General features: G+C 36.8%; 146 protein-coding genes, 1 tRNA gene and 4 pseudogenes. 46 read left to right on the forward strand and 105 right to left on the reverse strand.

From position 1 onward, the window contains the following. Positions 1–559: 559 nt before the first annotated feature. The 8 genes from DRF65_RS13420 to DRF65_RS13450 all read right to left on the reverse strand — a co-directional run bounded on the left by DRF65_RS13420 (position 560) and on the right by DRF65_RS13450 (position 10,796). The gene (locus tag DRF65_RS13420) at positions 560–973 is read right to left on the reverse strand and encodes a hypothetical protein (protein WP_115971278.1); all 414 of its coding nucleotides are present in this window, start codon (positions 971–973) and stop codon (positions 560–562) included. Positions 974–1,151: 178 nt separating this feature from the next. Further along, complete coding sequence (locus tag DRF65_RS13425; RefSeq protein WP_115971279.1) at positions 1,152–1,541, reverse strand: hypothetical protein; 390 nt, start codon at positions 1,539–1,541, stop codon at positions 1,152–1,154. Positions 1,542–1,635: 94 nt separating this feature from the next. Beyond that, positions 1,636–3,963, reverse strand: a complete 2,328-nt coding sequence (gene bglX, locus DRF65_RS13430; protein ID WP_115971280.1) for a beta-glucosidase BglX — start codon at positions 3,961–3,963, stop codon at positions 1,636–1,638. A gap of 69 nt (positions 3,964–4,032) precedes the next feature. Then, entirely contained in the window at positions 4,033–4,533 is a 501-nt protein-coding gene (locus tag DRF65_RS13435) for a carboxylesterase family protein (protein WP_228438675.1), read from the reverse strand. Positions 4,534–4,554: 21 nt separating this feature from the next. Continuing rightward, entirely contained in the window at positions 4,555–4,734 is a 180-nt protein-coding gene (locus tag DRF65_RS28855) for a hypothetical protein (protein ID WP_228438677.1), read from the reverse strand. A gap of 352 nt (positions 4,735–5,086) precedes the next feature. Next, positions 5,087–6,478: a glucoamylase family protein gene (locus DRF65_RS13440; protein ID WP_115971281.1), complete on the reverse strand. Its 1,392-nt coding sequence runs from the start codon at positions 6,476–6,478 to the stop codon at positions 5,087–5,089. A gap of 67 nt (positions 6,479–6,545) precedes the next feature. Further along, on the reverse strand, positions 6,546–7,961 hold the full coding sequence (locus DRF65_RS13445; RefSeq protein WP_115971282.1) for a RagB/SusD family nutrient uptake outer membrane protein: 1,416 nt from the start codon (positions 7,959–7,961) through the stop codon (positions 6,546–6,548). A gap of 12 nt (positions 7,962–7,973) precedes the next feature. Continuing rightward, complete coding sequence (locus DRF65_RS13450; protein WP_115971283.1) at positions 7,974–10,796, reverse strand: SusC/RagA family TonB-linked outer membrane protein; 2,823 nt, start codon at positions 10,794–10,796, stop codon at positions 7,974–7,976. Positions 10,797–11,144: 348 nt separating this feature from the next. On the opposite strand from DRF65_RS13450, the gene DRF65_RS13455 reads away from it, so the two are divergent. Further along, positions 11,145–11,816: a DUF4197 family protein gene (locus DRF65_RS13455; RefSeq protein ID WP_115971284.1), complete on the forward strand. Its 672-nt coding sequence runs from the start codon at positions 11,145–11,147 to the stop codon at positions 11,814–11,816. 41 nt (positions 11,817–11,857) lie between these two features. Beyond that, a complete protein-coding gene (locus DRF65_RS13460; RefSeq protein ID WP_115971285.1) occupies positions 11,858–12,163 on the forward strand; it encodes a DUF493 family protein in 306 nt (101 codons plus the stop codon). A 260-nt stretch (positions 12,164–12,423) separates the two neighbouring features. Here DRF65_RS13460 and DRF65_RS13465 read toward each other — a convergent pair whose 3' ends face one another. Both DRF65_RS13465 and DRF65_RS13470 read right to left on the reverse strand, forming a co-directional pair. Continuing rightward, the gene (locus DRF65_RS13465) at positions 12,424–13,866 is read right to left on the reverse strand and encodes a zinc-dependent metalloprotease (RefSeq protein WP_115971286.1); all 1,443 of its coding nucleotides are present in this window, start codon (positions 13,864–13,866) and stop codon (positions 12,424–12,426) included. A 15-nt stretch (positions 13,867–13,881) separates the two neighbouring features. Continuing rightward, complete coding sequence (locus DRF65_RS13470) at positions 13,882–14,484, reverse strand: zinc metalloprotease (protein ID WP_115971287.1); 603 nt, start codon at positions 14,482–14,484, stop codon at positions 13,882–13,884. Between the two features lie 94 nt (positions 14,485–14,578). Here DRF65_RS13470 and DRF65_RS13475 point away from each other — a divergent pair, with 94 nt between their 5' ends. Continuing rightward, complete coding sequence (locus DRF65_RS13475; RefSeq protein WP_123947341.1) at positions 14,579–15,055, forward strand: hypothetical protein; 477 nt, start codon at positions 14,579–14,581, stop codon at positions 15,053–15,055. Between the two features lie 99 nt (positions 15,056–15,154). Here DRF65_RS13475 and DRF65_RS13480 read toward each other — a convergent pair whose 3' ends face one another. The 21 genes and pseudogenes from DRF65_RS13480 to DRF65_RS13580 all read right to left on the reverse strand — a co-directional run bounded on the left by DRF65_RS13480 (position 15,155) and on the right by DRF65_RS13580 (position 37,832). Beyond that, positions 15,155–15,505, reverse strand: a complete 351-nt coding sequence (locus DRF65_RS13480; protein WP_115971289.1) for an ArsC/Spx/MgsR family protein — start codon at positions 15,503–15,505, stop codon at positions 15,155–15,157. Positions 15,506–15,593: 88 nt separating this feature from the next. After that, on the reverse strand, positions 15,594–16,208 hold the full coding sequence (locus tag DRF65_RS13485) for a deoxynucleoside kinase (protein ID WP_115971290.1): 615 nt from the start codon (positions 16,206–16,208) through the stop codon (positions 15,594–15,596). Positions 16,209–16,232: 24 nt separating this feature from the next. After that, positions 16,233–17,195, reverse strand: a complete 963-nt coding sequence (locus DRF65_RS13490; RefSeq protein WP_115971291.1) for a hypothetical protein — start codon at positions 17,193–17,195, stop codon at positions 16,233–16,235. 55 nt (positions 17,196–17,250) lie between these two features. Next, the gene (locus DRF65_RS13495; protein ID WP_394337819.1) at positions 17,251–18,276 is read right to left on the reverse strand and encodes a glutaminyl-peptide cyclotransferase; all 1,026 of its coding nucleotides are present in this window, start codon (positions 18,274–18,276) and stop codon (positions 17,251–17,253) included. Positions 18,277–18,376: 100 nt separating this feature from the next. After that, positions 18,377–19,399 (reverse strand): glutaminyl-peptide cyclotransferase, encoded by a 1,023-nt coding sequence (locus DRF65_RS13500; RefSeq protein WP_115971293.1) that lies wholly within the window; start codon positions 19,397–19,399, stop codon positions 18,377–18,379. Between the two features lie 35 nt (positions 19,400–19,434). Continuing rightward, positions 19,435–19,818 (reverse strand): annotated as a pseudogene (locus DRF65_RS29265) (VOC family protein). Positions 19,819–19,824: 6 nt separating this feature from the next. Next, positions 19,825–20,325 carry a GNAT family N-acetyltransferase gene (locus DRF65_RS13510; RefSeq protein ID WP_115971294.1) on the reverse strand — a complete coding sequence of 167 codons (501 nt, stop codon included), beginning with the start codon at positions 20,323–20,325 and terminating at the stop codon, positions 19,825–19,827. A gap of 3 nt (positions 20,326–20,328) precedes the next feature. Beyond that, positions 20,329–20,754 carry an SRPBCC family protein gene (locus tag DRF65_RS13515; protein WP_115971295.1) on the reverse strand — a complete coding sequence of 142 codons (426 nt, stop codon included), beginning with the start codon at positions 20,752–20,754 and terminating at the stop codon, positions 20,329–20,331. A 233-nt stretch (positions 20,755–20,987) separates the two neighbouring features. Next, a complete protein-coding gene (locus DRF65_RS13520) occupies positions 20,988–22,598 on the reverse strand; it encodes a Na+/H+ antiporter (RefSeq protein WP_115971296.1) in 1,611 nt (536 codons plus the stop codon). 135 nt (positions 22,599–22,733) lie between these two features. Beyond that, complete coding sequence (locus DRF65_RS13525) at positions 22,734–23,738, reverse strand: bestrophin family protein (RefSeq protein WP_115971297.1); 1,005 nt, start codon at positions 23,736–23,738, stop codon at positions 22,734–22,736. 67 nt (positions 23,739–23,805) lie between these two features. Then, entirely contained in the window at positions 23,806–24,483 is a 678-nt protein-coding gene (locus tag DRF65_RS13530) for a DUF2490 domain-containing protein (protein WP_115971298.1), read from the reverse strand. Positions 24,484–24,623: 140 nt separating this feature from the next. Further along, on the reverse strand, positions 24,624–25,019 hold the full coding sequence (locus DRF65_RS13535) for a DUF1398 domain-containing protein (protein ID WP_228438683.1): 396 nt from the start codon (positions 25,017–25,019) through the stop codon (positions 24,624–24,626). A 133-nt stretch (positions 25,020–25,152) separates the two neighbouring features. After that, positions 25,153–25,602: a VOC family protein gene (locus tag DRF65_RS13540; RefSeq protein WP_115971299.1), complete on the reverse strand. Its 450-nt coding sequence runs from the start codon at positions 25,600–25,602 to the stop codon at positions 25,153–25,155. A 37-nt stretch (positions 25,603–25,639) separates the two neighbouring features. Beyond that, the gene (locus tag DRF65_RS13545) at positions 25,640–26,011 is read right to left on the reverse strand and encodes a VOC family protein (protein WP_115971300.1); all 372 of its coding nucleotides are present in this window, start codon (positions 26,009–26,011) and stop codon (positions 25,640–25,642) included. Between the two features lie 68 nt (positions 26,012–26,079). Next, positions 26,080–26,550 carry a hypothetical protein gene (locus DRF65_RS13550; RefSeq protein ID WP_115971301.1) on the reverse strand — a complete coding sequence of 157 codons (471 nt, stop codon included), beginning with the start codon at positions 26,548–26,550 and terminating at the stop codon, positions 26,080–26,082. An 11-nt stretch (positions 26,551–26,561) separates the two neighbouring features. Then, positions 26,562–27,017, reverse strand: coding sequence for a DUF1569 domain-containing protein (locus DRF65_RS13555; protein WP_115971302.1), 456 nt, complete (start codon positions 27,015–27,017; stop codon positions 26,562–26,564). A 127-nt stretch (positions 27,018–27,144) separates the two neighbouring features. Beyond that, positions 27,145–28,353 carry an ABC transporter permease gene (locus tag DRF65_RS13560; RefSeq protein ID WP_115971303.1) on the reverse strand — a complete coding sequence of 403 codons (1,209 nt, stop codon included), beginning with the start codon at positions 28,351–28,353 and terminating at the stop codon, positions 27,145–27,147. A 75-nt stretch (positions 28,354–28,428) separates the two neighbouring features. Then, positions 28,429–29,385 (reverse strand): HlyD family secretion protein, encoded by a 957-nt coding sequence (locus DRF65_RS13565; RefSeq protein WP_115971411.1) that lies wholly within the window; start codon positions 29,383–29,385, stop codon positions 28,429–28,431. Between the two features lie 11 nt (positions 29,386–29,396). Further along, positions 29,397–30,815: a TolC family protein gene (locus DRF65_RS13570; protein WP_115971304.1), complete on the reverse strand. Its 1,419-nt coding sequence runs from the start codon at positions 30,813–30,815 to the stop codon at positions 29,397–29,399. Positions 30,816–31,381: 566 nt separating this feature from the next. Further along, positions 31,382–31,870 (reverse strand): serine protease inhibitor ecotin, encoded by a 489-nt coding sequence (gene eco, locus DRF65_RS13575; RefSeq protein WP_115971305.1) that lies wholly within the window; start codon positions 31,868–31,870, stop codon positions 31,382–31,384. Between the two features lie 43 nt (positions 31,871–31,913). Continuing rightward, positions 31,914–37,832 (reverse strand): alpha-2-macroglobulin family protein, encoded by a 5,919-nt coding sequence (locus DRF65_RS13580; protein WP_115971306.1) that lies wholly within the window; start codon positions 37,830–37,832, stop codon positions 31,914–31,916. An 18-nt stretch (positions 37,833–37,850) separates the two neighbouring features. Here DRF65_RS13580 and DRF65_RS13585 point away from each other — a divergent pair, with 18 nt between their 5' ends. The 4 genes from DRF65_RS13585 (at position 37,851) to DRF65_RS13600 (ending at position 41,657) form a co-directional block, all read left to right on the forward strand. Then, positions 37,851–38,606, forward strand: coding sequence for a UbiA prenyltransferase family protein (locus DRF65_RS13585; RefSeq protein WP_115971307.1), 756 nt, complete (start codon positions 37,851–37,853; stop codon positions 38,604–38,606). A 3-nt stretch (positions 38,607–38,609) separates the two neighbouring features. Beyond that, complete coding sequence (recF, locus tag DRF65_RS13590; protein WP_115971308.1) at positions 38,610–39,689, forward strand: DNA replication/repair protein RecF; 1,080 nt, start codon at positions 38,610–38,612, stop codon at positions 39,687–39,689. A 68-nt stretch (positions 39,690–39,757) separates the two neighbouring features. Next, a complete protein-coding gene (locus tag DRF65_RS13595) occupies positions 39,758–41,239 on the forward strand; it encodes a carboxylesterase/lipase family protein (protein WP_115971309.1) in 1,482 nt (493 codons plus the stop codon). A 121-nt stretch (positions 41,240–41,360) separates the two neighbouring features. Continuing rightward, positions 41,361–41,657, forward strand: coding sequence for a hypothetical protein (locus DRF65_RS13600; protein ID WP_115971310.1), 297 nt, complete (start codon positions 41,361–41,363; stop codon positions 41,655–41,657). 78 nt (positions 41,658–41,735) lie between these two features. On the opposite strand, the gene DRF65_RS13605 is transcribed toward DRF65_RS13600, so the two are convergent. The 3 genes and pseudogenes from DRF65_RS13605 to DRF65_RS29155 all read right to left on the reverse strand — a co-directional run. Beyond that, a complete protein-coding gene (locus DRF65_RS13605) occupies positions 41,736–42,212 on the reverse strand; it encodes a hypothetical protein (RefSeq protein ID WP_115971311.1) in 477 nt (158 codons plus the stop codon). A gap of 12 nt (positions 42,213–42,224) precedes the next feature. Next, on the reverse strand, positions 42,225–42,674 hold the full coding sequence (locus DRF65_RS13610; protein ID WP_228438685.1) for a type VI secretion system amidase effector protein Tae4: 450 nt from the start codon (positions 42,672–42,674) through the stop codon (positions 42,225–42,227). A 92-nt stretch (positions 42,675–42,766) separates the two neighbouring features. Further along, positions 42,767–43,122 (reverse strand): annotated as a pseudogene (locus DRF65_RS29155) (recombinase); the annotation flags it as partial. A 553-nt stretch (positions 43,123–43,675) separates the two neighbouring features. Here DRF65_RS29155 and DRF65_RS13620 point away from each other — a divergent pair. Together DRF65_RS13620 and DRF65_RS13625 are read left to right on the forward strand one after the other, a co-directional pair. Continuing rightward, positions 43,676–44,602 (forward strand): hypothetical protein, encoded by a 927-nt coding sequence (locus tag DRF65_RS13620; protein WP_115971312.1) that lies wholly within the window; start codon positions 43,676–43,678, stop codon positions 44,600–44,602. Positions 44,603–44,705: 103 nt separating this feature from the next. Then, on the forward strand, positions 44,706–44,894 hold the full coding sequence (locus DRF65_RS13625) for a hypothetical protein (protein WP_115971313.1): 189 nt from the start codon (positions 44,706–44,708) through the stop codon (positions 44,892–44,894). Between the two features lie 69 nt (positions 44,895–44,963). On the opposite strand, the gene DRF65_RS13630 is transcribed toward DRF65_RS13625, so the two are convergent. From DRF65_RS13630 to DRF65_RS13640, 3 genes are read right to left on the reverse strand one after another with little or no spacing between them, the layout of a single operon-like run. Then, complete coding sequence (locus DRF65_RS13630) at positions 44,964–47,003, reverse strand: recombinase (protein WP_115971314.1); 2,040 nt, start codon at positions 47,001–47,003, stop codon at positions 44,964–44,966. A 13-nt stretch (positions 47,004–47,016) separates the two neighbouring features. Further along, on the reverse strand, positions 47,017–47,661 hold the full coding sequence (mtgA, locus tag DRF65_RS13635) for a monofunctional biosynthetic peptidoglycan transglycosylase (RefSeq protein ID WP_115971315.1): 645 nt from the start codon (positions 47,659–47,661) through the stop codon (positions 47,017–47,019). A gap of 45 nt (positions 47,662–47,706) precedes the next feature. Beyond that, positions 47,707–48,753, reverse strand: coding sequence for an ABC transporter substrate-binding protein (locus DRF65_RS13640; protein WP_165852224.1), 1,047 nt, complete (start codon positions 48,751–48,753; stop codon positions 47,707–47,709). A 59-nt stretch (positions 48,754–48,812) separates the two neighbouring features. Here DRF65_RS13640 and DRF65_RS13645 point away from each other — a divergent pair. Further along, positions 48,813–48,886 (forward strand) — tRNA-Arg (locus tag DRF65_RS13645). Here the strand turns inward: DRF65_RS13645 and DRF65_RS13650 are convergent. The 4 genes from DRF65_RS13650 to DRF65_RS13665 all read right to left on the reverse strand — a co-directional run bounded on the left by DRF65_RS13650 (position 48,852) and on the right by DRF65_RS13665 (position 52,926). Then, positions 48,852–50,423, reverse strand: coding sequence for a recombinase family protein (locus tag DRF65_RS13650; RefSeq protein ID WP_115971316.1), 1,572 nt, complete (start codon positions 50,421–50,423; stop codon positions 48,852–48,854). The two genes, DRF65_RS13645 and DRF65_RS13650, sit on opposite strands and share 35 nt — an antisense overlap. Positions 50,424–50,504: 81 nt before the next feature. Further along, positions 50,505–50,750 carry a hypothetical protein gene (locus DRF65_RS13655; protein WP_115971317.1) on the reverse strand — a complete coding sequence of 82 codons (246 nt, stop codon included), beginning with the start codon at positions 50,748–50,750 and terminating at the stop codon, positions 50,505–50,507. Positions 50,751–50,950: 200 nt separating this feature from the next. Further along, entirely contained in the window at positions 50,951–51,835 is an 885-nt protein-coding gene (locus DRF65_RS13660; RefSeq protein WP_123947342.1) for a hypothetical protein, read from the reverse strand. A 143-nt stretch (positions 51,836–51,978) separates the two neighbouring features. Then, entirely contained in the window at positions 51,979–52,926 is a 948-nt protein-coding gene (locus DRF65_RS13665; RefSeq protein WP_115971319.1) for a hypothetical protein, read from the reverse strand. Positions 52,927–53,153: 227 nt separating this feature from the next. On the opposite strand from DRF65_RS13665, the gene DRF65_RS13670 reads away from it, so the two are divergent. Continuing rightward, a complete protein-coding gene (locus DRF65_RS13670; RefSeq protein ID WP_115971320.1) occupies positions 53,154–53,759 on the forward strand; it encodes a hypothetical protein in 606 nt (201 codons plus the stop codon). A gap of 23 nt (positions 53,760–53,782) precedes the next feature. Then, a complete protein-coding gene (locus DRF65_RS13675; protein WP_115971321.1) occupies positions 53,783–54,232 on the forward strand; it encodes a hypothetical protein in 450 nt (149 codons plus the stop codon). Between the two features lie 271 nt (positions 54,233–54,503). Here the strand turns inward: DRF65_RS13675 and DRF65_RS13680 are convergent, their stop codons facing one another. From DRF65_RS13680 to DRF65_RS13700, 5 genes are all read right to left on the reverse strand, one after another. Then, a complete protein-coding gene (locus tag DRF65_RS13680) occupies positions 54,504–55,307 on the reverse strand; it encodes a hypothetical protein (protein WP_115971322.1) in 804 nt (267 codons plus the stop codon). A gap of 221 nt (positions 55,308–55,528) precedes the next feature. Further along, positions 55,529–55,852: a hypothetical protein gene (locus DRF65_RS13685; protein WP_123947343.1), complete on the reverse strand. Its 324-nt coding sequence runs from the start codon at positions 55,850–55,852 to the stop codon at positions 55,529–55,531. 5 nt (positions 55,853–55,857) lie between these two features. Then, positions 55,858–56,760: a DUF6973 domain-containing protein gene (locus DRF65_RS13690; RefSeq protein ID WP_115971324.1), complete on the reverse strand. Its 903-nt coding sequence runs from the start codon at positions 56,758–56,760 to the stop codon at positions 55,858–55,860. A gap of 778 nt (positions 56,761–57,538) precedes the next feature. Next, positions 57,539–58,018, reverse strand: a complete 480-nt coding sequence (locus tag DRF65_RS13695) for a hypothetical protein (protein WP_115971325.1) — start codon at positions 58,016–58,018, stop codon at positions 57,539–57,541. Positions 58,019–58,023: 5 nt separating this feature from the next. Then, positions 58,024–59,538, reverse strand: coding sequence for a hypothetical protein (locus tag DRF65_RS13700; protein ID WP_115971326.1), 1,515 nt, complete (start codon positions 59,536–59,538; stop codon positions 58,024–58,026). 307 nt (positions 59,539–59,845) lie between these two features. On the opposite strand from DRF65_RS13700, the gene DRF65_RS28435 reads away from it, so the two are divergent. The 15 genes from DRF65_RS28435 (at position 59,846) to DRF65_RS13770 (ending at position 68,216) form a co-directional block, all read left to right on the forward strand. Continuing rightward, positions 59,846–60,022 carry a hypothetical protein gene (locus tag DRF65_RS28435; protein ID WP_165852225.1) on the forward strand — a complete coding sequence of 59 codons (177 nt, stop codon included), beginning with the start codon at positions 59,846–59,848 and terminating at the stop codon, positions 60,020–60,022. A gap of 185 nt (positions 60,023–60,207) precedes the next feature. Beyond that, positions 60,208–60,606, forward strand: coding sequence for a single-stranded DNA-binding protein (locus DRF65_RS13710; protein ID WP_115971328.1), 399 nt, complete (start codon positions 60,208–60,210; stop codon positions 60,604–60,606). A gap of 34 nt (positions 60,607–60,640) precedes the next feature. Next, entirely contained in the window at positions 60,641–61,714 is a 1,074-nt protein-coding gene (locus DRF65_RS13715; protein WP_115971329.1) for a DUF932 domain-containing protein, read from the forward strand. Between the two features lie 56 nt (positions 61,715–61,770). Then, positions 61,771–62,181 (forward strand): hypothetical protein, encoded by a 411-nt coding sequence (locus DRF65_RS13720; RefSeq protein ID WP_115971330.1) that lies wholly within the window; start codon positions 61,771–61,773, stop codon positions 62,179–62,181. Next, entirely contained in the window at positions 62,178–62,630 is a 453-nt protein-coding gene (locus tag DRF65_RS13725) for a hypothetical protein (protein WP_115971331.1), read from the forward strand. The genes DRF65_RS13720 and DRF65_RS13725 overlap by 4 nt, the downstream gene beginning before the upstream one ends. Then, a complete protein-coding gene (locus DRF65_RS13730) occupies positions 62,627–62,983 on the forward strand; it encodes a penicillin-binding protein (protein ID WP_115971332.1) in 357 nt (118 codons plus the stop codon). Before DRF65_RS13725 ends, DRF65_RS13730 begins: the two co-directional genes overlap by 4 nt. Beyond that, positions 62,967–63,176: a hypothetical protein gene (locus DRF65_RS13735; RefSeq protein WP_115971333.1), complete on the forward strand. Its 210-nt coding sequence runs from the start codon at positions 62,967–62,969 to the stop codon at positions 63,174–63,176. The genes DRF65_RS13730 and DRF65_RS13735 overlap by 17 nt, the downstream gene beginning before the upstream one ends. A gap of 3 nt (positions 63,177–63,179) precedes the next feature. After that, positions 63,180–63,545: a hypothetical protein gene (locus tag DRF65_RS13740; protein WP_115971334.1), complete on the forward strand. Its 366-nt coding sequence runs from the start codon at positions 63,180–63,182 to the stop codon at positions 63,543–63,545. Further along, complete coding sequence (locus tag DRF65_RS13745; RefSeq protein WP_115971335.1) at positions 63,535–64,125, forward strand: PRTRC system protein E; 591 nt, start codon at positions 63,535–63,537, stop codon at positions 64,123–64,125. The genes DRF65_RS13740 and DRF65_RS13745 overlap by 11 nt, the downstream gene beginning before the upstream one ends. 20 nt (positions 64,126–64,145) lie before the next feature. Further along, entirely contained in the window at positions 64,146–64,361 is a 216-nt protein-coding gene (locus DRF65_RS13750; RefSeq protein ID WP_115971336.1) for a PRTRC system protein C, read from the forward strand. A 24-nt stretch (positions 64,362–64,385) separates the two neighbouring features. Continuing rightward, a complete protein-coding gene (locus DRF65_RS28875; protein ID WP_228438689.1) occupies positions 64,386–64,559 on the forward strand; it encodes a hypothetical protein in 174 nt (57 codons plus the stop codon). 224 nt (positions 64,560–64,783) lie between these two features. Further along, positions 64,784–65,524, forward strand: a complete 741-nt coding sequence (locus tag DRF65_RS28880; protein ID WP_228438691.1) for a hypothetical protein — start codon at positions 64,784–64,786, stop codon at positions 65,522–65,524. A 10-nt stretch (positions 65,525–65,534) separates the two neighbouring features. Continuing rightward, the gene (locus DRF65_RS13760) at positions 65,535–66,245 is read left to right on the forward strand and encodes a PRTRC system protein B (protein ID WP_115971338.1); all 711 of its coding nucleotides are present in this window, start codon (positions 65,535–65,537) and stop codon (positions 66,243–66,245) included. Then, positions 66,242–67,054 carry a PRTRC system ThiF family protein gene (locus tag DRF65_RS13765; RefSeq protein WP_115971339.1) on the forward strand — a complete coding sequence of 271 codons (813 nt, stop codon included), beginning with the start codon at positions 66,242–66,244 and terminating at the stop codon, positions 67,052–67,054. The genes DRF65_RS13760 and DRF65_RS13765 overlap by 4 nt, the downstream gene beginning before the upstream one ends. 337 nt (positions 67,055–67,391) lie before the next feature. Then, positions 67,392–68,216, forward strand: a complete 825-nt coding sequence (locus DRF65_RS13770) for a hypothetical protein (protein WP_115971340.1) — start codon at positions 67,392–67,394, stop codon at positions 68,214–68,216. 111 nt (positions 68,217–68,327) lie between these two features. Here the strand turns inward: DRF65_RS13770 and DRF65_RS13775 are convergent, their stop codons facing one another. The 6 genes from DRF65_RS13775 to DRF65_RS13800 all read right to left on the reverse strand — a co-directional run bounded on the left by DRF65_RS13775 (position 68,328) and on the right by DRF65_RS13800 (position 76,145). Continuing rightward, positions 68,328–68,885: a T6SS immunity protein Tdi1 domain-containing protein gene (locus DRF65_RS13775; protein WP_115971341.1), complete on the reverse strand. Its 558-nt coding sequence runs from the start codon at positions 68,883–68,885 to the stop codon at positions 68,328–68,330. A gap of 31 nt (positions 68,886–68,916) precedes the next feature. Further along, positions 68,917–70,524: a polymorphic toxin type 15 domain-containing protein gene (locus tag DRF65_RS13780; RefSeq protein WP_115971342.1), complete on the reverse strand. Its 1,608-nt coding sequence runs from the start codon at positions 70,522–70,524 to the stop codon at positions 68,917–68,919. Between the two features lies 1 nt (position 70,525). Then, complete coding sequence (locus DRF65_RS13785; protein ID WP_123947344.1) at positions 70,526–70,801, reverse strand: hypothetical protein; 276 nt, start codon at positions 70,799–70,801, stop codon at positions 70,526–70,528. Between the two features lie 66 nt (positions 70,802–70,867). Beyond that, positions 70,868–71,743 carry a hypothetical protein gene (locus tag DRF65_RS13790; protein WP_123947345.1) on the reverse strand — a complete coding sequence of 292 codons (876 nt, stop codon included), beginning with the start codon at positions 71,741–71,743 and terminating at the stop codon, positions 70,868–70,870. 10 nt (positions 71,744–71,753) lie between these two features. Then, complete coding sequence (locus DRF65_RS13795) at positions 71,754–73,862, reverse strand: type VI secretion system Vgr family protein (protein ID WP_185148466.1); 2,109 nt, start codon at positions 73,860–73,862, stop codon at positions 71,754–71,756. A 585-nt stretch (positions 73,863–74,447) separates the two neighbouring features. Then, positions 74,448–76,145, reverse strand: coding sequence for a helix-turn-helix domain-containing protein (locus DRF65_RS13800; protein ID WP_115971345.1), 1,698 nt, complete (start codon positions 76,143–76,145; stop codon positions 74,448–74,450). Between the two features lie 380 nt (positions 76,146–76,525). On the opposite strand from DRF65_RS13800, the gene DRF65_RS28270 reads away from it, so the two are divergent. From DRF65_RS28270 to DRF65_RS13810, 3 genes are all read left to right on the forward strand, one after another. Continuing rightward, positions 76,526–76,765: a hypothetical protein gene (locus DRF65_RS28270; RefSeq protein ID WP_123947346.1), complete on the forward strand. Its 240-nt coding sequence runs from the start codon at positions 76,526–76,528 to the stop codon at positions 76,763–76,765. Positions 76,766–76,928: 163 nt separating this feature from the next. Further along, on the forward strand, positions 76,929–77,378 hold the full coding sequence (locus DRF65_RS29270; RefSeq protein ID WP_115971346.1) for a MauE/DoxX family redox-associated membrane protein: 450 nt from the start codon (positions 76,929–76,931) through the stop codon (positions 77,376–77,378). 101 nt (positions 77,379–77,479) lie between these two features. Next, a complete protein-coding gene (locus DRF65_RS13810) occupies positions 77,480–77,737 on the forward strand; it encodes a hypothetical protein (protein WP_115971347.1) in 258 nt (85 codons plus the stop codon). A gap of 127 nt (positions 77,738–77,864) precedes the next feature. Here DRF65_RS13810 and DRF65_RS13815 read toward each other — a convergent pair whose 3' ends face one another. The 10 genes from DRF65_RS13815 to dinB all read right to left on the reverse strand — a co-directional run bounded on the left by DRF65_RS13815 (position 77,865) and on the right by dinB (position 92,550). Continuing rightward, entirely contained in the window at positions 77,865–78,581 is a 717-nt protein-coding gene (locus tag DRF65_RS13815) for a peroxiredoxin family protein (protein WP_165852226.1), read from the reverse strand. Positions 78,582–78,619: 38 nt separating this feature from the next. Then, entirely contained in the window at positions 78,620–79,297 is a 678-nt protein-coding gene (locus DRF65_RS13820; RefSeq protein ID WP_115971349.1) for a hypothetical protein, read from the reverse strand. Between the two features lie 20 nt (positions 79,298–79,317). Then, the gene (locus DRF65_RS13825; protein WP_115971350.1) at positions 79,318–80,673 is read right to left on the reverse strand and encodes a RagB/SusD family nutrient uptake outer membrane protein; all 1,356 of its coding nucleotides are present in this window, start codon (positions 80,671–80,673) and stop codon (positions 79,318–79,320) included. A gap of 10 nt (positions 80,674–80,683) precedes the next feature. Next, positions 80,684–84,232, reverse strand: a complete 3,549-nt coding sequence (locus DRF65_RS13830) for a SusC/RagA family TonB-linked outer membrane protein (RefSeq protein ID WP_115971351.1) — start codon at positions 84,230–84,232, stop codon at positions 80,684–80,686. Between the two features lie 123 nt (positions 84,233–84,355). Further along, a complete protein-coding gene (locus DRF65_RS13835; RefSeq protein WP_115971352.1) occupies positions 84,356–85,522 on the reverse strand; it encodes a FecR family protein in 1,167 nt (388 codons plus the stop codon). 61 nt (positions 85,523–85,583) lie between these two features. Continuing rightward, a complete protein-coding gene (locus tag DRF65_RS13840) occupies positions 85,584–86,165 on the reverse strand; it encodes an RNA polymerase sigma factor (protein ID WP_115971353.1) in 582 nt (193 codons plus the stop codon). A gap of 238 nt (positions 86,166–86,403) precedes the next feature. Next, positions 86,404–87,108, reverse strand: a complete 705-nt coding sequence (locus DRF65_RS13845) for a GNAT family N-acetyltransferase (protein WP_115971354.1) — start codon at positions 87,106–87,108, stop codon at positions 86,404–86,406. Between the two features lie 29 nt (positions 87,109–87,137). Beyond that, the gene (locus DRF65_RS28440; RefSeq protein ID WP_165852227.1) at positions 87,138–88,238 is read right to left on the reverse strand and encodes a PD-(D/E)XK nuclease domain-containing protein; all 1,101 of its coding nucleotides are present in this window, start codon (positions 88,236–88,238) and stop codon (positions 87,138–87,140) included. A gap of 101 nt (positions 88,239–88,339) precedes the next feature. Next, positions 88,340–91,390: a DNA polymerase III subunit alpha gene (locus tag DRF65_RS13855; RefSeq protein ID WP_115971355.1), complete on the reverse strand. Its 3,051-nt coding sequence runs from the start codon at positions 91,388–91,390 to the stop codon at positions 88,340–88,342. 11 nt (positions 91,391–91,401) lie between these two features. Beyond that, complete coding sequence (gene dinB / locus DRF65_RS13860) at positions 91,402–92,550, reverse strand: DNA polymerase IV (RefSeq protein ID WP_115971356.1); 1,149 nt, start codon at positions 92,548–92,550, stop codon at positions 91,402–91,404. 77 nt (positions 92,551–92,627) lie between these two features. On the opposite strand from dinB, the gene DRF65_RS13865 reads away from it, so the two are divergent. Further along, on the forward strand, positions 92,628–93,395 hold the full coding sequence (locus DRF65_RS13865; protein ID WP_115971357.1) for an XRE family transcriptional regulator: 768 nt from the start codon (positions 92,628–92,630) through the stop codon (positions 93,393–93,395). 51 nt (positions 93,396–93,446) lie between these two features. On the opposite strand, the gene DRF65_RS13870 is transcribed toward DRF65_RS13865, so the two are convergent. From DRF65_RS13870 to DRF65_RS13910, 9 genes are all read right to left on the reverse strand, one after another. After that, entirely contained in the window at positions 93,447–93,650 is a 204-nt protein-coding gene (locus tag DRF65_RS13870) for a hypothetical protein (protein WP_123947348.1), read from the reverse strand. A gap of 70 nt (positions 93,651–93,720) precedes the next feature. Further along, the gene (locus DRF65_RS13875; RefSeq protein ID WP_115971359.1) at positions 93,721–94,374 is read right to left on the reverse strand and encodes a hypothetical protein; all 654 of its coding nucleotides are present in this window, start codon (positions 94,372–94,374) and stop codon (positions 93,721–93,723) included. Between the two features lie 152 nt (positions 94,375–94,526). Then, positions 94,527–95,549 carry a hypothetical protein gene (locus DRF65_RS13880; protein WP_115971360.1) on the reverse strand — a complete coding sequence of 341 codons (1,023 nt, stop codon included), beginning with the start codon at positions 95,547–95,549 and terminating at the stop codon, positions 94,527–94,529. 26 nt (positions 95,550–95,575) lie between these two features. Then, the gene (locus DRF65_RS13885) at positions 95,576–95,887 is read right to left on the reverse strand and encodes a hypothetical protein (RefSeq protein WP_115971361.1); all 312 of its coding nucleotides are present in this window, start codon (positions 95,885–95,887) and stop codon (positions 95,576–95,578) included. A gap of 17 nt (positions 95,888–95,904) precedes the next feature. Next, a complete protein-coding gene (locus DRF65_RS13890) occupies positions 95,905–96,672 on the reverse strand; it encodes a DUF2314 domain-containing protein (RefSeq protein WP_115971362.1) in 768 nt (255 codons plus the stop codon). After that, entirely contained in the window at positions 96,651–97,628 is a 978-nt protein-coding gene (locus DRF65_RS13895) for a hypothetical protein (RefSeq protein ID WP_115971363.1), read from the reverse strand. The genes DRF65_RS13890 and DRF65_RS13895 overlap by 22 nt, the downstream gene beginning before the upstream one ends. Positions 97,629–97,630: 2 nt before the next feature. Beyond that, complete coding sequence (locus DRF65_RS13900; RefSeq protein ID WP_115971364.1) at positions 97,631–97,993, reverse strand: hypothetical protein; 363 nt, start codon at positions 97,991–97,993, stop codon at positions 97,631–97,633. A 23-nt stretch (positions 97,994–98,016) separates the two neighbouring features. Further along, entirely contained in the window at positions 98,017–98,979 is a 963-nt protein-coding gene (locus DRF65_RS13905; protein WP_228438693.1) for a putative toxin, read from the reverse strand. A 151-nt stretch (positions 98,980–99,130) separates the two neighbouring features. Further along, entirely contained in the window at positions 99,131–100,534 is a 1,404-nt protein-coding gene (locus DRF65_RS13910) for a hypothetical protein (RefSeq protein WP_123947349.1), read from the reverse strand. A 600-nt stretch (positions 100,535–101,134) separates the two neighbouring features. On the opposite strand from DRF65_RS13910, the gene DRF65_RS13915 reads away from it, so the two are divergent. From DRF65_RS13915 to DRF65_RS13935, 5 genes are all read left to right on the forward strand, one after another. Next, positions 101,135–101,653, forward strand: a complete 519-nt coding sequence (locus DRF65_RS13915; protein WP_115971367.1) for an RNA polymerase sigma factor — start codon at positions 101,135–101,137, stop codon at positions 101,651–101,653. An 83-nt stretch (positions 101,654–101,736) separates the two neighbouring features. Then, positions 101,737–102,567 (forward strand): FecR family protein, encoded by an 831-nt coding sequence (locus DRF65_RS13920; protein WP_115971368.1) that lies wholly within the window; start codon positions 101,737–101,739, stop codon positions 102,565–102,567. A 154-nt stretch (positions 102,568–102,721) separates the two neighbouring features. Then, complete coding sequence (locus DRF65_RS13925; RefSeq protein ID WP_115971369.1) at positions 102,722–105,808, forward strand: SusC/RagA family TonB-linked outer membrane protein; 3,087 nt, start codon at positions 102,722–102,724, stop codon at positions 105,806–105,808. Positions 105,809–105,819: 11 nt separating this feature from the next. Beyond that, entirely contained in the window at positions 105,820–107,181 is a 1,362-nt protein-coding gene (locus DRF65_RS13930) for a RagB/SusD family nutrient uptake outer membrane protein (protein WP_115971370.1), read from the forward strand. Beyond that, positions 107,181–109,691: an alpha/beta hydrolase family protein gene (locus DRF65_RS13935; protein ID WP_115971371.1), complete on the forward strand. Its 2,511-nt coding sequence runs from the start codon at positions 107,181–107,183 to the stop codon at positions 109,689–109,691. Before DRF65_RS13930 ends, DRF65_RS13935 begins: the two co-directional genes overlap by 1 nt. 13 nt (positions 109,692–109,704) lie before the next feature. On the opposite strand, the gene DRF65_RS13940 is transcribed toward DRF65_RS13935, so the two are convergent. From DRF65_RS13940 to DRF65_RS14030, 19 genes and pseudogenes are all read right to left on the reverse strand, one after another. Beyond that, on the reverse strand, positions 109,705–109,947 hold the full coding sequence (locus DRF65_RS13940; protein WP_123947351.1) for a DUF6520 family protein: 243 nt from the start codon (positions 109,945–109,947) through the stop codon (positions 109,705–109,707). 26 nt (positions 109,948–109,973) lie between these two features. Then, complete coding sequence (locus DRF65_RS13945; RefSeq protein WP_185148467.1) at positions 109,974–111,548, reverse strand: DoxX family protein; 1,575 nt, start codon at positions 111,546–111,548, stop codon at positions 109,974–109,976. 136 nt (positions 111,549–111,684) lie between these two features. Further along, positions 111,685–112,443: a helix-turn-helix transcriptional regulator gene (locus tag DRF65_RS13950; protein ID WP_115971373.1), complete on the reverse strand. Its 759-nt coding sequence runs from the start codon at positions 112,441–112,443 to the stop codon at positions 111,685–111,687. 268 nt (positions 112,444–112,711) lie between these two features. Beyond that, positions 112,712–113,197, reverse strand: a complete 486-nt coding sequence (locus DRF65_RS13955) for a DUF3872 domain-containing protein (protein WP_115971374.1) — start codon at positions 113,195–113,197, stop codon at positions 112,712–112,714. A 14-nt stretch (positions 113,198–113,211) separates the two neighbouring features. Further along, positions 113,212–113,769, reverse strand: coding sequence for a conjugal transfer protein TraO (locus tag DRF65_RS13960; RefSeq protein ID WP_115971375.1), 558 nt, complete (start codon positions 113,767–113,769; stop codon positions 113,212–113,214). 10 nt (positions 113,770–113,779) lie between these two features. Continuing rightward, complete coding sequence (gene traN, locus DRF65_RS13965) at positions 113,780–114,664, reverse strand: conjugative transposon protein TraN (RefSeq protein ID WP_115971416.1); 885 nt, start codon at positions 114,662–114,664, stop codon at positions 113,780–113,782. A gap of 19 nt (positions 114,665–114,683) precedes the next feature. Then, positions 114,684–116,024 (reverse strand): conjugative transposon protein TraM, encoded by a 1,341-nt coding sequence (traM, locus tag DRF65_RS13970; RefSeq protein ID WP_115971417.1) that lies wholly within the window; start codon positions 116,022–116,024, stop codon positions 114,684–114,686. Next, positions 116,005–116,292: a nitrogen regulatory IIA protein gene (locus DRF65_RS13975; protein ID WP_115971376.1), complete on the reverse strand. Its 288-nt coding sequence runs from the start codon at positions 116,290–116,292 to the stop codon at positions 116,005–116,007. Before DRF65_RS13975 ends, traM begins: the two co-directional genes overlap by 20 nt. A 48-nt stretch (positions 116,293–116,340) precedes the next feature. Beyond that, entirely contained in the window at positions 116,341–116,964 is a 624-nt protein-coding gene (gene traK / locus DRF65_RS13980; RefSeq protein WP_115971377.1) for a conjugative transposon protein TraK, read from the reverse strand. Between the two features lie 2 nt (positions 116,965–116,966). After that, entirely contained in the window at positions 116,967–117,986 is a 1,020-nt protein-coding gene (traJ, locus tag DRF65_RS13985; protein WP_115971418.1) for a conjugative transposon protein TraJ, read from the reverse strand. Between the two features lie 17 nt (positions 117,987–118,003). Next, positions 118,004–118,636 (reverse strand): DUF4141 domain-containing protein, encoded by a 633-nt coding sequence (locus DRF65_RS13990; RefSeq protein WP_115971378.1) that lies wholly within the window; start codon positions 118,634–118,636, stop codon positions 118,004–118,006. A 32-nt stretch (positions 118,637–118,668) separates the two neighbouring features. After that, positions 118,669–121,229: pseudogene (locus DRF65_RS13995) on the reverse strand (TraG family conjugative transposon ATPase). Next, entirely contained in the window at positions 121,213–121,554 is a 342-nt protein-coding gene (locus tag DRF65_RS14000; RefSeq protein WP_115971379.1) for a DUF4133 domain-containing protein, read from the reverse strand. Before DRF65_RS14000 ends, DRF65_RS13995 begins: the two are co-directional and overlap by 17 nt. Before the next feature lie 11 nt (positions 121,555–121,565). Then, positions 121,566–121,877, reverse strand: coding sequence for a DUF4134 domain-containing protein (locus DRF65_RS14005; protein ID WP_115971380.1), 312 nt, complete (start codon positions 121,875–121,877; stop codon positions 121,566–121,568). A gap of 181 nt (positions 121,878–122,058) precedes the next feature. After that, entirely contained in the window at positions 122,059–122,850 is a 792-nt protein-coding gene (locus DRF65_RS14010) for a hypothetical protein (RefSeq protein ID WP_115971381.1), read from the reverse strand. Between the two features lie 132 nt (positions 122,851–122,982). Continuing rightward, a complete protein-coding gene (locus DRF65_RS14015; protein WP_115971382.1) occupies positions 122,983–124,605 on the reverse strand; it encodes a hypothetical protein in 1,623 nt (540 codons plus the stop codon). Positions 124,606–124,740: 135 nt separating this feature from the next. Beyond that, positions 124,741–125,337, reverse strand: coding sequence for a hypothetical protein (locus DRF65_RS14020; protein WP_115971383.1), 597 nt, complete (start codon positions 125,335–125,337; stop codon positions 124,741–124,743). 6 nt (positions 125,338–125,343) lie between these two features. Then, positions 125,344–125,745, reverse strand: coding sequence for a DUF3408 domain-containing protein (locus tag DRF65_RS14025; protein WP_115971384.1), 402 nt, complete (start codon positions 125,743–125,745; stop codon positions 125,344–125,346). An 11-nt stretch (positions 125,746–125,756) separates the two neighbouring features. Beyond that, positions 125,757–126,524, reverse strand: coding sequence for a ParA family protein (locus tag DRF65_RS14030; RefSeq protein WP_115971385.1), 768 nt, complete (start codon positions 126,522–126,524; stop codon positions 125,757–125,759). 635 nt (positions 126,525–127,159) lie between these two features. Here DRF65_RS14030 and mobA point away from each other — a divergent pair. Together mobA and mobB are read left to right on the forward strand one after the other, a co-directional pair. After that, positions 127,160–127,588 carry a conjugal transfer protein MobA gene (mobA, locus tag DRF65_RS14040; protein ID WP_115971387.1) on the forward strand — a complete coding sequence of 143 codons (429 nt, stop codon included), beginning with the start codon at positions 127,160–127,162 and terminating at the stop codon, positions 127,586–127,588. Continuing rightward, positions 127,585–128,871, forward strand: coding sequence for a conjugal transfer protein MobB (mobB, locus tag DRF65_RS14045; RefSeq protein ID WP_115971388.1), 1,287 nt, complete (start codon positions 127,585–127,587; stop codon positions 128,869–128,871). Before mobA ends, mobB begins: the two co-directional genes overlap by 4 nt. Before the next feature lie 43 nt (positions 128,872–128,914). Here mobB and DRF65_RS14050 read toward each other — a convergent pair whose 3' ends face one another. Both DRF65_RS14050 and DRF65_RS14055 read right to left on the reverse strand, forming a co-directional pair. Beyond that, positions 128,915–129,169: a hypothetical protein gene (locus tag DRF65_RS14050; protein ID WP_115971389.1), complete on the reverse strand. Its 255-nt coding sequence runs from the start codon at positions 129,167–129,169 to the stop codon at positions 128,915–128,917. A 136-nt stretch (positions 129,170–129,305) separates the two neighbouring features. After that, entirely contained in the window at positions 129,306–130,313 is a 1,008-nt protein-coding gene (locus tag DRF65_RS14055) for a phage integrase SAM-like domain-containing protein (RefSeq protein WP_123947353.1), read from the reverse strand. A 244-nt stretch (positions 130,314–130,557) separates the two neighbouring features. Between DRF65_RS14055 and mobC the strand changes: the two genes are divergently transcribed. Beyond that, a complete protein-coding gene (gene mobC / locus DRF65_RS14060; protein ID WP_115971391.1) occupies positions 130,558–132,546 on the forward strand; it encodes a conjugal transfer protein MobC in 1,989 nt (662 codons plus the stop codon). A gap of 690 nt (positions 132,547–133,236) precedes the next feature. Continuing rightward, the gene (locus DRF65_RS14070; protein WP_115971393.1) at positions 133,237–134,055 is read left to right on the forward strand and encodes an ADP-ribosyltransferase-containing protein; all 819 of its coding nucleotides are present in this window, start codon (positions 133,237–133,239) and stop codon (positions 134,053–134,055) included. A gap of 57 nt (positions 134,056–134,112) precedes the next feature. Here DRF65_RS14070 and DRF65_RS14075 read toward each other — a convergent pair. From DRF65_RS14075 to DRF65_RS14100, 6 genes and pseudogenes are all read right to left on the reverse strand, one after another. Further along, positions 134,113–139,449, reverse strand: a pseudogene (locus tag DRF65_RS14075) (N-6 DNA methylase). Further along, a complete protein-coding gene (locus DRF65_RS14080; RefSeq protein WP_228438699.1) occupies positions 139,436–139,906 on the reverse strand; it encodes a DUF1896 domain-containing protein in 471 nt (156 codons plus the stop codon). Before DRF65_RS14080 ends, DRF65_RS14075 begins: the two are co-directional and overlap by 14 nt. A gap of 131 nt (positions 139,907–140,037) precedes the next feature. Beyond that, on the reverse strand, positions 140,038–142,122 hold the full coding sequence (locus DRF65_RS14085) for a type IA DNA topoisomerase (RefSeq protein ID WP_115971395.1): 2,085 nt from the start codon (positions 142,120–142,122) through the stop codon (positions 140,038–140,040). 7 nt (positions 142,123–142,129) lie between these two features. Then, positions 142,130–143,428, reverse strand: a complete 1,299-nt coding sequence (locus DRF65_RS14090; RefSeq protein ID WP_115971396.1) for a DUF3945 domain-containing protein — start codon at positions 143,426–143,428, stop codon at positions 142,130–142,132. A gap of 74 nt (positions 143,429–143,502) precedes the next feature. Beyond that, a complete protein-coding gene (locus DRF65_RS14095; RefSeq protein WP_115971397.1) occupies positions 143,503–143,799 on the reverse strand; it encodes a helix-turn-helix domain-containing protein in 297 nt (98 codons plus the stop codon). Between the two features lie 234 nt (positions 143,800–144,033). Then, the gene (locus DRF65_RS14100) at positions 144,034–144,876 is read right to left on the reverse strand and encodes an RteC domain-containing protein (protein WP_115971398.1); all 843 of its coding nucleotides are present in this window, start codon (positions 144,874–144,876) and stop codon (positions 144,034–144,036) included. 361 nt (positions 144,877–145,237) lie between these two features. On the opposite strand from DRF65_RS14100, the gene DRF65_RS14105 reads away from it, so the two are divergent. Beyond that, a complete protein-coding gene (locus DRF65_RS14105; protein ID WP_115971399.1) occupies positions 145,238–146,452 on the forward strand; it encodes a C10 family peptidase in 1,215 nt (404 codons plus the stop codon). A 20-nt stretch (positions 146,453–146,472) separates the two neighbouring features. Further along, positions 146,473–146,955, forward strand: coding sequence for a hypothetical protein (locus DRF65_RS14110; protein WP_115971400.1), 483 nt, complete (start codon positions 146,473–146,475; stop codon positions 146,953–146,955). A 102-nt stretch (positions 146,956–147,057) separates the two neighbouring features. On the opposite strand, the gene DRF65_RS14115 is transcribed toward DRF65_RS14110, so the two are convergent. Continuing rightward, complete coding sequence (locus DRF65_RS14115; RefSeq protein WP_115971401.1) at positions 147,058–148,020, reverse strand: hypothetical protein; 963 nt, start codon at positions 148,018–148,020, stop codon at positions 147,058–147,060. Between the two features lie 294 nt (positions 148,021–148,314). Here DRF65_RS14115 and DRF65_RS14120 point away from each other — a divergent pair, with 294 nt between their 5' ends. The 3 genes from DRF65_RS14120 to DRF65_RS14130 are packed head-to-tail and all read left to right on the forward strand — an operon-like array spanning position 148,315 to position 152,391. Then, the gene (locus DRF65_RS14120; RefSeq protein ID WP_115971402.1) at positions 148,315–149,820 is read left to right on the forward strand and encodes an alpha/beta hydrolase; all 1,506 of its coding nucleotides are present in this window, start codon (positions 148,315–148,317) and stop codon (positions 149,818–149,820) included. A 5-nt stretch (positions 149,821–149,825) separates the two neighbouring features. After that, entirely contained in the window at positions 149,826–150,851 is a 1,026-nt protein-coding gene (locus DRF65_RS14125) for a caspase family protein (RefSeq protein WP_115971403.1), read from the forward strand. Further along, complete coding sequence (locus tag DRF65_RS14130) at positions 150,841–152,391, forward strand: hypothetical protein (protein WP_115971404.1); 1,551 nt, start codon at positions 150,841–150,843, stop codon at positions 152,389–152,391. Before DRF65_RS14125 ends, DRF65_RS14130 begins: the two co-directional genes overlap by 11 nt. A 61-nt stretch (positions 152,392–152,452) precedes the next feature. Here the strand turns inward: DRF65_RS14130 and DRF65_RS14135 are convergent, their stop codons facing one another. The 6 genes from DRF65_RS14135 to DRF65_RS14160 form a co-directional block, all read right to left on the reverse strand. Then, the gene (locus tag DRF65_RS14135) at positions 152,453–153,685 is read right to left on the reverse strand and encodes an IS256 family transposase (RefSeq protein WP_115971419.1); all 1,233 of its coding nucleotides are present in this window, start codon (positions 153,683–153,685) and stop codon (positions 152,453–152,455) included. A gap of 202 nt (positions 153,686–153,887) precedes the next feature. After that, positions 153,888–155,330, reverse strand: coding sequence for a hypothetical protein (locus tag DRF65_RS14140; RefSeq protein ID WP_115971405.1), 1,443 nt, complete (start codon positions 155,328–155,330; stop codon positions 153,888–153,890). Positions 155,331–156,055: 725 nt separating this feature from the next. Next, positions 156,056–156,220, reverse strand: coding sequence for a PTS sugar transporter subunit IIBC (locus tag DRF65_RS14145; RefSeq protein ID WP_115971406.1), 165 nt, complete (start codon positions 156,218–156,220; stop codon positions 156,056–156,058). Further along, complete coding sequence (locus tag DRF65_RS14150) at positions 156,207–157,697, reverse strand: recombinase family protein (protein WP_115971407.1); 1,491 nt, start codon at positions 157,695–157,697, stop codon at positions 156,207–156,209. Before DRF65_RS14150 ends, DRF65_RS14145 begins: the two co-directional genes overlap by 14 nt. A gap of 343 nt (positions 157,698–158,040) precedes the next feature. Beyond that, positions 158,041–160,593, reverse strand: coding sequence for a DEAD/DEAH box helicase (locus DRF65_RS14155; protein WP_115971408.1), 2,553 nt, complete (start codon positions 160,591–160,593; stop codon positions 158,041–158,043). After that, entirely contained in the window at positions 160,593–161,486 is an 894-nt protein-coding gene (locus DRF65_RS14160; RefSeq protein WP_048501882.1) for a HamA C-terminal domain-containing protein, read from the reverse strand. The genes DRF65_RS14155 and DRF65_RS14160 overlap by 1 nt, the downstream gene beginning before the upstream one ends. Before the next feature lie 381 nt (positions 161,487–161,867). Here DRF65_RS14160 and DRF65_RS14165 point away from each other — a divergent pair, with 381 nt between their 5' ends. Then, entirely contained in the window at positions 161,868–162,872 is a 1,005-nt protein-coding gene (locus DRF65_RS14165) for a hypothetical protein (protein WP_115971409.1), read from the forward strand. Positions 162,873–162,953 lie beyond the last annotated feature (81 nt).

A 162,953-nucleotide genomic window follows, 5' to 3' on the forward strand; every position in this document is an offset into this window, starting at 1 on the left:
GCATACAGTACATGCACTGAGATAAATCTTTTTCATTCCCGTGTTGTTTTTGAGTTTAATGATTAGTTTTCAAATTTTCGCAAATTTAACTTTTTTTAAATCACTTTAATATGATTTAACATATAATACTTCTAAACATGATGATATTTCTATCAATATTTGTCATTTCATATCATTCTCCTACAAAGCTACAATGCGACTGCGACAGAACCTGTCGTATTATTTTGAGATTATTTTCAATGTAAGACAGCTTAACGAAAATGCTTGGGAACCGTCTTACAGGATAACCAAATATTTTTTTAACTTATGAGGTATAAAAGGTCCTGTATTGAAAAGTAATATCATTCATTACTCATAAAAATAGCCCCGATAGAAACGGTTACCCCGCAACACGGGTTAGAAAGGTGGAGGAATTGAGCGTTGGAGCGCGATGGCGTGAGGAGTATGAGTGGATAGCGGGATTAAGCTCCTAAAAAAAGAAGAAGACATTTAAAGTCTAATATATATTCATAAAAAAAACACCCTTTTACGAGTGGCTTAGTTTTTTGAAATTTTGATCTTATTGATAAATGACTACGTCGTCTTTTTTAATCTGGTAACCTGCTTTCTTGTAAGGAACTAAGACATAGGTTTCTTTAATATAGCTTCCGCTTTTCCAGATTTTTCCTTTGCCTTCTCTATCAAGAATGATACTTTTTGCATTTCCTTCCGGAATAAAAATTTCTGCCCTCTTCATATCTTTACTAAAAATAACTGCCGTCATTGTGGAATAGCTTTTATCTGTAGCAACTTCCTTTAATTTGATTTTCTGTTCGAAAACCCTTATACAGTTATTTCTGATTTGCGAATAAGTATATCCTGCTGAGCCTATACATCCGTGAACATCTCTGTCACCTCCCAAAGCCGGAGTTTTTTGTTGAGCGAAAACTAAAGATCCCAGGAACATCATGCTAAATAAAATTGGTTTTTTCATATTTAAATTATTAATGTTTTCAGTTTGGTAAAGTATTTTGGAAATAAAGATACTAATTCATTCTTAGTTACAAAAAACATTATTGTTATAAACAATGTATAAGTTCTATTTTATGTGAATTAATTCTACAAAAAAGTCACTCCTTCGAGTGACTTCATTTTTCTTTAGAAATGTGATTTTATTGATAGATTACTACATTATCCTTTTTAAGCTGGTAACCGCTTTTTTTGTAGGGAGTTAACACATAACCATCTTTTTTCCAAGCTTTTGCTTTTCCTGTTCTGTTAAGAATTATGCTTCCTTGTTCAACATCTTTTACAAAAATTTCAGCTTTCTTCATGTCTTTACTGAAAATAACTGCTGCTATATAATCTCCTTTTGTAGCAACCTCTTTTAATTTGATCTTTTCTTCAAAGGTTCTTATACAGTTTTTCTTAATCTGTGAATAGGTATATCCTGCTGAACCGATACATCCGTGAGCATCTTTATCGCCACCTAATACCGGTGTTTGCTGTGCAAATGCTATAGTACCCAGGAACATTGCGCTTAATAAAATTGTTTTTTTCATGTCGTTTGTATTATATATGATAACTACGCAGGATATTAATAAAAATCATGCCAAAAAAATCATAAAACACATTATTGTGAAAAAAAATCTCTTTTTACTTTGTCCAATTGATCTTTGAATGCTTCACCTCATCAGAACTTGTTCCCATCATAATATCAAATTCGCCTGATTCCCAGTCATATTTTAAATCTCCATTATAGAATTTCAGGTTTTCCGGCGTAATCGTAAAGGTTACTTTTTTAGATTCTCCTTTTTTCAAAAATATTTTCTGGAACCCTTTCAGTTCTTTTACGGGTCTTGTAATACTTCCCACCATATCTCTGATATACAACTGTACCACTTCTGCACCGTCATAGTTTCCGGAATTGGTTATGGTAACGGACGCCTGAATCTCCTGGTTTCCTTTTGGATTGGTATTGGATATGCTGATATCTGAATAGTTGAATTTCGTATAGCTCAATCCGTAACCAAATGAATATAATGGCGTATTGCACTCATCCATATAATTGGAACGGAATCTCTGGTATTCACATTTATCCGTAAGTTTCTGATCTAATGGTCTGCCTGTATTTTTAGCATTATAATAAATAGGGACCTGTCCCAGGCTTCTCGGGAACGTCATCGGAAGTTTTCCTGATGGGTTTACTTTTCCGAAAAGTACATCTGCCATGGCATTTCCTGCTTCTGAACCTGGGAACCATGCATTAAGAATGGCATCGGGAGTGTCTTTTACATTCGTTAATGCTAATGGACGACCTGTGAAAAGGATCATTGCAATTGGTTTTCCGGTCTTTTTCAGTTCATTTAACAGGTCAACTTGTGATTGAGGAATCGTGATTTCAGATCTTGATGAAGATTCTCCACTCATTTCTGCAGATTCTCCGATCGCCAGGACTATAACGTCAGCTTTACTGGCAATATCAACGGCTTCTTTTAACAGTTCTTCTTTTGAACGGTTATCTCTATCGGTTTTCTTTCCGTGAGCAGCATATATTTCTTCTAATTTGGCATCGTAATCGATATTAGCCCCTTTTGCTGAAAGGAATTTCACTTCTTTGCCGTAATTTGCCTGAAGCCCCTGCATTAAATTAACTGAAACACTGTGTTTTGTAGCAACACTCCAGGTTCCAGCCATGTTCATAGAATTATTCACCAATGGTCCGATTACCGCAACAGTTCCTGATTTTTTTAAAGGCAATACCTGATTTTCATTTTTCAGTAAAACCATTGACTGAGCAGCAATGCTTCTTGCGATATTACGGTTTTCTAAATTATATACTTCTTTTGCCGCTAATTTGGCATCACCGTGTTTGTATGGATTATCAAAAAGACCTAAGTCATATTTTGCTTCAAGAATTCTTTTTGTGGCCATATCAATCTCAGCCTGGGTAACTTTTCCTTCGGATAATGATTTTTTTAAAGTGGTTAAAAAGCCTTCTCCTACCATATCCATATCAACCCCAGCTTTTAAAGCCAGTGCTGAAACCTGCTGAAGATCTCCCATTCCGTGATCAACCATTTCATTAATCCCGGTATAATCGGTTACTACAAATCCTTTGAATTTCCATTGGTTTCTCAATACTTCCGTCTGAAGCCATCTGCTTCCAGTAGCGGGAACGCCGTCCACTTCATTGAAAGATGCCATTACAGAAGCTACCCCAGCATCTACAGCAGCTTTGTAAGGTGGAAAATATTCATTGAACATTCTTACATGGCTCATATCAACCGTATTGTAATCTCTACCGGACTCTCCTGCTCCGTATAATGCAAAATGCTTTACACATGCCAAAATATTTGTACCATTAGCCAAATCTTTACCCTGGTAACCATATACCATATTTTTTGAAATCTCACTTCCTAAATACGGATCTTCACCGGAACCTTCGGACACTCTTCCCCATCTTGGTTCACGGGAAATATCCACCATTGGCGAAAATGTCCAGTTGATTCCATCAGATGCAGCTTCTCTTGCAGCTACTTTAGCAGACTGCTGTACCAGATTCATATCCCATGAAGCGGCTAAACCTAATGGAATAGGGAAAGTAGTTTCATAGCCGTGAATCACATCCATTCCAAAGATCATTGGAATTTTCAGGCGGCTTTTTTCAACAGCTACTTTCTGAACAGCTTTAATCTTGTCTGCTCCTTTTATATTAAATAATCCTCCTACTAGCCCCTGTTCTACTTTTTTTCCGATATCTGAACTCTGAGCCATTCCCGTAGTAAAATCTCCGGAGGTAGGAAGGTTCAGCTGACCGATTTTTTCATCTAAGGTCATTTTAGATAAAAGATTGTCTACAAAGGCTTTCTTCTTGGCCTGATATTGTGCAGTCTGATAGGACTGTACAGGCTTATCCACCATTTCCTGAGCGGAAAACACCGGCGAAAGGGCCAGGGTTGCAAGTACAATTAACTTTTTCATAAATCTATCTTCTTATTATTATTGTTTTGATTTCTATCTAGTCTTTTTCGTTTAACGAAACCTGTATTTCTATTTATTTTTCTTTTTAGACAGCATCCATTCATACAACTGCGGATTTGAATAGGCTGAATCCCATGAATTATGATTGTCATTCGGGAAAATCACCAGTTCTGCTGATGGATTTATAGGATGAAGTTTCTGATACAGTTTAAAAGCATTTTCAGGTAATACAACATCATCCATCCCACCATGGAATATTTTCATATTCAAATCTTTAAATTGATCAATATTGGCCGTCATCATCTGGTCTGTAGGTGCACAAACTGAAGCTACTGCAGCAAACATTTCAGGATGCTCCATTGCCAGCTTCAAAGTTCCCCAACCTCCCATCGAAAGTCCTGTAAGATAAATTCTGGAGGTATCAATTTTATATTTTTTCTGGATATCCTTAATCAGGTGATATACTGTTACTGTATCCCACCAGCTATCTACCGGACATTGCGGTGCCAGAATAGCCACCGGTTCTTTGATCAGGGCTTTATATGTGAATGGACTGTGAGCTTTTACCATTTCAAGATTACTCCCTCTTTCTCACGAACCGTGAAGAAAAACAATCAGTGGAACATTCCCTTTTGCATTCTGGGGATAATCCAGGATATAAGAAATTTTTTCCGGTCTTTTGATCTCTTTATTCAGTTCTGCTTTGATTTCCTGAGCATTAAGCTGTAAAGAAAGTGGCAATAATAAAAGGGGAATATGTTTTAATTTCATGATGCTTTTAGGTTTTGGCTAAAGCCTGTTTCTATTGAATGCATATAGCTTTTGCAAATTTTTTCTCTCGCAGATTTTACAGATTAAGCAGACTATTGTGTTTTATCTTTTTACAGTTCTCATCAATAGTTAACCACAAAAGTTTTATTCCAAACACTTTAGCCCTCTTAAGTTAATTTAAACAATACTGTATATAAGTCCTCTGAAGTTTTTTAAAATCTTTGATTTTCTACTTATATGTCCTTTTGATACACAAGGCCTGTCACTTTAAATAACTTAAGTATTTTATCTTTTGAGGTTTATATAAAAATAAATAACTTTTTCATATAAAATCAGTGAGCTTTATTTTTAATTATTTTATTCCATATTTTGTGGATTGGAAGCCTAGTTTTTTCAATCCTTGCTGGATCTCAGGAGCATTCATAAATAACTTCCAGAGAAATCCTGTTCTGTAATTTTCGATCATGGGTGCTATTGTCCCCTGATCAATGGCAAGGTATCTTGGCGTAAACCAATTGTTATAGTTGATGGAAGTTGCATCGTAAGGGCCTGCTGATCCAATGAATTCAGGCTTTTGAGTATAGATAAACCTCAGAAAATCCATGGATTCTTTTGGAGTGTACGGAAAACTGCTTAGAGCAGCTGTAGGGGTTATCACTCCATCGTCATTATTTGGCATATGAGCCGTATAGCCTGTGCTTCCATCCTCGTTTCTTGTATATCCGGCCGTCAGTCCCCAATAATTTGGTCCGTAACCTTTCCATTGTTTTGGATTTTCAACACAGTATTTATAATCAATAAGGGTTTGATTTTTATTAATATCAAAATAGTTTTTCACCAATTTATCGGATAATCCTGTCGGATCAAGCCCGATGTATGAATATTGAGCCCAGAAAAGCGGCCCGCCATATTCTTCGGCATAGTTGTGTTTTACATACAGAGGCAATCCGTATTTTGTTTTGTCGGTAAGATAGGTCCCGTTTCGGGTCCACCCTTTATAATAAGTTTCAGCATCTATGGAATATGTAGGGGAAGATGCGGCAAGGATATAAGTAATGAGACATTCATTATAGCCTTCAAGTGGGAAATTCATTTCCCATTGATATTCCGGTGACCAGTGCCAGTACAGTACTTTTTCACCTCCTTTGGTGTACCAGTTCCATTGAATTCCTTTCCAGAGTTCATCACATTTTGCAGCCAATACTTTTTCTTCTGCATTTCCATTTTTAAAGTATTCACGAACCATCAGTATCCCTGAAGTAAGGAATGCTGTTTCTACAAGATCTCCTCCATTATCTTTCTTTCCAAAAGGAACCGTTTTTCCGGTTTCCCCATTGATCCAGTGTGGCCATGCCCCTTTATGACGATCTGCTTTTGCCAGAAAATTCATAATATGGGTTAATCTTTTCACAGCTTCTTTTCTTGGAACAAATCCTCTTTCCACTCCTACCAGTAAAGTTGCCAATCCAAATCCAGATCCTCCTGTTGTAATGACATGCTTGTCATTATCCGGATAGATATTGTCTTCGTGATAACGTTCTCTTCCCAGCATAGAATTGGGTTCCGCATAATCCCAGAAATACTTTAAAGCATCTTGCTGTACTCTATCCATCAGCTGTTCATCCGTAACAGTACTTTTAACTACATTACTTTTTGGTGGTTCCTGTTTTGAAACGTGAGCATTTTTGCAGGAATAAGCAAAGAATAAAGAAGTTACTGCAATTGATAATAGGGTCCTTTTCATTGGTATTGGTTTACTGGTTATAAAAGTAGAGGAGAATTTTCACTCTCCTCTAGTTTATGGTTATCTGTTAATATCCTGGATTTTGTGTAAATGCCCCAGCACTTTCAGTGATGGCATCAAATGGAATCGGGAATAATTCATTTTTTCCAGCTTTGAATCCATAAGAAGCAAGAACTGTAGGAGCCTGTCCTGTTCTTACAAGATCTACAAAGCGATCTCCTTCCATAGCTAGTTCTACCCTGCGTTCATTCCAGATTGCGGTTTTAAGGGCTATTTGTGTTGAAGCCGTAGTTCCTGCCAGCTTAGCTCTAGCTCTTACTCTATTCAGATTTGTAGTAGCTACAGAAATATTTCCTAATTCATTAGCTGCTTCTGCATTGATCAGAAGAATTTCAGCAAATCTTAAAATTCTGATATTCTGAATAGATCCATATCCACAAGCACTTTTATTCAATGCTTTTGGTACATATACCTTTTGGTTATAAGTGGTTACCGATTGAGCATCCCCCATTGCAATTAAATCGCCTTCCGGAGTAATTTCCCCGTTTCTTAAGATGGTAAGTTCTTTTCTGATATCACCTGGTTCAAATGCATTTTCAAGAGCATTAGAAGGGGTAAAGAAGCCCCAGCCAAACTGATCTCTTACACCCTGAACTTCAGCATACTGACTTCCTTTTAATGGAGGGATACAGTCACAGTTTACTTCAAAAACAGATTCCTTTCCAAATTCACCTGAAGGTCTGAATACATGATTAAAATCCGGATCTAAATCATATCCCATTGCCATCACCTGATTAGAGGTATCATAGGCTTTCTGCCAGTCTTTTTTATAAAGATATACTTTTGAAAGCAATCCTAATGCGGCTCCCTTTGTTACTCTCCCTAAATCTGAAGCAGGGTAAGTCTGAGGAAGAATTTCTGCCGCACTGGTAAGATCAGAAATAATAAAATTGTATACTTCTTCTACTGAGTTTCTCGGAACTTTATAATTGGCCTGAAGGCCGTCAAAAATAGGCACTCCACCATATATCCTTACTAAATTAAAATAAATATAGGCTCTCAGCATTTTTGCTTCTGCAACCAATCTTGTTTTCAGTGCTGAGTCCATTTCAATTTTCGGAACATTCGTGATCACCTGATTACAGCTATTTAGTCCTTGCCATTGTCCGATCCAGTATCCTCTTACACCCTCATCACTTACAGTATAGGTGAAGTTATCATAAACATTGATAAAAGAAGCATCTCCGGGATTGGAACCTTTAACAACATCATCTGCAGGCACTCCAAAAACAAATTGGTAGGGAAAAGCTGAATTATCATAACTTCTCAGAAAACTATAGATAGCATTCGTTGCCAGCATTGCATCCTCCTGTGTCTTGAAAAATGATGCAGCTTCCGTATACCCTTCCTGTTTTATATCTAAATAATCATTGCAACTTGCTGCAAGTGATAATAATGCGATTGATAAAAATATCTTTTTCATAACTCTTTCTTATTAAAATGTTAAATTAAGACCCAAAGTATAAATGGCTGAAATTGGATAGATATTATTATCCACCCCCATTTGTACCCTGTCGGTATTTAAAACTTCAGGTGAGAACCCATTATATTTGAAACTTGTCCATGGATTCTGTGCACTTACATATAATCTTAGCTTTGTAATCGACATCGATTTTGTAAATGATTGAGGTAAATTATATCCCACCTGAATATTTCTGATTCTTATGTAGCTTCCATCTTCTACATAAAAACTGTTGGGTAAAATAATAGCCTGGTTATTGGTTGCCATTGAATAGGTATTGGATGTTCCTTCCCCATGCCATCTGTTATTGTAAAAATCCAGATCCCAGCTTTCATTTCCATAGCGCTGCTCTCTGTTGAAATTGTAAATTTTATTTCCGAACACTCCTTGAAAATCAATAGCAAAATCAAAGTCATATACATTCATATTCACACCAAATCCATAAGTTCCTTTTGGAATAGGGCTTCCTAAAAATGTCTTATCTCTAACATCGATCACTCCGTTTCCATCCAAATCTTCAAATCTAAACCCTCCGGCCTGTGCACCATTTTGAACCGCCGATGCGTCTACTTCTGCCTTATTCTGAAAAATACCTGCCACCTGGTAACCATAATATGAACCCACAGCCTGTCCTTCCTGAAGTCTTATGATGGAATTACCATATAAACTGGCCCCTGCATTTAAGTATGAATCATTTAAAACAGAGGTAATCTTATTCTTTAAAGTGGTTAAGTTTCCATATACACCGATTTTTATATGATCATTAATCTTAGTATCGTAATTAACCGAAAATTCAAATCCTTTATTATTAAAAGAGTACGCATTCGTAATATAGTTATTCCAGTTAGAAGCACCGGAAACCATTCCCTGAACAATACCATACACTACATCTTTGGTATCTTTATCAAAATAAGTAGCATCTATTTTCAGTTTATTATTGAACATGGCCATTTCCAATCCGAAATCTTTACCTGTTGTTGTTTCCCAGCCAATATTCGGATCTATAACTTTGTCTATTGTTTCTGCAGGATATCCGGAATCTCCATAATAAGCGCCTCCCTCCAGTTTAGTAGTATTTAAGGTGTAAGCTCTCTGTACATCCGGATTACCCAGCTTACCCCAGCTTGCTCTTAATTTTAAAAGATTAACAACATTCTGCTGACTCATAAAGTTTTCTTTGGAAATTACCCATCCTGCACTTACAGCAGGAAATACACGAGATCTGTCATTCGCAGAATACTTAGAAGTTCCATCTCTACGAACCGATGCATTCACTAGGTATTTCCCATCATAATCATAATTAAGCCTTCCGAAAAAGGATTCAATTCTGTCCTGATAAGGAATAACATTTCTTTCTTTTTCATCGAAACTTGTTTTATAAATATCCGTTCCTTTAGAAATATCCAGAGAAGCATTTGTTCCGTTATAATTAACGTTTAAAGCTTCTGCATAGGCCTGAGAATAGGAGTTTCTGGTTCTGGAGAAACCTGCCAGTAATTCTACATTATGTTTTCCAAAATCTTTTTTCCAGCTTAATGTATTATCCCAGATATAATTTCTGGTTCTCGAATCTCTTGTTATTAATTTATTTGGTTTCTGATCGGCAACAGGAACGTAACCGAATGTTGGGGTATATTCGTATTTATTCGAATTAATATTATCAGAACTATAACTGATTCGTAAAGTAAAATCTTTTAAAAATTTATATTCTCCCCAGATATTATTCAGCAGTCTTTCTTCTCTTGTCTGAGATCTGAATAAATCCATTTTTGCTCTGGAGTTAGGAACTTTTGCTAATGTAAAATATTGGTAATCCCCTGTAGCCGGATTAATTGGAGCATAAACTGGAGGAGATGAATAAGCGTCCAGCAAAGTATTATTTACATGATCTGTACGCATTTTTGAAAAAGTGAAATTATTACCTATGGTTATATTATCTGTAATTTTATAACTCAAATTCACTTTGGTTGTAAATCTATTAAAACCACTGCCTGAATTAATACCTTGTCCTGCTGCCAAATTTCCTTCATCCTGAAGATTTCCGGCACTTACATAATAGTTCAGCTTTCCAAGGTTTCCTGAAGCCGAAATATCATTCGAGTTAATGATACTTGTTCTCAAAATCTCTTTGAACCAATCTGTATCTGCAGGATAAGATGATCTGTCTAAAAATACAGGGTCTTTTACTTTATCATTGATTAGTTTCTCATTATACAGCTGTAGATACTGATCTGAATTAACCATTTTAGGAACGTTCGTTACCGTTTTAATTCCTAGATACGAGTTAAAATTAAAAACTGGTTTTTTACCTCTTCCGGTTTTGGTTTTAATGATCACAGCACCATTGGATGCTCTGGCCCCATAAATTGCCAAACTGGAAGGATCCTTCAGCACACTCATAGATTCAATATCCTGAGGGCTTAAGAATGAGATATCATCTGTAATCATTCCATCAACAATAAAAACAGTTTTCCCCGTTAATGAACTAATCCCTCTGATGTCCACTCTGGGAGAACCTCCCGGTGCTCCGGAGTTTAAAACCTGTACACCTGCTACCCTTCCCTGTATAGAACTAATTGGGTTGGCATTCGGTTTATTCGCTAAATCTTTAGCAGAAACGATTCCGATACTACCGGTCACATTCTCTTTTTTCTGCGATCCATATCCGATCAGAACCACCTCGTCGATCTTCTGCTCTTTGGCAGCAGTATCTTTAGGCTGAGTCTGAGCATTGACATTCATACCAAAGTATAGAACAGCAATGAGACATGAATATTTTACATTACTTTGTTTCATATAGTTTCAATTTTATTCGTACAATCAGATTTTCAACAATGTCTCATTTAGAAGCATTCAATTTCTCAAAAGAAGACATTAGTCAAAAATATAAAAAAAACCGAACCATGTTAAGATATCTTAAAAATTTAAAAACAATTGTATTTTTTTACGTAAAAACATAAATATGATTGCATTTTGTGAATTTAAATACAAAATAAACATTAATTTAATATCACATCACTAATAACAAAATCATGATTTCAACTCAAAAAATCACCAAATAATTCACTAATCATTAATATTTTGTTAAATACAAAATAGTATTTACCTTTGGTGCAGTTTTTGAGAAAAGCAATAAAAAGATCAATGAAAAAATATATCGTTGCAGCCGCTCTTATCATAGGAACCGGTGCTGTTATTACCACCTCTGTACAATCCTGTACAACATTGGCCACATCTGATATGGGGCTTTCTATTATTAAAAGAATGCTACTCAATGGCATTGATAAGGGAATGGGTATTTATACCAACAAAGAAGCCTTCTTACAGAATAATATGGTAGACAAGGCTCTTCCTAAAGAACTTAGAGAGATCAACTCCATGCTGGAAAAGATAGCGCCATCACTGGTTGCTAAAGAGAGAGATTATATTGCGCAGGCAGCAGCCTATACCGTAAATACTTCAAGGCCCATTCTGCAGGGTGCTGTAAACAGCTTAAACGCGCAGGATGTAACGCGAATCATTGAAGGAACTACTGCAACACAGATCCTTAAAGAAAAAACTTCACAACAGCTTATTGCTGCCATCGCTCCGAAGGTGGATGAAAAGCTTAATGAATATGGCATTGTAAAAACCATCAATACATCTTTAGCGGGAAGTAATTTCCTCGGAAGTCTTCTGGGAGGAAATAAGAACACCGTAAATTCAGGTGGATTAAGCCAGCTTGCTTCTGAACAGTTGGTAGCAGGACTCTTTAATATTATTGAAGATTACGAGCACCAGAACTCCAAGTCACTGCTGGGGCCATTTGGAAAATAGAAAAAAATTCGTTATATTTATATATTATATTAGAATTGCAGATGGATATATTACAAGGAAATCAACACGCAAATCCTGAAGACTTTTATAAATCTTTAAAGGAAAAACTGGAAGGTCATCATGATTTTCCTGAGGATTATTTATTTAAATTTATTATTCCTACAGACCAATCAAAACTTACAGAAATTTACAAAGTATTTGATGGTATCAAATTTACATTGGGAAATCGCGAAAGCAAAAATGGAAAATACACAGCCTGCAACATTAATGCATTTGTTTTAGATGCGGATCAGGTAGTGAAAATTTATAAAGAAGTAGCAAAAATAGAAGGCGTTATTCTATTGTAAAAAAGAAACCGTTTCATTTAATTATGAAACGGTTTCTTTTTAGCTCTATTCATTAAAAACTATTCTTATTTTTTAATATTTTAATCTATTAAAATAAAGTGAATTAAGGGTAAGAATTAATTCTGAGTCAAAAACCATTATTGACTGTCTCTTATTTTTTGCCTTCACCCCCACTCAAAATGTATAATCATTTTTTTTAATAATAAAAACCGCCTCTATTGAGACGGTTTTATCAGCTTAATACTTTGCTGTATTTATTATTATTTCTTAACGAACTTAATGCTTTCTGAAACTTTAGCATTATTAATCGTAATCACGTAAACTCCTTTCACAAGATCAGCTACATGAATCTGATTATCATTAATTTTTCCTTTTTTAACAACTTGTCCTACAGTATTATGAATTTCAAATTGAGATTCTCCGGAAAGTCCTGTAACATTCAGAATATCATTAACCGGGTTAGGGTATACTCCAAAAGTATTTTTCTTATTTACTTCTGTAGTTGATAAAGATTCTCTTGTAGTAAAGGCTTTAGTTTCATAAGAGAATTCACCATTCGTTTCAAATATAGTCTGTCCTGTCCCTGAAGAACCTACAGTTAGTTTTGCATATCCACTTGCACCATTAGCCAACTGTCCGGTTAAACCATCCCCAAAATCATCAGATATAGTAAACACATAACAATCTGTAGGTAAATCCCACACCTGAGTGATAAGAGCCGGATCTGGATCACCATCTTCGGTATTACCATATCTTCCGGATTTTACAATCTGTCCACTACTGTTTTTAAGATTCCATCTTGTCTCCTGTCCCCATCTGTCTCTCTGTAATTTGAAGGTAACTGTAGTTGTTCCAAAATACTGAGGTGCTACAGGTTTCACATAGTCACCAGATGTAGTATTATTAGTACTTCTCTGATCCGTTGTTCCATTTACAGAAGCAATAGAGAAGGAAACTCCTGAAGATGCTATAGATGCGTCAACAGGAATATTAATCACACTTGATTTATCCTGAGTAAGATTTCCTGTCCAGTTAAATGTCTGAGCAGCACCTCCACTCATGCTGTAAGTGATAACAGCCGATGTCAGATTAGCAGTACCTCTGTTTGTAATAAGCAGACGCAATGATCCTTGCCCACAATTAACAACTCCTATGGAACATCCGCCATCATATTTTATTTCAGCATCATTTGGAAATAAAGGAATAGCCTGATCTTTAGTAGAAGCTTTCAGCTCCATTCTTCTTGGAGAATTATCCATCACCGTTCTGATCCTTGTTTTCTGATCATTAGTATAGATATTCATACAGGTATCATTGGTATAGTCCATATAATTCTGAACCATTTCAAAAACGTTCGGATCATTACAACTCTGTATAGAAGCATTACATTGATAATTTGCAGTATGTGCAGTAGGGGTATCTGCGCAGTAATCATTACCACATGCAGAGTCTCCCCAGATATGTCTTAATCCCAGGAAGTGGCCTACTTCATGAGTCATCGTTCTTCCTCTGTCATAACCAGGCTGCATAATGAAAGTAGTATCATCATAATCCATACTACCGAAAGTAGAATATCCGGCAACAACTCCATCCGTAGCTGCAAGACCCATGTTAGTATTCAGACCCGGAAGTGTAGAATTAGAAGGAAACTGGGCATATCCCAATAAACCGTTATCTGCAAAGTCCACACTCCACATGTTCATATATTTGGTTGGATCTCAAATCGTTTTAGTCTTTACAATACCGTCAAGATAATTTGTATACCCTTGGCTTTCATCACCTCTTCCCCAGTAATCTCTACAAAGATTTACTCTATCAATTCCATTGGTAGGATTTCCGTTAGGATCTACTTTTGCAAGTACAAATTCTATTTCAGTATCAGCACCAATTGGGTTGTTATTAAAACCAGGAGTGTTAACTTTTTTTCTGAAGTCGTTAGTCATCACAGTAAGCTGTGACATTACCTGAGTGTCAGAAATATTTGGAGCTACTCCTACATTCTGACCACTGTGGATAACGTGTACTACCACCGGAATTGTAATTACATTTCCAATCTGAGACTTGTTTGCTTTCGCCTTTTCAATCAAAGGAGCAATCCATGCTTCAAACTTCTCTGATGATAATCTGTCTGGAAACTTCTTCTGCAAGTTGTCTTCATATTCAACAGTCCCACATTTTTCCATTCCTTTAGGATCAAGTTCTCTTTTCTCCCATACTTTTTTTGATGGTTTTCCACCATCTCTCTTCTGTGCATTTGAAAATCCAACGCCCATAAAAAACAATACGGCTAAAGAGGATTTAAAAATAGTAGATTTTCTCATTAATATATTTTTTATATTTTAGCAAATATATAAAATAAAATTACTTAACAATTTAACTATTCAATAAAATATTAAATAAAATAAAAATAACACAATGAAGGCATTTTTAACATTAATGAGTATTATTTTAATTACATCAACAATATGTTGTGCTAATCAAAATAAAAAAGATAATAATGAAACAAAAACAACAAAAAACGATAAACAAAAAAAAATTGAAAAAATACAGCTAACAGAAATAACAAGGGGAATCCATCGAAATTCTATTTTTACACCAACCTTTAAAATCACTGTTTTAAATGGTGATTCCACAAAATACACAACAAATCCTTCCGAATGGGATAATATATCCAGACAGGCAGAAGCTCTTGATCTCTCCAAAATATCAGAACTTCAGTCTCCTACTACAGGCAGATATTCTGATCAGGCCTTATCCTCAACTCTTCTCATTACTTCTGGGGGAACAACCTACACTTCCGCAACATTTGACGCCGGCAACCCTCCAAAAGAACTGGAAGCGTTATACTACACTATCCGGCAACCAAAAGGAAAAAAGAAAAAAACACCTTAAACCCATTTAAGTTTCCGGCGGTTATTCCAAAAGAAAAGTATAAAATAAAAAGAGTCCGTTTTAGCTTGTAAAACGGACTCTTTTATATATAATTAATTATTATTTTTCAATAAAGAACTTGACATTATCAATAGGCCTTCCCAACATGGCTACCGAACCTTTTACCAAAATCGGTCTCTGGATCAGTGAAGGGTTTTCAGACAGAATTTTTATCCATTCTTCTTCAGAATAATTTTTGTCTGCATAGTTATCAGTATACAGTTTATCTGTCTTCCTAATGATATGAAAAACGCTCTGATTAAGCTTCTTCAAGACGGTTTTAATCTCCAGAATACTCAAGGGATCTTCAATAATATTGATAATCTCAAAAGGCACTCCGTTTTCATCAAGATACTCTAATACTGCATTTGACTTTGAACAGCTTCCGTTATGTAAAACCTTAACTAACATTTCTAATGATTTTAAAAAATTAAACTCTTCTGTAACAAATTTAACAAGAATTCAGTGGATGTTATCTTAATGTTCTGATAAAAGTTTGTTAAAACAATCCGTTCAATTCTGTTTCAATTTTTTCCAGGATCAATCCGAAGTCTTCCGGCTTTTCAACGAAATCCAAATCATCCACTTCAATAATCAAAAGTTTACCTTCTGTATAGTTGGAAATCCATTTTTCATATTTCTGATTCAGTTTTGATAGATATTCAATACTGATAGATGCTTCATATTCACGTCCTCTTTTGTAGATTTTCTTTACCAGATTCGGAACGTCTGATTTCAGATAAATTAAAAGATCCGGCGCCGAAACGAAAGATTTCATCAGATCAAAAACAGATGAATAATTATTGAAATCCCTGTCTGAAAGAAGATTCATATCGTTCAGATTCTCCGCAAAGATATGGGCATCTTCATAGATCGTACGGTCCTGAATAATATTTTTCCCACTTTCTCTGATCTCTTTTACCTGACGGAATCTGCTTCCCAGAAAATATACCTGCAATGCAAAGCTCCATTTACTCATATCCGAATAAAAATCCTCCAGATAAGGATTGTGATCTACGTCTTCAAACTGTGCGTCCCATCCGTAATGCTTGGAAAGCATCGTGGTTAAAGTTGTTTTTCCTGCTCCGATGTTTCCTGTAACTGCAATATGCATATTCTTTTTCCTTGTATTAACTGATTAATTGATAAGCTTTTCTACACCTGCAGCCTGCACTTCGGAAGTGTCTTCAATCAACTGTTCCAATGTATTGTCAGAAGATTTCTTTTCTGCTTCTCCATCGGGCTTTTCTTCAGTATTTCCTACAGGTTTCCCGGTAGATTGCTCTATGATCTGAAGCTCAGCTTCCTGTTGTTTCTGCTGTCTGGCTTTCTTTACTTTTTCAAGGCTGTAAAGATAAAGCTTGTTCCCCTTGATTTCAAAATAAGAAAGGATGTTTTTATCCACAATTTGTGCATCGGGATCTTCAAAAATGACACTCATCCCTTTCTCAGGAATATATTTTAGAATTGAATTATTAGTAACAACCAGAATATTATCATTCTCTCTTCTGAATCTTTTTCCGTTATCCACCGGAGCTTCAAAGAGTTTTTCAAACTTTACGCTATAAATTCTGAGATGCTTTTTAGTAAGAATATAAACTTTACCTTCATACACCAACATATCCATCAGATCCTCGAAACTGATATCAAAAGGAAATGCATTGATGGTGGTATCATTTCTGAAATTATACTGTATTAGTCTCTTTGTACTGTCATCCAATAGCCATAACTGCTGTAGATCTTCAGCATAAGCCATTTTGATAAAACCAAATTTCTGTTTGAAATCAATACGCTGGATTTCATTCATATTCTGGTCTACAAATTTCATTTCCTGGGCATTCTCCGAAAACAAAGATAAAGTCAGAGGATTTTGTACCGACTGTACCTTATAAGGAACTGTAAGCATCATTTTCCCAATCTGCTTCCCCAAAGAATCATACTTTGTAAAGCTGAAATCCTTGTTTTTATAGATGTACAGATTTCCGTAGTCATCGGCCAGCATATCTTTGGCTTCCTTCAGCTTCAAGGTATCCAAAGGAAGAACGTTCTGTGCCGCAGAGGTACAGAAAATGAAAATGCATATCAGATAGATTAATCTCAATGTTTTATATAAAAATATTTTCTTTAAATAGAATGTCAGCAATTTACACTTTTAATTATTTAATGGCAACTTCATAAATCTTTGTCCAATTTTTCCCTGTCAACAACATATTATCACCTTTAAAAGCGATACCATTCAGAACATGCTCACTATCACCTTGATTATTTTCATCTGTCAACTTTGTGAAGTCGTATTTCTCTACTACTTCTCCAGTCATAGGATCAATTTTTATAATGACAGGTTTATGCCAAATGTTTGCATAAATAAAACCTTTATGATATTCAAGCTCATTAAGGTGTTCATATATTTCTGCATTACCAGCTACACCAACTGTTTTTACGACTTTAGAAGGCATGTTTACATCAAGAAAATAAAGATATTTTGAACCATCTGTAGCTACAAGATTTTTTCCATCATAAGTTAATCCCCAACCCTCACCAATTACATTAGGCAAGGGGAATTCTGAAAGTTTTTCTAACGTATTCTTGTTATAGACAAAACCAATTTTATTACGATAAGTAAGTTGATAAACCTTATCTCCAACTATTGTACAACCCTCTGAAAAAACATCATCAGGCTGTTTTCTTACCACAGAAGGAACTGTTGATCCTAAAGTATATTTTATCAGTTGGGATTCTTTCTCTAAGCCATCGCTTTCATAAACCGTATTTCCCTCCAGCAGAAAACCTTCTATAAAGTTATCCGGATTATGAGGGTAATCTGCTACAATCTGATAGACACCATTTTTCTCTTTACCTTTTGTAAACACATTGATTGTAGCATCCTGATTAAAAGTTTCTCCATTTTTAGCTTTAATAACAAACACAACTTTATTATCTCCCAAACTAAAAAATTTAGGATCTATTGCTAAACTTGAACTTTCTCCCTGCATAAAACTAATGGTAATACTTTTTGCATTTTCAGTAACTTCTTTTGGAAGTTGGAGCTTATCACCAAAATGATATCCTGTGGTCTCCATTGCAATATTATAATCTGCGAGAGAATCCATCATTTTTTTATTTTTATTACAGGATGTCAACAAAAGTATTGTAGCAAAGCCTGCTATAAGGTTAAATTTAATGATATTTTTCATGATTTTAAGGTCTATACTATAATCCCTAATAATGAAAATAGCGCTACCTAAGGAACGCTATTATTATAAAATGAATTATTGTGAATCGTTATTTCAATTGAACTTCATAAATTTTCGGCCAGTTCTTTCCTGTGACTAGCATATTTTCTCCTTTGAAGGCAATTCCGTTCAATACGTCATCACTTCCTTTGGTGTTTTGTTTTGCAATTTCGGTAAAATCAAATGTACCTACTACTTCTCCGGTAGCAGGATTGATTTTCAGGATGATTGGTTTTTGCCATACATTAGCATAAAGGAATCCGTTGTGATATTCCAGTTCATTCAACTGATCATATGCCTGTGAACTTCCTGCCACAGCAATATATTTAATCAGTTTTGAAGGATCATTCGGATCAAGGAAATATAAAAGTTTACTTCCGTCTGATGCAATCAGGCTTTTCCCGTCATACGTTAATCCCCAGCCTTCACCCAATACATTTGGATACGCAAATTCTGAAAGTAATTTCAGAGAGCTTTTATCATAAATATAGCCTTTCTTACTTTGCCATGTCAGCTGATACACTTTATCTCCCACAATAGTACTTCCTTCTGAGAAATCTTCAGGAGCCTGTTTAGTAGAAGCAAGTGGTGTAGTTGTTCCTAATGTATATTTAAGAATTTGTGAAGATCCGTTCTGACCGTCACTTTCATAAATAGTATTTCCTTCAGCCTGGAATCCCTGTACAAAGTTTTTAGGATCGTGAGGATATTCTGCTACAATCTGGTAAGCAATATTTTTTTCAGGACTTTTTGCAAACACATTGATGGTTGCATCCTGGTTCAATGTTTCTCCGCCTTTGGTTTTGATGTTAAAAGTAACAGCGTTATCGCCTAATGTAAAAAACTTAGGGTCGATAGTTAAGTCTGTAGTTTCTTTATCTCCAAAGCTGATGCTTACACTTTCTGCATTTTCTGTCACTTCTTTTGGAAGCTGTAACTTATCACCGAAATGATATCCCTTTGCTTCCATAGAATTATTGTATGTATTTAATGTGTTAAGAATCTCCTTATCCTTATTACAAGATGCCAGTAGTAAGATTGCTGCGAAACCCGCTATTATATTTTTTTTCATTGACTTTCTAAATATTTCCCCAAAAATAGCAAATTTTATTCCGTATTGCCAATATTATCCACAGGTTCGCCAAATTGTAGGATATATCCATTGTTATCATATACTGCGAATTCTCTCATCCCCCATTCAAACGTTTCAATTTCATAACAGATTCGGGCCTTTGTTTTAAGGTTTTCCCATAATTCATCCACTTTATTTACATTAAAATAAAATGATCCGGTAAAACCGACTGTGACCGGGTTTTCATGTTTGTTGGGCAAAGCAAGCATGATATACACATCGTCTTTCTGAAGCGAAACTCAATGCCACTCATCGTTTCTGTCTAATAGCTCAAAACCGAGAATATGAATATAAAACCCTATGCTTTCCTCTAAATTTTCAGTCCAAAGCATGGGACGAAGTCCGGTAAATCTGCTCATGATTTTTTATATTTCAAATGTATCTCTGTGAATTTTCATATTAAGAGAAACCCAGATTTCATCATCAATTTTAGCTTCATTTCTAATATCCGGATCAATGGTAAAACCTACTTTTTTATAGCATTCAATCGCTCCGGTATTCCAGTCGTATACATTCAGTTCCGCCAGCTCTCTGTTTAAATGGCTGAATCCGAATTTCAAAAGTTCATGCATTACCTTTTTACCATAGCCTTTTCCACGGTTATTCTCGTCCCAGATCAGGATTCTTCCCAGCAAAAATGTCTTTTCTTTTAAAAATATCTGAGCATGACCTATTGTATTCTGATGCTCCATATCCACGACTTTGAATAAGGTTCGGTTTTCATCAGACAAATCCATTTCAAGCTGACCTTCAGTCAAAGGAAAACGATACATAGGTCCCGCAAACTGAAGTAGAGATCTTTTATCTTTAATTTTTGAAATTAATACTGGCGCATCAACAATACTGAACGGCTGTAATTCTATCATGTTTTATTTTTCTAAATATTCTTTTAAACTCTGACCTAAAATAGCATTCCAGCCTCCGGTAAAATTCTTTCTTGAAAAGCCTTCTCCAAGGTCTTTAAAGTTTTCAATTCCCTCATGGGTTAATGTAACCAGAGTTTCATTATCTTCGGATTGCAGCTCCCATGTTACTGTTGTTTTCTGATCTGAGAAATCAGGATAAGCCCAGGTATGTTTTAATTTTTGACAGGAAATAATTTCCAGAATTTCGCCCTGATGATGGTATTTATTTTCACCTCCAGGTTCGTAGAAATTAAACACATTTCCTAATTCCGGTTCAAAATCCTGAATATCAAAATACCAGGATTTCATTTCATTTTTATCAGTTAATGCCCTCCAAACCTTATCGATGGGAGCATTTATTTTGTATTGAACGGTGATTGGAGTGTTCATATTACTAAAATTTAACTAAATTATTTTAACCACAAAAGTCACAAAAGAATCTTAACACTTAAGTTATTTTAAAGTTAATATTCTTGCCATTGAAAAGAACACTGAAATTTCAGAAATCTGTGAATTTTCACTTTGTGAACCTTATGCAAGTTAACCTTAATTTTAAACCTAGCTTAAATCCTTTTGTGACTTTTGTGGTTTTATATTTACTTTATCGTAAATATTTTATATTATCAGTGGGAAAATCCGGTAATCTTTGCTTCGTCAAAATCCAGCTGCATTTCAATGGTTCTCATCACATGATCATCGAATATTTTTTCTTTTTTCATTCTATGCAACTCATTTCTCTGGGCCTGAATAACCTGACGCAATACATCTTTATTCTCATTGACTGCAGTTACATAATCTCCGGTAGAAGCCATACATTGAGCTTTATCAGCCATCAGCATCATTTCATTTTCCAGTTTATGCTTTTGATGACGAACAAGGCTGTTGGTTACTGCCAGTTCAGAAAAGTCATTATCAAGTTTATGTAAAGCGGTTTCTTTAAGTTTTCTCATCAGGATTACCTCCTGTTTTTCTTCCGGTAATTCACTTCCTGCATCCTGTATATTCAATAATTTCAGGATTGGACTCAGCAATAATCCCTGGCCAACCAACGTAATTAATATGATAACAAAGGTTACGAATAAAATAATGTTTCGATGTGGAAAAGCTTCTCCATTAGGTAAAAATGCAGGGATAGACAATGCAGCGGCTAATGAAACAACTCCCCTCATTGCTGCAAAACTGATGATAAAGGGTTCACGCCAATCGGGTTTCGGAACTTTTAACCTTAATTCTTTGGAGCAGACTCTTGGGAAATACATAAGTGCATAGCTATAGATAATTCTAGTTCCGATTATGGCACCACCAATCACTACGCTGTAGAAAATCCCTTCTGAAACAGTATAATCTGTTAATCCTTCTACAACAATAGGCAGTTCAAGGCCGATCAGGATAAAAATAATGGTATTCATCAGAAATATTAAAACACTCCATACATTTCCGGACTGAATTCTTGAGGTATGACTCAGGTAACAGTGTGAATTATAAGACATCAATAGTCCGCCGGCAACAACTGCCAATACTCCTGAAAAATGAAAGTGCTCTGCTCCCACATACATGATGTAAGGAACAATAAGCGTGATAACAGTATCAATATTGGAATTTGTAGGAATAATTCTCAACAATGCTCCAAACAGAAAACCTATTGCAACACCCATTGCAATTCCCCCAATGGCCATAGTAAAGAAATCCTGAACAGCATCTCTCCAGATAAACTGCCCTGAAATGACGGCTGCAAGGGCAAATTTAAATACAATTAAACTGGATGCATCATTGATCAGGCTTTCTCCTTCCAGAATACTGGTAATTTTTTTTGGAATCTTCATATGCTTCAATACTGAAGTTGCGGCTACAGCATCCGGTGGAGAATTTACTCCTCCCAACAGGAAGCCCATCGCTATGGTAAGTCCCGGAATAATTGAAGATGAAAGATAAGCAACAACAACTGACGTTAAAAACACCAATCCGAATGCCATGGAAAAGATCTGTTTTCTCCATTTATGAAAATCCTGCCATGAAGTAAACCATGCGGCTTCAAATAAAATAGGAGGAAGAAAAATAAGGAATACAAGATCAGGTTCTATTTCTATCCGGGGCATTCCCGGAACAAAACTGATGAGTAATCCCGCAATCACAAGAAAAATAGGATATGCTACTTTCAGTTTTTGTCCTATCATTACCAATATCATTACAGACAGTAAGACTACAATAGATATTATAACATAGCTGTGAATCATTTTGAGTTAGTTTTTTTAAGTATTATTTTTTGTTAAGAAATGCTTCTTTATTTAAACCTAATGGATTTTTTAAATTTATCCGTTTGATTTTTTCCTCACGCAGATTTTCCAGATAACGCGGATTTCTTAATCTTTTTAAAGTACAATATTATTTTTTGGAGTGATCGCAGGCGGAAGATCAGTTTCGTCCAGCATATCTCTCATATCGATTTCTATAGTACGGCTGATCTGGGTAATGGGAACATCATTGGCACTTCCTTCAAAAGGATTTACTGATGCCTCTCCTACACTATCCAATGTATGAAAACACCATGTTACCAGTAATGAGAAAGGAATATTGAACCAAATTGTCCATCCTTCCACCATAGAGTTTTCTCCCAGTTTATCAAATTCTTTTAGTAATCCGAAAGGAACAAATACAATGAACAACAACAAAAGATAGGTTGTGATAGAAGAAAAATTTCTTGGATAGGGAAAGTTCTTGATTCTTTCTGCTTTTCCCTGACTATCTGTAAATTTCACCAATTGCTGGTTGATCTGTGTCCATTGGAAATCATTGATTTCTCCTTTTTCATAAGCTTCAGACAATTCTTTACTTTGACCGGCCATCAATTGTGTTGCCCTGTTTTTCTTACTCAGGATATATTGAAGTTCTGTTTCTGAAAGATATTTCTTCAGTTCATCATCCAGTTTTGAAAGCCGTTCCGGGATATCATATTTTTTAGCATATTCATCAAACTGTGCTGATCCTGTATTCTCCCAAATTCTGGGTTCTCTAAGCTGGAATCTTAGCGCCGTCAGCCATGCATAGTGACGCAGGAACATCGTTTTTACTTTACCTGAATCTTTTGAAATAAGAGCATCCCTTAAGATATACCCAAAGCTTCTGCTATCATTAATAATAGCTCCGTAAATCTGTCTTGCCTCCCAAAGCCTGCTGTAACTGGCGTTATTTTTGAACCCAACGATAAAGGCAACTGCTGTTCCCATGATTGCAATGGGTTGCCAGGGCACAGAAAGAAATTTCCAACCTAAGAAATAAAGAATCGTAGGAATGGCAGCCAATACAATTAAGGCATAAATACTGCGTCGTGTCCAACTGATGAACTCACGCGCTCCAAATCTTTTTCCTGAATGCATTATGTGTTATTTTTTTGTGTTAATTATTTAATAGTTTTCATCAGCGCATCCAGCAGAAAGGTCAGAATCAGTTTTTGGTAAATGGTATATTGTTATAAAAACCAATCTGGATCTGTCCTCTGTTTCTGTTTTCCTGAATCTGATTCATATATCCGGCTTCAATCCGCATATTTTTATTAATGACGTATCCTAAAGCTCCATAGACTCTGTTTCTATCAAAAACCGGGCTGTTGAAATGCAGGAAAATTTCATTATATACGGATGCGTATAATGTTTTCGGCAGCATTTCCTTTTGAGTGATCGGAATATTGAATCCCAGCATATAACGGAATCTCATTCTAAAATCGTCTTCCAGAAAACGTTCTTCCAAACGGTAGCGGTGCTGAAGGTTAAAACGTCCAAACTTCTGTTTGGTAATGTACTGCTGGAAGATTCTGTGTTCTATATTTTCCTTTTTATCTCCGTTTACATATGGCTGGCTAAGTATGAATCCATATCCCAATAACACGTTATTATTGTTTTCGGTGAGATCATACCCAACTCCGGTACGGATCAGAAGCTGCTCCAGATCACCAACGGCATCAAAGTTTCTGTATTGTACCTCATTGTGCCAGTTCAATTTTTTACTGATTTTATTATTTCCAAAATACATATACCATGCACCCAGATCACTTTTCTGTGCAAATGTAAAAACAGATCCCAAACCCAATACCGTGAATGCCAACTTCGTAAAAACCTTTCTCATGTTTATCAATTACTATTATCTATCGTTTTAACAAAATTAATATTTTAAATCAATAATAGCAAACGATATTTTATGATTGATTCCATCGAATTTGTATATTGGGTAGCATTCAATCTGGCTCCTATCAAATTTATCTAGTCTTAATCAGGAATCTGTTCCACCAGAACTTCTTTTCGGTCTTTATCAAAATAAGTACAGGTCATTGCTCCCAGATTTATTACCCAGCCTTCGATTCCGTTTTCCGCACAGTCCTTACAGAATGTCATGTAATCTGTGCCTCCCTGCTGGTGAAGTTTTAATCTTATTTTAAAATTTTCAAGATTCATCTTTTCAGAAACAATAAGTTTCTCATACTTAGCTCCTGTATGGACAGATTGATTATGACTATCAGAATATTCTGTGTTTCCATCATCAACATAGGCTGTATAGTGAGAGACACCTAGATTTTTAATAGCTTTTATATAGTGTGGGAAATCGGCTCCACTTTTTACTTTTTTATGCTCCGCTTTAATCTCTTCAATGGTAAATTTCATCATGTTATTTTAATTAATTATTATTCTGCTTATTCAAATTTAAAAATTTTAGGGATGCAAATATAACATCAAATAAAAAACCGGCAGTATGGCTGCCGGTAACTTATAACTATATTTCATATACAAAATATGAATCTTACGGATGTTGCTGCATTTTGGCAGGATCATCGTAATTAACCATCCAGTTGATCCCGAATTTATCAGTAAACATTCCAAAGTAAGCTCCCCAGAAAGTATCAGCCAATGGCATTGTTACCTGCCCATCTGCAGAAAGGCCATTGAATAATTTCTCTGCTTCTTCTTTGGATTCTGCATTAATAGAAATAGAGTAATTGTTTCCTTCTTTAAAGTTGGATGCCCATTCTCCGCCTGTATCACTACCCATTAATACCGTTTCTTTGGAAATAGGAAGGGTAACATGCATGACTTTGTTTTTATCTTCTTCCGGAAGCTCTTTTCCTTCCATTGGAGGCATTTCTCCAAAAGTTCCGATATAAGGATATTCTCCTCCGAAAACCGACTTATAGAAATCGAATGCTTCTCTGCAGTTTCCATTAAATGTTAAATAGACGTTTACTGTTGCCATGATTGTTTTTTAGTTAAGTTTTAATTTGTTTTGAAGTTTATCTATGCTGATCGATCAGGATCATATTTCCATCCGGATCTTTCAGGTACATATGTTCAGGGCCTGAAGTAGTTTCATCAGCTTCTTTATCAATTTCTACTCCATTTTCCTTCAAACGCTTCTGGATTTCACGTACATCGTCAAAGAATTCAAGATTTTGGGCATTTTCATCCCATCCCGGATTGAAAGTCAGCATATTCCCATCAAACATTGCCTGGAACAGCCCAATCAAAGTGGATCCGTTTTTCATGATCAGATAATTTTGCTCTGTAGCTCCTGCCATAGTTGTGAAGCCCAGCTTTTCATAGAAATCTTTGGACTTCTGAAGGTCTTTTACACTTAGACTGATTGAAAATGCTCCTAGTTTCATATTTTTAAGATTGATTGTGGACTAAGCCTTTTAGAAATTATATTTGTATGATTAAAGACAAATTTGCTTTACTGATTTTTTAAACGGGTTTTAAACTCCAGACTTCCGTCATAGCTTTTCCAGTCACCAATCAGTTCAATATACTGCCCTTCTACTTTTTCAGTTTTTCTATTCCATTTAAAGTTGTAAACGAATCGGCCTTTAAAGGTTCCTGAATGTTTTCCTTTATTCTCTTCAGACAATTCATATTCACCAAACACAGTTCCTTGTTTCTTGGCATCCTTATATTTTAAAATGGTAATTTTTCCTTCAAATTTTGCATAATTGGTGTCCACAAGAGAATATCCTGAAACAAAATATTCCTGGTCATTTTTTTTATTCTGTTCAGCAGTATTGATTTTAAGTTTCAGTTCCTGTCCCTTATTTCCAATAGTCCCGATATAAGGTTTACTGTTATTCAGCCATGTATTTGAAATATCCGGCATCTGTGCCAACACAAAATTGGTTGCCAATATGAAGAGCAATAAAAGTTTTTTCATACAGTGATTTTTTAGACTCCGAATTGTGACAGGTGATGGTTCAGATGTTTTGCAAACATATTATTCCATTCCTGTGCATTTAATTTTCCAAAAGAAAAAGACTCTTTACCATCAAAAGCATCTGCTCCCAATTGCTGGGTCTTCTGAATAAAACCGATCAGTCTAATTTTCTCTTCATCGAAGTTCTTTCTTCCTGTAACCAAAAACTGAGGAGCTGTGGGGGAATCCCTTGGGTATGCTTTTTCACCTACTACTTTAGGCTTAACAAAAGTCTTTAAAATAAACTTCGCAATAGCGCCCGGCTTTTTATGTTTTTCAGGCTCATATATCATTTCATAGGTTACACTACAGTGCGCCAACATCTGATCCACCGTCATTTTTCCCCATAATCCATGAGTATCTTCTACCAGTCTGTTTATTCTATCAATATAGTTTTGAGCATCTTTTGCGTCAAATACATTTTCCATATACGATCTGTTTTTACTACAGACAAATATATCAGTTTTTTTGTTTGATTTTTATTGTGGGAAGAATTTTTGTTTTGAGTTTGGGGAGGTAGCTTGCTAAGTTTGAGCGTCTGAAAATTACAGCGTGTTATACATTTTCGCCTTCCGAAGCTTCTTCCGCTTCAATTTCCTGCGGAACCGGTTTTTTGAATATAAACCAAAGTTTGATCTTTAAAGCAATCCATCCTATAATAGCATAAACCACTAAGAGAATACTTAAGTGCTCCAGATATGGGAAAGTAAGCTCTACAGATCCTTTCTGAATCAGCAGAATCTTAAATGCCTGTAAAAAAGGAGTGAGCGGAATAATATTCGCAATAAACTGTACAAAGGCAGGCATTGCATTTAAAGGCCATGTAAAACCACTGATAATAAATGCCGGTGAAGCAATAACCATAAGAATCTGTGTAGCTTTCAAAGCGTCCGGGATCAATATACTGATAAACACACCAAGAAAAGAAACCGAGCCTACAAAAACAGCTGTCAGAAGAATAAAATTAAATATACCTTCCGGCATCGGTACTTTGAAAATCATGTGCATCAGATAATAGACACTCACGATAAGAATGGAAAATACCCAAATCGGAATAACCTTAATCAACATCGTAGGAAATGCCCATTTTTTCATTTTCGCATACTCTTTTACGAAAGATCCTCTCTGGAATTCTGCTGCAAAACTTACTGCCATTGCCAACAGAATTACCTGCTGCAATACTACCGCCAACATAGCCGGCCACATAAAGATAAGATAGTTACTGGTTGTATTGAAAAGAGTGATATAGTTTGTTTTAAAAGGCTCATATTGTGTAACGGCCTTTGCAGCAGGCATTCCTGCTTTCTGTAAAGCCTTGATGGATGCTCCGGCAGAGAATGTTCCTATAGTAAGCTGGAGTGCTTTGGAAGCAAAGTTTGCTGTCAAAACGTTTCCGGTATTTACATATACGTTCAGTTCAGGGTATTTTTTCTGAAGCATATCTCCTTCAAAACGGGAAGGGATAATAACAACTGCCGCCGCCTCATGACGGATCACCTCATCTTTTATACTCAAAGGTTCCTGCAGGTATTTTATGACTTTGATACTTTTATTATCATCCAGCATTTCGGTTAACTGACTGGACAATGGCGTATTGTCTCTGTCAACAACCAATACAGGTGTATTTTCAACTTTTCCGCTTTGATAGACAAACCCCAGCAAGGTTGCATAAAAAACCGGTGCCAAAAAGAACACAGTCCTTAAGGTAGAATTGCTGATAAAAAGTTTGAACTCACGTTTTAAAAGACGGAAAAATTCTTTCATCTGTATATTTTAAAATTGTAAATAACCTGACGGAGCCTTTTTACAAAAGGAACATCCGTCATATTTTATTTCGTATTATTTAAGGATCACATTGGCATTCACCAGGAGCCCTTTTGCTTTATTCATATCTGTGGGTTTCACCTTGATCTCATAGACCGCATCCTGCAGCTGGTAATCCGGATAAGCAGTAGTGATATCTGCATATCTTGTAAGCTGTTTGATATAAACAACTGTTCCTGCCAGATTTTCTTTATTGTAAACAACCTGCATAGTAACGTTCTGCCCTTTTTTGTATTTTGAAATGGCACTTTCAGGAACGGTGAATCTGAAATAAGTACTTTCAGGAATATATCCGTTGAACAAAGCAAATCCTGCTGTTGCCAATTCTCCGGTATTTAAGCTGATAGTTTCAATTTCCATATCGTTGGTTGCAATAACGTATCTTTCAGAATAAGCTACATTAGCTTCCTGTAAAGCTCCTTTAGCTTGGGAAGCCTGCCCTGCCGCCATTTCTACTTTTTCGAAACGTGTTCCTCTGTTCACATCATCCAGTTCTGCTATTACAGCATCATACTGTGCTTTTGCACCCTGAAGCTTTGCATAAATTTCATCATGTGCCTGCGGAGACATCAGGCTGTCCCGGAACATATTATTGGCTCTTCTGTAGGATTTCTGTGCAAATTCATATTGCTCCTTCAATCCTTTATACTTCGCCTGAAGCTGTCTCAGCTGATCCGGTGTTGCTCCGTTTTTTGCCATCTGCTCCTGAGCAGTTGCAGCATTCACGGCTCCCTGCGCCTGTGCTATTTTTGCAGAAACCTCGGGAACATCAAGCTGAGCCAGGGTATCTCCTTTTTTTACAGACTGCCCTTCAGAGACATATATTTTTAAGATTCTTCCGGTAACCTTCGGAGCAAAAGAGATCACATCCTTTTTGGTTTTTCCTTCAGGTTCTTTTATCTTTTCGTTCTTTTTATCGCAACTTCCCAATAAAAACAGAGAAGCAATGAGTATAGATATATTTTTATGCATCATTTTAATTTTTAAGGGATTAAATAAAATCTGGTGATATCCAGTTCCTGAGTAGACCTCATCAGTTCTATTCCTGCTCTTCTCTGGTTGAAAATTGCATTCTGATATTCAAGTTCTACTGCTTCAAGGTCATTTTCCGCATCGATAAGCTGTGATGATTTGCTCATCCCATATCTGAATTCTTTTTCAGCCTGTACCAATGCATTTTTAGCCAATTCTTTTTCTTTAGCCTTTAAAGTGATCTGAGCAGAAGCAATATTATAATTGGTCTGGTTATTGGCCAGATTCAGGGTTAGCTTTTTCAGGGCATCTTCTTTTTGATTCTGCAATACTTCTTTACCAACTTTTGCTGTTTCTTCAGCATGTTTTCCTTCTTTTCCGTCAAAAATTTCCCATTTAAATCCAACACCAGCTGTAATCAACGGAAAAACATTGATATTGTTTGGGCTCCAGTCCAGTTTTTTCCCTTCATATCCTAATAATGGAACGGCAGGAACTACATTTTCAGAACTTTTGATACGGTTTCCGTATAACCCGATGTAATAAGCTGAGGCCATCAACTGAACTTTTGGAATCATCCAGGTCTTTTCAGCTTTTATTTTATAATCTGCAGCACTGATCCCATGCTCAAGGGCACGAACTTCAGCTCTCTGCTCTATTCCTTTTTCTGCGGCAAGAAGCTCTACAGGAGATAGTACGGGGTCTATCATTCTTAAACGTTCCCTGTCGATTCCTGTTAAAATATAAAGTTGGGTAAGAAGCAATTCTTTTTTCCCTTCATATTCTACCATCTTCGCATTTAAAGTAGCCTGAGCCAGTTCAATTTTTTTGTGATCGTAAGGAGTGATCAGACCATAGCCTAAAGCTTTGTCTGCTGTTTTTTTGTTGATGTCCAGTCTTTTTTTACTTTCGTCCAATACCTTTTTAGACTGATGGATCAATGCCAGCTGGTCATAGGCTTTGGAAATAGTGGCAACCACTTCATCTTTTGTTTTTTCCAGCAGTACTTCTTCAGATTTCTTCTTCTCTTCCACTGCTTTTTTCAGGTATTTCACCTTCCCTCCAGAGTATAGCAGCATCTTGGCATCTGCCTTTGCAACGCCTGAAAATCCTGATACATTGAAATTATTGTTGAAAGTACCTTCCGGAATATTGATGAAGGGAGCGAGATTAATTTCCGGTGACGTAAGTCTTGCTGTTCCGTTAAGATAACCTGCTTTACCACTTAATTCCAGAGTAGGAAGAAAGATATCTTTTAATTTATGTTCATCAAGATCAGTAAGCTTGTTTTGGGTAATCTGCATTTTCAGGTTCGAGTCCCGAACCATAGCACTATCCAGAAGTTCTTTAAAATCCGGCGCAGACTGTGCCCAGCCAAAAGCAGGAAAAGCAAAAAAACTAAACGTAAAAATCAATAAATTGTTTTTCATGGTTTATGTTTATAACAAATATAATGCAAAAATTGTTAAAATACTCAAAGATAATTTAACAAAACCCTGAATTTAAAATAAGTTTAAAATCTGTTTAAGTATAAAAGTCTTTGAAATAAAGTCTTATCAAAACCGTTTAAATGTTAATTAAAAACTAAAAAACTTTGAAAAAAAATTTAACTCCACTTTTAGTCATGCCCTTTCATTTCATTTCCTATCAGGAAACAAAGGCAATTAAGAGTTCTTAATTAGAAATTCAAATAGATAACATGGAACAAATACTACTATTAATTTGAGTTCGGATGAATGAAATACTGATTCTTTTAACGCTGGGATCGCAAAAGTTTTTAACTAAACTTGAAAGTAATTTCGTTCGCAAAGGCATTTCATTTAGCCAAGACATTTGCAACTTCATTGCTGAGTGAGACGCTTTGGCGATCATAAAAAATAATGACAATCAAAAAATGCAATCTATTGCGTTATCATCATATCATCAGCAATGTATAAAAGCGAAAACTCCCCACATCACTGTGAGGAGTTTTCTGTTTATAATAAGCTTGCAAATTTTACTTCTGAACTGCTTTTTTCATAGTGTTATCAGGTCTTAAGACTCTGTAGCGAACTTCTATGTCTTTCGGTACATAAAATACCAATGGCAGTTTACTGTTGTATCTTACAATTTCCGGCTTAAGGGTAACAAACTTTTTAGTCATTTTCTGTCCCGGGCAAGCCATTAATGTTCCTGCCGTTTCCCCTTTGGATTCTACTTCATAATAGTTGTATCCCCATCCCTGAAGATCCTGGCTTTTCATTTCTCCCATTAAAGAGTAATTGTTGCAGTCTAACATTTTTTCAGCACCAACAAAAACTTCTACTTTTAAATCGCTTTCATTCTTTGCAACAGGAAGCTGAATATATACTTGTTTGTATCCTTCTTTAGCTTTTGGGAACATTTCAATCTGTAGTTTTTCAAACTTTTCAGCTTTCTTTTGAGCGAAAGCACTTACCCCAGCCATCAATACCAATCCAGTAATTAAAGTTTTTGAAAATTTCATTTTATTTGGTTTTAAATTTCACGTATTTCCTAATAGCCAAAAATCATTCCAAAATCTGAACACCGGTTCCTTTTGTATGGGCATTCATCTGTGGGGCATAGTAATTCTGCATAGTGGTAATACCATTTGAGAACTTTCCGGATGCATTAGCAACTACATCGTATTCAAACACATATTTGCCTTTTGGCATATATTGAATATAGAAATTTGTGGAGGCATCTTTAGGAGATTGATAATATCCTAAATTATTTTTCCACTGATATCCTGATATTGCATTAACCGGTTCAAATCCTGCAGCACGCATATCTTTAATATGAATAAACTCCATCGCTCTGTCTGTATTCAGGATCATTCTTACGGTTACTTTGTCTCCTACTTTTAATGGAGTTTCCGCCGAAATTTTCTGAAGCTCTTCCCCGTTTACTGTTTTCACTTTTTTATAAAGCTCTTTGGTTACGGAGATATAATTCTCGGATGATTTGATTTTATCCAAATCTTCATAGTACTGCCAGAACAATCCACCCTGAACAATTCCTGGCCCCGGTTTGGTAACAGTCACCGTTCCAAGGTTTTTATCTACAGCCTCTGTTTTCACAGTTGATTTCACATATCCTGTTGCCTGAGTCTGAGGAACGATTTCTTTTCCACCCCAAACAATAGTTGCTTTATCACTTTCAGCACCCGTCCATGATTTTCCTGAATTTAAGATCGTAAAGATCACTTCAGCAGTTCCTCTTGAGCTTCCCCATGAGTTCACTTCTTTTTGGGTTACCAGCCAGATCTTCATGTCTTCTATAAAATTGGTATCATTAGCTTTTAATGTATTGAAAGCTTCCAAAGCCCCTGCATGGTTCACTACTTTAGAACTGAACCAGCCCCAGTCATTCAGATTCTGTTTCCAGTATACTCCCTGAGTTTTGGTATCTGTAGAAGTTTCTTTAAGGTAATTCATCAGTTTATCAGAAACATCTTTTACTCCATAATCATTCATGAGTAAAGCGGCACGGTGAAGTCCGAAGAAGGTAAAATCAGTTATTTTTGCCGTTTTTGCTTTTTGTTTTATCAATACTTTCAGGTTCGCCCCTTTTCCTTTTAAAGGATATTGTTTTTCCCAGTAGTTTCTGGTATCAAGATAATCAAGAACCCAATTGCTCCAAACATTTTCTTTTTTAGGATCAGCATATTTACTGATCTCATTGTCTACATACTGAATCAGTTTTGACACTAAAGTATTCTGCCCTGAACTCTGATAGTCTTTGGCGTTATCTTTTAACCATAGATTAAGTTTTCCTAGATTCTTAAGAATATATAATGACGTACTGTAAGAACTTGGATATCCCGCATACCAGGAGAATCCACCATCAGGATTTTGCAGCTTACTGAAATCATCCCAATCCTGATTAATTGAATTCCTCATCGTATTCGTATCAAACAGAAGGGCCAGCTTTTGCATTTGTTCATTTTCATTCTTACTTTCCAGCACCCAAGGGGTTTCTTCCAACAATAACTGTTTCAGCTCTTGATTTTTTTCAAGATTTGAATTAAGTATTCCTTTATTCTGATATTCATCAAAAACCGTCTTCATTTTAGGATTAGCCTTAAATACCTCTGAAGCCAGTATATCTGCAAACCACTTATTGAAAACAACATCAGCCGAACTGTTCTGATCATTTTTAAGGCTTGGAAGCGCAAACATAATCTCCCAGATAGGATTGGTTGTAAGTTCCAGTGTATTCGAAACATTGGACGCTGTTGTAGATGTATTATTTTTAAGATTATCCAGCACAAAAGTCTTCGTTTCTCCTTCTTTCACGAAAACCGGTACAGCATCAGTCACCAGCATTCTGTTTGGCAAGACTGCTACAGCCTGTTGCTCTCCGTCAGAATAAGCTCCAGCTTTTGCTACTACTTTCAAAATAATAGATGAAACATTATTCGGAACCTTTAATTTCCATGTTAATGCTCCGTTTCCGTTTTCATTTAAATCAAAATTCTGTGTTCCTGAGGTGATTCCGAATTGAGACGATATATTTTCATTGGTAAATGCGTCTAAGATCTGTAATTCGGCAGAACCGTTCATTTTCTTATTGGTAAGGTTAGATAGTTTTGACTGTAAGTTCAATTCATCTCCTTCTCTTAAAAATCTCGGATAATTTGGAGTCACAGAGAATTCTTTCTGTGTTACTACTTCTTTCTCCAATGTAGCAGCTCTTGCATCTTTTGTATGAGCAAGGAACATCAGTTTCCACTTCGTTAAAGCTTCCGGAGAAGTAAATTCAAAGTTTACATTTCCTTCCGCATCGGTTTTCAGATCCGGATAGAAGAATGCTGTTTCATTTAAATTCTGACGTACAGGAACCTTATCTAGATTTTCTTCAGCAGATCCTCCAGGAGGAGGCGTTTCTGCCTTCGGAGCCGTTACAGGTTCAGGAAGAACATTCTGTACAACCTCTATTTTATCTTCGACAGACGCAGCTCTCGCAGTTTTAAATCTGGCCCCTGCAATGGGTGATGGTGGTCGTGGTGAATACGATGGTGCTTTAACGCCCTCTTGATTTTGAATACCGGCAATCTCGCCTTGTAAAACATATGAAAAGTCACCATCAAACCAATTAAACTCAGGAACCGTTATCCCCTTTTCATTGAAATATCTCAATCGTTTCTGGTAGTTTTTCTCCAACAGATATTCTCTGATATCATAGGAGCTGATCATATTGAAAGGTCTATACAGTTTACTCCAGCCAAAATTATTCACAGCAAACTGGTCTAAAGACATATCATACATATTTGCCAATACCTCTGCATTTACCTTTTCTTTATCATTTCCAGTAACTTTTACAGTCCATTTTTCTTTAGCATTCGGTTCTAGCTTATCTCTGAAAGTGACCGTTTCAATCTTTAAAGGTTTCTCAGTGTCTTTTATTTTCAAAACTGCGGTCTCTGTTTTTACATTATTAAATGCGACCAACTGGAACTGAAGATTAAGTTCAGAAACACTCTTATCTTTTGGAATATCTGCGGTATACTCTAATATTCCTTTGTTAAACTGATGGGTTTCCGTAAGCGTTTTACCTGATCCATCCTGAACAAATACATTGACCAGAGCATCCGGAATTGCAGAATACACATATACTTTTGCTTTTTCTCCTCTTGAAAGCTCATCTTTCGGTGCAATAACCGTTAAAAATGTCTTCTGAACCGGTTTCAGGGAATTTTTATCCCAAACACTGAAATATTGAGAAGCCTTTATCGTGTCTCTTCCTTCAATATTGAAAAGCTCCAGCTGATAATCTCCAGCTTCAAGTTTTCCAAGATCCAGATCTAATCCAGTTTGTGTACCAGAAGAAGGTTGCTGCTGTCTTTCAACGACTACTTTTTCTGTTTTCCAGTTTTTGATGTCATCATTTTTATCAAATCTATCGTGCGGGAACTTACCTATAAATTCTTCTCTTGAATATTTTGGAAGATCCTGAATTTCTGATGTAAAATTATCTCTGAAAATTCTATCCGGAGCTGCCAGTTTTGACAACTTTACCTGATACGATTTTTTAAGAACCTGCTCATTATAATTCTTCGTCTCTACCTTTAGCTTGGTATTTTCATCACTGAATATATTCTTAATGTCATCAGCCTTGATGTAATGGGAAACTGAAGCAACCTTAAGATTTGTATCCGCAGATTGGGTTTCTCCATTAATGTCAGTGACAGAAGCATTGATTTGATAGTTATCAATCTGTATTCCTTCCAGTTTTTCATCTTTTTTAAGATCCAGACGAATAACAAATTCTCCTTTTTCATTGGTTTTAGCTTCTCCAAGAATTGAGTTTTCATTATCATTATCTCTTGGATACCACCAGAAATATCTCCATCGGATATTCTGTTTTTTGATCTCATAATGTACGGTTGTATTGCTTAAAGCGACTCCGGAGAACATCATTGCTTTCCCTTTCAGCTCTATGGTCTGACCGTATTTATATTCATCTTTTACCGGTTCAAAACTCACTTCAAACTTGGGTCTCTTATATTCTTCTACTCTGATATCTTTATATCCCTGGCTATTTCCATCTGTTCTCAGATAGAAAACACCATTCAGCTTTCCTTTTGGTAACATAAAACTTCCGTGATAGGAGCCGAACTCATTTGTGGTAAGGCTTTGGGAAGTAACTTCCTGGCTGTTGGCATCCAAAAGCGTAATCTTTTGATTCAATCCCGAAACTACGGTTTCAATTTCATTATTTAACCGGGTATTGACTACTTTGAAATACACAGTCTGTCCTGGTCTGTAGATCGCTCTGTCTGTAAAGATCTGTGCTTTGGAACGGGTTTCAACGTTAGGATTATAATTTTCATTGCCTGAATTCCCGTAAACCTGCATGATCTGGAAATCATTGGTTTTAGGCTGCTGAATCAGGAACGTTCTGTAATATTCCTTGTTGGCAGTGACTGGGAACTGAAAAACTCCTTTATCACTTGTTTTTCCTTCAATTTTATTAATGGAATTATTATTCACAAACTCATAAAACCTAAGGTTCTCGTTAGAAATAGCTTTTCCGTTTTCACTACTCACTAATCTAAGGTCGTTGGAAAGCGTGTTTTTGGAAGATTTAGACTGATAGATGATCTTATTACCGGAAACCAGAAAATAAAAATTCCTTTCAGGATCGTTATCTTTTGAATTGGTTCCTGCTACTGCATATTCTACCACATACACTCCTGAAGGAAGCGGTTTAATTTCCAGTGAAGTTTTATGAAGTTGATAATCTTTAGGATCTGAAAGCTGATAAGTTTCCTTTCTTACCAGGTTCTTTTTAATGTTTCCAAAATAATTATTGGCATAAGGATTCTGCGCATATTTTATGAATGGCAGAAAATCTTCTTTTACCGCATAAATGTTTAAAGAAAATTCTGAGATATTCTGATATTCTGCAACAAAATGAATTGGCAGATTATTCTGGGTCTGCTTCTCATATTTGATACTCAATACCGGATTAGTAATCTGATTTTCCTTGTTTTTAATGTTTTCGATGAAAGGGGATTTCGGATATTCACTTTTGGCCTGTACTGCAACAGAAATAGCTTCTTTGGCTTTCTTTTTCATGATAAGTTCATCCATAATCTCGCCCATGATGACTACTTTGTAATCACCCTGCACATCGGATTTGATAAGCGCCTGAAGCTGTTCAAGTTTATCTTTACATTGGTTGAAATTACAGTTATTCACCAATTTTTCCTTCATAAAATACAGCTTAGGATTCCCATTATTCTGTGCAATCAATTCATCAAAAACAGCATTAATTGTGGTCCTGTTCTCTGCAAGCTCATTTTTTGTGAAAATATTATTTTCTGATAAAAACCCGACTTTCTTAAGGGCATACCATTCATACAAACTTGGGAAATAGGCAAGGTCTTTCGTTTCTGAAAACAGTGTTTTATACTTTTCCAGTGAAGTCTTCTTCATGTCCTGTTTCTGCTGATCAAGCTCCTGATAACTTTTGGTTAAATAGTTCTTAAAGTCAAGTTTTGTCCAGGTCTCAATCTGTGCAAGATTCTGCGTATTGATATTGGTCCTTCCATTGATCTCCCAATAATTCTGATTGTAATAATCCAGAAAGAATCCGCTCAAAAGGACATTATATACCAGTTTCTCCTCTCCTTTCAGCTTTCCTTCTGATTCCTGGAGTTTTTTAAAGAATTTTGACGCAGCATCGTTCTGATCATCGTCTACAGTCTGATTTACAATACTGAACTCTGCTTTCAGGGAACGGATCAGCTGAATGGTATTATTTTCTTTCATAGCTTTGTTTTCCAGGTCTAAAATAATGGGAAGATTAGATTTATAAGCTCCTTTCTGACTGTTCTCTGCTATTTTTTTCCACTGGTCATCATAATATTTCTGTGCGAAAACCGGGGAAAAGCCCAATGATAACAGCGAAAGCATAAATATCTTGGAAAATCTTTTCATATGTATTAATTTTGATAAATGAACATTATAAAAATACTGAAAAAAACTGTCATAGACAGCCAAATATATGTCTCTTTAATGGGAACTCTTTTTGCAGTATTTTTCATGAAAGAGCAAAACACATTCCGTTTCCCTACTATTCTGCTGATTTTTATAACGTATTTCAGTGGTTATCTTTATACAAAGTACCAGTATACCAAACATTTTTTCAAAATTCTGGTTTTAAATGCCATTGCAGGGATCTTCTGCGCATTCCTAATCATTCATAATCATAATGAAATAAGACTGATGAAGTGGTTTATTATTGTGATATTGGGATTACTGTATAACAGTTTTTTTCTGGATGTTTATATCCGGAAAATTCCTTTGTTGAAAGTATTTTATGTAGGATTGGTCTGGGCATTGGTTAACTGCTGGCTTACACTCCCTGAATTCAGTATCCCTATTTTTCTGATCAGTTTTTTTTATATCACGGCACTGGTACTTCCTTTTGACATCCGTGATATGAACAGTGATACGGTAAAAACCTTCCCCATGCTGATTGGCGTTCAGAATACAAAGTATATTGCCTATACAATGGTTTTCATAAGCAGTATCATTGGAATTTTTTATCTGAAACCTCTTTATGCTGTCGCCTTTTTTCTATCCAGTATCATTACTTATATTCTTATTTATTTCGCTGAAAACAAAAGAGATGACACTTATTTTTCATTCGGAGTGGAAACTTGTTCGGCACTTCCTTTTTTATTTTTACTAATAATGGAGTATTTTTGACGAATGATTATCAAGAAGCTTTCACTATACAACTTCAAAAACCATTCTGAGAAAAAGTTTGAATTCTCCCCACAGATCAACTGTTTTGTGGGTAATAACGGTGTGGGAAAAACCAATATCCTCGATGCCCTTCATTATTTATCAGTTGGGAAAAGCTTTTTGGGAAATACGGATCTCAACAACATCAAAAAAGAGGAAGATTTTTTCACCCTTGATGCTGAGATCCAGAATGAAGACAGTGAAGATATCATTAGAATCACTCAGCCTAAGGAAGCTAAGAAGGTGATTAAAAAGAATGATAAAAGCTATGACAGGCTTGCAGATCATATCGGATATCTCCCAAGTGTTATGATTTCACCTTATGATTCCAACCTTATTTCTGATTCCGGAGAAAGCAGAAGAAAGTTTCTGGATGCTATGATCTCCCAAACAGATTCTGAATATCTTTTTGACCTGATCCAGTATCAGAAAACAATACAGCAAAGAAATGCTTTACTGAAATACTTTGCTAAAAACAGGACCTGGGATAAAGATTCACTGGAAATTTATGATGAACCGATCACCAGATCCGGAACCAAAATCTTCAATAAAAGAAAAGTGTTTGTTGAACAATTAAATCCTATTGTTCAGAATTTTTATCAGATTATTTCGGGTGGAAAAGAAACGGTTTCTGTCATCTACGAATCTCACTTATTGGAAAATACCTTTGAAGTACTTTTAAAAGAAAGCCTTGAAAAGGACCGCATGTTGACTTATACTTCAAAAGGAATACACAAAGATGATCTTCTCTTTGAAATGGATCATATTTTAATTAAGAAAATAGGTTCACAGGGACAACAAAAATCTTTTCTGATTTCTTTAAAGCTTGCTCAGATAAGCCTTGTCAAAGAACTTACCAAAAAAACGCCTATTCTTTTGTTAGATGATATCTTTGATAAGCTTGATGACACCAGAGTTGCACAATTGATTGAGCTTGTTAATAAAGAAAGTTTTGGCCAGATTTTTATTACAGATACACATAGAGAAAGAACTGAAAGTGTGGTAAAGAAGATTAATGAGGAAAGCATCATCTTTGAGATATAATTAATCTCTTTATTTTCTTTAATTTACCCAAATATTTCTAACTTGTAGTATACTTTTTTACAATTATTATGGAAACATTACACACAGTTACTACTCAGTATGGAGACGTTAGTGGCATTAAAACAGAGAAAGGCATCCTAACATTTAAAGGTATTCCGTATGCAGCTCCACCTATTGGAGCAAACCGCTTTCAACCTCCTACTCCTCCTATACCTTGGGCCGGAATAAAAAACGCAACAGAATATGGGCCTACTCCACCTCAGTTAACACCTAATACCGGACCATTTGCTGAATTATTACCTAATGTTGTAATTCCAGGGGACGATTATTTGAATCTTAACATCTGGACTTCAGATACCGCTGAAAAAAAACCGGTTATGGTTTTTATTTATGGAGGAGCTTTTGTTCTTGGATCAGGAGCTGTCCCAGGTTATGATGGCAGTAGTTTTGCACGGGATGGTGTTGTTTTAGTTACCATCAACTACAGAATAGGTATTGAAGGATTTTTATGGTTTGGAGATGGGGTACCCAATCTTGGTATACTGGACCAAATTGCTGCTCTAAAGTGGGTTCGGGACAATATTGCCAACTTTGGCGGCGATCCTGATAATGTTACTATTTTTGGTGAATCTGCTGGTGGAATGAGTGTCTGTACACTACTTGCTATAAAAGAAGCGCAGGGTTTATTTCGACGGGCAATTGCTGAATCAGGAGCAGGACATTCTGTAATTAGCCCTTCATCCGCAAAGCTTATTGGTACAAGACTAGCAGAAATACTTGGCGTTGCACCAACACGAGAAGCCATTGGAGAAGTAAGTCTTGAAAAGGTCTTTGCAGCACAGGGACAATTAGGATCCGAAATTATGGCAAAACCTTCAATGGAGTTATGGGGTGAAGCAGCATTCAACTTAATGCCTTTTGAACCGGTAATTGATGGCCATTTATTAACCGCCTCCCCTATAGAATGTATTGCCAATGGTTCCGGTAAAGAGGTAGATATCCTTATTGGTACCAACAGCCAGGAATTTAGATTATTTCTTGTTCCTGATGGTATCCTACCAAAAATTACAGATTCCGCTCTGGATACTGCCGCTGCTGCCTATGGATTATCCGCAGAAGCTATTCAAACCTACCGGACTAATCGCCCCGACAGTTCTCCTGGTGATACACTAAGCGCTATTATTACAGATTGGTTTTACCGTATCCCTGCATTGCGCATTGCAGAAAAACACAGCAATACACATGTATATGAGTTTTCATGGAGCTCCCCTGCATGTGACAATTTACTTGGTGCCTGTCATGGTATTGAACTTGCCTTTGTATTTGATAATCTAACTAATCCCGGTTTTTCCAATATGCTAGGTAATCATCCTCCACAACAATTGGCTGACACTGTTCATAAAGCATGGGTGGATTTTGCGACGAACGGCAATCCTGGCTGGGATACTTATGATACAGATAACCGTATATCCATGCGTTTTGATGTTGTATCACAAATTACTGTTGATGACAGGGCTGATGAGCGTTCTGCATGGGATGGGGTCAGATAATCTATTGACATTAAGAATAAATTGAGTATTTATTGAGAATAACCATAGTATTTTAAAACACCATTTATAAAATTGATGGGTTGCATTTATATAAGAGAAACTGGCAATCGAAAACCTACCTATGAAGAAGAATAAAAAACGTGAATTTCAGTCATCAGAACTTGTAAAATCTTTTGCAAGAATCTATGGTTTTGAAGATAAGCTTGTGGCTTTTGACATTAAAGATTTTCTTGAAGATTATCTTGACCAGAGTCTTTTCAATGAAATAAGAAGTGTGAACATTGAAAAGAAATGCATCATTATTAAAATAGATTCTCCTTTATTGAAGAATGATTTTAAAATGCGGAAAAGTTTTTATCTGAAGAAGTTTCAGGATAAATTTGGTGAGGATAAATTTGATGATCTGCAGATACTTTAAAATACAGTATCAATATACCTGAAATACTCATTCAATTCTATTAAATACATTGTGCTTTACATTCAAATATATTGACATCTAATTTTTATATGTCCCAGAGGCAAACCCCCAATAATCTTTTTCATCGACTCCAGTTTCTAGATTAATCGGACTGTAATTTTTTAAAGTTCCAACAATTTTTATACTGTCATTCTTAAATAAAATACCTTGAATTTCAGTTCCGAAAATTTTATTTAAGCTCTCCTTTTTAGTATCCCCTAATATGACGATAGTTTCCTGAACATTGAATTGTGGATATGCATACGACATAACTTTTCCCTTGTTCCTTAAAAAATAACAAGGAGACTTAATTTTTACACTTCCGGACAACCTATACTTACCTGATATAGCTTTTAATTTACCTACTCCATTATCATCTATTAGTTCAAGTAAAACTCCATTAATTTTTGCTGTATCAGTTGTTACAGTTTTATGAGTTTCTTTCAAAGTTTCTTTTTTCTCCCTGCAGGCTTGCAAACAAAAAATTATGATAGAAATATAAATTGTTGCTCTCATATCAAAAAGAATTTAAATTAATGGCCAAAACCATATTTCAATACCCAAAGATAAATAATCTACAGATCCTGCTCTTAAAGAGATTCCATCCCATAAATCAATATGATCCGTAGCTCCCCATCCATCCTTTATGAAAATTAATCCTTTATGCTTAAAACTTTTACTATTCATTTTAGAATATTTTTTTCTTGAAAATTTTAGAGTGTTTCCAAAAATTTCAGGATGTTTATCTATCCAATCTGCCAGCTCCTGAGCTCTTAAGATGTGTCTAAACTTATTTTCATGTTTTTCCCAGCATCTTGCTCCTGAAAAAGAGATTAGGTCTACTCCTGATTTGCTAAATGCTTCGCTCATGCGTATTGCACATTGATTCGGAAATTCGACAACATTGCATGGCTTAAAGGTTCCGGGATGGTTTTTCCATAGAATATCAAATCTTACCATATCGAAATAATTTTTCATCCAAATTAACAAATAATATTTAGTTCACAGTAAAAGGAAAAATTATTTCATAAAAAATCCCAGAAATTTTTCTTATAGATCTCACTCACCTACCCAAAATTCATTTTCCTTGACCTGAAGGCTAGGAACATCGATAGACTGAGGCTTACCAGGAAGTTAAAGAACCCTAATAGAAATACGGTAAAAAAGGACATCCAAAACGTGTAGGAATCTACTGAAAAGTTTTTTCCATAAAGCCCTAGCGCAAAGTTTTCTGCAGCAAAGGTAATGTCTCTGATGTCCAAGTCAAGCCCAAAGAACAATCCTACGGGTTCTGTAGCCCTAGGAACATCGCGAACCAGAAATAGGAAACAATTCCAAGCCAGTTTTTAGCATAATATTTTGATAGTCCTTTTGCAAATTTCTTCCAAAAAAAAATTCTGATAGAAATATTTTTGGCAATTCTCTCCCGCCTATTTTACAAATTGACGGTATATATTTTTGGCTAAAGCCAATGGATTATTTTTATTATTTGGGCGGGCTAAAGCCCACCCCTTATTGAACACATTCTACAAATCACACATAATTAGTACTGATTAAAAGATGTTTATAATTACTCCGTTTCAAAAAATAAAAATTAGCACAAAGCTGATTAATCGCCCTGCTTTATTTTGAGGAAGTAAGGGTATGCGATTATGTTGCTGATAAAGCATAGGGTTACATATATTTCATTCGGAGTTTCAATGCTTTTATTGCTTCATCCAGATCATAAAACAGCTTTGAACCCTTTACATTTCATGCTTTAAAAGTAGTATTCCTACTTTACTAGATGGCTCAATCCTAAAATTAGAAGATATATCAATACAATCTGTTTAAATTTTTATTTTTCTTAAAAGCAAAATAGAGAATGCTAAATAATGTAAATTTATCCGGATGATATTTCATGGTTCAATCCTATTAACAGCATATTGAAGAATTAAACAGGAGTATCAAAACTAAAGCAACAACAGTAAAAACAAACCATGAACTTCGAAGACATTAAACAACAGATCCTTGATGCAGAGAAACTGCATATAAAAAAATTCAAAGAATCATTACAACAGGCTGGGTTACCTCATTTATTAGAGTATTGCTTCCCCCGTTTTCATGTTAATCACAGGAAGAAAATGTATACTTATTCCGTAGAACTCCTTTTTGATACAGAATATAATGAATATCTGTATTGGGAAGGCAAAAACTTAATTAGTGTAGATCGAGAGACAGGAGAAAAAGGGATTGTGATTAACAACTCCTATAAAGCAATCTTAATATATCAGTCAGATTCGGTGTTGCTGACTCTGGAAGATCCTGTGATTGTAACAGATCTGCCGGCTGAAGAAATCAGAAATATTTTAAAAACTGAGAAATTAGTACCCCAAGAGTATTTCAATCCGCTTTATTATACTGAAGAACCTATACCTGCTCAAAAATATCCTATGCCGGATAAAATATTAAATCCTATAAAGATATTTATTCAAGATCAGGAAATTCATTCCGGTGATATCTTATATGATGAGTTTTATTACAAAAAATATTCTGAAGATAAAGAAATATATCAATTTGAACTCAACATTGAATTGAATGATTTTAATGAAAGAATACAACCTAAATATACAGAGCTGCTGAATGAATTAATCGCAGATGATCTGCTTGTGAGCGAGAATTATGCCCTGGAATTATTTGAAAACCTTACAGAATACCCTTCCTATGAAGATATCCTGAATGATACCCAACTGGATATGAAAGAAAAAATGAACTTTCTGGATCCCTTTTTTATATCCCAGATTCTGAACGAATATCTTTGGAAAAGTAATACAGACAGCTGGTCCTGGGTCATAAGGGAGGTGTTTTATTTTAATAAAAACGAAGATAAAATTATCATTAAAGGCAATGCCCAGAAATTAGACTGACTTTATTATAAAGCCGGATATTATATACAAGTCACTCTATTATGTGAGTGTAAGTGACTACGAATTGAATAATTTGGATTTGGATTATAATGGTTATACCCAAATGGCATTTGAAGCACGTGTATTTAATCATTGGCAACGAGTATTATTATATTGGATGAATGGAGAAGGTATCGGTTCGGCAGAAACAGAAGCTTTTAAAACCGAAATGCCAAAAATATTTCCAGATTGGATTTGGGAGAATTTTATTGCCAAATTTGAGAGTTCACGTCTTTCTAATAAAAACAAATAACCTTTCAAAAAATAACAAAGCGGAATTTCTAATTGAAGTTCCGCTTTGCTATTTTTAAATTAAGTGTGATTAATGTTCTTCTGATTTTTCCGATTTATGAGAAATCGTACTGCTCATCAAATCATCTGCTCTTTTATCTAACCCCGAACTTAATGGCAGGAAGAATTTTAGCGGGTGTTTTACAAAATATTTGAAAATTTCCTTATAGATTTCACTTACCTGTCCAAAGTTCATTTTTCTTGATCTAAACGCCAGGAACATAGATAAACTGAAACTCACCAAGAAGTTAAAGAATCCTATTAAAAATACAGTGAAAAAGGACATCCAGAATGTGTACGAGTCTACAGAGAAATCTTTTCCGTAAAGCCCTAATGCAAAGTTTCCGGCAGCAAAAGTAATGTGTCTGATATCAAGATCCAGTCCAAAGAATAGGCCTACAGGAGCCGTAGCTCCAAGGAAAACCCCGAACCAGAAATTGGAAACAATTCCCGGCCAGTTTTTAGCATAATATTTAGATAATCCTTTAGCAAATTTTTTACCGAAAAAGCTTCTGATAGAAAGATTTTTAGCAATTCTTTCCGGAATCTGGTAGAATACAGAGTTGTTTCCGATATTCCCTGAAATAATTCCTGAAATGAAAAGATAAAAACCTGCAATACTTGCGTGAAGAATTGCTTTGGACTTAAAAGGGTCAAGGTCTTTTAATAATTTATCTGACCGGTCAACAGCGAGATTTTGAGAGAAAAACACATCCAATCCATAAATAATGGCCAGCGCTACCGGAAACGCCAGTAAAACGTTTCCTACAAAGGCAATAAACTGACTTCGGAATAATTTCGATACTAAATGGGCAAATTCGGTATTGTTTCTTTGGCTATTCCCCTCTTCAGATAATACTTTGGTCATCGTGGCAGCAGTCATAGCCGGCTGTTTTGTTGCCAGTGTGAATCCCATAAGATAAATCATGATGAATCCCATCGCATAGTTCATTGAATATAGGAATGCATGCGAGAAATCACTTCCGGGAATGTATCCGTACAGCATTTTCAGAACACAGAGTGCTCCAACAATAATTCCCCCTCCACTCGCCTTGTAGAACATGGTCATATATTCTTTTCTGGTAGAAGTAATATAGTGAGTTCCGGCTTCTGCCGTATGATTGGTGATAAGGTGAGAAATCAGTCTTGTACTGTCGTTGATAAGATCCGCAATATTATTCTTGTGAGATTTATAGTTTAAGATATTAAAAACCAATTGCTTTGACTTTAACAAAACATCTTCATCATTGTCTATTACCAACAGCTGTACAATCTCATAAATTCTTTCGGTTTGCTGGCGGATCTTTAGCAATGACTGATTGATCTTCCCTGAAATACCATATTTGGCAGAATTTTTAAAGGCTATATTCACAAACTCCTGACATTGCTCTGCATAGATCTTGATCTGCTTATACCTGCTGTCTTTGGAATGCAGTTGTAACTCAGGATCCTTAACAAGGTCATCTGCCAATGCTTCCAATTCATTCTGAAGAGCCAAAAACGGGTTGTCCAGGTTTCTGTACTGGGGAGCCATTCTTACTACTTCCACTTCCATCGCCATTCCGGTCACCCTCCATGAAAGAATATTCATAGAGAAAATCAGTTCTTTTTTTACATTAGGCTTAATGATAAAATCTGAAGCACCCATAAGATTCAGGAATTCATCAATCTCATTTTCGGGAAGGTTGTGCAGGTATGCTAAATCTTTTTTAGGTCTGAGACTTACATTGTCAATCATATACCACACTGTCTTTTCATTTTCTACGGGTGGCAGAACCTTATTCAGGATTCTTTTTTTAAGTTCCGGAAAGAAGGCATTTTCAGAAAGAATATTGGCTTCCGTCAAAGACAGGTTGAATGGTCTTCCTTTAAAAATATTGTGAATATAGTGCTTAAAGTTTTCCGCAAAATTCGGATTACTTCTGAGAAAATTGAGCACATCTGTAAAGTCTGCCCTTTTTACACTCTCTAACAGCTCTGCAAAGGGTTCCAAAGAAAGGGTTTCGTTCTTAAAAGAAAAGTATTTTTTAAGAACTGACTCAAAATTTGTGCTGGAATTAAAAAATTTCATTAGTACAAAGATACTATTTCAAACTCACATTCCTCATCTGTCTCATAATCCAATTATGTTTCTTTCTTAAATAAGGGGATGGATTCTTTGGATCATATTTCTTTGGATTCGGCAGTACAGCAGCAATCCAGGCTGCATCTGAAGCACTTAGATCCTTGGATGCTTTACCGAAATAATATTGAGCTGCTGCTTCTACACCAAATACTCCCTGCCCCATTTCAATGGAATTCAGGTATCTTTCAAGTATAATATCTTTACTCCATACTTTCTCAATAATGAAAGTATAAACGGCTTCCAGTCCTTTTCTTACCCAACTTCGGCCCTGCCAAAGAAAAACATTCTTTGCGGTCTGCTGTGAAATGGTACTTCCCCCTCTTATTTTTTTCCCCTGTTCATTATGCTTCATTGCCTTTTCGATGGCTGTATAATCGAAGCCGTTATGATCGAAAAATTTCTGATCCTCAGAAGCGATCACTGCCTTTTTCACATTACTTCCCATTTCATCATAGGAAATATAGTCTCTGTGTAATTTTCCGTACTCAAAAAGACCTCCGATCTGGGTAAGGGTAATGGGTGGATTGAAAAATCGTCCCCAAATGATGAAAACTACGTTCAATACAAGAACGATGAAAATAAACTGTTTAATTCTTTTCCACATAACTTTATAAAAAGGAAAGGCAAAAATAAGCAAAAATAGTCCGAGTTACTGCAATTCTTTCATATAAGTAAGCTGATAATCCGGTAAAAGTTCAGGATGGAAGATTTTAATATAATCTTTAAGGATCAGATCTGCTCTTACGACCCCGCTTTCAAAGAAATCATTGGCTTTCTGTCGCTCTTTTCCAGCCATTGTATAGAGTTTTCCTTTGTTGAAGACATTCAGTTTTCCGTAAAAAGGATTCATCTTCAGCATTTCTTTTTTTGAAGTGTGATTTCCTGCATTTACCCAGTACTGAACGCCTCCTGCTTTGGCATACACTTCCTCAAAGCTCATCGTTAATGCCTTTTCATCTTTATTATCTTTCATAATATAAGTAGCATTGGCATCAGCGATATAGTGAGCTACAGAAGTATTTCCACCCGGAAGATACCATACATCCCCATACATTTCATTGGCAAGGACAACAGGTTTCTCTTTTGTGGTCAGGGCAAGTTTCTTCAGATCATTGTAGTTTTTCTCCACTTCCTGATACTTAGCTTCAGCTTCTTTTTCCTTTGCGAAAAGTTCTCCAAACAGTTTAATGTAAGCCGTTTTTTGCAATGGCTGCTGTTCCATATATTCATCTAGAAATATGACCTGAATTCCATTGTTTTTCAAAAGTTGGTAAGCATTATCAAAACTTGCAATATAATTGGTGAAGATTGCATCCGGTTTCATGGAAATAATTTTCTCTACATCATACTTCTGATCACTTCCCACATTCTGAATCTTTCCTTCTTTAATCAGATTCTGGATCTTTTCTGAATAGATATATTCCGGACTTGATACACCAATGATTAAATTTTCTGCTCCAAGCTCTGAAATATACCCTGCCATACTTGCATTAAGAAGGATGATTTTCTTAAAAGGAGTCTGATTTTGCTTGAAATTATAGGTAAAATTTCCTGATTTAAGCTCCAAGCTTCCGTCTTGCTCCTTGTATTGGGTGCGATTTGAGATATTTGTCCAATCTGAGGACGAAATTTTTGATTCTCTTTTACAGGCAATTAGCGAAAATACCGTAAATAAAAGTAAAATTTTCTGTTTCATCTTCCAAAGAACGGAAAAAAGTGGTATATTTGCAACCGTTAAACAACAAGATAACAAACGGCCTCGTGGCGCAACTGAATAGCGCATCTGATTACGGCTCAGAAGGTTACAGGTTTGAATCCTGTCGAGGTCACAAGACGGGGATTAAGATTTTTAGAATTTTGATCCCCCTTTTTTTGTCTTGCTAATTCCCTTCTAATCAACAATATACTTTCCAAGAAAGAATTGATTTTGGGTGTTTGAAAATGCTCTCCATCGAATATTATCTTTTCAGGGTAAATCAAACTCACAAGAGCCCTTTTGTCTATCGTACCGGCATTTTTATAGCGTTCTGAAATATTGTTAACCGCATTTAGAGCCTTTGATATTTTCTGTTCTATACCCTCTTTTTTTTCCGAAGCTGTTAAAACACTTAGTTTATAATCCAGATCGTCCAGCTCTCCTTTATATCTATTCTTTATATCCCTGAAATCATCTTCATCAATCTTGTCCGAGAGATACATATCTCTGGCTTTGCTGATCCTTTCATTAAGTTCATTTCTTCTTTTGGTTACTGCAGCCCGATCATCCTCAAAATTTTCCGAAGTAGATTTAGTATTTCTAACAATCACCTCTTGTAATATTTTGATGATTCCCATCGGAAAATCATACTTTGATAATTCCTCTACAAATAGCTCATTAACTACGTCAGAATGATGCCTAAATCCACAGGCCGAGGTACAGTGGTAGTAATAATAATGTTTTGTTTTGCCCTTTGAGCTGCTTCCTGTTATATTCTTCCCACATTTTGGACAAAGCATTAAACCACGGAGTGGATACCTATCTTCATTAATTATCCTTCCTCCTGGCAATCTAAGATCTTTTGTACCCTTCTTTTTTAAGACATGCTGAACTTTCATAAACAGTTCCTCTGTGATCAACGGTGCATGTTTGCCATTCACAATTTGATCCTCTTCATTTTTATAGGCCCGTAAGAGTATCTTGCCACAATAAACAACATTTCTCATGGCTACCATGAACGCATTACTTGAAATATCCTTGCCTTCACGTTTATTCATCTCCTTTCTAACGATTTCCGTCGGAAGATGACCTTTAGCTACCTGATTAAATGCCCAAATTATGTTTGAAGCTTCGGGTTCCTTGACTGCTACATACTTTCGCCCATCCTCAGTGCACTTATTGATGTAACCATAGGGAGCAATTCCCATCATCCTACCCTCCCTGATTGCACGTCTCATCCCATTGGTTACATTTATCGCTCTCCTATCGTTCTCCACCTCTGGTGTAGACAGATAAATAGCAAGTAGCACCTTATTTTCTGGAATACTTAGATCAAGAGGCTGTTCAATTGCCTGAGGGATTATATTATTATTTTTCAGTTGACTGATCATTTGATAAGCCTCTGCGGTATTTCGACTAAATCTGTCCCATTTAGTAAAAAGTAATAATCTCTCTTCACGGTAGCCTCTGCTTCTTTTGAAGCTTTGAAGATATTTTTTCCATTCAGGACGGTCAAAATTCTTAGCAGAATGATCTTCGAGTATCACTCGGTCAATTGTTAAACCCAACCTGCTGCAATGAAGACGTAACCGCTCTTCTTGATCTCTCTGAGAATACCCTTTATCTGCCTGTTCGTCCGTAGATACCCGGATATATAAGTCTGCTATCATAACACAACGGATTTAAATTGGAAACATAATCAAAAAACCGAAAGCAATTAATTGATTATTAAAATTTTAGAATACACAAAATTACAAAAAGTTTTCATCGGGAGTGAAAATTTCTTTAATAGTTATCTTTGCAAAAAGATATAAAAACTCCATTATCTTTGCTGCTTCCTCCTCTCCAACATCCAAGCCAGCATCCTTAAGCATCTGCATAGATTGTTCTTGAGAAAATTCATCCAGTTTCACAAAATGCTCCAGCCCAAGCCCTTCTGACCTAGATCCAGATTTATTCAGTTTACTGTTTCGATTCGTTCTCCTTTTGGCCATCATGCGGTAATTTTCTGATCTGAAAATTATGCAGATTATAACGGCAAAGTTCCTTATTGACTAACATATACCGATTATAGCCTATATTTTCCGAAACTGAAACTATACAATAACTTCAACAGACGATTTTTGGCTTAAAAAGGAAATGGCCGGAACAATAATGCTCCAGCCATCTTGATTTTATCATTACGAATTACCTTAATTTAAATTCCTTTGTTTTTAAGTTTAGTATACGTGTTTATAGAATTTAGTAAGGTATAAAATACCCATTCCAATTGTTCTGGATGTTTCAGATCTTTTGTTGATTCTTTGTTATGTCGAATATCAAAAGTATTTACAAGCTTGAAAAAATCGGAAACATCACCTGATGTGAAAACTGAGGAAAGATCTCCCCGTAACGGTTCAAGCACATAACTCAATGTTTCACAAGCTGAACGCATTCCATCCATTGTTTGTGGTTCATCGAAAAACAGTTTCCTAGCATGATTTATCTTTTTATCAACCTCAGTATCTCCTGTTGTTATTTCCTGACTGACAAGGCCAAACATAGGCATTTTTGGGAGCTCTTTTTTTGCTAATTCTTTACCACTGTTGGAAACCTTTACTCCCTGATATAGATATCTTCTTTGCGACAAATTATGAATTTTCCTGACCTCTATACTACGATCCTGAACCAGCTGATCTATAATCCTGTGAAGTTCTTCCGGATCGGCATAGGCAAGAGCAAAGTGCTTGGTTGAATAAAATTCAAATTCTCGGTTCTCTTTTCCTCCATCCAGATACATATACTTTAGAAAATGATTGCATTTTTCTTCAAACTCTGTTGGTGGATTTAATAATTTATAGCCTCCTCGTATAAAATCGCTTGTGATTAAAATAGGATCTTCCCCTTTTAAAGTCCTTTCCTTGCATATTCCAGCAATAAGATAGTTTTCAAATTCACCATTTAAGAGTTCCTCATAGACCGACAACGATATTTTTACACGACCAACAACGTCGTTTTCATATTCAACGAATGTTCCGGTGATAGGGAAAAAATTTTCGGGATACAATGGATATCTAGTGAGTGCGCATTGATTAAAAGTCATATTTTTCTTTTTTATATTATTCTTTCAATATTTTAAAAATTACTGCTTAAGCTAACTGAACAGTAACTGACTACAAAGTAAACCATGTTCTCCGCAGTCATTTTGCGTAATAAAAAAATGAAATTTTTTAATACAACCCAATATCAATTCATATTACCATAAAAATTACTATCTACATTGTAAGTATGATTAATCTTATCCTTATCACATCTACCCATAAATGTTCCTTCGGGCGATTTATGTAAAAGAACATGACCTGTACATCCAGTTCTTATGCATTCACAATATCTTTCATTGATCGTGAAATTCCATTTTTCATTTCTACGAACAGTTATATGAGATTCTCCGCTCAACAGCACTTCCCCTCCCACAGGTAGTTTCTCACTTAGTACCAGATAAAGGATTTTATGGGCATATTTATATTTTTTGATGCTATCTTTATTTAGATGCATATATAGGAACATCAAGCCAAACAGAGTGGTAAAACAGATCGTTCTCGCCCAGTCTGTTGTAAAGTAAAAGAAAGTGAAACCCAATATCAGGCAACTGGTTGCCATTAATAAATATGCATGCATAGAATCTTTTACAGATTGCGAAATAGAAAATGGACCGATAAATTTGCCAATTTTAAAATAGACTGTTTTATCCCTACGATAAGGTAAAGGCTGACCAAGGATGTATTCAATCTGTTCGCTGGACATGGTAGTCATTTCTACCGCAATTTCTACATGTCTTAGTATACCGATCTCTATTCCCGGATTATCTCTTTTTAATTCATCAAGGACTAAACTATCCTTAGGTCTTATACCACGGTTGGTGATAAAAGTAAACATACTCACCGGATGCTCGTAAGACATACAGCTGGCAAAATCCGATCTGATTTTCGCAGCAACATGTGCTCTCGACGAGATGGCAAAATACTCTCCAGTGTCATAACAATATCCATCCCTGCCACCATCTCCTTCGTTACCATTTTTTGTGATTGGTACAAATTCCTTTCCATATTTAACGATCAGATATCGTTCACATGCGTCCTGAAAATTGAATCCTCCATGCCCCGCAAGAAGGTTACGTATGAAATCTTTTTCCATAATAATTTGATTTATTTATAAATGTTAAACTTGGTCTATATTCAAAGGAAATCAAACGTCAGATACTACTAAAACCTAAGTATCTATTCAAATAAAAATTATGCTATGATTCTCTTTCAGCATTGTCATAATTCCTTCAATAATTTACGGAATTTTTCATTACATGGATAAAAACAATTTGCTTTTTCTTGTGTTACAGAAATATAAACTAAACAGATTTTCAGATTATGAGAAGGAACCTATTTCTAATTATTGCCTTCCTGGCAATATTGTTTTCCTGCTCGAAGGAAGATGTAACGCAACAGCAGGCAGATGAACTTGCACAGAAGCTAACAAAGAATGCACAGATCGACCAGAAAGTTATAGACCGTGCTATTGATTCCTTCTTTAACACCCTGCCGGATAAAATTGAGATGGACTACACAAAGGGACAGGAAATACACACAATGTCCGATGGAACAAAAAAGACTATGCGGCTTAAACAGCCAGTGAGTGATGGTATTTCAAAAAAGGCAAATTATACAACTGAGATAGACATCTCGATACCAGATGAAGGGCTTCCTGTATGGACAATACCTGGTGCCCGAATTTTTTTAGTTGGAAAATATATGGAAGATGCGGGCTCATATTACCAATCTGAATACGTGGGTAATCCTGTAGATTTTTATGGCAACAAAAAGGTGGTACGAAGTCTCTTCGGTGTCACAAGATGGATGGAGGGGCTTATAGGAAAATGGAGGGGTTATGCAAATTATGTTGTTTATAACTTAAACACCATAGAACGTACCAAGCAGGTCGAATGGGATGCTTCATGGCAGATTCCAAGACGGTAATTGATAGTTAATTTCTATTTTTTATGCAATTTAAAGAAGAACAATACGCGATCACGTACTACCATCTTGATTACGAAAATACACAGGATGGCAGGTTTGTGATGGAATCGGAAACAGGGATGGAACTTACTGGCATTAACAGTGGTGTAGTCTGTCTTCAATACAATTGGTCTCGTAAAATCCTGAGAACAGATAATAACAAAGCCGTAGTCTCACAGATAGCGAGGACACACATTAAGTTTAATTCCGAACTAAGCGACGGGTTGGTTGGCGAAATACTCGATATATTAAAAAAACATGAGGAACAAAATCTGGAATTCATCAGAAACAACAGCTTTGCTGTTTTTGAAAGTTTTCCTAATGTCTATTATTCATCATTTCTGGACGAAAATGTAATACCCATCGAAGAAAGAAAAGCAGATCTGACCAGATGGTTAAAAACAAAAATTCAGGAGTTAAGTCCCGATCATTAAGCTGCCTCAAATAATTATTAACGTCCGGTTGATTTAAAATCGGACGTTAATTTTATAAAATGTATATCCAAATAGGATTCAGTTTAACATGCCCTAAACGTAAAATCCCCGGACAAGGCCGGAGATAAAAAACACAAATGATGAAAAAAAATTATTTCGTGCTGCAAAGTAGTAAATCCTTCTCAACAGGAATGTTAATAGATTCATAAAATTTACCCGCGGTTTTCTTGTTCCCTGATTAGTAGACTATAATTCTCATTAGGAATGGTGCTCAGACTAAAATTTTGGACAGAATACTTTTATTATGTTTTAAGAGGTAAGGATCCAACAGAAACAGATGCTCGTCTGAGTCTATGTGATTTCGGTTATAACTTTCTATATTCATTGCCTTTAAGCTATTTGCTATACCACGGTAAGGAAATCGCTTAAGCTCTTGCATTCTTCTAAGCAAATATTCGACCTTATCCTTTTTTATGTATACCGTATCCCTTCCGAAATCAAGAGCAGTAAAATCAATGTCTGGATTATTTTCAAACCAGCTACCTAAAAGCCCTACTTCAAAAAGTGCTGGCACCAGCTTCTCAAAACGCCTCTCCCGCTGAAAACGTCTACGGTCGAAAACATAACTTTCCACGTCCACTTCAACCTCGTCAAGCTCGAGATACTTTGCTAGACAGAGCCGATGTTGACCGCCTGTGGTAAAATAATGGTCACCAAACTGCATGACAGTCTTGGTCTCGGCGTTGTGATGGATATGATTGATCACTTTCTCTTTTGTTGGAAAATTATCGATCACCCAGTCAAGCCTCATTAGGTTGGTAAAAAATTCAAGCCAATGATAAGTCCAACCTTCTGGCTTATAAATTGGACAGTTATAAGCATAGGCATACTCTATTCCGCAAATTTTGGAGGGGTTAATCTTTTTCTTAACGGTTCCCTCTCGCCTAAAGTACTTTTTATAGATGAGATCATCTGGCAGATAGACGATATCATCATGCCAGATCTGGTTTTTAAAATTTGGATTTAGGTTACTTAACCATTCTATTCTTTGTAAATCAGAATATTTATGTGGCATTATATTGGTGTTTAATGGTAAAAATAATATCTTTTTTTATGCTGATAGAAGATAATAGGGATATAACACATGTAAAAAATACTATTACAATAAACAAAAAAATACTCTTCATCTAAAAACAAAATGTCTAGGACCATACTGTACCAGCCATTTAAGAATAATCTTTGTTATTTTGAAAAAAAGTAAGCTCTCTACACAAAATGATATAGCTAATCTAAGTTCTAAGGCACATAATATTCAACTTCAATCTTACCTTGTGTTGCTTTTAGAGGCTTAAATTGAATGGAGAACTCCGGATAATAGTTATCCATCTGTAGAGAATCTACTTTTCCCGGATTTACCTTTGTCTTCACATGATTGAGCATGATCGTATCATTGGTTGTGCCTTTAACATACAACCATAAAGTTGTAGGGGAACTGCTTTTCGTTTTCACCTGAAATGTGGAGTCTTTGCTAAAATCAGTTATCACAAACAATCCTCGGTTATCACTGTTGCAGGAAATAAACATCATCCCGATAAATAGAATAAAAAATAGTGTTCTCATGTCATCTATTGGTTACTTGGAATTAATTTAGTGTATGGCATTATGATACTATTGGTACCCAAAGGACCTAGGTATACAAGTTTACCCGAGTTTACCATCTCCAGAACATACATTTCGGCGGTCATATTAGCCGTATAGACATCGTAAGCTCTGCCTATTTCATTATTGTGGAGATCCATTTGTTTGTTCAATGGATTCTGTGGAATGTTCTCGTGAGCATCGCCCAATAACTTAGCTTGATCGACTCCGAACATCGTTCTGTTTAGAGCTGAAAAAAATGCATGCCTAAATGCATCTCCTTTTCCATTTTCCAGAGAATTCGGAAAATGCTGTGCTGCTTTCACTTCAGCATCTTTTGCATTCATTAAATATTTTAATCTTTCGTATGGTGACATCTTTTCAAATATTTTTTTCTCCTCCTCACTCATCCGCTTTTTATAATCAGCTTCCATTTTTGCAAGCAGTTCTGCTTCTGCATTTGTAAGCGCATTTATATCATGAGAACCACCTGCACCTGTTCCTCCGGGATAAGTTATCGGCGGATCATCGGAACATACCGCAGGGGTTGCTGATTTGGGCTTATGCCATAGTGAATTTACCTGACCGTTAACATAGGCGACTACCGTTTCACCTTCTTCTTCCTCCGTACATCGCGGATCACCGGGCAATCCTCCTGCTCTCAATTTACTACCAAGGTTTCGATTAAACCATGTATTATCTGAATTGAAGGTAGCAAAATAGCTCTGTCCACCAAGATATTTTGCCACCATATAATTATTATCAAAATAACCTTCTGATATTATCCTGCCCGTAAATCCGAAGGGTAGATCTTTTCCATGCTCTGGAAGATAAACAACCTTTACAAATATCCACTCTCCTTTGCTGTTCTTTGTAGCCTTAACGATCAAATTTTCAGCCAGATTTACGGGAATGGAATCATTGGTATAAACTTTAACATCATCCAGTAATTTTACCTTTACAATTGCGGTATCTGTTGCTTTGAATATGGTATTGTCCCATAGAATCTCTGTTCTGAAATTTTCATTAAAACTCCTCTCCTGGGATTTAAATCCGCTTTCGGCATACTGCCTGTCAAATGCAGCTTTCAGGGACAGATTAGGGCTTACCTAATTATCAGTAGAATTGACAGCATCTTTTTTACAGCCCTGAAACCCAAGCAAAAGGATAAGCAGAGCTATAACGTAATAGTTTTTTTTCATCGTCGTTAAGTAATATTTACAAAATAATTTAATTGTATCTATACATATGACGGCTGAAGAGTAAAATTGTCCCGACAAAACGGAAAATGATTTCACCAGTTAATAATTACCTTTATACCATCTCTTATAAAACCTTTAATAGATGACGGTTAAACAAGAATGAGTTAACATTATGGGCGTGCCCCATCTGCCCCCACTTCCCCACCTCATCTCAGATGGGTCGTGCTATACGCTATATCTTTTGCAGGGCAAAAGGATGCCGCTACTATCACTCACGCAGAAACCTTAAGTGATCCAATCAATTTACAAAAAACGCTCTAAGTGGTAAACTTAGAGCGTTATACATATTTAATATTTAATAGCCAATTTTATGGAAAGTATCCAGTGCTGAGCCACTTCATTTTAGCCGTTTACAGCAGCTGTAAATTACTTTTTTTTGCTTGATAAGATTAAGGTCCAGAATTAATTACCATGAATAACCAACACCAACACCTAACCAGACAGGCATTGTACCATCAGCCGTATTGAACAGTGGAACATAGCTCGCATGAAAAGCGATTCCTTTCTCATATGGGCGATAACGATATCCTATCTCGGGCGATATAATAAATGGAGACTCCGATCCATTTCTATTCTTTACTAAAACTATAGAAGTATTAAAACCAACAACCAACGAACTCTTTTTGCTTCCATAGACATAGTTGACCCCCACCGGAAAAACAACAACATCTTTGACAAGCTCACTATCAAAAACGCCAAAGGTATTTCCTACACCTGCCCTAAAACCTAATCCTTCTCTTGCATCTTTTTTAAATCGCATATCAAAATTAACTGCGGCAAATATGCTAGTTCCTCCCGCTTCAACAAAAGCATATTTCTGTCCCTGTGCGACACTCGCGCTAGATATAAAAAATCCTAGCATAAATAGAATAACAACTTTCATCATATTTTTTAATTTTCACTTTTTTCAATGACTGCGCCCATCCACTTGGAATCAAAACGAGCAACACCATAAATTGAAGCAAACTGCATTACAATTTTCGATGCATTATTTGTTGCCTGCGCGGAGTTTATAGCAGTTTTCGTCCAATTAACCTTTCCGCCCGCACCAATACTGAAAGAGAATACAACATCAGTAAAACTAGCAAGCTCAATTTTAAGTTCTTCTTTATTTGTTGCAGAAATCTCATTAGGTCCCGCAATGACCACTGGTGTTTTCAACTCATTATTCAACCAGACAGCGACCGTTGAAACTTCATTTTTTGGTACATTTTTATATAAATATCTTCTTGCCTGATCATAAAGAAGTTTTGTAGCCTGTTGAAATCCTCTACTCAGATCAAGAGTAACACTATTTGGCAACAAATCAAATTCATATGTTAAGGGAGTTGGTCTTACTGTTGGATCCCAATCAGGACTGTAATTAAATTTAGAAGGTCTGTACGGCTCAATTGATTTTCGGAGTGCATCCCACGGGTTTGCTGGTGTCACTTTATCTTCCATTGTAAATGAAATACCATCCCATCCAAGACGGATTTCATCCGCAGCAGTGCCAGACCAGCCGATCCAGTTTTTCTTCTGTGTTTTAACACTAAGTCCGAGTACCTTCCGTACAACATAATTTTTATTATACAAACTTACTTTGATTCTCCTTTTATCACTAAAATTGGCCGTATAAACCTCATTATTAGCGCCTCCAAATATACCGCTCCAAATTTTCCCTAAGAAGGTATGTTTACCATATTTTATTACTGGCAGACTTGAATATTCACCGCTACCAATTGCAGGACTATTTATATTAGATGTTGCAGCAACTTTGACTATATCATTTACCGGAGGGGGCGTACTCGTACTCGTGGATACCTCCTCTCTCGTTTTTACAACCTCATATGTATCGTATAAAAACACTTGTTCTCCCTCTAATGTAAAATAACCATCTATTGTAGTTGGATTCTCGTAAACCTTACTATTGATCTCATCATACATTGTCAATTCATCCATTGAAAAGTCTTCAACGACCTTTTCAAGTACATCATATTTCTCGGTAGGTGTAAATAAAGTTCCATAGGGGGTTATTTTATAAACCATATCCGAAACTTCGACCTCCATATCCTGGTTCACAATTTCTGACATGATCGGATCTTCGATAAGATCTTCTTTGCTAATTAATTCACTTGGGGTTTCAATAGAGGTAGTACTTACAGTAGCTTTTGCTTTTACATGAATTTCAGCTTGGTTATCAAACCCCAAAGATCTTAATTTAGCTTTTGCAGCTGCTGGTGACTTCTTATAGTCGTTAAAGAATTTGTCAACATCTGAAACACTTCTAAAAGACAACCGAGCGTTCTTTACCGATAAACCCGATTCTTGGATAGCCGGTTTTTCAGAAACCGCATTTTCATTTAAGCTTTGCTTTTCACACGACAAAAGGAAAGCTGACATTAGGATAATAATAGTTCTTTTCATTTAATTGAGATTTAGTTTTCAATATTCTATATATAGACGATCAACTTGTCTAATTGTCCCGAAATATTTTCATTTTTTAATTCGACCTAAGTTGCGTAAAGGTTTAAACAGATATAGTTTCATTCAATATTGAAAATATCGCTACAAACCGAATAGTTATTGGCCCTAAAGTTTATGACGATAATCTCTTGCAAAAATCCATTGTTCCTTCCTATGAACACTAAGCCATAGCACATTTACCACCGTTCTCTTTCCAGAGCTGTAAAAGAGCTTTGGCTTGCCACGGCAAAATGTAGAAAATTGAAAGATGCTGGCAGCACCTTGCTCTCCATTGCATCTCTCAATTACCTACGGACTGAAATCCCAGGTTAATATCTTCTTTAGGATCAATAAGAATGGAAATCAATTTTTCAAAGAAACAGACAAAAAAGGAAAGCAAAGATACTTCGGACGCTCAACCCAACAGCAAAAGACTACGGCATAAACACAGGCAGCCGCACATGGCCGTCCTTTATTCCGTTTCCTTTTGCGGCCTGTCCTACGTTGCGATTTACTTTCTTTTTTTTCTGTTTTTTTCTTTTGAAAAAATGATTAAGGGGCCTCGGCTCGGGCAGGACTGAAAGGAATGGAAACGTAACAAGATTGTAAAACAACTCAAAAACAAAAGTTATGAACATTTCAGGAACGCTGACAGCAAACGCAAAAGTCAGCACAACAGCAACAGGTAAAGAAGTGGTAAACTTCACAATCGCTATCAATGACAGCTACAAAGACAAGGACGGTAACCGTGTGGAACACACAACTTTCATCGACTGTGCCTATTGGTTAACCGCGAAAGCATCAACATGGCTTGTAAAGGGACTTTATGTTGAACTATACGGAGAACTCTCCGCAAGGGCATGGATCAACAAAGATGGCGAAGCAAAAGCGGGAATCAATTTTCATGTTATGGCAATCAAGCCGATCGGAAAATTTGGCAAGAAGGAAACACAAACCGTACAGGCTACAACAGCACAGACGAATAAAGAGCCTGTAGCAATTGGGGATGATGACAACCTTCCTTTCTAATCACCTTATCAATTAATCTTTAAATCTTAAAGTCATGGGACACAATCTAAATTTCAACAATAGAACAGGCAGATACTCATTTTTCAGCGTGAAGGAAAAAGCATGGCACGGACTAGGACAGATCGTGCAGGACTACCCTACCAGTGCCGAAGCGATCAAACACGCAGGGCTTGACTACGAAGTCGAAAAATCACCACTTTATACAAAAGGCTCAGGAATAATACAGGTGTCGGAGGGTATTGTCATACAGGACACTGAAATTGAAGTACCTGATTACTTCGCCAATGTCCGCACTGACAACAACACGGTATTAGGCGTGGTGGGTAAAGATTATCACATCGTACAGAACAAAGATGCCTTTTCATTCTTTGATTCCATCGTAGGTAATGAAAGCGGTATCCTCTACGAAACAGCAGGGGCACTCGGACAGGGAGAACGCATATTTATTACCGCCAAACTTCCAAACTATATCCGAATAGGCAATTCAGATGATGTGATCGAGAAATATATCTTCCTGACCACTAGCCACGATGGAAGCGGAAGTATCACGGCAGCCTTCACCCCTATCCGTATCGTTTGTCAGAATACGTTAAATGCATCGTTGCGGAACATGAGCAATGTTGTTCGTATCAAGCATACCGCAGGGGCAAAACAACGCCTGAACGACGCTCACAAAGTGATGGGACTGGCAAACAACCTGACAGCACAGATGGATGGTATTTTCAACAGATGGGCAGGTATCAGGGTGAAAGACAGTGAAGTCAGAAAACTGTTACAACTGGCATTATGTCCTAACAAGGAAACCTTTAACCTGCTGAAAAAAGGTGCAGAAAACGAACTTTCCACGATGTTTAAAAATACCGTTGACGATGCGTTCGCCTACGCCATGATGAACGATACCCAACAGCTTGAAACAACAAAAGGTACTTTGTTCGGTGCGTATAATGCGGTCACAGGCTATTTTCAGAATGTACGGAACTACAAAAATTCAGAAGCAAAACTGAAAAGCATTGTACTGGGGGGAACCGCTCAGGCAAAAGGACAGGAAGCATTTAACCTCTGTAATGCATTTGAAAAAGCAGGGGCTGATATATTCCTATTGAATTAATCATTAACCAAAGGTGGCAGTCCTGTACAGCCCTGCCACCTTTTAAACTCAATAGTATGAAAGCACTAGCCCACATGACAAATACAGAAAGAGCCTACCTACTGGCACAGCTATTCCCTGATAGGTTAAAGGAAATAACAGGGTTTATAAAAAAAGAAGCTGAATTGTTCACCGCAAACAAAGATGAAGTATATAAGAAGTGGAATGAAATGATAATTGATGCAGGTTTTTGGTATAGGCTGATCGCAAATTTTGAGCGAAGATATATCAAGAACGGTGCAAGGTTGTACCGTAATAAACGGACATTTCGGGATCAGTTATTTGACGGTTATGATGCGCTTTTCAGCATTCATGCACTGATACACTATAGTGAACAGGCCGAATGCCCTTTAAAGCTGAAACAGGCAATACACCTGCTTTTCGGAGCGCAAAAATTGGTATTGATCGATCTAAAACCAGCATCATGAAACCATCAGAAAGAATGACAGATAAAATGATGCTCAAAGCTTATTCTTACGGTGATCGGAAAAACTATGAGATTGCTATCATCAATCTAACTGAACAATGGTTCCGCTATGCAAGACGCATATTCGCAATTGCTAGATCCGCAGGTATCGGGCTTGATCTAAAGGACGGTTACAGGGACGGATCAGCTAAATTCATGATCTACATTGAACCCGACCGTCCACTGTATGAAGACTTTTTCGGTGATAAGGACATCGTGTTTTTGCAAGCCGATTCCGAAGAAATTGAGAATCTGTATGCGGGCAACGAATACATGGAAAGTCAAACGCTCCTGTTCACCTATGAAGGTATCGCTCATTACAGGACTTCACAGGATGTCGGCTACCAGACAGCAGAGTTCGACCTAGCAATAATATTAGAAATCTTAAACCACAAATTACAACAAAAATGACACGTTCAAATCTGCATATCACACTGAGTAACGGTGAAAAATTCATCTGTGTACTGGATGGATCAAGCGCACCCGAACAGGGCTATTTCGTAGAGGATATTTTATTGCCCCTCCTATCATTTGACAACGGAGACAGGGAAATGTCCCTGATAAAAAAACACTGCACAATGGGTGAAAGAAGGGCTAATGCCTGCTATCGTTATACGGTTGACCTTAAAACAAAGGATATACGAATGTTCGAGGAACATTACAGTTATCAGAAAGATGTCTTCCGAAAAGGCAGAGAAATAACAGAGCGCTATACAAGCTACGTACAAATATTAAACTTAAAGGATCATGAAAAAGGGAGCTGATACAGAATACAAAGCGCTGACCATCATTGCGGAGATGATAATCCAATTTGGAACACTTCATATCCTCAATATTTCCACAGCGGATTCAGAAGCGCTACAGTCAGCGAGGGACGGCCTTGAAAAGATAATTCAACAGAACGGCTACCGTATCAATTATGATAGAAATATTAAAAGTCCGATCATTAAATCGTAAACAATGGAAACACCGATAAAATACAAATTCACCGATTGGTTATACAACCGTTTTGTGGAAAATTTCAAGAAAAAGAAAATCATTGAGGCTTTTATTTTCATGGACGTTCTATCCAATTACCAATTGTTCGTGCAGGAAAATAAAAAGTTATCCGATCAGCGAAGACACACGAGGGAACTCTATGCGAGAATAATCAAAGCATTGAAAGACCATACCGCAGACAGACTGCTCCTTACAGGTGATGAACGCCTACAGGAGATTGAAAGGGAACTACAGACCTATGAAGATGATCTACGAAAAATAGGCTGTTCCGAAGAATATATCAACCAATGCAGTAACGAGCGTAAAACAACTTATTATGGAAACTAATTTTTTCAACAAAATTTCACAAATGGACATCAACAGCAAATTGATGCTAACCATTGCCAAAGCAACACCAACCACATTGGTTGTCTCGATATTCATCGAAAACGATAGCTGTGGTGATAAAGCCAAGAACCTGATCGTTCCTTTCAATATCACAGCTACTGCTGACGAACTGGATGAACACTTTTTTCAGCACATCAAAAAACCGCTCCAAAAAACTGACGGACTGCTCTCCAATATGGAAAACTTCCTTAAACAGCTTGAAATAGTCGAAGCTAACTCCGCTATGGAAAAGCAGAAAGCAGACAAGGAAAAAAAGGAAAATGATGCAAAAAAGAGAAAATATGATGAAGCCTGGCTAAAAGCAGAAACCCTTGAGAAAGAAGGAAAATATAAGGAAGCATGGACAGCTCTTCCAAAAGTATCGGATCATCCCGAAAACGAAAAGGCAATCAGGGCTAAACAGGAAGTTTATCAAAGGCAATTTGCGTCAAACCTCTTTACAGTTGAACCGGAACAGAAAGCAGGAACGGAGGTATCTACATTAGAAGAAGCGGAACACATGAACAACGAAGAAGAATAAACCCTTAAAATCAAAACGATATGATACTGACAACACTACAGCGAGTTTTCATACTCAAGGAAAAAGATCGGGAAATTACGCTTAACGATCCCGAACCAAAATGGAGCGTACAGGCTGTGCTGAACTTCTATTCAAATAACTACCCTGTACTTACCACGGCAAAAATTTCACAGCCAAAGATTAAGGATGATACAGTGCAGTATTATTTTGAAACAGTAATCGGCACAAAAGGATAACATAAAAATCAAATCAGATGAATCATGCAACGAAAATATCACGAACCGATAAAACAACCCAAGACAACGGAACAGATTACACTCTTTCGCAATCTGGGCGAGTTCTCAAATTGGATGAAAAGACCAAAAGATCAGGCAGAACTGTTAAAAGACAGGAGAAAATCTGTACCGCCAACAATGCTCCCGATGCCTTTTTAAATAGTCGATTCCATACAAGACTGTTAGAATCAACTGTGGTGGCAGACTGTAATAAAGATAAAATGGAGAAGGACTTTTACAAGTCCCTCTCCATAATCTCGGAGAAATTTGGCATCAGCCCGATAGCTACCGACGATATACCCTACCCTTCCAATATTTCTGTTTCTTTGGCTGACCTAAAAAAGCAACTCAAAAAAATAACCAATGACTGGAGGGAGGTTCGATTGATACAAGATAACGGCTCTATGTATTTTGCAAAAGAAAACAGGTTTGATACAGATATGACGTTGTACTATATCCCTGTGATTCCGTTATATACTATCTTGCATAGAAAAGAAACTGAGAAAGCGGGATTATTATTGCTATCCGTATATGCTTACCTTTATCAGATCCTTAAAATACCATATTACAGAAACGAAGGCTGTTACCTAAACAATCTATACGAAATACTCGAAGAATGGGCAGAGAACGATGGTGCAGGAAAACGAACTTTCAGACAGATCGAAGACGCAAAGCTAATCGGAGATTATATTCAAGAGCTAATCGGCAATCCCGAACACCTTAAATGTTTTGGAAAACGTGTCCGCACATTCAAGACGAAATCAGCTTTTGACAGGTCTTCTCTCCTACTTGCGGAACGGTTCTACGCCATTTATCGGAAATATCGCAAAACCCCGATTGATCGAAACTATCACCCCATGATCTACCGTGAAGAAATAGAGGACGGTAGAGCGGTAATGCTCGACGACTATGTTTCCTTCTGTGCTTCTGCGAAAGGAGAACTATTTAACGTACTCTTTCAAACTGCAAATGATGAATTGCAGGAATATTCTTCGATCGATGAACCTGTCATTTTTGCATCCTACCATATCACAGAAAAGCCCCCTGATAACTTCGATTTTGAAACAGATGTTTTTGGGAGGTTGAATGACCTTATCATATTATGGCAGGAAACTCACTTTTAAATAGAAAGTCATGAAAGATATTACAAATCAATTTGAAACCTATTATAGCCCCATTTCCGCACTGGTATTCTATCGATGCAACAGTGCTATGAATGAATCTTATGTGGAATACTATGATATGGACAAAAATGGCGCTCCTATAAATGCGCATCCACTCACGGTGCATGAAGCCATAAAATTAGCTGAATCGCTTACGGTGGAAAAGGATAAAGCCAATAAGCTAACATCTGATGGTATTTTACCAGCCAATCTATTGTATTTTGATGCAGAATCTGATAAAATAATCTGGTATACCAAGCCACAGTTCAGGAACCTATATTTCACGAAATCACTTGGTATTCCATCAGGTCGTTGCCATACACCTGCCATGCTCTGGACAGCGGACAGGAAATCCCTCAATGTCTATGCGCTGATCGGTCATAGAAAGCCGACCTTGAATAGCCAACTGTTTTATGCACCTTTCTTTAATGTCAATGAAAGTGGTAATGTATGTTTAGGTTCTGTTGATGTTCAGACCGAAGAAAAAGGTTCGGTAAAGGAACTGATGAAATTGTGGGAAACGTACTTTTTCAACAGCTATTTCAGTCACTTAATGGCTGAACATAATCCTGTCAATGGCAATTGTGTACTCCTGTGGGAAGATCTCAGCGGTTCTGAAAAATGTTTCCCCGAAAATATGCTCATAAAAACAAACCAAAAACTTAAAGATGTATTAAGATGAAAACCGTAAAACAAAATGTCCATTTTTTGGATGAAGAATTAATGAACCCTGTCAACCCGATCCGTGTGAATGTGATCGGCGCAGGGGGAACAGGTTCTAAATTTATGACCTGTCTGATGGAAATTAACCACAGCCTTATCGAACTTGGTCACCCAGGGCTTCAGGTTCACCTATGGGACGACGATATTATCAGCAGTGCCAACATCGGGCGACAACGTTTTGCGGAATCCGAAAGGGGATTGAATAAATCGGTGGCTATAATAAACCGTCTGAACAGATGGTCAGGGACAAACTGGAAAGCGGAAACGCAAAAGTTTCAAAGGGATATTGACGGAAATATACCCGAAAATGCGGGAGCATCTATTTACGTATCCTGTACAGATACGGTTGCTTCCCGATTTGAAATCGCTGAGATCATCAAGCAACTGAATAAACAGTATTCATACCGAAGGGACAGGGCGAAATATTGGCTTGATCTAGGTAACACCAAGTATAGTGGACAGGCAATTCTATCCACTGTAGGTACAATTAAACAGCCCGATTCTAAAAAATTCAAAACCTTTGGGACGCTCCCATCTATAATTGATGAATACGGCACACTCATGACAGAAGCAGAACCCGAAGACGATACCCCATCCTGCTCAATGGCTGAATCACTGCAAAAACAGGATCTATTCATCAACGCTTCACTCGCACAGATGGGGGCTTCCCTGCTCTGGAATCTCTTTCTTTTTGGAATGACAGAAAATCGGGGTTTCTTTCATAACCTGAAAAACTTTCAAACTCAGCCCATATCTGTCGGCAATTGAAAAATTGCCGGCGGCCAAACGGCCGTTGCTCCCGATGGTCGCAACGGCCGTTTGGCGAAGCGGTGCAATCTGCTACTCCATCCCTTACTTATCCCATTGCCATGCAGCCGCAGATTGCGGGTTGTTTTATTTTACTGTTGTCTCAGGGATCTTAATTATTTGTTTGGTCATAATTTCTAAAACAGGTAATAAATTTCCATATCCCTATTCTTTATCAATACCCTCGGTTAGGACTTTTCAGGTAAATCTGTACCTATCTGATGCAATATTCCTTCCCTAAACCTAATGATTGCCATTTTTGTTGCGATTTATTTTTGTATACTTAATTTCATTTAAAATGAAAAGAGAGCTTCCTACCTACCATATTCAAGGTACTGATTTCTTGGTTGATGTTGATAAATTTGAACTGCGGGAAAAATATGATGTTCATAACATAATCCCTTTTGCCCTAATGAAAGATTCCGAGGCGGGTTACGAATTTGGCTATTGTCCACAGTCAAAAAATATAGACTATGAATGGTTGATTAATTTGGTTGAACCAAATACATTCATTCCTCAACTAAAGGACCTTGACCCTTTGGGAATGTCCATCAAGTATAACCTTCCTCTGGAAGAAATTAAAAAAATGTCCGATTTTCAGATCATGGTTGATCAGGATGCTTTTCATAAAAGGGTTAACCAAAATAAACTTCCGACCCTGGACATTCATGGAAACAAATTCTATGTTAATATTAAGTCGGATCAATTGATTTCGCAACGCTTCCCATTTTCAGAGGGCATCAGCCTGACTGAAATAAAATCGTATTACGATCAGGAGAGTTCAATGTATGTTATTCCATTTAATACAAATACTCATCAATTTATGCCTTTGGATCTCGATAAAATTACGGAGGTACCCAAGGATACGATTATTGTTTCTTTCCCTTTTGAGAGTGAACTTGACCGTATCGGATGGAATCTCCAAGCTGGTCTTAACTACATGCAAAACTTAAAATTTAAGGGGTTAAAATGTCATCATACAGCATGCGTCATTCCTTGGCAGAATACCGTAATTCCCAAGATTATTATCAAGAATCTTGAAAAACAGAAATTAATCGCAGTTATTTCAGAAGCAGGAAAAAATAAAATTTTAAAAAGTAAGAATAATGGCTTGAAACGTTGATCTGAAAGATTAAAAAAGGAACAGTCTCTGATAAGATTGCTCCCTTTTATATTAAAACCCAAAACGGCTAGGATAAGTTCTTGAATACCCATAAACAGGGAATCGTCCAAATTACTGGATTTTACCCATTGCTTGAGATATAATAGATACGTACTCTTTAACTTTGACAATTCTAAGATTTTCGCTTTTCTCAGATCCCCCTAAGCCAAGTAAAGGCTGATAGCCAAAGCACTCATCTGATGCTAAATCCCCAAGGTTTTCTTTTGCTTCTAAATATTTGTTGTATGGTAATTTCTTATCCAAAAAGCCACTGTCTGTCATTTTCAAATCAAAGAATACATTTGCTTTTCTCCCAAGAACTTCTTGTCGGGAATGATTAATATCAACATAAATAACGCTGGTATCCTCCCAAATGTATAATCCACCAAAACCATCTCTAGCAAAACAAATCGACGGTTCCTGCAAGGGAACGTATACCTCATCAAGCATTTGTTTATATTCAACAGGATTCACAGTCCATAAAAAACCATTCATATAACTTCCTGCCCCTATTTCTATAAAGGAAAATAAATCTTCAGGAAGATGTTTTTGAATTGAATTCAATGCATCTCTTGGAATTTCTTGCTTATTCTGAATTTCTCCAAATGTTGTTACAAATTTTTCAAACATTTTTTTACTTTTAACAAATTTACTATTTTTTTTATTCCCAAGGCAATCTTATGTTAAGGTATGTATTAGCTCTTTGCTCCGGAGTCATACCAGCAGCCTGTTCTCGCACTTGTCTGTCTATTTCTCTAATTCTTGTTTTCCATTGGCTACCTAATGAAGAGTTTACCCTTGAATCTCCTAAACCTGTTATATTATCTCCATGCCCCCCAGCAATTTGATCAGGGTCATGTAATGCTGCTTTGTCACTCATGTAAGCATCTGTTCTTGCTTCAGCTTCATCATAGGATAATCCCTCATTTTCCATCAGGTCATCAATCATTCCCTCTTTAAACTGTTCTCTATATCGTTGTTGGGCAGTACTACCCTCATGTGAACGACCATTTTCCAAGTATGCATCTCTATTATTAATAAAATCCTCAACTGTAAGACTATTCATTCCTGCTTCTTGTCCTTCAATTTGTCTTTGAAACTCCGCAGCATTGTGATCTGGATTTCGTCTGAAAGGTGGGTCTCCTGTTACTAATTCCATCCTCGTTGCTGCGTAGGCTGCAGCTGATTCTTCTTGTCTCGGTCCCTCTCCATCTACATTTTCAGCCCTAGTATTACCTTCTTCATCTCCACGATTACCTTCAGCATCATCTGCCCGTCCTTCAGTGTCTCTTACAGGTTCCTTGGGTTCATTTTTTAACTTATTTTCTAAGTCTCGCTTACCTTGTCCAATTGGTGAAAACATCAAAGCCATTCCCACATAATCTTGCCAGCCAGCATGTTTTTGATTACCATTTTCATCCAACATTACCCCGCCTGTCATATCTGAATAAATGACATTTGCCGAATCCCATGCTCCGGTTTCCATAGCTACAGTTCCTTTTAAAAAATCCCAGCCACTAGCTTCACCAGTATTTCCGTATGTAGAAGCAACATTTTGTGCTCCCATAACACCTCGAAGGCCAAGCCCAAATACCTTAATACTTTCATAAGCGTTCACCAGAAAATTCTTGGGCATTGACTTAGCAAACTGCCATGCAGCCTGCCCAACACCTCTCATTCCTCCGCTGGCAAACGCACCGGCTCCACCGGCCACTGCTGCGCCTGCCATTCCTATTGCCGCTCCTGCCATCGCCCCCTCCATCAACTTTCCTAAATAATTTGCAAAGCCCAGTGCTACGGCCTGACTCCAGCTTTTTATTTCGGGTGCGAATTTTATAGTACCTCCAACAGGACAGGTCATTATATGATCCCCAGTAATTGTTTGAACACCTTGAACAATGTAGTCCTTTTTACTACCAACCCATTTTCTAGCCTTTGCCGCAATCTGCCCACATAATAATGTACCTACTATAGCTCCCCATGCCGCACCGGCTAAACCAGCCAATGCGCCAAGAGCAATCAGAGCAGCACCACCAGTAGCAACTGTCATTGCCGCAATTACAACCACAGCAGCAGCTATGATAGCATAAATCAACATCAATCTAGTACAGCCAAAATCTATCCAGCTACTTGTAGCTGTATCTCTCACAGTAATGTATTTCTCGCCGGATATCTTCTTTACTGTCATCTGCGTGGACTGAAACTGTGCTGGAACAGCACCAGTATCACATTTCCAGAAATCTTTTTCAGTAATGATCTTATTTCCCATTTCACATCACTTTTTCTAAGATCCGTATTCTTTTGTTCCAAGCTAATCTAGTTCTCCTTCCATCAGTTACTAGCTGTATACTAAAATCAATTTTTCTTCTCCCTTCTAATTCCTTATTTTGTATTGGCTGATCTATCTGCAATCCAATGCTGTCACACAAAATGCCATTCTCTTTCCCTTTGGAATAAGATAAAATGAGCGTATGTCCCAAAAAAGAAAATAATTTGTTTCTTTCAATTAGCGTACTGGGTTTATCTAAGTTCTTAATCGTTTTCATATTGTTCATTTATGCTATTATGATGTTCCTTTAATTACTGTTTTTCTAAAAGTAACTATGTGGTGTTTATCCTTTTTTTAGCTCGTTCTTCTGTTCGGAATCACTGAGCATACTGTAATTAACAATATTGTATAACTTCTTTTCATCCACAATCTCTCGTTTACTGATCATAGCTTTTTCCAATTTTCCATTACTGAAATCTAACTGGCGTGTCTCAGTTTGCTCAAGCTGTACATTAAGGTTCGTTATATTTATTTTATCTTCAAATTGCTTATATGCAGTGTTATAAAAACCACTTGTAAATGAGTCCTTAGGATTAAATCGTGTCACAACTCTAATTGATTCACTATGATTTGAAAGATATGCGGGCGTCTCTATTTTCATATTCCAGGTCATATTTGCTGTATTGAAAATATTCGTTCCCGAAATACTCTTACTGGCTGGAAGATTTATTCCAAATGTACTACCGAAGTAAACAGGAAAGAACTCATTTGCCTGTACTGCGATCTTTATTTTCTCTGGATCTGTAAAAATATTATCATTGAGAATGATAGCCTGCTGTAAATCAGGGTTTCCCGCAATATGCTGGTCCATTTCAGACTTGGTCTGTTTCCATTTTGAAAGAATAAGATCATAATTGAGAACTGAAATTACTTTTCCGCTTTGATCGAGGATCAAATGTAATTCATTATACATTCTTCCAAATATCTGGCTTACTACCGCTACCTCTTTTATCATAGGGCTATTAGTTTCCAACAGTTTATTATCCAGCTGAACTATTCTAACTTCAATGTGATTATCTTCAATCTTCAGTACATGGAAATCAAACCGAAGTTGCACTTTAGATGTCACATATACATCAACACCATTAATCTCTGATTCAATCAAAAGAGTATACTGTTCATTAAAGGGTTCCCTTAAAAGAATTTGCTTTTCCTTCATTGTTTGGTTTTTAGTTAACGAATACATCTCCTCCGTCCATTTTAGTTTCGCCAGCAATATGATTTTTAGGGGAATTTACAGTAATTGCTTTGCCTCCTTTAATTCCGACTCCATCAGTTCCACCAACTCCGACGACTTTACCATTTATTAGAATTGTTCCATCGGTATTCAGAGTTATAGTGCTTTTTCCTGTCTTAAAAGTGATTTTTTTATCACATTCTAAAGTGATGTTTCCACTTGCATCCATTTTAAGCATTGAATTGGCTCCACCACCATCTTTACCACCAACATTTATCACGTTTGTACTACCAGCGTTTACTGTATGGTTGGTATTTGCATTCGTTGTAGCATTTCCTGCACCATCAAAATTCATATTAGCGCCACCTTGATCTTTCAGATTCATGGAACCAGCGCCATTATCATATTTCAGCTCAGCACCACTGCGCCCACTAAAGCTCATCACATTATTTCCTTCACCACCACCTGCTCCAATACCACCATGATACATTCCGCCCATAACAAAAGGTCTGTCAGGATGAAGATGAACAAAGTTTACGATCACTTGGTCCCCGACTTCAGGTATAGACATAAACCCTCTGTTTTTACCAACTTTTTCGCTACTTCCCGCATCTGGTGACATCACACGGATGAATTCGGTAGTATCCTGTCCACTTTGCCAGTCAAGCTGAACCTGTACACGACCCTGATTTTGGGGATCCGTATTAGAAATTACCTTCCCAAATTGTGGCTCTGCAACTGGAATAGTGAATTCCGGTCTAGGTATGTAGCCCGTATCAGAAGCTATTGCCTGAAATGATCCATCATAATATCCTCTCGCATCTACTTCATGGGTGACTTCGATCAGCCATAATTTGGTAAAATATGATGTATCACTAGAATCGGTCTTCCTCATTTCAATGTCAGCAATACAACCGGGATATAGAAATGGTACGGTAGTGTTCCCCTCAGTAACAAAAACTTCCGAAGCTTTGCTACCAGCCGTTCCTTTTTGAGAAGCATCAATATCCATAAAAGATGATGCTCTTATCGGAGCAACGCGTAAGGATGGTGTCTGAAATGTTCTTTCAGAAATCTCGTAAGCACGTTTTGCTATATCAGAAGTGTGAGTGATTTTTGAATCACCACCTTTAAATTTCTCGTTTTTACTACTGTTATAGCCATAAAACGAAGGTTTGATATGCTGGGCCTTCATCTTAACCTTGATATCGGTCAGATTACTACCATAGGTTAACTTCACAGGCTTCTCCTGTGGTGGTAACTGTCCAAAATGCAATACTTCTCCATCATAGAAAAATTGTTCGCCATACGCTTCTGCCATTCTCGCCAGATAATTGTAATGGGTTTCTTCATATTGAGAACTGTAAGGTACGTTGCCTTGCTTTGCATCCACTCTAAAATCAAATTTGCCTTGTCCTAATCCCTGCTGAATCACCTCCGTAGCAATGCTATTAAGACTCATCGGTTGGGCTCCACCAAAACTTTGAATATGTGGTGCCGCATCTAATAAAATCGTTGGACTGAAGCCTGATAATACCAGATTGCCAAGACTCCCTTTTTCTTGGCTAAATCCAACTTCTGTAATTACTCCCACAAAGTTTCGTTCGGGTCCTTCTTCAATATCCTTATATTTGAATACTATCGTAATCCTTTTTCCAAGAAGGTTCTGAGCTTCCTCAAGATTATGATTCTCTGGATTGCCAAGGGTATCATGAGCTAGAATAAGCTCAAATTCATGATGTTTGGTCGCACTTTGCGTTAATTTAAAATGCTTGAAATATTTAATTTGTTTTCCTTCAACATGGATGTCGAGGCGCACTACACGATTAATTCCAGCAATAGCATTTTCTGGAATTGCCTGTGCATTGAAAATCTTAGATGTGGGTTGCTGTGCCCAGATCTTATTCTGCATTACGGTGGGAGCCGTAGGAATTAAAGGCTGGTTCATAAAACTCTGAGCCATGCTAGCTGCCGTTTTTACGTTTGAAAGCGTTTTATTGGAAAGCGGAATATTCGTCGCTGCCTCCTGAATGTTTTTGGCTATATCTCCTTTTAATGAATCTCCTCCTTTCTTGGGAAAATTCTTATCATCTTGAAACATGACATAATTTTTTTCGGTTGTGTTGATTACAGATTGGAACCAAGTCCAAATAAGATGAGACTATTAAGGTCAACTCACAGCTGGTAAATCATGGTCTCCGCAGGATATTTACTTTCGTAGCTGGTTTGAAAAATGTCGGAGTGAATTTAGTTGGGAACTAAAACTCTTTCTAACTACTTACAATAAGTACTATTTTAGATTGTTCGGCTTTAATTTTCATAAGTTTTTTTATTGATTTAGTATTGCAATATATCACGTCTAAATTTCACCTACAAATGAATTAGGCATTATTTTAAAAAGTGTCGTAGTTCTACGACTTTTGCATTTGGGTTAATGTATAAATTTATCTTTTATCTTCCTTACGGGTTTCCGTAAATCATAAAAAAATAACGCCAGACACTAGATTAGCTAGTTATCTGGCGACCACATTCAATTTTGCAATATGAAAATTAACCTAACCTTCTCCCTTTGGTTTTATATTGTAATAAAATTACTTTATCTAAAAATCTGGATCATCAGGGAAATCCCCATTTCTTCATCAGGGATTTTACGGAGAAAGTTTCAGTAAATTGTCTACTCACTATCCTACTGTAAATCTTCAAGCTTTTTTTTTATATAATCAACAGGTCGAATTCCATTGATCTCATGGAATAAATTGGAAAAATTAGTTCGAGATGCTATTCCACATTCTTCAGCTAAAGCCTCCATTGAATATCTTAAATACTTTGGATCAGTGTTGAGCTTGTCCGTAATATAATTGATTCTAAGCTCACTTACATAACGGTTAAAACTAGCTCCTTTATACTCATTAATAACATAGGAAAGATTAGTTGGACTTGTTTGAAATTTCTCAGCCACTTTTTGGACAATTACGCCACTTTGCAAAAAATCGCGGTTATTTTCAAACTCCTCCAGCTTTTGTAAAATATCATTCACTATCTTTGTTTGAATCTCTAATTTATTGATTTGTCGGATTCTAAATGTACTGCTTTGAATCTCCTCCTCAATTACTTCCCCAGATTTATTTTCTGATAGCACACTGACGCTCCTTTCTTTTGATTTAATTTTCACATTATATACTCCAACAATAATCAACAAAAGTGAGAGCACTGTAACTAATATGGCTCCATAGAGTCCATTTCTTTCCAGCATGGACTTCTCCTTCAGTAATTTCTTGGAATCATAATTCTGGTGTATGTTGGACGATAGATAAATAAAATCTTCCTCAAGCCTTTTATCCAATTTTAGTAGCTGTTTAGTATAGTACAATGTTCTTTCGGTATTATTCAATTTGCCATAATGGGTTATCAAAGTTTCATAAACATTACGAACTTCAGGAAGTAAGAAATTTTGTTTATTGAAAATAGAATCGACTTTATTGAAACTGTAAATGGCATTTTCTATATGACCAAGTTCAAGCTGTGAGTTTCCCAAATAAGAATACACAGCTGCTGCCCAGCCAAAATCATTAACATTTTTCAATTCTGGTAATGATGCACTTAAAGAACTGATGGCCTCTTTATAGTTCTTATTAATATAGTTATTTATTCCTTTTTCTTTAAGGAATGAACTATATTCCAACTTGTAATCGGGGTTTTTATATGTAGCGGAAATTCCAATGGCAATCACTGAATCAGCAACCTTATAGTTTTTTAGATGCCTATAACATATAGCCAACTGATGAAGACTATTGTAATAGCCCATCAAATTATTATACATTAAATTTGGATGCATATCTTTCTCAATCTCTCGTTCAAAAAAAGCAGTTGTTTCCTTAAATCCTTTTAATGATTCTTCATGATATCCGATATAACTTCTTACAACAGCAATCCAGTATTTTATCTTATTTCGCGCGTATGGATCCTTACTGTGACAGCTTTTATCGTTAGCTTTTAGAAATTCTGTCAGTGCCAGCCTGTATTTTTTGAAATTATAAAAATATACTATCCCTTTACTCATGTAAGCTTTGGCAAGCACCTTATCATCATTCAACTTATGCGCGGCATAAATGGTACTGTCTGCATATTTTAACTTAATAGTAGGATTAGGTGAATAAAAAAGGGCATCATTATAGCCTTGCTGTAGTTGTAAATAGTTTTTCTCAGCTTTAGCCTTTCTGATAACTTTTGCGATTAGTGGCAAGGCTGTGGAATCATTTTCAGCTCGATTTACATAATGCCGTTGGATGAGATAATAACCACTCAATTTCTCCTTCTGTGCAAAAATAAATTCGGACAGAAAAAGTAATATGATGAACAAATAGTGATTAGGTATATGTTTCATGGTCAAGTTTAATATAAAATTATGAAAATTTTACTAATACAACATTTTTATGCAACCATAATCACAGATTTATTAAAATAAATTACAATAATCTCATTTACAATAAATTAAAAACATAAATATTCCCCAAAAACATATGTTCGTGAAAATTAGCACATGTTCGTAAAATCTAGCACAGGCCATAAAATTCGAACTATTTTGAAAAATTTTTGGAAACAGTAGATTATTTTTTTTCAGTCACTTAACTAAATAAAATAAATCAAATGATACCCTTCAACGGAGATCTAGCACCGCATTTTGTTTTGTGGTTGGCAAAAGACTGATACTTTGGTCACAGAATTCTAATAATCTCGGCCGAGATAATCCAAAAATTTATTACTATGAAAAAAACGATTATCTCAATCACATTGATGTTATTGGCATTTGCGAGTATATATTCTTGCAGAATTGATGACATGGATCAGCAGACAGAAAACCAAATTACTCTGGTTAAAAACCAAGAGAAAAGAAACTATTTAAGATCAAATAAGGACAGTGTACAAACGTCACAAAATCATGATTTCAATGAGAATGAAAGTACAGTATTAGACCCACCACCGAAAGATAGGGATCACTGGTAATGGGCATGTTCGTAAAAACTAGCACCGTACCAAATCGCTAATTAGCACCACAAGTTCTTGTTTTGCATGATTTTACCACTTTAAATTTGGTCAAATCAAAAATCCGATAGAGCCTTCCAACGGATTGCAGTGAAACTTATTCCATGAACCAAAAAATCATATTATGCGAATTAAAAACATCATATCTGAAATAGTGGTATTTATTCTCATTCTCACATGGGTATATACATTTGCTAGTAAAGTCTTCGATTTTGAAACATTTGGAAGGCAGATCAGGGGTGCATATTTACTATCATCAGGCGGTAATCTCCTACCCTACATTTTGCAACTGGTACACGCTGGAATTATTCTGATGCTATTAAACAAAAGCTGGAGAAGACTTGGATTAATTACATCTATGGTAGTTCTGGTTCTTTACACTGGATACCTAATATATGTTCTAAAGTTTGCACCTAGCATTCCCTGCTCATGTATCGCATTGTTTAACTGGATGAACTGGAATGATCAGCTGTACTTCAACCTCATCATTCTTGCTATCAATATCATTGGTCTGGTCATGTTTTCCTTAAAGCACCCTCCACACAGCACTCATATCAGACCACTTTCAAATTAAAACTAAAATTTACAAAAACGGGGGAAGCCGAAAACCTGAATTCCAGAGTAGGCAAAAAACTAAAAGTTTATGCTTTTTGATTTATAAAAGCAACCAACATCATGAAAAATTTACGATTAACATTAGGAGTTGCAGCAATTGCAATTGGTTCATTCGCAGCATTTTCTTTTGCTCCAACAAAAGTAGATTCAAAGGTAACGACACAGATTCGTTATTTAAACAATGACGGTTCAATGGGGGGAGTTTATGATCCTGCCCTACATCCTTGCGAAGGTGCGGCGCCGCTTTGCGCACAGGAGTACAATATTGAAACGCAACAACCTACAGGTAACAATAAGAAATTTGGGGTTAGACAGTAGGAATAATAAAATTTGAAACTGAAAAAAGGTATCCCTCAGGGATACCTTTCTACATTGCATCAGATTACACTTATAAAATTGGAAAGTTTCTTCTGAACGTTATTTTTATCCATCCTAATGTTAAGAACTATAAAAGTTCATTTATGTAAGCTTTAAAACCTTCAAAATCCGCAGCGGGATTGGGTGGGATTCCGACAATATTACCCTGTTTGTCCAATACAATCAGCCGGGGATAGAAGAAAACTTTTGAAAATTTTATAATATCGTGTTCCGCTCGTTTTTCCTCGGTATATAATTGCAAGGAATTTTTACTCGAAAACACTCCTATTCCTTCTTTCCAAGCTTTTTCGTCATCTATACCAATTGATATAAACTGTACATTTTTATCCTTAAAAAAATCTTCAGCTTTTTCAATAGATGGAGTAATCCCTTTACACGTGAAACATCCGTTAAACCAAAAATCAAGTATGACAACTTTACCTTTGAAATCCGTCAATTGGTGCTTTGTTCCTATAGTATCAGGAAGACTGAAATTATAAAAAGGATCACCTTTTTTTAGATTATTTTGAGCATATTCAAATGTTTCTTTAACCTCCTTAAAATAAGGATTCCTTTTATCGACATGTTGAATATAAAAATTATGCAGATCCTTTGAAATCGGGGAATCCCATTTGGTACGGAAAAAATCTCTTGCAATATAAGAAAGAAGAAAATCTCGTACATCAGGTACCTTACCAAATTCTTTGACCACAAGCTCACTAAATTCTACTGGCTGGGTAAAGCGAACAATATAGGATTCTCCCTTAATTTTGTCATGGTTAGATAATAATATATAATTGGTCAAGATATGTCTGCCACCATAATAATTAATAATGTCCTTATTTAAAAAAGGAGCGATCCGTTTTTTTTTATATATTTTTCAAAGAGGATGGCCACAGAGTCTGAATAATTTCGGACTGAATGATCTAAAATCAAATCCATACTTCCATCAAATTGCTGTGCCTTGATAAACTGCAAATCAAGAGGGTCCTTAAGTTTAGATACCCGACACATTGAATCAATAATATTTAAATATATATCCGCATTTACATATTTGTCGGTGATACTTGTTCTATCCCACGATAGACGATGTATGCCTGTAGCAAGACGCTTTTGATTGATGGCTTTTAACAGGTTAAGCTTTTCCACACCCTTCCCATTAAAGGTAATATTACCCAATCCAAGTTTGTTCACATCCGGTATGGTAATCGTGAAATTATCACCGGGATTTACCATTACATCGAAGCTCCCGGGTAAAAAAACGAGTCTATTATTAATAGTAATTCCGGCCCTAGCTCTTCTTTTTAGCTCAAAGTCAAACTTAAATTTGCCATTGTTGGTCACAAGTTGAATATTTTGCACTTCTGTTTTTGCAAATTGCCCATCAAAAATGACTAATTCGATATTAGTTGTTGTGTCTCGTGCGTTCTCAATTATTCCTGAAATACTTGTTTTTTTTTGACCAAAGGAGATTTGTACCGTAAAAAAATACAGTACAAGCATTAATAATAATTTTTTCATGATTTCTGTTGTTTTAAATGCTAGTTCTGTTCTATACCGCTGTAGTTAATGATATATTGTGGAATTGGAAAGACATAACGGGCATCATGTGGAGGTAATCTATAAATATTGTCACCAACAACTCGTACTAAGGTTTTAGCGTAACGAGGGTCTTTGTTTAACCGTTTAAGATCTTGAAAGCGGAGACCTCTTTTTAATAGCTCTTTTCTACGCTCTGCTAAGATTACATCGAGCGCTTCAAGATTGGTAGCTGCTGACAAAGGAATAAATGTATTCGCTTTAAATCTCGAAAAAAGTAATTGATTGAGCATTTGCATGGCTCGAACTTTATCACCAATTCTTGCTTCACACTCTGCCCCTATCAATAAAACTTCATCTACAGCCGTACCTGCTAAATTATTTGCAACCAAATGACCACGCCAGATAAACTTACCATCCCGAAGTCGGAAATAAAGCGTTTTTCGTAAATCGTTATCGTTATATTGATCATACAGTTGATCTGGAATGTATGCTGAGGTGCTCGATGTTTCGTAAGGATTTGATAACTGAGTCTGAATATGTATCTCCTTGCTTTTCAAGAAAAGTGGTCTTGAAACTACCGGATTAAAGCTATTATAGTCATCTAATATTGATTTGATAGCTAAAGAATTTTGTGCCGCCTTGAGTGCTTTCGGGTAGTCATCCATATAAAGGTAAGTTCTTGCTAACAAAGCGAATGCACCTGCATTCGTAATATGTGTACCAGAAACTGCATTTTTGGGTAATAAAACTGAAGCAGCTTGAAGATCTTCCGTAATTCGCTGATAGGTTAGCTTTAAATTGCTTCTGAAAATGGGTTCATTAATGTCGGCATCTAATTTCAAAGGAATCCCTAAATCCCTTTCAGCAGTATTGGCATCATAATATTTACAAAATGTCATCGCTAGATTTAAAAAAGCACGTGACCGATGATATAGAGCTGTTCCTTCTATTCGGTCATACAGTCCCGCATTACTTTCAGTTCTTGTGATCTTGGTCAGCACTTTTAAGGTGACATTACAGGTCTGGATTTGTTTATAGGCATAGTCCCATTCTTCCCCATAATCCGCTCCACCTAATCTAGGAAATTCGTCAATTGTCCAGGTTAATAGTTTACGGTTGAAATCATAAAAAAGTGAATTGTATTGTGCCAGAGACACTTCAAAGTCATCGCAAGAAGCTTCCATAGAACCACGACCATCATAAATAAATATCTCTGAATTCATTAGCAGATCTAAATCACTTAGTGTTGTAGGCACAATCAATTTTATATCCTGTTTCTCTTCTAACCACTCTTTTGAGCAGCTAGAAAATAGTACTACAGTACATATTGATAAAAATTTTATCATTGTTTTCATAGGTTCAGTTTTATAAGTTAGTGCTTATTCCAAATGCGATTGTTCGTATAGGTTTTGCTCTTGGAAAATCTGGGTCAAGGTTGATTTTGTTTGCCTTCCATATCATGCAAACGTTATTTATATAGGCAAAAACACGTAAGTTTTTTAAGTGCATTCTCCTTAATATATTAGGGGTTAATGCATACGAAAGATTGATATACTGAAGGCGTATATGATCGCCCTTATTCACCAGCACTTCCGAATTGCGATAATATTGATCTGCCGCAATTTCTGCTGGATAGGTCATTGCGGGAACATTGGTTCTTACTTCATCCCCAGGTGCCTGCCACCTATCATAAAAGTCCGTATGTGCATAATAATCGTTGTAGAGCGAAGAATACATTATCGAATTCTTTCTAAAATAATACCCAAAACGGTAGGTTATATTAAAAGACAAATCAAATCCTTTGTAACTGAATGTATTACGTAGAGCACCGAAGTACGGCGCTAATGCATTCCCGTTATAGATCAAGTTATTTTCAGGATCAGTCGCTAACTGCTGGGTTATTTTAGCGTAGTCTGTTGATGGTCGTCCATCTAAAGTTCCCCTTGCCTGCCCTGTTTGTGGATCAAGCCCCGCCCATGGATAGCTGTAGATTCCGAACAATGATCTTCCCTCAACTGGATTATAATCATTATTAACCCTTCCAATACTGTTATCAGTTAGAAAGTTAAAAATTGTAGTAGATCTTTTATATTTTGTGACGATATCCTTAGCATAAGAAAAAATGGCTGTTGTTTTCCAGCTAAAACTCTCATTTTGAAGATTGATTGAATTGAGTTCAACATCAACTCCTTTGCCATTCATGTTGGCAAGATTACCTCGAAATGAGCTAAATCCGGTTGTTGGATCAATATCCCCATTGCCAATCAGATCATTACCTTTTCGATTAAAATATTCGACGCTCCCCGAAAGTCTGTTATTATGTAAGGCATAATCAAAACCTACATTGAACATTCTATTTCTTTCCCAACGAAGTTCATTATTTGGAGCAGTGACTAAATCTGCTGAAGGTAAACTGTTTTCATAATTCCTTGTAAAACGTGCTGTAGTATAAGCTGTGGTACTTCGATCTATATTTCCGCTGTAACCAAAGGTTGATCGCAAACTTAATTCATGTAACCAATCAAGATTGTAGAAACTTTCTTTATTAATATTCCATTTTACCCCTGTTGACCATAATGGTACTGATTTTTGATTAGTCTTTACACCAAAAAGATTAGACTGGTCAATCCTTGCACTCGCAGAAACAACATAACGCAGATCATAATTATATGCCCCGTTGAAATAATAGGATCGCATGCGGTCAATAGTTCCTGAATAGTCATCATAATTCGGAATTAAGGCAGAACTACCGTTAGCATACTGATTAAAGCGTGTTAAATAGTCTACTAAAACGCTTGAACCTACATTGGGGTCAAAACCATATTGTCTTGAACTTATACTGTTTGCCTTTGTTTCTCTGACCTCAAATCCAGCAATGGCATTAACCTGATGTTTATTCCATTTTTGATCGAAATTTAATTGAAAACGGCCATTTAGTGCATTGAGTTCAGCATTTGTATTATCGAGCATACCTCCCAAAGGTATATTTCGGGTGAGTATGCCGTCTGTAACGGTCGTATACAAATTGATCTGGTTTCGCATGAAGTAGCTATCCTGACTATAGAAGTTTCTACGTTTTCCCTGTTGGTTCTCGTATTGAAACCTAGCTTCAGCAGATAGTGACGGAATGATAGTATATTTTAAAGCTGCATTCAACCTCATTTCAGATTGCTTGTTTTTATTGTCCTGATATTTGAGTTCATCCAATGGCTTAAAATCCCAGTTCAACAAGCCTTCTGAAAGTGCTTTTTGTTTTAGTAAAGTGCTATGATCTTTTATTACGACGGTTGGATTTCCGTTTTCATCAACCAGTCTTGCATAAGGATACATCATTTCCTGTCCCATATTGGTCAACATAGACACAACATCTGATGTTGACTGATTATTTTGATTGTAAGAAATACCAGCCGAAATTTCTAATTTTTCAATCGGCCGAAAAACCTGGTTGCTATTCAGGCTTACTCTGCTGAATCCGTTTCCTTTCTCTGAATTTTGGTTTTTATCAAATCCGGCAGAGAAGTAATAGGTATACTTATTTGTGCCGCCATTAAAATTTAACGCATACTGTTGTTTTACACTGTTTCGATAGAGATACTTTTTTATATCGTTCCGGAGATTTCCATTACGTAGCGCATCAATTTGTGAATTTGCCTGCTGTTCTGAGATCAATCCATTCTTTTGATCGTTCAGAATGTTCACTACTGGGGAATATGGTCTGTTTTCAGCAGTATTTTCTATGATCGTATTATAAAATCCCTTATCAAAAAGCATCTTTTCAATGTCAATGAAGTCTGTCGGCTTGATCTGTGGAATATAATCCAGATCAGGCTTCTGCCCTATTGTGACATTGGTGGTAAAACCGATGTTCATAGGCTGGTCTGATTGTCCTTTTTTAGTTTTTATGACAATCACACCATTGCCAGCACGTACACCCCAGATGGAAGCAGCAGCAGCATCCTTTAGTATGTCTATATCCTCTATGTCATTCGGGTTGATATTGTTGATGTCACCCTCATAAGGAAAATTATCAACCACAATCAATGGCTGGTCATTTCCAAAAATAGTAGCCTGTCCACGGATCGTAAGTCTGGGAACGCTGGAACGCTCATCAAAGAGGATCGAAGGGGCAATACCTTTCAGTCTACTGATAACGTCGGTTGAGACCTGCCTGTTAAATGTAGCATTGTCTACCTTGGAAAACGACCCTGTTGCCCGCTCCTTCGGTATACTCTGATAACCACTGCTGGCTGTTACGGATACTTCCTCGATCAGGTTTGTATTTGAGTTAAGAACAATTTTAGCGGCTGACCTCGTATTGATTTCAGTCTGACGGAATCCTAAATAAGAAACCTGCAGAACAGCGTCGCTATACTCATCGGGGATCTCAAAAGCACCAGAGGCATCAGAAGCAGTAATGAAATTACTTCCTTTTACCTGAATGGTGGCACCGACGAGTGGATTGCCCTTTTCATCGAAGACCTTCCCCTTAATGGTTTCTATTGTTGCCTTTTTTTTTGAAGTGGGAACATTCTTCTGATTGGTAGCCTTTCGCTCCTTTAAGATTATAATGCCGTCCGCGATTTCAAATGCAATGGGCTGATTATTGAAGAGTGTTCTCAGCGTCTCCTCTAACGTGGCATTCTTTAAATCAACCGTGATCGGTCCTGCCTTTTTTAGCAGATCGTCATTGTAGGCGAAATCATACTTTGTGGCTTTACGGATTTCCGTAATTGCGGTTTTCAGAGGTGCTTTTTGTAGGGAAAGGCTTATACCTTGTGCCTTGATTGCTGTACCACTGGCGAGTAGCATAAACAGCAGACTGCTCTTTATGCCAATGCCACGCAGATTTCTCCTAGAAAACATATCCAATGAGATGGGTATGTTTTCTCTGTGGAAAAAATGATCTTTTTTCATAGATTTGTGTAGGGTTTGTTTGTATTTAGTTGCTCAAAACTTTCGTATATATAGACCCTATTGCCGGAGTGCTCGAACACTCCGGCTTCTTTTTGGGCCAACATATGAAACAGTAAAATTTATTTATTTTATGATGGTAAGCCTCCTTCCTTTCTGTACCTCGAATTTTAAATTTGTGATCTGCTCCAATGCATATAGAACACTGGATAATTTCTTCTTTCTACTGATCGTGGCACTCACCGTTATAGTTGGTACCTGACTGTAATCCACATCAATATCATACCAGCGTTCAAGCTGCTTAAAGGCCTCTTTTAACGGAATACCAGTGAACTGGAAGTCATTTCTTGTCCATGCCGTAAAGACTTCGGTGTCCACATCATCGACAAAATATATGGAAGATAGTGAGAACAGTTTCCCCTGTTGTCCAGGTTTTAATATTACCGGCGTATTGTTCTGCGAATTGCTGAGTTCAACTTTGCCACTGATAAGCGTGGTCTGGATTGCATTTTCATTTTCATAGGAATTGATATTGAATTTTGTCCCCAGTACTTTCAAATGTTGATGTCTTGCGTTGACGATAAAAGGCTTTTTCGCATTATGTGTTACTTCAAAGTACCCCTCTCCTTGTAGTTCTACTACCCTTTCATTTTCTGTAAACTGCGTCGGATACTTTAGCGAGGATTCCGCATTCAGCCATACTTTTGTGCCATCCGGTAAGGTCATCTGATATTTTCCTTTCCTTGGTGTAGAAAGGGTGGCATATTGTACGGAAGTTTTTGATATTGAAGTACCGTCTGCGTAGGAAGTACCATTGTTATCCGTTTTAATCGGTTCTCCTTTTAACGCTATGGTTTTACCATCTTCAAAAGTCAGGATGGCCTGATCCTTTCCCGGGTCAATATCTTTTGTAGTGACTGATGTTATGGTGTTTAGCAGACTGTTATTGGACTGAAAATATATATACAGTAAAGATGAAATGGAAATTGCAAGTAAAACCGCAGCGGCAGTAAACCAGCCTTTCCAACGGGAATTAGATTTTCGTTTATCCAATAAAGTATTCAATTGGTTGACTCTATTGTCCGTACCTGATTCTATTGTGTCAAATTCGATTAGGTCGGAAGCAAGCGGTTCCTTTGCCAGAAGTCCATCAAAAACAGCCTTATTGGAATTACTTTGTTGGACCCAGGTATCAATTGTCTTCTGTTCTAATGCAGTTAGCTCCTCTCCTCTTACATATTTGGTCAGTAATGGTACAATTGTTAATTCTTCGATAAGCTTACGATCTTCCATTGGTTCCTTTTATTATGGAAACAGGAAAATGGTAGGGCTTGTCTCAAAAAAATTAAAAAAATTAGAAATAAAGTAGCAAAAGTGCGATTCCAGCACCTGAGAGGTTATTTTTTAATAGGGAAATGGCTCTGGATTTTTGGGTATTGACAGTGCTGACCGGAATATCCAGCTCCTGAGAGATTTCCTTTGCAGATTTTCCGTCAATAATTTTCTGCATGACAATCCTGTACGGTTCTGGGAGCAGCTCTATCGCTGCATATAGTTCCTGTAGAACCTCAGCCTGTATGATCTTGCTCAGTACATTCTGCTCGGCTTCATCAAAATCAAGAATATAGGTATCAAACCGTCTCAGCCTTACTTTTTCTTTTTCAATGGCATTCAGACAGCTATTTTTTACTGATATATATAAAAACGCTTTGATACTAGATAAGGTAGTAAAGTCTGTTCTTTTATCGTGGAGTTTCAGAAAAACATCCATCACGATTTCCTGTGGATCAACCTGCTCAAAACTGGCCATCAACCTGGTTGCGAAAAATATCAGAGAAGTGTTATACAGACGGAAAATTCTTTCAAAAGCAATTCTATCACCGCTCTGAAACTCTTTAAGCAGTGCCCTTTCTTCGATCACATTCTGGAGTGTCATAATAGGGCTATTGGCGAATGTTATGTAAAGTTAAGTAATTATAATTCCATTACGAAATTAAGTTGGACATAATACATCAGGGAATAAATACTGCCTACACTATGTTGTGGGAAAAGGACAGTATGAACATTTTTAATGCTTAAATTTAATATGATTAAAATTGGAAGATAGTTATCAAAATAAATTGGAAAATGTTCATTACTACCCTTACTTAGATTCGATACCATTATTTGCTATTTCATTTAATTTCATCAATATATATACATTCATAGATGCCACGTTTTCCATTATAATCTTTATAACGCATTTTCTTGCTTTTGCCATTGTGGGTAATTTCTATTATCCAATCATAGTTACCAAAAAATAAGGCTGGCTGAACCAGCATATTTGACCCTTCTTTCAATTGAAATGGAGCTGTCCATTTAGCTTTTTCATTTTCGGTATTGCCTGCGCTGTCCCATATCTCTATCCTATTTGCCGGCAGCCTAGGATACTCCTGAATAGGTTCAACCTTACAGACATTACCGAAAATTAGAAACATACATGTTTTATCATCATATCTTGCCCCTTCAGGATAAGTTTCAAAACCTATCTTTTCCCAAATATATTTGGTTTCCTTAGGGGCACAGGTCAAAATAAATGCCTTATATTCTGTATACAGATACTTTTTCCGAAGATTATCTATCATAAACTTAGCTACTCCCCTTTTTTGAAAATCCATTTTTGTTTCCGCCATAGAAACATAGATACAAACTAGATCTTCGTATTTATATGCTATAAAACCAATCGTTTTACCATCTTGTATTGCTACAGCCAGACAATTATTTTCAAAACATCGCTGGATTTCAGACCAATTATTCGATGGAAAAGTTGTCCAAGTAAATATTTCGCTTAGATCGCTTTCATCGGGACTAAAGTTGATCTCAATAGGAGTTAACATCATAACCAGATTTGAAATAGTAAATAAAATTATTATGGTCTGATAACTAACTCTACCTGTAGGTCATCATTTGAAGATTTGTTAATATCATCCTCCAATCCTTTGGGATTTTTCACCCTACTGTCGGGATCATAAACAAAACATTTCAATATTTTACAGTCAGGATGGTTTCTATAGTGGGCGATATCCAAAATCAATTGCTCCCCAATTTCCTTATCCTTTAGTTTGTCCCTTGTTTTCTTGACTTCAATAACTATCTTCTCATTCTTTAGAAGAAAATCCATCCTAGTAGAACTTCCCGCATATGATGGTGTATACTCCTCTTCCCTCACATCTCTAAAATGAAGTTTAAGAATTGCATGTAGAAGATCTTGTACATCATACTCATCAGCTATCTCAATTGTGGGTCGGTCTGCATGTCTATTCTTCAATTGTTTATAAAAACTATGAAAATTATCAAAAACATTAGATAGAATATGGTTACTATAGTCTGAATCATCAGACAATTCATGCAAATTCAATTTCAGTTCTATTTGTCTAATTATCCTAGTTGACAAATCAACAAATTTCTTTGTAGAAAAAGCTTTTGTTGTTAGAGACACCATAAAACCAGTAGCATGAATATGAGGTGGCGTTGGTAAGCCATTACTTAGGATATCTCTGTCATAAATCACAACATTACTTGGCCTTCTATATGATATATAGTCATTGACTTCAAATCCCCATTCGAATTTTTCAATATTATCCAGTAATTCCATTTCAGCAGATAATTTTTCATTATTATTTATCAATGATAAATCGGTTACGAGCTCCTGCTGAAATTTTTTCAATGGACCTAGTAGATCTATAATCTCCTCCTCTATTTCATATAGATCTAAACCTTCTCTTTTCTCTAAAAGATCATAAAAATATTCGGGGTTCACCTCTATCGCATTATTTCTATTGTTAGGATCAGTATAATGGTTATAATCTTCTCTTCCCCATCCTCCAATCCACAAATTATCAATGAATGTAGCAAACGAAGCTTTTTCACTTAGCTTCTTATGGATCTCTGATAATCGAAGACATTCCTTTCCTTCAAATTTTTGAAGCTTGGATTTAAGTGCGTTTAATATACTAGCAAAATTGCTCATAGTTGTTTGAATCGTAATTATGGAATTAATATAGCTTTTGCTCACAATATACAAATACTATCAGCCTCATCAAATTTTATATTTACATTGAAAAAAGCATTTTAATTAATCATCTTTTTACGGGGAAGACCAATTTCATTTTCCTGCGGATAAGGCGCACGAAAAGTCATGCTGACATCTTCTTTGATGCGCTGTTGTGCCTCATACTTCTTGTCTTCATCATGTGAATAGCGTGGGTCAGCGATAAACGGCATCTTTGCCATCTTCGTAATGGTAATTGTAGGAAAATGAAAATCTACTTCGACAATACCCAAAAGTAAATAGCATCCCCCTCCTTGAAAAGGGTATCTTTCAAGGCTGTCCGGAAAGTGTGCCGTATCAAAATAATTCCCCTCCACATCTACCCAGGTTCCAAAATACATTGTTCCCCGTTTCGTCGGGACGTGCTTCCGTGAAATTAAATAGGCAAGCATCTTCACTTCCTTTTTGTGATGATCGGTAAGATCTTTGGCCATGACAGTACCTCGATACTTTGTCTGCAGCAGATCAAAAGGTGTACAGGAAACCGGAAAACTTAAAATCTCGATCTCGTCAAATGCGTCCTCAAAGACATTACGTTTCAATTCGGGGAATTTGAATTCTTTGACAGGTTCCTCAAATAATGGCTGAAAATGTCTTTTGGGTTTAAAATCTCCCAATAATACCCTTGCTTTAAGTAGCAGTTCATTTTTGGGAATACCAGTAAACCTAAAAGCGCCAATGAAGATCAGGATCTGTAAAGTTTCAATACCGATGGGAATCCGTTTGATAAAATCTTCCAAAGATTTGTAATCGCCGTTTCTTCTTCTCTCCTCTGGTATTTCCTTGGCTAACCGTGACTCGACCTTCTCCAATAACATCAGACCCAGATATATTTCATCCCCATAGATCGTCGTCTCATATTCCCCCCTGTTGACGCATGGATTCATTATATTACCACCGGACATCTTCGCCTCATGCACGTAGACTTCTGTGCGATAAAAGCCGCCCATATTGTTTATGGCAGATACCATAAATTCCAACGGATAATACACTTTTAGATATAGGCTCTGGTAGCTCTCCACAGCATAGGAAGCCGAGTGGGCTTTACAGAATGAATAGCCTGCAAATGATTCTATCTGCCTGTAAATTTCCCTGCTCAGCTCCTCGGGGTGTCCTTTCTCCCTGCAAGATGCAAAAAAATGATCCTTAACCTTTTGAAGTGCACTTAATGACCTACCTTTTCCGCTCATTGCCCTTCGCAGAATATCGCCATCCGCCGCTGTCAGTCCCCCATAGTGCAAGGCAATTTTTATCACATCCTCTTGGTACACCATGACGCCGTAGGTTTCACCAAGCTGCTGCTCAAATACAGGATGGAAATATTCAAACTTGTCAGGATTGTTGTGGCGGAAAATATATTCCCGCATCATCCCTGACTGGGCAACTCCCGGTCTGATAATGGACGATGCTGCAACCAGTACTTTGTAGTTGTCACATTTCAATCTCCGGAGTAGGCCCCGCATTGCTGGCGATTCAATATAAAAGCAACCGATCGTTTTACCTTGTCTTAAATATTCATTACATCTGCCTTCATCTTTAGATAATGTTGTATTTTTAATATCAACCTTAACTCCGCGTTTCTCTTCTATCAATTTGACTGTATCATTGATTGTACCAAGTCCACGCTGGGACAAGATGTCGAATTTTTCAAATCCTAGCTCCTCTGCAACATGCATGTCCCACTGCACTATGGGGAAACCTTTCGGTGGCATTTCCAGTGCTGTGAAGGTTGTCAACGGTTCTTCTGAAATAATAATCCCGCAGGAATGCATTGATCGTTGATTCGGAAATTTCTCTAATAGCTTTCCATATTTCTGCACCTGCTGAACAAGTTCATCACGAAAAACTCTTTCCGGATTTTTACTGAGTTCATCCAGCTCTTCCTTTGGAAGCCCAAAAGCCTTCCCTACCTCACGGATAATAGATCTGTACTTGAACTCGACATTGGTTCCACAGAATGCAACATAATCCTTTCCATACCGATTAAAGATATAATCGAGAATGATATCACGCTCCTGCCAGCTCCAGTCGATGTCAAAATCCGGCGGGCTTTTTCTGTTCAAATTCAAGAATCGCTCAAAGTACAGATCAAGTTCTATGGGGCAGATGTCTGTAATACCCAAACAATATGCAACAATACTATTGGCTCCGCTCCCACGCCCAACATGCATAAAGCCCATACTGTTACTATATCTTATTATATCCCAGGTAATGAGAAAATACCCACTGAAATTGAGTTCGTCAATAACCTTTAATTCTTTTTCTATTCGTTTGGCTGCCTGCGCATTACTTCTGCCGTATCTTCTTTCCAGTCCGGCAAGGGCCAGTCGTGTCAACAGTTTCAGATCATCTGCCTTAGACCCAGTATAATGTTTTCTGTTGCGCGGAGTTGAAAAGGCAAACTCAAATCCACTCTGATTCAGCATTTCTTTTGTATTCTCAATAATTATAGGATATTGGCGAAATGCATTAAGCACAGTCTGTGGATCCCTGAAATATTCTGATTTTTTACACACCTCCTCCTCCGGTAATTTTGAAAGCAATACGTTGTTGTCAATAGCCCTAAGAATTCGGTGCAGGTTATATTCCTTCTTTGTACTGAATGTTACTGGCTGCAAAATAACCATCTTTGATAGCAGCTTTTTATATTCTCCACGAATCAACAGGTTCAGTTCATCTTCCTGTATACCAACAAATTCATTTTCGTTAAGCTGTTCCGGAATATTGTTCAGGGGATAAATCACAAAATTGCTCGGCAAATTTGGTCGTTGTGGCAATTCTATTCCTTCACAGTTGTAAGCAGTCAGCATTTTGTTTACCTCCCCCAGCCCTTTAAACTCTTTTGCAATACAGATATAGAGTAATCTGCTGTCTTTTCTGACCTCAATACCTGCAATGGATCGTATCCCCTTTTCTTCGCATTTCTTCTTGAAGTCGTATAACCCTGTAACCGTATTTATGTCCGTAAGAACCAACTCCTTTATTCCCAATGCTGAAGCTTGGGAAACAAGGTCATCTATGGACAAAATTCCATAACGAAGACTGTGGTAGGAATGACAGTTTAAATACATACTTGTACATTTTAACGTAAAAAGTTATATCCTACAGCCCTGCCAACCGCCCCCTTTCCAAACCTATTCTTTATATTATCCATAGCTTGATAAAGGTTTATCAATTCTGCCGTATCTTCAAATAAATTCATTTGATAGGATCCGTGGACTAAATCTGTAAAACGAAGTCCCACCAATCTCAAGCGCATTCTTCTGGAATAGACTTTATCGAAAAGCTCCAAAGCAACTTTTGCTAAAGTGTGGTCTGCTGAGGTATAGCTCACCCGACATTGTTTTGTCTCGGTATCAAAATTGGAATATCTTATTTTAATCACTACGGTCGATGTCAGCCACTTCTCCTGACGGAGCTGATGCGCCAACTCTTCTGCCATTCCAGCAATTAGACCTTTGACTTCTTTAATATCCATGGTATCACTGCTGAATGTTCTTTCTTTTCCGATTGATTTCCGCTCCGAATACGGCACTACTGGCGAATCATCATTTCCGTTGGCTTTTCGCCATAGATCCGTGCCATTCTTTCCGATCATCTGCTGGAGCACATCTACAGGCATTTCCGAGAGTGTACCAATGGTTCTTATTCCTACACGGGATAAAAGTCGAAATATGGCATCACCAACCCCTGGCATTTTTTTTATAGGTAACGGATTAAGAAATGAATGCACGCCAACGGAGGGGATTTCCTGATGACCATGTGGCTTCGACTCCCCGGTACCGATCTTACTGACCGTTTTATTGATCGATAGTGCATAACTGATCGGTAATCCTGTCTCCTTTTCAATTTTGGTTCCGAGTTCGTTCGTCCACTTATAAGCACCGAAAAATTTGTCCATGCCAGTTAAATCTAGGTAAAATTCATCAATGGATGATTTTTCCATCACTGGTGCGCTCTCTTCGATAATTTCTGTAACTGTATGCGACATTTTGGAATAGAGATCCATATCGCCCTTAACAACTCTTGCCTGTGGGCAGAGCCTTAATGCCATGCGCATCGGCATGGCTGAACGGACTCCAAATTTTCTCGCTTCGTAACTACAGGAAGAAACAACTCCCCTGTCCCCTCCTCCAATAATCAAAGGAATACCGTTCAGCTCTGAGTTGACAAGCCTTTCGCAGGACACAAAAAAGGTGTCCAGATCCATATGTACAATCGATCGTTCCATGACAGTTAAAATTTACTTTACAAAATTGCTATGTTTTTTAGCAAAATAAACTAATTTTGTTGCTATAAATTATAGCAATGTCATTACTGTCTGAAAATCTGCGCTTTCTGAGATATGAAATCAATGCTTCCCAACAAGCTGTTGCGGACAGGCTATTGATTACCCGAGCTCGTTACAGCAAATATGTGGAAGGTGCCAGCGAACCCCCTATTGAGATCTTATTGAAAATAGCACGTTATTATAGAGTCAGTATGGATCTTCTGGTAACAATTGATCTAAGAAAATATAATTTGGATGAAATTCTCAAATTGCCGGACAATAGAATCCTGTTACCGATAAAAACAGACAGCAAAGGCGAAAATAAAATTGAGATCGTACCATACAAAGCTTCAATGGGGTACTTAATGGGGTATTCCGATCCTGAATATATTGATGAGCTCCAGACGATGTCTCTGCCATTTTTACATAATGGTAAATATAGAGCATTTCCCGTAGAAGGTGATTCTATGCCACCATACAGCGATGGGAATTTTATTATCGGACAGTATATAGAAACCGTAGCCAGTATGAAAATTGGGAAAACCTATCTGTTGGTAACCCGTGAAGGCTTTCTATTTAAACGTCTTGATAAAGTCAGTGATACTTCTATTACAGTAAAATCCGATAACCCATTTTACAACAACCTGGAAATACCATTTTCTGATCTAAAAGAAATATGGCAGTTTGCCGGAAGCTTTGCAAGTCAGGAACAACAGATCATTAATCCAGCAGATGATGAACTGAAAAGAATGCTCATGAAGCTAATGGAAGAAATTATCGAACTAAAAAAGACTTCAACAAAATAGTTTTTAATAATAATTCAGATATCCAAAATAAAGGAGGAACGGCCTCCTTTATTAAATAATCTCCGATGTGGAGTCACGTAACTCATACGCTACCCAAGCACAGTTTGAAATATAAACTGCACAGTTTGTATCACCGATATGGCAAATACTCATTTCTTCCTCCATATCCGTAGTGAATTTTTTTAAAAACTCAACGCCACCGAAAACAAATTTTGTATTATCCGGCAGGGATCCTAATGTTTTTTCCTTCTTCATTCCCAAAGATAATAAGCATTTACATAGAATTTTACGGTTTCCCATAAATCATAAAATATTATATATATTTCTACAGTTTAACAAGCCCTGAAATAAATGAAAGATCGGAAGTACGAACAATTACTCTCACTCCCGATGGATATTCGATCATAACAGGTGTTCCAGTCTGCCCTTCACCATCATTATCAGGAATACTCAACAATCTGTCCCGTACAATCGCAAGCGGATTATTTTCTTGAACAGATACTTCATCTGACAAATAAGTAGCTCCATTTTGATTTTCCTGAATTTCAACATGTGATTCAGAAACACCATTTTTCTGAAAACTGGCAACAAGATAAGGATTAGCAGTTCTGCCACTTTCAGTAAGTTTTGTGTAAGCATAATGGCTATATGGCCTGGGCCTAAAGTCCAATAACCATGCAGCCATCTCCACAGCTAACTCCGATGATTTTCTACCTTTCTTTAGAAATTGAATAAAAGGTTTAAATCTGGATGGTTCTATTTTCTTAATCTCACTGAGCAAGACATCATCCTTAAATGAACGGTCCATAAAATTTTTAATTGTCCGCAAATCCCAGGCACTGGCAATTTCTTCATATTGACGCGCACATTCATTTCTTACTTTCGCCGGAGTGATATACAATAGATTTGAAGAAAGAAATCCGCTTTCTGTCAACATAGAATAATGATTTCTAACTGCTTCACGATATTCATCTGTCATAATACAATAGTTAATATGTCATTTAATTTTACTTTAAAATCCATACTTTTTTTCAAAAAATCAAAAAAATACTGTTTTTGACAATATTATAAGTTGAAGAGAATATATAGGCATCGATATCCGATACGATAAAAATCTACTCTGTCATAAAATTAATGACCTAGCCTCTTATCTTCATATTTACTTCGCTCAGTTTTTAAGGAAACAAGCCAATCTAAATACATATCCTGTGGCATGTTTCTATACCCCAGTTTATGGATATAACCATATTCTTTATTAAGTTGAACTAATAAATCTTTTGATTTTGCTTCCTCCGGATTCAATTTCCGGTATTGTGATTTATGTGTTTCAGTACGTAAAATCAAGGCTGTAATTAGGTTGGGATAAATTTCTAATGCTTTATTGGCACATTTCAGTGCGAAGACACCATCATTCTCCGGATAAGTCCGATTATAGGCATTCGCCAGATCAACAAAACACAGGGCGAGACTTTCATGATTATTTAAAGCTTTCATATAAATGCCGTTCTGTATGGCATCCAGATGGATAAAACCGGAAGCCATTAACCATGAATCCTGAGGAAAAATACCGCTGGTCAGTTCAGTATTATACCAACCGATAGATTTTATGTTATGCTTGATATAAACATGGTTTGGTGCAAGTGCCAGATATGCTTCTGTCCCTAGCTCTTCCGCAAGTATTTTGTACAGATATGGCATGGAATTACAGTTTCCTTTCTGCGTGTTTACAAGTTTGGAGACAAACAGATTTGCCAGATCGCCATGACCGAAAACGTCTTCAAAATCATAGGAGAAAGGTTTATAGTGAAGGGTATCATTATTCACAATTACAGGTGTTTCCTGACACATTACTGAAAAGATAGCTGCATATTTACTAACCTCACTTCTATCTTTTTCATGGTAGGTTAATTCCCTGTTTTTAATTATCTGATTACAGAAATTAGCCATAAATCTAATTTTCCTGTTTACCTCAACGGTATCAAGCTTACCCTGATAATACGCATTTTCAACAGTCAAAACGGCTGTCTTAAAACTGTACGGCTGTTTCTGAGCAGCCATATTGTCTATTGCCTGAAAAGCATCGTCGTAAAATTGATTACTTTGGCCCTTACCGAAAGTTACAATAAACACAAAAATAGCAATATAATATTTCATACTTAGTGGCGCCTGGAGTCGGCAAATTAATTGGTTAAGTGGTCGATGATGTCAATCACCAATATATCATCTGTTTTTTTATCATACTCGGATAAATAGAAACCTATTAAGGTTACTAAATCCTTTATCGAACAGAGCCTTTCATAACTAATATCCTTTATTTTCACTATTTTCCTCTGACCAGGTTTTGATTTTAGAAATATGTAATTTGTATCCGGTGAAATAGAGTATTCTGCATAGATCATAATTTTACTATTATCCACCAAGGCGAATTTATCCTCCAACAAACTATCTATATTATTGTATCGGGCTTCTCTAATTATTTTCTCAAGATCCATTTATTTTCATTTTTGTATTAATTGATTAGGTTCAGTACCTTCCAGCCATCATGTTTACTTTTGGCTACCCAAAATTTATTTATTCCCTTAGAACCGTCAGAAAAAGAAATCTGCTCTTCAATCAACTGTTGTTCGTTGTTCTCTTCGAGCAATCTGAAAATTCTTCTTACGTTATCAAAAAAAGGATAGCCGTTAAGTTCTAATTCTTCATGAAGAGACAGTTTTAAAACTGAAGCTATCTTCTGAACCGTTTCAGGATTTTCTTCTATATCATTTTCAAAGAGGATATTTCTAGCTTCTTTATGGAAGTCCTTACAAGAGAGAACTCCATTGATATTCTTCTCGGTATAAAAATTCTCAAGCGCAATAATTGCACCTTCAGGAGTGGATCGGTCCGGTCTAAAAAAATCATTTCCGCACCCGATCCGAAAACCACACTCAATTTCAAAATTTATTTTATCATCATCACAGAGGCTGTCATAATAATACTGTATTGTATATCCCCCGAAAAGCTTCCCTTCCTTCACGATCATCCAGTCCACAGCTTCATTGATTTTGATCCGTTTAGTCTCACCTGTTTCAGCCAAGCGACCATTATACCACCCATCAGTAATTATTATACTATCCAGCCAGACATAAACATCTTTGTCATTCTTAAACTTTATTGCAGAATAGCCAGAAAAATTATTCTCAATCAGGAAATTAAAATACCATAGGCTTTTTTCTGCTTTATACAGCATATATAGGAAATCTCTGGTAATCTCTATATTGATTGATTTATCCATCCAGCAGATTTTAAAAATCGTTTAACTACATCATCGCTCCACACAGCACCATAATCAAATTCATAAGTTTTACAATTTTCATTCTTCAAAATGGAATCTGTTATTTCCAAGAACTTTCTCTTATCAATAATTACAGACAGATCCTGAAACTTCTTACTCCAACTTGATGAAGGTTTAGAACCGCGACCCGAATCAAGGAAATTAATGAGCTGAAATTTTAGCTCAAAGTCTTCCCAATCATCTTGTAGCAAATTCAAATTAAGGATTTCGTGAATAATACTATAGCACCCCTGTCCATTCTCAACCCGAAACTCCTTGAGGTAATCTATTAATTCTCTGTCTGCCGGTGAAATTAATTTTAGAATTTTCTTGAAACAGACAATATCATGGTGAAAAGTCTTCTGATAGATAATGTGTAAGATATTTTTTAGTGTTTCGGACTTAACCTCAGTGGGAGCATGTTTTAAAATACTCCGCACACTTTCTATTTTAAGCGTATCTTCCAATAGATTACTGTTGGGAGAAACAAAATAATGATCCCTAAGATAATCGGTAACATGTAAAAAGTCTTCTGCCGAATAGACAATTATCCTGTCATTAACAAGCCTCGGTATTAAATTATCCACAAGTAAAGCCCCTATTCTTGCGACATATAACGATCTTAAAAAGGCACCATGGAATTCGTTATTGTAATACAATAACTTAGGCAGAATGTATTTATAACTTTTCCTTTCAATTTCTGATGAAATCAATTCATAAAATTTGAGTTCTAAATCTTTCTCTGCTTCTAATTGCTCTTCCCTGTTACTACTCAGTTCACGATGCTTCAGAAGTAATAGATCAAACCAGTTCTGAATTTTTATAAAATCATGTTCAGGAACAGTTAGTTTACCAGCTAAGATTTTAGATTTTGCAAGTTCGTCTCTTTTAAATGTTTGATATGGATTATTTGTCATGATTATTTGAATAAATTCTCACCAAATATTACTTTTTTATCATCTATTTGGTATGGATAGAGTTGTCTATAGATATCCTCAGGTGAAAGAATGAACTCAACAACCAATACATCTTGTCCCTTATATCTTCCGTCCATACCTATGGCATATGCCCTAATATCCTCGTCTTTTAAATCTTCAAATGCACCAGCTAATAAAATATCATAAAGTTCCTTTGAATCAGTAGTCTCAGAATAAGCACCAATGTAGGTCAGTTTGCCTGTTGATCTAACGTAAGTTGCATATGGTGCGAACTCACCATTTTCAAGCAGGAATTTTTCAGCCTGCTCCTTAATTGCTCCAAGCAAAATATCAATATTAGTCATCTTTAAATATATTAATTTTTGAACTAAGCACAATTGGGATTATTACCACAAGGATTTTGGGGCTTCGGCGCAGGTAGCAGTTTCGGCGCAGGTGCAGGCGTCACCTTAAGGTTATCTGTTTTCGGTCTAGCTGGAGGGGTATATCTTTGAATATTAATTCCAGAATTTTTAAGAGGCTTAGTAACTTGGGCAGACTCATTTATTTTCAACAAAGCCTCCTGCCCATTTGCTTTTGAAATTTCAATCTGACCTCTCAACTGTTTGGTAAGTGGTTGTCGAACAACATGCTTTATCTCAATTGTTCCTCCCTCATCGGTCATCGCATCGGGAATGGTTTTTCCCATTTTTCCGGTCTTTGGATCTTTGAATTCAAAAGTCTCCGTATTTTTGTCCCTTCCCATTTCTGCCAGTTGCTTTTTTTCTACATACCTTCCAAAATTGAAATGTTCCTGCTGGGTTTTGGTAACGGCCTCGCTCTGCTTAGATCCCGCCTCGCCCACCTTTGTAGCAGTTTCGATTATATTCGGCTTTATTGATGATTCTTCAAATAAGGGCATCATACGCATCCACCAGCAGCACTCGGTTGCATCCTCCGGAGCCCTGCCATCAGGATCTTTATATTTCAATGGATTATTGAAAGATAAGTTATAGGGTGTCCAGCTCTGGAACTCCTCGCTCAAAGGATCAGGACTGATCCATCTGCCATGAGTATCGCCAATGGGCTGCGCATCCGGATCGGATAGATCTACTTCGCTAAAGTCAACTATTTCCTGTGTTTTTATATTGAAGCGAACAGAACCAATTGTAACTATTGTATCCCTGTCGTGAAATTCCAGATATTTCCCTCTGCTCAACGTAGCAACTTTAGGATAATAGCCGTACCTTTTGAATGGATTTCCAGCCTCTATATTTTTTCGTCTTCGTTCTGCTTCCTCAGGAGTAAGCCTATCTCTGGTTTTAAGAACTTCATCCATGTAGGGACGCAAACGTTCTTCCTTTGTGAGTTTAACTGGATTGATCCACTCCTTTTTGATGGCAAATTTTTTGCTCTGTTTTTCCTGTGCTTGGCTAAATCCAATAAAAAGCAGGAAAAGACATAATAAAATCTTTCTCATATTTAGTTTTTTGATTATCGTTTTATAAAAATTCTTTTGGGATTCTAAAGGTTTTAGGAGCCTCTTTCTTAGGTGTGATCGTTTTGGATTTCTTTAGGGATTCACTCTGTTTATGCCGATTCAGAAACTGGATTCTTTCGGTAATTTCATCACTTTTCTGTTTGTTTTCAGTGCTTTTCATTGAACCTAACCATTGTTGGTATTGTTCGGCGGGCATTTCTGCGAAGCCCGAACTGTCTATGTATACAAATCCACGGTTGATTTCTCTGTACTGCATGTCCAATGGTGGAATATCCCGTATATGTTGTAATTGCTCATTATTTTGTGGATCGATTCCAAATCTAGCGGTGGACTGCATGAATCTAACCTGATCGGTATTACTTTTCCATAGGTGGGCATTTATATTGTTCGGATTAAGCTGTAATGCCTTATTTATGACTTTTGCAACGAATTCATCATACCCGTATTTATGGATATACCCACTCGCCAGATCGACGAATGTTTGCGACAGAACTTCTTTTTTACCAAGATTCTGCATATATAGCTTATTTTTCAGGGCTTCCGCTTTTATATAGCCAGAATTGAGCACAAATGAGTTGGCAGAAAACATTCCGTTGGTAAGTTCGATACTCAACATTTCCCCATCATCGCCCTCAAACCGTATGTACGAATGATTTGGTGACATCACAAGATAGGCTTCTGCACCGATCTGTTCAGCAAGAATCAGATATAATAAAGGCATGGAATGACATTGCCCGGAATTCTTTTTCATCAGCTTGGAAACAAACATTTTAGAATAGTCCTTAGCTCCCATGTAGTCCTCAAAATCATATTTGATGGCTTTATGGGCAACCTTGCTGCCTATTTTACTATCTTCAGCAAAATATCTGAAAACTGCCAGATTCCTGGAAACGTTATCATCTACTGTCCCGTTTCTATTTGAAGACCTCCTTATTATATCCACTGCCCTCTGTATCTGACTCTGATAGGACTTCTGAAAGTCTTTATCGTTATCGTAGTAGGCATTTTCAACAAGGAAGACCGCTTCCGCAAGAGAATAGTTATCATGATCAAGCTTAGAGAGATTCTCAAAAGCTCTATAATAGGCTTCTGTACCTTTTTGTCCCGATAAAGGAGCAAGCATAAATTTCTTATAATTTTCAGCTTCGGCAATCCTTCTATTTTCATTTTCAAGATCTTTCCTGATCATCTCTTCTGCCCTCAGGTGGTTGCTATTCTGGACATGAGGACGGATAACAGGTTCTAAGCGCTGGGAACTTTTATTTCCATAATTTTTATTTACTTCACCAGATCTCCCAAAAATATTGGAAGCACTTACCCTTCCGGCAACTGGTAAGTCAGGGATCTGTCCAAAACCGGAACTTCCGGCAATTAAGCAACATATGGTTATAAATAATCTCATCATTTTTGTTTTTACTGAAACAGCATTGCAATTTATTTCATTTATAAACACAAAAACATCCGGGTTTTCACGGAACATTGAATTAAAAACAGTTGTTAAGTGTTCATTTATAGTTTATAATGCAATAATATAGTGTAGTAACGTCAGAACCTGTCGTATAATAATACAAATTCATTTGAATTGTGCACAGTTGATTTTGGGAAATACAAAAGGCATGGAACTAGATCAATCCGTTAAAGAGGTACTGCGAAGAACCCGACAACCAGAAAGACTTAGCCCATGCCCGTATAAGAGGACACGGGCGTAAGTCTGTCAAGATTTTGGTTGTCTAAAGAAGATTCGCAGTTTCCTTTAACCATTCTGACAGAGCTTACGCTATGTTTCGTTAAAATTTCGTGCTAAGATATAAATATTTTTCAATTGAATAATATTTTCACTAAAAAATGATTTCAGTGCTATGAAAAATTTAAACATTAAAAATAGATTGAAAAACCCCATAAAAAGACAATAAGTTTAACAACTAATTACAACATCACAACACAAAACTTATTATTTAATAAAAAATCCTTAATTTTGTATACTGCGATTTCTACCGACCTTATTATGTCTTCCTTACAAAATCATACAACAGATCCGGAATATATGTATAGAATAATCTATGATACATATAAGGACCGTATTTTCTTTTACATCGCTGGAAGAATAAAAGACAGAAATGATGTTCTTGATATTTTTCAAAATGTTTTTGTCCATCTTTGGCAATACAGACATGATCTTGGTAAGAAAAATACTGAGAACATCATATTTAAAACATGTAATCAGGAAATAGTAGATTTTATAAAAAATAAATATAAAAACCCTACAACTTCTTCATATTCTGATAGACCTGATGATTCATCGGAAGCCCTGAACGATAAACTACAAAGGGAAACTCTCTTACAATCAGTCGAGTCTAATATTAATATGCTTCCAGCAGCCAGAAAGCAAATATTCACCATGTACAAACTTAACGGCATCAGTCAGCAACAGATAGCTGATGAATTGAATATGTCAAAAAAAGGTGTTAAAAAACAGATTGAAAAAGCAATGGTATTCCTTAGAAATAATATTAAAAACAGTTAACTTTCGTTAAAAATAGTTAAAGTAATAATTCAAGGGGGGCCATTTATCTTACTTTAAGGTAAATGTAATAAAGAGCCCTCATTATGGAAAAGGAGAACCATCAAATTCACCCATTGTCCCAGCAGGAGTCTGAGGATATGTGGGAAAATGTAATTTCACGCATACGCGTACAGGAAGCCAATAAGAAAAAAAAGAAACGCACCTTATATTCCATAATTGCGACAACCGCTGCTATTCTCATTGTAGGTAGCATACTCATATTTAAATTTTACCCAACACAGGAAATATATCAGGCAAAAGAAACTGAAATTTCCATTGTTCTAAAAGACGGTACAAGAGTTACCTTACTAAAAGGATCTAAACTAACGGTAGAAGACAGTTTTCCTCAAGATACCAGAGATGTGTTCCTTGATGGAAATGCCATATTTAACGTGACCAAATCCAAACAGCACCCCTTCATTGTGCATGGTAAAGACTATGATACAAAAGTAATGGGAACTATATTCAGGGTGGCACAAAATGGTTCAACATTTAATGTTGATTTATACGAAGGGAAAGTACAGGTGATTAACAGCAAAAAAAAGGAACAAACTTTTGTTCTACATCCTAGGGAGACGTTTTCAAACTTAGGGTCATTAAAGGTTGCTTCTATCAAACCAACCAGAATACAGAATCAGGATATTAAGGCATCTACTGCTACCCTATCTCTCAAAGATATTAGCTTAATGGATGCAATGCAGATCATTGAAAAAACATATGGTGTAAAAATTAAGTTTCAGGAAAACAATGCCCAGTCGGTAATTTCGGTCACCAAAGAAAATGCGACAGCAGCGGATCTACTAAACCTAATCTCAATACAGCTTAACCTTAAAATAAAAAGTATAGATGCTAAAACATTTGAACTGGAGAACTAGGCTCTGGTCGGTCAATTCTCCTGCAATGGTTCCTGATACCTAAATTGACTGTTGAATACAAAATAAAAAGACCAGCGGGTGCAACCGCCGGTCATGTATTCAATGAGCGACAAAAATCAGAAGTTATCAACTATTAAATACAGTATGCAAAAATATGAAAAATCTTTGCACGGCCGCCCTTTTCTTTATACTCAGCGGTCATGGGATCAATGCCCAACAGAACCTTTCTACCATGAAGGTATCATTTGAAACAGGAAAAACCTCAGCAAACGACGCCGTAAAGAAGTTCCTGACACAGCACGTTAAAGAATATGCCTATTCTTCAGAAGAACTAAAAAATTATTCCGTTCCGGCTACTAAATGTAGAAATGAAACGGTTATCAATTGTCTGAACAAAATGCTTAAAGAAGTACCTGTAGAAGTACTTATATTTAACAATAGTCTTGTTATCCGGCAGAAAAAATCTAAATCAATCTCTTCAGCCATTGTTTCTCCAGAAACATCATTGACCGCACGGGATACATTGCGTCCGATACAGGACATCAACAAAATTGATGAAATTGTGGTCAATGCCGGATATTATAAAGTTAAGGACAAAGACAGAACTGGGAGTATAGCGAAGGTCTCAGCAAAAGATATCGAAAACCAGCCTATAACAAATGTACTCTCTGCGGCACAGGGACGTATGGCAGGAGTAAATATCATTCAGAATAGTGGTGTTCCCGGTGGTGGATTTGATATTCAGATACGTGGACAAAATAGTTTGCGTACCGGTACGTTTACTTCCCCAAATGGCAACATTCCCCTATATGTAATAGACGGTGTCCCTTTGGCCGAAGTTGCCAGTTCTTACTCCCTGATCTCATCCACAGCTATTCCTAATGGAAATATTAGTCCTTTAAATAGTATCAGTCCCAACGATATCGAAAGCATAGAAGTCTTAAAAGATGCCGATGCCACCTCCATTTATGGCTCTCGGGGAGCCAACGGAGTTGTTCTCATTACAACAAAAAAAGGTAAGACCGGAAAGCTCAACATTAATCTTACTTCCAATTATAGTATCAGCGAACCCATATCGAATCTCAAACTACTGAATAAAGACCAATATGTCAAAATGCGCCGTAATGCTTACGAAAATGACGGTATCAAAGATTATCCGATCGATGCCTACGACATTAATGGAACCTGGGACATCAATAATGAAACGGACTGGCTAAAGACTCTGCTTGGAAAAAAAGCAACACTAAGCAGTACTCAGCTTTCAGCGAGCGGAGGAAGTGAAACAACTAACTTTATGCTAAGTCTCGGTCACAATGAACAAACAACCGTTTTCGGACAAGGATTTAAATATAGTAACAGTACGTTGAACTCCAATATCTCACATCGTTCCAGTGACAAACGATTTCAGCTGAGTCTTTCCAATATGTTCACCCAGCAGAAGAACAACATGATTATGACTGATCTGACAAGAAATGCATATATGCTTTCCCCTGTTTCTCCAAAATTATATAATGAAGATGGCAGCTTAAATTGGGCCGGAAATACATTTACAAATCCTCTTGCTTCATATAATGCTACATACGAAAATGATACCAAGCTGTTCCAGACAAACCTGAATACAGAATATGAAATTATCCCAAACTTCAGAATCAAAATGAATGCGGGGTTAAACTATACGATTATTAATGAACTGACTTTAACTCCAAATACCACTTATAATCCAAATATCGGCGCGGGCTTATCCAGTGCGAATTCACAGGCAAGAAAAAAAAATCAGCAGGTGTTCTCTTTTATTATAGAACCACAAATAAGCTGGCAAAAGGCATGGAAGAACCATCATCTTGAAGCACTTGTTGGGGGGAGCTTCCAGAGAATTGTGAGGAATACCGATGAGAAACTGGGGTTTGGTTTCGAAAGTAATCAATTCATTACAAACATAGGTGCGGCAAAAACCATCTTACCGCTTGAAGACTCAGATATCGAGTACCGCTATGCAGCTTTCTACGGAAGACTTAATTACCAATATGATGGTAAGTATATACTTAATCTTACAGGAAGAAGGGATGGCAGCAGCCGGTTCGGTCCTAATAATCGTTTCGCCAACTTTGGTGCAATGGGTGTGGCATGGTTATTTTCTAAAGAAGAGTTTTTAAAAAATCAGAAATGGCTCAGTTCCGGAAAATTGCGCGGAAGTTATGGTGCCACGGGTAATGACAATATCGGCGATTTCCAGTATCTCAACAACTACATTGTCTCTTCATCAATTTATAATAATACCACAGGCTTATTACCCTCCCGACTATATAACCCCGACTACAGTTGGGAAATTACAAGAAAGCTGGAAACAGCAATTGAACTTGGCTTCTTCAAAAACAGATTGAACGTAACAGCAGCATGGTACCGTAACCGATCTTCAAGCCAGCTAGTTGGCTATCAACTATCCGCAGTGACCGGATTTACGAGTGTGATCGCCAATTTAGACGCCAAAATAGAGAATACAGGTCTTGAATTTGAAGTATCTGGCAGACCAGTAATAGGCAAAAATTTTCAATGGGAATCTAGTTTTAACATCAGTTTTCCAAGAAATAAACTACTGTCATTTCCCGGTCTGGCAGGATCATCCTATGCAAATCAATATATAATCGGACAACCTACCAGTGTGATCAGACTTTATCAACTGGAGGGGATCGATCCAAAAACTGGATTATATAAATTTACTGATTTTAACGGTGACGGGAAGATAACAGCAGCAGATGACAGACAGGCAATCAAAGATCTTGAATTTAAGTTTTTTGGTGGCTGGAGCAATAGTTTCCGCTATAAAAACTGGGATTTATCTGTTCTCATCCAGTTTGTAAAAAGAAATGGCCGCAACTATAACGGTATAATTAATATGCCGGGAACTATGAGCAACCAACCTGTTGAAGTACTGAACGTTTGGTCAGAACAAAATCAGACAGGTGTATATATGCCTTACAGTACCAAAAATTCAAGCAGTCATAATTTATTCAGATCCAGTACTGCGGCTTTCTCGGATGCATCTTTTATAAGATTAAAAAATGTCCAGCTAACTTACAGGCTTCCTTTGCAGAACACTCCTTTTAAAGACGTAAAAATATATCTACAGGGACAGAATCTATTGACAATAACCAAATTTTTCGGAGTTGACCCCGAATCACTTTCACTGGGCTTCCTACCACCTATGAGAACATATTCACTGGGCGCAACCTTTAACTTTTAAATTCTGAAAACATGAAAAAAATACATTATATCATTCTTTTTATCGCAATGTTCTGCACAGCAGGATGCGAAAAATTAATTGAAGTGGATATTCCAAATAACCAGATCGATAAGGAAACGGTATTTAAAGATGTCCAGACTGCCAATGCCGCATTAGCTGCTTTATATGCAGAAGTTTACAAACGTTCTCCCATTGCGGGAGCAGATCTTGAGACTTATTTAAGTGCTTATACTGATGAACTTGAAGACTATACTTCTGTCGCATCAGACAGTCGTGATATCTTTCTAAACCAGCAAACTGACACCAACAGCATTGTTTATAATGTTTGGGCAGCAGCATATAAACATATCTATACAGCTAATTCTATTATGGAAGGTGTTACAGCTTCACCATCAATTGGAAATACCGATAAAAACCGTCTAAGAGGTGAAGCATTACTCATCAGAAGCATTATGTTCTTTTATTTAAACCAACTTTACGGCGATATTCCATATCCTGAAACTACTGATTATAACATTAACAACACTATCAATAAGTCACCATCCGCTCAGGTTCTTTCAAATATTGAACGTGATCTGATCCGGGTATCTGAACTTCTCCAGACAGACTATCGCGATATCGAAAGAATCTACCCGAATAAAATGGTCGCAAAATTCCTCTTAGCAAAAGTATATATTGCAAAGCTGGAGTGGAACAAAGCAGAAACTATTTTAATGGAAATCAGACTGAGTCCATTATATCAACTGGAAACCGATATAAATAAAGTTTTTCAAAAAGCTGGAAAGCATATCCTGTGGCAACTAAAACCTCATAATAACGCGTCTTTACAACAGGCTACGGCTTACTACTTTACTTCATCTGCTCCTAATACCTATGCAATATCAGCACCGTTAATCAATTCATTTCAGTCAAACGACCTACGTCTGCAAAATTGGATAGCGCCCGTAACATTCAACGGAAAAACTTACTATAGGTTAGAAAAGTATAAAAATAGGAACAACACAAATACAAACGAATATGCGATAATCTTCAGGCTTGAAGAAGTCTATCTGTTATTGGCAGAGGTTCTCACTCACGAAAATAAGATTGCGGAAGCCTTACCTTATGTGAATGCGATAAAACAGAGAGCACAACTTACCCCGTTGGCATACCCTATTAATAAAGATAGTTTATTGGATGAAATCCTACTTGAAGACAAACGTGAATTCTTTGCTGAAACCGGACACCGTTTTCTTGATTTAAAAAGAAACGGAAAGCTAAATATACTTCTCTCAGTGAAACCTAACTGGAAAACCTTTCACGATTTCTGGCCTGTTCCTCAAAAGGAAATTCTGCTCAATGCAAATCTAAAACCTCAAAATACAGGCTACTAATGATGATAAATGCATTAAAATTAATATTGTTACTGACAGGACTCCTTTTGACATCCGCTCAGCAGCATGTAGATACCGTAGATAATTGGCGGGCAAAATTTGCTAATCTGTCAGATGTTGTATATCGTTCCAAGAATGCCAAATGGATCGGAATTAAAAAATTGAGCAAGCAGCATGGGGATAGTGTTTATGTTATTAATACGAAAAACCATGCACAAACTGTGTACAGGATAAAGAACTCGCAGCTTACATTTCTAAATGAAGAAGGTGTACTGGCAAACCAGGGACAAAAAGTAATATTTCTCAATCTTCTCACAGGAAAGACCTTCAACTTTGAAAATGTAATTGGGATTTACACACTGGAACAGCAAAACAGCTTTGGATTGTTATTTACCGACCACTATCTCAGGCTCTATGATACTTTTGGAAGACAACTTTTAGAAATTGCCAATGTTGATAATATAACTGCTACCGATTCTAAAAACACAATATATTTCAGTAAACAATATGACGGCAAATCCGAAATCGTAGAAATCACCGGTTCCCAAAAGAAGGTACTTTACCAAACAATAAATAAGATCAGAAAAATGTCTCTTTCAGAATACGGAAAACAACTGATAATTATAGAGACAACTCAAAACAATGATCTGGACAGATTAGTAATTTTCGAGCCCGGAAATTTCAAAAAAAATAAATTGGAGCTTCAGATTCCAAAAAATGCTATTGTCAATTTTTCCACAATACAGAATGGCACTTCATTTCTTATCAGTGCACGCGTTGCCGTTCAGACACAAAAGGCCTCCCTTGTCGATGTCTGGTATGGAAATGACCCTTATGTAAACCAACATTTTAAGATGTTTTCTCAACGGCATTTTTGGATCTGGCGCCATAAAGAAAATAAACTGCAGCATATTCCGGTTCCGCAGAACATTGAAGTAGGATCGATCAACAATGACCGTTATTTCCTGACCTACTTTCCAAGACGGGATCACAACTTCCTTACCAGTGAACCTGAACTCAACGGTGCCCAGATTTACGATCTTAAATCAAATTCATATAAGGATATTGGAGATATCAAGCTCACAAAGCGGACAGGCAAAGAATGGCCACTACTGCTCAACCACTCCATTTATACCTCTTCTGACGGAAAATGGTTTTTAGCAAGCCATGACGGTATAAAATGGTCACTATATCAATCCGACGGAAGCAAAGTAACGGTGATAGAAAAAACAGGTTTGGAACAACCCGTATTCTCGGCGAAATCAGATCATATCTATTTTGAAAGCAGCAATGGGCTCTGGGACTTTAATATCGGACTCAACAAATTAACAGCGCTCAACATAGGAGCAGGAAAAATGACAAAGATCAAGGATTATATTCTTAAAATCAATGATTATACAGCAATTTCGTATTTACCTACAGAAAAGCTTCTGGCCGAAATATATGATCAATATGAAAATGTTACTTCGTATCACCTATTGCAATTCGGGACAAGATCCGAGGTCATTCCGGCAACAAAAAATAGAATTGATAAGTTGATTTATGATCCTGAGATGAAATCCTTTTGTACATTGGAAGAGAATTTCAATCTTCCACCCACACTGTTTTCCTATGGTAAACAAAATAAAAAGACTTTACTATTTGACGGCAATATTATAGACAGCGGAGCAAAAAAAATTAAGCAGGAAGTCTACAGATATCATGCCGCAGGAAAGAACCTCAGCGGTATTCTATTTTATCCGACCGACTTTGATCCAAATAAGATGTACCCCATGATAGTTCGCATTTATGACATGCAGAGGCACCTTTCAAACTCTTATCTTTCGCCCAACAAAATATTTCCGGAAGGTATCCAGATCAGGACTTTACTGGAACGGGGATATTTTGTTTTTCTTCCCGACACTACAGTGGGTGAAAGTGGCCCCGGCGTCTCCGCACTGGAATGTGTACACAATGCACTTGACGCAGTACTGACGAATCCATCTATCGATCACACAAAAATTGCACTCTGCGGACAGTCCTACGGCGGTTATAAAACCAATTTTATCGCCACCCATTCAAACCGTTTTGCTGCTTATTTATCCGGTGCAGGGATCAGTGATTTTATCAATAATTACTATTCCTATAGTATTAACTGGAATAAACCGCTGTATTTCGCATCTGACACATATTATCAGATGGGAACGGCCCCAGCAGATGATAAGGATAGATATCTGAAAAACAACCCCATTCTTAGTGTTGAAAAAATAAGTGCACCGATACTACTATGGGCAGGTAATAAGGATGGAAATGTTCCTTATACACAGACGATGGAATTTTATATAGGACTTAGACGTTATAAAAAAGATGTAGTTGCCTTATTTTATCAAAATGGAGATCATTCATTTCCAGATGGTACGCCCGAACAAATTGACCTGAGTAAAAAAGTACTCGACTGGTTCGACTACTTCCTGCTGGGTAAAGATGATATTGTCTGGATAAATAAACAAATGAAAAAGGATGCCCAGTAGGCATCCTTCTTCATTAATTGATGCTTCTGTGAAGTTGCTCTGAACAGGTAGTTTCATTCAGCTTGAATTTATACAGCTGATTACCTTCAAATGTACAAAGTGTTCCTGGTTGTTCATCACACTCCTGTTGTACCTGAACACATTGGCTTCCTTGAATACGATAAGTTGGCATCGCTTTGGAGCCTAACTTACTGCTGGCATAAGCACCACCAAGTCCCATTGCTACAATAAGACCGGGTAAAAGTAATTTTTTCATGGCTTCATAATTTAATTGGTTATTGCCTACTCTGTTACAGGGTTTTCGGCTAATTCCCTTTTTGGTTCTCCATTATTAACAAGCTGTCCACTTAACAACTTGTTCCGCTGTGTGTCATTTTCAAAAGCACCGTTCCTTATCTTATAACGTTGCAGTTCATTATCTATCAATACATAAAGGTTATGCCCATCAGAAATCATGGAAGACATCCCTTTATTATTTCGATTGCGTATATAAAAACTACCAATATATTGTTGACCATCCGCCCGGTAAACGTCTATAATTGACGAATTTTTCCATGAGCCCGCTGGCTCATGTTTTCCTTTCAGATTTGAACGGTTAAAAATGAGGTTGTCATTTAAGGCAGTAAATTTGTTTACACTATATGGTGGTGCATTCATCTTTATTTTTCCATCAGATAACTTAGTAATTGATATTTGGGCAGTAGTCGTTGTATCGATAGTATTAAGTCTGTGCAATATATTCATGTCATTATCCATCACCAGATACTGATTACGATAGAAATAAGTATATATGATCTTATTTTTTTCAAGATCGGAAATCATTTGTCCATCAACATCAAAAACACCATCAATCTGTTTTTCAAGAATATCATCCTTTAGCTGTACTTTTGGTTCCCTATTAAGATCCAATAAAGCCATAGTGTATTGATTATCGGACCCGCGTTGCGTTCTCAATGCAAATTTCATAGAATCCAACACCACAAGCTGATTAAAAAAGACCTCTCGATAACTAAGTGTATATGCAGTTGAATCTCCAAGCTTTCCACAAAAAATAATAGGGACGGTTCCGTCATATAGATAATAGTTTGGAAATCTCACCTGTAGCAAAACATTCCTGAATGGATGATCTGTGTTATCAAGTGTGATTTTCGTTTGGGAGAGTTTCAGAAGCCCTGTATCGACCTTTGTAATTAATAACGGTGCCGTTAAATTTCCAAGATAAATAGTACCATTTGCCATTCCTGCAAAATAATATGAATTCACCCCCAAATCTAATTTTCCATCCTCCATGACCGGATGCTGAAGGAAACGTCTGGTAAAATTGTTTTCTTTCTTAATAATATGCTCAGAGCTCCGGAAAAGGCCGAATATAATAAGACAACTTAGAATAGTTATGAACCCAGCTAAGCCTAATTCTTTCAAAGCAGCTGTTCCTTTTCTCTTAGCAAGAACGTATAAAGCTGCAATGGCTAATACTAAAAATGCAATATTAAAAATCAAATGCTCGGTCCATCCCAACTTTTCGAGAATACCCCCACAGGAACAAGGTACGAAGTCACTGAAATTCAATATAAGATAAATGTATAAGGTAAAAGCCGACATCAACCCGATAGAGGCTAAAAGTCCCCTTCTATTCCATTGAGGGACCAATAGTAAAATGGCAACGGCAAATTCGACGATTAAAATTGTATAGGAGATTACACCCGCATAAGCACTCAACAATGGTGACTGCGCCAATTGGACCTGAAAATTCTCAAAATCAAACATTTTACTTGCAGCAGCGTAAATAAATAGCAAAGCCAGCAAAATACTTGTTATTTTTATAAAGTGTTTTTTCAAAAATTGTGCAGCCTTCATAATCACTGGTATTGATTATAACAAATTTCGCAAGAATAGGAATATTAGACATTTCGATTAGTAACATTTATATTTCTATTAGTAACATTTATATTTCCATTAGTAATAAAAACATTTCAATTGGTAATATAGCTTATTATAAATGAGCTAGACGAGGTATCGATGGAAGAGCAACGCTATGCTTCAAAAAGATCTTGTACATATTGGGATAGTCAACAAACTTATTTTTAAAAGCGATCTCCTTTAAACTCATTTTAGTAAAAATAATATCAGCCACAGAATCCATCATCTTTTTCTTCAGCAAAAAACTGTAAAAAGTATCTCCAAAATATGTCTTACAATCCTTCTGAAACTGATTATAGTAGAAACCTTTTCGTGCTACCAGATCACGCAACGATTGTTTATTATCAGGATCATATGATTCTAAAATTTCTCTCACATAAGAAACATCATTCGGCATAGCCATTATCACATTTTTAGGTATGTGGAGATCTACAAGATGCATAAAAACTATTTTTTTGTTCTCTAGCTTAATGACACCAGCTATCAGATGTATTTCATCACTATCAGAATATCGAATGTGAACAGGAAGTACATCATTACTGCCAAGGTCTTTCTCAGTGAGCTGCCTGATTACTTTTTGTATTCTTATATCTGAAAAGTTGCTATCCCCAAGATCCGATTCAAAGATGTAATCAACCATAAAAACACCTACGGATAAGAAATTTATCTGATGGAAGAACTTAAAATAAAAATCTGCCAAACTTTTCAAACGGAAAGATAACTGGCTAAGATCAGATAGGTACACAGCGGATTTTACAAAATTCAGCTTGCAAAAAATTGCAATATTGTGCTCTATCATCGAATCTAAGTAGGAAATAAGATATAAATTCATAATTGATCTTATATAAAAGTAAAAAATCAGACCAAGCAGTTTAGCTAGTGTAATGAAAGTGTACTATATAGTATCATATATTGGCCAATTACCTAAACTAATATTTTTTCACTCAATAAAGAAATAAAATTAATATAAAGAAAGCGAAAGGCTTTATAAAGCATAAAACCTAAAATTAATTGTAACAAAAAAAAGGGCAGTCCAAAGACTGCCCGGGGCATATTTTCATTGTGGTAGTGTAGGTTATTTCTTATCGCAAAAATAACAATTAATCCGCGATCTCAAAAATATCGCGGATCGGACCGAACTTCCTACTATTAAATTGTAGCGAAATCTGCTTCTCATTTCCGAAAGTATCAACTACCCATATATCAACACTTTGCGACACAGTTGATTCCGAAGTATAATATAACCTAAACTCTTTGGCCGGAATGGGATAAAAATCATTGGGCAGGAATTGTTTGCCACCCAGATACCCTAACGTCCCCTGACCATCATTCTGAAAATATCTGATCCGGTACTGATTTGCTGCGTAATTACCATCTGCGGTAATAGATATGCGTATCTCAGCTGTTTCCCCCAAATAAAGGGCTTTGGGTACGGGCATGACTTTCACCTCAAATGGAAAGTTTTCCTCAATGTCTAAATTATCTTTGCTACAACCGGATAGTACTATCGTACCGATAATCATCATAATACCCAATAGTAATGTCCCAAATGACATTGAACTGTAATAAACCAATAATTGCTTCATAATTGTTTTTCTCTTTAAAAGTTAATACGGAAACCTGCTCCTGCGCCCGGCCGGAACTGTTCCAGATCCGTTCCCCAGAGAACTTTAAGTTTTCCCTGTAGCAGGAACACAATACGATCTGAAAGATAGGTCTCAATAGATAGCCTTCCTCCTGCTCCATAAACAAACTGATTCTGATCTTCTAATCTGGCTCCATCAAATAATATATTCTCACCCTTGTTCACGATTTCATAGCCAGCGGCTGCTGTAACACCTAAATTCAATGTGATGAATTTCCGTTTATCTGAAAGGAGCTGTTTACTAAATCCTAATTCCCCCATATAACTATCTACCGGAACATTCCATTGCCTAAAAGCTATATTCCTTCTTTGATATTCCCCTCCCCAGATCCAATAGTTCCCATGCCTTCCGAAGCTGTTCACAGTAAGATTGAGATAATAATTTCCGTTTACTTCCTTACTGTCCAGAATCCCAACAGTCACCTCAACAGCTTTCTGTTTATACACCATCCGTTGTGCGTAGCCACTAACGCTGATCAACAACATTAATAGTATGATTACATGTTTTTTCATAGAATCATTTTTATTTATTATACTGAATGTTCATTTCTGAAATGGGCTTCGCATTGATCAGATCGGAATTCTCGACCTCCAATACCTGATTGCGTCCACCATTTTTTTCGAAAAGCTCAATACGCAATATTTGATCATCGCTGATCGTAAACTGATCTAATAGGGAAACATTAGAAGCAGTGAAGTGATCTGGGATCTGTAGTATTTCCGGATACTGCCGAAGTGCCTGTAACAACCTTTCCTGACTAACTGTCCTTTTGGCAATCTGCTTATCCACGATCTTGAACGTACAGAAATCTATGACAAATGGAACATTTGATTTATTCTTAATTTCAGTATGTAGGTAGAATTTTCCGTTATGAACATAAAGTCCTTTTAATAAATATTGAATACCATACGCTTTAGAAGCTATATGACGAATATATCTCCTGTTTTCGTGGTAGACTGTTTTAATTACGGCCTCTGTTAGTGATGGTGGATTAAATCCCAGCTCTTCAAATTGAACACTATTCACACTATTGCGCTCACCTTCCTGCTGCATTTTTTTTAAATCGTAACTCAACGCTGGCGGATCCGCATTATAAAGAACATTGAAAGAATAAAATTTGCCATCTTCTGTTATGACGCTGAAGTTGGTTTCTTCTGTGAAGTCCCTTACTGCGGCTTTTATCCTTAGCACATTCTGAGCATCTTCCGCCTTCTCAGCAGAGAGATATTCTGAGCCAAGATCTGTATATCTGATAGCCATTGGAAAAATAAGATGCGTTGTTTTATTATAGGTAACTTCAAGACGATAGGGTTCCACCCTTCCAGTCTCTAAGGACTGCTGTCCGAACGTTTTAAAGAATAGTCCAGCAAACAGGACGATCATAAGTATTTTCTTGATTGATTTCATTTTTTCGTTTTTTTTATAATTACTTTTTCGCAACCAGCAAAACCTGATGACCAGCTTTCAGCGTTACTTTCATTGCCCGCAATTTCTTGGAAAAATATCCCGAAACTCCCTGCATCAATCCTCGGCTCAGATCACCGATCACCTGCTGTCCCGTAGATCTGGACATTGAGATATTCATACCCGAACTCTGACTCATATTTGCAGCAATCTCACCGGCAGCATTCATTTCATCAGATCTGGGAACCGAAAGACCAGGTTGACCATCAACATCATAAACCCATATTTCTACAGGAAGGATATTCCCGGCTACCTCAATGGAAGAAATTTTTAGCTGTAAGCGATTTCCCTGAAACTTAGCACCTGCTACAACAATATTGCCCTTTGGGATCGTATGACCGTCGACCAGAGCAGTTTCCTGAAGTCTCAGTTTCACATTACCCTCACCATTAACGGTCTGTGTTTCCAGTACTTTCGCTGGTATACTGTTCTTGATGACACGGCTCTGTGAGATACCCCCAACAGTAAAAAATGGTCTTCTCTGCAAACCCCAATCCGCCTCATATCCACCTTCCTTATCCCGCGCAAGCATCGATACAACGTCCTTTCTCTCATTTGCTACAGTAGCTAGCCTCTCCTTTTCAGGTAAAGTCCGGGCATTCTTCTTAATCATTGAATCCATTTCTGAAGTAGATGTTGTAACCGTAGGAGGTTGACTTCCGGTAGGTAGATACTTTGATGCCATCTCATAACTTTTCTCCATTAAAGCCAACTGATCTTTCATTGTAGGACCAGCAGGCACATCTTTTTCTGATAGTTTTTCCTGCAATTGATCGACCTTTCGACGCAATTCAAGCTTCTCCCTGTCATCATCCCGATAGAAAGCTCCCAGGGTACTTTGCGCATTCTGATAGCTCGTAAGCGATCGGTTTTGATATCCTGTACTTCCGGTCCCCGCTAAATTTTGAGCCGATCGGCTATCATTTGAACCGACCTCCTGCGTAGCATTACTATCATTACTGTTCCAATAATCTGAGAGGGACATCAACGAATTGCGTTTGACTGCATCACGCTCCTCCATCATTTCCTTTTCATAAGCCTTTTGTTTGTCCGCCTGTAATCCCTTGTCGCTGGCCTCCGGAACTGCATTCTTTAGCCCGTTATCCTTATTTAAATTGTCCTCCCCTTTAGGTTTAAAAATCATGTACAGACAGGCAATGAATACAATACCCATTAAAACAAAAATCACAGGTTTTTTCAATCTTTCTCTTACAGTAAGATCCTTACCCTTGTTATCGGTAGACGCTTCATCGTCGTCAACAATTAGGCTTATCCTTTTCTTATTATTCTCTTTCTCTTCCATTTTCTTGATTTTTATTTCTGTTAATTTCTGTTTCATTGCTTACAGAAGCGTCTTGCATGAGCGGAGGAGCTTCAATATGCTTTATTGATATATTATTATTCTCCTTCCCCAGATCATAACAGACCTTGACAAGAACACCGATCCCAATTATCAGGTAACATGCGAAGAGGATAATGACATAACGGACCTGCGTTCTGAGCGGCAATGCCTGCCATTTGTTGTCGAGTTTATCGAGCTCTTGCTCTATTGTCGTTCTTATATTTTTCATAAAATTCCCTATTTAAGTTTAATGTCTTCTTATGGGCGGGGCGTACCTTTAACGTTCAACGACCTCCTCGTCTTTATTGGACAGGACAGCAAATTTTAAAATCTGAAAGCCTTGCGGATTACTGTCCGATCGAACACTGTTCAGAAGATTGCAAGTAGTTACAAGACTTCTCCGTGTCAGATTACTGGATCTGATAATAAACTGCTTTGCGTATGTCGTCGCTGAATATGGGTAAGAATTAAAATTGCATACTACACTATCCACCTCAATACGCTGTTGTACATTACCCGAGATGATCCGATTGTAATAGCCTTTTTCCGAAAGATCGCTGTAATAATCGAATGCGGTTTTATCGGCAAGATCAAAGGCCCTTTTCATATTACTTTCAATTGCAGCTTTGTCCGGAGCAAGTGTAAAAAAAAGCTCATGAAATCTCCTCACATGCTCCCTGGCCTCAACAGGCCTATTGATAGAGGCGTCCTGTGATAGCGCAAGCATCAATGACTTCCCCTGGTCGAGTACGTACACCTTTTCCCGTTGGACAAGCGCAAAAGCATAAGATTTCCAAACTGCAAATCCCGTTATTCCAAAACATAGCAGAGCGAAAACAATAGCATATAGCCTGATTTGCTTAAAGCTGTTCTCAATGTTTCTTAATGTCTTAAACTCCATGATCAATTGCTTTTTTGTCCACCACTTTTATTATCAAGTAATTCTCCACCGATATTGCCCACAACAGCACCTGCTGCCGCTGCCCCTACGTTTCCGGTACGCATTGCCGCCTGACTGACGTTACGGGTAAAGTTTCCTGCGCCACCTGCCTGAATGATCCAGCTGGTAACAGTGGGCACAGTAAAATATCCCACGATCCCTATTATCATGAAAATAAGATAGATACTGTTTTCAGGGTCAGGAACGAAGTTCGGGTCACTGAGCAGTTCGATATCCCGACCAATGCTCAAGGCGTTAATCTTTGCAAGCATTGCGCTGAAAAGATCTGCTACAGGGAGCCAGAGATAAACGCTGATATATCGTGTGAGCCATTGTGTTAATGTACTCTGAAAACCGTCCCAGACAGCGATCCCAAAGGCTATCGGTCCCAAAATGGAAAGCACGATTAAAAAAAATGTCCTGATCGTATCCACAACTAAAGCCGCCGCCTGAAAAAGCAATTCAAGGACTTCCCGTAGCTGCTGTTTAATCTCCTGTTTCAATTGGTAGACTGCTTGATCTCTGTACATACTGACCATTGTTGCTATGTCCTCAAACCCCCAGCCCAGGTCATCCAGTTTTTTATCAAACTCTTCATCTGAGACCAGATAGGCTGTAGCAGGATTCCTAAGCATTGCCTCGCGTTCCAATTCATCCTTTTGTTGCTGTAACTTATTCAGGTCTAATACCTGACCTTCAAGCATACTATGTGTTCCCTGTACAATCGGACTCAAAACACCATTGATCGTTCCCAAAACAACCGTGGGAAAGAACATAATGCACAAACCGATAGCGAAAGGCCTTAATAACGGAAAAACGTCAATTGGTTCTGCCCTGGCCAGGGCCTGCCATACTTTTAATGCAACGTAAAATAGTGCTCCAAGGCCCGCTATCCCTTTTGCTACGACCGCCATTGTTTCAGACATGGGCAGCATCTCATCGTAAAGACCCCGTAGGATCTCATGTAGATTATTAAATTCCATAACAGTAGGAGGTTTAGTTACCAATATTTTTGATTTGCGGTTCCATATAAATCCATGACCCTTTTCGTATCATTCTGCTTTCTGGCCCGAAGAATGCTGACGGAGATATTTTTATTGGTATAGTACTTTACAAGACTATGATATTCCTTCACTTCTTTGTAAACACGGTCAATGATCTCCATTCTTTCTTTGTCGTTTAGTGATAGGCTTGTAGACGTAACAATCTGTTTTAGTTCTTTGAGCAGTTCAGTACTCTCATTAAGCAGTGCCGCATAACCATTTCCGATGGCAACAAGTTCTGCAGGGGAAAAATTCTTGTCGTTTAGCATCCTACCGAAATTGTTCACATACAGATTGCTTACATCTCCCACAAGCAAAACTGTCTGCTGCACCTTTCTCGCATCCTTGACAAGATTGTTGATCGCCTTGAGCTTATCATAGTATTCCTTCCCCTGTTCATACACTTTCTTAACCTCATTGAAGTTCTTGACGACATTAGATACCGTACTTGAAGTCTGCACAATTTCATTGGCAGAGTTCAATATCCCCGAAGCCAAATTTGTAGGGTCCGTCACCACCCACTGCGCATTTGCTTTTTGCGATAAGATCATTGTTAAGACCATTACCGCTGTAATCATAAAATTTTTCATTTTCTAAATTTTTAGGATTGTTATTAAAGAATTTAATTGTCCTCTTTTGATAGACCTTTGATCTTTCGTAAGGAGATTTTCTTGATCGCTGCTTCAACATCGCCGCCCATTTCATGTGCCAAATCCATTACCTCCATTTTCTCAGATTCCTCTGTTGTGTAGGCTAGATATTCCTGCACACTCACTTCCGTTGCATAGACTGCGGAATGCGTTCCACCCAACCCGATCCACACCTCCTTGTATTTTCGATTTGGATCGTTGTCCTGATTGATGGATAGAATCTGGGATTTTTCACGTTCAGTCAGTCCGAGCATTTTCTGGATGTCATCAAATTTATTGGCGTACTTCCGCTGGTCAAGCAGAATCTTACAGTCTGAATTATTGATGATACTTTCGCGAACAATCGGTGAGTGAATGATATCATCAATTTCCTGAGTCACAACCGTAGCCTCACCAAAAAACTTCCTGACTGTTTTGAATAAATACTTCAGATATTCCGCCATTCCGGCCGTTGCAATCGCTTTCCAGGCCTCTTCAATGAGTATCATCTTGCGTATTCCTTTAAGCGTACGCATCTTATTGATAAAGACTTCCATTATGATAATCGTTACCACAGGGAACAAAATTTTGTGGTCTTTAATCTGATCGATCTCGAATACAATGAAGCGCTTATTAAGAAGATCCAGCTCCTTATCCGAATTTAGCAGATAGTCGTATTCTCCTCCCCGATAGTAAGGTTCCAGAACGTTCAGGAAATTTGCCAGGTCAAAGTCCTTTTCCCGTACTTCTTTATCTTGTAGAACCTTTCTATAATCTCCTTTCACGTATTCATAAAAACCATTAAAGCATGGAGCTTCATCACTATTCTTAATCCTTTCGATATATCCGGACACTGCATTGGACAATGCTACTTCCTCGCTGCGCTTCGGGGCTTCATCATCACGCTTCCATAGTGTCATGATCAAGGTCTTGATACTCTCGCGTTTTTCAATATCGAACACATTATCGTCGGTAAAGAACGGGTTGAATGAAATCGGATTCTCTTCGGTATAAGTAAAATAAATCCCGTCCTTTCCTTTTGTTTTTCCTTTGATTAATTCGCATAGTCCCTGATAAGAATTACCCGTATCAACCAATAGCACATGAGCACCCTGCTCATAATACTGTCTCACCAGATGATTGGTGAAGAATGATTTTCCACTTCCATTTTTTGGGTGGGTTGGCGGGCTACTCAGTTAAGAATAGCCCGCCAACCCCCGGAAGGCCCGCAGATAAAACGGTTACGATTGGTTATAATCCCCTTTTTCATGGGGAGATCACTAATATCTACATGTACCGGCTTTCCAGTGAGCCTGTCGGCAAGCTTGATCCCAAATGGGCTCAATGAATCCTGATAATTGGTCTCCGCTGTAAAAAAACATAGCGCCGGTTCAATAAAAGTATAGAAGGATTCTTCTGACGGGAAATCTCCGGCGTTACCAGGAATTGCAGACCAGAATAAAGTCGCTGCATCGGTGGTATTATGCCGGGGCTTGCAATCCATTAGTGCGAGGGCACTTCCGACCTCATTTTTAACTGCTCGCAGCTCTTCCCTATCCTCTGACCACGCAAAGACATTAAAATGCGCCCGGATGGACGGAGAACCTAAAGAATGCGCCTCGTTTAGATATCGCTCAATCCATTCCCTGTTTATCTGGTTGGCGCGACTGAATCTGGCCAACGAATGCATATTACGGGCTGACTTTTCAAATCTTCTCAGGTTATCCGAACTATTGTCAATAAATAAATACTGGTTGTAGATATGGTCACAATTGAGCATCAATCCAACAGGGCTGGCAAATGAGATCATACAATCACTCCTATCAGTTGATAGAGAGTCATAGCGCAACGATTCAGAAACTGCATTGGGAAGATCCTCAGTATCTGACAATGTATGGAGAACCATTTTTTTATTACCGATACGGATTTCCTCGGCGCCCAGTCCAAGATCCTGTAGGACGTTATTTTCTCTTGACAACGTAAAATACTGTTCCAGCAAACCTTTCGTATTATCTGTTCCAATGATGTCATCTTCAGAAAGGCGCTGCATCTTCACAGACCCATCATTCATTATCCTTTCAAACTGCGCAACCGTTTCAAAAAAACGACGCATTCCATCCCTATCTTTTATTTCTTTCGGAATCAGATTACCTTTGCAAAGCGTACTGAAGTTGCTCTGCATCCGCATCCTGTCTTTAGTTGTCCTGGTTAAGAACAGGTAACAATAATGGTTAAGAAAGGGCCTTTCATTAAAATGCATCTGAAACGAACGAGAAAGGAAGCTGTGCTCCTTCCCTTCGATATCTGGCTGATAGTTCTCTTTTAAATACCAGTCCTGCTTATGGATAATCGTAAAATCGGGAAGTGTCCTGATGGCCTTAGCCCAGCTGGAATGGATTGCCTCATAAGCATCTGATGTTATTGTGAAAATTTCAGGGAGCTCAATACGAAAACAGGCGGTTATGTCTCCTTCTTTGGAAATAATGCAATTGTTTTCCACCGATAATATTGGAAATCGACTTTCCAGGGTTGTAGTTCTACTTAGATTTCTCATTTCTTACCGATTTTTGATAATTTCTGAGGTAACTCTGAATTGGTTTGCGCGAGATTATGTACTCAGGATGTCTACGTTTTGCAGCAATCTTCATCAATCCATGTTCACCAAATTTTGCGTTCAGGGCGAAGGTCTTCCAGATGATTATCGAAGCAGCGATAATTCCAATGGATAGGCACAGATAAGGGGGTAGGCCCAACATATAAAGAATCATTACCAGTAATAAAATACTGAGTAGCCCACCTGCGAATATGAACAGGTACTGTGCTTTTAGCCCCTTGAATTCTACGGTTCTTCCAATTCCCTTATTTATTTTGTACTGCATAACCCGGTTGTTTAAAGGAAGAATGAACGTAGGATGGTTGCAGCAACGATCAGGAAAATACATGCGCCAAACCAGCTGGCGGCAGTTTTACTGGTGTCAGGGTCTCCACTACTGAACTTATTATAAACCTTGACGCCCCCTATCAATCCTACTACTGCGCCTATCGCATAAATCAATTTTGTGGCTGGATCAAAATAGGACGTTACCATCTGCGTAGCTTCCTGAATACCTGCAGCTCCATTGCCCTGTGCAAATACTAGATTGGATAGGCATAAGCAAAATATCGCACCTAGCAAGACTTTTTTTCGTTTTGAATTTTTCATGTTTCAATACTTTTTAGTTAACAATACCCGCGCTCAGCGGCTTGAAAACAAAGGTGTTGCGACATGTGACCGGAATTGAACCAAGTGGTATGGGAGGTACTCAATTTGCCTATAGCTTCCTAACCGGTAGTTTATTCCACAAAAAAACCAGACAAATGATGTCTGGCTTTTTGGTCTTAACTTATATCTTGGGACCGCCCTTCTTTATCGGAGGTTTATCTCTCTTGATTACTGCTTCTCTAATTGGTTTTTTCAGTCTATTTTGCTCAATTAACTCATTAATTCCTGTTTCGTTCCACGGAATGATCTTTCCTTCAAATTCCATCTTCAGCCCTATCCTTTTCAGATCATCGGTCTCAGGAAAGCCATTGCGCCGGTTCCAACCAACAGGATCAAGCACCTTAACATCTGGGATTTCCACAAATAGTAAATCTTTTGGAATATCTGTAATATTCTCATAATCCAAGTGGCCTAGATCGTATGTCTTTGGATTATATACAAAACAATACGAATTACTTTCTACATAATAGTAATTCTCAAGCTCATCAAACCGCATTCCCAGTGTTGAAAAATTGTCCTTTGGACGCAGAAGATCAATTCTTGCATCTGCATAAAAAGTGTGCCCAGCTAATTCGATTGTTGGTAGTTGACCATTCTTTAACCGTCTCGTCAATAACTCCTGATCGACCATAAGTTCAAAGTCTGTCAATAGATAGACCTCTTCAACGGACTTCTTATATTTTTCTGCCATACCCTCGGGATCCAATATGACAAATTGTGGTGTCGTAATCCACAATGCTTTATCTTCTGATTCATCGTAGTGCTCAAATTGATACCCCTCCTCCCCCCGGTCTTCAAGAACTTCCAGTCCATAGCGGTTATTTTGGTTAGCTTTATCCCTAAATTCAAGTTTGTCTACATCGACAATAAATTCAACCCCTTGGTCGGTGTAGATCGGCAATTCCTTTTCCATAGCGCTTACATTTTATTATTCCTAAATTAATATGTAAACTAAACTGACTGGAAATTCATATATCTATAGTAAAATAGAATATTGAAGTACTAATTTTTCCTATTTTTTCCTTTTAGAAATAGTGTATTGCATCTACTTTAGACCCCGACCAGATTTTGGTTTTCTGGTTTTTAGTTTATTATCCCTGTGCTCCTTTATCGGTTGTTTATTCACTTTTTCAGCCGTTTGGGAAGCAGTCGCCTTCAGCGATATTTCCAAAGTGCCGACCTGTTCGGCAACAAAGACACTGGTCAGTTTCACTTGCTTTAAACCAACTTTTGGATCCAGACCTTGTAATAAGTTCCAGCCTATAGGATCCATCCGTTTTAAAGAAGGAAATGAAAACAGACCGACATTCTTCGGAATTTCCTTTGTTTTAATAAAATCCAGATCTTCAATTGCCTTTGTTGAAGTATTATATGGCACAATAAAACACTCTTTTTCGGGATTAAAATACTTTTGAATATCTGAGAATAAAATTGGCTTAACTGATCTTGGATAATATGGTCTTAACATTCCTCTCTCTAATTCAACAAAATATTGTTCACCGCCGGGCCCAAAAACCAGGTCCGGAGTATTTCCCGCCATGCGTTCTTTAAACATCAATGTATTGGCCATCAGGTCAAAGTCTGTCATCTGGAGAACTTTTTGTACACTTATATGCTTCTTTTCGGCAATTTCAAGGGGAGCCATTTTTACAAATTCCGGAATTTCTACATAGTGTGTCGTTTCGTGGTTGAATGATTCTTTGGGGATGTTTTTAATCTTGGTATCATAATAAAATCCGTAACCATTTTGTATCTCCTGAAAATCCCGAAAATAAAGAATATTGTTTTCATTACCCTTCTCCAGAAGTTGGTAGCCCACAACATCAACAATAAAATCAGTTCCTAAAATCTTAATGGTCGATACTCCATCTTTTCTCTTTTTTTCATACTCCCTTCGAAGTTTCATGGACTGGCTATCCTCATGATCATTTTTTTCCAACGGTATCACTTCAGCAACATGCTGCAGCTTAACGTCGCAAAAAATATGTCCGGTATAAGCATTTCCATATTTTTCACCTGCCTTCATACAGTCCAATGAAGCAACATCTTTTACCATCACCTTTATACGATCTTCCACTTTATCCCAGCTCCCATCAGCACCGGGATTAACAGCCTTATTTTCCCGGGTATCATAATATAGAAAATAGATCCCCTCTACATCATCATAATAGCATTGACGGTAATCCCACAAAGAAATCGTTTCGCCTTCCCAACCTTTTGGGCGAAGTGAGTTCTCCTCATAAAGAACTTCATAAATCCTGCCCGCTAAATCAATGGTCGGCAACTCACCGCTGATCCTTCTGTCGTATAACTTTTTATTATAATCGACAATAATATCATAATCGGTCCTTGTCTTGAGGTCCTGCAAAGTGCAATTGTACGCTTCGACCATTCCCAAAGGATCTAACAGACCAAGACGAGGAACCTTCACAGGTATTTCCTCCTCCCCATTTTCCTTTCCCCTGCTTAAGCTTTTTCTTTTGGGATTGTAGCCAAATTCGTAGTGAGTACCGCAATCCTTCATGTCCAAAAAACTGATCTCATTTGTTTTATCGCCATATTCAACAAGACTGGTTTCTGGGTTTGCATATTTTACAAGTGCAAAACGGCTGATGTCCACCTGAAAAGGCGTTCCTTCTATTTCGAAAACGGGTAACCGTCGTTTCATTGTTTTTAAATTTGTAATTAAATCTTTGTATTACCTCCTTTCTTTTTTGTATAAACCATAAATTAACTCAATTCTCCAAGTTCAGTTTTGGTACATACTTAGTAAGTTCGCCGATCTGATTCAACATTTGAACTGTTAAATGAAATCATCAATATCAAATTTTTCATAGCCATCCTGCGGATTATAATCAGCAGCTTCATTGATTTTAATATTTCGATCAAGAAGCATCGCTATCCGCTGTGATGCATCTCCAATGGAACTCTCCAAAAGTCCATATAATTCCGTCCCCTGAACTTTTTGCATAACATCCACAACTACATTTTCCTGTTCAGACCCTAGATCACTTTGCTGAAGCAGTTTACCGACATCCATCATTTCTTCCATTGAGACGGCCTTACTAAAGCGGTCATCATAGGGTAAAGGTTCATCATCCCATTCGTCATAAATTGGACTTCCGATCCTAGAATCATCTGTTGAAACCACTGTTGGGACACTTTTAGGTTCAGCAAAAAAGTGAGTTGATTTGAGCATTTTTTTATGAATATCTATAGGTTTATTATAAACTCTTTCAGGGATCAGATTTGGTTTGCCCATAATGTCAATAATTTCCGACGTCTCATTGTTGTCGGTTTGCCGTATATTGTTATTAACGATCTTCACCTTGTCAACAGCAAGCAGAAAAATAACAATCAATAAACACACTATAATAATTATCTGTACTAAGTCATCCATAATCTTTTAAATTATCGGTTTAAAACGTTCATTGAAGTACGAAGTAATGTCCTCTCCAAATTCTCTGAAATGATATTCCAAAATATTATCTATGTAGGAATAGAGTGTCACTTTATCTTCCCTTGTCAATTGTACTACCCTAAGTAAACGTTCATGAAATTCGGAGCGGATATAAACAACCTTACCGTTTCGTCCGGATGGAAAACGGTTGATCAGAAACGTTTCTTCATAATCAACTTTCTTTGATGCGGATGCTTTTGACCGCCCGCGGGTATAGTTCTCCTTATTTTCCTCCTGTTTTAATGAACCATTTTGCCGGGCAGCTTCATCACCGCTCATAATGTTCATTAGGTAATCCTCATCAACGATCGATTTTTCAGTATCGCCGGTTCCCTTTCCTTTTGCCATATTTTCAAAATTTATAAATGAACTATCCTTAAGAATTCTGAAATAAATAGATCAAAATTTGTTACTTTCAATAATTGCGATTCAGCTGGCAATAGGCTTGATCTAAACACATAATTGACGGTATCATCAATTTCCTTTCGAAAACGCTTACTGTCTCTGATTCCTGACTTCATGATTAATAGGCCTAGCTCCTGAACTGTATCACTGTAGGTTTTATAAAGACCGGTCTTCTCTCTCCCATCAACCTGATTCCAAAATAACCATAGTGCTTGAACCTTACTATTACTCTCTGAGGGTGGAAGTTGCTTAAATGCTTTACTAAATGCCAATGTACTTTCTACAACAAGTCGGTCGGCCGTGATCGGTGAAAAGATATAATCCATCGCCTGCAATGCTGTTAGTACACCTTTGGTATTAGCTGTTCCCGGAAGATCAAAGAAAATTATGTCCGGTTGGACTGCCTGCGGGTCTATATTTTCTACCGCTGTTTCCAGAGCATTTTCTGCTTTGCATTTAATGATCGAATAAGCTTTCTTATTAATGGTCTGAAATTGTTTCATCGCGGCCTTTTTATGGTACTCACTATTCATAATAGTTCCTTTATCTCTTTCTCTCATATTACTGAGGCTATACTGCGGGAAATCACAGTCAATAACCAAAACATTGTACCCCAACCGATAATGCATTACACTTGCCAGTAATGTCGTGATCGTTGACTTCCCAACTCCCCCCTTTTGTGTATAAATACTCACTTTTAAAGGTTTCTTCATTTTTTCCATTGTTTATATATTTTGAATTGTTTTATTTTTTTGTCATATACACAGTAGTACCAAAAACCTTTTTACCAGCTTTCTTATAAACTACTCAGATATGAAATTGCCTTACAGCTTTTCTGTTTTGTATACTGCCAAACCATTTAAGCTACAGGTTGCATTACTAAATCAAAAAATTTACAGAGGGTATTTTTACAGTATTACTGCTTTTACGCTTTTACATTTTTATACTTTTACACTTTTAAAACCAAATACTTTTACCGCCTTATATTTGATTTTTCGCATGTATTACCCCAATATTTTTTGTAAAGGAATCCAGATAAAACAGGGATTGAAGCATAATGGAATAGATTAGCCTATTTTAACCAGGAATAGCCTAATAGATAATGGATTAACCACAATTACTAAACGTCTTATTGATTCCGTTCCCCAGAACGGAGCAAGTTGTGTTTTGCGTGCCTCAAAACTCGTTTTGGCACCCAAAACTACTTGCTCCTGCCGAGGGCTTATTAATCCTCCAAAGTCGGATTAACCATGTAAGTCTTTTAATGTCTTTAATGTGATTTTTATGGACAAATTAGGCGAATACAGGAACATATGAATTACATACAACAACAATATGCTACGTTTTGAAAAAAAATATGGTACAGATTCACAAAGGAGGCAGAAATCCCAAGTTAAATAAGGCGCTTCATAGGTATGTATTTCGACTCACAGACCAAGAGAATGCCCGATTTTTATCACTATTTGAAGATTCAGGCTTAGACACAAAGGCAAAATTCATTGTAGCATTACTTTTTGAAAGGCAGATTAAATCCATAAAAATTGATGCAGGAGCAATGGAATATTGCACCAAACTATCCCGACTTTTTGCCCAGTTCCGAGCTATCGGCGTCAATTACAATCAGATAGTAAAGATTCTTCATACGACTTTCGGTGATAAGAAGACAGTATTCTATATCGGTAAACTTGAAAAACAGACACTCGAATTAGCGGATCTCTGTAAGGATATATTGATCCTTAGCAAACAGTTTGAAAGTGAATACCTTTTAAATAAGGAAAAATTATGATTGCAAAAATTGGACATGGTTCAAAATTGTATGGTGCATTGTTATATAATAACGCTAAGGTTCTTCAGAATAATGCTGAAATTTTACATCTCCAGAATATGATAGAGACATCGGATGGCAATTATACTACCGGACAACTTTTAGTATCATTCCTTCCAAACTTAATGGCAAACAAAAAAACAGAAAAAACAGCAATTCATATTTCATTGAACCCCGACCCCAGCGACATTGTATCTGATGATAATTATATAAACATAGCAAATGATTATATGAAAAAAATGGGCTATGCGGAACAGCCTTATGTGGTCTTTAAGCATAATGACATTGATCGTTCCCATATACACATCGTATCGACAACAGTAAGTAAAAACGGCACAAAAATATCTGACAAATTTGAGAAAAAAAGATCAATGGACATATGCAGGGAAATTGAAAAAAAATATGGCCTTACTCCAGCCACAGAAAAAAACAATACTAATACTGCTGCTATTTTCCAACCGGTAGATCACAAAAAAGGAGATATCAAAAGTCAGATCGCTTCTGTAGTTCGCTACCTTCCTCAATATTATGGTTTCCAAACTTTAGGTACCTACAATGCATTACTATCATTATTTAATATTACAGCAGAATATGTTAAGAAAGAATACAGTAATGAAATAAAAGAAGGTCTTGTCTACTTTGCACTGGATGAAGAAGGGAACAAGATCACCAACGGCTTCAAATCTTCACTCTTTGGTAAGAAGGCGGGATTATTAGCATTAAAATCACATTTTGAAAAAAGCAAAAATTCACCTCCGGAAATCAAAGCCAGAACTATTCAGGTACTTATTCAGGTGTTAAAAATGACCAACAATGAAAATGATTTTAGAAACTACCTGATTCAACAAGGTGTAAATATGGTAATAAGAAGAAACGAGCAAGGCCGTCTTTATGGTATTACTTTTATCGATCACTATAGCCATAGCGTCTTCAATGGATCTCAATTAGGCAAACAGTTCTCTGCTAATACATTTCATGAATTGTTTTCTCAAAGCGGTCTAAAGGAATCCAGACCTGCACCCAAAATAATAGAAACAAAGAATGAAAACAACGCGTTATCTGAATCTAGATCCGAACTTCAAATACATCCATTTTTTGATTTTATGGTAACCACGGGCATGTTAACCAGTGATCTGGGACTATTGAATGTATTTCTATTTGACCCATCTGCCGAAGATCCCGAGGAACAATTATTCGAGTTCAATATGAAAAAGAAAAGAAGGAAACCAAAGCCGAGATACTAGCTTCAAATTCAAAAAAAAATGATCGTACCCAAGTGGGAAATCACTATAGTCTGTATCTTAATGATATCTGACGCCAGATATCACCTGCAAGATCCTGATCTTCTCCGTGATCAAAATGCCACTTTCCTTCTCTCTTTATTAACTGTTGAATCATTCCATCCAAAAGGAGACTGATCTCAGTAGTTTCCTTCACTACATTCTTTTTTAACAATATAATTTCAAAATCTCTTTCCTTAAAAGTGATCCGAAATTTCTGCCGGTCAAAAAGCTCGCCGGATTTAACAATTATATCTTCCATTTTCTACCGTAAACTTAACAATTCTCTCTATAATAAAGAATCAAAAAACTGTTAAAGCATTTACTCCTTATCACTACTTTTCATCATATTATCAAATAAAACAGAACAAGCTAACATAGCTTCGTATGAAATTATGTTAGTATTTAAATAAATTTTGTGGATGTGTATTAGATTCTGCGAGATTATTAGCGATTGAAGAACTTTGAGTGAGCGTATTAAAAGTTATTACATTCTCAGTATCTTCAAAATCGATTTTAAAAAAGCCATGGCGTGAAAGTTTAAGAGCTACCGCAATATTCTCACATCTCATATATCTAAAAAAAGATGCAAGTGATTTATGACCCGTAATTTTCATAAGATCAAATGGTGATATTCCTGCGAGATAACCGTTGGTTGCAAAGGTCCGTCTCGCGGTATGGCTACTAATCAAAAATGAGAGAGAATGTATGCGTTCAATTCTTCGTCCCCCCTCCGTTCGCCAAAATACAACATCTCTTTCGATCCTTGATTTTGCAACTATTTTTTTTATTGTTAAATTATAATGTGCTTCTGAAAAACCCTTTTGAATAGATTTACCGTATCTATTTATTATTATAAGAACAATGTAACACGCAGGAATAACAACGGTACTACCCTTTTTACCCGTAACAATCTCAAAGAAAGATTCGGAATCTATAATTCTTGTCCTTGCCTCTATCTGTTTCAAAAAACGAAACATATCACTTACTCTAAGCCCTAAAAAGCATTGGCAAATAAATATATCCAGTACTTTTTTTTGACCCGGAGGCAAGTGCATTCGATATAATTCTTGCAGTTCTTCAATACTCAATGTGACAGCTGTTGTTATTTCTGTTGGAAATATTGACAGTTCCCCCTTGAATTTTAATATTTTTTCTTTTTGAAAACGTCTAATAAAAAATTGAACAGTATTTAAGTTACCTGAAATCGTATTCTTCGCTAAATTTCTATCCAACAAATGTTGATGAAAATTCCTCAGCAAGCTCTCATTTATCATTTCCATACTCAGTACAGAAAAAGCATCTGCTGTGAAGTTGCTTAAATTATTGATATGAGCTCGTTTATTACGAATAGTGTGCTCGCTGTAAAAATCTCCATCTACCCTTTTGACGGTACCTGCCTCCATATCGTCAATTACTTTTTGACATTCACTTATAAAACATTGTAGCATAAATATTTCAATCTCTATTTATGGAGAGCAAATCTATTAGATCCACAACATATATGCAATGCATAGTATATGATTTTAATCATTTGATTAACAAATCATTAAAATATAAAATTGAGACAATATAGGCTAAATTATACAGATCAATACAATACCCTTATCGTTCTTCACTCCAAAGAAATATCTATGCTAAAAACATAGAATTATGCAAGAAGATGACCAACGTGCTCTCGCAAAGATAATGGCGTTTATGCGAGCAGTTAGTATTATAGTGGTACTAATGAATTTTTATTGGTTTTGCTATTCCCTATTTTACAAGCAGAACCTTACCCTGGATGTAATTGATAAGATTCTAAAAAACTTTCAGAAAACAACAGGGCTTTTCAACACTACTTTTAATAGCAAGGCATTCGCTCTTATACTTCTTGCTTTGAGCTGTCTTGGAACAAAAGGAGCAAAAAATGAGAAAATAAAGTGGCGAAATATTAATATCTGCCTCATTGTAGGATCACTTCTGTTCTTTCTCAATTTCGTGTTTTTACAACTATTTCCTATCATATATATTCTAACAAGCTCTATAGGATTCATCATGCTTATGGTAGCTGGGTTATGGATGAGCCGCCTTCTGAAAAACAAGCTTCTGGATGATCCTTTCAATAATGAAAACGAAAGCTTCATGCAGGAAACCCGTTTTATTGAAAATGAATACTCAGTAAACCTACTTACAAAATTTTATTTTCAGAGTAAGTGGAATGATGGCTATATAAATGTTGTTAATCCTTTTCGAGCTTCTATCGTACTGGGTACACCTGGATCAGGTAAATCATATGCAGTAGTCAATAACTACATAAAACAACATATCGAAAAAGGATTCTCAATGTACATATATGACTTTAAGTTTGATGATCTTTCCGTGATTGCCTACAATCATTTACTGAAGCATTTGGATAAATATGAAATCAAGCCAAAATTCTTTGTGATTAATTTTGATGAGCCGCGAAAAAGTCATCGTTGCAATCCCTTGAACAGATCATTTATGACTGATATTTCTGATGCGTATGAGGCAGCTTACACGATAATGCTGAATCTTAACCGAAGTTGGATCCAGAAACAAGGAGATTTTTTTGTCGAATCTCCCATTATCTTGTTAGCAGCGATCATTTGGTTCTTAAAAATCTATAAAAACGGAAAATATTGTACATTCCCACATGCTATAGAACTGTTGAATAAAAAATACGCTGATGTTTTTACCATTCTAACATCCTATCCCGAACTTGAAAACTATTTATCTCCGTTTATGGATGCTTGGGAAGGCGGTGCTCAAGATCAGCTTCAGGGACAGATTGCTTCTGCAAAGATTCCATTATCGCGAATGATTTCCCCACAACTTTATTGGGTGATGAGTGGAGATGACTTTTCTCTAGACATTAACAATCCTGACGATCCTAAAATACTGTGTGTAGGCAATAATCCTGACAGGCAAAATATTTATTCAGCTGCATTAGGACTTTATAATTCAAGAATTGTTAAAATGATCAATAAAAAGGGAAAGTTGAAAAGTTCCGTGATCATTGACGAATTACCAACAATATATTTTCGCGGACTTGATAATCTGATTGCAACTGCCCGGAGCAATAAGGTATCAGTTTGCTTAGGTTTTCAGGATTTTTCTCAGTTGACCAGAGATTATGGTGACAAGGAAGCTAAAGTAATCATGAATACAGTAGGAAATATCTTCTCAGGTCAGGTCGTTGGGGATACAGCGAAAAACCTCTCCGAACGCTTTGGTAAAATAGTACAAAAAAGGCATTCCATTTCTATCAATAGGAATGACACCAGTTCCTCCATTTCCACTCAGCTTGACAGCCTTATCCCAGCATCGAAAATTTCCACCTTATCGCAGGGTATGTTCGTTGGTGCTGTCGCTGATAATTTCGGAGAGAAAATAGAACAAAAGATTTTCCATGCACAGATTGTTGTTGATACCGAAAAAGTTTCCCAGGAAATGAAAAATTATAAGCCTATCCCACAGATTCGGTCTTTCTTGTCAAAAGCTGGTGAAGATATCATGGAAAAGGAAATCAGTGAGAATTATAAACAGATCAAGGAGGATACTTTAAATATTATTATAGACGAAATGAAAAGAATCGAAAATGACCCCGATTTAGCTCATTTGATTCGTCAGGAATAATTTCAAAACAACAAACTTATCGGATTGAATGTTAAAATTGTGGTTTAATTTCCTAATTACGGTTTCCCATAACCTGAATAAAGAATTTTGCTCTATCTTAGTTATGTGATCAAAGTAGAATTACCGGGCTCAAAGATTGTGGAAGCCATAATCGAAGCCGAAGAATATTACTTACAAGTGCAAGGTTTCTTTATTAAATACGATGTGGTATTTGATAAGGTGTGTATGAAGATTGAACCAAAAGAGGGGTTTGAATTTGACCCGACGGATATCTTTCATCTCGCCTGGTACGTTAAGGACCACATGCAACACAGAGACCAATAAAATTATCGTTTCGATTTACAACATTTTCCATCGCCTAAAAAGATGGAAAATGTTGCAATTTGTCCCCTTCTTGAGGTTGGTCTCCATTTTTTTAAGAGAATAAAATGGAAGAATTACATTTGCTCCTTTCCTTCTTTCTACCTTCCATCCGGCACAAAAAACAATTTGTACACGTGTCAATTATTCTATAGTACACAGAAGCTGTTCCCAAAAAATACGGGAACATTTGAAAAAAATAGCTAAGAAAACCCTCCCTACTCTAAATTTATATAACAGAAATCTCCCGTCGCTATTGGATACGATTACGTCATCTTACTGACTTTTCTGACACCTTGATTTATATAATTAATAAAATCTTTACATATTATGAAATCCAAAAAACTTTACCACGGTACAGACCATGATTTTGATAAGTTTTCGTTAGAATATCTGGGCCAAAATACAGATTGGGAAAACTGTCACAGAGGAATACATTTAACGGAAGAAATCGGTATTGCCCAACTTTTTGGAGAAAAGGTTTTACAATGCGATGTTAACCTAAGTAAAGCTCTGAATTTAGATGATGTATTCGGGTGCGCGGACCAGGCACCAGATATCGTTAACATCATATTTGAAGAAGATATTTCTTCTCCTGATGAAGCATTGGAATTTCTTGATGAAAGCATTGGGTTGGGTGAATATCTGGAATTTATGGAGGCGTTCAATTCCCTAGAGACAATAAATAGGTTTAGACAACTTGGTTATGACCATATTATATCAAGGTTCTCCCAAGGCAAAGTTGAATATTGTGTTTTTGATCCCTCCCAGATTACCATTACACACAAAAATATTATTTCTCTTTTCCCTCCGAGCTCATTTCTTACTGTTCTACCGGTAAATCCTCGCCAGATTGAAAATATTAAGCGAGCCCTTGATTCTAAAGACGAAAGCGAATTAAATTTCCTATACAAGCAACTTCACAAAAATATTGTCAGTATCCCGAACAAAATCGATGGACTGGAAATAGACAACCTCAAAAAACTGCTAATATTAGCAGGAAGAGATTATTCAAACGGATACCTTTCCTACAGCATTCACAAAGGAAGGTTATACAGGCAACTACCCGGGGAATTAGACAGAAAATCGGCGGTGTTAAAGCTATCCGCAGATAAAGTCAATAAGCAACATTTAGGAATTTCACGCTAAACTGCCAATTTCTTTTAATTAGGAGTTTTCGGATTTTTTAATGTTGTAATCTCTACGTCACATGCCTAATTTTGAAGAATTATCTTTAGTCTTTTCAGCCCGGGTATCGTCTTGATCCTGGGTTATTTCTACATTTTCTTTATCCAGGGATAGTTGAATATCTCTTTCGATTCGTGCCAGATCAGTTTTCAATAACGCAAGATCCTTTTCTTTATTCCACTCCCCACTTACTATCTCACCTAGGGTAATACTGTCCCTTTTCATTTCTAAGAGATTCGCTTCTTCGCTCTCGATTAATACCGGAATCTTCTGAAGGGCTTTGATAAAATTCATGCAGGCTCTCTCGGGGTCGTTTGCCAAAATACCATTATTATGTGTATATTTTATGCCGCCTTCACCACAAATAAAAAAACGGTTATCACGTTCAATACTATCATTTTGTTCCCTGATTTCAGTCTTTACTAAGATCCTGAAACCATACAAAGAACCGATTTCTTCATAATCACCAGCAGTGCGGGCAGTAACAGCAATCTTATTAAGCTTAGCACCTATTTCTTTTACTCCAGAATGACTAGGTAAACCATCAAGCTGTAATAGATTTAGGAAATCGCCATTCTCTGACCTTTGGAGCCTATTTTGAAGATTATTCCAATCTGTACGAAACCTTTCTAATCTGACTTCTGTACTTGTAATATTCTCCTGAACCATTTCCAGCTTGGAACTAGCGCTCCATTTTGACCGTAAAAAAGCATGTTTCTCATTTTCCATGGCAGCAATCTTTTTTTCTACTTTTGCCTTTTCAAGCAGATCTGTATTACCTGAAAGTAAAGCAACATACTCCGAAAAATTCATTCCGGAAACCTCGTCCATTCCGCCTTCATCAATAGTACGTACTCTAAGGCTATTACTCTTTAACTGACCAACAAATCGCTGTTTGTTCGCAAGTGTATTAAATTTATAGGCATCCAGCGATTTTTCAACAGCATATATAAACACATCTACCTTATTATCAGCAAAGAATTTAGCGATTTCATTTCCCTTACGTACAGCCCGGCCATTGCGCTGTTCAAGATCAGAAGGGCGCCATGGAATATCCAGATGATGCACAGCAACAGCTCTTTTTTGTGCATTCACTCCGGTACCGAGCATATCTGTAGAACCGAAAAGAATTCTTATCCTCCCTTCATTGGCAGCCCTTATCAATTCATTGCGTTGGTCCTCCGTTTTAGCTTCCTGTATAAATCGGATCTGATCGGCAGGAATATCATGATCCTGCATCAGTTTTCGTTTTATCTCAGAATAAACATTCCATTCACCCGGCTTGTAGGTTCCCAAGTCTGAAAAAACGAACTGCGTTCCTTTCTGTGCATTATACTTTTTATAATACTTAGCAATGTTTGCCGCACATACTGATGCTTTATTACCCGGATCATCTGAATAGCGAGGTGAAATCAACCTCATATCCAGCGACATCTTTCTCGCATAATCTGTCGCGATCAACATTTTTGCTTTCTGTTCTGTCGGACTTAATGGTGGTCTTCCCAGTAGTTCCGCATTTCCGGTTTTTGCGAATTCCATTAACTTTTGGATGAAAATCTCCTGATCCGGTGTTGGCGGGATATTATACAGGATCTCATTTTTTACCGGACGGTCAATACCAATATCTTCGGCAGTACGGTAATCTGTAATTTCGGCATAGAATTGAGCCAGTTCGGGTACTTTGATGAAATGGCGGAATCTTTCCTTTTGTACGATGTTATTAGCAACTGAAAATTCATAATCAATGGACTTTCGTGCAAATATCGCTGCCCAGGCATCGAAGCAATTAATCCCCTGACGTTCCAATGCCTTTGGACGTAGATATTTAAATAGACAGTATAACTCGGTCAATGAATTGGAAATAGTCGTTCCTGAAAGAAATGTGGCCCCCAGATCTTTACCACTTCTTTCCTGAATAGTCCGTATGGCAAAAAGAAGATTAAGAGCTTTTTGACTCCCTTGCGCATTGCCAAGGCCTGCAACGCGCTCGTGACGCGTATTGAACATCAGGTTCTTAAATTTATGACTTTCGTCCACAAAAAGATGATCGATCCCCATCATTTTAAAATCTACAACATCATCTTTTCGGGTTTCAATATCATGCTCTAAGGTTTTTAATTTAACATTCAGGTTTTTCTTACGGATTTCTACGCCTTTAAGCATAGCACCTGAAATATCTTTACCCTGACTCCTTAAGACCGAAAGATTTTGCTCCACTCCGTCCAGTTCAGCCTGTAGAATATCCTGTTGAAGTTCTGAAGACTGTGGTATCATACCGAACTGATCGTGTGTCAGAATAATACAATCCCAGTCATTGTTCTTGATATCGCCAAAAATCTTAAGTCGCTTTTGTGGGGTAAAGTCCTTCTTTCCGGGATAAAGTATTTTTGCATGCGGATAAGCTTGCCGATAGGTCTTGGCAATATCATGCACGTTTGCCTTTAATGCAATAATCATCGGTTTATGCACAAGCCCTAACCTTTTCATCTCCTGAGCCCCCGCACACATAATCAGTGTTTTGCCCGCTCCCACTTCATGGTCACAGATTCCTCCGCCATTGGATTTTATCATCCAGATAGCATCTTTCTGACTATCATACAGGTCTTCAATGTTCACAGCCCTCCGATCCAGTCCGGGAAAGGTCTGATGGCTACCATCATATTGCGGTCGTACATAACAGTTAAATAATTCATTGTACCGTTCCGTCAGTTCATTTTTGAACAGGTCGTCCTGCTGATAGAGCCATTCTGTGAATTCGTGGCGGATTTCGTCTATCTTCGTATTGGCAACCTGAATAGTCTCCATATCCCGCACCTTCACAGCTGAACCATCCGCCAAATATTCTGTTTTTGTAATATCTGGGGTAGTATTAACAAGTGCATGGCGAAATAAATTCAAACCGTCAAAACTGCGGCTTTCGGATTTGACCGCATACTTTTCTGTGATCTTGATATTGGTGGATTTTGCACTGACCGAATAGTCATCACTACTTTCAGAATAATGGACACTAACTGCTGTGTCGAAAAGATGGGTAGCAAAGCGGTTATAGATATCGGTTCCAATCCAGCGTTCTCCCAGATTAAAGTCAAGGGCCTCAAACTTAATAGGCTCAGGTCGTACCTTTTCAAGCGCTTCAAGACTTACCAGAGCTTCCTGATCATTAGGATTATCAACAATGCAAGCTTTTACCTGTTTTGCTTTTTCAACGACATCACCTGAAAGAAATTTTTGAGAGACTTCCAGCGCACCACTTATCGGATTATAGAAAATACTTCCCAGTAGGCTTTCTCTTAATGCATCGGAAGACAGACCACTGATCTTCTCCATATACCTCATATCAACATTACCGGTGCGGTTCAGGGAAGCAGACAGGGCCTCCTGTGGAGATACCTCAGAGATTTCCATTCTTGCAAAACTTACCGGATGGTCAAAAATATCCGACTTATGAATCACACTTCCTACAACCCGTTCAAGCGAAGGAATTTCATTGCCCGAGGGATCCATTTTTATAAGCTAAATATTTTCAGCAGCATTTAGATGACCATATCTTCTGACAAAATCATCGTAGAACTTATTCAGGTCTCCACGATTGGTACTATCCTCTTCCTGATTTTTAGTTTCGTAATTGTACAGGTCATTATAACAGTCCCTTATTTTTATATAGGCTTCAATTCGTTTTTGCTGGATCTCGCGAAGTCCAATTGGTTTAAAACTATAACTTCCATCGCGTGTATTACGTCTGATCCTCCCAATAAGCCCCCTATAACTCACCAGGGTATTCTCTCGATAATAGCTTTTAACCTCAGCATCAAAAACCTGCGGTTCCAAACTGAACTGTTCCTCATTATCCTGAAATAAGGAAAGCATGGAACCTGCTTTAACTTGTCTGTTCCCGTCACCTTGTTTCTTACCGACCTTTGAAGGTTTTACTTCTATGGAAATATCCTGTTTTAGCTCCTGATCGCTCGAACTATCGCTGAAAAGTGACAGCTGTTTTGCCTCAGTGGGCTTTTTTGGAGTATAACTTCGCTTTTTCTTTTTTGTAGGCGGCTTTAATGCCTGAACAACCTCCTCTTTAGAAAAAAGATTGAGCTGAACTGCATTGGATATGATCGTTTCAGGTGAGTTTCTGTTTGCTAATTTATCGTTTGCTGTAGCGGTTGTTTTTTTCTCCGGACCTATGGCATCTGGTAGTTTGGCTGTTTGAAATTGTCTGTATAAATCAGGATTAAAATAGTTTGTAAAATCAGCTTCAAGTTTTTTCACAAGATCTTCACCTATACCAGCCAGTCCGCCTTCATGTAAATATACTGTACCGGGTTTACCGTATTGATCCCTACCCACGATAGACTTGGTATGGATGATATGATGTGGATTATTAAAAAGTAAATTGCAGTTTTCTCCGCCCGGCTTGATTTCGCTCTTTATGAAGTCTCTGGCCCTTTGGGACAATTCCCTGTTTTCAGTTCTTTTCTGTAGAATAAGGAGATCCGTTCCAACTGATGTGCCAGCCTCGTCAAATAGATTATTTGGCAATCTTACGACAGAAACCAGATGATGCTCTTTCATCAGTGCCTCCCGGATCGGTTGATTGGACGGACTGTCCATTACCCCCTGTGAGGTGATGAATGCTAAGATGCCCCCTTCCCGCAGTTTATCTGTTGACTTTAAAAAAAAATAATTGTGAATCGCGGAAGTAGAGGCTTTTCGGACTGGATCCTTTCCTTTTGAATAAGAAAGATCAAATACCAAAGTTTTTCCAAATGGAATATTTCCCAGGATCACATCGTACTTACCGTCTTCCTGTATACCGATATTCTCAAAACCTTCAACCCGTACATCTGATGATGGATACAGTAGCTTAAGTATCATGCCCGTTAACGGGTCCTGCTCGTAAGCTGTTACTTTGACATCACGTTGATCAGCAAATGGCGCTATGAATGCTCCTACTCCGGCCGATGGTTCCAATAATGTATGAACCTCCACTTTATTTTTAACAATAACCTTTGAAATTGCGTCTGTGATAGCTATTGGAGTATAAAAGGCATCCAGAATTGATGCCTTTACACCATCAATATATTGCTTATATACCCTGTCATCCTCACTATTCTCCAATATCAGATCGTAGAGTGTCTTGGTTAATTCAAAAAGTGGTCGGTCCGCCGCACTCCACTTCTCAATATCATCAGCAGACTCTAATGGGTTAAGGATAAATTTAAGACCTCCAAACCCAGCATACAATGACATCTGCTTTCGCTCCTCCAAATTTACCTCTCTTTTTTCCTTGAGCAACTGAAAAGCTATCCGTAAGGCATCAATATTCTGTTGCAGATGCTGCCTTCTAGCGAATGCCATTGTTCTCGATCCAGATGGCAATGAACCCTGTCAGCTCGGTATACAGAAAGTCGTACTCGGTCGTATAGGCAAAATCATCTACCAGATCATACTTCGCAAAAACCTCCTGACATTCGGGCAATATCTTCAGTGCAAAATCCCTGTGTTCAAATTCAAAGAACAGATCTGCGAACTCATAGGTCAGAACATCAAAAAGGCTGTCGAATTTTGAAAAATGTAATCCTTCAAACAAAATGCTGTTTGCGATTTCCTCACATTCGGGAATGGGATTGCCAGACCTGAAGGCACCTTCGTAAGCATTCGCGGCCCATCTTGCGCGCTGCTCAATAAATTTCGTATCGTTGCTCCGATCCGGAAAGCTTGAATCAATATGCTCTCTGAGCTTTAATTGGAAATAGGAAAAATCCTTTTGTTCTTTTTTCATGTGGCTATTTTTTGTTTTGATAAACCTAGCCACTGTAGCATCTGTAATGGTTTTTAGGGAATATGTAGACCTATTTGTTCCACTACTTTCCTAAACTGAAATGTAGAGACAAAAAAGAGCCCGGAATCATAAAGACCCCGGGCTCCACACCAAATCACCATGAATTATCTGAATTTTCGTTTCTTCTTGGGCTCAAACTCAAAAGAAGTCGAACCATCTGCCTCTAATTTTATAAATGCATCAAAAACATTCTTGTTTTTACTTATCATTTTTCGGATCAGAGGCGTACGCTTTTTAGTCAATAAACTCTCAATATCTTTATAGGACAACTGTACGCCACAAACATTCCGAAAAATAAACCATCCGCATTCCTCCGTTGAACATTTGACGACTTTCTCCCTGATAAAAGCCTTGTTTCCACATTGTGGACAATAGAGATCTGCATGCGCCATAGAGGATGCAGGTACCTCCAGCAGCTCAGAAGTAATTTCTTTTGTCAGTTTTTCGAGCTCCTGATGAAAATCTATGGCCTTCATCTCATTATTTTGAATTTTTTCAAATGCCAGTTCCCATTGGGCGGTCATGCCAACATTAGCAATAGTCTTTTCAGCAACAATGTTGTACACAAGCAATCCCTTCTCCGTCGGTACAAGTGATTTCTTATCCCTTACGATATATCCTCTGCCCAATAGCGTTTCTATAACCGAAGCTCGCGTAGCAGGTGTACCGATACCGATATTTTTCAAGGCTTTCCTTTCCTCCTGATTATCTATGGTATTTCCGGCGTTTTCCATTGCCGCTAGAAGCTCAGCTTCCGTATAAAGTGCAGGTGGTTTCGTTTTTCTACTCAATAGTACTGTACATTCGATCCTGAGATCTGCTCCTCCCTTTAAGGATGGTAGATTAAGTATCGAATCTTCGTCCTCATCCTCAAAATTTCCACCGATAACCTTCCATCCGGGCGAAGTAACTCTTATTCCCTTTAATCCGAAATCATAATGTAACACCGATAATGTAACATTTGTAATTTCACGATAACAGGCCGGAGAAATAGACTCCAGGAAACGAAGAGCAATCATATCATACAGCGCATTTTCAGATGCTTCCAATTGCGTTGGGATATTCTCGGTTACAAGTATTCCATGATGGTCGGTTACTTTTACATCATTGACGATATGCCTATTGTATCTTTCCCATTTGACCTTCTCCACTGCCTCCTTACAGGAACTTCTGACCTTTAATGCCAACACAAGCCCTGCAATCTCAGGCCATACATCCTCGGGTATATATTTTGATCCCGTTCTGGGGTAAGTAATAAACTTCTTTTCATATAAACTTTGAGCAATTTTGAGCGTTTTATCAGCAGAAAAGCCCAATTTCCTGTTCGCTTCCTTTTGTAGGGCCGTAAGGTCATATAGAAGAGGTGCCTGTAGTGTGCCTTCTTTCGTCGTTACCTCTTTGATCTCAACAGAGCCTTCACGCTCAATGGAACGGATAATTGACTCTGTTTTTCCTTTATCTTCCCACTTATCACCTGATACACTTTTAAAGCTTATACCCTCTTTTTGATGTTCCAGCCCGATCTGATAATAATTTTTAATCTCAAATTTTTTATTCTCACTGTACCTTTTACAGATCAACCCTAAAGTTGGTGTCTGAACACGTCCGAGGGAATAAAGACCATCCCCCAATGAAGTGGTCAATGCTTGCGTTGAATTGATACCAATAAGCCAATCCGCCTGAGACCGTTCTCTGCCTGCATGGTATAACCCATCAAAATCATTTCCGTCTTTTAGATTTTCAAGACCATTGATAATCGCTTTTTCAGTAAGTGAACTTATCCATAAACGTTCAAAAGGTTTCTGGCATTCCAAATACTCATAAATATATCGAAAGATGACTTCGCCTTCCCTTCCGGCGTCCGTTGCAACAATAATACTTTCGCAACGTTCAAAAATTTCTCTGATGACATCTAACTGTTTTTTGGACCCCGGATCATCCATGTATCCTTTTTCCGCCTTGATCTTCCTAATTGTAAGTATAAATTCCGCTGGAATTATGGGAAGGGATTCCCTTGAAAATCCCTTCACACCATAATTCTCCGGCATCGCCAGCCCCACCAGATGGCCGAAAGCCCAGGTGACCAAAAAGCTGTTTCCCTCCCAATAGCCGTCCTTTTTTTCACTCGCCCCAACAATACGCGCCAGCTCATGGGCAACACTCGGTTTTTCCGCTATAATCGCTTTCATGACTATTCTATAATTTCTGGGTTTTAGCACCTTGCTTATTGTCCTGAGCCTGCTTCGGTCTTTCAACGCTAAAGTCGAGCTTGCCAGTTTCCTTATCATAGCTCAGATTACCGGAATACAACCTAGTTTTATCGTTGGTCAATAGATCCTTCAAGAAAACTGTCTTCCCTTTTTCCAAAAGTGCTTTATCTTTATCGGTCAATTTCCTGCCCCTAAATTGATCAGGAATTCCTCTAACTTCCTGTTGGGCCTGCTTTTGTCCCAATCCATCATCAACAAAAACAAACTTCCGTTCATCCGCACTAAATTGTATGGCTTTACTAAACAGCTCTCCACTTGATGCATTCTTCATTCCTTCAATAAGAACAGGTTTACCCTCAAATAGCTCCTTCTTCTGCACATCGCTTAATTTAACTCCACCAAATTCATCCCTTAATTTGATCCACTCCTGCGGATAAGATACTGGTTCCTTGGTAAACCGGTCTAAACTTATAAGGGCAGAGGTCGGTTCTCCTCCATCATAATTAGTTATTTCAACCACTCGGCCCATGTTGCCGGTTTTAAGCAGATTTTGCTTATCCTCTTCCGTAAATTTGTGTCCAAAGAAAGGAGATTCCAGATCTGGTTTATACCTTACAAAACTCATCATGATCTGAACCTTGTCATCAACCTGTCTCAGGGCGAGTCGGGCATCTCCTTTTAATGGCGCTCCATCAATATTGGCCGCTAATGTAAATACACGGTCAGTTTTATAACCTTTAAGAAGTTTATCCAGCTGTCCGGTCTTTTCCAGTATCTCCTGGTTGAGACCAAACTCACGTGCTACATTCCAGTCAATCTTGTTAACGTCATACTTGTACTCCTGCTTAACAGCATTTTCTCCATTGTTTGTTTCTTGTTTTGCTTCCATTTTTTCCTCTTGTTTTAGTTTATTGTTATACTTTACTTCCAGTGCATCCAAAAGTTTATTACCTTCGGGAGTCGGATTATCAATAGCGTTTTGCAGCTTTTTTAAAATTTCATCCAGACTGATTTCTGGTGCCTTGAAGAACCTAAATGATATTGGATCATTTATCCTGCGCCAGAAATTTGAAAAGAAATTACTTATTGCATCGCCTTTGTCCACCCGCATAAAGTCGGTAAGGTTTGATTTTTTTACTTCGGCAGTGTGTAGATTGCCTTCTTCATCAACACCTTTTACTCCTTCTATCTTATTCTTTTTCTTATCCAGAACAAGCAGAATATCGGATTGCGGTTCCAGTTTATCGGCCCCTTCTCCTGTTGTTTTTTCGATTTGTTGATCCATATAAAAAGTTTAAATTCGGGTTGAAGATAAGCTGTCTCTTTACCGGGGCTTTCTGTTATTCCTATGCAGACCGCTTATTGCCTAAGCTTTCCGCCATTGTAGCATTCCCGGATAAATTGGTGGACGTCTGAGCTCTTGTAAAAGATCTTTCCGCTGATCGTAAAGTATTTGATCTTGCCTATTGTACGGTAACGCTGTAGGCAACGGTAGGTAATCTTTAGCATCTGTAGCACATCCTGATTGTCGAGCAGTTCCTCACCGTCTATACTCAACCGTTTCTTCTCTCTGTTTTCTAAGTCTCCGGCAAGGATGTCAAAACGTTTCATAATACGGTCCATCCAGGCCAAAAATTCTGATCGGTCTATATTCATAGCTCTTTTGCTTTGGTTTATAAAGCAAAATTGACACTGATTTTCCGGCAGATTCCCACAGGTGAACTACCCATATTCTAGTCATATGGATATTTTTTTAACGATCACTAGATAGATTTAACATGATTTACATGGCAGCAACCTGTCAGATATGACTAACACTGACCAACGATATGGGTAAAAAATAAGGGCAATCATAGAGATTACCCTTGCCATCTTAAAATTAGGTGTTTATCAGAGTTCATTGTCCATATACTGCTCCAATGAACTCTTTAAATGATGGAGGTACCTCGCTCTTTGCCCGCCCCGAAACTTCATCTGGTAAAAGGCATGATGAATATCCCCAAGACTCACTTCAAAAATATCTTCAAACAGCTCGCTTATTCTTCTCAGGCCAATTTTACCATTAGAAACACTACGGGAAATGTGCAGCGCATAGATGAGTTCAATAAGGGCATTTTTAGAATGTGTCCATGAAAACTCTGCATCTTCATTAATATCTACAAATGTATTTTCAGAAAAAGTGGGTTTTGTGAACTTGGAAGACAGATACGACTGGAGCAGTTCATACGATATGATACGTGCGACCTTATAGTCATAAAAAGTCGAAAAGTCCCGATCGACCTCAAAAAAGAAACTATTGATTACATCAAAGTAATTGAAATTCCCAAGTCTAAAAAAGTACTCATCTTTATCAGTCCGGCCAGATCTGTAATAGCTGTAAAAATCAGATCCGGTAACATGCTTTTTATATTCTTTATTAAGAACTTTAATCTGTTCAGTATAATAAGCGTCTGTTAGGTCTCCATTAGTTGGACTCGAGGATTCAATACGGACGACCTTATTATAATAGATAAGTCTTCCCAGAATATGGGGTTTAACATTCTTGAAGAAGCCGATCTCCTCCATAATACTTTCAAAACCATTTGACACCATTTTTTCTTTTAAATCGATTAATGTTCGATCCAGATATGACACCATATGGTAGGCTTCATCTATGATACTTTTTTTACTCCGCGACACTTCTTTCTCTTCTTTCTCAATTGATAATAAAATGTTTCTATAAAATTGTTTCATGCTGTTTATTTTTAAGTGAATAACAACCCACACAGCGTTTTTCCCTTGAAAATATATCCCGCACCATTGAGATACAAAATTAAATATACGATATATTATTTTTCTCAATTGTTTAATTAAATCCTATTTAGTATTTGCAAGAAACGAATAATTATTCGTACAGTCTACCACAAAATCTGAAAGCCTTATTTGTTATAAGTTCTTCCACAGTCAAGAAGATAAATTATTTATGAGTTCCATTACCAAGAAGACTTTTGAATTTACACAAAAGTGTAGTTTTTCATTTCCCAGTATTGTGAATTTGTAATTTTATTTAACTTAGAAATTAATTAAATAAAATTAATCTAAACTAATAACCATTATGAAAGTAATTAAGTACCTTTTGCTCAGTATTGCCTCTTTGGGCTTTCTATCCTGCCAAAGAGATGATATGTCAATAACCAAAAAAGACAAATATGATGTTAGTATAAAGGAAGCGAGGGATCTGGCTGGACTTGTGACCCAGGGGTCTTTAAAGCTATCCAAGCAGGCAAGCGGAAAGGCTGGGGAATCAAAAGAACGAACTGTTAAAGAAGTGATTGCTTATCCCAATGACAGATCTCCCGCTTTTTACATCATAAATTATGTGGACAATGGCGGGTTTATCCTTCTCGCCGCAGACAAAAGATCAGTACCAGTTATCGCCTCTTCTGCCCATGGTAACTTTATTTTCAACGATAAAACAAGTCCTGAGTTAATAAGCTGGGTGGATGCTACCGTGGAATACATTGAGAATATTGAAAAATATAAAACAAATAGAGCAGTAAATTCTTCAAATGTTAATCCCCTGTGGGATGGACCATGTCCCGACGGAGTATTTAGAGGAATAGACCCAGAATTTGGGATAAATACCGTTTGTGAGATGGAACCATGTAATTACCCTGACCAAGAAATTCTTCCTAAAATAAACTCTAAATGGGGACAAGGTGTAGGATATAATGATCAATTAGCTTATATGGGCTGTGTATACTATAGCAATGGTAAACCACCAGTGGGGTGCGTTGCAACAGCAATGGGACAAGTTATGAAGTACTACGGCTATCCATCTCAATATAACTGGAGTGGTATGCCGCTCACATTCCCGACAAGTGAAACCGCAAAATTGATGAAGCATATTGGGGATGCAGTTGACATGGACTGGCAATGTAGCGGCTCAGGTGCAAATACACAAGATGACGTAGCTAGTGCATTTAAGAACAATTTCGGATATAGTTCTGCAAAATACATGAATTTTAGTCCTGAGAAAATGTTCAGCGAACTAGCTGCTGGTAGGGTTGTTATCATGAGAGGAGGAGAAAATGTAAATGGTACTTATGCGAATGGTCATGCTTGGGTTGTTGAGGGAGCAAAAAGAACATGGACCTGTGATTGGGACTGGGAAACCGGCCAGGTAATCGGCGCATATTCAAATATGTATGGTTATATGAACTGGGGTTGGAATAGTGTGGATAATGGGTACTATCAGACCGAACATCTGATCAACTCTAACGGAACTTTTAACTATAAAACAGGAATGGTATACGATATCCGTCCATAATTTTACTTAAATTAGAATATATGAAATTAATATGTTTGGTAGCTGTTTTCTTAGCATTAGGATCTTGTAAGAAAGCTGAAAATAATGGTGGTTCAATACATGTGGAGCAACATTTAAAGGTCTCTTTTGTGAGTTCCGAAAAAAAGGATATTTTAAAAGAGATCGGCAATTCAGCTATTTCCAAAATGAGACTTTATTATCTTAGTCAAGGTAAAAAAGTTCTGTACGATAATCCGAACCTTACTGATCGATATGGTATCCAATTAATGGAACCAAACGATCAAACAAAACTTTACCAGTTACAGCTTTTATTGAATAATGTAGGAACTATTGGTGAAAACATTGGTTCTACTACCTATTTAGATTGGGAAAACGGTAAAGTGGACACAATTGTAGGTTATTTTTTCAATGATGAAAATAACCACATACTTACTAAATTTAAATTTAATAACGTAGAAGGTGGACTAAAAGAAAAGCAAGGATTGGTAATTGTCAGAGAGTAATTTTCTTAAAGACTACTTATCAATTAATTTTAATAATTGATTTCCAATTAAAAATGAGTTGGCTTCATATAAAAAGCCAACTCATCATATTTTATCATTGAGCTAATCGCCGTTCTCTTCCATCAATCTTCTATGCGAATAGCATACAGCCCCTTCATACGCTTCCTCTAAGTCAAGTGATGTACCACAAACGGCACACTCTTTATTAACTTGAGTATAACCGCACGCAAGACAGCAATCATCCTCAAAAATGTAAGTAGGTTCATTGCAATCAGGACAATCCGCATAAGGGCAATCACCTCCATCCATAACTGCAATATGAGCTTCCACTCCAAATTCCTCTTCTAAACAATAATTGAGAACATCTTCCAGCTCGAACTCGTTACCACATTTTTTACAATTTAAATTTAAGGGCTGACCTGGTTCATACACTTGATTATGTACTGCCTGTACAAGTTCAGAATCACATTCGGTACAACGAACATGTTGTATTGCCCTTGCAAGTGAAGAAAAGGTCCAATCGACCTTAGTAAATGATTCTAAACTTTCTTCCTTTTCTTTTTCATAGACCTCTTCTACCTCCAAAAAAATATCCCAAGACGATTGCTCTAAAAGCTCAGCTGCTTCTATATCTAAATAAGTTTTAGAAAAATCTCGGATAATTTTAAACGACTTCGAAACAATCTCATTTACAACTGAAGGTGACTCATCAGTATAATAATGCTCAATGTTATTCCTAAGTTTGTTAATCTGTTCAAAGGCCATCCAGTTTACTTGAATGCCCAGTCCAGCAAATCTGTCCTTTATTTGTTGTACATCAACAGTCTTTTTTCCAGATCCAAGAAATGACCAATCTCCATTAGGTCCTATTTTAGGTTTGATACTCTGTTTTATTAATACATCATCACTTCCTTCAGGAGACATTCTACGCAACTTTTCTTTAAATAAAAGAAGCATACCAGCGAAAATATTCCTAATTGCAGATTTTGACCTCCTTGGGTCTTCGCTTTTGTAGTCTTCCAAGCCTATTTCGATCGCATCAACTGCGTTTTCTAAAATCTTCATCACAAAAAATATATACGCATAAATTTACTTAAAAAAATATTCAGCAATATGAAATAACAAGGAGTTTCCTTTTAAATGTCCCTCAGATTAATCAATAGATTGATTATCAACAAGTTTCATTTTCTGTATTGAAAATAAAATGTCCTATTTAGTAATTACTAGGAACATATCATTATTCGTACTCTCCACTTCAAAATCTAAAAACCTTATTAATTATCAGCTCTCCAAGAATGAAGTAGCACAAAGTCTGATAATAAAAAAATCACTATATTGTTCTATTAAACCATATAACTAATGCCATCACCACAAATTGACCTAGATAAGCACTACCGCGTGCATGTCGGAAAGAAGGGGACATTCTATCCGGACAAAAATCCGCTTCACAATTCAACAACCGAAGAACTTGACGCACTTCTTAAGCATGTTTATGAAAGTAACAGCTCCAAATTACTATTATATTTCCATGGAGGTCTAGTCTCAGCAGAAGAAGGACTGGCGTCGGCCGGTCGAATTGTTAATGCCATTACAAGTGATACTGATGTACACCCTGTCTGTTTTATCTGGAAAACAGATTGGAAAAGAACCATAATTGAGAATTTGGATACCCTTGCACATTCCGACCTATTTAGAAAAATATTGGTCAAAGTATTGTGGTCAGCTGGTAGTACTTTAGGTATTGAAGTAATTGGAACAAGTGGCGTGGCCCGCGGTTCCAATATGCTTACAGAAGAGGAGATTGAATCTGAACTAACAAAAGAAATTCCATTTCAAAATTACAGAATAGACCAAACTGCTAAATCTGCCAACCTTAACTTTGAAGATAATGCAGAATTATCGGCATTACAGGAAGTCTTGCTAAGGGAGGAACTGACAGCATTGCTAAATGAACGATTTGAAATCGATACGGAATTTCAAAATATTGTTCAACAGGAAAAATCTCAAAAGGAATTAGAATTATTAAAACCAGAGTATGTCGGTTCGGAAACTGAGGATGGAAAAGGACTTTTTTCATTAGCAAAATTTATCATTGGGGCAGTGAACGTTACCATACGTGTAATAAAAAGATTTGCGGCAAAAACTGATCACGACTTTCATCCAACAGTAGTAGAGGAAACTGCGCGCGAAATCTGTATTGATCTTGCTGGAAATTGGCTCTGGGGCAGTATGAAGGAAAAGGCCGAGTTTATGTGGAAAGAGGATGATTTCACTACACCGGAACAGGAATGGCATGTTGGTTATTATTTTATAAACAGATTATTACAATACCAGCAGGAAACTGGCAAAAAACTAACAATTGACCTTGTTGGGCACTCTGCAGGCTCCATTGTTATCTGTCATCTGATAAAATTAATCGCAAATAATCAATTTGATATCACTTTCAGGTATATATTCTTCTTGGCTCCAGCCTGTCGATCGGATCTTTTTGAAAATATCATCCTCAACAACCAGCATTTATATACATCATTTAAATGCTTTACTATGGCGGATGAATTGGAAAAAATGGACAAGGTATTCTATTCAATTTATCCGTACTCTCTACTATATCTAATCAGCGGCATATTAGAAGAAAAAAGTGATACTCACATTTTAGGAATGCAGAGGCATGTTACAGGGGAATATCCGTACAACACTACGAAGCTACTTCGAATAGCTGAGTATTTTAATATTCAGGGAAATGCTATCTACTCAATAACAGATTCGACAGCTGTAGATGGACTTCGCTGCTCAGCTGAAGCTCACGGTGGTTTCTCTGATGATGATGAAACAGTAAAAAGTATCGTTTATTTAATACAGAATTAGTGACTATGCCAAAAAATATTCATGATTTTGCAGTTGTTGTCGGTGTTAGCCATTATAAAATTCTCCAAAAGTTAGATGGTCCCGAACGAGATGCCAATCTTTTTCTGGAATGGCTTAAAGATGAAAACGGAGGCAACCTACCAGAAGAAAATTGTTATTTATTACTATCACACATAGATAATACCAAGCCGATACAGGATATGATCGATGACTGTTTTGAAGAAATTCTGGAACAAGTTCTCGTTACACCCGGACGGAGATTATATTTCTTTTTTTCAGGTCATGGCATTGGTGTAGAATGGGATGCTACGGCTTTAATATTACCGAAATGGACTGAGGTTCGACGCGATTATGCGCTTTCTGGAAAAGGATATCAAAACAGGTTAATGAAATATGGAGCATTTCAGCAGATATTCTTTTTCTTAGATTGCTGTCGAAATACCAGACCATCAGTACAGGGCGCTGATCCTCAATTTAATCCAATCGCGAATCTATTAAATACTAGGCGATCTCCTTCCTATATATATTCGGCAACAGAGTTCGGTAATAAAGCTTATGAGGCTGATAATCTTCAAGGAAATGCCACATTACCTGATGATACAAAAACGCAGGGATTATTTACCAGTTCATTATTAAAAGGACTAAAAGGAGCCGCAGAAATTGATGGCAATATCACCACAAAAAGTTTATCTGACTATCTTTCAAGAGAGGTACCTCCGCTTGCACTGGAAAAAGCAAATGTTATTCAGAAACCTCATTTTATACCTTCCCATACTGACATTGAAACAGTCATATTAGACAATATTGCTCCCAAGATAATTGAACTCAAAATATTCTTTATGACAGATGGCTTAAATATAGTTTTAAAAACCCCTGAAGCGGAAATAATACGGCATGTGTCCAGTTCTACCGAACCATGGATATTAAATGTAAAAAAAGGACTTTACATCATCTACAATGAAGAGGATGTAACCACCCTTAAACCAATTCAAATTGACGGAATTTTAAATATTGTACACCATGAATACTAATCAAATTGAAACTATGACCGAATTCTCATTTCATTTTTCCGTTGTCGGGCAATTGTCGGAATTTGTCAAATTGCAACTATTCGATGGGTACGGACAAATGGTTGCGGAAAACTATGAAAGAATTGATCTAATACTTCCTAAAGGGCTTTATCAACTATATATTTTTTCAAATGAAACTTTTGAAAAAGAATATATTGTTCTGGATAGAAATTATGAAGGGAACTGGAACAACAGGGGTTCATACTCCTCTATACCAAATAGTTTCCTAGAAAGTTCACATAGCTATTATACTGATGCAGTTGAGAAATGGAGCAAAAAAACAACGATGGATCGATTGCCAATTTTAAGGGAAGACACTTCTCTCTTTATCTTTTTCCGGTATCCCAGTAAAGAAGCCAGAGAAGGTCAAACAAAAGGATCAGAAACGATGAGCTGGCGTTTTTCCATATTGGACAGCAATCGTAAAAAAATATATCAGTTTAACGAAGACAATGCCAAGGAAGACAGAAATACAGGCTGGTTAGCCTTTAACGCAACACTGCCGCACGGCATATATTATCTTGTGTATCGGGGCCATAAGAATACCACGCGAGAAATACCATTACAGGTATTTGCACATTGGCAAACACAGTTTTTTTTGACTTTTAAAAAAACACCTATATTTTCTACAGCCCGTATACAGATTGTTCAACCTTTAGCTGATGACATTATAACGCAAGAAGATAATTTGCAGCTTGACGCACTTCTACGTAATATGCAAAATGGGAATTACTTTGTTCCAAAAAACATAATAGACAAAACTGCATTTGATAAATGGTATAATCCAATGCTGGCAATTGCTGTTTGTTATGCCTACCTGCTAAGCCCACAGGAAACGGATAATAATCTATTCAGAAATATTATACGAAACCTTGAACAAAAAATTCTAAACTATAGTGATTCAAGTGATATCAAAATCATTAAATTACTTGCTGCCATCCATTTCAATGAAGAAATACCTGTATTAGACATAGATACACCTTGTATGGTGAATGCGGGAATAAAGACACTTATAGAACAGAATATCCGTTTTCCGGAGAGAATCAGGATCAGTGGACTATGTGAACTTATTTTACCAGATTTAAATAGTGATATGGTCTGGACTTCATATACACCACCTAATTATAATGTCTTTGAACACAAAAATGTCTTTAAAATCAGTGATACTCTCTTACTCGATTTCTCTAATTTTCCAGATGTATTAATACCTGAGGTAGATACTCTGGGAGAACCATTGATTGTATACGCAAAAAATGAAATTCCCACTGATTGGGTAACTCAAAGCATTATGAGTCAATTAAGTGCAAAATCCAGTAAGCCTTACACCTCGGCTGAATTAGCAAAACAATTTCAGGTCAGTACTTTTTACGTCGAAAAAAGTCTAAGAAATATTCAAAAGGTAATTTCAAATAATTTCTTAATTGATATCATGCAAGAAAAAGGTGATTTTTCACAGGAAGAGATCATCATGCTGAAAGATAATATGCAAAAAATAATCTAAAGATTCACTTCAACAAATGGGAGTGTAACTCAAACTGTGTCATTGGATAATTAACCTAATTCTAAAAACCTCTATCCAGCTTGAGCCTATCTCCAAATTTAATATAAAGTTGAGATATCGTCAAGCCCCAGTTGTGCATCGGCATTGTCCACTTTTTAGAGATATCCTTTATTATCAGGAACATCAACTTCATAAGAGCCTGTTCAGAACTGAATGCACCTTTAGACTTCGTGATTTTACGTATCTGACGGTGCATTCCTTCAATAGGATTAGTGGTGTAAATAGTCTTGCGAACCTGCTCATCATACTCAAAGAAAGTGGATAAGTTTGTCCAATTATCCAGCCAGGATTTAGCGGCAATTGGATATTTCTTACCCCATTTCTCTTCGAAAATAATTAAGTTTTCGTAGCCCATTTCTTCGTTAACAGCTTTATAAATTGGCTTTAGATCTTCAATGACAGCTTTTTTATCCTTTTCTGTAACATAGCGCATACTTGATCTGATCTGGTGGACAATGCATAACTGAACTTTCGTTTTTGGAAAAATAGCCTCTATAGCTTCAGGAAAGCCCTTGAGCCCATCGATACAGGCAATCAGGATATCCTCGACACCGCGCTGCTTCAAGTCTGTGAGAACCGATAACCAGAACTTTGCACCTTCATTTTCTGAGCTGTAAAGTCCTATCAGGTCTTTACGCCCATCCATTCCAATACCCAAGATATTATAAATGGCCCTGGACTCAACAGTGCCGTTCTGACGGACTTTATAATGCATGCAGTCTAGAAAAACAAAGGGATAGACGGCCTCTAGCGGACGATTTCGCCACTCATTTACAGCAGGCATGACGCTTTCTGTGATACGGGATATTTCCGTTGCAGAAATCTCCATAGCATACATCTCACGGATAAAATCACTTATAGCACGTGTGCTCATCCCTTTGGCATACATACTCAGCACGTGACCTTCCAATAGCTCTGTAATTATAAGCTGACGCTTGGGAACTACCTTAGGTTCAAATGTACCGGATCTATCCCGCCCAGACTCCAGTTCAAAAGTACCGGTATTAAGACCCCGGACAGTCTTTTTTGTCTTTCCGTTCCGACGATTGGAATTACCTGAAGCCTTATCTTCCTGAAGGTGACTCTCTAGCTCGCCATCCATCATAGACTCCAGTAAATGCTTCATTAAGGGCGCTAGAACGCCGTCGTTGGGAGATAAACTCTTTCCGTTATAAAGACCTTGCATAGCTTCCTCTTTGAAGCGTTCAAAGTCGAATGGGGTCTTTTCTTTCATGACCATGTCGTTTGAATAATTGAATATAAATAATCTTATTGAATTATTCCTCTGACACAGTTCACGTTACAGTCTCCAACAAATATATTAAAAGGGCTTATAAGTTTTACATACTCATAAGCCTTTCTTTTTATAATGTCTCTCGAATTAAATTTTGTACCAATGGTGTACTAATTGCATTTTAATTTTAGGACACACAGATTTAAAGTGACTGATCCGATGATGTAGTCCTAATATTTAGAATCAGATGATTGGACATTCGTGATTTCCTTTTATCCTTAATTTCCAGAAATTCATCTTTATATTGAAGATCTTCAAAAGTTATTGTTTCCATTTTGCTGTTTATCTGCTCAAAAATAACATAAAGCCCATTTCGTAGAAAAGCACCTCCAATTGACGGGTTTATCTCCAATAATGGCATTTCTTTCCATATATGGTCATTTGCATTCTTACCAAATGTCTTTATGATACCCTCAAACATCTTGGTGGCTAAACTTAAATAAGGAATCCCATTTAAAATATCCAGCGTTTTCAATTCCGGAACAGAATCAAAAACTCCCTTTATTTTATTATAATACACCTCTGCATCAGTATCAAGCTCAAAAAGATCAAATTTGAGATTAATATAATCTGCGAACATAACATTCCGGAAAATCCCCTTAAATAGAAAACCACTAGCATAGTTTCCGTCTTTTACCTTAAAGTCAACTAAGTTGGTGACTTCATTTTCTCCACCAGAGGCTGGAGCTGTCGGATTTCTGGTATTAATAGAAATTTTAAAAAGTCCCTCTTTTGTTCCTCCCCAAAAATCCGGTAAATGATCATTATAAAATGCATTTACATCAAGTTTCAAAGCTTTTAAAGTTGAAGTAGGAAATGATAAATCCTCTAACTTTTGATCTGCTGCTGAGATTACGGGGTAGGCTTTACCAAGTACGGGCCTTGAGTCGGTACCAAAATCAACAAATCCAAGGCGAAGAGCATTTTGGGATGGCGCAATGGCAACTCCACTTGCATCTGCCAGTTGTCTCTGGCTTTTATAGAAATTATCCATCGCGTCTATATATCCCTGACCAGCTGAATCTTTCCTTTTTTTGCTACCTTTTTTCGATTTTACAATGAGTGATTTACCAATCTCTACGGCTATTTTTCCTATTGTATAATTTACATCATTAGCATCTACACGACGCCCTTTATGATATATACCCGCAACATGTAACCACTCATGAATCCAGTGCGCTGCAAGTGATAAATAATCATCCTTCTTAATCCAATAATTGAAAAATGACACATTTGTCCTAATTGTCGGATCACCAGGATTAACTTCACCAACTGTACTACCTCCTAGTGAGTCGTCCAAAATGATTAATAGGTTTATAGTATTATCTGGTAACGTTTTTCTTTCTTTTCCGGTATTGATTATCTCAAGAATCTGGTCATTATTGACTTTAACGTATTTGCCATTATCATCATACAATGTGCTATAAGAAAATTTAGCTTCTTTAACCCCGCTTAGAAATTTTTCATCATTTACTATTTCAGTTAATAATGATACAGCGTTGTCTGCAAATTTTTTTTCACTGTCACCTACATTTGAGCCCTTGAAATTATCAAGCGATACTTTGGTTTTAAAATTGGCTTTCATAAAATATTATTAGTTTTAATGGTTGCTTAAATATAGTCAATATTAAATCTAAATAATAAAACATTTTATTAATAAACCTGCTATACCAGATCAGAACATAGAGTCCATGTAAGTTAGGTTTAAAAAGACTGTCACTTAGCCATCTTAAAAGAAATCTTGCAGCGAAGTAGCAAACCACCGCATTGGATTCGTTATTTTACATGAGTAGAGGATGAAAGGGCTCTCCGTTACAACACAGGAAACCCTATACAATAAATTGGATATCCGAAAATACAAGAACTAAATTTTCTATTGAGCAGTTAAAACCAGTAAAAAGGAAATCTTAAGACATTTTAGGATTATTGCCAATAGGTATTTAATAAATGCGCTAAAAAAATGTAAATATCGTCTGTAATATCAAAAAAGTGAAAATAGTATACTTAACAGGATTCAAACTAAAACACCAAAGCTTTAAAACACTAAAAATCAATCACATACAACCAAAATATTTTCTATATCTAAAAAAAAAGAGTTCCTGTAGCCTACTGTCAAGTCACTGAAAGAGACAACTATTTGATAGTTGTCTCTCTTTTTTTACGCATAAAAGTCTCTATATCAAACTTTTACAGCCTGACATTTTATGGTTTGAATTTTTTGATGTGAAATCTCTAGTCCATCTGAAACAGACAGTCTAAAAGTGCTCTGTCAGAGATTTCATCGGTATTGAAGCATAGTTTGAAATCCCATTAAGGTTCTAGTATTTTTTTCTCTTTCGGTTTATCATAATTTTTTGATACTAAATATAGTAATTCCAATATAATTTTAGCTTCCTTCTCATTTACCTGAACTCCATTCTTGGCCAGAATAATAATTGCTTGTTCTACTGAAACATTCCTATCAATGAAATTCATTTTTCTTATTAGGTTTTCGGTTAATTTTTTTTAATAATATTTTTGAAAATGCTTGATTCAAGTCCAAAGAGAGATCACCTGTTTTATAATCAATATCAACTGGTGGAATAAGACTCACAAGACTTTTTTTATCTGAGATGTCAAACTCGGAAAATTTTTGAAAAACTTCGACTAATTTTTTATCTTTTATTTGGTCCTTTTTATCAATAGCTTTTAATTTAAGAAAAATATCACGCGCTTCCTTCTTAAGATGCTTAATGTTAACTTGATTCTCTTTTTTTAATTCATTGTAGTCATCAATTTTTAATACTCCTGCTAAAAACAACTTTCTGCCTTGAGAAAGAACTTGCCCCTCTTCTTTTATTTTTCTCTCAATTAAATTTTGATTGTACAAATAACTTGCTTTCAGTGTCTTTATATTCTGGTCTTGTAAAATACATTTAAATAAGTCAATTGTATTATTTGATAGTATTAATTGCTGAAGCTTATTTTGATAACAATCATTCAGAAAAACTGCGTTTATCCTTGTCCTACAGCGATCATGACAATGATAATATGGGTATTTTCTTGAACTTCCTTGTGCAATACTTCCAGTGAGTTTTCTATCACAAACAGGACAAATCAAAAACCCTCTAAGAAAAAACATTGCTTTTAAATCATCCCTTTTAGCTGTAGTTTTTCTTTTTGTATTAATGACAGACTGAACCTGATAAAATAACGATTCAGATATTAAAGGTTCATGCAAACCTTTTATCATTTGTTCTTCATCAGATTTAAGTTTGACTGATATAAGCCCACAATAAACTGGATTCCGTAAAATTCTGAAAAAGTGTGACCGTGAGCATATCAATCCTTTCTCATTAGCCATTCTCATGATTTCGGAAATCTTATGATCGTTCTGGGCAACTTGATGAAAAGACCACTTTATAATATCCGCTTCAGGTTCTTTAGGAGCAATAGTTTTTTTACCATCCATTAATGTCAAATTAATAAATCCGATAGGTGCTTTATTAGGATACCTACCCATCAACTTCGCTCGACGAATTCCATTTGCAGTATTTTGAGCCCTTCTGGTATTTTCCGCCTCTGGAACAGCTAAGTATACAGCCAACATAACCGTGCTTTCCGGCACAGAGAAATCAATTGGTTGATCAATAGCCATCGCTATCGTTTTATATTTTCGAAGTTTTCCAATCATTTCGTAAGCATATTCAACATTCCGGCTAAATCGGTCCCACTTGATAAATAATATGTTCTTATCTTCTCCTGATGATTTCTTTTTAATTTCTGAAAATAATTCTTTCCACTCTGGCCGGTTGAAATTTTTGGCAGAGTAGTCTTCGCGATAGATTCCTTTGACTTCGATATTGTTATATTTACAATATTTCAATAATCTATCCTCCTGCTCTGGTAGGGAGTAACCTTTTCTTTTTTGTTCGTCTGTACTTACACGGACGTATAAATAGGCTGACTTCATATAATTAATGCATTTATTTGATTTACAAATTAATATTTTTAAGTATATGAAATGATAAACAAAAAACAATTTATGCTGTATCAATTAAAAAGGGAAATTCAGTAGAAAAATTGGTATAATTTGGAATTTGGTTACACATTAACAGTAAATCCTAATCATGCAAAGCTGGATCCTAAAGTGAGACAGGTAATATTTCACTTTTTTATAATCTCTGAAACTGTCAACCGTATATTATTCAGCTCTTCATGCAATTCTCAAGATCCGTTCTCCATTAAGGTTTTCATTATTTAAATGGTAATGAGCATTAATTAGTATTGATTTTAATTGACATTAAACTATCTTTTTATAGTGTTCTTTTAATTTCTTCAAATTCTAGAGATGTTGATCTAAATTCATTTAGTAAAAGTGCTTTATTTACACCAACTAGTTTATTATCTTTCAATATCAAGGACTTTCTATGGTGTCTAAAAATTTTAATTGCAGTATTCCTAGACAACCCGATATTCTGCAAAGCTATCACCTGTGGTATTTGTGTTCCATATTCCAAGAGTGTTGCCCAATTATCTCCGGCTTTGCTCTCTCCTATAATAGCCACCAAAATTTGATAGTAATGATTGAAATACTTTTCTAGAATATAGCGAAGAACATATTCAATGTCATCGATAAGCTTCTCAATTAGAGCATTTATATGCCTTCTATTTGTCTTATCAAATACTTCATACACTCTAAAATCAACTTCTACCTGATATCCATTATCATGATTGTAGTCGATAGATTGACTTATTATCTGGCTTAAAGAAAACCCCTGGACCCATTGGTTCATCAGCACTGCGTAGTATTTTAAACTGTTTACATTTGCGAGCTTCTTTTCTGTTTTATCCCACGAATATAATCTGTGAAAATCGATCAATACTTTAAGGATACTCTCATATTTTATAGCTCCACTGTTAGGTAATATACTTTTTTTTGATTTTGATACAGCTTTGTAAATTCTTTCCTGAATCTCAAAATTGATAGTTTGATTGAACTTCAAGATCGACTTTGGAATCTCAAAATTAATAATCCCTTGCTTCGCCAAATCGATGAGCTTTTGCTTATTATCTTCAATTAACTTATCAATTATTGGACTTTTATAATTAGCTGTAGTTTCTAAAGTGTCAACTTTAATTATATTCGCAATATATTTTAATATTTCTTTCTCTACTTCAGAACCAGATTTTATCTCTTCATTTTTAAGTGCCTTTTCAATTTTTTTAAGATTATGATCAATCTTAGTCAGAATGGTAGGCTGCAGTTTAATATCCTTTCTTATCAAAACATCCTTGTCAACCCATTTAAAATCCTCATACTGAACACAGAAAATATTTCCCACTAACTCTCTTGTCAATCTTCCTGCCCTTCCAGAAAGATTCCAAAAATCAATTGGTGACAAAGTTGTTTTCGAACCACTTCTATTATCTATAATAAAAATATTCTGTGTAGGCATATTAACTCCTTCCAGTAATGTTGAAGTACAAAATACATAACGGATCTCTTCCTTTTGGTATAAATCTTCGATCAAATTTCTTATCAACTGGGGCAATTTTCCATAGTGATATGCCACTCCTTTTTCTATAAAATCAACTAAATAATATTCCGGATGGATGTATTCTTTAATATTTTTTATTGCCTGCTCAACAAGTTCACTCTGCTCAATTCTTGGAAGTAACTTTGAAAGCTCAATTGCTTTATTCACCGTATTCCTCTTGGAATAACAATAGATGAGATTATTTTTATCAGCTCCAATAAACTTGATAAATTTTGTAATTGAATAATCCTTGCTATCATCAAGTATGTCCTGCAACTTTAAAACTGAATTATTGGAATAAGACTCAACCTCTTTAGTCTCAAGGTTAACAAAATAAATATTTTGAGATACAGGAGACTCTCCTGTTCTAAATGAATTTTGTATATCCCTATTGAACAGTCTCAAAAATATTTCAGGGTTGGAAACATTTGGGGAAGAAAAATACAATTTAACATTCCCATACATTTTCTGAACTTTTTCAATAGCCGAATAAGTCGTAACACTACGGGCATCTTTATCATTTGCTAATTTGTGTGCTTCATCAATAAATAAAAAGCCTATTGGAGGATTTGTATCTTGTGACAAATAGCTAAGAAGCCGTTCTGGGGTTAAAACAAAAATATAATTGTATTTTTCTTCAGTTAAAATATCAGATACATTTGAATTAATAAAGATTTTATATTTATAAGTGTCCAGAAGCTCATGAAGTTCATTTTTTAAATCAGAAAAAAATTGATTGATAAGAGCTCTGGTGGGTACAATGATTACGATATTTTCTGGTGGACTGTTCTTTATCACCTTTTTGATAAAAGATTTGATGATAAAAGACTTGCCCATGGAAGTCGGTCCGGAAAAACTAAACTCGGTACTTTTGGACAGCTTATTAAATAACTCAAATTGCGTGTCTGTAAAAATCATTCCGTTTCCATCTGGAGCCTGCTGTATCAATCGTTTAGATTCGGTTTCAATTTCCCTAAAAATTGGGAGAAGTGCAATATTTTTGTTTTTATTTTCCAAATAATTAATCGCCGGAAAATTACCTAGTTTACTAAATATAGCTTTTGATACTGTTCTGTACACTTCGTTATCTTTGTAATCTTGATTCAGAGAGGCAACAATTTGATAAGATCTATTTCTCGCTTCAGAATTTTTAGAGTTGGATAAAATGTCTGCAAAACGCAAAGTGTCCCTCAACTCTTTTGTTGTAAATTGAACCCTGTTTGATTTTTTGAACAGGTTTTGCGCAGTTATCAAAGAACATTTATTAAACAAAGCATTGAAGTATTCATCTCGCAAAATATCCTCAGTCAGTTTATCGATAATTTTCATCACTCAACTATTTTTTCAATGATATGTTTTCTTTTATTTTGAAGGTCTGAGAAAGGAATGACATAGATATAAAACTGATACCCTGTATAGTCGCTTTTCTTTAGCTGATGATTTAACGAATTCTTCGCTTTAAGTACTTCTTTCTTGATCTTCTCTCTTATATTTTTGCGGAAGTCTGAATTACTAAGTTTGCTTTCATCATCTGTAATGGGAATATCAAAGCCCAAAAATATTCCGAAGGAATAATCCAGATATGTATCATCCTCCTTTGCACTCGGAATTATGATCCTTTTTAGCATTTCATAAGTTGTCTGATCATAAGCCTCTTTAACGAGTTCACTATTGATTAGGTCAATTTCAAACTCCAACTTTGATGTGGATTTTAGAAATTTGCTAATTGACCCAAAAGCCTCGTATACACCTTTACTGATATCAGAGTTAAGTTTTGATTCACCAAGAACGATTTGATAGTCTGTATCTGAGAGCTTTAAAAGGTGTACACCATCAGCTCCCTTGACATAATCATTGGAATTGGTTTTTAATTCCAATTTGGTAAGGATTTTTGGAGCATTTAAATGAGATTCAAGTAAACAGTATAATAAAATTTCGCCAAGTTCACCCTCGTTATCAGCATGATGTTTCAGTTTAGCTTTTGCCTTTTTTACAAGATCATTGAATTTATCTGCTTGTTTTAACTCATCAACTTGCTTACGAGAGAGAGCAAAATAACAAAGTTTGTTTCCAAGTTCATTTATAAGCTCGTCATAGCTAAATGCGTTATTTTTGACCTTTAAAGTAAAAAGATTTAATGTATTATTATTTTCAAGCGCTTCATTGCACAAGTCATTATAAAATAAATCTAAAAAATCATCTTTAATATTCTTCTCAATCATTAACAGTTATATGGTATTAGTATGCACTAAGTTAATAAATTAGTACTTACAGTTGATCCTTTATTTAATTTTCGTGCTAAAAATAAACTAAATTTCTATCGAATAACTACTGTTTCCCGTAATAGAATCCATAAAGCTTCACTCAAATCTATAATACAACAGAAAGAAGTAACTAAACATAAGTTATAAGAGAAAACAATTTTAAAAAACTTAGATTTTCAAAATAAAAAAATAAAGTAATCACTACCCGAATACTTACAACAACTTTATAAAGCCCGTAATGAAATCTTACGGATTCCCTTTTCTGACATTTAGATTAAATTCTTATCTTGGATAATTCGAAACATAAAATTCCAATTTAAAAAAGTCAATTCCCTAGTAATGAAAATAAATCCCAACAGCTCTATAAGAAGCGGATATAAATATGAAGATTTATTTACCTTAAAATTATGTGTAGATTGGTTATTAGACCCAAAACTATACAAAAGTATTCGGATTCAGTATAAGCCGGAAGATATTGAAATTACGCATTTTGCGATTGATGACATTGTTGCACAAAGGAAAGACGGAGGAATCGAATACTACCAAATCAAGCATAAACAGAACCCAGAAACTGATTTGTGGGATTTTAACCAATTATTTAATAAAGGGCTATCCAAATGGATGAAATCATACTTCGCACTAAAAGAACCAAATATTTTTTGTAGTCTTATAACTAATGGAAATATTGCCCCTGAAATTGAACAATGCCTGCAAAATGGATATTTGAATCCTTATAAAATTTTAGATGTCAATCCAGAATTTCTTGACAATCTGAAATCAATTTATACAGATCTAAACTTAATTAATATATTCTTTAGAGAGTTTTGCTTTCAATTTAATCAACCAAATAAAAAAGATCTGGAAGAAACTCTTCGAGAAATTTTATACAAACAATTAAAGGTTACTAAAGCCGGAGTTGATAGTCTTCTGCTTTTTATAGCGAATGAAGGAGCTGAAAAGCATCCGAAAACATTTACTTTAAGTGATATAAGATTACATCTATCGTGGGATAATCCCAGACCTTTAAATCAAAACTTTGAAATTCCTACAGACTTTGAGTTCTTCAACAAAAATACTCATCAAGATATTCTAAAGGACCTAACCAGTATAGACGGTGGGATTAAGGTATTTATAGGAAAACCTGGTAGTGGAAAAAGCACTTACTTATCTAAATTATATACATTACTTAAGAAAGAGAATACACTTGTATTTCGTCACCATTATCACTTAAATCCGAAGGACAATTCATATGCTGATCGATTAAACTCGGAACGTGTAATTGAAGGCTTAAAAGCTGAATTTAAAAAACAGAAAAATACCGTAATTTGTATGTCTTCAAAATAAAATGGACTTTCTCTTAGGGAGTATTTGTTAGTTTAAAGTTATAATAAAAGTTGATTTCCATAAAATTTTTCTGAGCTTTGA

Origin of the sequence: Chryseobacterium pennae, assembly GCF_003385515.1 — a bacterium.
In the GTDB taxonomy this organism is placed as follows: Bacteria; Bacteroidota; Bacteroidia; order Flavobacteriales; family Weeksellaceae; genus Chryseobacterium; species Chryseobacterium pennae.

Coding starts and splice junctions, on each gene's coding strand:
- DRF65_RS14020 (WP_115971383.1), bottom strand. CDS start 125,337: ATGGATGACTTAGTACAGATAATTATTATAGTGTGTTTATTGATTGTT.
- DRF65_RS13715 (WP_115971329.1), top strand. CDS start 60,641: ATGGGACACAATCTAAATTTCAACAATAGAACAGGCAGATACTCATTT.
- DRF65_RS13435 (WP_228438675.1), bottom strand. CDS start 4,533: ATGGTAAAAGCTCACAGTCCATTCACATATAAAGCCCTGATCAAAGAA.
- DRF65_RS13845 (WP_115971354.1), bottom strand. CDS start 87,108: ATGATGTTAACTCCTATTGAGATCAACTTTAGTCCCGATGAAAGCGAT.
- DRF65_RS13960 (WP_115971375.1), bottom strand. CDS start 113,769: ATGAAAAAACATGTAATCATACTATTAATGTTGTTGATCAGCGTTAGT.
- DRF65_RS13900 (WP_115971364.1), bottom strand. CDS start 97,993: ATGACTAATATTGATATTTTGCTTGGAGCAATTAAGGAGCAGGCTGAA.
- DRF65_RS13770 (WP_115971340.1), top strand. CDS start 67,392: ATGAAAAGAGAGCTTCCTACCTACCATATTCAAGGTACTGATTTCTTG.
- DRF65_RS13800 (WP_115971345.1), bottom strand. CDS start 76,145: ATGAAACATATACCTAATCACTATTTGTTCATCATATTACTTTTTCTG.
- DRF65_RS14000 (WP_115971379.1), bottom strand. CDS start 121,554: ATGCAGTACAAAATAAATAAGGGAATTGGAAGAACCGTAGAATTCAAG.
- DRF65_RS13710 (WP_115971328.1), top strand. CDS start 60,208: ATGAACATTTCAGGAACGCTGACAGCAAACGCAAAAGTCAGCACAACA.
- DRF65_RS14160 (WP_048501882.1), bottom strand. CDS start 161,486: ATGATTGAGAAGAATATTAAAGATGATTTTTTAGATTTATTTTATAAT.
- DRF65_RS13745 (WP_115971335.1), top strand. CDS start 63,535: ATGGAAACTAATTTTTTCAACAAAATTTCACAAATGGACATCAACAGC.
- DRF65_RS14050 (WP_115971389.1), bottom strand. CDS start 129,169: ATGGAAGATATAATTGTTAAATCCGGCGAGCTTTTTGACCGGCAGAAA.
- DRF65_RS14025 (WP_115971384.1), bottom strand. CDS start 125,745: ATGGCAAAAGGAAAGGGAACCGGCGATACTGAAAAATCGATCGTTGAT.
- DRF65_RS13565 (WP_115971411.1), bottom strand. CDS start 29,385: ATGCATAAAAATATATCTATACTCATTGCTTCTCTGTTTTTATTGGGA.
- DRF65_RS28875 (WP_228438689.1), top strand. CDS start 64,386: ATGCAACGAAAATATCACGAACCGATAAAACAACCCAAGACAACGGAA.
- DRF65_RS13625 (WP_115971313.1), top strand. CDS start 44,706: ATGGCATTTGAAGCACGTGTATTTAATCATTGGCAACGAGTATTATTA.
- DRF65_RS14140 (WP_115971405.1), bottom strand. CDS start 155,330: ATGAAAGCCAATTTTAAAACCAAAGTATCGCTTGATAATTTCAAGGGC.
- DRF65_RS13470 (WP_115971287.1), bottom strand. CDS start 14,484: ATGAGAAAATCTACTATTTTTAAATCCTCTTTAGCCGTATTGTTTTTT.
- DRF65_RS28435 (WP_165852225.1), top strand. CDS start 59,846: ATGCTGGCAGCACCTTGCTCTCCATTGCATCTCTCAATTACCTACGGA.
- DRF65_RS13535 (WP_228438683.1), bottom strand. CDS start 25,019: ATGATGAAATTTACCATTGAAGAGATTAAAGCGGAGCATAAAAAAGTA.
- DRF65_RS13915 (WP_115971367.1), top strand. CDS start 101,135: ATGTCTTCCTTACAAAATCATACAACAGATCCGGAATATATGTATAGA.
- DRF65_RS13595 (WP_115971309.1), top strand. CDS start 39,758: ATGGAAACATTACACACAGTTACTACTCAGTATGGAGACGTTAGTGGC.
- DRF65_RS13675 (WP_115971321.1), top strand. CDS start 53,783: ATGCAATTTAAAGAAGAACAATACGCGATCACGTACTACCATCTTGAT.
- DRF65_RS13990 (WP_115971378.1), bottom strand. CDS start 118,636: ATGAAAAATTTTATGATTACAGCGGTAATGGTCTTAACAATGATCTTA.
- DRF65_RS13425 (WP_115971279.1), bottom strand. CDS start 1,541: ATGAAAAAAACAATTTTATTAAGCGCAATGTTCCTGGGTACTATAGCA.
- DRF65_RS13945 (WP_185148467.1), bottom strand. CDS start 111,548: ATGAAGGCTGCACAATTTTTGAAAAAACACTTTATAAAAATAACAAGT.
- DRF65_RS13935 (WP_115971371.1), top strand. CDS start 107,181: ATGATGATAAATGCATTAAAATTAATATTGTTACTGACAGGACTCCTT.
- DRF65_RS13795 (WP_185148466.1), bottom strand. CDS start 73,862: ATGTTTCAAGATGATAAGAATTTTCCCAAGAAAGGAGGAGATTCATTA.
- DRF65_RS13975 (WP_115971376.1), bottom strand. CDS start 116,292: ATGAAAAATATAAGAACGACAATAGAGCAAGAGCTCGATAAACTCGAC.
- DRF65_RS13460 (WP_115971285.1), top strand. CDS start 11,858: ATGGATATATTACAAGGAAATCAACACGCAAATCCTGAAGACTTTTAT.
- DRF65_RS13835 (WP_115971352.1), bottom strand. CDS start 85,522: ATGGAAGATCGTAAGCTTATCGAAGAATTAACAATTGTACCATTACTG.
- dinB (WP_115971356.1), bottom strand. CDS start 92,550: ATGGAACGATCGATTGTACATATGGATCTGGACACCTTTTTTGTGTCC.
- DRF65_RS13880 (WP_115971360.1), bottom strand. CDS start 95,549: ATGAAATATTATATTGCTATTTTTGTGTTTATTGTAACTTTCGGTAAG.
- DRF65_RS14015 (WP_115971382.1), bottom strand. CDS start 124,605: ATGAAACGACGGTTACCCGTTTTCGAAATAGAAGGAACGCCTTTTCAG.
- traK (WP_115971377.1), bottom strand. CDS start 116,964: ATGGAGTTTAAGACATTAAGAAACATTGAGAACAGCTTTAAGCAAATC.
- DRF65_RS13870 (WP_123947348.1), bottom strand. CDS start 93,650: ATGAAGAAGGAAAAAACATTAGGATCCCTGCCGGATAATACAAAATTT.
- DRF65_RS14125 (WP_115971403.1), top strand. CDS start 149,826: ATGCCAAAAAATATTCATGATTTTGCAGTTGTTGTCGGTGTTAGCCAT.
- DRF65_RS14110 (WP_115971400.1), top strand. CDS start 146,473: ATGAAATTAATATGTTTGGTAGCTGTTTTCTTAGCATTAGGATCTTGT.
- DRF65_RS13780 (WP_115971342.1), bottom strand. CDS start 70,524: ATGGGAAATAAGATCATTACTGAAAAAGATTTCTGGAAATGTGATACT.
- DRF65_RS13510 (WP_115971294.1), bottom strand. CDS start 20,325: ATGATAGAATTACAGCCGTTCAGTATTGTTGATGCGCCAGTATTAATT.
- DRF65_RS14155 (WP_115971408.1), bottom strand. CDS start 160,593: ATGAAAATTATCGATAAACTGACTGAGGATATTTTGCGAGATGAATAC.
- DRF65_RS13440 (WP_115971281.1), bottom strand. CDS start 6,478: ATGAAAAGGACCCTATTATCAATTGCAGTAACTTCTTTATTCTTTGCT.
- DRF65_RS13680 (WP_115971322.1), bottom strand. CDS start 55,307: ATGCCACATAAATATTCTGATTTACAAAGAATAGAATGGTTAAGTAAC.
- DRF65_RS14085 (WP_115971395.1), bottom strand. CDS start 142,122: ATGAAAGCGATTATAGCGGAAAAACCGAGTGTTGCCCATGAGCTGGCG.
- DRF65_RS13520 (WP_115971296.1), bottom strand. CDS start 22,598: ATGATTCACAGCTATGTTATAATATCTATTGTAGTCTTACTGTCTGTA.
- DRF65_RS13825 (WP_115971350.1), bottom strand. CDS start 80,673: ATGAAAACAATGATAAAATTTTTATCAATATGTACTGTAGTACTATTT.
- DRF65_RS13600 (WP_115971310.1), top strand. CDS start 41,361: ATGAAGAAGAATAAAAAACGTGAATTTCAGTCATCAGAACTTGTAAAA.
- traN (WP_115971416.1), bottom strand. CDS start 114,664: ATGAAATCAATCAAGAAAATACTTATGATCGTCCTGTTTGCTGGACTA.
- DRF65_RS14095 (WP_115971397.1), bottom strand. CDS start 143,799: ATGAATATAGACCGATCAGAATTTTTGGCCTGGATGGACCGTATTATG.
- DRF65_RS14005 (WP_115971380.1), bottom strand. CDS start 121,877: ATGAAAAATTCAAAACGAAAAAAAGTCTTGCTAGGTGCGATATTTTGC.
- DRF65_RS13550 (WP_115971301.1), bottom strand. CDS start 26,550: ATGAAAAAACTTTTATTGCTCTTCATATTGGCAACCAATTTTGTGTTG.
- DRF65_RS13660 (WP_123947342.1), bottom strand. CDS start 51,835: ATGACTTTTAATCAATGCGCACTCACTAGATATCCATTGTATCCCGAA.
- DRF65_RS13605 (WP_115971311.1), bottom strand. CDS start 42,212: ATGAGAGCAACAATTTATATTTCTATCATAATTTTTTGTTTGCAAGCC.
- DRF65_RS13720 (WP_115971330.1), top strand. CDS start 61,771: ATGAAAGCACTAGCCCACATGACAAATACAGAAAGAGCCTACCTACTG.
- DRF65_RS13650 (WP_115971316.1), bottom strand. CDS start 50,423: ATGATAGCAGACTTATATATCCGGGTATCTACGGACGAACAGGCAGAT.
- DRF65_RS13640 (WP_165852224.1), bottom strand. CDS start 48,753: ATGAAACAGAAAATTTTACTTTTATTTACGGTATTTTCGCTAATTGCC.
- DRF65_RS13670 (WP_115971320.1), top strand. CDS start 53,154: ATGAGAAGGAACCTATTTCTAATTATTGCCTTCCTGGCAATATTGTTT.
- DRF65_RS13775 (WP_115971341.1), bottom strand. CDS start 68,885: ATGTTTGAAAAATTTGTAACAACATTTGGAGAAATTCAGAATAAGCAA.
- DRF65_RS14100 (WP_115971398.1), bottom strand. CDS start 144,876: ATGAAACAATTTTATAGAAACATTTTATTATCAATTGAGAAAGAAGAG.
- mobB (WP_115971388.1), top strand. CDS start 127,585: ATGATTGCAAAAATTGGACATGGTTCAAAATTGTATGGTGCATTGTTA.
- DRF65_RS13530 (WP_115971298.1), bottom strand. CDS start 24,483: ATGAGAAAGGTTTTTACGAAGTTGGCATTCACGGTATTGGGTTTGGGA.
- DRF65_RS14165 (WP_115971409.1), top strand. CDS start 161,868: ATGAAAATAAATCCCAACAGCTCTATAAGAAGCGGATATAAATATGAA.
- DRF65_RS13475 (WP_123947341.1), top strand. CDS start 14,579: ATGAAGGCATTTTTAACATTAATGAGTATTATTTTAATTACATCAACA.
- DRF65_RS13840 (WP_115971353.1), bottom strand. CDS start 86,165: ATGACACTCCAGAATGTGATCGAAGAAAGGGCACTGCTTAAAGAGTTT.
- DRF65_RS13895 (WP_115971363.1), bottom strand. CDS start 97,628: ATGACAAATAATCCATATCAAACATTTAAAAGAGACGAACTTGCAAAA.
- DRF65_RS14115 (WP_115971401.1), bottom strand. CDS start 148,020: ATGAAGATTTTAGAAAACGCAGTTGATGCGATCGAAATAGGCTTGGAA.
- bglX (WP_115971280.1), bottom strand. CDS start 3,963: ATGAAAAAGTTAATTGTACTTGCAACCCTGGCCCTTTCGCCGGTGTTT.
- DRF65_RS13685 (WP_123947343.1), bottom strand. CDS start 55,852: ATGAGAACACTATTTTTTATTCTATTTATCGGGATGATGTTTATTTCC.
- DRF65_RS13925 (WP_115971369.1), top strand. CDS start 102,722: ATGAAAAATCTTTGCACGGCCGCCCTTTTCTTTATACTCAGCGGTCAT.
- DRF65_RS14055 (WP_123947353.1), bottom strand. CDS start 130,313: ATGGAGGCAGGTACCGTCAAAAGGGTAGATGGAGATTTTTACAGCGAG.
- DRF65_RS13515 (WP_115971295.1), bottom strand. CDS start 20,754: ATGAACACTCCAATCACCGTTCAATACAAAATAAATGCTCCCATCGAT.
- traJ (WP_115971418.1), bottom strand. CDS start 117,986: ATGGAATTTAATAATCTACATGAGATCCTACGGGGTCTTTACGATGAG.
- DRF65_RS29270 (WP_115971346.1), top strand. CDS start 76,929: ATGCGAATTAAAAACATCATATCTGAAATAGTGGTATTTATTCTCATT.
- DRF65_RS13560 (WP_115971303.1), bottom strand. CDS start 28,353: ATGAAAGAATTTTTCCGTCTTTTAAAACGTGAGTTCAAACTTTTTATC.
- DRF65_RS13695 (WP_115971325.1), bottom strand. CDS start 58,018: ATGATGAAAGTTGTTATTCTATTTATGCTAGGATTTTTTATATCTAGC.
- DRF65_RS13950 (WP_115971373.1), bottom strand. CDS start 112,443: ATGAATTTATATCTTATTTCCTACTTAGATTCGATGATAGAGCACAAT.
- DRF65_RS13455 (WP_115971284.1), top strand. CDS start 11,145: ATGAAAAAATATATCGTTGCAGCCGCTCTTATCATAGGAACCGGTGCT.
- DRF65_RS13665 (WP_115971319.1), bottom strand. CDS start 52,926: ATGGAAAAAGATTTCATACGTAACCTTCTTGCGGGGCATGGAGGATTC.
- DRF65_RS13620 (WP_115971312.1), top strand. CDS start 43,676: ATGAACTTCGAAGACATTAAACAACAGATCCTTGATGCAGAGAAACTG.
- DRF65_RS14145 (WP_115971406.1), bottom strand. CDS start 156,220: ATGAATTTCATTGATAGGAATGTTTCAGTAGAACAAGCAATTATTATT.
- DRF65_RS13885 (WP_115971361.1), bottom strand. CDS start 95,887: ATGGATCTTGAGAAAATAATTAGAGAAGCCCGATACAATAATATAGAT.
- mtgA (WP_115971315.1), bottom strand. CDS start 47,661: ATGTGGAAAAGAATTAAACAGTTTATTTTCATCGTTCTTGTATTGAAC.
- eco (WP_115971305.1), bottom strand. CDS start 31,870: ATGAAATTTTCAAAAACTTTAATTACTGGATTGGTATTGATGGCTGGG.
- DRF65_RS13725 (WP_115971331.1), top strand. CDS start 62,178: ATGAAACCATCAGAAAGAATGACAGATAAAATGATGCTCAAAGCTTAT.
- DRF65_RS13555 (WP_115971302.1), bottom strand. CDS start 27,017: ATGGAAAATGTATTTGACGCAAAAGATGCTCAAAACTATATTGATAGA.
- DRF65_RS13930 (WP_115971370.1), top strand. CDS start 105,820: ATGAAAAAAATACATTATATCATTCTTTTTATCGCAATGTTCTGCACA.
- DRF65_RS13830 (WP_115971351.1), bottom strand. CDS start 84,232: ATGAAAAAAGATCATTTTTTCCACAGAGAAAACATACCCATCTCATTG.
- DRF65_RS13790 (WP_123947345.1), bottom strand. CDS start 71,743: ATGAAGGAAAAGCAAATTCTTTTAAGGGAACCCTTTAATGAACAGTAT.
- DRF65_RS13740 (WP_115971334.1), top strand. CDS start 63,180: ATGGAAACACCGATAAAATACAAATTCACCGATTGGTTATACAACCGT.
- DRF65_RS13875 (WP_115971359.1), bottom strand. CDS start 94,374: ATGACAGATGAATATCGTGAAGCAGTTAGAAATCATTATTCTATGTTG.
- DRF65_RS14130 (WP_115971404.1), top strand. CDS start 150,841: ATGAATACTAATCAAATTGAAACTATGACCGAATTCTCATTTCATTTT.
- DRF65_RS14105 (WP_115971399.1), top strand. CDS start 145,238: ATGAAAGTAATTAAGTACCTTTTGCTCAGTATTGCCTCTTTGGGCTTT.
- DRF65_RS13525 (WP_115971297.1), bottom strand. CDS start 23,738: ATGCATTCAGGAAAAAGATTTGGAGCGCGTGAGTTCATCAGTTGGACA.
- DRF65_RS28855 (WP_228438677.1), bottom strand. CDS start 4,734: ATGAAATTAAAACATATTCCCCTTTTATTATTGCCACTTTCTTTACAG.
- DRF65_RS13890 (WP_115971362.1), bottom strand. CDS start 96,672: ATGGATAAATCAATCAATATAGAGATTACCAGAGATTTCCTATATATG.
- DRF65_RS13730 (WP_115971332.1), top strand. CDS start 62,627: ATGACACGTTCAAATCTGCATATCACACTGAGTAACGGTGAAAAATTC.
- DRF65_RS13765 (WP_115971339.1), top strand. CDS start 66,242: ATGAAAACCGTAAAACAAAATGTCCATTTTTTGGATGAAGAATTAATG.
- DRF65_RS13570 (WP_115971304.1), bottom strand. CDS start 30,815: ATGAAAAACAATTTATTGATTTTTACGTTTAGTTTTTTTGCTTTTCCT.
- DRF65_RS13610 (WP_228438685.1), bottom strand. CDS start 42,674: ATGAAAAATTATTTCGATATGGTAAGATTTGATATTCTATGGAAAAAC.
- DRF65_RS14030 (WP_115971385.1), bottom strand. CDS start 126,524: ATGGAAAAAATGAAGAAACCTTTAAAAGTGAGTATTTATACACAAAAG.
- DRF65_RS14090 (WP_115971396.1), bottom strand. CDS start 143,428: ATGGATCAACAAATCGAAAAAACAACAGGAGAAGGGGCCGATAAACTG.
- DRF65_RS14150 (WP_115971407.1), bottom strand. CDS start 157,697: ATGAAGTCAGCCTATTTATACGTCCGTGTAAGTACAGACGAACAAAAA.
- DRF65_RS13820 (WP_115971349.1), bottom strand. CDS start 79,297: ATGAAAAAATTATTATTAATGCTTGTACTGTATTTTTTTACGGTACAA.
- DRF65_RS13450 (WP_115971283.1), bottom strand. CDS start 10,796: ATGAAACAAAGTAATGTAAAATATTCATGTCTCATTGCTGTTCTATAC.
- DRF65_RS13955 (WP_115971374.1), bottom strand. CDS start 113,197: ATGAAGCAATTATTGGTTTATTACAGTTCAATGTCATTTGGGACATTA.
- DRF65_RS14120 (WP_115971402.1), top strand. CDS start 148,315: ATGCCATCACCACAAATTGACCTAGATAAGCACTACCGCGTGCATGTC.
- traM (WP_115971417.1), bottom strand. CDS start 116,024: ATGGAAGAGAAAGAGAATAATAAGAAAAGGATAAGCCTAATTGTTGAC.
- DRF65_RS13485 (WP_115971290.1), bottom strand. CDS start 16,208: ATGCATATTGCAGTTACAGGAAACATCGGAGCAGGAAAAACAACTTTA.
- DRF65_RS13810 (WP_115971347.1), top strand. CDS start 77,480: ATGAAAAATTTACGATTAACATTAGGAGTTGCAGCAATTGCAATTGGT.
- DRF65_RS13735 (WP_115971333.1), top strand. CDS start 62,967: ATGAAAAAGGGAGCTGATACAGAATACAAAGCGCTGACCATCATTGCG.
- DRF65_RS13465 (WP_115971286.1), bottom strand. CDS start 13,866: ATGAACATGTGGAGTGTGGACTTTGCAGATAACGGTTTATTGGGATAT.
- mobA (WP_115971387.1), top strand. CDS start 127,160: ATGGTACAGATTCACAAAGGAGGCAGAAATCCCAAGTTAAATAAGGCG.
- DRF65_RS13855 (WP_115971355.1), bottom strand. CDS start 91,390: ATGTATTTAAACTGTCATTCCTACCACAGTCTTCGTTATGGAATTTTG.
- DRF65_RS28440 (WP_165852227.1), bottom strand. CDS start 88,238: ATGAGCAATTTTGCTAGTATATTAAACGCACTTAAATCCAAGCTTCAA.
- DRF65_RS13785 (WP_123947344.1), bottom strand. CDS start 70,801: ATGAAAACGATTAAGAACTTAGATAAACCCAGTACGCTAATTGAAAGA.
- DRF65_RS13420 (WP_115971278.1), bottom strand. CDS start 973: ATGAAAAAACCAATTTTATTTAGCATGATGTTCCTGGGATCTTTAGTT.
- DRF65_RS13750 (WP_115971336.1), top strand. CDS start 64,146: ATGATACTGACAACACTACAGCGAGTTTTCATACTCAAGGAAAAAGAT.
- DRF65_RS13545 (WP_115971300.1), bottom strand. CDS start 26,011: ATGAAACTAGGAGCATTTTCAATCAGTCTAAGTGTAAAAGACCTTCAG.
- DRF65_RS14135 (WP_115971419.1), bottom strand. CDS start 153,685: ATGAAAGAAAAGACCCCATTCGACTTTGAACGCTTCAAAGAGGAAGCT.
- DRF65_RS13910 (WP_123947349.1), bottom strand. CDS start 100,534: ATGATGAGATTATTTATAACCATATGTTGCTTAATTGCCGGAAGTTCC.
- DRF65_RS13940 (WP_123947351.1), bottom strand. CDS start 109,947: ATGAAAAAATTACTTTTACCCGGTCTTATTGTAGCAATGGGACTTGGT.
- DRF65_RS13500 (WP_115971293.1), bottom strand. CDS start 19,399: ATGAAAAAAAATATAATAGCGGGTTTCGCAGCAATCTTACTACTGGCA.
- DRF65_RS14070 (WP_115971393.1), top strand. CDS start 133,237: ATGAAATCCAAAAAACTTTACCACGGTACAGACCATGATTTTGATAAG.
- DRF65_RS13865 (WP_115971357.1), top strand. CDS start 92,628: ATGTCATTACTGTCTGAAAATCTGCGCTTTCTGAGATATGAAATCAAT.
- DRF65_RS13445 (WP_115971282.1), bottom strand. CDS start 7,961: ATGAAAAAGATATTTTTATCAATCGCATTATTATCACTTGCAGCAAGT.
- DRF65_RS13540 (WP_115971299.1), bottom strand. CDS start 25,602: ATGGCAACAGTAAACGTCTATTTAACATTTAATGGAAACTGCAGAGAA.
- DRF65_RS13655 (WP_115971317.1), bottom strand. CDS start 50,750: ATGATGGCCAAAAGGAGAACGAATCGAAACAGTAAACTGAATAAATCT.
- DRF65_RS13700 (WP_115971326.1), bottom strand. CDS start 59,538: ATGAAAAGAACTATTATTATCCTAATGTCAGCTTTCCTTTTGTCGTGT.
- DRF65_RS28270 (WP_123947346.1), top strand. CDS start 76,526: ATGAAAAAAACGATTATCTCAATCACATTGATGTTATTGGCATTTGCG.
- DRF65_RS13585 (WP_115971307.1), top strand. CDS start 37,851: ATGAACATTATAAAAATACTGAAAAAAACTGTCATAGACAGCCAAATA.
- DRF65_RS13760 (WP_115971338.1), top strand. CDS start 65,535: ATGAAAGATATTACAAATCAATTTGAAACCTATTATAGCCCCATTTCC.
- DRF65_RS13480 (WP_115971289.1), bottom strand. CDS start 15,505: ATGTTAGTTAAGGTTTTACATAACGGAAGCTGTTCAAAGTCAAATGCA.
- DRF65_RS14010 (WP_115971381.1), bottom strand. CDS start 122,850: ATGGAAAAGGAATTGCCGATCTACACCGACCAAGGGGTTGAATTTATT.
- DRF65_RS13580 (WP_115971306.1), bottom strand. CDS start 37,832: ATGAAAAGATTTTCCAAGATATTTATGCTTTCGCTGTTATCATTGGGC.
- DRF65_RS13920 (WP_115971368.1), top strand. CDS start 101,737: ATGGAAAAGGAGAACCATCAAATTCACCCATTGTCCCAGCAGGAGTCT.
- recF (WP_115971308.1), top strand. CDS start 38,610: ATGATTATCAAGAAGCTTTCACTATACAACTTCAAAAACCATTCTGAG.
- DRF65_RS13630 (WP_115971314.1), bottom strand. CDS start 47,003: ATGAAATTTTTTAATTCCAGCACAAATTTTGAGTCAGTTCTTAAAAAA.